The 222,329-nt window shown below is 73.8% G+C and carries 240 protein-coding genes, 1 tRNA gene and 1 other RNA gene (2 of these 242 cut by a window edge); 135 read left to right on the top strand and 107 right to left on the bottom strand.

Features of this window, described 5'->3' with window-relative positions; genetic code table 11:
• The 3 genes in view from dhaM to dhaK are tightly spaced (each overlapping or abutting the next) and all read right to left on the bottom strand, a layout consistent with a single transcriptional unit that may run on beyond the window.
• Positions 1-307: the 5' portion of a dihydroxyacetone kinase phosphoryl donor subunit DhaM gene (dhaM, locus tag BLS67_RS01440; protein ID WP_091238314.1), read on the bottom strand. 101 nt of this gene lie to the left of the window's left edge; the window shows 307 of its 408 coding nt (coding positions 1-307); its start codon is at positions 305-307; its stop codon lies beyond the left edge, outside the window.
• Positions 304-882 (bottom strand): dihydroxyacetone kinase subunit DhaL, encoded by a 579-nt coding sequence (gene dhaL / locus BLS67_RS01435; RefSeq protein WP_091239189.1) that lies wholly within the window; start codon positions 880-882, stop codon positions 304-306. Before dhaL ends, dhaM begins: the two co-directional genes overlap by 4 nt.
• Positions 879-1,874, bottom strand: coding sequence for a dihydroxyacetone kinase subunit DhaK (gene dhaK, locus BLS67_RS01430; RefSeq protein WP_091238311.1), 996 nt, complete (start codon positions 1,872-1,874; stop codon positions 879-881). Before dhaK ends, dhaL begins: the two co-directional genes overlap by 4 nt.
• A gap of 135 nt (positions 1,875-2,009) precedes the next feature.
• On the opposite strand from dhaK, the gene fdhA reads away from it, so the two are divergent.
• Positions 2,010-3,224 (top strand): formaldehyde dehydrogenase, glutathione-independent, encoded by a 1,215-nt coding sequence (gene fdhA / locus BLS67_RS01425; RefSeq protein ID WP_091238308.1) that lies wholly within the window; start codon positions 2,010-2,012, stop codon positions 3,222-3,224.
• A gap of 72 nt (positions 3,225-3,296) precedes the next feature.
• Here fdhA and gabT read toward each other — a convergent pair whose 3' ends face one another.
• The 4 genes from gabT to BLS67_RS01405 all read right to left on the bottom strand — a co-directional run bounded on the left by gabT (position 3,297) and on the right by BLS67_RS01405 (position 8,215).
• On the bottom strand, positions 3,297-4,643 hold the full coding sequence (gabT, locus tag BLS67_RS01420; protein WP_091238305.1) for a 4-aminobutyrate--2-oxoglutarate transaminase: 1,347 nt from the start codon (positions 4,641-4,643) through the stop codon (positions 3,297-3,299).
• A 143-nt stretch (positions 4,644-4,786) separates the two neighbouring features.
• On the bottom strand, positions 4,787-5,542 hold the full coding sequence (locus BLS67_RS01415) for a succinate dehydrogenase/fumarate reductase iron-sulfur subunit (RefSeq protein WP_091239186.1): 756 nt from the start codon (positions 5,540-5,542) through the stop codon (positions 4,787-4,789).
• Positions 5,542-7,488, bottom strand: coding sequence for a fumarate reductase/succinate dehydrogenase flavoprotein subunit (locus BLS67_RS01410; protein WP_091238302.1), 1,947 nt, complete (start codon positions 7,486-7,488; stop codon positions 5,542-5,544). Before BLS67_RS01410 ends, BLS67_RS01415 begins: the two co-directional genes overlap by 1 nt.
• A 13-nt stretch (positions 7,489-7,501) precedes the next feature.
• Positions 7,502-8,215, bottom strand: a complete 714-nt coding sequence (locus tag BLS67_RS01405; protein ID WP_091239182.1) for a succinate dehydrogenase cytochrome b subunit — start codon at positions 8,213-8,215, stop codon at positions 7,502-7,504.
• A gap of 138 nt (positions 8,216-8,353) precedes the next feature.
• Here BLS67_RS01405 and BLS67_RS01400 point away from each other — a divergent pair, with 138 nt between their 5' ends.
• Positions 8,354-8,968 (top strand): sulfite oxidase-like oxidoreductase, encoded by a 615-nt coding sequence (locus BLS67_RS01400; protein WP_091238298.1) that lies wholly within the window; start codon positions 8,354-8,356, stop codon positions 8,966-8,968.
• Positions 8,965-9,657 (top strand): FAD-binding oxidoreductase, encoded by a 693-nt coding sequence (locus BLS67_RS01395; protein ID WP_091238295.1) that lies wholly within the window; start codon positions 8,965-8,967, stop codon positions 9,655-9,657. Before BLS67_RS01400 ends, BLS67_RS01395 begins: the two co-directional genes overlap by 4 nt.
• A 4-nt stretch (positions 9,658-9,661) precedes the next feature.
• On the opposite strand, the gene BLS67_RS24265 is transcribed toward BLS67_RS01395, so the two are convergent.
• Both BLS67_RS24265 and BLS67_RS01385 read right to left on the bottom strand, forming a co-directional pair.
• The gene (locus BLS67_RS24265; protein WP_242653705.1) at positions 9,662-10,189 is read right to left on the bottom strand and encodes a DUF1990 family protein; all 528 of its coding nucleotides are present in this window, start codon (positions 10,187-10,189) and stop codon (positions 9,662-9,664) included.
• A gap of 16 nt (positions 10,190-10,205) precedes the next feature.
• Positions 10,206-11,609, bottom strand: coding sequence for a M1 family metallopeptidase (locus BLS67_RS01385; protein WP_091238292.1), 1,404 nt, complete (start codon positions 11,607-11,609; stop codon positions 10,206-10,208).
• Between the two features lie 37 nt (positions 11,610-11,646).
• Here BLS67_RS01385 and BLS67_RS01380 point away from each other — a divergent pair, with 37 nt between their 5' ends.
• Together BLS67_RS01380 and BLS67_RS01375 are read left to right on the top strand one after the other, a co-directional pair.
• Positions 11,647-12,501: a HipA family kinase gene (locus BLS67_RS01380; RefSeq protein ID WP_091238289.1), complete on the top strand. Its 855-nt coding sequence runs from the start codon at positions 11,647-11,649 to the stop codon at positions 12,499-12,501.
• Positions 12,498-12,881, top strand: coding sequence for a DUF3037 domain-containing protein (locus BLS67_RS01375; protein WP_207500163.1), 384 nt, complete (start codon positions 12,498-12,500; stop codon positions 12,879-12,881). Before BLS67_RS01380 ends, BLS67_RS01375 begins: the two co-directional genes overlap by 4 nt.
• A gap of 6 nt (positions 12,882-12,887) precedes the next feature.
• Here the strand turns inward: BLS67_RS01375 and BLS67_RS01370 are convergent, their stop codons facing one another.
• From BLS67_RS01370 to BLS67_RS01340, 8 genes are all read right to left on the bottom strand, one after another.
• Positions 12,888-13,439 carry a hypothetical protein gene (locus BLS67_RS01370; RefSeq protein WP_091238283.1) on the bottom strand — a complete coding sequence of 184 codons (552 nt, stop codon included), beginning with the start codon at positions 13,437-13,439 and terminating at the stop codon, positions 12,888-12,890.
• On the bottom strand, positions 13,436-15,196 hold the full coding sequence (locus BLS67_RS01365) for a PHP domain-containing protein (protein WP_165617427.1): 1,761 nt from the start codon (positions 15,194-15,196) through the stop codon (positions 13,436-13,438). Before BLS67_RS01365 ends, BLS67_RS01370 begins: the two co-directional genes overlap by 4 nt.
• A gap of 117 nt (positions 15,197-15,313) precedes the next feature.
• A complete protein-coding gene (locus BLS67_RS01360; RefSeq protein ID WP_091238277.1) occupies positions 15,314-15,619 on the bottom strand; it encodes a 4a-hydroxytetrahydrobiopterin dehydratase in 306 nt (101 codons plus the stop codon).
• 23 nt (positions 15,620-15,642) lie between these two features.
• Positions 15,643-16,356, bottom strand: a complete 714-nt coding sequence (locus BLS67_RS01355) for a phosphoadenylyl-sulfate reductase (RefSeq protein WP_207500161.1) — start codon at positions 16,354-16,356, stop codon at positions 15,643-15,645.
• Positions 16,353-16,517 (bottom strand): Insertion element protein, encoded by a 165-nt coding sequence (locus BLS67_RS23610; protein WP_165617409.1) that lies wholly within the window; start codon positions 16,515-16,517, stop codon positions 16,353-16,355. The genes BLS67_RS01355 and BLS67_RS23610 overlap by 4 nt, the downstream gene beginning before the upstream one ends.
• Complete coding sequence (locus BLS67_RS01350; protein ID WP_091238270.1) at positions 16,514-18,172, bottom strand: nitrite/sulfite reductase; 1,659 nt, start codon at positions 18,170-18,172, stop codon at positions 16,514-16,516. Before BLS67_RS01350 ends, BLS67_RS23610 begins: the two co-directional genes overlap by 4 nt.
• Before the next feature lie 145 nt (positions 18,173-18,317).
• On the bottom strand, positions 18,318-18,854 hold the full coding sequence (cysC, locus tag BLS67_RS01345) for an adenylyl-sulfate kinase (RefSeq protein WP_091238267.1): 537 nt from the start codon (positions 18,852-18,854) through the stop codon (positions 18,318-18,320).
• A gap of 12 nt (positions 18,855-18,866) precedes the next feature.
• Positions 18,867-19,349, bottom strand: a complete 483-nt coding sequence (locus tag BLS67_RS01340; RefSeq protein ID WP_091238263.1) for an RrF2 family transcriptional regulator — start codon at positions 19,347-19,349, stop codon at positions 18,867-18,869.
• Positions 19,350-19,375: 26 nt separating this feature from the next.
• Between BLS67_RS01340 and BLS67_RS01335 the strand changes: the two genes are divergently transcribed.
• Positions 19,376-20,134 carry an NUDIX domain-containing protein gene (locus BLS67_RS01335; protein ID WP_091238259.1) on the top strand — a complete coding sequence of 253 codons (759 nt, stop codon included), beginning with the start codon at positions 19,376-19,378 and terminating at the stop codon, positions 20,132-20,134.
• A gap of 53 nt (positions 20,135-20,187) precedes the next feature.
• On the opposite strand, the gene BLS67_RS01330 is transcribed toward BLS67_RS01335, so the two are convergent.
• Positions 20,188-20,358, bottom strand: a complete 171-nt coding sequence (locus tag BLS67_RS01330; RefSeq protein WP_091238254.1) for a CsbD family protein — start codon at positions 20,356-20,358, stop codon at positions 20,188-20,190.
• A 427-nt stretch (positions 20,359-20,785) separates the two neighbouring features.
• On the opposite strand from BLS67_RS01330, the gene BLS67_RS01325 reads away from it, so the two are divergent.
• From BLS67_RS01325 to BLS67_RS01275, 11 genes are all read left to right on the top strand, one after another.
• Positions 20,786-22,519 (top strand): ABC transporter family substrate-binding protein, encoded by a 1,734-nt coding sequence (locus BLS67_RS01325; protein ID WP_091238252.1) that lies wholly within the window; start codon positions 20,786-20,788, stop codon positions 22,517-22,519.
• Between the two features lie 147 nt (positions 22,520-22,666).
• On the top strand, positions 22,667-23,656 hold the full coding sequence (locus BLS67_RS01320) for an ABC transporter permease (RefSeq protein ID WP_091238250.1): 990 nt from the start codon (positions 22,667-22,669) through the stop codon (positions 23,654-23,656).
• Between the two features lie 19 nt (positions 23,657-23,675).
• Entirely contained in the window at positions 23,676-24,620 is a 945-nt protein-coding gene (locus BLS67_RS01315) for an ABC transporter permease (protein WP_091238247.1), read from the top strand.
• Between the two features lie 11 nt (positions 24,621-24,631).
• Positions 24,632-25,768 (top strand): ABC transporter ATP-binding protein, encoded by a 1,137-nt coding sequence (locus tag BLS67_RS01310; RefSeq protein ID WP_091238242.1) that lies wholly within the window; start codon positions 24,632-24,634, stop codon positions 25,766-25,768.
• A complete protein-coding gene (locus BLS67_RS01305; RefSeq protein WP_091238239.1) occupies positions 25,765-26,793 on the top strand; it encodes an ABC transporter ATP-binding protein in 1,029 nt (342 codons plus the stop codon). The genes BLS67_RS01310 and BLS67_RS01305 overlap by 4 nt, the downstream gene beginning before the upstream one ends.
• 44 nt (positions 26,794-26,837) lie before the next feature.
• On the top strand, positions 26,838-27,821 hold the full coding sequence (locus BLS67_RS01300) for an ABC transporter permease (protein WP_091238235.1): 984 nt from the start codon (positions 26,838-26,840) through the stop codon (positions 27,819-27,821).
• 26 nt (positions 27,822-27,847) lie between these two features.
• Positions 27,848-28,807 (top strand): ABC transporter permease, encoded by a 960-nt coding sequence (locus BLS67_RS01295; RefSeq protein ID WP_242653703.1) that lies wholly within the window; start codon positions 27,848-27,850, stop codon positions 28,805-28,807.
• A complete protein-coding gene (locus BLS67_RS01290; protein WP_242653701.1) occupies positions 28,804-30,888 on the top strand; it encodes an ABC transporter ATP-binding protein in 2,085 nt (694 codons plus the stop codon). The genes BLS67_RS01295 and BLS67_RS01290 overlap by 4 nt, the downstream gene beginning before the upstream one ends.
• Before the next feature lie 144 nt (positions 30,889-31,032).
• Positions 31,033-32,727 (top strand): ABC transporter family substrate-binding protein, encoded by a 1,695-nt coding sequence (locus BLS67_RS01285; RefSeq protein WP_091238232.1) that lies wholly within the window; start codon positions 31,033-31,035, stop codon positions 32,725-32,727.
• A gap of 76 nt (positions 32,728-32,803) precedes the next feature.
• The gene (mshB, locus tag BLS67_RS01280) at positions 32,804-33,694 is read left to right on the top strand and encodes an N-acetyl-1-D-myo-inositol-2-amino-2-deoxy-alpha-D-glucopyranoside deacetylase (protein ID WP_091238228.1); all 891 of its coding nucleotides are present in this window, start codon (positions 32,804-32,806) and stop codon (positions 33,692-33,694) included.
• Positions 33,691-34,095 carry a hypothetical protein gene (locus BLS67_RS01275; RefSeq protein ID WP_091238227.1) on the top strand — a complete coding sequence of 135 codons (405 nt, stop codon included), beginning with the start codon at positions 33,691-33,693 and terminating at the stop codon, positions 34,093-34,095. The genes mshB and BLS67_RS01275 overlap by 4 nt, the downstream gene beginning before the upstream one ends.
• Here BLS67_RS01275 and BLS67_RS01270 read toward each other — a convergent pair.
• Positions 34,049-34,804, bottom strand: coding sequence for a GNAT family N-acetyltransferase (locus BLS67_RS01270; RefSeq protein WP_091238224.1), 756 nt, complete (start codon positions 34,802-34,804; stop codon positions 34,049-34,051). The two genes, BLS67_RS01275 and BLS67_RS01270, sit on opposite strands and share 47 nt — an antisense overlap.
• Before the next feature lie 100 nt (positions 34,805-34,904).
• On the opposite strand from BLS67_RS01270, the gene fdxA reads away from it, so the two are divergent.
• A complete protein-coding gene (fdxA, locus tag BLS67_RS01265; RefSeq protein ID WP_091238221.1) occupies positions 34,905-35,225 on the top strand; it encodes a ferredoxin in 321 nt (106 codons plus the stop codon).
• On the top strand, positions 35,222-36,319 hold the full coding sequence (gene dapC, locus BLS67_RS01260) for a succinyldiaminopimelate transaminase (protein WP_091238218.1): 1,098 nt from the start codon (positions 35,222-35,224) through the stop codon (positions 36,317-36,319). The genes fdxA and dapC overlap by 4 nt, the downstream gene beginning before the upstream one ends.
• Here the strand turns inward: dapC and BLS67_RS01255 are convergent.
• Positions 36,316-37,215: a hypothetical protein gene (locus BLS67_RS01255; RefSeq protein ID WP_242653699.1), complete on the bottom strand. Its 900-nt coding sequence runs from the start codon at positions 37,213-37,215 to the stop codon at positions 36,316-36,318. The two genes, dapC and BLS67_RS01255, sit on opposite strands and share 4 nt — an antisense overlap.
• Before the next feature lie 71 nt (positions 37,216-37,286).
• Here BLS67_RS01255 and BLS67_RS01250 point away from each other — a divergent pair, with 71 nt between their 5' ends.
• Complete coding sequence (locus BLS67_RS01250; RefSeq protein WP_091238212.1) at positions 37,287-38,399, top strand: alpha/beta fold hydrolase; 1,113 nt, start codon at positions 37,287-37,289, stop codon at positions 38,397-38,399.
• Positions 38,400-38,402: 3 nt separating this feature from the next.
• On the opposite strand, the gene dapD is transcribed toward BLS67_RS01250, so the two are convergent.
• A complete protein-coding gene (dapD, locus tag BLS67_RS01245; RefSeq protein ID WP_091238209.1) occupies positions 38,403-39,377 on the bottom strand; it encodes a 2,3,4,5-tetrahydropyridine-2,6-dicarboxylate N-succinyltransferase in 975 nt (324 codons plus the stop codon).
• A 33-nt stretch (positions 39,378-39,410) separates the two neighbouring features.
• Here dapD and dapE point away from each other — a divergent pair, with 33 nt between their 5' ends.
• Genes dapE through BLS67_RS01225 form a run of 4 tightly spaced genes read left to right on the top strand, consistent with a single transcriptional unit; the run spans position 39,411 to position 42,111 of the window.
• The gene (gene dapE / locus BLS67_RS01240) at positions 39,411-40,520 is read left to right on the top strand and encodes a succinyl-diaminopimelate desuccinylase (protein WP_091238203.1); all 1,110 of its coding nucleotides are present in this window, start codon (positions 39,411-39,413) and stop codon (positions 40,518-40,520) included.
• On the top strand, positions 40,517-41,314 hold the full coding sequence (locus tag BLS67_RS01235) for an LOG family protein (protein WP_091238198.1): 798 nt from the start codon (positions 40,517-40,519) through the stop codon (positions 41,312-41,314). The genes dapE and BLS67_RS01235 overlap by 4 nt, the downstream gene beginning before the upstream one ends.
• Before the next feature lie 4 nt (positions 41,315-41,318).
• Positions 41,319-41,660 (top strand): DivIVA domain-containing protein, encoded by a 342-nt coding sequence (locus BLS67_RS01230; protein WP_242653697.1) that lies wholly within the window; start codon positions 41,319-41,321, stop codon positions 41,658-41,660.
• Positions 41,653-42,111: an SRPBCC family protein gene (locus BLS67_RS01225; RefSeq protein ID WP_091238194.1), complete on the top strand. Its 459-nt coding sequence runs from the start codon at positions 41,653-41,655 to the stop codon at positions 42,109-42,111. The genes BLS67_RS01230 and BLS67_RS01225 overlap by 8 nt, the downstream gene beginning before the upstream one ends.
• On the opposite strand, the gene BLS67_RS01220 is transcribed toward BLS67_RS01225, so the two are convergent.
• The 5 genes from BLS67_RS01220 to BLS67_RS01200 form a co-directional block, all read right to left on the bottom strand.
• The gene (locus BLS67_RS01220; RefSeq protein WP_091238191.1) at positions 42,087-42,578 is read right to left on the bottom strand and encodes a hypothetical protein; all 492 of its coding nucleotides are present in this window, start codon (positions 42,576-42,578) and stop codon (positions 42,087-42,089) included. The two genes, BLS67_RS01225 and BLS67_RS01220, sit on opposite strands and share 25 nt — an antisense overlap.
• Positions 42,575-43,831, bottom strand: coding sequence for a molybdopterin-dependent oxidoreductase (locus tag BLS67_RS01215; RefSeq protein WP_091238188.1), 1,257 nt, complete (start codon positions 43,829-43,831; stop codon positions 42,575-42,577). Before BLS67_RS01215 ends, BLS67_RS01220 begins: the two co-directional genes overlap by 4 nt.
• 67 nt (positions 43,832-43,898) lie before the next feature.
• On the bottom strand, positions 43,899-44,549 hold the full coding sequence (locus BLS67_RS01210; RefSeq protein ID WP_091238185.1) for a TIGR04282 family arsenosugar biosynthesis glycosyltransferase: 651 nt from the start codon (positions 44,547-44,549) through the stop codon (positions 43,899-43,901).
• Entirely contained in the window at positions 44,546-45,199 is a 654-nt protein-coding gene (locus BLS67_RS01205; RefSeq protein WP_091238181.1) for a glycosyltransferase family 2 protein, read from the bottom strand. The genes BLS67_RS01210 and BLS67_RS01205 overlap by 4 nt, the downstream gene beginning before the upstream one ends.
• Positions 45,200-45,225: 26 nt before the next feature.
• Entirely contained in the window at positions 45,226-45,561 is a 336-nt protein-coding gene (locus BLS67_RS01200; protein WP_091238178.1) for a VOC family protein, read from the bottom strand.
• A gap of 78 nt (positions 45,562-45,639) precedes the next feature.
• Between BLS67_RS01200 and BLS67_RS01195 the strand changes: the two genes are divergently transcribed.
• Positions 45,640-47,007, top strand: coding sequence for a hypothetical protein (locus BLS67_RS01195; protein WP_091238176.1), 1,368 nt, complete (start codon positions 45,640-45,642; stop codon positions 47,005-47,007).
• A 6-nt stretch (positions 47,008-47,013) separates the two neighbouring features.
• Here BLS67_RS01195 and BLS67_RS01190 read toward each other — a convergent pair whose 3' ends face one another.
• Together BLS67_RS01190 and BLS67_RS01185 are read right to left on the bottom strand one after the other, a co-directional pair.
• The gene (locus tag BLS67_RS01190) at positions 47,014-48,150 is read right to left on the bottom strand and encodes a hypothetical protein (RefSeq protein WP_091238173.1); all 1,137 of its coding nucleotides are present in this window, start codon (positions 48,148-48,150) and stop codon (positions 47,014-47,016) included.
• Complete coding sequence (locus BLS67_RS01185) at positions 48,147-48,701, bottom strand: RNA polymerase sigma factor (RefSeq protein WP_091238170.1); 555 nt, start codon at positions 48,699-48,701, stop codon at positions 48,147-48,149. Before BLS67_RS01185 ends, BLS67_RS01190 begins: the two co-directional genes overlap by 4 nt.
• 60 nt (positions 48,702-48,761) lie before the next feature.
• On the opposite strand from BLS67_RS01185, the gene BLS67_RS01180 reads away from it, so the two are divergent.
• The 3 genes from BLS67_RS01180 to BLS67_RS01170 all read left to right on the top strand — a co-directional run bounded on the left by BLS67_RS01180 (position 48,762) and on the right by BLS67_RS01170 (position 51,612).
• Positions 48,762-49,649, top strand: coding sequence for a DMT family transporter (locus tag BLS67_RS01180; protein WP_091238167.1), 888 nt, complete (start codon positions 48,762-48,764; stop codon positions 49,647-49,649).
• 81 nt (positions 49,650-49,730) lie between these two features.
• Positions 49,731-50,237, top strand: coding sequence for a SigE family RNA polymerase sigma factor (locus BLS67_RS01175; RefSeq protein WP_091238164.1), 507 nt, complete (start codon positions 49,731-49,733; stop codon positions 50,235-50,237).
• A 1-nt stretch (position 50,238) separates the two neighbouring features.
• Positions 50,239-51,612 (top strand): hypothetical protein, encoded by a 1,374-nt coding sequence (locus BLS67_RS01170; protein WP_091238161.1) that lies wholly within the window; start codon positions 50,239-50,241, stop codon positions 51,610-51,612.
• A gap of 18 nt (positions 51,613-51,630) precedes the next feature.
• Here BLS67_RS01170 and BLS67_RS01165 read toward each other — a convergent pair whose 3' ends face one another.
• The 3 genes from BLS67_RS01165 to BLS67_RS01155 all read right to left on the bottom strand — a co-directional run bounded on the left by BLS67_RS01165 (position 51,631) and on the right by BLS67_RS01155 (position 55,082).
• Positions 51,631-53,274, bottom strand: coding sequence for an HNH endonuclease signature motif containing protein (locus tag BLS67_RS01165; protein WP_165617425.1), 1,644 nt, complete (start codon positions 53,272-53,274; stop codon positions 51,631-51,633).
• A gap of 102 nt (positions 53,275-53,376) precedes the next feature.
• Entirely contained in the window at positions 53,377-54,444 is a 1,068-nt protein-coding gene (locus BLS67_RS01160; protein WP_091238155.1) for an NAD-dependent epimerase/dehydratase family protein, read from the bottom strand.
• Positions 54,445-54,455: 11 nt separating this feature from the next.
• Positions 54,456-55,082, bottom strand: coding sequence for a TetR/AcrR family transcriptional regulator C-terminal domain-containing protein (locus BLS67_RS01155; protein ID WP_091238152.1), 627 nt, complete (start codon positions 55,080-55,082; stop codon positions 54,456-54,458).
• Between the two features lie 38 nt (positions 55,083-55,120).
• Between BLS67_RS01155 and BLS67_RS01150 the strand changes: the two genes are divergently transcribed.
• The 6 genes from BLS67_RS01150 (at position 55,121) to BLS67_RS01125 (ending at position 60,908) form a co-directional block, all read left to right on the top strand.
• Positions 55,121-56,140 (top strand): ATP-binding cassette domain-containing protein, encoded by a 1,020-nt coding sequence (locus tag BLS67_RS01150; protein WP_091238149.1) that lies wholly within the window; start codon positions 55,121-55,123, stop codon positions 56,138-56,140.
• Positions 56,137-56,991 (top strand): ABC transporter permease, encoded by an 855-nt coding sequence (locus tag BLS67_RS01145; protein ID WP_091238146.1) that lies wholly within the window; start codon positions 56,137-56,139, stop codon positions 56,989-56,991. Before BLS67_RS01150 ends, BLS67_RS01145 begins: the two co-directional genes overlap by 4 nt.
• 21 nt (positions 56,992-57,012) lie before the next feature.
• The gene (locus BLS67_RS01140) at positions 57,013-57,570 is read left to right on the top strand and encodes a DNA-3-methyladenine glycosylase I (protein ID WP_091238143.1); all 558 of its coding nucleotides are present in this window, start codon (positions 57,013-57,015) and stop codon (positions 57,568-57,570) included.
• Positions 57,571-57,693: 123 nt separating this feature from the next.
• Positions 57,694-57,861 (top strand): DUF3117 domain-containing protein, encoded by a 168-nt coding sequence (locus tag BLS67_RS01135; protein ID WP_082522773.1) that lies wholly within the window; start codon positions 57,694-57,696, stop codon positions 57,859-57,861.
• 123 nt (positions 57,862-57,984) lie between these two features.
• Positions 57,985-59,463, top strand: coding sequence for a leucyl aminopeptidase family protein (locus BLS67_RS01130; RefSeq protein ID WP_242653695.1), 1,479 nt, complete (start codon positions 57,985-57,987; stop codon positions 59,461-59,463).
• Positions 59,460-60,908, top strand: coding sequence for a hypothetical protein (locus BLS67_RS01125; RefSeq protein WP_091238140.1), 1,449 nt, complete (start codon positions 59,460-59,462; stop codon positions 60,906-60,908). Before BLS67_RS01130 ends, BLS67_RS01125 begins: the two co-directional genes overlap by 4 nt.
• On the opposite strand, the gene BLS67_RS01120 is transcribed toward BLS67_RS01125, so the two are convergent.
• Complete coding sequence (locus BLS67_RS01120) at positions 60,905-62,362, bottom strand: phytoene desaturase family protein (protein ID WP_091239162.1); 1,458 nt, start codon at positions 62,360-62,362, stop codon at positions 60,905-60,907. The genes BLS67_RS01125 and BLS67_RS01120 overlap by 4 nt on opposite strands.
• A 33-nt stretch (positions 62,363-62,395) precedes the next feature.
• On the opposite strand from BLS67_RS01120, the gene BLS67_RS01115 reads away from it, so the two are divergent.
• Together BLS67_RS01115 and BLS67_RS01110 are read left to right on the top strand one after the other, a co-directional pair.
• Positions 62,396-63,142 (top strand): alpha/beta fold hydrolase, encoded by a 747-nt coding sequence (locus tag BLS67_RS01115; RefSeq protein WP_091238137.1) that lies wholly within the window; start codon positions 62,396-62,398, stop codon positions 63,140-63,142.
• Positions 63,139-64,116, top strand: coding sequence for an App1 family protein (locus tag BLS67_RS01110; RefSeq protein ID WP_091238134.1), 978 nt, complete (start codon positions 63,139-63,141; stop codon positions 64,114-64,116). Before BLS67_RS01115 ends, BLS67_RS01110 begins: the two co-directional genes overlap by 4 nt.
• Here BLS67_RS01110 and BLS67_RS01105 read toward each other — a convergent pair.
• Complete coding sequence (locus tag BLS67_RS01105) at positions 64,085-65,071, bottom strand: MsnO8 family LLM class oxidoreductase (protein ID WP_091238131.1); 987 nt, start codon at positions 65,069-65,071, stop codon at positions 64,085-64,087. The genes BLS67_RS01110 and BLS67_RS01105 overlap by 32 nt on opposite strands.
• Positions 65,072-65,123: 52 nt before the next feature.
• Between BLS67_RS01105 and BLS67_RS24885 the strand changes: the two genes are divergently transcribed.
• The 3 genes from BLS67_RS24885 to BLS67_RS01090 are packed head-to-tail and all read left to right on the top strand — an operon-like array spanning position 65,124 to position 66,258.
• The gene (locus tag BLS67_RS24885) at positions 65,124-65,405 is read left to right on the top strand and encodes an SH3-like domain-containing protein (RefSeq protein ID WP_091238127.1); all 282 of its coding nucleotides are present in this window, start codon (positions 65,124-65,126) and stop codon (positions 65,403-65,405) included.
• Positions 65,402-65,671 carry an SH3-like domain-containing protein gene (locus tag BLS67_RS24880; protein ID WP_341350139.1) on the top strand — a complete coding sequence of 90 codons (270 nt, stop codon included), beginning with the start codon at positions 65,402-65,404 and terminating at the stop codon, positions 65,669-65,671. Before BLS67_RS24885 ends, BLS67_RS24880 begins: the two co-directional genes overlap by 4 nt.
• Positions 65,668-66,258 carry a nitrile hydratase subunit alpha gene (locus tag BLS67_RS01090; protein ID WP_091238124.1) on the top strand — a complete coding sequence of 197 codons (591 nt, stop codon included), beginning with the start codon at positions 65,668-65,670 and terminating at the stop codon, positions 66,256-66,258. The genes BLS67_RS24880 and BLS67_RS01090 overlap by 4 nt, the downstream gene beginning before the upstream one ends.
• Here BLS67_RS01090 and glgA read toward each other — a convergent pair.
• A complete protein-coding gene (gene glgA, locus BLS67_RS01085) occupies positions 66,255-67,427 on the bottom strand; it encodes a glycogen synthase (protein ID WP_091238120.1) in 1,173 nt (390 codons plus the stop codon). The two genes, BLS67_RS01090 and glgA, sit on opposite strands and share 4 nt — an antisense overlap.
• Positions 67,428-67,479: 52 nt before the next feature.
• Positions 67,480-68,028, bottom strand: a complete 549-nt coding sequence (locus BLS67_RS01080) for a hypothetical protein (RefSeq protein WP_091238117.1) — start codon at positions 68,026-68,028, stop codon at positions 67,480-67,482.
• 56 nt (positions 68,029-68,084) lie between these two features.
• Here BLS67_RS01080 and glgC point away from each other — a divergent pair, with 56 nt between their 5' ends.
• Together glgC and BLS67_RS01070 are read left to right on the top strand one after the other, a co-directional pair.
• Positions 68,085-69,308, top strand: coding sequence for a glucose-1-phosphate adenylyltransferase (gene glgC / locus BLS67_RS01075; protein ID WP_091238113.1), 1,224 nt, complete (start codon positions 68,085-68,087; stop codon positions 69,306-69,308).
• Positions 69,305-69,805 (top strand): 2'-5' RNA ligase family protein, encoded by a 501-nt coding sequence (locus tag BLS67_RS01070; protein WP_091238109.1) that lies wholly within the window; start codon positions 69,305-69,307, stop codon positions 69,803-69,805. The genes glgC and BLS67_RS01070 overlap by 4 nt, the downstream gene beginning before the upstream one ends.
• Here the strand turns inward: BLS67_RS01070 and BLS67_RS01065 are convergent.
• The gene (locus BLS67_RS01065; protein ID WP_091238105.1) at positions 69,802-70,476 is read right to left on the bottom strand and encodes an O-methyltransferase; all 675 of its coding nucleotides are present in this window, start codon (positions 70,474-70,476) and stop codon (positions 69,802-69,804) included. The genes BLS67_RS01070 and BLS67_RS01065 overlap by 4 nt on opposite strands.
• Positions 70,477-70,614: 138 nt before the next feature.
• Here BLS67_RS01065 and sigE point away from each other — a divergent pair, with 138 nt between their 5' ends.
• From sigE to BLS67_RS01040, 5 genes are all read left to right on the top strand, one after another.
• The gene (gene sigE / locus BLS67_RS01060; protein ID WP_242653693.1) at positions 70,615-71,193 is read left to right on the top strand and encodes an RNA polymerase sigma factor SigE; all 579 of its coding nucleotides are present in this window, start codon (positions 70,615-70,617) and stop codon (positions 71,191-71,193) included.
• Positions 71,190-71,756 (top strand): anti-sigma factor family protein, encoded by a 567-nt coding sequence (locus tag BLS67_RS01055; RefSeq protein ID WP_091238101.1) that lies wholly within the window; start codon positions 71,190-71,192, stop codon positions 71,754-71,756. The genes sigE and BLS67_RS01055 overlap by 4 nt, the downstream gene beginning before the upstream one ends.
• Before the next feature lie 182 nt (positions 71,757-71,938).
• Positions 71,939-73,306: a S1C family serine protease gene (locus BLS67_RS01050; RefSeq protein WP_242653691.1), complete on the top strand. Its 1,368-nt coding sequence runs from the start codon at positions 71,939-71,941 to the stop codon at positions 73,304-73,306.
• A gap of 54 nt (positions 73,307-73,360) precedes the next feature.
• On the top strand, positions 73,361-73,753 hold the full coding sequence (locus tag BLS67_RS01045; RefSeq protein ID WP_242653689.1) for a twin-arginine translocase TatA/TatE family subunit: 393 nt from the start codon (positions 73,361-73,363) through the stop codon (positions 73,751-73,753).
• Positions 73,754-73,799: 46 nt separating this feature from the next.
• A complete protein-coding gene (locus tag BLS67_RS01040) occupies positions 73,800-74,270 on the top strand; it encodes an Rv0361 family membrane protein (protein ID WP_131801653.1) in 471 nt (156 codons plus the stop codon).
• 36 nt (positions 74,271-74,306) lie between these two features.
• Here BLS67_RS01040 and BLS67_RS01035 read toward each other — a convergent pair whose 3' ends face one another.
• The gene (locus BLS67_RS01035; RefSeq protein WP_091238089.1) at positions 74,307-75,458 is read right to left on the bottom strand and encodes an Mrp/NBP35 family ATP-binding protein; all 1,152 of its coding nucleotides are present in this window, start codon (positions 75,456-75,458) and stop codon (positions 74,307-74,309) included.
• 100 nt (positions 75,459-75,558) lie between these two features.
• On the opposite strand from BLS67_RS01035, the gene BLS67_RS01030 reads away from it, so the two are divergent.
• The 5 genes from BLS67_RS01030 to BLS67_RS01010 are packed head-to-tail and all read left to right on the top strand — an operon-like array spanning position 75,559 to position 78,810.
• Positions 75,559-76,242, top strand: coding sequence for an AzlC family ABC transporter permease (locus BLS67_RS01030; RefSeq protein ID WP_242653687.1), 684 nt, complete (start codon positions 75,559-75,561; stop codon positions 76,240-76,242).
• Positions 76,239-76,556, top strand: a complete 318-nt coding sequence (locus BLS67_RS01025) for an AzlD domain-containing protein (protein WP_091239150.1) — start codon at positions 76,239-76,241, stop codon at positions 76,554-76,556. Before BLS67_RS01030 ends, BLS67_RS01025 begins: the two co-directional genes overlap by 4 nt.
• Positions 76,553-76,864, top strand: coding sequence for a CHY zinc finger protein (locus BLS67_RS01020; protein ID WP_207500156.1), 312 nt, complete (start codon positions 76,553-76,555; stop codon positions 76,862-76,864). The genes BLS67_RS01025 and BLS67_RS01020 overlap by 4 nt, the downstream gene beginning before the upstream one ends.
• A gap of 18 nt (positions 76,865-76,882) precedes the next feature.
• Positions 76,883-78,295 (top strand): aminotransferase class I/II-fold pyridoxal phosphate-dependent enzyme, encoded by a 1,413-nt coding sequence (locus tag BLS67_RS01015; RefSeq protein ID WP_091238086.1) that lies wholly within the window; start codon positions 76,883-76,885, stop codon positions 78,293-78,295.
• On the top strand, positions 78,292-78,810 hold the full coding sequence (locus BLS67_RS01010; protein ID WP_207500155.1) for a hypothetical protein: 519 nt from the start codon (positions 78,292-78,294) through the stop codon (positions 78,808-78,810). The genes BLS67_RS01015 and BLS67_RS01010 overlap by 4 nt, the downstream gene beginning before the upstream one ends.
• A gap of 6 nt (positions 78,811-78,816) precedes the next feature.
• Here the strand turns inward: BLS67_RS01010 and BLS67_RS01005 are convergent, their stop codons facing one another.
• Positions 78,817-79,395 (bottom strand): DUF1003 domain-containing protein, encoded by a 579-nt coding sequence (locus BLS67_RS01005; RefSeq protein ID WP_165617424.1) that lies wholly within the window; start codon positions 79,393-79,395, stop codon positions 78,817-78,819.
• Positions 79,388-80,626, bottom strand: a complete 1,239-nt coding sequence (locus BLS67_RS01000; RefSeq protein WP_091238083.1) for a magnesium transporter MgtE N-terminal domain-containing protein — start codon at positions 80,624-80,626, stop codon at positions 79,388-79,390. The genes BLS67_RS01005 and BLS67_RS01000 overlap by 8 nt, the downstream gene beginning before the upstream one ends.
• A gap of 23 nt (positions 80,627-80,649) precedes the next feature.
• Between BLS67_RS01000 and BLS67_RS00995 the strand changes: the two genes are divergently transcribed.
• The 3 genes from BLS67_RS00995 to BLS67_RS00985 are packed head-to-tail and all read left to right on the top strand — an operon-like array spanning position 80,650 to position 83,413.
• The gene (locus tag BLS67_RS00995) at positions 80,650-81,501 is read left to right on the top strand and encodes a PhzF family phenazine biosynthesis protein (protein WP_207500154.1); all 852 of its coding nucleotides are present in this window, start codon (positions 80,650-80,652) and stop codon (positions 81,499-81,501) included.
• The gene (locus BLS67_RS00990; RefSeq protein WP_242653685.1) at positions 81,498-82,415 is read left to right on the top strand and encodes a DMT family transporter; all 918 of its coding nucleotides are present in this window, start codon (positions 81,498-81,500) and stop codon (positions 82,413-82,415) included. Before BLS67_RS00995 ends, BLS67_RS00990 begins: the two co-directional genes overlap by 4 nt.
• A gap of 44 nt (positions 82,416-82,459) precedes the next feature.
• A complete protein-coding gene (locus tag BLS67_RS00985) occupies positions 82,460-83,413 on the top strand; it encodes an HpcH/HpaI aldolase/citrate lyase family protein (protein WP_091238081.1) in 954 nt (317 codons plus the stop codon).
• A 1-nt stretch (position 83,414) separates the two neighbouring features.
• On the opposite strand, the gene BLS67_RS00980 is transcribed toward BLS67_RS00985, so the two are convergent.
• Positions 83,415-83,825, bottom strand: a complete 411-nt coding sequence (locus BLS67_RS00980) for a DUF4190 domain-containing protein (protein ID WP_207500153.1) — start codon at positions 83,823-83,825, stop codon at positions 83,415-83,417.
• Between the two features lie 129 nt (positions 83,826-83,954).
• Between BLS67_RS00980 and BLS67_RS00975 the strand changes: the two genes are divergently transcribed.
• Together BLS67_RS00975 and BLS67_RS00970 are read left to right on the top strand one after the other, a co-directional pair.
• Positions 83,955-85,154: an acyl-CoA dehydrogenase family protein gene (locus tag BLS67_RS00975; protein WP_091238078.1), complete on the top strand. Its 1,200-nt coding sequence runs from the start codon at positions 83,955-83,957 to the stop codon at positions 85,152-85,154.
• Between the two features lie 27 nt (positions 85,155-85,181).
• Positions 85,182-85,787 carry a hypothetical protein gene (locus BLS67_RS00970; RefSeq protein ID WP_131801652.1) on the top strand — a complete coding sequence of 202 codons (606 nt, stop codon included), beginning with the start codon at positions 85,182-85,184 and terminating at the stop codon, positions 85,785-85,787.
• Here the strand turns inward: BLS67_RS00970 and BLS67_RS00965 are convergent.
• Both BLS67_RS00965 and BLS67_RS00960 read right to left on the bottom strand, forming a co-directional pair.
• The gene (locus BLS67_RS00965; protein WP_091238071.1) at positions 85,768-87,738 is read right to left on the bottom strand and encodes an ArnT family glycosyltransferase; all 1,971 of its coding nucleotides are present in this window, start codon (positions 87,736-87,738) and stop codon (positions 85,768-85,770) included. The genes BLS67_RS00970 and BLS67_RS00965 overlap by 20 nt on opposite strands.
• A complete protein-coding gene (locus BLS67_RS00960; protein ID WP_091238068.1) occupies positions 87,735-89,009 on the bottom strand; it encodes a glycosyltransferase in 1,275 nt (424 codons plus the stop codon). The genes BLS67_RS00965 and BLS67_RS00960 overlap by 4 nt, the downstream gene beginning before the upstream one ends.
• Before the next feature lie 112 nt (positions 89,010-89,121).
• Between BLS67_RS00960 and BLS67_RS00955 the strand changes: the two genes are divergently transcribed.
• Entirely contained in the window at positions 89,122-90,057 is a 936-nt protein-coding gene (locus tag BLS67_RS00955) for an NADP-dependent oxidoreductase (protein WP_242653684.1), read from the top strand.
• A 10-nt stretch (positions 90,058-90,067) separates the two neighbouring features.
• Here the strand turns inward: BLS67_RS00955 and BLS67_RS23605 are convergent, their stop codons facing one another.
• The 4 genes from BLS67_RS23605 to BLS67_RS00940 are packed head-to-tail and all read right to left on the bottom strand — an operon-like array spanning position 90,068 to position 93,105.
• Positions 90,068-90,244, bottom strand: coding sequence for a hypothetical protein (locus BLS67_RS23605; RefSeq protein WP_165617423.1), 177 nt, complete (start codon positions 90,242-90,244; stop codon positions 90,068-90,070).
• Between the two features lie 32 nt (positions 90,245-90,276).
• Positions 90,277-91,416 carry a sensor histidine kinase gene (locus tag BLS67_RS00950; RefSeq protein WP_091238060.1) on the bottom strand — a complete coding sequence of 380 codons (1,140 nt, stop codon included), beginning with the start codon at positions 91,414-91,416 and terminating at the stop codon, positions 90,277-90,279.
• Positions 91,413-92,546 carry a sensor histidine kinase gene (locus BLS67_RS00945; protein ID WP_091238058.1) on the bottom strand — a complete coding sequence of 378 codons (1,134 nt, stop codon included), beginning with the start codon at positions 92,544-92,546 and terminating at the stop codon, positions 91,413-91,415. Before BLS67_RS00945 ends, BLS67_RS00950 begins: the two co-directional genes overlap by 4 nt.
• Before the next feature lie 28 nt (positions 92,547-92,574).
• Complete coding sequence (locus tag BLS67_RS00940; protein WP_091238056.1) at positions 92,575-93,105, bottom strand: hypothetical protein; 531 nt, start codon at positions 93,103-93,105, stop codon at positions 92,575-92,577.
• A gap of 143 nt (positions 93,106-93,248) precedes the next feature.
• On the opposite strand from BLS67_RS00940, the gene BLS67_RS24875 reads away from it, so the two are divergent.
• The 9 genes from BLS67_RS24875 (at position 93,249) to BLS67_RS00905 (ending at position 98,408) form a co-directional block, all read left to right on the top strand.
• Complete coding sequence (locus BLS67_RS24875) at positions 93,249-93,638, top strand: response regulator (RefSeq protein ID WP_341350138.1); 390 nt, start codon at positions 93,249-93,251, stop codon at positions 93,636-93,638.
• Positions 93,608-93,919 carry a response regulator transcription factor gene (locus BLS67_RS24870; protein ID WP_341350137.1) on the top strand — a complete coding sequence of 104 codons (312 nt, stop codon included), beginning with the start codon at positions 93,608-93,610 and terminating at the stop codon, positions 93,917-93,919. The genes BLS67_RS24875 and BLS67_RS24870 overlap by 31 nt, the downstream gene beginning before the upstream one ends.
• Before the next feature lie 187 nt (positions 93,920-94,106).
• Positions 94,107-95,354, top strand: coding sequence for a TadA family conjugal transfer-associated ATPase (locus BLS67_RS00930; RefSeq protein WP_091238054.1), 1,248 nt, complete (start codon positions 94,107-94,109; stop codon positions 95,352-95,354).
• Positions 95,351-96,214: a type II secretion system F family protein gene (locus BLS67_RS00925; protein WP_091238052.1), complete on the top strand. Its 864-nt coding sequence runs from the start codon at positions 95,351-95,353 to the stop codon at positions 96,212-96,214. Before BLS67_RS00930 ends, BLS67_RS00925 begins: the two co-directional genes overlap by 4 nt.
• Positions 96,211-97,116: a type II secretion system F family protein gene (locus tag BLS67_RS00920; RefSeq protein WP_242653682.1), complete on the top strand. Its 906-nt coding sequence runs from the start codon at positions 96,211-96,213 to the stop codon at positions 97,114-97,116. Before BLS67_RS00925 ends, BLS67_RS00920 begins: the two co-directional genes overlap by 4 nt.
• 65 nt (positions 97,117-97,181) lie before the next feature.
• Positions 97,182-97,424, top strand: coding sequence for a helix-turn-helix domain-containing protein (locus BLS67_RS00915; RefSeq protein ID WP_165617422.1), 243 nt, complete (start codon positions 97,182-97,184; stop codon positions 97,422-97,424).
• Positions 97,425-97,492: 68 nt separating this feature from the next.
• Entirely contained in the window at positions 97,493-97,816 is a 324-nt protein-coding gene (locus BLS67_RS23370; RefSeq protein ID WP_131801651.1) for a hypothetical protein, read from the top strand.
• Complete coding sequence (locus tag BLS67_RS23600) at positions 97,813-97,989, top strand: hypothetical protein (protein WP_165617421.1); 177 nt, start codon at positions 97,813-97,815, stop codon at positions 97,987-97,989. Before BLS67_RS23370 ends, BLS67_RS23600 begins: the two co-directional genes overlap by 4 nt.
• The gene (locus BLS67_RS00905) at positions 97,986-98,408 is read left to right on the top strand and encodes an RNA polymerase sigma factor sigma-70 region 4 domain-containing protein (protein ID WP_091238046.1); all 423 of its coding nucleotides are present in this window, start codon (positions 97,986-97,988) and stop codon (positions 98,406-98,408) included. The genes BLS67_RS23600 and BLS67_RS00905 overlap by 4 nt, the downstream gene beginning before the upstream one ends.
• Before the next feature lie 37 nt (positions 98,409-98,445).
• On the opposite strand, the gene BLS67_RS00900 is transcribed toward BLS67_RS00905, so the two are convergent.
• The 17 genes from BLS67_RS00900 to BLS67_RS00835 form a co-directional block, all read right to left on the bottom strand.
• Positions 98,446-99,189, bottom strand: coding sequence for a hypothetical protein (locus BLS67_RS00900; RefSeq protein ID WP_131801650.1), 744 nt, complete (start codon positions 99,187-99,189; stop codon positions 98,446-98,448).
• 104 nt (positions 99,190-99,293) lie between these two features.
• A complete protein-coding gene (locus BLS67_RS24920) occupies positions 99,294-99,821 on the bottom strand; it encodes a WhiB family transcriptional regulator (RefSeq protein WP_091238041.1) in 528 nt (175 codons plus the stop codon).
• Positions 99,821-102,181: a phage tail protein gene (locus BLS67_RS00890; RefSeq protein WP_091238039.1), complete on the bottom strand. Its 2,361-nt coding sequence runs from the start codon at positions 102,179-102,181 to the stop codon at positions 99,821-99,823. The genes BLS67_RS24920 and BLS67_RS00890 overlap by 1 nt, the downstream gene beginning before the upstream one ends.
• On the bottom strand, positions 102,172-102,462 hold the full coding sequence (locus tag BLS67_RS00885; RefSeq protein ID WP_091238037.1) for a hypothetical protein: 291 nt from the start codon (positions 102,460-102,462) through the stop codon (positions 102,172-102,174). The genes BLS67_RS00890 and BLS67_RS00885 overlap by 10 nt, the downstream gene beginning before the upstream one ends.
• Entirely contained in the window at positions 102,459-102,617 is a 159-nt protein-coding gene (locus BLS67_RS23595) for a hypothetical protein (protein WP_165617420.1), read from the bottom strand. Before BLS67_RS23595 ends, BLS67_RS00885 begins: the two co-directional genes overlap by 4 nt.
• Positions 102,617-103,240, bottom strand: a complete 624-nt coding sequence (locus tag BLS67_RS00880) for a hypothetical protein (RefSeq protein WP_091238036.1) — start codon at positions 103,238-103,240, stop codon at positions 102,617-102,619. Before BLS67_RS00880 ends, BLS67_RS23595 begins: the two co-directional genes overlap by 1 nt.
• Positions 103,240-103,428 carry a hypothetical protein gene (locus BLS67_RS00875; protein ID WP_091238034.1) on the bottom strand — a complete coding sequence of 63 codons (189 nt, stop codon included), beginning with the start codon at positions 103,426-103,428 and terminating at the stop codon, positions 103,240-103,242. The genes BLS67_RS00880 and BLS67_RS00875 overlap by 1 nt, the downstream gene beginning before the upstream one ends.
• Positions 103,425-103,610: a helix-turn-helix domain-containing protein gene (locus BLS67_RS24915; protein ID WP_109504710.1), complete on the bottom strand. Its 186-nt coding sequence runs from the start codon at positions 103,608-103,610 to the stop codon at positions 103,425-103,427. Before BLS67_RS24915 ends, BLS67_RS00875 begins: the two co-directional genes overlap by 4 nt.
• Before the next feature lie 125 nt (positions 103,611-103,735).
• Positions 103,736-103,921, bottom strand: coding sequence for a hypothetical protein (locus BLS67_RS23365; protein WP_131801649.1), 186 nt, complete (start codon positions 103,919-103,921; stop codon positions 103,736-103,738).
• 30 nt (positions 103,922-103,951) lie between these two features.
• Positions 103,952-104,734, bottom strand: a complete 783-nt coding sequence (locus tag BLS67_RS00870; protein WP_131801648.1) for a hypothetical protein — start codon at positions 104,732-104,734, stop codon at positions 103,952-103,954.
• 108 nt (positions 104,735-104,842) lie between these two features.
• Positions 104,843-106,300, bottom strand: a complete 1,458-nt coding sequence (locus BLS67_RS00865) for a terminase large subunit domain-containing protein (RefSeq protein WP_131801647.1) — start codon at positions 106,298-106,300, stop codon at positions 104,843-104,845.
• A gap of 53 nt (positions 106,301-106,353) precedes the next feature.
• Complete coding sequence (locus tag BLS67_RS00860; protein WP_207500152.1) at positions 106,354-106,869, bottom strand: hypothetical protein; 516 nt, start codon at positions 106,867-106,869, stop codon at positions 106,354-106,356.
• Positions 106,870-107,100: 231 nt separating this feature from the next.
• The gene (locus BLS67_RS00850; protein WP_091238027.1) at positions 107,101-107,772 is read right to left on the bottom strand and encodes a recombinase family protein; all 672 of its coding nucleotides are present in this window, start codon (positions 107,770-107,772) and stop codon (positions 107,101-107,103) included.
• A 289-nt stretch (positions 107,773-108,061) separates the two neighbouring features.
• The gene (locus tag BLS67_RS00845) at positions 108,062-109,099 is read right to left on the bottom strand and encodes an AAA family ATPase (protein ID WP_091238025.1); all 1,038 of its coding nucleotides are present in this window, start codon (positions 109,097-109,099) and stop codon (positions 108,062-108,064) included.
• Positions 109,096-109,533, bottom strand: a complete 438-nt coding sequence (locus BLS67_RS00840; protein WP_091238023.1) for a hypothetical protein — start codon at positions 109,531-109,533, stop codon at positions 109,096-109,098. The genes BLS67_RS00845 and BLS67_RS00840 overlap by 4 nt, the downstream gene beginning before the upstream one ends.
• Positions 109,530-109,751: a hypothetical protein gene (locus BLS67_RS23360; RefSeq protein ID WP_131801645.1), complete on the bottom strand. Its 222-nt coding sequence runs from the start codon at positions 109,749-109,751 to the stop codon at positions 109,530-109,532. The genes BLS67_RS00840 and BLS67_RS23360 overlap by 4 nt, the downstream gene beginning before the upstream one ends.
• Positions 109,752-109,898: 147 nt before the next feature.
• Entirely contained in the window at positions 109,899-111,377 is a 1,479-nt protein-coding gene (locus BLS67_RS00835) for a recombinase family protein (RefSeq protein ID WP_091238021.1), read from the bottom strand.
• A 29-nt stretch (positions 111,378-111,406) separates the two neighbouring features.
• On the opposite strand from BLS67_RS00835, the gene BLS67_RS00830 reads away from it, so the two are divergent.
• The 5 genes from BLS67_RS00830 (at position 111,407) to BLS67_RS00810 (ending at position 117,910) form a co-directional block, all read left to right on the top strand.
• On the top strand, positions 111,407-111,607 hold the full coding sequence (locus BLS67_RS00830; protein ID WP_091238018.1) for a hypothetical protein: 201 nt from the start codon (positions 111,407-111,409) through the stop codon (positions 111,605-111,607).
• Positions 111,600-112,016, top strand: a complete 417-nt coding sequence (locus BLS67_RS00825) for a TadE/TadG family type IV pilus assembly protein (RefSeq protein WP_091239123.1) — start codon at positions 111,600-111,602, stop codon at positions 112,014-112,016. Before BLS67_RS00830 ends, BLS67_RS00825 begins: the two co-directional genes overlap by 8 nt.
• The gene (locus BLS67_RS00820) at positions 112,013-112,468 is read left to right on the top strand and encodes a hypothetical protein (protein WP_091238016.1); all 456 of its coding nucleotides are present in this window, start codon (positions 112,013-112,015) and stop codon (positions 112,466-112,468) included. The genes BLS67_RS00825 and BLS67_RS00820 overlap by 4 nt, the downstream gene beginning before the upstream one ends.
• Before the next feature lie 82 nt (positions 112,469-112,550).
• Positions 112,551-114,323, top strand: a complete 1,773-nt coding sequence (locus tag BLS67_RS00815; protein WP_131801644.1) for a putative bifunctional diguanylate cyclase/phosphodiesterase — start codon at positions 112,551-112,553, stop codon at positions 114,321-114,323.
• Positions 114,324-114,388: 65 nt separating this feature from the next.
• The gene (locus BLS67_RS00810; protein ID WP_091238010.1) at positions 114,389-117,910 is read left to right on the top strand and encodes an ATP-binding cassette domain-containing protein; all 3,522 of its coding nucleotides are present in this window, start codon (positions 114,389-114,391) and stop codon (positions 117,908-117,910) included.
• Positions 117,911-117,946: 36 nt separating this feature from the next.
• Here BLS67_RS00810 and BLS67_RS00805 read toward each other — a convergent pair whose 3' ends face one another.
• From BLS67_RS00805 to BLS67_RS00775, 7 genes are all read right to left on the bottom strand, one after another.
• Entirely contained in the window at positions 117,947-118,648 is a 702-nt protein-coding gene (locus BLS67_RS00805) for a PIG-L deacetylase family protein (RefSeq protein ID WP_091239120.1), read from the bottom strand.
• Positions 118,641-119,228 carry a hypothetical protein gene (locus BLS67_RS00800; RefSeq protein WP_091238007.1) on the bottom strand — a complete coding sequence of 196 codons (588 nt, stop codon included), beginning with the start codon at positions 119,226-119,228 and terminating at the stop codon, positions 118,641-118,643. The genes BLS67_RS00805 and BLS67_RS00800 overlap by 8 nt, the downstream gene beginning before the upstream one ends.
• Positions 119,229-119,310: 82 nt before the next feature.
• Complete coding sequence (locus tag BLS67_RS00795; RefSeq protein ID WP_091239116.1) at positions 119,311-120,042, bottom strand: HAD family hydrolase; 732 nt, start codon at positions 120,040-120,042, stop codon at positions 119,311-119,313.
• A complete protein-coding gene (gene wecB, locus BLS67_RS00790; RefSeq protein ID WP_091239112.1) occupies positions 120,039-121,193 on the bottom strand; it encodes a non-hydrolyzing UDP-N-acetylglucosamine 2-epimerase in 1,155 nt (384 codons plus the stop codon). Before wecB ends, BLS67_RS00795 begins: the two co-directional genes overlap by 4 nt.
• Positions 121,190-122,350 carry an ATP-grasp domain-containing protein gene (locus tag BLS67_RS00785; RefSeq protein ID WP_091238005.1) on the bottom strand — a complete coding sequence of 387 codons (1,161 nt, stop codon included), beginning with the start codon at positions 122,348-122,350 and terminating at the stop codon, positions 121,190-121,192. Before BLS67_RS00785 ends, wecB begins: the two co-directional genes overlap by 4 nt.
• Entirely contained in the window at positions 122,347-123,564 is a 1,218-nt protein-coding gene (locus tag BLS67_RS00780) for an exosortase/archaeosortase family protein (protein WP_165617419.1), read from the bottom strand. Before BLS67_RS00780 ends, BLS67_RS00785 begins: the two co-directional genes overlap by 4 nt.
• Positions 123,561-124,862: a glycosyltransferase family 2 protein gene (locus BLS67_RS00775; protein ID WP_242653680.1), complete on the bottom strand. Its 1,302-nt coding sequence runs from the start codon at positions 124,860-124,862 to the stop codon at positions 123,561-123,563. The genes BLS67_RS00780 and BLS67_RS00775 overlap by 4 nt, the downstream gene beginning before the upstream one ends.
• 224 nt (positions 124,863-125,086) lie before the next feature.
• On the opposite strand from BLS67_RS00775, the gene prfB reads away from it, so the two are divergent.
• From prfB to BLS67_RS00730, 9 genes are all read left to right on the top strand, one after another.
• The gene (gene prfB, locus BLS67_RS00770; protein ID WP_091237999.1) at positions 125,087-126,202 is read left to right on the top strand and encodes a peptide chain release factor 2; all 1,116 of its coding nucleotides are present in this window, start codon (positions 125,087-125,089) and stop codon (positions 126,200-126,202) included.
• A gap of 63 nt (positions 126,203-126,265) precedes the next feature.
• A complete protein-coding gene (ftsE, locus tag BLS67_RS00765; RefSeq protein WP_091237996.1) occupies positions 126,266-126,955 on the top strand; it encodes a cell division ATP-binding protein FtsE in 690 nt (229 codons plus the stop codon).
• Positions 126,956-126,982: 27 nt separating this feature from the next.
• On the top strand, positions 126,983-127,867 hold the full coding sequence (gene ftsX / locus BLS67_RS00760) for a permease-like cell division protein FtsX (protein WP_091237994.1): 885 nt from the start codon (positions 126,983-126,985) through the stop codon (positions 127,865-127,867).
• A 180-nt stretch (positions 127,868-128,047) separates the two neighbouring features.
• Positions 128,048-128,530, top strand: coding sequence for an SsrA-binding protein SmpB (smpB, locus tag BLS67_RS00755; protein ID WP_091237991.1), 483 nt, complete (start codon positions 128,048-128,050; stop codon positions 128,528-128,530).
• Positions 128,527-129,450, top strand: coding sequence for an NADP-dependent oxidoreductase (locus BLS67_RS00750; protein WP_091237989.1), 924 nt, complete (start codon positions 128,527-128,529; stop codon positions 129,448-129,450). Before smpB ends, BLS67_RS00750 begins: the two co-directional genes overlap by 4 nt.
• Positions 129,447-130,337 carry an amidohydrolase family protein gene (locus tag BLS67_RS00745; RefSeq protein WP_091237986.1) on the top strand — a complete coding sequence of 297 codons (891 nt, stop codon included), beginning with the start codon at positions 129,447-129,449 and terminating at the stop codon, positions 130,335-130,337. The genes BLS67_RS00750 and BLS67_RS00745 overlap by 4 nt, the downstream gene beginning before the upstream one ends.
• Before the next feature lie 11 nt (positions 130,338-130,348).
• Positions 130,349-131,341, top strand: a complete 993-nt coding sequence (locus BLS67_RS00740; protein ID WP_091237983.1) for a GNAT family N-acetyltransferase — start codon at positions 130,349-130,351, stop codon at positions 131,339-131,341.
• A gap of 20 nt (positions 131,342-131,361) precedes the next feature.
• Positions 131,362-132,249, top strand: coding sequence for an SCO6745 family protein (locus tag BLS67_RS00735; protein WP_091237980.1), 888 nt, complete (start codon positions 131,362-131,364; stop codon positions 132,247-132,249).
• Positions 132,246-132,812 (top strand): carboxymuconolactone decarboxylase family protein, encoded by a 567-nt coding sequence (locus BLS67_RS00730; RefSeq protein WP_242653678.1) that lies wholly within the window; start codon positions 132,246-132,248, stop codon positions 132,810-132,812. Before BLS67_RS00735 ends, BLS67_RS00730 begins: the two co-directional genes overlap by 4 nt.
• Here the strand turns inward: BLS67_RS00730 and BLS67_RS00725 are convergent.
• Positions 132,809-134,362 carry a hypothetical protein gene (locus BLS67_RS00725; protein WP_091237978.1) on the bottom strand — a complete coding sequence of 518 codons (1,554 nt, stop codon included), beginning with the start codon at positions 134,360-134,362 and terminating at the stop codon, positions 132,809-132,811. The genes BLS67_RS00730 and BLS67_RS00725 overlap by 4 nt on opposite strands.
• Before the next feature lie 72 nt (positions 134,363-134,434).
• A complete protein-coding gene (yczE, locus tag BLS67_RS23590; protein ID WP_165617418.1) occupies positions 134,435-135,091 on the bottom strand; it encodes a membrane protein YczE in 657 nt (218 codons plus the stop codon).
• Positions 135,092-135,386: 295 nt separating this feature from the next.
• Between yczE and BLS67_RS00710 the strand changes: the two genes are divergently transcribed.
• From BLS67_RS00710 to BLS67_RS00700, 3 genes are all read left to right on the top strand, one after another.
• Positions 135,387-136,544 carry a magnesium and cobalt transport protein CorA gene (locus BLS67_RS00710; protein ID WP_091237972.1) on the top strand — a complete coding sequence of 386 codons (1,158 nt, stop codon included), beginning with the start codon at positions 135,387-135,389 and terminating at the stop codon, positions 136,542-136,544.
• A gap of 28 nt (positions 136,545-136,572) precedes the next feature.
• Positions 136,573-136,948, top strand: a transfer-messenger RNA (tmRNA) gene (gene ssrA / locus BLS67_RS00705).
• A gap of 93 nt (positions 136,949-137,041) precedes the next feature.
• Positions 137,042-137,386 carry a ribonuclease E inhibitor RraB gene (locus BLS67_RS00700; protein WP_091237968.1) on the top strand — a complete coding sequence of 115 codons (345 nt, stop codon included), beginning with the start codon at positions 137,042-137,044 and terminating at the stop codon, positions 137,384-137,386.
• 206 nt (positions 137,387-137,592) lie between these two features.
• On the opposite strand, the gene BLS67_RS00695 is transcribed toward BLS67_RS00700, so the two are convergent.
• A complete protein-coding gene (locus BLS67_RS00695) occupies positions 137,593-139,956 on the bottom strand; it encodes an ATP-binding cassette domain-containing protein (RefSeq protein WP_242653675.1) in 2,364 nt (787 codons plus the stop codon).
• A gap of 80 nt (positions 139,957-140,036) precedes the next feature.
• Between BLS67_RS00695 and BLS67_RS00690 the strand changes: the two genes are divergently transcribed.
• Together BLS67_RS00690 and BLS67_RS00685 are read left to right on the top strand one after the other, a co-directional pair.
• Complete coding sequence (locus BLS67_RS00690; protein ID WP_165617417.1) at positions 140,037-140,918, top strand: sigma-70 family RNA polymerase sigma factor; 882 nt, start codon at positions 140,037-140,039, stop codon at positions 140,916-140,918.
• Positions 140,915-141,151 (top strand): hypothetical protein, encoded by a 237-nt coding sequence (locus tag BLS67_RS00685; protein WP_091237961.1) that lies wholly within the window; start codon positions 140,915-140,917, stop codon positions 141,149-141,151. The genes BLS67_RS00690 and BLS67_RS00685 overlap by 4 nt, the downstream gene beginning before the upstream one ends.
• Here the strand turns inward: BLS67_RS00685 and BLS67_RS00680 are convergent.
• Complete coding sequence (locus BLS67_RS00680) at positions 141,148-142,152, bottom strand: NADP-dependent oxidoreductase (RefSeq protein WP_091237959.1); 1,005 nt, start codon at positions 142,150-142,152, stop codon at positions 141,148-141,150. The two genes, BLS67_RS00685 and BLS67_RS00680, sit on opposite strands and share 4 nt — an antisense overlap.
• 11 nt (positions 142,153-142,163) lie before the next feature.
• Positions 142,164-142,583, bottom strand: a complete 420-nt coding sequence (locus tag BLS67_RS00675) for a DUF1304 domain-containing protein (RefSeq protein ID WP_242653674.1) — start codon at positions 142,581-142,583, stop codon at positions 142,164-142,166.
• Between the two features lie 54 nt (positions 142,584-142,637).
• On the opposite strand from BLS67_RS00675, the gene BLS67_RS00670 reads away from it, so the two are divergent.
• Positions 142,638-143,204, top strand: coding sequence for a TetR/AcrR family transcriptional regulator (locus tag BLS67_RS00670; RefSeq protein WP_091237955.1), 567 nt, complete (start codon positions 142,638-142,640; stop codon positions 143,202-143,204).
• Here BLS67_RS00670 and BLS67_RS00665 read toward each other — a convergent pair.
• On the bottom strand, positions 143,201-144,235 hold the full coding sequence (locus BLS67_RS00665; RefSeq protein ID WP_091237953.1) for a uroporphyrinogen decarboxylase family protein: 1,035 nt from the start codon (positions 144,233-144,235) through the stop codon (positions 143,201-143,203). The two genes, BLS67_RS00670 and BLS67_RS00665, sit on opposite strands and share 4 nt — an antisense overlap.
• A 95-nt stretch (positions 144,236-144,330) precedes the next feature.
• Between BLS67_RS00665 and BLS67_RS00660 the strand changes: the two genes are divergently transcribed.
• The gene (locus BLS67_RS00660) at positions 144,331-145,401 is read left to right on the top strand and encodes an alpha/beta fold hydrolase (protein ID WP_091237950.1); all 1,071 of its coding nucleotides are present in this window, start codon (positions 144,331-144,333) and stop codon (positions 145,399-145,401) included.
• Between the two features lie 44 nt (positions 145,402-145,445).
• A complete protein-coding gene (locus tag BLS67_RS00655) occupies positions 145,446-146,276 on the top strand; it encodes an alpha/beta fold hydrolase (RefSeq protein ID WP_091237948.1) in 831 nt (276 codons plus the stop codon).
• A 3-nt stretch (positions 146,277-146,279) separates the two neighbouring features.
• On the opposite strand, the gene ggh is transcribed toward BLS67_RS00655, so the two are convergent.
• A complete protein-coding gene (gene ggh / locus BLS67_RS00650) occupies positions 146,280-147,755 on the bottom strand; it encodes a glucosylglycerate hydrolase (protein WP_109504715.1) in 1,476 nt (491 codons plus the stop codon).
• Between the two features lie 169 nt (positions 147,756-147,924).
• On the opposite strand from ggh, the gene BLS67_RS00645 reads away from it, so the two are divergent.
• Positions 147,925-149,451 carry an adenylate/guanylate cyclase domain-containing protein gene (locus tag BLS67_RS00645; protein WP_207500150.1) on the top strand — a complete coding sequence of 509 codons (1,527 nt, stop codon included), beginning with the start codon at positions 147,925-147,927 and terminating at the stop codon, positions 149,449-149,451.
• Here BLS67_RS00645 and BLS67_RS00640 read toward each other — a convergent pair.
• Positions 149,448-150,452: a potassium channel family protein gene (locus BLS67_RS00640; RefSeq protein WP_091237945.1), complete on the bottom strand. Its 1,005-nt coding sequence runs from the start codon at positions 150,450-150,452 to the stop codon at positions 149,448-149,450. The genes BLS67_RS00645 and BLS67_RS00640 overlap by 4 nt on opposite strands.
• A gap of 67 nt (positions 150,453-150,519) precedes the next feature.
• Positions 150,520-152,226 carry a class I adenylate-forming enzyme family protein gene (locus BLS67_RS00635; protein ID WP_242653672.1) on the bottom strand — a complete coding sequence of 569 codons (1,707 nt, stop codon included), beginning with the start codon at positions 152,224-152,226 and terminating at the stop codon, positions 150,520-150,522.
• A gap of 69 nt (positions 152,227-152,295) precedes the next feature.
• Between BLS67_RS00635 and BLS67_RS00630 the strand changes: the two genes are divergently transcribed.
• The 4 genes from BLS67_RS00630 to BLS67_RS00615 all read left to right on the top strand — a co-directional run bounded on the left by BLS67_RS00630 (position 152,296) and on the right by BLS67_RS00615 (position 156,405).
• Positions 152,296-153,150 (top strand): patatin-like phospholipase family protein, encoded by an 855-nt coding sequence (locus BLS67_RS00630; protein WP_091237943.1) that lies wholly within the window; start codon positions 152,296-152,298, stop codon positions 153,148-153,150.
• Between the two features lie 79 nt (positions 153,151-153,229).
• Positions 153,230-154,594: a sugar porter family MFS transporter gene (locus BLS67_RS00625; protein WP_091237941.1), complete on the top strand. Its 1,365-nt coding sequence runs from the start codon at positions 153,230-153,232 to the stop codon at positions 154,592-154,594.
• A gap of 45 nt (positions 154,595-154,639) precedes the next feature.
• The gene (locus tag BLS67_RS00620) at positions 154,640-155,404 is read left to right on the top strand and encodes a crotonase/enoyl-CoA hydratase family protein (RefSeq protein WP_091237940.1); all 765 of its coding nucleotides are present in this window, start codon (positions 154,640-154,642) and stop codon (positions 155,402-155,404) included.
• 119 nt (positions 155,405-155,523) lie between these two features.
• The gene (locus tag BLS67_RS00615) at positions 155,524-156,405 is read left to right on the top strand and encodes an endonuclease domain-containing protein (protein WP_165617416.1); all 882 of its coding nucleotides are present in this window, start codon (positions 155,524-155,526) and stop codon (positions 156,403-156,405) included.
• Between the two features lie 48 nt (positions 156,406-156,453).
• Here the strand turns inward: BLS67_RS00615 and BLS67_RS00610 are convergent, their stop codons facing one another.
• Positions 156,454-158,028, bottom strand: a complete 1,575-nt coding sequence (locus BLS67_RS00610) for a long-chain-fatty-acid--CoA ligase (RefSeq protein WP_242653670.1) — start codon at positions 158,026-158,028, stop codon at positions 156,454-156,456.
• A 97-nt stretch (positions 158,029-158,125) separates the two neighbouring features.
• Between BLS67_RS00610 and BLS67_RS00605 the strand changes: the two genes are divergently transcribed.
• Positions 158,126-158,881 (top strand): 3-hydroxyacyl-CoA dehydrogenase, encoded by a 756-nt coding sequence (locus BLS67_RS00605; protein ID WP_091237938.1) that lies wholly within the window; start codon positions 158,126-158,128, stop codon positions 158,879-158,881.
• 177 nt (positions 158,882-159,058) lie between these two features.
• Here the strand turns inward: BLS67_RS00605 and BLS67_RS00600 are convergent, their stop codons facing one another.
• The gene (locus tag BLS67_RS00600) at positions 159,059-159,661 is read right to left on the bottom strand and encodes a TetR/AcrR family transcriptional regulator (RefSeq protein WP_091237937.1); all 603 of its coding nucleotides are present in this window, start codon (positions 159,659-159,661) and stop codon (positions 159,059-159,061) included.
• A gap of 100 nt (positions 159,662-159,761) precedes the next feature.
• On the opposite strand from BLS67_RS00600, the gene BLS67_RS00595 reads away from it, so the two are divergent.
• From BLS67_RS00595 to BLS67_RS00570, 6 genes are read left to right on the top strand one after another with little or no spacing between them, the layout of a single operon-like run.
• On the top strand, positions 159,762-160,994 hold the full coding sequence (locus BLS67_RS00595; RefSeq protein WP_091237935.1) for an acyl-CoA dehydrogenase family protein: 1,233 nt from the start codon (positions 159,762-159,764) through the stop codon (positions 160,992-160,994).
• Positions 160,991-161,968, top strand: a complete 978-nt coding sequence (locus BLS67_RS00590; RefSeq protein WP_091237934.1) for an acyl-CoA dehydrogenase family protein — start codon at positions 160,991-160,993, stop codon at positions 161,966-161,968. Before BLS67_RS00595 ends, BLS67_RS00590 begins: the two co-directional genes overlap by 4 nt.
• Positions 161,965-162,825 (top strand): enoyl-CoA hydratase-related protein, encoded by an 861-nt coding sequence (locus tag BLS67_RS00585; protein WP_091237932.1) that lies wholly within the window; start codon positions 161,965-161,967, stop codon positions 162,823-162,825. Before BLS67_RS00590 ends, BLS67_RS00585 begins: the two co-directional genes overlap by 4 nt.
• A 46-nt stretch (positions 162,826-162,871) precedes the next feature.
• Entirely contained in the window at positions 162,872-163,396 is a 525-nt protein-coding gene (locus BLS67_RS00580) for a 2Fe-2S iron-sulfur cluster-binding protein (protein ID WP_091237930.1), read from the top strand.
• Positions 163,393-164,403, top strand: coding sequence for an FAD binding domain-containing protein (locus tag BLS67_RS00575; RefSeq protein WP_091237927.1), 1,011 nt, complete (start codon positions 163,393-163,395; stop codon positions 164,401-164,403). The genes BLS67_RS00580 and BLS67_RS00575 overlap by 4 nt, the downstream gene beginning before the upstream one ends.
• On the top strand, positions 164,400-166,469 hold the full coding sequence (locus BLS67_RS00570; protein WP_091237925.1) for a xanthine dehydrogenase family protein molybdopterin-binding subunit: 2,070 nt from the start codon (positions 164,400-164,402) through the stop codon (positions 166,467-166,469). Before BLS67_RS00575 ends, BLS67_RS00570 begins: the two co-directional genes overlap by 4 nt.
• 7 nt (positions 166,470-166,476) lie before the next feature.
• On the opposite strand, the gene BLS67_RS00565 is transcribed toward BLS67_RS00570, so the two are convergent.
• A complete protein-coding gene (locus tag BLS67_RS00565) occupies positions 166,477-166,959 on the bottom strand; it encodes a MarR family winged helix-turn-helix transcriptional regulator (protein WP_091237922.1) in 483 nt (160 codons plus the stop codon).
• 90 nt (positions 166,960-167,049) lie between these two features.
• Between BLS67_RS00565 and BLS67_RS00560 the strand changes: the two genes are divergently transcribed.
• From BLS67_RS00560 to BLS67_RS00525, 8 genes are all read left to right on the top strand, one after another.
• Entirely contained in the window at positions 167,050-167,604 is a 555-nt protein-coding gene (locus tag BLS67_RS00560) for a YceI family protein (RefSeq protein ID WP_091237919.1), read from the top strand.
• 69 nt (positions 167,605-167,673) lie between these two features.
• Entirely contained in the window at positions 167,674-168,441 is a 768-nt protein-coding gene (locus tag BLS67_RS00555; RefSeq protein ID WP_165617415.1) for an alpha/beta fold hydrolase, read from the top strand.
• Positions 168,442-168,487: 46 nt separating this feature from the next.
• Positions 168,488-168,961 (top strand): MauE/DoxX family redox-associated membrane protein, encoded by a 474-nt coding sequence (locus BLS67_RS00550; RefSeq protein ID WP_091237916.1) that lies wholly within the window; start codon positions 168,488-168,490, stop codon positions 168,959-168,961.
• Positions 168,954-169,745 carry a DsbA family protein gene (locus tag BLS67_RS00545; RefSeq protein ID WP_091237913.1) on the top strand — a complete coding sequence of 264 codons (792 nt, stop codon included), beginning with the start codon at positions 168,954-168,956 and terminating at the stop codon, positions 169,743-169,745. Before BLS67_RS00550 ends, BLS67_RS00545 begins: the two co-directional genes overlap by 8 nt.
• Positions 169,746-169,762: 17 nt before the next feature.
• Positions 169,763-170,098 (top strand): hypothetical protein, encoded by a 336-nt coding sequence (locus BLS67_RS00540; protein WP_091237911.1) that lies wholly within the window; start codon positions 169,763-169,765, stop codon positions 170,096-170,098.
• Between the two features lie 94 nt (positions 170,099-170,192).
• Positions 170,193-172,085: a translational GTPase TypA gene (gene typA / locus BLS67_RS00535; RefSeq protein WP_091237909.1), complete on the top strand. Its 1,893-nt coding sequence runs from the start codon at positions 170,193-170,195 to the stop codon at positions 172,083-172,085.
• Between the two features lie 213 nt (positions 172,086-172,298).
• The gene (locus BLS67_RS00530) at positions 172,299-172,796 is read left to right on the top strand and encodes a DUF5994 family protein (RefSeq protein ID WP_131801643.1); all 498 of its coding nucleotides are present in this window, start codon (positions 172,299-172,301) and stop codon (positions 172,794-172,796) included.
• Between the two features lie 81 nt (positions 172,797-172,877).
• Positions 172,878-173,714, top strand: a complete 837-nt coding sequence (locus BLS67_RS00525) for a DUF1684 domain-containing protein (protein ID WP_091237904.1) — start codon at positions 172,878-172,880, stop codon at positions 173,712-173,714.
• On the opposite strand, the gene BLS67_RS00520 is transcribed toward BLS67_RS00525, so the two are convergent.
• Complete coding sequence (locus BLS67_RS00520; protein WP_207500145.1) at positions 173,711-174,373, bottom strand: SDR family NAD(P)-dependent oxidoreductase; 663 nt, start codon at positions 174,371-174,373, stop codon at positions 173,711-173,713. The two genes, BLS67_RS00525 and BLS67_RS00520, sit on opposite strands and share 4 nt — an antisense overlap.
• Positions 174,374-174,522: 149 nt before the next feature.
• On the opposite strand from BLS67_RS00520, the gene BLS67_RS00515 reads away from it, so the two are divergent.
• Together BLS67_RS00515 and BLS67_RS24260 are read left to right on the top strand one after the other, a co-directional pair.
• Entirely contained in the window at positions 174,523-175,212 is a 690-nt protein-coding gene (locus BLS67_RS00515; protein WP_242653669.1) for an NAD-dependent epimerase/dehydratase family protein, read from the top strand.
• 36 nt (positions 175,213-175,248) lie between these two features.
• A complete protein-coding gene (locus tag BLS67_RS24260) occupies positions 175,249-175,479 on the top strand; it encodes a hypothetical protein (protein WP_242653667.1) in 231 nt (76 codons plus the stop codon).
• A 77-nt stretch (positions 175,480-175,556) separates the two neighbouring features.
• On the opposite strand, the gene BLS67_RS00510 is transcribed toward BLS67_RS24260, so the two are convergent.
• The 5 genes from BLS67_RS00510 to BLS67_RS00490 all read right to left on the bottom strand — a co-directional run bounded on the left by BLS67_RS00510 (position 175,557) and on the right by BLS67_RS00490 (position 180,411).
• Positions 175,557-176,537 carry a sulfite exporter TauE/SafE family protein gene (locus BLS67_RS00510; protein WP_091237898.1) on the bottom strand — a complete coding sequence of 327 codons (981 nt, stop codon included), beginning with the start codon at positions 176,535-176,537 and terminating at the stop codon, positions 175,557-175,559.
• Between the two features lie 233 nt (positions 176,538-176,770).
• A complete protein-coding gene (locus tag BLS67_RS00505) occupies positions 176,771-178,168 on the bottom strand; it encodes an MFS transporter (RefSeq protein ID WP_091237896.1) in 1,398 nt (465 codons plus the stop codon).
• Between the two features lie 13 nt (positions 178,169-178,181).
• The gene (locus BLS67_RS00500; protein ID WP_278247095.1) at positions 178,182-179,183 is read right to left on the bottom strand and encodes an inorganic phosphate transporter; all 1,002 of its coding nucleotides are present in this window, start codon (positions 179,181-179,183) and stop codon (positions 178,182-178,184) included.
• Positions 179,184-179,190: 7 nt separating this feature from the next.
• On the bottom strand, positions 179,191-179,808 hold the full coding sequence (locus BLS67_RS00495) for a DUF47 domain-containing protein (RefSeq protein ID WP_091237892.1): 618 nt from the start codon (positions 179,806-179,808) through the stop codon (positions 179,191-179,193).
• Between the two features lie 51 nt (positions 179,809-179,859).
• Complete coding sequence (locus BLS67_RS00490; RefSeq protein WP_242653666.1) at positions 179,860-180,411, bottom strand: sigma-70 family RNA polymerase sigma factor; 552 nt, start codon at positions 180,409-180,411, stop codon at positions 179,860-179,862.
• 75 nt (positions 180,412-180,486) lie between these two features.
• Between BLS67_RS00490 and BLS67_RS00485 the strand changes: the two genes are divergently transcribed.
• The 8 genes from BLS67_RS00485 to BLS67_RS00450 all read left to right on the top strand — a co-directional run bounded on the left by BLS67_RS00485 (position 180,487) and on the right by BLS67_RS00450 (position 187,808).
• The gene (locus BLS67_RS00485) at positions 180,487-181,131 is read left to right on the top strand and encodes a zf-HC2 domain-containing protein (protein ID WP_091237885.1); all 645 of its coding nucleotides are present in this window, start codon (positions 180,487-180,489) and stop codon (positions 181,129-181,131) included.
• The gene (locus tag BLS67_RS00480; RefSeq protein WP_091237882.1) at positions 181,128-182,858 is read left to right on the top strand and encodes a copper resistance CopC/CopD family protein; all 1,731 of its coding nucleotides are present in this window, start codon (positions 181,128-181,130) and stop codon (positions 182,856-182,858) included. Before BLS67_RS00485 ends, BLS67_RS00480 begins: the two co-directional genes overlap by 4 nt.
• A gap of 30 nt (positions 182,859-182,888) precedes the next feature.
• On the top strand, positions 182,889-183,620 hold the full coding sequence (locus tag BLS67_RS00475) for a YcnI family copper-binding membrane protein (protein WP_091237880.1): 732 nt from the start codon (positions 182,889-182,891) through the stop codon (positions 183,618-183,620).
• Positions 183,617-184,294, top strand: a complete 678-nt coding sequence (locus tag BLS67_RS00470; RefSeq protein WP_091237877.1) for an SCO family protein — start codon at positions 183,617-183,619, stop codon at positions 184,292-184,294. The genes BLS67_RS00475 and BLS67_RS00470 overlap by 4 nt, the downstream gene beginning before the upstream one ends.
• 2 nt (positions 184,295-184,296) lie before the next feature.
• On the top strand, positions 184,297-185,349 hold the full coding sequence (locus BLS67_RS00465) for a hypothetical protein (RefSeq protein WP_242653664.1): 1,053 nt from the start codon (positions 184,297-184,299) through the stop codon (positions 185,347-185,349).
• A gap of 36 nt (positions 185,350-185,385) precedes the next feature.
• On the top strand, positions 185,386-185,913 hold the full coding sequence (locus BLS67_RS00460) for a copper chaperone PCu(A)C (RefSeq protein WP_091237867.1): 528 nt from the start codon (positions 185,386-185,388) through the stop codon (positions 185,911-185,913).
• A 51-nt stretch (positions 185,914-185,964) separates the two neighbouring features.
• Positions 185,965-186,939: a DMT family transporter gene (locus BLS67_RS00455; RefSeq protein WP_091237864.1), complete on the top strand. Its 975-nt coding sequence runs from the start codon at positions 185,965-185,967 to the stop codon at positions 186,937-186,939.
• Between the two features lie 203 nt (positions 186,940-187,142).
• A complete protein-coding gene (locus tag BLS67_RS00450; RefSeq protein WP_242653663.1) occupies positions 187,143-187,808 on the top strand; it encodes a M23 family metallopeptidase in 666 nt (221 codons plus the stop codon).
• On the opposite strand, the gene BLS67_RS00445 is transcribed toward BLS67_RS00450, so the two are convergent.
• Complete coding sequence (locus BLS67_RS00445; protein WP_091237857.1) at positions 187,798-188,472, bottom strand: response regulator; 675 nt, start codon at positions 188,470-188,472, stop codon at positions 187,798-187,800. The genes BLS67_RS00450 and BLS67_RS00445 overlap by 11 nt on opposite strands.
• On the bottom strand, positions 188,469-190,931 hold the full coding sequence (locus BLS67_RS00440) for a sensor histidine kinase (protein WP_091239089.1): 2,463 nt from the start codon (positions 190,929-190,931) through the stop codon (positions 188,469-188,471). Before BLS67_RS00440 ends, BLS67_RS00445 begins: the two co-directional genes overlap by 4 nt.
• 373 nt (positions 190,932-191,304) lie before the next feature.
• On the opposite strand from BLS67_RS00440, the gene kdpF reads away from it, so the two are divergent.
• The 5 genes from kdpF to BLS67_RS00415 all read left to right on the top strand — a co-directional run bounded on the left by kdpF (position 191,305) and on the right by BLS67_RS00415 (position 195,799).
• Positions 191,305-191,385 carry a K(+)-transporting ATPase subunit F gene (gene kdpF, locus BLS67_RS24910; RefSeq protein WP_109504709.1) on the top strand — a complete coding sequence of 27 codons (81 nt, stop codon included), beginning with the start codon at positions 191,305-191,307 and terminating at the stop codon, positions 191,383-191,385.
• Positions 191,385-193,004, top strand: a complete 1,620-nt coding sequence (kdpA, locus tag BLS67_RS00430; RefSeq protein WP_091237851.1) for a potassium-transporting ATPase subunit KdpA — start codon at positions 191,385-191,387, stop codon at positions 193,002-193,004. Before kdpF ends, kdpA begins: the two co-directional genes overlap by 1 nt.
• Positions 193,001-195,028: a potassium-transporting ATPase subunit KdpB gene (gene kdpB / locus BLS67_RS00425; protein WP_091237848.1), complete on the top strand. Its 2,028-nt coding sequence runs from the start codon at positions 193,001-193,003 to the stop codon at positions 195,026-195,028. Before kdpA ends, kdpB begins: the two co-directional genes overlap by 4 nt.
• Positions 195,028-195,615: a potassium-transporting ATPase subunit KdpC gene (gene kdpC, locus BLS67_RS00420; RefSeq protein ID WP_091239085.1), complete on the top strand. Its 588-nt coding sequence runs from the start codon at positions 195,028-195,030 to the stop codon at positions 195,613-195,615. The genes kdpB and kdpC overlap by 1 nt, the downstream gene beginning before the upstream one ends.
• 111 nt (positions 195,616-195,726) lie before the next feature.
• Positions 195,727-195,799, top strand: a tRNA-Ala gene (locus BLS67_RS00415).
• A gap of 72 nt (positions 195,800-195,871) precedes the next feature.
• On the opposite strand, the gene BLS67_RS00410 is transcribed toward BLS67_RS00415, so the two are convergent.
• From BLS67_RS00410 to BLS67_RS00400, 3 genes are all read right to left on the bottom strand, one after another.
• Positions 195,872-196,081, bottom strand: coding sequence for a hypothetical protein (locus BLS67_RS00410; RefSeq protein WP_091237845.1), 210 nt, complete (start codon positions 196,079-196,081; stop codon positions 195,872-195,874).
• A gap of 433 nt (positions 196,082-196,514) precedes the next feature.
• Positions 196,515-196,853, bottom strand: a complete 339-nt coding sequence (locus BLS67_RS00405) for a hypothetical protein (protein ID WP_091237841.1) — start codon at positions 196,851-196,853, stop codon at positions 196,515-196,517.
• Between the two features lie 136 nt (positions 196,854-196,989).
• Positions 196,990-197,202, bottom strand: a complete 213-nt coding sequence (locus BLS67_RS00400; RefSeq protein ID WP_091237838.1) for a hypothetical protein — start codon at positions 197,200-197,202, stop codon at positions 196,990-196,992.
• Between the two features lie 149 nt (positions 197,203-197,351).
• Here BLS67_RS00400 and BLS67_RS00395 point away from each other — a divergent pair, with 149 nt between their 5' ends.
• Positions 197,352-197,648, top strand: a complete 297-nt coding sequence (locus BLS67_RS00395; protein ID WP_131801642.1) for a hypothetical protein — start codon at positions 197,352-197,354, stop codon at positions 197,646-197,648.
• Between the two features lie 40 nt (positions 197,649-197,688).
• Positions 197,689-197,979 carry a hypothetical protein gene (locus BLS67_RS00390; RefSeq protein ID WP_091237832.1) on the top strand — a complete coding sequence of 97 codons (291 nt, stop codon included), beginning with the start codon at positions 197,689-197,691 and terminating at the stop codon, positions 197,977-197,979.
• Between the two features lie 71 nt (positions 197,980-198,050).
• Here BLS67_RS00390 and BLS67_RS00385 read toward each other — a convergent pair whose 3' ends face one another.
• Positions 198,051-198,317, bottom strand: a complete 267-nt coding sequence (locus tag BLS67_RS00385) for a hypothetical protein (protein WP_091237829.1) — start codon at positions 198,315-198,317, stop codon at positions 198,051-198,053.
• 1,769 nt (positions 198,318-200,086) lie between these two features.
• Between BLS67_RS00385 and BLS67_RS23355 the strand changes: the two genes are divergently transcribed.
• Both BLS67_RS23355 and BLS67_RS00370 read left to right on the top strand, forming a co-directional pair.
• Positions 200,087-200,407: a hypothetical protein gene (locus BLS67_RS23355; protein WP_131801641.1), complete on the top strand. Its 321-nt coding sequence runs from the start codon at positions 200,087-200,089 to the stop codon at positions 200,405-200,407.
• Positions 200,408-200,556: 149 nt separating this feature from the next.
• Positions 200,557-205,116 carry a DUF4132 domain-containing protein gene (locus BLS67_RS00370; RefSeq protein WP_131801640.1) on the top strand — a complete coding sequence of 1,520 codons (4,560 nt, stop codon included), beginning with the start codon at positions 200,557-200,559 and terminating at the stop codon, positions 205,114-205,116.
• 247 nt (positions 205,117-205,363) lie between these two features.
• Here the strand turns inward: BLS67_RS00370 and BLS67_RS00365 are convergent, their stop codons facing one another.
• The gene (locus BLS67_RS00365; RefSeq protein ID WP_091237818.1) at positions 205,364-205,891 is read right to left on the bottom strand and encodes a hypothetical protein; all 528 of its coding nucleotides are present in this window, start codon (positions 205,889-205,891) and stop codon (positions 205,364-205,366) included.
• A 71-nt stretch (positions 205,892-205,962) separates the two neighbouring features.
• Between BLS67_RS00365 and BLS67_RS23350 the strand changes: the two genes are divergently transcribed.
• Positions 205,963-206,151, top strand: coding sequence for a hypothetical protein (locus BLS67_RS23350; RefSeq protein WP_131801639.1), 189 nt, complete (start codon positions 205,963-205,965; stop codon positions 206,149-206,151).
• Between the two features lie 128 nt (positions 206,152-206,279).
• Here BLS67_RS23350 and BLS67_RS00360 read toward each other — a convergent pair whose 3' ends face one another.
• Together BLS67_RS00360 and BLS67_RS00355 are read right to left on the bottom strand one after the other, a co-directional pair.
• A complete protein-coding gene (locus tag BLS67_RS00360; protein ID WP_091237815.1) occupies positions 206,280-206,489 on the bottom strand; it encodes a hypothetical protein in 210 nt (69 codons plus the stop codon).
• Positions 206,486-207,382 (bottom strand): nucleotidyltransferase domain-containing protein, encoded by an 897-nt coding sequence (locus BLS67_RS00355; RefSeq protein WP_207500143.1) that lies wholly within the window; start codon positions 207,380-207,382, stop codon positions 206,486-206,488. Before BLS67_RS00355 ends, BLS67_RS00360 begins: the two co-directional genes overlap by 4 nt.
• A gap of 18 nt (positions 207,383-207,400) precedes the next feature.
• On the opposite strand from BLS67_RS00355, the gene BLS67_RS00350 reads away from it, so the two are divergent.
• Positions 207,401-208,786 (top strand): HD domain-containing protein, encoded by a 1,386-nt coding sequence (locus BLS67_RS00350; RefSeq protein WP_165617414.1) that lies wholly within the window; start codon positions 207,401-207,403, stop codon positions 208,784-208,786.
• Positions 208,787-208,811: 25 nt separating this feature from the next.
• On the opposite strand, the gene BLS67_RS00345 is transcribed toward BLS67_RS00350, so the two are convergent.
• From BLS67_RS00345 to BLS67_RS00335, 3 genes are all read right to left on the bottom strand, one after another.
• Complete coding sequence (locus BLS67_RS00345; protein WP_165617413.1) at positions 208,812-209,747, bottom strand: cytochrome c oxidase assembly protein; 936 nt, start codon at positions 209,745-209,747, stop codon at positions 208,812-208,814.
• Positions 209,748-209,893: 146 nt separating this feature from the next.
• The gene (locus tag BLS67_RS00340) at positions 209,894-210,307 is read right to left on the bottom strand and encodes a hypothetical protein (RefSeq protein WP_091237805.1); all 414 of its coding nucleotides are present in this window, start codon (positions 210,305-210,307) and stop codon (positions 209,894-209,896) included.
• A gap of 99 nt (positions 210,308-210,406) precedes the next feature.
• Entirely contained in the window at positions 210,407-210,607 is a 201-nt protein-coding gene (locus BLS67_RS00335; protein WP_091237802.1) for a hypothetical protein, read from the bottom strand.
• A 65-nt stretch (positions 210,608-210,672) separates the two neighbouring features.
• On the opposite strand from BLS67_RS00335, the gene BLS67_RS00330 reads away from it, so the two are divergent.
• The 3 genes from BLS67_RS00330 to BLS67_RS00320 all read left to right on the top strand — a co-directional run bounded on the left by BLS67_RS00330 (position 210,673) and on the right by BLS67_RS00320 (position 213,716).
• The gene (locus BLS67_RS00330; protein ID WP_091237799.1) at positions 210,673-211,770 is read left to right on the top strand and encodes an SDR family oxidoreductase; all 1,098 of its coding nucleotides are present in this window, start codon (positions 210,673-210,675) and stop codon (positions 211,768-211,770) included.
• 204 nt (positions 211,771-211,974) lie between these two features.
• Positions 211,975-213,108, top strand: a complete 1,134-nt coding sequence (locus BLS67_RS00325; protein ID WP_242653661.1) for an HNH endonuclease — start codon at positions 211,975-211,977, stop codon at positions 213,106-213,108.
• Between the two features lie 92 nt (positions 213,109-213,200).
• Complete coding sequence (locus tag BLS67_RS00320) at positions 213,201-213,716, top strand: TrmH family RNA methyltransferase (RefSeq protein ID WP_207500142.1); 516 nt, start codon at positions 213,201-213,203, stop codon at positions 213,714-213,716.
• Here BLS67_RS00320 and BLS67_RS00315 read toward each other — a convergent pair.
• Positions 213,692-214,276, bottom strand: a complete 585-nt coding sequence (locus BLS67_RS00315) for a DUF1353 domain-containing protein (RefSeq protein ID WP_242653659.1) — start codon at positions 214,274-214,276, stop codon at positions 213,692-213,694. The genes BLS67_RS00320 and BLS67_RS00315 overlap by 25 nt on opposite strands.
• 56 nt (positions 214,277-214,332) lie before the next feature.
• Between BLS67_RS00315 and BLS67_RS00310 the strand changes: the two genes are divergently transcribed.
• Positions 214,333-214,905: a GNAT family N-acetyltransferase gene (locus tag BLS67_RS00310; protein WP_091237784.1), complete on the top strand. Its 573-nt coding sequence runs from the start codon at positions 214,333-214,335 to the stop codon at positions 214,903-214,905.
• A 3-nt stretch (positions 214,906-214,908) separates the two neighbouring features.
• Here the strand turns inward: BLS67_RS00310 and BLS67_RS00305 are convergent, their stop codons facing one another.
• The 5 genes from BLS67_RS00305 to BLS67_RS00285 form a co-directional block, all read right to left on the bottom strand.
• Positions 214,909-215,919, bottom strand: coding sequence for an adenosine deaminase (locus BLS67_RS00305; RefSeq protein WP_091237781.1), 1,011 nt, complete (start codon positions 215,917-215,919; stop codon positions 214,909-214,911).
• Positions 215,920-215,942: 23 nt separating this feature from the next.
• Entirely contained in the window at positions 215,943-216,704 is a 762-nt protein-coding gene (locus BLS67_RS00300) for an aspartate/glutamate racemase family protein (protein ID WP_207500141.1), read from the bottom strand.
• Positions 216,701-218,227: an NCS1 family nucleobase:cation symporter-1 gene (locus tag BLS67_RS00295; protein WP_091237778.1), complete on the bottom strand. Its 1,527-nt coding sequence runs from the start codon at positions 218,225-218,227 to the stop codon at positions 216,701-216,703. The genes BLS67_RS00300 and BLS67_RS00295 overlap by 4 nt, the downstream gene beginning before the upstream one ends.
• Positions 218,228-218,365: 138 nt before the next feature.
• Positions 218,366-219,046: a GntR family transcriptional regulator gene (locus BLS67_RS00290; RefSeq protein ID WP_091237775.1), complete on the bottom strand. Its 681-nt coding sequence runs from the start codon at positions 219,044-219,046 to the stop codon at positions 218,366-218,368.
• A gap of 26 nt (positions 219,047-219,072) precedes the next feature.
• On the bottom strand, positions 219,073-219,471 hold the full coding sequence (locus tag BLS67_RS00285; RefSeq protein WP_091237772.1) for a TIGR03618 family F420-dependent PPOX class oxidoreductase: 399 nt from the start codon (positions 219,469-219,471) through the stop codon (positions 219,073-219,075).
• Positions 219,472-219,513: 42 nt separating this feature from the next.
• Between BLS67_RS00285 and BLS67_RS00280 the strand changes: the two genes are divergently transcribed.
• Complete coding sequence (locus BLS67_RS00280; protein WP_091237769.1) at positions 219,514-220,395, top strand: ABC transporter substrate-binding protein; 882 nt, start codon at positions 219,514-219,516, stop codon at positions 220,393-220,395.
• On the opposite strand, the gene BLS67_RS00275 is transcribed toward BLS67_RS00280, so the two are convergent.
• Positions 220,385-221,305, bottom strand: a complete 921-nt coding sequence (locus tag BLS67_RS00275; RefSeq protein WP_091237766.1) for an aldose 1-epimerase family protein — start codon at positions 221,303-221,305, stop codon at positions 220,385-220,387. The two genes, BLS67_RS00280 and BLS67_RS00275, sit on opposite strands and share 11 nt — an antisense overlap.
• Positions 221,306-221,402: 97 nt before the next feature.
• Between BLS67_RS00275 and BLS67_RS00270 the strand changes: the two genes are divergently transcribed.
• Positions 221,403-222,329 carry the 5' portion of a LacI family DNA-binding transcriptional regulator gene (locus BLS67_RS00270; protein WP_207500140.1) on the top strand. Its footprint extends 96 nt past the window's final position, so 927 of the gene's 1,023 nt are visible here — the first part of the coding sequence; it begins with the start codon at positions 221,403-221,405; its stop codon lies beyond the right edge, outside the window.

The following is a 222,329-nucleotide window of genomic DNA, read 5'->3' as shown; positions in this document are numbered from 1 at the left end:
ACCCCTCCACCAGCGGCGCGGCCGACAGCAGCACCCGCTCCCGGACGTCGTCCTCGAGGAACTCCAGCGCCGTCTCGGCCGACAGCACCGCACTGCCCAGGTCCATGAGGACGACGACGCCCTCGCCGGTGTCGGCCGCCGCGATCGCTTCGGACACCGCCATCGCGTCGGTGCCCAGCCCGCCGTCCTCGGTGCCGGCCGCGACCTCGATCGTCAGCGGACGCCCGGGCAGCATCTGCCGGGCCAGCTCGACCGCGGCGTCGGCCAGCGCCCGGCTGTGCGAGACGACGACGATCCCGACCGTCACGACAGCGTCTCGGCGGCGGCCCGCAGCAGCAGGGCGGTGGAGGTTGCGCCCGGGTCGGCGTGCCCGGCGCTCCGTTCACCCAGGTAGCTGGCCCGGCCCTTGCGGGCGACCAGCGGGACGGTGGCGTCGCGTCCGTCGGCGGCCGCCTGCGCGGCCTCGGCGAGCGAGCCCCCGGCGTCCAGCACGTCGCAGGCCGGGCCCAGGGCGTCGACCATCGTCTTGTCGCCCGGCTCGGCCTTGCCGCGGGCCAGCACGCCCTCGAACCCGGCCCGCAGCGCGGGGGCGAACCCGCCGTCCGCGGCCCCGGCCATCCGCAGGAAGAGCGTCCCGTACAGCGGACCGGACGCACCGCCGACCTTCGAGACCAGGGTGGTGCCGGTCTTCTTCAGGACGGCGGCCGCGTCGGCCGGGGGAGCCTCGGCCAGCGCGGCGACGACGGCGGTCATGCCGCGGTCCATGTTCGAGCCGTGGTCGGCGTCCCCGATCGCGGAGTCCAGGGCGGTGAGCTCGTCCTTCTGCTCGTGCACCAGCTCGGCGAAGCGTTGCAGCCAGGCGGTCAGCTGCTCGGGGTTCACGCGCCCCACCGCAGCCCGGGGGTGTCGACCGGGGCGTCCCACAACCGCAGCAGCTCGTCGTCGGCCTGCAGCAGCGTCACCGAGCAGCCGGCCATCTCGAGGCTGGTCATGTACGGCCCGACCAGCGACCGGGCGATGCCGATGCCGGCCTTCTCCAGGATCGAGGCGACCTCGGCGTAGACGACGTACAGCTCGAGCAGCGGGGTGCCGCCCAGGCCGTTGACGAAGCAGATGACGCCGTCGGTGAACTCCCGGTCGGCCAGGATCGGCTCGACCAGCATCTGCGCCACCTCGCGGGCCGGCGCCAGCGGCACCCGGCGGCGGCCGGGCTCGCCGTGGATGCCGATGCCGATCTCCATCTCGCCCTCGGGCAGGTCGAACGTGGGCTTGCCGGCGGCGGGGACGGTGCACGAGGTGAGCGCGACCCCCATGCTGCGGCCGCTGTCGTCGATCCGGCGGGCCAGGTCGGCGACGGCAGCCAGGGGGCGGCCCTCCTCGGCCGCGGCGCCGACGATCTTCTCCAGCAGCACCGTCGTCCCCACCCCGCGTCGACCGGCCGTGTAGAGGCTGTCGGTCACGGCGACGTCGTCGTCGACCACCACGGTGACGACCTCGGTGCCGGACTCGGCGGCGACCAGCTCGGCGGCCATCTCGAAGTTCATGACGTCGCCGGTGTAGTTCTTCACGATGTGCAGGACGCCGGCCCCGCCGTCCACGCCCTGGGTCGCGGCCACCATCTGGTCGGGCACCGGGGAGGTGAACACCTCGCCGGCGCAGGCGGCGTCGAGCATGCCGGGGCCGACGAAACCGCCGTGCATGGGCTCGTGGCCCGAGCCGCCGCCGGAGACCAGCCCGACCTTGCCCTGCACCGGCGCGTCACCCCGGAAGACCACCCGGTTCTCGTGGTCCACGCGGAGCCGGGGGTGGGCGGCGGCCATGCCCCGCAGGGCATCGGCGACCACGTCGGCGGGATCGTTGATCAGCTTCTTCACGGAACAGGACGCTAGAGGTCCGCGCCGCAGGAGGCGAGCCCCCTTGTGGGGTGCGCCACACTGCACGGGTCAGGCGCGTCCGGGGTCGGGGGCACCGGGTGTGCGGCGAGCACGACCGGAGCGAGGAGCAGACGCATGGCTGGCAACAGGGGCGTGGCGTACATCGAACCCGGCAAGGTCGAGGTGCAGTCGATCGACTACCCGGGCCTGGAGCTCAAGGACGGGCCGGGGGTCAACCCGGCCAACGTGGGGCGCACGCTCGAGCACGGCGTGGTCCTGAAGGTGGTCACCAGCAACATCTGCGGCAGCGACCAGCACATGGTCCGCGGCCGCACGACGGCTCCGCCGAACCTGGTCCTGGGCCACGAGATCCTCGGCGAGGTGGTCGAGAAGGGCCGCGACGTCGAGTTCATCGAGGTCGGGGACCTGTGCTCGGTGCCGTTCAACATCGCCTGCGGGCGGTGCCGGAACTGCAAGGAGGGCAAGACCGGCATCTGCCTGAACGTGAACCCGGCCCGCCCGGGCGCGGCCTACGGCTACGTGGACATGGGTGGCTGGGTCGGCGGGCAGGCCGAGTACGTGACCATCCCGTACGCCGACTGGAACCTCCTGCGGTTCCCCGACAAGGACCAGGCGATGGAGAAGGTCCTCGACCTGACCATGCTGTCCGACATCTTCCCGACCGGCTTCCACGGCGCGGTGACCGCCGGGGTCAAGCCCGGTTCGACGGTCTACGTGGCCGGGGCCGGGCCGGTCGGGCTGGCCGCGGCGGTGGGGGCCCAGCTGCTCGGCGCCTCGGTCGTGGTCGTGGCCGACCTCAACGAGGAGCGGCTGGCCCAGGCCCGCAGCTTCGGCTGCGAGACCGTCGACGTCTCGAAGGGCTCCCCGCAGGACCAGCTCGAGCAGCTGCTGGGGGTGCCCGAGGTCGACGCCGCCGTCGACGCGGTCGGCTTCGAGGCCCGCGGGCACGGTGCGGACGCCGGCGAGGCCCCGGCCACGGTGCTGAACTCGCTGATGGAGGTGACGGCCGCCGGTGGGGCGATCGGCATCCCCGGGCTGTACGTCACCGGCGACCCGGGCGGCATCGACGAGGCGGCCAAGGTGGGTGCGCTGTCGCTGAGCCTGGGCACCGGCTGGGCGAAGTCGATCTCGTTCACCACCGGCCAGTGCCCCGTCATGCGCTACAACCTGGGGCTGATGAAGGCGATCCTGGCCGACAAGGTGCAGATCGCGAAGGCGGTCAACGCCACCGTGATCAGCCTGGACGACGCACCGCAGGGCTACGCGGACTTCGACAGGGGCGCCGCGCAGAAGTACGTGATCGACCCGCACGGCTCGGTTCGGCGCTGACCTGACGGGCCTCGGTGCGGATCCTCCGCCTTCCGCAACGGGAATGCGAAGGATCCGTGCCGAGCCGGGTGGTCAGGCCCCGGCCACCTCGGCGAAGGCGGCCTCGATGACGTCGAGGGCCTCGTCGAGCAGGTCGTGCCCGATGACCAGCGGCGGCAGGAAGCGCAGCACGTTGCCGTAGGACCCGGCGGTGAGGACGACGACGCCCTGCGCGTGGCAGGCCTTCGCGACCGCGCCGGCCAGCGCGGCGTCCGGCTCGGTGGTGCCCGGCCGCACGAGCTCGAGGGCGATCATCGCGCCCCGCCCGCGGACGTCGCCGACCGCCGGGAACCGCTCGGCCAGCGCGCGGAGCCGGGGCAGCATGCGCTCGCCGATCGCCCGGGCCGCCCCGTTCAGGTCGTCCTCGCGCATGGTCGCGATCGAGCCCAGCGCGGCTGCGCAGGCCACCGGGTTGCCGCCGTAGGTGCCGCCCAGCCCGCCCGGGTGGACGGCGTCCATGATCTCGGCGCGGCCGGTCACCGCCGCCAGCGGCAGACCGCCGGCCATGCCCTTCGCGGTGGTGACCAGGTCGGGGACGACGCCCTCGGCGTCGCAGCCGAACCACTCGCCCGTGCGGCAGAACCCGGACTGGATCTCGTCGGCGATGAACACGACGCCGTTCGCGGTGCACCACTCGCTGATCGCGGTCAGGAAGCCCGGGGCCGGCTCGATGAACCCGCCCTCGCCCTGCACCGGCTCGACCAGCACCGCCGCAGTGTTGCCCGCCCCGACCTGCACCTCGATCTGGGAGATCGCGCGGGCCGCGGCGTCGGCGCCGGACAGCCCGTCCCGGTAGGGGTAGCTCATCGGCACCCGGTACACCTCGCCGGCGAAGGGTCCGAAGCGGTGCTTGTAGGGCATGTTCTTCGCGGTCAGGGCCATCGTGAGGTTGGTGCGCCCGTGGTAGGCGTGGTCGAAGACCACGACGCCCTGCCGGCCGGTGGCGTGCCGGGCGATCTTGACCGCGTTCTCCACGGCCTCCGAGCCGGAGTTGAACAGCGCGCTCTTCTTCGCGTGGTCGCCGGGGGTCAGCTCGGCCAGTGCCTCGCAGACCGCCACGTAGCCCTCGTAGGGCGTGACCATGAAGCAGGTGTGGGTGAAGTCGGCGACCTGCGCCTGCACGGCCTCGACCACCCGGGGCGCGGCGTTGCCCACGCTGACCACGGCGATGCCCGAGCCCAGGTCGATGAGGGTGTTGCCGTCGACGTCCTCGATCACCCCGCCGCCGGCCCGGGCCACGAACACCGGCAGCGTCGTGCCGACCCCGGCCGAGACCGCCGCGTTGCGGCGGGCCATGAGCTCGACCGAGCGCGGGCCGGGGATCTCGGTGACCAGGTGGCGGCGCTGCTGCAGCGCGGTCTGGTCGAGCAGGTCGGTCATCGCAGAACCCCTCACGTCGTCGGTGGCCCCCCATGGTGGCACCGATGACGCCCGAATGGGGAATCCGTCGTCGAATCGGTCCAGGACGACGGAAAAGGGCGGTGGACACCGAGGTCCACCGCCCTTACCGAACTACGTGGTGATCAGCTCGTCGGCACCCCGCCGGCGCGGAGGGCACCGAGCAGGTCGTGGTTCAGCCGCGAGATGGTCTCCATGGAGATGCCCTTGGGGCACACCGCGGAGCACTCGCCGATGTTGGTGCAGCCGCCGAAGTCCTCGGCGTCCTGCTGGGCGACCATGCGCACCACGCGGGTGTCGCGCTCGGGCTGGCCCTGGGGGAGCAGGCCGAGGTGGGTCACCTTGGCGGCGGTGAACAGCATCGCCGAGCCGTTGGGGCAGGCGGCCACGCAGGCGCCGCAGCCGATGCAGGTGGCCGCGTCGAAGGCGGCGTCCGCGTCGACCTTGGGCACCGGGGTGGCGTGCGCGTCCGGGGCCGTGCCGGTCGGGGCCGAGATGAAGCCGCCGGCCGAGATGATCCGGTCGAAGGCGGACCGGTCGACCACGAGGTCCTTGATGACCGGGAAACCCCCGGAGCGCCACGGCTCGATGTCGATGGTGTCGCCGTCGGAGAAGGACCGCATGTGCAGCTGGCACGTGGTGGTCTGCTCCGGGCCGTGCGCGATGCCGTTGATCATCAGGCCGCAGCTGCCGCAGATGCCCTCGCGGCAGTCGTGGTCGAAGGCCACCGGCTCCTCGCCGGAGAGGATCAACTGCTCGTTGAGCACGTCGAGCATCTCCAGGAACGACATGTCCGGGGACACGTCGGTCAGGTGGTAGTTGGCCATCTTCCCCTTGACGGCGGGGGAGGGCTGGCGCCAGACCCTGAGGGTCAGTTGCATCACTTGTAGCTCCGCTGTGCGAGGTGGACGTACTCGTACTCGAGGGCTTCCTTGTGCAGGATCGGGGGCTCCCCCTCGGGGGTCCACCCCCAGGCTGCGACGTAGGCGAAGTTCTCGTCGTCGCGCAGGGCCTCGCCCTCGGGGGTCTGGCTCTCGACGCGGAAGTGACCGCCGCAGCTCTCCTCGCGGTGCAGCGCGTCGATGCACATCAGCTCGGCCAGCTCGATGAAGTCGGCGACCCGGGCCGCGTGCTCGAGGTTCTGGTTGAAGTCCGTCGCGGTGCCCGCGACCTTGACGTCGGTCCAGAACTCCTTGCGGATCTCCGGGATGCGGTCGAGGGCCTTGCGCAGGCTCTCGGCGGACCGCTCCATGCCGCAGTAGTCCCAGACCAGCTTGCCCAGCTCGCGGTGGAACGAGGCCACCGTGCGCGAGCCGTTGATCGACAGGAACTTCTCGACCTGGGCGTGCACGCCGGCCTCGGCCTCGACGACCGCCGGGTGGTCGGCGGGCACCTTCTCGAAGGGGCCGGCGGCCAGGTAGTCGGTGATCGTGTTCGGCAGCACGAAGTAGCCGTCGGCCAGACCCTGCATGAGCGCCGAGGCACCCAGCCGGTTGGCGCCGTGGTCGGAGAAGTTGGCCTCGCCGATCACGAACAGGCCGGGGATCGTGGACTGGAGGTCGTAGTCGACCCACAGCCCGCCCATCGTGTAGTGCACGGCCGGGTAGATCCGCATGCCCGAGGCGTAGGGGTCCTCGCCGGTGATCCGGGCGTACATGTCGAAGAGGTTGCCGTACTTGGCCTCGACCGCCTTGCGGCCCAACCGCTGGATGGCCTCGGTGAAGTCCAGGTACACGCCCAGCCCGTTGGGGCCGACGCCGCGGCCCTCGTCGCAGACGTTCTTGGCCTGCCGGGAGGCGATGTCGCGGGGCACCAGGTTGCCGAACGCCGGGTACTTGCGCTCGAGGTAGTAGTCGCGCTCGTCCTCGGGGATGTCCTCGGGGGCCCGGCTGTCGCCGCGCTCCTTGGGCACCCACACGCGGCCGTCGTTGCGCAGCGACTCCGACATCAGGGTCAGCTTCGACTGGTAGTCGCCCGACACCGGGATGCAGGTGGGGTGGATCTGCGTGTAGCTGGGGTTGGCGAACAGCGCGCCGCGCTTGTGCGCCCGCCAGGTCGCCGTGGTGTTGGAGCCCTTGGCGTTGGTGGACAGGTAGAACACGTTGGAGTAGCCACCGGTGCCGAGCACGACCGCGTCGCCCAGGTGCGTGGTGACCTCGCCGTTGACCAGGTCGCGGACGACGATGCCGCGGGCCTTGCCGTCGACGACGACCAGGTCGAGCATCTCGGTGCGCGAGTGGGTCTCGATGGTGCCGGCCGCCACCTGCCGCTCGAAGGCCTGGTAGGCCCCGATCAGCAGCTGCTGGCCCGTCTGGCCGCGGGCGTAGAAGGTGCGCGACACCTGGGCACCGCCGAAGGAGCGGTTGTCGAGCAGGCCGCCGTACTCGCGGGCGAAGGGCACGCCCTGCGCCACGCACTGGTCGATGATCTGCGTGCTGATCTCGGCCAGGCGGTGCACGTTGTTCTCGCGCGACCGGAAGTCGCCGCCCTTGACCGTGTCGTAGAACAACCGGTGGACGCTGTCGCCGTCGTTGCGGTAGTTCTTCGCCGCGTTGATCCCGCCCTGGGCGGCGATCGAGTGCGCCCGGCGGGGGCTGTCCTGGAACCAGAAGGACTTCACGTGGTAGCCGGCCTCGGCCAGCGTGGCCGCGGCGGAGCCACCGGCGAGGCCGGTGCCCACCACGATGATCGTCAGCTTGCGGCGGTTGGCCGGGTTGACCAGCTTGCCGCGGAACTTGCGCTCGCTCCACCGTTCCCCGATGGGGACGTCGGTGGGGGCCTTGGTGTCGGCGATCGGGTCGCCGTCGAGGAACAGCTCGAGAGCCATGGCGGTGCTCCTGTCAGTCGATGATGCCGAAGAGGACCGAGAACGGGATGAGCAGGTAGCCGCCGATCAGCACGACGGCGAAGGCCGTCGCGAAGATGTTGAGGGCCCGCTCGCGCCGCTTGTTGCTGTGGCCCAGGGTCTGGGTGGCCGACCAGACGCCGTGCCGGATGTGGAAGCCGAGGACGACGAGTGCGACGGCGTACCAGATGGTGACGATCGGGTTCTGGAACCCCTCGACCAGTCGGCCGTAGGGCAGCGAGTCTCGTCCGGCGGGGTTCACCGCACCGAGGGTGAGGTCGAGGATGTGCCAGATGATGAAGAGGATCAGGATGATCCCGCCCCAGCGCATCGTGCGGGAGGCGTAGCTCTGCTGCACGCGCTTCTTGGTCACGTAGCCGATCGGCCGGGCCCGCTTGGCCTGGCGCCAGAGCGAGACGGCCGCCCAGATGTGCGCGGCGACCGCGACCAGCAGGACGACGCGGATGATCGTCAGCACGGTCAGGCGGGGGAGGATCGGCTCGCCCAGCTCGCGGAGGAACTCCGAGTAGTGGTTGAAGGTGTCCGCCCCGGCGAACGCCTTCAGGTTCCCCACCATGTGCGCGATGAGGTAGAGCACGAAGATGATGCCGGAGACGGCCATCACGGACTTCTTGAAGACCGAGGACGAGAACCGTCCGGTCTTGGGGGCCTTGCGCGGCCCCGCCTGCTGCGTCGTCACTGTCGCCACGCCGCCCACGGTACGACCATGCACAGGTCACACCGAGATGAACGCGGCGTGACACGTCTCATGCAAGGTGACCCTTACCGGTCGGAACGATCGACCCCCGCCCGGTGTTCCCCGGATCGACCCGAGAAGGAGGCCACCGTGCCCGGACCCACCCGAGGTTTCCTCGGCCGCAGCCGCCCCGCCCGCGACCCCCGGCTGCCCCCCGGCCAGTACGACGTCGGCGCCGACTGGCCCGTGCTGACCGCCGAGCCCACACCGCGGATCAGCCCCGAGACCTGGAGCATCACGGTGGCCGGGAAGGTGGAGAACCCCACGACCTGGGACTGGGCCGGCGTGCACGCCCTGCCGGCCAGCGAGTACCGCGGCGACATCCACTGCGTGACCACGTGGTCGAAGTTCGACACCCGGTTCGCCGGGGTCTCGCTGGACTCGCTGTGGGACGTCGCCCGCCCCACGACCGAGGGCGCCTTCGTGATGGCCACCTCGAAGTCCGGCTACACGACCAACCTGCCGATCGAGGACCTCGTCGGCGGCAAGGCCTGGCTGGTCTGGGAGTTCGACGGGCAGCCGCTGAGCATCGAGCACGGTGGCCCGGTGCGGCTGCTGGTGCCGCACCTGTACTTCTGGAAGAGCGCCAAGTGGGTGACCAAGCTCGACGTCCTCAAGCGGGACCAGCAGGGCTTCTGGGAGCGCAACGGCTACCACGACCGCGGCGACCCGTGGCGCCAGCAGCGCTACCAGGGCGACGCATGACCGTCGGCCCCTGGACGACGGCGACGATCGCCGGGCTCAAGCGGCCGATCGCCCGGTCGGTCCAGCTCCGGCTGGACGTCGCCGACCGGGTCGACCACCTGCCCGGCCAGCACTACGTGGTGCGGCTGACCGCCGAGGACGGCTACACCGCGCAGCGGTCCTACTCGGTGGCCTCGGCGCCGTCGGACCCGCTGGTCGAGCTGTTCGTCGAGCGGTTGGACGACGGCGAGGTGTCCACCTACCTCGCCGACGTCGCCGAGCCGGGGGACACCCTCGAGGTGCGCGGGCCGATCGGCGGCTGGTTCGCCTGGGACGGGGAGACCCCCGCGCTGCTGGTCGGCGGGGGCACCGGCGTGGTGCCGCTCGTGGCGATGGTCCGGCACGCGGTGGCCACCGACCGGCTCGACCTGCTGCGGGTGGCCGTGTCGGCCCGCACGCTGGCGGAGCTGCCCTACGCCGACGAGCTGCTGGCGGCCGGCGCGGTCGTCGTCCTCACCCGTGAGGCGCACGGCGTCCGTCCGCCGGCGCGGCTGACCGCGGTGGACCTGCTCCCGCTGTGGGAGGAGGGCCAGACGGCGTTCGTGTGCGGGTCCTCCGGGTTCGCGGAGTCGGCGAGCCAGCTGCTCGTCGGCATGGGGTTCGCCCCGTCCGCCGTCCGGGTCGAGCGGTTCGGCCCCAGCGCCGCCTGAGCGTTCAGCGGGCGGCGCGCCGCACCGCGCCGGTGTAGCGGGTGAGCGCGATCGACTGCAGGACCCGGCTGACCGGGCCGCCCAGCCGGGCGGCCCGGGTCGCCAGCCGCGAGAAGGCGACCATCTCGAACACCACGTCCGCGCCGTCGCGGCGGACGACGAAGGACTCCTCGCCGCTCTCCGGGTGCCCGGGCATGGTGCCGTAGGCGTAGCCCTGCCGGTCGCCCTCGGTGACCGACCAGACCACCCGGCACGGGATGCGCAGCCCCAGCGGCGGCCGGCCCGCGGTCATGAGGACGACGGCCCCGGGCTCGCTGGCCGGCCCGCTGGCCCGCACCCGCAGCCCGGCGTGCCGCTGCGGCGCCCAGTCGAACACCGCGGCCACGGCGCGGGCGAACGCGGCGTCGCCCTGCCCCACGACGGCCCGCCGCCGGACGACGTGCACCCCCGCCGGCAGGTCGCCGGTGCGGGTGGCGCCCACCTCGGCGTAGGTGAACGGGGCGTCGGTCAGCGCGGCGAGGTCGGGGTGCACCCGGTCCAGTGTCGGCTCATGCCGGCTTGCCCGTGCCGAGCCAGGAGTCGAAGAAGCCGGTGAGGTCGGTGCCCGCCACCTCGGTGGCCAGGTCGGTGAACTCCGCGGTGGTGACCGCCTGGCCGGCGTGCTCGGTGGTCCACCGCGACAGCAGCTCGGCGAAGGCGTCGTCGCCCATCTCGGCCCGCAGCGCAGCCAGCGTGGCCGCGCCGCGCACGTAGACCTGCTCGCTGAACAGCTCGTCGCCGGCGGGGCCCGGGTCGCCGATGGCCTGCTCCCAGAACTCGTCGTCGGCCGGGGTCCCGAGCACGTCGGCGAGCTGCTCGGCGACGGTCTCGCCGCCCTGGGCCTCGGTCCACGCCCACTCGGCGTAGGTGGCGAAGCCCTCGTTGAGCCAGATGTCGCGCCAGCGGTCCAGCCGCAGGTCGTCACCGGTCCACTGGTGGGCCAGCTCGTGCACCACGACCAGCTCGGCCTCCGAGGCGGAGCCGAAGAAGTCCTGGGCGTAGATCGGCCGGGTCTGCGTCTCCAGGGCGAAACCCAACGAGGACGCCGTGACGATGCCGCCGGCCTCGGTGAACGGGTACGGCGACCCGAACATGCCGGCGAGGAAGCCCAGGATCTCCGGTTGCCGGTCCAGCGCGGCGCGGGCGTTCTCCGCGCGGCGGTCGGTGAGCCCGGCGGCGACGGCGTCCCGGAAGGTGATGCCGTCGACCTCCCGCTCGGTCAGGTCGAAGTCGCCGACGGCGAGCGTCACCAGGTACGGGGCCATCGGTTCGTCGCTGCGCCACACCCAGGTGCGCGCACCGTCCACCGGGTCGCCGCGCTCGACCAGCTCCCCGTTGGAGACCGCCACGAGGTCCTGCGGCACCGTGACCGACAGCTGCACCGCGGCGGCGTCGCTGGGGTGGTCGTTGACCGGGAACCAGGTGGCCGCGACGTCGGGCTGCCCGACCACCAGGACGCCGTCGTCGGTGGTCACCACGCCGGACTCGCCGGGGCCGTCCTGCACCGGTTCGGGCACGCCGGAGTACTCGACGCGGACGGTGAACCCGCCGTCGACCACCACCTGGCCGCGGTCGACGACCAGCTCGTCGCCGTCCCGGGTGACCTCGACCGGGGTGCCGTCGACCCGGACGTCGGCGACGTCGAGCCCGACCAGGTCCAGGGAGAAGCTCGCCAACGGGGCGTCGGTGGTCCGGGCGGTGATGGTCGCGGTGCCGGTGAGCACATCGGTGGCCGGGTCGTAGCCGATGTCCAGGTCGTAGGCGTCGACGTCGTAGCCGCCGTTGCCGTCGCCGGGGTAGTACGGGTCCCCGATGCCGGTGGCCCCCACCACGGGGAGCGGGCGCAGCACCGCGGTGCTGCAGGCGGTCAGGACGACGAGGGAGCCGACGACCAGGAGCGGGCGGCGGGGCATGGCTGCACGGTAGGGCCCCGGTAGCCTGCCGGGCACTGTGCTCCCCGCCGTCACCGCCACCCGCTACGTCCTCCCCCTGCGCGAGGGCGGGTCCCTGCCCGGGCTGGTCGAGGCCGACGACCTGGGCACCTACGTCGTGAAGTGGCGCGCGGCCGGCCAGGGGGTGCCGGTGCTGGCCGCCGAGGTGGTCTGCGGCGAGCTCGCCCGGGCGCTGGCCCTGCCGGTGCCGGCGCTGGTCACCGTCGACGTCGCCCCCGAGCTCGCGGTGGGCGAGCCCGACCAGGAGGTGCAGGAGCTGCTGAAGCACTCCGCCGGCACCAACCTGGGCATGGACTACCTGCCCGGCGCGCTGGACTTCTCGGCCCAGGGCCCGGACGTCGCCCCCGAGCTCGCCGGCCGGGTGCTCTGGTTCGACGCCCTCGTCGGCAACGTCGACCGCTCGTGGCGGAACCCGAACATGCTCTTCTGGCACGGCCGGCTCCAGCTCATCGACCACGGCGCCGCGCTGACCTTCCACCACCACTGGCCCGGCGCGCCGGCGGCGGTCGAGCGGGTCTACGACGCGAGCCAGCACGCACTGGTCGAGTCCCACCCCGACGTCCGGGCCGCCGACGCCGAGCTGGGCCCGCGGGTGACCCGTCCGCTGCTCGAGCGGGTGCTCTCCCTGGTGCCCGACGCCTGGCTCCGCGGGCCCGAGGCCGAGCCGGCGGCAGTGACCCGCGAGCGGTACGTGGCCCAGCTGCTGGCCCGGCTCGACGCCCGCCCGGCCTGGTTGCCGGCACTGGTGCAGGCCGCCGCCGACGGGTCGCGGGGCCGCGCGCCCGCACCGCGCGGGCAGAACCGGCCCGGTTGGCTGGGGCCCCCGCCGCCGCCCGGGGTCTCGCAGCGGTGAACACCTACGAGTACGCCGTGCTCCGCGTGGTGCCGCGGGTCGAGCGCGGTGAGGCGTTCAACGCCGGGGTGCTCGTGTACTGCCGGCAGCGCGACTACCTCGGGTCACGGGTGCACCTGGACCTGGATCGGCTCCGCGCCCTGGACCCGACCGCCGACCCGGTGGCGGTCGCCTGGGCGCTGCAGGCCGCCGCCGACGTCTGCGCGGCGGCGCAGGTGGCGGGTGCGGCCGGCCGCGAGGCCCTGGGGTCGCGCTTCCGCTGGCTCACCGCGCCGCGCTCGACCGTCGTCCAGCCCTCCCCGGTGCACACCGGGCTGACCGCCGACCCCGACGCCGAGGCCGACCGGCTGCTCGCCCTCCTGGTGCTGCCGCTGGGGTGAGCGGGGTCAGGCGTGCCCGCCGCAGCACCGGTGGGGATCGGCGATCTCCACCGGCCGCCACCGGCCCGGGCCGCTGGGCTCCACCAGCAGCTCGACGGCGCCGTCCCGCCGCTGCGGTCGCAGGTGCCCGTCGAGGGTGTCCACGACGTCACCGGGCCCCACCGGAGCCCCGACCCCGACCACGGCGTCGATCGCGGTGCGGGCCAGCAGCCGGTCCACGGGTACCTCGCCCCGCACGTCGGCCGACCCCGGGAAGCGCACCAGCCGGCCGGCGCGGGGCGCCTCGACCAGCGCCCCGCCGGCCGCGCCGCCGTCGTCCACCTGCGTGACCGGCCCGCCCAGCGCGGCGGCCAGGGCGTCGTGCTCGACCTCCCCGCCGCCGCCGTCGAGCTGCCAGCTCACCGTGGTGGCCGCGACGACGTGCCGGCGGTCGACGTGGGTCTGCACGAGGACGGCGCGCCGACCGGTGCCGGCCAGCGCGCCGTCGATCGCGTGCAGCAGGTGCGCATCGGCCGACAGGTCCGCAGCCGGGGCGGCGGCCCACCAGCCGGCGGTCACGGCAGGACGTCCACGAACACCGGGTTGGCGTAGAACCACAGGTCGGCGAAGGGGTCCTCGTTCCCGGTGACGTCCTGCAGCGGGTTGCCGGCCGCGTCGAGCTGGTTGCCGTCGCTGCCGCGCAGCCGCAGGTAGAACGACTCCTGCACGCCGCTGAAGGTGAAGTCCAGCCGCACGCGCCGGCCGCCGGCCGAGCCGCTGACGTCGAAGGTCTTCACCACGGTGGTCCGCGGGGCCGACAGCGCGTCCTGGTCCGCGCTGCGGCCGGTGACCGGACCGCTGATCAGGTCGACCTTCGCCAACCGCGGCACCGCGCCGGAGGCGTTCGGCCCGGCCGGCAGGTCGATCGTGACGTCGAGCCGGACGTCACCGCCGCGGCGGACCCAGGTGCGCCCGCCGAGGGTGACCCCGCGCCGGTCGCCGTCCCCGCGGGAGGCCCGCACGCGCACGTCGAGCCCGTCGACCAACCGGCCGTGCACCGCCACCACCTGGCCGGACTGCAGCCCGCGCATCACGTCGACGTACCGCCGGGACGGCGCCGCGACCAGCGTGGAGCTGTAGTAGCCGGGCCAGAAGTCGCCGTAGGTGGTGATCGGTGCGCCGGTGTCGACGGGGGCGCCGCGGCTGCCGGTGGACGCGAAGTCCTGGGTGCCCGGCGCGAGGGTGTCCTGCCAGACCTGGTGGGAGTCGGAGGTGGAGGTGATCCACCAGGGGAGCCCCTCGGCGAGCAGCGAGTCCCACAGCCCGCCGACCTTCGCGGTCATCCAGTCGAAACCGCCGTAGGTGCGGTAGGGGTTCTCCAGCGCGGTCGGGGCGTAGCCGGCGAAGCTGTCGACGGTCGGCGCGAAGTCGTAGTAGCCGCGGGCCTTGCCCGGGCCCTGCGCGGTGAGCGGGATGCCGGCCGCCTGGTGGCCGGGCGCGCCCTCCATGCCGACGGCCACCCGCGGGGCCGTGTCGCGCCAGCCGCGGATCTCGTGCGGGCTGTCGATGCCGCGCCGGGCCGGGTGGTTGGCGAACATCAGGGCGATCTCGGTGCGCCCGCCGGTCACCTGCTGGTCGAGGTAGCGCAGCGCGTCGAGGGCGAACGGCTCGCCGTCGGCGGAGGTCGCGCGGGCGATCTTCTTCTGGTCGGCCAGCACGGAACCGTCGTAGGCGGCCTCGAAGGCCTTGAGGATGTCGACGGTGTTGCGGCCCGGCGGCAGGAAGACCGTCGCGTGCTCGGCGCCGGGGATGTTCCACTCCAGGCCCTGGTAGACGAGCAGGGAGGGGTGCGCGCTGCGCGCGGCCTCGATGTTCGGGGTGATCTGGTCGATCGAGAACTTCTGGTGCGCGGTGCCGCCGTGGTCGGTGATGACCACCCACGACAGGCCGTACTGCTGCGCCTTGGCCACCTGGGTCTCGATCGGGTACTGCGCATCGGGGGAGTACTGCGTGTGGATGTGGTGGTCCCCGGCGAGGAACCGGCTGCCCCCGCTCCACGGGTTGGTCGGCTGCGGGCGGCCGCCGGGGCCGCCCGGTCCACCCGGGCCGCCCGGTCCGCCGCCGGGCGCGGCCGCTGCCGCGCCGACGCCGAGGACCCCGGCGCCCGCGGCCGCCCCGGCGACGACGGCCGCCCGGGTCAGGAACGCGCGGCGGGACACCGACAGCGGGTCCTCGACCCGGCCGTCCCGCCAGGTCCCCTCGGCGTCGCCGTCGTGGCCGTGGTCGTGCCCGTGGTCGTGCCCGTGGTCGTGCGGGTGCCCGTGGTCGTGGCCCATCCCGGCGTCCTCCCCGATCGCATGCGTGCTGGACCACCCGACCCTGGTCGAGCACGGCGAGGAGCGGACGACGGGCGGTCGCCCTGCGGGTGAACAGCCGGTGACCTGGCCCGGCGGTCAGCCGGCGTCGGTGCCGGGGAACAGGGCGTCGACCCGGCGGGCGAGCTCGACGTCGAGCTCGGTGACACCGCCGGCGTCGTGCGTCACCACGGCGACCCGGACGCAGTCGTAGCGCAGGTCGAGGTCGGGGTGGTGGTCCATCTGCTCGGCGATGTCCGCGATCTGCACGACGGCGTCCACCGCGGCGCGGAAGGACGGGAAGGTCAACCGCCGGTAGATGCCCTGGGGGTCGCCGTCCCAGTGGGTCAGCTCGGCCACCGCGGTGGCGACTTCTTCGGCGGACAGCGCCTGCGGTCGTGTCATGGGGGCAGTGTGCGGCGTCGCCCTCAGGTGTGCAGGCCGCACTCCACCTTGTTCCGGCCGGCCCAGCGGCCCGCGCGGGGGTCCTCGCCGGGGGCGACCGGGCGGGTGCAGGGGGCGCAGCCGATCGAGGCGTACCCGATCTCGACCAGCGGGTTCACCGGCACCTGGTGCTGCGCGACGTAGGTGTCGACGTCGTCCTGGCTCCAGGCGGCCAGCGGGTTGACCTTGACCATGCCCCGCTTGGCGTCCCAGTCGACGACCTTGGTGCCCACCCGGGTCTCGGACTCGTCGCGCCGGACGCCGGACCCCCAGGCGCTGAACCCCGCGAGGGTGCGGGCCAGCGGCTGCACCTTGCGCATGTCGCAGCACAGGTCGGGGTCGCGGTCGTGCAGGGCCGGGCCGAACTCGGCGTCCTGCTCGGCGACGGTCTTCTCGGCCTCGACCGAGAGCACCCGGATGTCCATGACCGAGGCGATCCAGTCGCGGGTGCCGATGGTCTCGGCGAAGTGGTAACCGGTCTGCAGGAACACCACCTGGACGCCGGGGTGCGCGCGGGCGGCCAGGTGGGCGAGCAGGCCGTCGGCCATCGAGGAGGTGAGCGCGAACGAGTCGCCGAAGGTCTCCCCGGCCCAGCGCAGCACCGCGAGCGCCTGCTCGACCGGGTCGGCGATCCCCTCGAAGCGGGCATCGGCCTCGGCGGCCAGCTCGGGTGTGGGTTCGACCAGGGTTGCGCTCACGGCTGCTGCACTCCCGTTCCCGTCGTCCGCAGGGTGAAGGCCCGCAGGCAGGACCCGCAGTGCCATTCTCCCTCGGTCTCGCGCGGCCGCAGGGTCTCCTCGCCGCAGTACGGGCAGTAGAACGGCGGCAGCTGCCTGGTTCTTCCGCCCGGCTCGCTCACCGCAGCAGGTCCTCGTCGGCGCGGGTCGCCCAGGCCGCGAAGGACTCGCCCTCGGTGCGGTGCTCCAGGTACCCGCGCAGCACGCGCTCGACGTAGTCGGCGGTGTCGGTGGCCAGCACCTTGTGCCCGCGGAGCTTGCGCCCGATGGAGGACTCGAAGCCCAGGTGGCCGCCGAGGTGGACCTGGAAGCCCTCCTCGCCGCCCACGACCATGCCCTTGAAGCCGATGTCGGCGGTCTGGAAGCGGGCGCAGGAGTTCGGGCAGCCGTTGACGTTGATGGTCAACGGGGTGTCGAAGTCGGGCAGCCGGCGCTCGAGCTCGGCGGTCAGCTCCTTGGCGTGGCCCTTGGTCTCGACGATGGCCAGCTTGCAGAACTCGATGCCGGTGCAGGCCATGGTCTGCCGGCGGAAGACGCTGGGCCGCACCTGCAGGTCGTGCTCGGCCAGCGCCGCGATCGCCTCCTCGACGACGTCGTCCGGGACGTCGAGGACGACCAGCTTCTGGTCGGCCGTCGTCCGGATCCGGCCCTGCCCGTACTGCTGCGCGAGGTCGGCCACGGTCGCCAGCAGCTCGCCGCCGATGCGGCCGGTGTGCAGCGCGAACCCCAGGGCGTTGCGCCCGTCGACCTGCTTCTGGACGCCGACGTGGTCGCGCTGGTCGGTCGCCGGCCGGTCGGGCGCGGGGCCGTCGGGCAGCGCCTCGTGCAGGTACTCGTCCTGCAGCACCTGGCGGAACTTCTCCGGGCCCCAGTCGGCCATGAGGAACTTGATCCGCGCGTGGGTGCGCGAGCGGCGGTAGCCGTAGTCGCGGAACACGGCGCAGACCCCGGCCCACACGTCGGAGACCTGGTCGGGGCGCACGAAGACGCCCAGCCGCTCGGCGAACCGGGGGTTCGTCGACAGCCCGCCGCCGACCCACAGGTCGTAGCCGGCCTCGCCCGCGGAGTTGCGCACGCCGACGAAGGCGACGTCGTTGATCTCGTGGTTGGTGCAGTGGTGGGCGCACCCGGAGATGGAGGACTTGAACTTGCGCGGCAGGTTGGAGAACTCCCGGTCGCCGAGGTAGGTCGCCACGACCTCGGCGACGGCCGGGGTCGCGTCGAGCACCTCGTCGTCGAGCACCCCGGCCAGCGGGCAGCCCAGGACGACGCGCGGGGTGTCGCCGCAGGCCTCGGTGGTGGACAGCCCGACGGACTCCAGCCGCTCCCAGATCTCGGGGACGTCCTCGATGCGGATCCAGTGCAGCTGCACGTTCTGCCGGTCGGTCACGTCGGCGACGCCGCGGCCGAACTCGGTCGAGATGCCGGCGATGACCCGCAGCTGCTCGGCCGACAGCTGCCCGCCGTCGATGCGCACGCGGAGCATGAAGTAGGAGTCCTCGAGCTCCTCGGGCTCCAGCACGGCGGTCTTGCCGCCGGGGATGCCCTGCGCGCGCTGGGTGTACAGCCCCATCCACCGCATGCGACCGCGCAGGTCACCGGGGTCGATGCCGTCGAAGCCGGTGTGCGAGTAGATGTCGAGGATCCGCTGGCGGACGTCGAGGCCGTCGGAGTCCTTCTTCATCCGCTCGTTGGGGTTGAGCGGTTCGCGGTAGCCGAGGGCCCACTGACCCTGCCCCTTCTGGGCCGAGCGGCTGGTGCGGGTGGGGGAGGACACGGGAGGGCTCCATCTTCGCGCGGGACGGGCGCGCGGCGTTGCGGGGACTGGGGTGCGGCGGCTCAGGACGAGCGGCGACAGGCGGCGCTGACGACGCGGCCCAGGTCGATGTGCAGGCGCGCCACCAGAGGCGTCCCGCGGTCAGTCACGCCGTCGAGTCTCCCACACCGGCCATGGCCGCCCGGACCTGCGCGACCGCCTCGGCGAGGGGGACCTGGGAGGTGTCCACCCGCAGCTCGGCGCGCACCGGCTCCTCGTAGGGGTCGCTGACCCCGGTGAAGGTGGCGATCTCCCCGGCGCGCGCCTTCGCGTACAGGCCCTTGACGTCCCGGGCCTCGCAGACCGCCAGCGGGGTGGACAGGTGCACCAGCACGAACCGGCCGTGCTGCTCGACGAGCGCGCGGGCCTGCTCGCGGGCCTCCTCGAACGGGGCGATGGCGGCGATCACGACGGTGCCGCCGTGCCGGACCACCTCGCCGGCCACCCAGCCGATGCGGCGGATGTTGAGGTCGCGGTCGGCCCGGGAGAAGCCGAGCTCGCTGGACAGGTGCGTGCGGACGACGTCGCCGTCCAGCACGGTGACCGGGGTGCCCTCGGCCTCGAGCTCGGCGACCAGGGCGTCGGTGATCGTGGACTTGCCGGCGCCGGAGAAGCCGGTGAGGAGGACGGCGACACCACTCATGCCGCCAGTCTCTCAGTCGACGGGGACGGCCCCGAAGGAACGCCAGGCGCTCTCCACCTCGGCCAGCTCGGCCACCGCGTCGGGGAGCTTCCCGGCCACGACGTCGGCCAGCGTGACCTGCTCCAGGACCCGGCGGTAGGAGTCGCGGGCGGCGACCCACACGCTGGTGAGCTCCTTGGCGACGCCGGGGTAGGTGGCGTCCTCGGGCCGCTGGCCGTGCACCTCGGCCAGGAAGCCCTGCTCCACGCGCATGACCCGGGCGATGGACACCTCGCTCGGCGGCAGCGCCAGCCGGTAGCCGCCGTCCCGCCCGCGCTGGCTGGTCACCAGCCGGGCGTGCTGCAGGTCGCCGAGGATGGCCTGCAGGAACCGGGAGGGGATGCCCTGCGCGGTGGCGATGCGGTCGCAGGTGAGGGCGTCGGGGCTGGCTGCGGCCAGCTCGATGGCGGCGCGGACGGCGTAGTCGACGCGGGCGGAGATGCGCACGGAGCCCATCCTGCCCGGTCTGGGAAACTCGGTCCGTGTTCCAGCTGCGATTCACCACGCTGGTGGAGGCGCCGCTGACCGTGGCGTTCGACGTCGCCCGCGTGCTCGGCCGCCCCTGGCCGTGGGCCCTGACCGAGGTCGCCTCCGACCGACCGCATGCCGACGAGCACCGCGGGGGCGGCGGGCTCATGGCGCAGGTGCGCCACACCCGCCACTTCCACCCGACCGGGGCCGGCACGCTCGTCGACGAGCAGGTCGAGTGGGACAACCGGGTCCCCGGGGTGCTCGGCCGGCTGCTGGACCAGACGGTCGTCCGCCGGCATGTCCTCGCGGCGATGCAGGCCCACCTGGACCTGCTCGCCGCGGCGGCCCAGCGCCGGGCCGAGGACGTCGTCCAGGTGGTGGGTGCCGCCCTCGTCGACGGCGACCGGGTGCTCGTCGCGCAACGGGGCGGCGGCTCCCTCGCCGGGCTGTGGGAGTTCCCGGGCGGGAAGGTCGAACCGGGGGAGTCCGAGCTGGCGGCGCTGGTGCGCGAGTGCCGCGAGGAGCTCGCGGTGGAGATCGCCCCGCAGGCGTTCCTGGGCGAGGTACCACTGCCCGGGGTCGTGGCGGGCGGCGAACCGGGGGCATCGACGCTGCGGGTCTGGTGGGGGCGGATCGAGTCGGGCGACCCGGTCGACCACGAGCACACCGAGCTGCGCTGGGTGCGGGCCGACGAGCTGGAGGCGCTGGACTGGATCCCGGCCGACCGCCCGCTGCTCCCCGCCGTCCGGGCCCTGCTGGCCCGCCTCTGAACGCGCGAGAGGCCCGCCCCGCGCCTGCGGGACGGGCCTCTCGTCGGGACCTCTTACTTGAAGATGTCCTTGACCTTCTCGCCGGCCTGCTTGGCGTTGCCCGAGGCCTGGTCCTTCTGGCCCTCGGCCTGGAGGTCCTGGTTGTCGGTCGCGTTGCCCGCGGCCTCCTTGCCCTGGCCCAGCAGCTCTTCGGCCTTGTTCTTGATCTTGTCCACGGCGCTCATGGGAGTGCTCCTCACGTCGGCTTTCGGGGTCCCGCCACCACTACCCGGCCGCCGGGCCTGCACACATCGACGAACCTGCCGGTCTGCTGGCAGCTCCCTGGGGATCCCGGTACCCGGCGTCCCGCAAGAACTGCGCCCACCGGCCCCCTGGCCCGCAAGACGTTCGGGGATGACCGTCGTGTTGCGGCCGTGTTGCAGGCCGCCGGGGCTGCGTCGTCGCAGGTCGTGAGGCCAGGTCACAAAACGGTGACGGCCGTGGACGGTCCCCACGGGCGTGCCTAGTGTTCGCCGGGAGGTTCCAGGACCGACAGCTGTCGGACAGGTTCGTCACGGCTCGAACCCAGCCCGTCCCGGACGCCGATCGTGTCCGGCCGGGCAGACCAGGTCAGATCCCCCCGCAGGTGCGGGTCGAGGGAGGCAATCGAACGTGAAGTTCAGCAAGCGCGGCGCAGCGCTCGTCGCCACCGGCGTGGCCGGCGCGATGGTGCTGTCGGCCTGTGGTGGCGGCAGCAGCGACAGCGGCAGCAGCGGCGGTGGTTCCGGTCGGGTCATCGTGGGTGAGTCCGCCGACTTCCCGGAGAACCTGTTCCCGCTGATCTCGGCCGGCAACGTCACCTCCGTCGCCAACATCGAGGCCCAGCTCTTCCCGTCCGCCTTCGACGTCAAGCCCGACTTCTCGGTCGAGTACAACCAGGACCTCCTGACCGAGGAACCGACCCTGGACGTCACCGACGGGGTGCAGACCAACGTCTACACGATCAACCCGGACGCGGTCTGGAGCGACGGCGAGCCCATCACCGCCGAGGACTTCATCTTCTCCTGGCAGCTCCAGCGGAGCTCCGACCCGGCCGACGGCGGGTGCGCGGCGCTGCTGAACACGACGGGCTACAGCTCCATCGCGTCCGTCGAGGGCTCCGGTGACGACGACAAGACCGTCACCGTCACCTACACGACGCCCTACGCCGACTGGCAGGGCCTCTGGTCCGGGTCGAGCAACCCGGTCTTCCCGTCCCACGTGCTGAAGGCCGCCTCCCCCGAGGCCCAGTGCGAGGCCACGACGGCAGGCTGGCCGATCGCCGACGGCATCCCGCAGGACATCTCCGGCGGGCCGTGGCAGATCAAGAAGGACAACATCGACGTCGGCAGCCAGATCGTCACGCTGACGCCCAACGAGAACTGGTACGGCGAGCCCACCGGGCTGGCCCAGCTGGTCATCCAGAACATCGGCAGCGACCCGACGACCGCCGTCCAGGGCATCCAGAACCAGGAGGTCGGGGTCATCTACCCGCAGCCTCAGCTGGACCTGGTCGGACAGGTCGCCGACCTCGCCCCCGAGGTCGACAGCTCCATCAGCTTCGGGCTCTCGTTCGAGCACCTGGACTTCAACACCACCGACCCGCTGCTCGCCGACCCGGTGGTCCGCCAGGCGTTCGGCATGGCCCTCGACCGCCAGGAGATCGTGGACCAGACGGTCGGCCAGTTCTCCTCGGACGCCCAGGTCCTGGACAACCGGATCTACGTCAACAACCAGCCGCAGTACGTGGACAACGCCCCCGACGAGTACAAGACGCAGAACACGGCCCAGGCCAAGTCGCTGCTCGAGGGTGCGGGCTACGTGCTGGGTTCCGACGGGATCTACGCCAAGGACGGTCAGCGGCTGTCGTTCCAGATCGACACCACGGCCAACAACCCGCTGCGCGAGACGACGGTCAACGTCATGATCCCGCAGCTGAAGGAAGCCGGCATCGAGGCGACCTTCAACGCCAACCCGGACATCTTCGCCGGGCCCGAGAAGCCGACCTCCCTGATCGCCGGGGGCTTCCAGATCGCGCTGTTCGCCTGGGTGGCCTCGCCGTTCATCACCTCGAACGAGTCCATCTACCAGCAGGTGACCGGGGACAACGTCGGGCAGAACTACTCCCGGCTCGGCACCCCCGAGATCGACGCGCTCTTCGACGAGCTCGTCGCGCAGCCCGACCCGGACCAGGCCGCTGATCTGGCCAACCAGATCGACGTCCTGCTGTGGGACCAGATGGCGACCATCCCGCTGTACCAGAAGCCCACGTTCCTGGCGTGGAACTCCTCGACGGAGAACGTCGAGGACAACGCCTCGCAGAGCGGGCCGCTGTGGAACTCCAGCACCTGGACGACCTCGCAGTGATGCACTGACCCCTCAGGCACCACGCACCACCTGATCGCAGACGCGGCCCCCGGGGGCTCACCCCCGGGGGCCGCGCTGTGTCCGGACGTCCCAGCTGAACTGGTCGTTCCCACCGGACGACTTCCGCTCCCGGCGTAAGGTCCCCGCATGTTCTTCTTCACGATCCGACGGATTGTCGCCTCGGTCCTCGTGTTGCTCGCCAGCTCGTTCCTGGTGTTCGTCCTCTGCGCCGCCAGCTTCGACCCGCTGGCGAAGTACTACTCGCGCAACCCGCAGCCGCCGCCGGAGTTCTTCGACCAGCTGCGCACCCAGCTGGGGTTGGACGACAACTTCTTCGTCCGCTACTGGCACTGGCTGTCCAGCGCCCTCACCGGCGACTTCGGCCAGACCATCGGCGGCACCGCGGTCACCGACCAGCTCTGGGGCCGGCTCTGGGTCACCGGGCGGATGATCTTCTTCGCCGTGGTGATCGCCGTCGTCCTGGCCATCCTGGTCGGCGTCGTCGGCGCGGTGCGGCAGTACAAGCCCTCGGACTACGCCTTCACCTTCCTGGCCTACCTGCTGATCGCGCTGCCCACCTTCTGGTTCGCGGCCCTGCTCAAGGAGTTCGTGGCCGGCGGCATCAACGACGCCTTCGGTCGGCAGGTGCTGTACACCCTCGGCGAGGAGTCACCGGGCATCTCGTCCTACGGGACACCGTCGGAGATCTTCTGGGACCGGTTGGGCCACCTGGTGCTGCCCACCATCTGCCTGGCGCTGCTGTCGTTCGCGGCCTGGAGCCGGTTCCAGCGGTCGGCGATGCTCGACGTGCTGGGCTCGGACTACATGCGCCTGGCCCGTGCCAAGGGCCTGACCTACCGGCGCACGGTGATGAAGCACGGGCTGCGCAACGCCCTGATCCCGCTCACCACCGTCGTCGCCCTGGGCATCGGCACGCTGTTCGGCGGCGCGATCATCACCGAGCAGGTCTTCGTGTGGCACGGCATGGGGGAGTACCTGCTGAAGAACGGCATCGGGCAGAACGACATCAACGTCGTCCTGGGCTGGCTGCTCATCAGCGCGGTGTTCGTCGTGCTGTTCAACCTCGTCGCCGACGTGCTGTACGCGGTCCTCGACCCGCGCATCCGGCTCGCCTGACCCGGTCGGAGGAGACATCGTGACCACCACCCAGGCCGCCACGGAGGCGGCCGGCGCGACGGGGCCCGGCAACGGCGTCGAGCGCGAGTTCACCGTGAAGGCGCGCAGCCAGCGCCAGCAGATCGTCCGGCGCTTCGTGCGCAACAAGGTCGGCATGACCGGCCTGGTCGTCTTCCTGCTGCTGCTGGCCTTCGGCTTCCTCGGCCCGCTGGTGTACGGCACCAGCTACGCGACGCAGAACAGCGGCGCCCAGTCCGTCCCGCCCGGCAGCGCGGGGTACCCGCTGGGCAGCGACGAGATCGGTCGCGACCTGCTGGCCGGCCTGATGATCGGCGTGCAGCGGTCGTTGTTCATCGTGCTGCTGTTCATCGCCATCGCGTTGCCCGTGGGCCTGCTCGTGGGTGCGCTGGCCGGCTACTTCGGGCGGTGGGTGGACAGCGTGCTGATGCGCATCGTCGACCTGATCCTCACCGTGCCGCTGCTCGTCGTCCTCATCGTGGTCGCCTCGAACTTCGGCGACGCCCGCACCCCGCTGGGGGTCGGCATCATCCTGGGTCTGTTCGGCTGGCTGGACCTGGCCCGCATCGTGCGCAGCCAGTTCCTCTCCCTGCGCGAGAAGGAGTACGTCGAGGCCGCGCACGCCCTCGGCGCCTCCAACCGGCGGATCATCTTCAAGCACCTGATCCCCAACGCGCTCGGCTCGCTCATCGTGTGGACGACGCTGGCCGCGGCCACCGCCATCATCCTCGAGGCGTCGCTGACCTACCTGGGCTTCGGTGTGAACAACCCGAGCTCCACGTCGCTGGGCCGGTTGGTCTCCGACGGCGTGCAGGCGGCCTCGACCCGGCCGTGGCTCTTCTACTTCCCGGGCATCACCCTGCTGATCATCGTGCTGTCGATCAACCTGATCGGCGACGGGATCCGGGATGCCTTCGACCCGAGCAACCGCCGCGTGCGGGCCTGAGGGGACAACGCATGAGCACCAGTTCCGGAGCGCTGGAGCAGGGCCGCACGCAGGCCCGCCCCGTCGACCCCGACGTCCCCCTGCTGGCCGTCGAGGACCTCAACGTCCGCTTCCCGACCGAGGACGGCCTGGTCCACGCGGTCCGCGGGGTGGACTACACCCTGCGGTCCGGCGAGGTGCTGGGCATCGTCGGTGAGTCCGGCTCGGGCAAGTCGGTCACCTCGCTGGCCGTCATGGGCCTGCTGCCCGGCTCCGCCCGGGTGAGCGGCTCGGTGCGGTACCGCGGCCAGGAGCTGCTCGGGCAGAGCGACCGGGCGATGTCGCGGGTCCGCGGCAAGGGCGTCTCGATGATCTTCCAGGACCCAATGACCTCGCTGGACCCGGTGTACCGCGTCGGGTTCCAGATCGAGGAGACGCTGCGCGCCCACGACCCCAAGCTGTCGTCGAAGGCAGCCCAGGCGCGGGCCGCCGACCTGCTGGCCATGGTCGGCATCCCCAACGCGGCCGAGCGCGTGCGGTCCTACCCGCACGAGTTCTCCGGCGGCATGCGCCAGCGCGTGGTGATCGCGATCGCCATGGCCAACCAGCCCGACGTGATCATCGCCGACGAGCCGACCACCGCCCTGGACGTGACGGTGCAGGCGCAGATCCTCGAGGTGCTGCAGAAGGCGCTGTCGGAGACCGGGGCGGCGATGGTCCTCATCACCCACGACCTCGGTGTGGTCGCCGGCATCGCCGACCGGGTGCTGGTCATGTACGCCGGCCGGCCGGTGGAGATCGGTGCCGTCGAGGACATCTACTACGAGCCCCGCATGCCCTACACGCTCGGGCTGCTCGGGTCGCTGCCCCGGCTGGACGCCTCCACCAAGCAGCGGCTGACCCCGATCAAGGGGTCGCCGCCCTCCGTGGTGAACATGCCGCCGGGCTGCCCGTTCGCGCCCCGCTGCCCGCTGCACGTCGCCGAGTGCGACGTCGTCGAACCCGAGCTGCTCGACGTCGGGGGCGGTCACACCGCAGCCTGCATCCGGGTCGACGAGGTCGGCAAGGCCCACGGCGAGGCGTCCGCGCTGTTCGACGAGACCGCCGACGACGCGGTGCTCGCGTCGCAGCCCGACCCCGCCACCACACCCGAGGGAGCGACGTCATGACCGCCACCCGTGAGCCCATCCTGAGCGTCCGCGGTCTGGAGAAGCACTTCCCGATCAAGGGCGGTGGGCTGATCAAGCGCACCGTCGGCGCCGTCCGCGCCGTCGACGGCCTCGACCTGGACCTGTACCCGGGCGAGGTGCTCGGCCTGGTCGGCGAGTCCGGCTGCGGCAAGTCCACCACCGGCCGGGCCATCCTCAACCTGCAGCCGGCGACCGGCGGGTCGGTCGTCTTCCAGGGCCGCGAGATCGTCGGGCTGGGGCGCAAGGAGATGCGGCCGCTGCGCCGCGACATCCAGATCGTCTTCCAGGACCCCTACGCCTCGCTCAACCCGCGGCTGCCGGTCTTCGACATCGTCGCCGAACCGCTGATCATCCACGGGCTGACCAAGGACGAGGCCGAGCTCCGCGAGCGCGTGCGCACCCTGGTCGAGACCGTGGGCCTGAACCCGGAGCACACCAACCGGTACCCGGCCGAGTTCTCCGGCGGTCAGCGGCAGCGCATCGGCATCGCCCGGGCGCTCGCGCTGGAGCCCAAGGTGCTGGTGCTCGACGAGCCCGTCTCGGCCCTGGACGTCTCGATCCAGGCCGGTGTGATCAACCTGCTCGAGGACCTCAAGGAGCGGCTCGGGCTGTCCTACCTGTTCATCGCCCACGACCTCTCGGTGGTGCGGCACATCTCCGACCGGGTCGCCGTCATGTACCTCGGCAAGATCATCGAGGTCGCCCCCCGCGACGAGCTGTTCGACCGGCCCACGCACCCCTACACCCAGGCGCTGCTGTCGGCGATCCCGCTGCCCGACCCGCGCCTCGAGCGCAGCCGGCAGCGGATCATCATCACCGGCGACGTGCCCAGCCCGGCCAACCCGCCCTCGGGCTGCCGGTTCCGCACCCGGTGCCAGAAGTTCGCCGGTGAGCTGACCGACACCCAGCGGGAGAAGTGCCTGACGGTCGAGCCGCTGCTGGAGTCCCGGGGCGAGGGCCACACCAGCGCCTGCCACTACGCCGAGGCCACGAAGGTGCTCTGACTCCACCGCCGCCAGCTGTGCACACCCTCGAGCGAAGGTAGAACGTGGGCCGTTTCCTCCTGAAGCGTCTGGCCAACTACGTGGTCCTGGTCGTGGTCGCCACGACGCTGGCCTACATCGTGGCCTCGCTCGCCCTCAACCCCCGGTCCACCTACGAAGGGCGCAACCCGCCGCCGCCCGCTGCGGTGGTCGAGCAGCAGCTCACCGCGTACGGGGTGAACGACAAGGACCCGCTGCTGGGCCGGTACGCCGACTGGATCGGCGGGGTCGTGCTGCACGGCGACTTCGGCCAGACCGTCCGCGGGCAGGACATCAACGACCAGCTCGGCTCACGGGCGCTGGTCAGCCTCAGGCTGCTGGTGCTCGGCTCGATCATCGGCGCGGTGGTGGGGGTGCTGGCCGGGGTGGTGAGCGCGATCAAGAAGTACAAGGTCACCGACCGCGCGATCACCGCCTACTCGTTCTTCTTCATCGCCACGCCCGTCTTCTTCACCGCCGTGCTGCTGAAGTTCGGTGCGTTGTCGGTGAACGACGCGGTCGGGTCGACGGTGCTGTACTACACCGGCTACGAGACGCCCAACCTCCAGGCCGGCTTCTGGGGCCACGTCGCCGACCAGGTCGGCCACCTGATCCTGCCCACCCTGTCGATCGCCCTGGGCCAGATCGCCTACTTCTCCCGCTACCAGCGCAACGCCATGCTCGACGTGATGAACAGCGACTTCCTGCGCACGGCCGAGGCCAAGGGGCTGACCAGACGCAAGGCGCTCTACAAGCACGGGCTGCGCACGGCGCTCATCCCGATGGCGACGCTGCTGGCCTACTCGTTCGGCACGCTGGCCGTCGGGGCGACCTTCACCGAGAAGATCTTCGGCTGGCACGGCATGGGGGAGTGGCTGGTCGACTCCATCACCAGCCAGGACATCAACGTGGTCGCCACCGTCACGTTGTTCACCGCTGTCTTCATCCTGATCTCCGGCTTCCTGGCCGACGTGATCTACGCCGTCCTCGACCCGCGCGTGCGGGTCTGAGGCCGGGTCCGAGGCGAGGAGGAACCGTGAGCGCACCTGCCGATCCGTTGGTGGTCGCCGACGACGCGGCCGTCTCCGACCACCCCGGTCAGAAGGCCCCCAGCGCCGTGGTGGTCCGCGGGCGCCGCAGCCTGGTGCTGCGCCGGTTCCGGCGCCGCCGGGGGGCGATGGTCGCGCTGGGCGTCCTGGTGCTGATGTTCGTCGGGGCCTTCCTGGGGCCGGTGATCTACCAGGCCATCACCGGGTGGACCTACAGCACCCAGGACTACACCGCGTTCCTGCAGCCGCCGTCCCCGGACCACTGGTTCGGCACCACGCAGATCGGCCAGGACGTGTTCGCCCAGACCATGCGGGGGCTGCAGAAGTCGCTGATCATCGGGCTGCTCGTCGCGCTCATCTCCACCGGGCTGGCCGCGGTGGTCGGGGCCTGCGCCGGCTACTTCGGCGGCTGGGTGGACCGCGCGCTGATGTGGGGGGTGGACCTGCTGCTGGTCATCCCGTCGTTCCTGGTCGTGGCGATCATCAGCCCGGCCTTCCAGAGCGCGGGCTGGCTGGTGCTGGTCTTCCTGATCGCCATCTTCGCCTGGATGATCACCGCCCGGATCGTGCGCGGGATGACGCTGAGCCTCAAGGAACGCGAGTTCGTGCTCGCCGCCCGCTACTCCGGGGTCTCCTCGGCCGGCATCATCTTTCGCCACCTGATCCCCAACATGTCCTCGTTGCTGATCATCGACGCGACCATCGCGGTGGCCACGGCGATCATCGCCGAGACGGGGTTGTCCTACTTCGGCTTCGGGGTGCAGCCGCCCGACGTCTCGCTGGGCAACCTGATCGCGTCGGGCACCCGGTCGGCGTTCACCTTCCCCTGGCTGTTCCTGTTCGCCGGTGGCCTGCTGGTCGCCACCACGCTGGCGGTGAGCGTCATCGGGGACGCCCTGCGCGACGCGCTGGACCCGGCGTCCAGCCGGGCCGGAGGTACGAAGTGAGCGACGTGGGCGACGACGTGAGCCAGGTGCCGCTGCTGTCCGTCCGCGACCTCGGCGTGGTCTTCCCGGGCGGGGAGGACGGCGACGTCCCGGCGGTGCGCGGGGTCGCCTACGACCTGGCCCCCGGTGAGGTCCTGGGCATCGTGGGGGAGTCCGGGTCGGGCAAGTCGGTCTCCTCGTTGGCGGTCATGGGTCTGCTCCCGCGCAACGCCCGGGTGACCGGCAGCGTGCGGTTGCGCGGGGTGGAGCTGCTGGGCCGCCCGGACGGCGAGCTCGCCCGCATCCGCGGCAACGACATCGCGATGGTCTTCCAGGACCCGCTGTCGGCGCTGACGCCGGTCTACACCGTCGGTGACCAGATCGCCGAGACCATCCGCATCCACCAGCGGCTCGCGGCGGGCCCGGCCACCCAGCGCGCTGTCGAGCTGCTCGACAGCGTGGGCATCCCGAACGCAGCCCAGCGGGCCAAGGCATTCCCGCACGAGTTCTCCGGGGGCATGCGGCAGCGGGTGATGATCGCCATGGCGATCGCCAACGACCCCGACGTGCTGATCGCCGACGAACCGACGACCGCGCTGGACGTGACCATCCAGGCGCAGGTGCTCGAGCTGCTGGAGACCGCGCGGCAGCTGACCAACGCCGCCACCGTGATGATCACCCACGACCTCGGGGTGGTGGCCGGCATCGCCGACCGGGTGCTGGTCATGTACGCCGGCAAGGCCGTCGAGCAGGGTCCGGTCGGGCCGGTGTACGCCGCCCCCCGCATGCCGTACACCATCGGGCTGCTGGGCTCGGTGCCCCGGCTGGACCGGCCGGGGCAGACGCTGACCCCGATCTCGGGGTCCCCGCCCAACGTCAGCCGGCTGGAGCCCGGGTGCCCGTTCGCCAGCCGGTGCCCGGTGGTGCTGCCGGTGTGCCGGGAGGTCGAGCCGGAGCTCACCCCGACCGCGGTGGGGTCGGCCGCCTGCCACCGGGCGGACGAGATCGTCGACGGTTCGATCGACGGCGTGCCGGTGTTCCCGCCACCGGTGCTCGCGCAGGCGCGCGGCCTGGTGGCCCGGACCGAGCGCCCGGCCGTCCTGGAGGTCCGCGAGGTGACCAAGCGGTTCGACATCACCCGGGGTGCGGTCATGCGCCGCAAGGTGGGGTCGGTCAGCGCGGTCGACGGCGTCAGCTTCGACATCCGCGAGGGCGAGGCGCTCGGGCTGGTCGGCGAGTCCGGGTCGGGCAAGACCACGACGATCATGGAGGTCCTGAGCCTGCAGGCGCCCGCCGAGGGCTCGATCGTCGTGCACGGCAAGGACGTCGCCGGTCTGGGGCGCCGTGAGCGCAAGGAGCTGCGGCGCGACATCCAGGTCGTCTTCCAGGACCCGCTGTCCTCCCTGGACCCGCGCCTGCCGGTCGGGGACATCATCGACGAGCCGCTGCGGTCCTTCGACGTCCCGCGGGCCGAGCGCGCGGCGCGGGTCGGCGAGTTGCTGCGGCTGGTCGGGCTGGCCCCCGAGCACGCCAACCGCTACCCGGCCGACTTCTCCGGCGGGCAGCGGCAGCGCATCGGCATCGCCCGGGCGCTGGCCCTGGAGCCCAAGCTGCTCGTGCTCGACGAACCGGTCTCGGCGCTGGACGTCTCGATCCAGGCCGGCGTGCTGAACCTGCTGGAGGACCTCAAGGTCCGCCTGGGGCTGGCCTACCTGTTCGTGGCGCACGACCTGTCGGTGGTGCGGCACATCGCCGACCGGGTGGCGGTCATGTACCTGGGCCGGCTGGTCGAGGTGGGCGACGCCGACGACATCTTCGAGCGGCCCACGCACCCCTACACCCAGGCACTGCTGTCGGCCGTCCCCATCCCGGACCCGGTGGCCGAGCGGCAGCGCGAGCGGATCCTGGTCCGCGGCGACCTCCCGGACCCGGCGAACCTGCCCTCGGGGTGCCGGTTCCGGTCCCGCTGCCCGTTGTTCGTCGAGCTGGAGCCCGGCCAGCAGCAGCGCTGCGCCGAGGAGGACCCGGCGCTGGTGGAGCACGTGCCGGGGCTCGCCTCGGCCTGCCACTTCGCCCGCGAGCGCACCGTCGTCCCGGGCTGAGGTGCGCCGCCCGGGGCGTCGTGGCTTTCGTTACCCGGACGTGACCCGATCCTTAGCCGTGCTGCATAGCCTCGACACAGCCCATGGGCCGGCGGCCCGCTGACCAGTGATCCCACCGATCACGCACGCACCCCGGAGTGACCTTTGAGACGAGTTCGACGTCCGTTCGCCGCCGTCGCCGCCGTGGCGGCCGCGGCCCTGGTGCTGTCCGGCTGCTCCGGCGGATCCGGGTCCGACGACTCCGGTGGCGGGGGTACCCCGACCGAGGCCACCGCCAACGACATCAACCCGGTCGACCGCGCCGACCTCACCCAGGGCGGCGACCTGCGCTGGCCACTGACCGAGCTGCCGCCGAACTTCAACTACAACCAGCTCGACGGCACGCTGAGGGACACCGCCGACGTCATCAGCGCCGTGCTGCCCGCGGCGTTCGACTTCGCCGCCGACAGCACCCCCACGGTGAACGCGGACTACTTCTCCGACATCGAGCTGACGTCGGAGGACCCCCAGGTCATCACCTACACGATCAACCCGGACGCGGTCTGGTCCGACGGCACCGACATCACCGCCGCCGACCTGATCTCGCAGTGGAAGGCGCTCAACGGCACCAACCCCGAGTTCAACGTCTCGGCGACCAACGGCTACGACCAGATCGCCTCGGTCGAGCAGGGCACCGACGAGCGGCAGGCGGTGGTCACCTTCGCCAACCCCTACGCCGACTGGCAGGCCCTGTACGCCCCGCTCTACCCGGCGTCGACCAACGACGACCCGGCGGTGTTCAACACCGGCTGGACCACCGGCATCCCGGTGACCGCGGGCCCGTTCGAGCTCGGCGGCATCGACACCACGGCGCAGACCGTCACCCTCGTCCCCGACGCCGACTGGTGGGGTGACGCGCCCCTCCTGGACTCGATCGTCTTCCGCGTCATCGACGGTGACGCCCAGATCGACGCGCTGGCCAACGGCGAGATCGACTTCATCGACATCGGCCCGGACGTCGACAAGTACACCCGCGCGCAGGGCATCGACGGCGTCACGATCCGCCGGGCCGGTGGCCCCAACTTCCGGCACATCACCATGAACAGCACCTCCCCGGTGTTGTCCGACGTCGCCGTCCGGCACGCCCTGGGCCTGGCCATCGACCGGCAGACGATCGCCGACGCGCTCCTCGGGCCGCTGGGCGGTGATGCGGTGAAGCTGGACAACCACATCTTCATGACCAACCAGGACGGGTACCAGGACAACGCCGGTGACCTCTCCGACGTCGACGTGGACGCCGCCAACGCGGAGCTCGACGACGCCGGGTGGACCCGCGAGGGCGACGGCACCCGCACGAAGGACGGTCAGAGCCTGACCATCCGGTTCGTCATCCCCGCCGCGGTGGCCACCAGCCAGCAGGAGGCCGAACTGGTGCAGGGCATGCTGGCCGAGGTCGGTGCCGACGTGCAGATCGAGACCGTCCCCAGCGGCGACTTCTTCGAGAACTACGTGAACACCGGCGACTTCGACTTCACCGTGTTCTCGTGGCTGGGCACGCCGTTCCCCATCAGCTCCTCGCAGTCGATCTACGGCCAGGTGCAGGGCGACGACATCCAGCAGAACTACGCCCGGGTCGGCAGCCGGGAGATCGACGACCTGTTCGCCCAGGCGACCTCGGAGCTGGACCCCGACGCCGCCCGCGACCTGGGCAACCAGATCGACACCCTGATCTGGGAGGAGGTCCACTCGCTGACCCTGTACCAGCGTCCCGACCTCAAGGCCCAGGTCGACAACCTGGCCAACTACGGGGCCGTCGGCTTCGCCTCGGTCCGGTACCAGGACATCGGGTTCACCTCGTAGTCCACGGATCCTGCAGGTCCAGCTCGCACGCAGCGGGGGTCGGCTCGTCGCCGGCCCCCGCTGCCGTTCCGGTTCAATGGCGCAGGTGATCGCCGACCGTCGCCTGCTGCTCGTGCACGCCCACCCCGACGACGAGTCGATCAACAACGGGGCCACGATGGCCCGGTACGTCGCCGAGGGCGCCCACGTCACCCTCCTCACCTGCACCCTGGGCGAGGAGGGCGAGATCCTGGTCCCCGAGCTCGCCGGGCTCGCCGCCGACCAGGCCGACCAGCTCGGCGGCTACCGGATCGTCGAGCTGGCGAACGCGATGGCCGCCCTGGGCGTGACCGACCACCGCTTCCTGGGCGGCACCGGCCGGTGGCGCGACTCGGGCATGATCGGCACGCCGGCCAACGACCACCCGCGGGCGTTCTGGAACGCCGACCCCGACGAGGCGGTGGCGGCCGCGGTGGCCGTCCTCCGCGAGGTGCGCCCGCAGGTGGTGGTCGGGTACGACGAGCACGGCGGCTACGGGCACCCGGACCACATCCAGGCCCACCGGGTCACGATGGCCGCCGTCGCGGCCGCGGCTGCGCCGGGCTACCGACCGGAGCTGGGGCCGGCGCACGACGTGGCCAAGCTGTACTGGACGTGCGTGCCCGTCTCGGTGCTGCAGCGCGGCCTGGACGCCCTCGCCGCCGCCGACACCGGTTACGTCGGCGTCACCGACGCCCGGGACATCCCCTTCGCGGCAGCCGACGAGGACGTCACCTGCGAGCTGGACGGCGCCGCGTACCGCGACCGCAAGGCGGCCGGCATGGCGGCGCACGCCACCCAGCTCACCCTGGACGGCGGGTTCTTCGCCCTGTCCAACAACCTGGGCCAGGAGGTGCTCACCACCGAGTACTACCGGCTGGTGCGCGGCGACCGCGGCCCGGGTGCCGGACCGCAGGGGTGGGAGACCGACCTGTTCGCCGGGCTGTGACCGCGCTGCGCACGGCCGGGTGGGCGGTGCTGGCCCTCGTCGTCCCCGCCTGGCTGGCCGTCGTCGAGGTGCTGTGGCTGCCGCTGCGGATCGGCCCGGTGCCGGTCCCGCTCTCGGTGGTCGGCGCGGCGCTGGGCAACCTGCTGCTGGTCACCTGGGCGCACCGGCTGTCGGGGTCACGGGTGATCGCCCTGCTGCCCGCGGCGGTGTGGGTGGTGATCGCGGTCGGCGCCTCGGTGCGCCGATCCGAGGGCGACCTGCTCATCACCGGCGCGACCACCGCGACCCAGCTGGTGGGCCTGGCGTTCCTGCTGGTCGGCGTGCTGTTCGCGTCGTTCGCGGTCGGCCGGGTGCTCAGCCGACCGGTGCGCGCCGGTAGTGGTAGCGGTGGTGCTCGATGAATCCGAGCCGTCGGTACAGCGCCCGGGCCGCGGTGTTGCCGCCGACCACCTGCAGGTAGCACCAGCGGGCACCGCCGTCCACGGCCCAGGACTGCAGCCCGCGGGTCAGCGAGGTGGCCAGCCCGCCTCGGCGGGCCCGCTCGGCGACGGTGACCGCGGTGATGCCCAGCCAGTCGTCGGTCAGCACCCCGCGCGCGACGGCGACGACCGTGCCGTCGACGTCCCGGACCGAGGCGAAGGCCGTGCGGTCGGCGTTGCCGAGCACGGCGGCCGCGCCCGCGGGGAGCGGGTCGCCGTGCTGCCGGGCGGCGGTCAGCCACTCCTCGTCGGGGTCGGCGGTGACGGCCACCGTGGCCCGCGGGCCCGGCTCCTCGTCGTCGAGCTCGACCGTGAGCACGAGCGTGTCCTCGTCGCGCTCCCAGCCGGCCGCGGCGAAGGCGGTGTCGGCGGCGCGGGCCTGCCGGCCGGGCAGCTGCACGCAGGGGCGCAGGCCGCGCTCGGCGTACCAGTCGGCGACGACGTCGACGGCCTCGGCCAGCGGGATCCCCGGGTCGCCGACGGCGAGCGCGGAGTGGGCGCGGCTGGTGAAGCCGCCCCCGCCGGCGCGCAGCAGCCACCGGCCCAGCGGCTGGGTCTCGGAGCCCTGCCAGCCCCGCGCGGCGAGCAGCTCCAGCTCGGCGACGTCCAGCGGACTCCGTCGTTGTCCCACGGTCCTCCTCCCGGGCGGCGGGATAGGCAACCCTGACCTCGATGCTGCCGTACCGGACGCCATACTGGTCGCAGCTTCGTCCTACCCCCGGAGGGACCCCGTGACCTACGTCATCACCCAGGCCTGCGTCGACGTCCTCGACAAGGCGTGCATCGACGAGTGCCCGGTGGACTGCATCTACGAGGGCGACCGGATGCTCTACATCCACCCCGACGAGTGCGTCGACTGCGGCGCGTGCGAGCCGGTGTGCCCGGTCGAGGCCATCTACTACGAGGACGACGTCCCGGACAAGTGGAAGGACTTCTACAACGCCAACGTGGAGTTCTTCTCCGAGCTGGGCAGCCCGGGCGGCGCCGCCCGCACCGGGAAGATCAACAAGGACCACCCGCTGGTCGCGGCCCTGCCGCCGCAGGGGGAGTGAGCTCCCGCACGCTGCCGGACTTCCCCTGGGACTCGCTGCGCCCGGCCCGCGCGCGGGCGGCGCAGCACCCGGGGGGCGTGGTCGACCTGTCCATCGGCACCCCGGTGGACCCCACCCCCGACGTGCTGCGGACGGCGCTGGCCGCCGGGTCCGACGCGCCGGGCTACCCGACCGCGCTCGGCACGACCGACCTGAGGCTCGCGGCCGCGAACTGGCTGCAGCGGCGGCTGGGGGTCACCGTCGCCGACCCGCTGGGCGACACCCCGTCGGTGATCCCCACCGTGGGGTCCAAGGAGCTGGTGGCGCTGCTGCCGACCCTGCTCGGCCTGCAGGGCGGCACCGTGGTGATCCCCGAGGTCGCCTACCCGACCTACGAGGTCGGCGCGGTCGTCGCGGGCCTGCGGGTGCTGCGCAGCGACGTGCCGCCCGAGGACGTCGCCGACCCGGTGCTCGTGTGGCTGAACTCCCCGGGCAACCCGCACGGCCGGGTGCTCACCCCCGACGAGCTGCGGGCCTGGGTCGCCTGGGGCCGCGCGCGCGGGGTGCCGGTGGTGGCCGACGAGTGCTACGTCGAGCTGGGCTGGGACGTCGTCCCCACGTCGGTGCTGCACCCCGCGGTCGCCGGTGGCTCGCACGAGGGCCTGCTCGCGGTGCACTCGCTGTCCAAGCAGTCCACGGCCGCCGGCTACCGGGCGGGGCTGCTGTCCGGCGACCCGGCGCTGGTCACCCGGGTCTGGGAGGCCCGCCGTCACCTCGGCCTGCTGGTGCCCGGTCCGGTGCAGGCCGCCGCGGCCGCCGCGCTGGGCGACGACGCGCACGTCGAGCTGGCCCGGTCGCGGTACGGCGCCCGGCGGGAGCGGCTGCGCGCGGCGGTCGAGGCGTGGGGTGGCCGCATCGAGCACTCCGAGGCCGGCCTGTACCTGTGGACCACCCGCGACGAGGACTGCTGGACCACCGTCGACCGGTTGGCCGACCTGGGCATCGTGGTCGCGCCGGGGTCGTTCTACGGCCCGGCGGGCCAGCGGCACGTCCGCATGGCGCTGACCGCCACCGACGAGCGCGTCGACGCCGCCGTGCAGCGGCTGACCGCCTAGACCGCGAGCTGCAGGAGCAGGCCGCCGGCGTCCTGGCCGGTGTTCTGCTGCCAGCCGATGTCCGGGGTCCAGGTCCACTCGCCGAACCGGACCTGGGTCAGCTGCAGGTTCTGGGCGTGCGCCACCGCCCAGGTCGCCTCGGGCCACCCGGCGGCGGCCACGGACACCACGCCGTCGGGCAGGACCGTGGGGGAGCCGGCCTCGCGGCGGACGACGTCGGCGACCGCGGCCGACCGGGCGTCCACCGGGCCGGCGGCGTCGGCCGGGGTGAAGGTGCACGACAGCGCGGCCGGGGTGTCCGTCAGGAGGGCGGTGGCCAGGGCGGTGCCCATCTCCTCCCACTGCTGGTAGGCCTCCGGGAACCCGGACCGCTGCACCGCCTGGGCCACCTCGGTGAGGCGACCGGCGTCCCAGCCGGGGACCTCGACCAGGCCGTCGAGGAACTTCCCCGTGGCGTAGACCGGGTCCTGCACCTGCTCCGGGGTGCCCCAGCCCTGCGAGGGCCGCTGCTGGAACAGGCCGAGGGAGTCGCGGTCGCCGTAGGACAGGTTGCGCAGCCGGGACTCCTGCTGCGCCGTCGCCAGCGCGATGACCGTGGCCCGGGCGGGCAGCCCGCGGGAGCGCGCGACGGCGGCGATGGTGGCGGCGTTGGCCGCCTGCTCGTTGGTCACGGTCACCGGTGACCCCGCGACCGTGCAGCGACCGGCCACCGGCGGCACCCCCTGGCTGTCGGTGTCCCACGAGAGGCCGACGACGGCGACCACCACGACCAGCAGCGGGGCCCACAGCCCGGCCATGCGCCCCGCACGCTTCCTCCGTCGGGCGGCCGGACGGGCCGTCGATCGGGGACGGGGACGCGCGGTGGCGGGGCGGGCCGCCGGCCGTGCGCTGGTCACCGCACCCAGGGTAGGTGGGCACGCGCCGGGAACCGTCCCGGACACGGCCCGGGCTGGCTACCTTGTGCGCCATGACGAGCGCCCCGACCGAGCACCTGCTCCCCGGCATCACGGCGACCCTGGTCGAGACCGGCGGGTTGACCCAGCAGGTGCTCCACCGCGAGGACGTCGACCCGCGCGGGGCCGGCGAGGCCGTGCTGTTCGTGCACGGCAACGTCAGCTCGGCGCTGTTCTGGCAGCAGCCGCTGCAGGCGCTGGACCCGGCCTGGCGGGCGCTCGCCGTTGACCTGCGCGGCTTCGGCGGCACCGACCCCGCCCCGGTGGACGCCACCCGCGGGGTGCGCGACTGGGCCGACGACCTCGACGCGCTGGTCACCGCGCTCGGCCTGGAGCGGGTGCACCTGGTGGGCTGGAGCATGGGTGGCGGCGTCGTCCTCCAGCACCTGCTCGACCACGCCGAGCGGGTCGCCTCGGTGACCCTGGTCGCGCCGGTGTCGCCCTACGGGTTCGGCGGGACGACGGGGCCCGACGGGCACCGCGTGCACGCCGACGGCACCGGTGCCGGGGCGGGCGGTGCCAACCCCGACTTCGTCGCCGCGCTGGCCGCCGGCGACACGACGGCCGGTGCCCCGACCAGCCCCCGGTCGATCCTGCGCGCGTTCTACGTGGCCCCCGGCAGCCTGCCGGTCGACCCTGGTCTGGAGGACGTCTTCGTCGCCTCGATGCTGACCACCGCGACCGGGGAGGACAACTACCCCGGGGACGTCGTGGCGACCGACGCCTGGCCGGGCGCGGCACCGGGCGGGCGCGGGGTGCTGAACACGATGTCGCCGACGGTCTTCGACGTCTCGGGCATCACCGAGCTGGCCGTGAAGCCGCCGGTGCTCTGGATCCGGGGTGAGGCCGACCAGGTCGTCAGCGACACGTCGGCGTTCGACCTGGCGTTCCTGGGGTCGATCGGCGCCGTGCCCGGGTGGCCCGGGGCCGAGCAGTTCCCGCCGCAGCCGATGGTCACCCAGACCCGCGCCGTGCTGGACCGCTACGCCGCGACCGGCGGGGCCTACCGCGAGGTGGTGCTGCCCGGCGTCGGCCACTCCCCGCACGTCGAGCGCCCGCAGGAGTTCGTGGTCGCCCTCCTCGAGCACCTCACCACGCCCCCGGCCGAACCCGCCGGGCTGACCTGAGCCTCAGTTCGCGTGCAGGGCGGTGTTCAGCGCGCCCCAGTCGCCGTCGCGGGGGAGGGCCTCCAGCGCCCCGGAGACCGAGTTCCGGCGGAACAGCAGGCCGGGGCGGCCCGAGAGCTCGACGGCCTTGACCACCGAACCGTCGGGCAGCGTGACGCGCGAGCCGGCGGTGACGTAGCACCCGGCCTCGACGACCGACTTGTCGCCGAGGGAGATGCCGACGCCGGCGTTGGCCCCCAGCAGGCAGCCCGAGCCGATCGACACGACCTGCTTGCCGCCGCCGGAGAGGGTGCCCATGATCGAGGCGCCGCCGCCGATGTCGGAGTCGGCGCCCACGACCACGCCGGCCGAGATGCGGCCCTCGACCATCGCGGAGCCCAGCGTGCCGGCATTGAAGTTCACGAAGCCCTCGTGCATGACCGTGGTGCCCTCGGCCAGGTGCGCGCCCAGCCGCACGCGGTCGGCGTCGCCGATGCGCACGCCCGTGGGCAGCACGTAGTCGACCATCCGGGGGAACTTGTCGACGTGGGTGACCGTGACGTGCCCGTGCGCGGCCCGCAGCTTCGCCGCACGCACCGGCGTCCAGTCCGCCGCCTCGACCGGCCCGGCCGACGTCCAGGCGACGTTGGCGAGCAGGCCGAACTGACCGTCCAGGTTCAGCCCGTGCGGGCGGACCAGGCGGTGCGACAGCAGGTGCAGGCGGAGGTAGACGTCGTGGGCGTCCACCGGTGCGGCCGACAGGTCGGCGATCGTCGTGCGGACGCCGACCACCTCCACGCCGCGGGCGTCGTCGAACCGGACCAGCGACCCGAAGTCGGTGCCCAGCGCGGACTCGACCTCCAGCGTGCCGAGCTGCTCGGTGCCGGTGGTCGCGGCCGGCCGCAGCTCGGGGGTCGGGTACCAGGTGTCGAGGACGACGCCGGCGGTGGTCACGGTGGCCAGGCCGACGGCCGAGGCCCCGGCGGGTGCATCAGTCACGGCGCCGAGGCTACCGACGCCTAGGCTGGCCCGGTGCCGAGCCTGGACCTGACCGCCGACGTCCTGACGCTGACCCGGGCCCTGGTCGACACCCCGTCGGTGTCGGGCACCGAGGAGCCGCTGGCCGACGCGGTCGAGGCCGCGCTGCGTGCCCTCGGCGGTCTCGAGGTGGTGCGGATCGGCAACAACGTGCTGGCCCGCACCGACCTGGGCCGCGACACCCGGATCGTGCTGGCCGGCCACCTGGACACCGTGCCGATCGCCGACAACGTGCCCAGCCGCCTGGAGACCGTGGACGGCCAGGAGCTGCTGTTCGGCTGCGGCACCAGCGACATGAAGGCCGGCGACGCGGTGCTGCTGCGGCTGGCCGGGTTGTTCGGCGTCCCCGGGGCGCAGCCGGCGCACGACCTGACGTTCGTGCTCTACGACAACGAGGAGGTCGAGGCGGTCAAGAACGGCCTCGGCCGGGTGGCCCGCGAGCTGCGGGGGTGGCTGTACGGCGACCTCGCGATCCTGCTCGAGCCCACCGACGGCGACGTCGAGGGCGGTTGCCAGGGCACGATGCGCGTCGTCCTCACCGTGCCGGGCACGCGGGCGCACAGCGCGCGCTCCTGGCTGGGGCGCAACGCGATCCACGGCGCGGCGCCGATCCTGGCGACGCTGGCGGCCTACGAGGCCCGCGAGGTCGACATCGACGGGCTGCACTTCCACGAGGGCCTCAACGCGGTGAAGATCGAGGGCGGGGTGGCCGGCAACGTCGTCCCCGACGAGTGCCGGGTGACGGTGAACTTCCGGTTCGCCCCCGACCGCGACGAGGACGACGCCGAGGCCCACGTCCGCGAGGTGTTCGCCGACGCGCTGGCCGCCGGCGTCACGTGCGAGGTCACCGACATGTCCGGCGGTGCGCTGCCCGGCCTGTCCGAGCCCGCCGCCGCGGCGTTCGTCGCCGCGGTCGGCCGACCGGCCCGGGCGAAGCTCGGCTGGACCGACGTCGCGCGGTTCGCCGCCTTCGGCATCCCGGCGGTCAACTACGGTCCCGGTGACCCGAACCAGGCGCACCAGCGCGGCGAGCACGTCCGGGTCGACCGGCTGCAGCCCGCGGAGGACGCGTTGATCTCATTCATCACGGGGAGCACGGCATGAGCGACGGAACCCGGCGGGCCCGCACGCGGGGCCCGGTCCAGCTGCGCGGCGGCGAGCCCGACCCCCGCCGGGAGGGGACGACGACCGACCAGCGGCTGCTGGACTCCCGCGGCCCGTCGGACTGGGTGCACGGCGACCCGTGGCGGGTGCTGCGGATCCAGTCCGAGTTCGTCGAGGGCTTCGGGCTGCTGGCCGAGCTGCCCCGCGCGGTGAGCGTGTTCGGCAGCGCCCGCACGAAGCCCGACGACCCGTTCTACGCCGCCGGGGTCGAGCTGGGCGCCGCACTCGCGCACGCCGGCTACGCAGTCATCACCGGCGGCGGGCCCGGCGCGATGGAGGCGGCCAACAAGGGCGCCTGCGAGGCCGGCGGCATGTCGGTCGGGCTGGGCATCGAGCTGCCGTTCGAGCAGGAGCTCAACGAGTGGGTCGACGTCGGCATCGCCTTCCGCTACTTCTTCGTGCGCAAGACGATGTTCGTGAAGTACGCCCAGGCGTTCGTGATCCTGCCCGGCGGGTTCGGCACCCTGGACGAGCTGTTCGAGGCGCTGACCCTCGTGCAGACCACCAAGGTCACCCGGTTCCCGGTGATCCTGTTCGGCACCGCCTACTGGTCGGGGCTGCTGGACTGGATCCGCGGCACGCTGGTCGAGCACGGCACGGTGTCGCCGAAGGACCTGGACCTGATCACGGTCACCGACTCCGTCGAGGACGCCGTCGCCACGATCCAGCGGGCCGAGGCCGCGCGGGACGCCGCGGGGCAGGAGTCCGGCGAGCCCGCCCCGGTCGAGGGGTGACCCGGTGCTGACCTTCGTCGTCTTCGTCGTCGGCCTGGTGCTGGTGGGGGGTCTGCTCTTCCTGGGTGCCGCGCTGCTGCTCGGGCGGGGCGAGACCCAGCCCCCGGCGGAGCTGGACCGCTCACCGGTCGAGCTGCCCGACGACCGGCCGGTCACCGGGGACGACGTCCGGGCGCTGCAGGTGTCGGTGACCGTGCGCGGGTACCGGATGACCGAGGTCGACTGGCTGCTGGACCAGTTGGCGCAGACCATCGACGAGCGCGACGTCGAGATCGCCCGGTTGCGGGCCGACCTCGAGGCATCCCCGCCGTCCGTCGTCGCCGAGGAGGAGTCACCCCGTGCCTGAGCTGGTCGAGACCGTGGACGTCGCCGCACCCCCGGAGCAGGTGTTCGCCGCCCTGGTCGACTGGACCAGCCAGGGCGAGTGGATGCTGCTCACCGACGTCGAGACCGTCGACGGCGAGGCCCAGGGGGTGGGCGGCCGCATCGAGGCGCGCACCGGCCTGCCGCTGCCCGGTGGACGACGGCTGGGTGTGCTGGACCGGATGACGATCACCGGCTGGGAGCCGCCGTCGGTCGTCGACGTCCGGCACACCGGTCGGGTCGTGCGCGGCACCGGCAGCTTCCAGGTGCGCGAGCGCGCCGGCGGCTCGACGTTCGTCTGGGTCGAGACCCTCGACCTCCCACTGGGCGCACTGGGCCGGCTGGGGTGGCCGCTGGTGAAGCCGGCCTTCGTGGCCGGCGTCCGGCTTTCGCTGCGCCGGTTCGCCCGCTACGCGGAGTCGCGCGCCCGGTGAACCCGCAGCGCGGCCCACGCCGCGCTGACCGCCAGCACGACGCCGACCACGACCACCAGCGTCACGGTGAAGTTGCGGGTCTCGAACGAGGTGTCGCCCTCGTCGCCGCCGAAGCCGAGCGCGAACGGCAGGGCCACCAGGGTGATCGATCCGCTGAGCGCCGCGCCGACCACCATCGGCGCGCGGGCCGCTCGCGGCAGCACCTTCGCGGCCAGCCACCCCAGGGCGATCCACAGCGGGGCGATCAGCAGGTCGTGCAGCAGCGCGCTGCCGACGAACCAGATGCCCCAGGAGATCTGGGCGGTGGTGCTCAGGTGGGTCCACAGGCCGTAGGCGCCGACGCCGACCGCGACCAGCCCGGGCACGAGGAACAGCCAGCGCCACCACGGGGTCAGGGCCGAGCGCAGCGGGCGGCGCTCGTCGCTGACGTAGCGGGGGTCCGGCGGCGGGGTGCTCAGGACGGTCACGAGCCCACCCCTGCGGCACCGGGGGCGATCCGGCCCAGCCACTTGGTCTGCATGGCACCGGGCCGGTTCGGCGCGATCAACCGGACCGGGTAGCCGTGGTCGATGTCCAGCTCCACGCCGTTGAGCTGCAGCGCCAGCAGGGTCTTGTCGCTGGCGGAGTGCGGTCGACCGACGGTGGACACCCGGTAGGACCCGCCGGTCTGGATGGACTCGACGTGCACGACGGTGCCCCGGGGGTGCCCGGCGGCGTCGAGGACGTCGCGCAGCCGCGGGCCGGTCCAGTCGGCGCTGGCGCTCCAGCCCTCGACGCAGGCGATCGGCAACCGCTCGGTGTGCTGCGGGAAGGCCTGCAGGTCGGCCAGCGAGAGGCTCAGCGGGGTCGGGCCCTCGACCACGAGCCGGAACGCGGGGTCGACGGCGGACTCGGTCACGCCGGCCGTGATGCCGGTCTGGTTCACCGGCAGGCCCTGGGGGCCGACGCCGGGGATGCGGGGCGCGAGCACCGAGACCTGGGCCAACGGGGAGATCGTCTGGCCCCACTGGGTCAGCGCCACCGCGCCGGTGGCCACGGCCGCGGTGGTGACGAAGGCCCGCCGGCTGACCGCGCCGGTCTCCTCGGCGTCGGTGGTGGCGTAGGCGGCGTCCACCTCGGCCGGGGAGAGGCCGGCGACGGAGGCGGCGGTGCCGCGGCGGGCCAGCCCGCGGCGGATCTGCGGGGCGTAGGAGCCGACGTGGGTGAGGACGGCGCCGACCGCGACCCAGCCGGTCCAGTAGTGGGCGACCTTGAAGGAGAAGCCGAACGGGTACCACTGGCTGATGTTGATCAGCCCGGTGACCAGCATGAACACCGCGCTGCCGACCAGCACCAGGATCGAGATCCGGCCCACGGCCTTGGCCGGGGTCGCCGCCGGCGGCCAGCTGAAGAGCTTGGGGTAGACCGTCCACAGCTTGACCAGCAGCAACGGGATCAGCGCGAGCCCGACCATGACGTGGGTGCCCTGGGTGACCCGGTACAGCCACACCGGGCCGGCCGGCCAGACGAACCAGCTCGGCGGCTGCTGGATCAGGTGGCTGATCAGCCCGGTGAGGAAGCAGACGACGAACCCGCTGCCCAGCCACACGCCGACCCGGGACGCCCGGCGCTCGGTGTGCAGCGGGCTGGGGAAGGCGCCGTCGGCGAGCGGACCCCGGCGCAGTGCGTCGGGCGGGTCGGGGAGCCTGGCCCCGAGCACCTTGTCCAGCGGTCGCGTCACGAGACTCCTCATCGGCTGGTGGCGTGCCTGTCCGGAGCGTTCGTGCCGAGCGGCCTCCCCGGACGGGTCAGAGCGTCGCGGCGATCTGCTCGACGGTGCGGCGCATGCGGCTGCCCTCGGGGCACAGCGCGGCGACCTCGACGGCCTCGGGCCAGTGGTCGACATCGGTGAGCTGCGGCAGGTCGACCACGGTGAGCCCGGCCCGCTCCAGCGCCGCGCGGGTGTTGACCGCGGTGTCGTCGCGGGACATCGGGACGTCGGGCAGGACGGCGGCCGCGGCGGGGGAGTGCACGCCCAGCGCCCACCACCCGCCGTCGGGGGCGGTGCCGAGCACCGCGGTGCCCGGCCCGGCGGAGACGAGACGGGCCAGGCAGTCGGTCAGCAGCTCGGGGCTGATCTGGGGGGTGTCCATGCCGACCAGCAGGGTGGGCAGGTCGCCGTCGCCGTCCATGGCCGCCGCGAACGCAGCCGCCAACCGGGTGCCCAGCTCGCCCTCGACCTGGGGGACGACGACGAGGTCGTGCAGGTCGAGGTCGCCGGGGGCCCCGTCCAGCGCGACCACCCGGCGGGTGACCGGCGTGGCCCGGACGACGTCCAGGGTGTCGCCCACCGCCGCGGAGGCGATCGTGCTGGCCTGCAGCGGGGTGCACGGCGGGGTGAGCCGGGTCTTGCTGCGCCCGGGCACCGGGGCCTTGGTGATGACCAGCAGCTGGGTCATCGGGCGAGCACCCGGGACATGTCGCGCACGGTCTTCGCCGTGCCCAGCACGGTGCCGGTGACCTTGGACTTCGTGCCGTCGGCCCGCGGGTGGTAGTCGACGTCCAGCTCGCGGATGCGCCAGCCGGCGTCGGAGGCGCGGGTGACCATCTCGAGCGGGTAGCCGAACCGGCGGTCGGTGATGCCCAGCGCGAGCAGCTCGGTGCGCCGGGCGGCCCGCATGGGGCCCAGGTCGTGCAGCCGCAGGCCGGTGCGCCGGCGCATGAGCACGCTCAGCGCGGTGTTGGCCACCCGGGCGTGCACCGGCCACGCACCCCGCGAGCTGGGCCGGCGGCGGCCGAGCACCAGGTCGGCCTCGCCCGCCTCGACCGGGCCCACGACCCGGGGGAGCTGGGCGGGGTCCATCGAGGCGTCGGCGTCGCAGAAGCAGACGACCTCGTCGGTCGCGGCCTCCAGCCCGGCGTGCGCGGCCGCGCCGAACCCGCGCTGCGGCACGTGGACGACGGTCGCGCCGTGGTCGGCGGCGATCTGCGCGGAGCCGTCGGTCGAGCCGTTGTCGGCGACGATGGCCCGGTACCCCTCGGGCAGGCGGGTGAGCACCCAGGGGAGCGCCCCCGCTTCGTCCAGGCAGGGGAAGACGACGTCGGGCACCCGAGGACGTTAACCGCGGGTGGTCCTCACCGCCCGGTGAGCACCACCCGGTTCCCGTCCGGGTCGGCCAGCTGCAGGATCCGGGACGACGTCGCCTGCCGGGGTCCGTCGTGGTGGACGCCGGCGGCGGTGAGGGCGCGCGCGACGTCGTCCAGGTCGTCGGTGGCCAGGGTGGCCCCGGACCGCCCGGCGCGGTCGGGCTCGGCGAAGACCTGGACACCGGCACCGCCGGGCAGGTGCCACTCGAGCAGGCCGTCCATGGGCCGGGCGTCGGGCGCGCGCCCGAACAGCGCGCCGTACCAGGCCTCCGCCCGGTCGAGGTCGGACACGGTCATGCTCGCCAGTGCTCCGGTGATGGTCATGGGGTGAGGACCCCGGCGCGGCCCGGGACTCATCGCCCGACCGGCCGAGCTCATCCGCGGCACCTACAGTCCGACCTCGTGACCAGCCAGGCCGACCGCGTGACCAGCACGGAGCCGTCCACGTCCCGGGTGCGCCGGGTGCTGCCCGCGGTCGCCGTCGTCGCGGCTGGCGCGTTCGTCGCCCTGATGACCACGATCGGCCGCCACCTGGCCGAGGGCGGGACGATCCTGCACCTGCTCGGCGGCTACCTCCTCCGCGGGGAGTGGGCCCCGCTGGACCCGAGCGCGCGGATGCTGCCGCCGGTCGTGGTCGGGCTGGTGGTGGTGCTGGTGGGCCCGGCGGTGGCCGCGCGGGTGCGGTTCGGCGTGCTGGCGGCGGGGTCCGCGGTGGTCGCGGCCGGGTGGGCGGTGGCCCTGGCGCTGGTCAGCGGTCCCGACCGGCTCACCGAACCGCTCTCGGTGGTCTACGAGTACCCGCACGACGTCCCGCGGGTCGGCTCGATCGGCACGTTCCTGTCCACGTTCACCCAGTTCGTGCCGGCCGACTCCGCGGACCCGTGGACCACCCACGTCGCCGGGCACCCGCCGGGCGCGCTGCTGGCCTTCGTGCTGCTGGACCGGCTCGGGCTGTCGGGCCTGGGCTGGGACGCGGCGTTGTGCATCGCCGGCGGGGCCCTCGCCGTCCCGGCCGTCCTGGTCGCGGTGCGCGCCGTGGCCGACGAGGTGCGGGCCCGGTCGGTCGCCCCGTTCCTGGTGCTGGCCCCGCTCGCGCTCTGGGTGGCCACCAGCGCCGACGCGTTCTTCGCCGGGGTGTCCGCCTGGGGCGTGGCCGGCCTGGCCACCGCGGCGGTCTCGACCGGGTGGCGGCGCGACGCGAAGGCCCTCGCCGGCGGGCTGCTGCTCGGGCTCGCGCTGTTCCTCTCCTTCGGGCTGACCGCGCTGGGGCTGATCGCGCTGGTGGTGGTGCTGGTGCACCGGCGACGGCTCGGGTGGGGCGGGGTGGTCCGCGTGCTCGGGGTGGGGGCGGTCGGCGTCCTCCTCGTCGTCGCGGTGTTCGCCCTGGCCGGGTACTGGTGGCTCGACGGGTTCCACGCCGCCGGCGAGCGGGTGCGCTCGGGCCCCTCCTACGCCAACCGGCCGCTGGGGTTCTTCCTGTTCTCCAACCTGGCCGTCGCGCTGCTGGCCGTCGGCCCCGCGGCGATCGCGGGTCTGGCGTCGCTGCGCCGGCACCGGCTGGCGCTGCTGCCGCTGGCCGCGCTGGTCGGGATCCTGGTCAGCGACGTGACCGGCCTGGTGCGCGGGGAGACCGAGCGCATCTGGCTGCCGTTCTACGTGTGGGTGCTGACCGCGACGGCGTTCCTGCCCGCGCGCGGACGCCGCGTCTGGCTGGCGCTGGGCGCGGTGCTGGCCCTCGGCATCGAGGTGGCCGTCCGCACGGAGTGGTGACCCGGCTCAGCCCGTCACCGTGACCTGCTCGCCGATCTGCAGCACCTGGTCCCGGGTCAGCGCGGGCGGGGCGAGCAGCAGGAACAGCCGCCCGTCGGGGACCTGGCCGGCGAGCAACCAGGAGTCCCCGTCGTCCGGGGTGGTCAGCCCGAGCCGGGCCGGCAGCCCCTGCACGGTCACCTGCTCGACCGCGCCGGTGAGGCTGCGGCCCTCGAAGAAGCTGTCGACCGTGACGTCGGGTCCAGGGGTGCCGGTGAGGCTGACCCGGAGCGGCACCTGGGCGGGGTCGGTGTCGCTGACCAGGTCCAGGCTGCGGCTCTCCTCGTAGCCGCCCACCGTCCACCCGGCCGGCGCGAGCCCGAACTGCAGGCCCACCGGCTGCGGGCGGTCGACGACGGTGCCGGCCAGCGTGAGCAGGGCGTCCCGGTCGTCGTAGGACCCCTCGCCCAGCAGCTGCACCCACCGGCCGTCGGGGCGCTGCCACAGCACGCTGGTGCCGCCGCCCTCGACCTGCCGGATGTCGGCCGGGGACCCGTCGACGTCGCCGGTGCCCGCGGGGGTGCCGTCGACCGACCAGCCGCTGTCGACGGCCTCCCGTGGGTCGTCCTGGAAGAGCCTGAGCAGGAAGCGGCTGCCGTCGGACGCCGTGTAGTCGGCGGAGAAGACCAGCGGCTCCGGGTAGAACGCGGTGCCGCCCCAGCGGCTGAAGGTGGCGGTCAGCCCGTCCGGCTCGGGGTCGAGGGAGAGCGGGAAGGTGGGTGCCTCGGTGGCCACCAGGGTCAGCGCCGAGCCCGGTGCCTGGACCACGGTGCTCGGCGCGGCACCCGTCGTCGTCGGCGGGGCGGCGGCGGGCGGGGCCGTGTCGCCGGGCGTGACCAGCACGGCCGTCGTCCAGGCCGCGGCGACCGCCAGGACCACCGCGCCCAGCCGCACGACGGTGCGGCGACGGGGACGCCGGCGGGCCGTCGTGCGGGTGCGGCGGGCGTCGTCCACCAGCTGCCGGGCGGCCAGCACCGAGGCGGGCTCGACCTCCGTCGGCGCGCGGAGCTCGTCGAGGAAGGCCGGCGGCAGCGGCGGCAGGTCGGCGTCGTGCACCCGTGCCGCCGCGGCGAGCTGGGCGTCGAGGTCGCGGTCGGTGATCACGAGTCGGACTCCGTGGTGGTCGGGGAGGAGAGGACGGTGCGCAGCCGGGTGCGGGCGCGGTGCAGCCGGACCCGGGCGGTCCCGGGCGGCAGACCCAGGACGCCGGCGGCCTCGGTGGGCGTCAGCCCCTCCCAGGCGATGAGCGTGACGAGCTCCCGGTCGTCGGGTGACAGCTCGGCGAGGGCCTGCACCACCCGGGTACCGCCCGCGTGCCCGTCCGAGGGATCCGGGACGACGTCGTGCGTGAACGCCTCGGCCAGGCGTCGACCCAGCCGGTCCGAGCGACGGGCGGTGCGGGCGGTGTTCGCCAGGCACAGCCGGGCGATGCCGAACAGCCAGGGCCGGATGTCGGCCTGGTCCGCGGGCAGGTCGGCCTGCCGCCGCCACGCCGCCGCGAAGGTCTCGGCCACGACGTCCAGGGCGTCCTCCCGGGAGCTGCACCGGCGCAGGGCGTACCCGAGGACGGCGCTGCCGGACTCCCGGTACGCCTCCTCGAGCCGGTCGGCGGTGGACGTGGGTCGGGGTGGTGCTGGCTGTCCGCGCTCGGGCATCACGCACCTACATGTCCGAACGGGTGGGGTCCGTTACAGGATCCGGTGCAGGATGACGCGGTGAGTCGTCGGGGCTGGGCGCTGTTCGTCGCCATGTCGGTCATCTGGGGCATCCCCTACCTGCTGATCAAGGTCGCGGTGGGGGAGTTCGACCCGGTGCTGGTCGTGTTCGGCCGCTGCGTGCTGGGGGCGGTCGTCCTCGTGCCGCTGGTGGTGGCCCGCGGGCAGCTGCGCGGGCTGGTCCGGCACTGGCGGGCGCTGCTGGCGTTCACCGTGCTGGAGATGACCGGCCCGTGGCTGCTGCTGAGCATCGCCGAGCAGTCGCTGTCCTCCTCGCTCACCGGGCTGCTCGTGGCCACCGTGCCGTTCGTCGCCGCGCTGGCCGGCCGGCTGCTGGGCGGTGAGGAGGAGCTGTCGCGGGTGCGCATCGGCGGGATGCTGCTGGGGGTCGTCGGCATCGTCGCGCTGCTCGGGCTCGACGTCCGCGGGGCCCAGCTGCTGGCGATCGGCGCCGTCGTCCTCACCGTCGTCGGGTACGCGACGGCGCCGCTGGTCATCAGCCGGCAGCTCGCCGACGTCCCCGGGGTGGCGGCCGCGGCGGTCGCGCTGGTCGTGACGTCGCTGGTCTACGCCCCGTTCGCCGTCCCGCGGCTGGACCAGGTGACCGCAGCGCCGGTCGACGCCCTGCTCGCCGTGCTCGCGCTCGGGCTCATCTGCACGGCGCTGGCCCTGGTGCTGTTCTTCCGGCTGATCCGCGAGGTGGGCCCGCAGCGGGCGCTGGTCATCACGTTCGTCAACCCCGCCGTGGCCGTCCTGCTGGGGGTGCTGCTGCTCGACGAGCCGTTCACCGTCGGCATCGCCGTCGGGTTGCCGGTGATCCTGGTCGGCTGCGTGCTGGCCACCCGCCGCACGCGCACCCCCGACCCGGTGCCGGTCGCGCCCTCCTGAGGATCACGATCGGGTAACGGGGTCACCCCCGACCGTGACCGGACGACGTCCTAGTGGTGTGCATCCACCACTACGCCCCGCATGACCGCCACCGACGACGAGTTCGCGGCCTTCGTGTCCGACCGCTCGACGGCCCTGCTGCGCACGGCCTACCTGCTCACCGGCGACCGCGGCCACGCCGAGGACCTGCTGCAGACGGCCCTGGTCAAGACCTACCGGCACTGGGGACGGCTGACCAACCGCGAGGACCCGTCGGCGTTCGTCCGACGCGTGCTGGTGACCACCCACGCCGGGTGGCGCCGTCGCGTGCGGATCGCGGAGTTCCTGTCGACCACGCCGCTGCTGCAGACCGCGGCCGACGAGGCCCCCGACCTGGGTGAGCGCGACCGGCTGGTCACCGCGCTCGCCGCACTGCCGCCCCGCATGCGGGCGGTGCTGGTGCTGCGCTACTGGGAGGACCTCTCCGAGGCCGGGACCGCCGAGGTGCTCGGCTGCTCGGTCAACACCGTCAAGACCCACACCACCCGCGGGCTGGGCCGGCTGCGTGCGCAGCTGGCCGAACCGGCGGAGACCGCAGGAGAGCGCTGACATGGACCTCGAGAAGCAGCTGCGCACCGGGCTCTCGGCCCGGGCCGCCGAGATCGACGCCGCCCCGACCGGACTCCTGGACGACGTCCTCGCCGGCCACCGCCGGTCGGTGCACCGCCGTCGCGCGGCACTGGTCGCCGGCGTGGCCGCGGTGCTGGTGGCCGTCGCCGTCCCGGTGGGCGTCACGGTGACCGGCGGCGCGGACGGCGGCGACAGCTCGCAGGCCCCCGTGCAGGGCGCGTTCGAGCGCTACCCGATCGAGCCACGGGGGAACCTGGCCGAGGACGCCGGGTACGTCGACGGACTCCTCGCGCGGGACTGGTGGCCGGCCTCGGTGGGGCCGCAGCCGGCACCTGACACGCGCCAGGTGGTGTTCGCCGCCGATGTCCCCGACGGCGTCATGGCCCTCGTCACCGGCTGGCTGGACGGCGCCCGCACCGGGCAGTGGCTCGGTGGCCCGCCCGGGGCGACCGCCCAGGAGCTCACGCCGATCGCCGAGCCGGTCCCCGTGGCCGACGGACAGCCGCAGGCGTTCCTCCGCTTCGTCGACGACGCCGGGGCGCTCGTCGTCGTGGCAGCACCGGGTGACGTGGTCGAGGTGTCCCCGCGGCAGGAGATCGCCGCCTCGGGCGAGATCGTCCGCGCGCCGTACGAGACCGTCGGCGAGCCGGACGGCACGGCGGTCGTCGACGTCGCGTCCCTCGACCGGGCGACGTTCGGTGTGCGGGTGACCCGCGACGGGGTCCCCCAGGAGGTCGCTGGTGGAGGGTCGGGTTCCACGACGCAGGACGTCGAGCCGGACCTCGGTGCCGGGTTGGACGGGGCACCCGGCGATCCGGACCCGGACCTCGTCCGCGAGCTGGTCCGGGGCGTCCTCGAGCGGCTGGGACTCGACGGCGACGGAGTGCCGGTGGGCGTCCTCTGGGGCGGGCCGATCGGCAACCGGATCCAGCCGGCCGAGGCTGCGGTGGTGACCGTCGGGCTGCCCTCGGGTGCCACCGTCCTGGTGGTCGGCATGGGCTACGGGCAGGACGACGTCGGGGAGTTCTCCTCCGTGGTGGGACCGTGCGGCCAGGCCATCCTGCCGGCCGGCGCGACGGTGGACGACTGGGTGGTGGCGGTCCGCTGCGAACTGCGCAGGCTCGACGACGGGGCCTCGCTGGGCAGCCAGCTCGTCGTCGTCCCGCCGGCCGGGACGGCGACCGTGCAGCTGACCGGTGCCGGGGGAGCGGTCATCGACACCCGGCAGCTCACCGGTCCCGCCTACGTCGGGCCCGCACCCGACGGACTGCAGGGCGCGGTGGCCCTCGACGCCGACGGAGCGGTGCTGGCCCAGGCTCCACTGCTTGGCCTGGAGCCCCTGCAGCTGGACTGACGACGTCCGGGACCGCCGTCAGGCGACCTCGGGGACGGCCTGGGTGTCCTGCAGGCGGCGGCGGAGGGCGGCCCGGTTGTCGAGCAGGACACCGAGGGCGTAGCGGATGCCGAGCCGCTCACCGTTGGCCCGCCAGGCGGGTGGCAGACCATCGGTGGGCGGCGGCTCCGGCGCTGCACCGCCCGGCTCGGTCACGGTCCAGGCGGGCGTGCCGTCGGGGGTCCATGCCGCCAGCCGTCCGCCCGGTGTGCGCCGCACCGTCAGGTCCAGGTCGTGGACCATGCCGTGGCAGCGGTCGCAGAGCAGCACCAGGTTGTCGACGTCGGTGCGACCGCCGGCCGACCAGGCGACCAGGTGGTGGGCGTGCAGACGCTCGGGGCGGGTCTCGACGCAGCCGGGTCGGGCACACCCGCCGTCGCGCATCAGCAGCGAGCGGCGTTGCGCGGTCGTGGCGAACCTGCGGGTGCGGCCGCACGCCAGCACCTGCTCGCCCTCCACCAGGACGACGGTGAGCGCCGCGTCGCAGGCCAGCCGGCGTGCCTGGGCCGGGCTGAGGGCCGCGACCCCGTCGAGCGCGGCCTGCCCGGCCGCGGCGTCGTCGGCCAGGACCGCGGCGTCGACCCGGACGACCACCTCCCGGCGGGCCGGGTCGCCGGCCCGGGTGTCGACGGCCCCGACGCCGGCGCGGACCGTGTCGACCAGCGCGGTGGTCCGGGCGACGGTGACCCGGGCCCGGCGGGCCGCGGCGACCTCGAGACCGCGACCGGCCGCACGATCGGCGGACAGGTCGCCGCCGGCGACCCACTCCGCCCAGTCGGCCACCGGCTCGTCGTCCACCGGCTCGTCGTCCCCGTCGCGTCGCCCGCGGGCGACGCGCTCACGCCGGGTGAGCACCTCGGCGCGGTGCTCGACCGCCGCGACCACCTCGGCGGCGTCCTCGGCGGACAGGCGGATGCGCAGGGTCACGCTGCCGTCGCCCTCGTCGTGCCAGTCGAAGCGCTGCTCCCACCGGGGCGCCTGGGCACCGGGGTCGGCGCCGTCGGGCCAGGCGGTGAGCCACACGGCGGCTGCGGCTTCACGGCCGACCACCGTGGCGGCCTCCTCCGAGGCACCCTCGGCGAGAGCGGCCGACCGCGCCTCCTGCTCGGCGACCTCGCTCCGGGCGCGCGCCTGCTCGGTCTGGACCGCGTCGGACCGGCGCCAGCCGGCCACCACCTTCTCCAGCTGGGCCGCTGTGCAGTGCTCGGCCACGCGCAGCAGCACCTCCTCGGTGTCGGGTTTCGCGACGCGGACGATGGCCCGGGCCTTGGCGAAGGAGATCTGCCCCGACCTGAGCTGCTCGGTGATGCCGGGGAGGGCAGGCAGGGCCCGGGCGAGCCGGACGTGGTCGCGGGCGGTGCCCGGGCTGATGCCGCACTGCCACGACAGCCACTGGGCGCACGACGTCACCCCGGGCACCACCCAACCCCGCCGTCGGTCGAACTCGGCCACCAGCGCCAGCCAGGCCGCCGTCGCGGCGGAGATGGCCACCGCGCCGGCGCACAGCCGCGCGGCCAGCTGGGGCAACGGGAGGGCGTCGTCCGACGGGTGGTCCTCCCCGTCGTTCGTCGGGGGCACGAAGACCCCGTCGAGGCCGTGTCCTGGTGCTGCTGTGGTCGGCATCGGCGGCCACCCTTCCATCGTGTTCGAACACCTGATCGAACGATGGCACAGGGTGCCGACAGAACCGCACGACGGCGTTTCCGCGGAAACGCCGTCGCCGGGTCAAGGCTGCTGCGGGGCGGCCCGGAGCGGGGCGGTGGCGAACTCGCGCATGCCGTCCTCGAAGGCCACCGCGGCCGCGTAGCCGAGCTCGTGCTGCGCGCGGGCGGGGCTGGCCACCACGTGCCGGACGTCGCCGATGCGGTACTGGCCGGTGACCTCGGCGTCCGGGCCGCCGAAGGCGTCGGCCAGCGCGGCGGCCATGTCACCCACCGTGTGCGGGGTGCCGCTGGCCACGTTGTAGGTGCGCAGCGTGGACTCCTCGGGCGGGTTCTCCCACGCCCGCAGGTTGGCCTGGGCGACATCGGTGACGTGCACGAAGTCGCGCATCTGGCCGCCGTCCTCGTAGACCTGCGGAGCGCGCCCGCCCTCGAGCGAGGACCGGAAGATCGAGGCCACGCCGGCGTAGAAGGTGTCGCGCGGCATCCGCGGGCCGTAGACGTTGTGGTACCTCAGCCCGACCGCGGTGCCGCCGGTCGAGCGGGCCCACGCCGAGGACAGGTGCTCCTGCGCCAGCTTGGTCGCGGCGTAGGTGTTGCGAGGGTCCGGCGGGGTCTCCTCGCCGACCCGGCCCCAGGCCAGCTGGCGCCCGCACACCGGGCAGGGCGGGTCGAACACGCCGGCGTCCAGGTCGGTCCTCCGGCGGGGGGCGGCGGCCACCACGCCGTGCTCGGCGCACTCGTACCGGCCCTCGCCGTAGACCACCATCGAGCTGGCGAACACCAGCTGCCCGATCCCGGCGCGGGCCATCGCGGCCAGCAGCACCGCCGTCCCCAGGTCGTTGATGCCGGCGTAGCGCGGCATGTCCTGGACGTCGATGCCCAACCCGACCATCGCGGCCTGGTGGTTCACCGCGTCGACGCCGCGCAGCACCTGGTCCACCACGTCGGGGTCGCGCACGTCGCCGACCACCAGCTCCACGCCCTCGAGCCCGGGCGGGCCGTCGGGGTAGACCGGGTGGACGGCGGGCAGCAGTGCGTCGAGGACCCGCACCTCGTGCCCGGCGTCGAGGTGGGCGGCGACGACGTGGGAGCCGATGAAGCCGGCCCCACCGGTGACGAGGATGCGCACGACGGCGAACGCTAGTTCGGCGCGCCCCCGGACGCAGCGCGGGAGGCCAACCGGCCCCGCAGGCCGTCGAGCATCAGGGTCAGCCCGACCTCGAAGCGGTCCTCGTCGTCGCCGAAGTCCGCGGCGGCGGCCAGCAGGTGCGGGTACGCGGTGGGCGCGGGTCGGTGCTCGGGGCTCGGGCGGTCCAGCGCGGCCTGGGTCTCGAGCACATCGCCGAGCAGGAACGAGCCCAGCGCCGTCAGCACCTGCACGGCCTCCCCGGCCGCCAACCCGGCCCCGACGAGGACGGCGAGGGTCTGCTCGATCTCGGGCAGGGCGTCCTCGGTGGGCCGGTTGCCGGCGACCACCAGCGCGCTGTCCCGGTGGGTCAGCAGAGCGGCGCGGCGGACGCGGATGCCCTCGGCCAGCCAGTCCAGCACCGGCTCGCCCTCGGCCGGTGCTCGGCGGGCGGGCAGCTCGGCCAGCACGTGCTCGGCGACCAGGTCGAGCAGGTGGCGCTTGTCGGTCACGTGCCAGTACAGCGTCGGCGCGCTGACCCCGAGGCGGGTCGCCAGGCCGCGCAGGGTCAGCCCGGCCAGGCCGCGCTCGTCGAGCACCTCGACGGCGGTGCGCACGACGTCGTCCCGAGTCAGCGGCATGCTTGACACCCTAACGCTGTTAGAGAACCCTGCCCGGCATGCCTCTGACAGCGTTGGGGACCCGCCCGGGTGAGGTCGTCGTCGACCCGTCTCCCGCGGTGCAGGTCCGCGGTCTGGTGAAGACCTACCCCGGCACCAAGAAACGCCCCGACGTCGAGGCCGTGCGCGGCATCGACCTCGACGTCCCGGCCGGCGAGCTGTTCGGGTTCCTGGGCCCGAACGGCGCCGGCAAGTCCACCACCATCAAGATCCTCTGCACCCTGGTCCGGCCCACCGGCGGCTCGGCCCGGGTGGCCGGCTTCGACGTCGTCGAGCAGCGGGACGACGTCCGCCGGCACATCGGCCTGGTCTTCCAGGAGACGACGCTGGACGGCCACCTCACCGCCGAGCAGAACCTGCGCTTCCACGCCGAGATCTACGGCATGGACCGGGCCGTGGTCGGCACCCGGCTGGACACCGTGCTGGACATGGTCGGCCTGACCGATCGCCGGTCCGCGGTGGTGAACACCTTCTCCGGCGGCATGAAGCGCCGGCTGGAGATCGCCCGCGGGCTGATGCACTCCCCGCGCGTGCTCTTCCTCGACGAGCCGACCATCGGCCTGGACCCGGAGTCGCGGGCCTCGCTGTGGGACTACGTCGACCGGCTGCGCGCCGCCGAGGACATCACCGTGTTCCTCACCACGCACTACATGGACGAGGCCGAGCGCTGCGACCGGATCGCGATCGTGGACGGTGGTCGGGTCGGCGCCCTGGACTCCCCGGCCGCGCTCAAGGCCAGCGTCGGGCACGACCGGGTCCGGATCACCACCGCGGACGACGACGCGGCGGAGGCCGTGGTCCGGGAGCGGCTCGGCGTGGAGACGGTCCGCGAGAAGGGTGCGCTGGTCGTGCTGACCCCCGACGGCGAGCAGTTCGTGCCCCGGTTGTTCGAGCTCGGGCTCGCCGTCCGCTCGGTGAACGTGACCCGGCCCAGCCTGGACGACGTGTTCCTCGCCTACACGGGGGCCCGCCTCGCCGACCGGCAGGCCACCCCCGGCGGGACGGGAGGACGGCGATGACCGCCACCGTCGCCCCGGTCCGGGTGGCGGCCCGCGGCCCCCGGCACGAGCTTCGCGCGGTGAAGGTGGTCTGGCAGCGCGAGCTGATCCGCTTCCGCACCGACCGCGGCCGGATCATCTCCTCCTTCGCCCAGCCGCTGCTGTTCCTGTTCGTGCTGGGCAAGGGCCTGGGCGCGAGCATCGGCGCCGGCACCTTCGGCGGCACCGACTACTCGACCTTCCTGTTCCCCGGCGTGCTGGCCACCTCGGTCATGTTCACCGCGGTGTTCTCGGCCATCTCGATCGTCTGGGACCGCGAGCTGGGGTTCCTGCGCGAGATGCTGGTCGCCCCGGTCAGCCGGACGTCGATCGTGCTGGGCAAGGCCCTGGGCGGGGCGACCGTGGCCAGCCTGCAGGCGCTCGTGCTGCTCGCGCTGGCCGGCACGGTCGGGGTGCCCTACGACCCGCTGATGCTGCTCACGGTGTTCGTGCTGCTGTTCGTGGTGGCCTTCACGCTCACGTCGCTGGGGCTGCTCATCGCCGTCCGGGCCGACCAGATCCAGACCGTCATGCCCCGGGTGCAGCTGCTGCTCGCCCCGCTGATGTTCCTGTCGGGGGCGTTCTTCCCGGTGACCGGGGCGTTGCCGGCCTGGCTGCACGGGCTCGCGCTGGTCAACCCGATCACCTACGGGGTGGACGCCGTCCGCCGCGTCGTCCTGTCGGTGGTGGACGGCGGCGACGCAGCGGCCGCCGAGGTCGCGCTGCGGTGGGGCTCGTGGACCGTCCCCGTGTGGCTGGACGTCGTCGTGGTGGCCGGCGTGGGCGGGTTGCTGCTGGCGGTCTCGGCCTGGCTGTTCAGCCGGCCGGAGTGAGCGCGCGCTAGCTTCGCGGCCGTGGAACCGGAGCGCTGCGGCTGGGCGACCAGCACCCCCGACTACGTCGCCTACCACGACGAGGAGTGGGGGGTGCCCCTGCACGGCGACGACGCCCTGTTCGAGCGGCTGTGCCTGGAGGCGTTCCAGAGCGGGCTCTCGTGGATCACCATCCTGCGCAAGCGGCCGGCGTTCCGGGTCGCGTTCGCCGGGTTCTCGATCGACGCGGTCGCCGACTTCACCGAGGCCGACGTCGAGCGGCTGATGGCCGACGCCGGCATCGTGCGCAACCGGGCCAAGATCGAGGCGGCCCGGCGCAACGCCCGGGCCGCGCAGCAGCTGCCGCAGGGGCTGTCCGAGCTGCTGTGGTCCTACGCCCCGCCACCGCGCCCCAACCCGGCCACGCTCGCCGACGTCCCCGCCACCACCCCGGAGTCGACCGCGCTGGCGAAGGACCTGAAGAAGCGCGGGTTCGCCTTCGTCGGGCCGACCACCGCCCACGCGCTGATGCAGGCCACCGGCATGGTCGACGACCACGTGGCGACCTGCTTCCGGGCCGGTGCCCACCGCGGCGGTTGAGGGCTCATGTTGGTGCTGCGACCGGCATGCGGGAGAATGACGGGTAGCTCTGGTTCTGCAATGGACGGACAGCCACACCGCGACCCACCACGGGGGCGCGGGTGGCCGGTGAAGGAGGCACGCATGGCGGCCATGAAGCCGCGTACGGGTGAAGGTCCCCTCGAGGTCACCAAGGAGGGCCGCGGCCTGGTCATGCGCGTCCCGCTGGAGGGCGGTGGCCGACTGGTCGTCGAGCTGTCGGCCGACGAGGCGGCGGCGCTCTCCGAAGCGCTCCAGGGCGCGATCAGCTGACCAGCTCCGCGGACCTGCCCCCGGGCGGCCGCGCAGCAGGACAGACGGCCCCGGCCGCCGGCAGCACGCCGGTGACCGGGGCCGCTGCCGCTCCCGGGGGGTCCTCGGCCCCCCCAGCCCCGGGTGAAGCTGGCCACCGCGCTCCCGGAGCTCACCGAGCACGACGTCCTCGCGGTGCCGGTCGGTGCCCGGGGCGCCCTCCCGGGCTGGTTGGGGGCGGCCGACCTGGACCCGGAGTGGATCGCCGGTGCGCTCGCCGACACCGGCAACGGCGGCAAGCCCGGCGGCATCACCAACCTGCCGGTCCCCGGCCGGCGTCCGCGGTCCCTCGTCGCGGTGGGGGTCGGCGACGCGACCCCGGCCCACGTCCGCAGCTACGTCGCGATCGCCGTGCGGCGCGCGCAGACGCTGGCCGAGCACGGAGCGACCCGGTTGGTGCTGCCGCTGCCCGCCGGTGCCGGCCCCGAGCTGGTCCGGGTCGCCGCCGAGGCGGCGCTGCTGGCCGGTCACCGCTTCCGGCAGAGCTCCTCCCCGCACCCGCCGCGGCTGCAGCGGGTGGCGCTGGTGGTGCCCGGTGCCGGACCGGCCGCCGTCGACGCCCTGCACCGCGGGCTGGTCACCGCGGCCGCCGTCACCTGGGCCCGTGACCTCGTGGCCACCCCGCCGGACACCGCCGACCCGGCCTGGCTGGCCGAGGCCGCCCGGGCCCGCCTGGCCGAGCACGAGCGGGTCACCACGACCGTCCTGGGGCCCCGGCAGCTGCGCGCCGGCGGCTTCGGCGGGCTGCTCGCGGTCGGCGGGGGCTCGGACAGCCCGCCGCGGCTGGTGGTCGCCGAGCACACCCCGGCCGACGCGGGAGGTCGGCACGTGGTGCTCGTCGGCAAGGGCATCACCTTCGACACCGGCGGCATCTCGATCAAGCCCACCACCGGCATGCGGCACATGCACACCGACATGGCCGGGGCCGCCGCCGTCCTGGCCGTGGTCGACGCGGTGGCCCGGCTGGGCCTGCCGGTGCGGGTGACCGCCCTCGCGCCGCTGGCCGAGAACGCGGTCTCGGGGTCGGCCTACCGGCCCGGAGACGTGCTGACCCACGTCGGCGGTCGCACCACGGAGGTCCGCAACACCGACGCCGAGGGCCGGCTGGTGCTCGCCGACGCCCTCGCCCACGCCCGGCTCGCACTCGGCGCGGACGTGCTGGTCGACGTCGCCACCCTCACCGGGGCGGCCCGCACCGCGCTGGGCGCCCGCACCGGGGCCCTCTACGCCACCGACGACGACCTCGCCGCCGGGCTGCTCGCCGCAGGCGGGGCGGCCGGCGAGGCGTGGTGGCGCATGCCGCTGGCCGAGGAGCACGTGGCCCACCTGCGCGCCCAGCTGGACAGCCCGGTCGCCGACGCCACCAACGCCCCGGGCAACCCGGGGGCCACCACCGCGGCGCTGTTCCTGCAGCCCTTCGCGGGCAGCCTGCCGTGGGCGCACCTGGACATCGCGGGACCCGCGCGCGCCGCCGCCGACCACGGCGAGACGGTCAAGGGCGGCACGGGCTTCGCCGTCCGGACCCTGCTCCGCTGGCTGGAGTCGGGCATGCTCGCCCGGTGACCGAGCAGCAGCACGGCGTCGTCTTCCCCGCCGGACCCGACGGGCGCCGCAGCACCGCTGCGGTCGGCCGCACCGTGGTGGCCGACGCGCTCCGGGAGGTGGACCCGACCGGTGCGCGGGCCGCGGAGCGGGAGACGAACTGGCGCTCGGGCTACCTGCCGCACGTCCGGCGGACCACCGAGGTCGGTCTGGGGTCCCGCACGGCCGCGCGGCAGGTCGCCGCCGCCGGCCTGGAGTCGGTGCACCGGCAGCTGCGCGTGGTGGTCGACGGCGCCGAGGTCGGGTTGGACGTGCTGCGGCACGCCGCGCCGGCCGGCGCCCTGGGCACGGAGACGGTGACCGGCACGGCCGAGCCCGAGCGGGAGCTCACCCTGCCCTTCCGCGGCCGGCGGCTGCGCGGGGCCGAGCTGTCGGCCCAGCTCGCCGACTGGGTGGACCGGGGCGTCGTGGAGCCCAGCTGCGCCACCGCCGTCGAGACCGTCGCCGCGCACCCCGAGTGGCTGGCGCTGCCCGGCCGCACCGTCGCCGTGCTCGGCGCCGGCGCCGAGATGGGCCCGCTCACCGCGCTGCTGCGCTGGGGCGCCACGGTGGCCGCGGTCGACCTGCCCCGGCCGCCGCTGTGGGACCGCGTGCTCGACACCGCCCGGCGTGGCGCGGGCACCGTGCTGGTGCCCACCCGCGACGGCGCCCGCGGGGCCGACCTGATCGGCGAGGTGCCGGCGGTCGCCGACTGGCTCGGCGGTCTGGACGGCGTCCCCGTGCTGGGCAACTACGTCTACGCCGACGGCGCGGTCAACGTCCGGGTGTCCGCGGCGGTCGACGTCCTGACGCTCCGGCTGCAGGGCCAGCGGCCCGACCTGGAGATGGCGTTCCTGGCGACCCCGACCGACGTGTTCGTCGTGCCCGAGGAGGCGGTGGCGGCCTCGGTGGCCGCCTACGCCGGCCGGGGGCGCGCGGCGAAGCTGCTGGGCCGTCCGCTGCGCACGGTGTCCGGCGGTCGGCTGCTGCAGCGGGCGTACCCGCGCGACGCCGACGGGCCGGGCATCGCCGACAGCCTGGTGCCGCAGCAGGGGCCCAACTACGCGCTGGCCAAGCGGCTGCAGCGCTGGCGGGCGACCACGGCCCGCGCGGCCGGGACGACGGTCTCGATGAACGTGGCACCTCCCACCCGCACCCGGTCGGTGCTGAAGAACCGGGCGCTGGCCGCGGCCTACGCCGGTGCCCACCGGTTCGGCGTCGAGGTCTTCGACCCGGCGACGTCCAACGTGCTCATGGCGGCGTTGCTGGTGCACGACCTGCACACCGGCGGCGGGCCGGACCAGGACGAGCCCTGGCAGGACGAGGCGCACGCCGCCGCGCACGGCGGGCTGTGGCGGACCCCCTACGCACCACGCAGCGCGCTGGGCCTGGCGGCCGTGCTCGGCGTGGGGGCCGCGCGCAGCTAGGCCGGGCCGACGAGCCCCGCCACGATCTCCGCGCTGAGGGCCACCAGGGGCAGCCCGCCGCCGGGGTGGGCGCTGCCGCCGACCAGGTGCAGCCCCGGGAGCGGGGAGGCGTTCGCCGGGCGGAGGAAGGCCGCGCGGGCGCCGTTGGACGACGTCCCGTAGATCGAACCGCCCACGCTGCCGGTCGCCCGCGCCAGGTCGGCCGGGGTGCGGACCTCGCGCCAGCGGACCCGGTCGCGGACGTCGAGTCCGCGGCGGGCCAGGACGGCGAGCACCCGGTCGGCGTAGGCGTCGGCCAGGCCGGGCGCGTCCCAGTCCACCCCGCGCCCGGGTTCGTGCCGCGGGGCGTTGACCAGCACGAACCAGGACTCGCCGTCGTCCGGTCGGGTGGCCGGGTCGTCGGGCGCGCTGATGTACACCGTCGGGTCCGCCAGCGGCCGGGGGTCGGTGAACAGGCCGTCGAACTCGGCGTCGTAGTCGTCGGGGAACAGCACGGTGTGGTGGGCGAGGTCCGGCGTGCGGCCGCGCAGCGCCAGCAGCAGCACGAACCCCGAGGAGGACGGCGTCGCCCGGGCCAGCGTCGCCCGGGCGCGGCGCACCGGGGCGTCGCGGGGGAGGAGCCGGTCGTAGAGGGCGGTGGCGTCGGCGTTGACGACCACCACGTCGGCGGGGACCCGCTCGCCGTCGGCCAGCTGCACGCCCGTCGTCCGACCGCCCTCGACGAGCACCCGGGTCACCGGGGTCGACGTGCGGATCTCCGCCCCCCGCTCGACCGCCCGGTCGGCGACGGCGAGGGCCAGCCGCCGCAGCCCGCCGCGGACGTACCAGGAGCCGAAGGCCTGCTCCACCCAGGGCACGGTGGCCAGGGCGGCCGGGGCCCGGCGGGGGTCGGAGCCGGAGTAGGTGGCGTACCGGTCCAGCAGCATGCGCAGGTGCGGGTCGGTCAGGTACGCAGCGCCCATCCCGCGCAGCGACGACCACGGGGCGACGGTGCGGACGTCGTCCACCGACCGGGCCAGCCGGGCCAGCGTGCGGGCGCCCTGCAGCGGGGACCGCAGGAAGGGCTGCTCGGTGACCCGCCAGATCTCGGCCGCCCGGTCCAGGAGGGCCGACCACTCCGGGCCCAGGGCGGCCCGCACGCCGTCCAGGTGCCCGGGCACCGACAAGCCGGTGCCGTCGGCGAAGCGGTAGTCGACCGCCGGGTCGAGCCGCACGAAGTCCAGGACGTCGTCCAGCGGCGCCCCGGTGGCGGCGAACAGGTCGCGGAAGACCTGGGGGAGGGTGACCAGGGAGGGCCCGGTGTCGAAGCCGTGCCCGTCGCGGGCGAACCAGCCCAGCTTCCCGCCGACCTCCGGCGCCTGCTCGAGCACGGTGACCGCGTGCCCGGCGGTCGCCAGCCGGGCCGCGGCAGCCAGTCCGCCGAGCCCGGCCCCCACCACCACGACGCGCGCCATGCCGCCCACGGTAGGAGGACATACGGTGCGCAGGTGCCGGACGACGTGTGGACCCCCGTCGACCTGGGCCGGCGTCGGACCGTGCGCATGCACCACCGGGAGTCCGGCAGCGGCGGTCGGCCGCTGGTACTGGTGCACGGGCTGGGCATGTCGGGCCGGTCCATGGTGCCGGCACTGCGCATCCTCGGCCGCGGTCGGCGCACGCTCGCGCCCGACCTGCCCGGGTACGGCCGCACCCGTGGTCGTGGACGCACCCTGGGTGTCCCCGGGCTGGCCGTCGCGCTCACCCGGTGGATGGACGCCGTCGGGCTCGACGAGGTCGACCTGGTGGGGCACTCGCTCGGCGCCCAGGTGGCCGCCGCCGCGGTGCTGGCCCGCCCCGACCGGGTGCGGCACCTGGTGCTCGTCGGGCCCACCCGCGACCCCAGCGCGCCGACCTGGGTGGCCCAGGCCTGGCGGTTGCTGCTCGACGCCCCCCGCGAGCGGCCCGGGTTGCTGCTCGTCGCCGTCGTCGACTACCTGCGGGCCGGGCCGTTGACGATGGTGGCGGTGCTCCGGCACGCGCTGCGCCGACCCGAGGAACGGGCGATGGGCGACGTCGACGTCCCCGCCCTGGTGCTGCGCGGCAGCCGCGACCCGGTCGCCGGGCAGCAGTGGTGCGAGGACCTCGCCGGCGTGCTGCCGCAGGGCCGCCTGCAGGTGCTGCCCGGTGCGGCGCACGGCCTGAACTTCTCCAGCCCCGAGGCGTTCGCCGTGGCCGTCGAGGAGTTCTGCCGGTGAGCCGCGCGATCACGGTGGCCTACCGGTTCGAGACCGGTCTGCGCGACCTCGGCTCCCGGGTCGCGCGGGCCTTCGGCTGGCTGCCGGTGGCCATCGCCTACCCCGGCTACGGCAGCGGCGGGCGGGTCCGCGTGCTCGGGCGGGTGCTGCTGGCCCCGGCCGGCACGCACCCGGAGTCCCGGCTGCGGATCCCCGGGTGGCAGCGCTTCCTCACCCTGGAGGCACCGCGCACCGGCGTGGACGTCGAGGTGGCCGGGGTGCGGCAGCGCCTCACCAGCGACGAGGACGGCCTGGTGGACGCCGTCCTCGAGGTCGACCGCCCCCTGGAGGGTCGGCCCAGCGTGCCCGTGCACCTGCGGACCGGACGGCGGACGGCGTCCGCGCCGGCGCACCTGGCCTCGACCGACGCGCACCGCGGCGTGGTCTGCGACATCGACGACACCCTGCTGGTCACCGACATCGCCCACCCGCTGCGGGCGGCCTACCGCACCTTCGTGCAGCGCAGCCGCAACCGGCGCGCGGTGCCCGGCATGGCCGACCTGCTGCGCGAGATCACCGCGGGTCAGGAGCACGTGCCGGTGCTCTACCTGTCCAACGGGCCGTGGAACCTGATCGGCCCGCTGGCCGCGTTCCTCGAGCGCAACGGCTTCCCGCCCGGTGCGCTGCTGCTCACCGACTGGGGTCTGCAGCCCGACCGCTGGTTCCGCGACGGCCAGGCCCACAAGCGCAGCTCGCTGCTGCGGCTGGCGCAGGACATGCCGGGCGTGGACTGGACGCTGGTCGGCGACACCGGCGAGCACGACCCGGCGCTGTACGAGGAGTTCGCGCGGGCGCACCCCGACCGGGTCGCCGAGATCCTGCTGCGCGACGTGGCCGTGGGCGGACCGGTCGTCGACCGGCTGGGCGGCATCCCCGTGCTGCGGGCCCCCGACGGCGCCGGGCTCAGCCGGGCACGGGCGACGCTGCGCCGCTGAACAGCTCGGCCAGCGCGGCGTCGGACTCGGCCAGCGCGCCCCGGTCGTGGGTGCTGGACGAGGCGACCAGCTCGGCCGCGCCGGTCCGCGCGAGCAGCCCGCCCAGCTCGTCGGCCACCTGCGCCGGCGTGCCGGTGACCGCCGAGGACTGCTCGACGTAGCGCCGCTGGGTCGCCGTCATCCCGCGGATCGAGTCCACCGGCTGCAGGGGCGGGAACGTGCCCGTCGTCCGGGCCTGCGCCATCGCCCACGCCTCGGGCAGCGCCAGCTCCGCGGCGGCCGCCGCGGTGTCGGCCACCAGCACGTCCAGCGACACGGCCACCCAGGGCTGCGCCTGCGCGGCCGAGGGCACGAAGGCCTGCCGGTAGCGGTCCAGGGCGTCGGGGTCGCGCAGCACCGGCCCGCCGACGACGACCGGCAGCCCGAGCCGGGCCGCGACGTCCAGCCCCTGGCCGGTGGCCAGCACGAACAGCGGCACCGGTGCAGCCGGCCGGGGGTGCGCGGTGATCTCGGCGGCTCCCTCGAGGTGCGCCCGCAGCTCGGCGACGTCGGCGGCGAAGTCGGTGCCGGCGTCGGGGTCGCGCTGGCGCAGCGCCCGGCGCACCGGCGCGGTGAACCCGGGGGAGCGGCCCACCCCGAGGTCGACCCGGCCCGGCGCGACCGCGGCCAGGGTGGCGAACTGCTCGGCCACCACCAGCGGCTGATGGTGCGGCAGCATGACGCCGGCCGAGCCCAGCCGGATGCGGGACGTCGCCCCGGCGAGGACGGCGAGCAGCACCGCCGGGGCCGAGCCGGCGACCCCGGGCACGCCGTGGTGCTCGGCGACCCAGAACCGGTCGTAGCCCAGCGCCTCGGCGCGCTGCGCCCGCTGCACGGTGTGCCCGATCGCGTCGGCGTCGGTGCTGCCCACCCGGGTGCGGGTGCGGTCGAGCAGGGAGAGTCCGACGACGTCCATGCCGGGTGCAACAACGGCCGGCCGCCCTGGCGTCCCGTGGTAGGACGGTCCGGTGAGCCGGATCAACGACGTCGGTGGCATGGCCGGGTTCCCCGCGATCGTCGAGGAGCCCGACGAGCCGCGCTTCCACGAGGACTGGGAGGCGCACGTCTTCGCCCTCAACGGAGCGCTGATCAAGCGCGGCATCTACAACCTGGACGAGTTCCGCGACGCCCAGGAGCGGCTGCCGGTGGCGCAGTTCCTGGGCTCCTCCTACTACGAGCGCTGGTTCGCCGCGATCACCACGCTGCTGGCCGAGAAGGGCGTGGCCACGCCCGAGGAGCTGGCGCCGTGACCGCGTTCGCGCCCGGTGACCGGGTCCGCACCCGCACCGTCGACCCGGTCGGGCACACCCGGCTGCCCCGCTACGCCCGCGGCGCCTGGGGCACCGTCGTGCAGGTCGCGGGCTCGCACCCGCTGGCCGACGACCGGGCGCGGGGCCTGGAGGTGCAGCCGCAGCCGGTCTACCACGTGCGGTTCACCGCGGCGGACCTCTTCGGCACGGGCGACCACACGGTCACCGTCGAGCTGTGGCACGACCACCTGGAGGTTCCGGCATGAGCGACGACCACGGCAGCTCGCCGATCTCGGCCCGGGTCCGGCACGTCGAGGCGCTGCTGGAGTCCCGGGGCCTGCTGTCCGACGGCGAGATCGACACCCGCATCGACGAGTTCGCCGCCGGCGGCACCCCGGCCAACGGCGCCCGCGTCGTCGCCCGGGCCTGGGTGGACCCCGGCTTCCGCGACCGGCTGCTGGCCGACGCGAACGCCGCGCTCCCCGAGGTCGGGCTGTCCATGGCCGGCGGGCTGCAGGAGCAGCGGCTCAAGGTCGTCGCCAACGGGCCCGACGAGCACCACGTGCTGGTCTGCACGCTGTGCAGCTGCTACCCGATCGCGCTGCTGGGGCCCTCGCCGAGCTGGTACAAGTCCGAGGCCTACCGCTCACGCGTCGTCCGGGACCCGCGGTCGGTGCTCGCCGAGTTCGGGGTCGCCCTGCCCGCCGCCACCCGGATCGCCGTCTGGGACGCCTCCGCGGAGTCCCGCTACATGGTGCTGCCGCGGCGTCCCGAGGGCACCGCCGACCTCGACGAGGACGGCCTGGCGGCCCTCGTGACGCGCAAGGGGTTGATCGGGACGGCGCTGGTCTAGCCGCGGGCGGCCAGCACGCGCTGGTAGACGGCGACGGTCTGCTCGGCGATGGCCGGCCAGCCGAACTCGGCGAGCACCCGGTCGCGGCCGGCGGCACCCATGCCGGCGGCGCGGTCGGGGTCGGCCAGCAGCTCGGACATCCGGGCCGCCAGCCCCGCGGCGAACGCGGCCGGGTCGGCCTCGTCGTAGGGCACCAGCAGACCGGTGCGGCCGTCGGCGACGACCTCGGGGATGCCGCCCACGGCCGAGGCGACGACGGCGGTGCCGCACGCGGCGGCCTCGAGGTTGACGATGCCCAGGGGCTCGTACACCGACGGGACGACGAACACCGTGGCGCCGGTGATCAGCGGCACGAGCTTCTCGCGCGGCAGCATCTCCTCGATCCAGACCACCCCGGTGCGGCGGCGCTGCAGCTCGACCACGGCCTCGGCGACCTGCTGGCGCTCGGCGGGGGTGTCGGCGGCGCCGGCGCAGAGCACCAGGCCGGCCTCGGGGGGCAGCTGCTCGGCGGCGGCCAGCAGGTGCACCAGGCCCTTTTGCCGGGTGATGCGGCCGACGAACAGCGCGTACGGCCGGTCGGGGTCGACGCCCACCGAGCGCACGACGTCGTCGTCGTGGATCGGCCGGTACGCCTGCGCGTCGACGCCGTTGCCGACGACCAGCACCTTCGCCGGGTCCAGCTCGGGATAGGCGTCGAGGACGTCGGTGCGCATGCCGTTGCTGACCGCGACCACGGCGTCGGCGGCGAGGTAGGCGGTGCGCTCGACCCAGCTCGACAGCCGGTAGCCGCCGCCGAGCTGCTCGGCCTTCCACGGCCGGCGCGGCTCGAGGGAGTGCGCGGTCACCACGTGGGGGACGCCGTGCACCAGGGAGGCCAGCTGGCCGGCGTGGTTGGCGTACCAGGTGTGGGAGTGCACGAGGTCGACGCCGGCCAGCGCCGCGGCGATCTCGACGTCCACGCCGACGGCCTGCAGCGCACCGTTGGCCTCGGCCAGCCCGGCGGGGACGGCGTGCGCGGTGGCGTCGTCGCGCGGCCCGCCGAAGCAGTGCACGTCGAGCTCGGGCCCGTCGTCGAGGCCGCGCAGGGCGGCGACCAGGTGCTCGACGTGCACGCCGGCCCCTCCGTAGACGTCCGGCGGCCATTCCCTGGTGACGACTCCCACGCGCATGGAGCAGAACCTAGTGGGCCGGGTCACGGCCAGGGCGGGGGTGGCCGCGGATTCAGTCCTGCGGGTCGTCGCAGTCGAAGTCGCCGCGGACGCTGGGGACCGGGGCGCCCAGGGACTCGAGCGCGGCGTGCACCCGGTGCCCGGCGCAGCACTCGGGGAACGGTGGCTCCACCAGGGTGGCGAAGGGGTCCGGGGTCGGGTGCTCGACGGCGAGGTCGGGGCCGCCGTCCCAGTGGTCGCAGTGCTCGCCCGGGTAGCCGACCAGGTCGGTGCTGCCGCGGCGCAGGGCGACGACGAGGCCCTCGGGGCAGGGGGTGCCGGTCCAGCGGCCGACGCTCTCGAGGAGGTCGCCGTAGAGGGCGGTCCACTCGGCGAGATGCTCGCCGACCGGGGTCAGCGTGCGGGCCCGGCCGTCGACGACGACGTCCACCCCGGACAGCCCCAGGGCGTCGCCGGCCCGCTGCAGGCGGAACACGACCAGCGCCTCGGGATGCCCGACGGCGGCCCGCAGGTCGGCCAGGCACCGGGCCACGGCGAGGTCGGCGGCCCGGCGGGCCGCCTCGATCGCGGCGCTGCGGGGGAGGGCACGACTGAGCTTCACCGGGACAGCATGGCACCGGCTGCGCGCTGAACGGGTCCAGCCGTTATCTTCACCACATGCGTGCTGGTCCGCGGGTCCTCGGCATCGTCCTCGCAGGTGGAGAGGGCAAGCGTCTCTCACCGCTGACCCAGGACCGGGCCAAGCCCGCGGTCCCCTTCGGCGGCAACTACCGGTTGATCGACTTCGTGCTGTCCAACCTGGTGAACGCCGAGATCCGGCAGATCGCGGTGCTCACCCAGTACAAGAGCCACTCCCTCGACCGGCACATCACCACCACGTGGCGGATGAGCAGCCTGCTGGGCAACTACGTCACCCCGGTGCCGGCGCAGCAGCGCCTGGGCCCGCGGTGGTTCACCGGCAGCGCCGACGCGATCTTCCAGTCGCTGAACCTGATCCACGACGCCCGGCCCGAGATCGTCGTCGTCTTCGGGGCCGACCACGTCTACCGCATGGACCCCTCGCAGATGATCGACCAGCACCTGCAGACCGGTGCCGGCGTGACCGTGGCCGGGCTGCGCGTGCCGCGGCACGAGGCCACCGAGTTCGGCGTCATCGACGCCACCGCCGAGGGCAAGGTCAAGAGCTTCCTCGAGAAGCCGGCCGACCCGCCCGGCCTGCCCGACTCGCCCGAGGAGAGCTTCGCCTCCATGGGCAACTACGTGTTCACCACCGAGGCCCTGCTCGAGGCGCTGCGGGCCGACGCCGAGGACGACTCGTCGGTGCACGACATGGGCGGCTCGATCATGCCGATGCTGGCCGACAAGGGCGAGGCCTGGGTCTACGACTTCTCCACCAACGTCGTCCCCGGCGCCACCGAGCGCGACCACGGCTACTGGCGCGACGTGGGGACGATGGACAGCTACTACGACGCGCACATGGACCTGCGCTCGGTCTCGCCGGTGTTCAACCTCTACAACGACCGCTGGCCGATCTACACGCTGCCCCCGCAGCTGCCGCCGGCCAAGTTCGTGCTCGGCGGCCGCGCCGAGGACTCGATGGTCAGCGCCGGGGTGATCATCGCCGGCGGATCGGTGCGCGGCTCGGTGGTCAGCCCCGGGGTGCGGGTCGACGGCTCCAGCAGCGTCGAGGACAGCGTGCTGATGGACGGCGTGCACATCGGCGAGGGCGCCGTCGTCCGGCGGGCGATCCTGGACAAGAACGTCGTCGTCCCGCCGTTCGCCCGCATCGGCGTCGACCACGAGGCCGACCGGTCCCGCTACCACGTGAGCGCCGGCGGTGTGACCGTGCTCGGCAAGGGCGCCCGCGCCATCGTGGATTGACCCAGCCCCTGGTCGTCACGCTGCTGCTGGCCGACGGGGCCCAGCAGCGGTTCGACGCGTTGCGCGACCGGCACTTCCCGGCCGACCGCAACCACCTGCAGGCGCACGTCACGCTGTTCCACGCCGTGCCCGGCGAGCACCTCGCCGCCGTCCGCGACGACCTGGGGACGGCGGCCGACCGGCCGGGCTTCGAGGTGGAGGTGTCCGGGGTGCGGTCCCTGGGCGGGGGAGTGGCGTTCGACCTGCACTCGGACGACGTCACCGACCTGCGGACGGCGCTGGCCCGGGCCTGGGCACCGTGGCTGACCCGGCAGGACGCGCAGTGGAAGCACCCGCACGTCACCGTGCAGAACAAGGTCGCACCCGCCGCGGCGCGGGCCCTGCACGCCGACCTCGCCGCCGGGTTCACCCCGTACGCGGTGCCGTCGGTCGGCCTGGGTCTGTGGCGCTACGAGGGCGGCCCGTGGAGCCCGGTCGCCCGGTACGCCTTCGGCTAGCTGCGCTTGGTGGCCACGAGCAGGCCGGCGCCGACCGGGATGACCGCGCGGACGAGCTCCTCGTCGTCCTTCACGGCGCGCACCAGCTCGCGCCAGGCCACGGTCTGCGGGTCGCGCTGGGACCGGTCGCCCACGGCCGAGGCGCTGATGCCGTGCAGCACCAGCGAGCCGCCGGCCCGGACGAGGCCGAGGAGGGCGGGCAGCTGCTTGCTGTACTCGGCCGGCGGGCCGGCGCAGCAGACCAGGTCGTAGGCGCCCGGGGACAACCGCGGCAGGACCTCGCCGACGGTGCCGAAGATCAGCCGGGTGCGGCCGCTGGGCAGCCCGGCGTCGGTGAAGGTGCGGCGGGCCGCGCGCAGCTCGGTGGGGTCGGCGTCCAGCGCGGTGAGCACGCCGTCGGACCGCATGCCCTGCAGCAGCCACAGGCCGGCCACGCCGCCACCACCGCCGATGGTCACCACCGAGCGGGCCCCCACCCCGGCGGCGAGCACGGCGAGGGTGGCGCCGACGGCCGGTTCGACCGGGGCCACCGTGCCCAGGGCGCCGACGGCGGCCGTGGCACGGTGCCGGGCCTGGGCCAGCTCGGGTGACTCGGCGGCGAAGGTGTCCGCGTACGCCGCGGCGTCGGGGGTCTGGCCCTCCGGGGGCGGCGGTCCGGCGGCGCTGGTCACCCGGCGAGGGTAGTGGCCCACCCCGGGGGGAGCGCACCGGGAACACCGGAGGGTCCCCCACCCGTTGGGGTGGGTGTGCGCCTCACGCGTCCCTCCTCCGACCCTGCTGGTTCCGTGGCCGTCTGCGATCCTGGTCCCGTGACCGAGCCTCCCGTGGCCCACGCCGCCGCCACCGACGTCTGGGTGGCCCCCACCTGGGAGCAGGTCGTCCGCGACCACTCCGCCCGGGTCTACCGGCTGGCCTACCGGCTCTCGGGCAACGCGCACGACGCCGAGGACCTCACCCAGGAGACCTTCGTCCGGGTGTTCCGCTCGCTGGCCTCGTTCTCCCCGGGCACGTTCGAGGGCTGGCTGCACCGCATCACCACGAACCTGTTCCTGGACATGGTCCGCCGCCGGCAGCGGATCCGCTTCGACGCGCTGCCCGAGGACACCGAGCGGCTGCCCGGCAGCGCGCCCAGCCCCGAGCAGGTCTACACCGACACCCACCTCGACCCCCAGGTGCAGGCCGCGCTCGACGCGCTGTCGCCCGAGTTCCGGGTCGCGGTCGTGCTCTGCGACATCGAGGGCCTGACCTACGAGGAGATCGCGGCCACGCTGGGCATCAAGCTCGGCACGGTCCGCAGCCGCATCCACCGCGGCCGCGTGCAGCTGCGCGAGGCCCTCGCCCACCTCGCGCCCGGCCGCCGCCCGGTGCTCGAGGAGGGTCCGCGGTGAACATCCCGGTGAGCCACCTGGCCCAGGAGGCGATCGCCGCGCTGGTCGACGGCGAGCTCTCCGGCGCCGCGGCCGGCCGCGCCGCCCGGCACCTGACCGGCTGCCTGCAGTGCCGGCTGGCCGTCGAGGCCCAGCGCGAGGCCAAGGAGGCACTGCACACCACCCACGACGTCGCCGTGCCCGGTGACCTCCTGAGCCGGTTGCAGGCCATCCCGTTCACCGCCGACGTCTCCGCCTCCGGGGGCTTCGGCGGCTCGGGCACCCTGCTCGCCTCGCCCGACCGCGTCCTCGGCGGTGGGTTCTCCGCGCCGTTGGCCCCCCAGCAGACCCCCGACCGCCCGGGCCAGGCCCGCTGGCTGCGCCGCGGCATGGCCGCCGGGCTCGCCGGCATCGGCGTCGGGGTCGTCGCCCTCGCCGTGAGCCTGCCGACCGGCGGGCAGGCCGGCCCCGTGGCCCGTCCCGACACCGGCAGCACGGTCACGTCCGGTGAGCGCACCGCCGTCGTCCCGCCCGTCGTCCGCACCCTGACGGTCGGCACCCCGCTCACCGGCGGCACACCCTGAGCGAGCGCCCCCCAGCACGGCCGGAGGACGCCGGGTACGCACGGCCCGCCGGGACCGACGGCTCCTTCGACCAGGAGCCCAGCACCCTCCCCGCGCACCGGCCGGTCCCACCGCCGCCCGAGCAGCAGGCGGCGTTCGGCCGCCCCGCCGACGTCCAGGGCTCCTTCGGCGCCGACCGTCCCGTGGCCCGGCCCCGGCCGGCGACGGCGCCGCCGCCCGAGGCCGTCCTGCGCGCGTTCGCGCCCCGGGACGGGCAGCGCGGGCTGGGCCTGCCCCCCGAGGGGCGGCCCGGCCCCCGCCGGACGTCGTCCGGGCCGTGGTGGAAGGCCGACGCCGCGTCCGACCCCTGGCGCGACCCGCACGCCCCGGCCGCCCTGGGCCGCCCGGCCGAGTACGTCGAGGAGACCCCGCAGGACGACGGCCCGCTGGTCGTCGACGCGAAGGGCCGGCGCCGGCTGCGGCTGGGCGACATCAGCCTGCCGGTGGCCGTGGTCGCCGTCCTCTCGCTGCTGTTCGTCGCCGCGCTGGGCGGCACGCTGAGCTGGTACCTGGGTCGCACCGCCGGCGAGGCACCGCTGCTGAGCCCGGGTACCCAGCTGTCCGAGGTGTCGCCGGGCATCAGCGAGGCACCGGGGTCGGTGGCCAGCATCGCCCAGCAGGTGGGTCCGGCGGTCGTGTCGATCGAGGTCCGGGTGGGCGACTCGGGGGCGACCGGATCCGGCGTCGTCGTGGATGCCGAGAACGGCTACATCATCACCAACAACCACGTCGTCTCCGGTGCCGCCGACGTCGACGGCGCCGAGATCCGCGCCGTGTTCTCCGACGGCAGCGGCTCGGCCGCCCGCATCGTCGGCCGTGACCCGGCCAGCGACGTCGCCGTCATCAAGGTCGAGAAGCCCGGTCTGGTCGCCGCGTCGCTGGCCACCCCGGGTTCTGTCGTCGTCGGCGACCCGGTCGTGGCCATCGGCTCGCCGCTGGGGCTGGCGGGCACCGTCACCAGCGGCATCGTCAGCGCGCTGGACCGGCCGGTGCGGTTGTCCGGCGAGGGCAGCGACACCAACGCGGTGATCAGCGCGATCCAGACCGACGCCCCGATCAACCCCGGCAACTCCGGGGGCGCGCTCGTCGACGGCACCGGCGCCGTCATCGGCATCAACACCGCCATCGCCTCGCTGGGCGGCACCGGCACCGGCGGCGGGTCGATCGGCCTGGGGTTCGCCATCCCGATCGACAAGGCCCGGGACATCGCCGAGCAGCTCATCAGCACCGGCACCGCGGTGCACGCCTCGCTCGGTGTGCAGGCGCGGACCGTCACCGACAGCGTGCGGGACGGCGCCCTGGTGGTCAACGTCGAGCCGGGCAGCCCGGCCGAGGCGGCGGGCATCGAGGAGCAGGACACCATCATCGCCGTCGACGGCCAGCCCGTGGGGTCGTCGGAGGAGCTGCAGGTCGCCGTCGACAGCAAGGCCCCCGGTGACACCGTGACCGTCGAGGTCGTGCGGGGCGGCGGATCCTCCTTCGAGGTCCAGGCCACGCTCACGACTGCCTGAGGTCCTACCCAGGCGGGCTGCCTACAGTGATCCGGGACCGGCCGGCGAGAAGGGATGTGCGCAGTGTTCGACTCGATCGGCTGGGGCGAGATCCTCGTGCTCGGGTTGGCGGCGCTGTTCATCTTCGGCCCCGAGCGGCTGCCCACCCTGGCCAAGGACGCCGCCCAGGGCATCAAGAAGGTGCGGGAGTTCGTCACCGGCGCGCGCGGGCAGCTGCAGGACAGCCTGGGTGACGACTTCGAGCAGCTGCGCGACCTGGACCTGCGCAAGTACCACCCGAAGACGTTCATCCGCGACCAGCTGATGGGCGACGACGACCCGCCGGTGATCCGGGGCACCGGGCCGGCCGGGGCCACCGCAGCGGTCGCCGGGGCAGCAGCGGTCGCCCGCCGACCCGGTCCGCGGGACCGGTCCCGACCCGCGCCCTACGACACCGACGCCACCTGAGCCCGTGGCCCGCGCTGGCGGGCCTTCCGGCTGGCACACTGCGCCGGTGTCGTCCCCGGGCCAGCCCTACCCCTACCCGTCGGCTCCGCAGGTCGGGCCGCCGCTGCGTCGTCGGCGTCGCTCGCGCTGGCTGACCGTGGGCCTGCCGGTCGGGCTGGTCGTGCTGGTCCTCGTCGGGGCCGGCGGGTGGTGGCTGGTCAGCGCGGTCTCCGGCGCGCTCGGGCCGGTGAGCGAGAGCGCACACCGCTATGCCGATGCGTTGGTGGCGGGTAGGTGGGCCGATGCGCAGGGCCAGCTCTGCTCCGCGGACCGCGTCCAGGTGACGCCCGAGCAGCTGGCGGCGCACTACGGGTCGCCGCAGCTCACCGACGTGCAGGTCATCGGCGTGAGCGTGGAGAGCTCGAACGGCGAGCAGACCGGCTCGGTGCAGCTGGTCCTCACGACCGCCGACGGCCTGGACACCGAGACCACCCTGTGGATGGCGCGGGAGGACGGCGGCTGGCGGCCCTGCCCCTGAGAGTGCCCCGGGGCACTCTCAGGGGCAGGGCGCCGGTCAGCGACGGACGGGGGTGAGCCCCAGCGACATGCCCGACAGCCCGCGGGAGCGGACGGCCAGGCCTTCGGCGATCTTCTCCAGCGCCTGCGCCGCGGGGGCGTCGGGCTGGGCGAGCACGATCGGGGCGCCGGCGTCGCCGGCCTCGCGCAGCCGGGTGTCCAGCGGGATCTGACCCAGCAGCGGCACGCGGGCACCGAGGGTCTTGGTCAGCGCGTCGGAGACCGCCTGGCCGCCGCCGGAGCCGAACAGCTCCATGCGGGAGCCGTCGGGCAGCTCGAGCCAGGACATGTTCTCGACCACGCCGACCACCTGCTGGTGGGTCTGGGTGGCGATCGCCCCGGCGCGCTCGGCCACCTCGGCCGCCGCCTGCTGCGGGGTGGTGACGACCAGGATCTCGGCGTTGGGCACCAGCTGGGCCACCGAGATCGCGACGTCGCCGGTGCCCGGCGGGAGGTCCATGAGCAGGACGTCCAGGTCGCCCCACCAGACGTCGGCGAGGAACTGCTGCAGCGCGCGGTGCAGCATCGGCCCACGCCAGACGACCGGGGTGTTGCCCGGGGTGAACATGCCGATCGAGATGACCTTCACGCCGTAGCTCTGCGGCGGCATGATCATGTTGTCGACCTGGGTGGGCTTGTCGTCGACACCCAGCATGCGGGGCACCGAGTGCCCGTAGATGTCGGCGTCGACCACGCCGACGGAGAGCCCGCGCTTGGCCAGCGAGGCGGCCAGGTTCACCGTCACGCTGGACTTGCCCACCCCGCCCTTGCCCGAGGCGACCGCGTAGACGCGGGTCAGCGAGCCGGGCTGGGCGAAGGGGATGACGGCCTCGGGGGCGTCGGTGCCGCGGACGGTCTTGCGCAGCTCGGCCCGCTGCTCGTCGTTCATCACGTCCAAGCCGACCTTGACCCCGGTCACCCCCGCGACCTGGCCCACGGCCTCGGTCACCCGGCTGGTGATGGTCTCGCGCATCGGGCAGCCGGAGACGGTCAGGTAGACGTCGACCTCGACCAGGCCGTCGGCGCCGATCCGGACGTCCTTGATCATGCCGAGCTCGGGGAGCGGACGGTTGATCTCGGGGTCCTGGACGGTGGCCAGGGCGGCGTTGATCGCGTCGGCGGCCGGGGTGCCGGTCAGCGTGTCGGTCATGCGGTGGTGTGTCTCCTCGCATCGGTGGGGCCCTTGCGGGGCCGCTGCCACTGTACGGCGGCCGTGGGGAGCGGGAGCCCGCCTCCTAGAGTCCGCCACCGTGACCAGCGACGGCGCCCGGCGGGCCACGATCCGCGACGCCCTGGGCCTGGGCGTGGCCGTCGGTCTCTACGGCGCCGCGTTCGGGGCCGCCGCGGTGGCCGCGGGCCTGGACGCCTGGCAGGCCTGCGCCCTGTCCCTGCTCATGTTCACCGGTGCCTCCCAGTTCGCGCTGGTGGGCGTGCTCGGGGCCGGGGGAGGCGTGCTGGCCGCGGTGGGCAGCGCGGTGCTGCTGGGCACCCGCAACACCATCTACGGCGTGCGGCTGGTGCCGCTGCTCCGACCGCGGGGCGGCCTGCGCCGGCTCGGGACGGCGCAGCTGGTGATCGACGAGTCCACCGCGCTGGCCCTGGCCGCCCCGGACCCGGCGAACGCCCGGCTGGCCTTCACCCTCGGGGGCGGCGCCATCTTCCTGGGCTGGAACGTCACCACGCTGCTGGGCGCGCTGGGGGCCGACGCGCTCACCGGGGCGTCACTGGCCGCGCTGGACGCCGTCGTCCCGGCCGCCTTCCTGGCGCTGCTGTGGCCCCGGCTGCAGAAGGCCTGGGCCGAGCCCGCGGCGCAGCGGCGGGTGGCCCTGGGTGGCGCGGCGATCGCGCTGGCGCTCACCCCGTTCGTGCCGGCGGGCGTGCAGGTGATCACCGCGGTCGTCGCGGTGGCCCTCGCCGGGCGGTGGCGGCGGTGAGCGGGCTGTGGGTGGCGGTGCTGCTCGGGTCGGCGGGCTGCTACCTGCTGAAGCTGGCCGGGCTGAGCGTTCCGGCGGCCTGGGTGGAGCACCCGGTGGTGGCCCGGGTGGTCGACTTCGTGCCGGCGGCGCTGCTGGCCGCGCTGGTCGCCGTCCAGGCGGCGACCTCGGGGTCGCAGCTGGTGGTCGACGGCCGGCTGGCCGGGCTCGCGGTGGCCGCGCTCGCCCTGGCGCTGCGCGCGCCGTTCGTCGTCGTCCTCCTGCTGGCGGGGCTCACCGGGGCCGGCGTGCACTGGCTAGGGTCGCTGACGTGACGACGGTGGCCGGTCGGCTCGTGGACGCGCAGAGCCGGTGCGAGCACTACGCCACCGACCTGGACGTCGTGGCCATCCGCTTCGCCTGCTGCGAGCCCTTCTACGGCTGCCACCTGTGCCACGCCGAGTGCGCCGACCACGACGCCGTCGTCTGGCCGGCCGAGGACCGGTCGGTGCGCGCGGTGCTGTGCGGGGTGTGCCGACGGACCCTGTCCATCGCCGAGTACGTCGTCGCCGACGGGTGCCCGCACTGCGCGGCGTCGTTCAACCCCGGCTGCCGGCTGCACCAACACCTCTACTTCGGCTGATCGACGAGGCTGACCGGCGTGCCCACCGACCCGAGGGGCCTGCGCGGCGACGCGCCGCTGCTGGATGCCTGGCTGCGGTTCCAGGAGCAGGCGCCGACCCCGTTCACCATCCCCGGGCACAAGCAGCGGCACGACCTGGTCGGCGATGTGGTCGCCGGTGACGTCCCGCTGTACGCCGGGCTGGACACGATGAAGGTGACCGCCGGCGTGCTGGTCGACGCCGAGGCCCGCGCCGCCCGGCTGTGGGGCGCCGACGTCTGCCGGTTCTCCACCGGCGGGGCCACCCACGCCAACCAGGCGGTGGCCCTGGCCGTCGGACGCCCCGGTGACGAGGTGGTGGTCAGCCGCACGCTGCACCGGTCGCTGCTGGTCGGGCTGGTGCTGGCCGGGTTGACGCCGGTGTGGGTCCGCCCCGAGGTCGACCCGGTCACGGGGCTGCCGCTGGGGGTGCTGCCCACGACCGTGGCCCGCGCCCTGGCCGAGCACCCGCGCGCCCGCGCGGTGTTCGTCGGCGACCCCTCCTACACCGGCGGGGTGGGCGACGTCGCCGGGCTGGCCGCGGCCGCCCACGACCACGACGTGCCCCTGGTGGTCGACGGGGCGTGGGCCGCCCACTTCGGCTTCCACCCCGACCTGCCCCGGCACGCCCTGCAGCTGGGCGCCGACGTCCTGGTGACCAGCGCGCACAAGACGCTGCCGGCCTGGAGCCAGGCGGCCCTGGTGCTGGCCCGCACGCGGCGGGTGGACCCGGCCCGGCTGGACGCCGGGGTCGAGGCCACCGCCACCACCAGCCCGGCCGGCGCGATCCTGGCGAGCACCGACGCCGCCCGGGCGCTGCTGGCCCGGGACGGCGAGGTGCTGCTGGGCGCCGCGCTCGACGCCGTCCGCCGGGCACGGGCGCGGTTGGCCGACGTCCCCGGACTGGTCCTGGGCGACGGCGACCCGCTCGTGCTCACCCTGCTGCTGCCCGGCACGGGCGCCGACGGCCGCGCCGTCGAGCAGGACCTGCTGGCCGCGGGCATCCCGGTCGAGGCCGCCGAGCGCGACCTGGTCAAGGCCGTGGTGACCCTGGCCGACGACGACACCACCCTGACCGCGTTCACCGCGGCGGTCGTCGCCGCGGTGCGCCGGCACCGCGGCACCCCGCGCCCGGTCGTGGGGGCGGCGGTCTACGGGGTGGTCCCGGTGCCGGCGCTGTCGCCGCGCGAGGCGTTCTTCGCCGACCGGGACACCGTGCCGGTGGGCGAGGCGGTGGGCCGGGTCTGCGCCGAGCTGGTGGCGCCCTACCCGCCGGGCATCCCGGTGCTGGCGCCCGGCGACGAGATCACGTCGGACGCGCTGGCCGCCCTGGCGGCGGCCGCCGACGCCGGCGTGCGGATCGCCTACGCGGCCGACCCGACGCTGGCCACCCTGCAGGCGGTGCGCCGGTGACCGGCCTGCCGCAGCGGTGGGGCGTGACCGACGCCGAGGCCGCGGCGACCTACGGCTGCGACGAGCTGCGACCGGGGGCCCCCGGCCGCTGGTTGCGCGGGGTGGACGTCGCTGCGCCGGTCGACGTCGCGTTCCGGTGGCTGTGCCAGCTGCGGGCCGCCCCCTACAGCTACGACCTGGTCGACAACCTGGGCCGGCGCAGCCCGCGCTCGCTCACCCCGGGCCTGGACGAGCTGGCCGTCGGGCAGCCGGTGGCCACCGTGTTCCGGCTGCACTCCTTCGTGCCCGGCCGGGAGCTCACCCTGGTGCTGCCGCCCGGGCCGGTGGCCCGGGCCAGCGGGGACATGGTGGTCAGCTACGCCGCGCTGCCCGGTGCGCGCGTCGGCACCAGCCGGTTGGTGGCCGTCCTGCGGGTGCAGCCGCTGCCCCGACCGGTCGCCGCCGCCCTGTGCTGGGGCGACCTGGTGATGATGCGGCGGCAGCTGCAGAACCTGGCCGGGCTGGCCGGCGGCTGACCGGGCTCAGTCGGCGCTCTTGTCCCGGTTCTCGCGGGCCTCCCGCGCCTCGCGGGTCTGCTGCTCGCGCTTGCGCTTGCGCTCCTTGCGGCGGCGGGCGGCGGCCTCGTCGTCGGGCGGGGCCAGCCGGTCGAGCTCGCCGCGGATGAAGTCGCGGGTGGCCAGCTCGCCGATCGCGACCCGCAGCGAGGCCAGCTCGCGGGCCAGGTACTCGGTGTCGGCGCGGGTCTGCGCGGCGCGGGCGCGGTCCTCCTCGACCTGCACCTTGTCGCGGTCGGTCTGCCGGTTCTGGGCCAGCAGGATCAGCGGCGCGGCGTAGGCGGCCTGGGTGGAGAAGGCCAGGTTCAGCAGGATGAACGGGTAGGGGTCGAACCGCAGCGAGATCCAGGCGATGTTGATCGCGATCCAGACGATCACGATGATCGTCTGGATGGCCAGGTAGCGGCCGGTGCCCAGGAAGCGGGCGATCCGCTCGGCGTAGAAGCCCACCGCGTCGGGGTTGAACGTCGGTCGCCAGCCCCGCACGGTGCCGGGCTGGTCCAGCTGCAGGTCCGCCCGCCGGGCCGCCTCGCGGGCGTCAGCCACGACGGGCCCGCTCGCGCCAGTCGTCGGGCAGCAGCGCGTCCAGGACGTCGTCCACCGTGACCGCGCCCAGCAGCCGGCCGCCGGCGTCGACGACCGGGGCCGCGACCAGGTTGTAGGTCGCGAAGTAGCGGGTGACCTCGGCCAGCGGGGCCTCGGGGCGCAGCGGCTCCAGGTCGTCGAGCACCCCGGAGACCAGGGTGAACGGTGGCTCGCGGAGCAGCCGCTGGATGTGTGCCAGGCCCAGGTAGCGGCCGGTGGGGGTGGCCGAGGGGGGCCGGCAGACGTAGACCTGGCTGGCCAGCGCCGGGGTGATCTCCTCGGACCGCACCCGGGCCAGCGCCTCGGCGATGGTGACGTCGGGGGCCAGGATCACCGGCTCGCTGGTCATCATGCCGCCGGCGGTGTCCTCGGAGTAGTCCAGCAGCTGGCGCACCGACTTGGCGTCGTCGGGCTCCATGAGGCCCAGCAGCCGGTTGCGGTCGGCGCCGGGCAGCTCGCCGAGCAGGTCCGCGGCGTCGTCGGGGTCCATCTCCTCCAGGACGTCGGCGGCGCGGTCCTCGTCGAGGCTGCGCAGGATGGTGATCTGCTCGGCCTCGGGCAGCTCCCCGAGCACGTCGGCCAGCCGGCCGTCGTCCAGCGCCTCGGCGACCTCGTTGCGGCGCTTGTCCGGCAGGCCCTGCAGCGCGTGGGCCAGGTCGGCGGGCTTGAGCTCGCGGTAGGTGGCGATGAGGGTCTCGGCGCTCTGCCCGGCCTCCTCGAGCGAGAGGCCGACGACCTCGTCCCAGGCGACCTGGTGCAGCTGACCCCGACGGCCGAACCGGCCGGGCTCGGCCACGGCGAGCCGGGTCAGCACCCAGTCGCCGGTGCGGTTCTGCTCCATCGAGGCGTCGACGACGACCGCGACCCGGGCGTCCTCGGTCATCGTGACCCGCCGGTCCAGCAGCTCACCCAGCACCAGCGTCTCGCCGGCCCGCTGCTCGAAGTGCCGCAGGCTCAGCGTGCCCGTGCTCAGCGTGACCGCACCGGCGTCGATGCGGGTGACCCGGCCCATCGGCAGGAAGATCCGGCGCCGGGCCACCACCTCGAGCACCAGGCCCAGGATGCGCGGCGGAGCGGTGCCGACCCGCAGCGCGACGACGGCGTCGCGGACCTTGCCGACCCGGTCACCCGCCGGGTCGAAGACGGTCAGCCCGGCGACCCGGGACACGTACGCGCGCGTCACGGTCGTCACGCGGCGAGGCTACCGTCGCCGCCGTGCTGTCCTTCGAGGTCGTCGACGTCTTCGCCCCGCGACCGCTGAGCGGCAACCAGCTCGCCGTCGTCCTCGGGGCCGCCGACCTCACCACCGCGCAGTGCCAGGCGCTGGCGCTGGAGTTCGGGTACTCCGAGACCACCTTCGTCACGGCCGTGCACGAGGGCGGGTACGCGGTGCGCATCTTCACCACCGAGACCGAGCTGCCCTTCGCCGGCCACCCGAGCGTCGGCACCGCCCACACCCTGGTGCGGCTGGGCCTGCTGCCGGCCGGGACGGTGCGGCAGGAGTGCGGCGAGGGCGTGGTGCCGCTCGAGGTCTCGGCCACCGGCGCCCGGCTGACCGGTGGGCCACCGCGGTGCCGACCCGGCCCCGATCCCGCGGCCCTGGCCGCCGCCGTCGGGCTGGCCGCGGACGACGTCACCGGTCGCCCCGCGCACCTGACCAGCTGCGGGTTGGAGTTCGCCCACCTCGACGTGCGCCCCGGCGCGGTCGAGCGGGCCGTGCCCGACCCCCGGGCACTGGCCGCGCTGCTGCCCGACGTGCTCGGCGGCGTCTCGGTGCTGGCCCGCGGGGACGGCGACGAGCACACCGTGCGGGTCTTCGCCGGCGGCACCGCCTGGGGCGAGGACCCGGCCACCGGGTCGGCCGCCCTGGGCACGGGCGTCTGGCTGGCCGCGGAGGGCCTGGCCGGCGAGGGCACGTCGGGGTACCGGCTGCACCAGGGCGCGGCGCTGGGCCGCCCGTCGGTGCTCGACGGCACGGTCACCGTCGAGGCGGGCCGACCGGTCCGGGCCACGGTCGCCGGCGACGTCCACCCGGTGGCCCGCGGCACCGTCGTCGTCCCGGCGTGAGCACCACCGACGCCTGGGCGGTGCACCGCCCCGGGGGCCGCGACCTCGCGCTCATGGCCGTGGCGGTCGTGGGCATCTCCCTGTCGGGGCCGCTGACCGCACTGGTCGTCGCCCCCGCGCTGGCCATCGCGTTCTGGCGCAACGCCGCAGGTGCCGCGGCCCTGCTGCCCGTGCTGCTGACCCGCGAGCGGTCCGGCCTGGCCGGGGTGCGGCTGCGCGACCTCCGCAGCTCCGTGGTCGCCGGCCTGTTCCTCGCCGCGCACTTCGCGGCCTGGCTGCCGAGCCTGTCGATGACGTCGGTGGCGGCCTCGATCGCCCTGGTCACCACCACGCCGATCTGGACGGCGGTGGCCGCCCGGTTCACCGGGGTGCGGCTGCCGGCCCAGGTCTGGTGGGGCCTCGGCCTGGCCGTGGCCGGTGCGGCGCTCATCGCCGGGGTCGACGTCACGGTGTCGATGCGCGCGCTGGCCGGCGACGCGCTGGCGCTCACGGGCGGGATCGCGGCAGGCGGGTACGTGCTGGCCGGTGCCCGGGCTCGGCAGCGGTTGCCCACCTCGGCCTACTCGGTGGTCTGCTACAGCACGTGCGCCGCGGCGGTGGCGGTGGCGGCCCTGGTCGCGGGCGTGCCGCTGGCCGGGTTCAGCGCCCGCGACTGGTGGCTGATCGCCGGCATCACCGTCGTGGCCCAGCTGTTCGGCCACACCGTGCTCAACCTGGTGGTCTCCTCGGTGGGCCCGACGGTGGTGGGCCTGGCGATCCTGCTGGAGGTCCCCGGTGCGCTGCTGGTGGCCCTGGTGCTGCTGGGCCAGCTGCCCCCGCTGCTGGCCCTGCCGGGGATGGGGCTGGTCGTCGTCGGCGTCGCCCTGGTGATCCGGGCATCCCGACCGCGGACGCTCGTGGAGCCGGTCACCTGAGGCCTGGTTACTCTCCGGTAACCATCGTCGATCGTGGAGGCACCGTGGCCGAGCTCCGATCCCGCCGTTCCAACCTCGCCGTCCCGGGCAGCAACCCCCGGTTCCTGGAGAAGGCCAAGGGCCTCCCCGCGGACCAGGTGTTCCTGGACCTGGAGGACGCCTGCGCGCCGCTGGCCAAGCCCGGCGCCCGCAAGAACATCGTGGCGGCGCTGAACGAGGGCGGGTGGGGCGACAAGATCCGCACCGTCCGGGTCAACGACTGGACGACGGAGTGGACGTTCCAGGACGTCATCGAGGTCGTCGGCGGCGCCGGCGCGAACCTCGACGCGATCATGCTGCCGAAGGTGCAGGACGCCGGTCAGGTGCAGGCGCTGGACATGCTGCTCACCCAGATCGAGAAGGCCAACGGCCTGGAGGTCGGGAAGATCGGCATCGAGGCGCAGATCGAGACCGCTCGGGGGCTCATCAACGTCAACCAGATCGCCTTCGCCAGCCCGCGGATCGAGACGATCATCTACGGCCCGGCCGACTTCATGGCCTCGATCAACATGAAGTCCCTGGTCGTGGGCGCGCTGCACCCCGACTACCCGGGCGACCCGTTCCACTACATCCTCATGCAGATCCTCATGGCCGCCCGCGCCCGCGGCGTCCAGGCCATCGACGGCCCCTTCCTGCAGGTCCGCGACGTGCCGGCCTTCGAGGAGGTCGCCAAGCGCTCGGCGATGCTCGGCTTCGACGGCAAGTGGGTGCTGCACCCGGGCCAGATCGACGCGGCCAACGAGATCTACGCGCCCTCGCAGGAGGACTACGACCACGCCGAGCTGATCCTCGACGCCTACGAGTGGGCCACCAGCGAGGCCGGTGGCAAGAAGGGCTCGGCAATGCTGGGCGACGAGATGATCGACGAGGCCAGCCGCAAGATGGCCCTGGTCATCGCCGGCAAGGGCCGGGCCGCGGGCATGGACCGCACGTCGAGCTTCACCCCGCCCGAGGAGTGAGTCAGGGGCCGAAGCTGGCCAGGGTGACGACCGCCCAGATCCAGGTGAGGGCCAGCAGGCCGTAGACCGCCGTCCCGATCGACCCGACGATGATGCCGGCCAGCGCCAGACCGTCGCCGTCCTCACCGGTGCGGCGGATCTGGCGGCGGGCGGCGATGCCCAGCGCCAGGCCCACCGGGGCGAACACGAAGCCGAACACCAGGGCCAGGATCGCCGTGGTGTTGGTCGGCCGCCGCACGAGGTAGACCGGCGGGCCGTACCCGGGCGGCGGGCCGTAGCCGGGCGGGGGCCCGTAGCCGGGGGGCGGTCCGTAGCCCGGGGGCGGGCCGTACCCCGGGGCGGGCGCGGGGACGGCGCCCTGGGTCGACTGCACCGGCGGGTCGCCGCGGTAGAAGCCGTCGTCCTGGCTCATGGGGTCCTCCTCGGGGACGGTGCCGGGGACAGGGTCGCAGAGGTGACGCAACCCACCGGGGAGGCGCTGGTCGGTGGGCCATACTCGCCGGTAACCACCGGACACCGTCGTCCCCCGCGAGGAGCACCCATGACCCGCTTGGCCCAGACCGCCGACCTGACCGAGATCCAGACCGAGATCCTCTCGACGGTCCGCCGGTTCGTCGACCGGGAGATCATCCCGCGGGCCCAGGAGCTCGAGCACTCCGATACCTACCCGCAGGAGATCGTCGACGGGATGAAGGAGATGGGGCTGTTCGGCCTCATGATCCCCGAGGAGTACGGCGGCCTGGGCGAGTCGCTGCTGACCTACGTGCTGGTCGTGGAGGAGATCGCCCGCGGCTGGATGAGCGTCTCCGGTGTCATCAACACCCACTTCATCGTGGCCTACATGCTCATCCAGCACGGCACCGACGAGCAGAAGCAGAAGTACCTGCCGCGCATGGCCACCGGCGAGGTGCGCGGCGCGTTCTCGATGAGCGAGCCCGGGCTGGGTTCCGACGTCGCGGCGATCCGCACCCGGGCGAAGAAGGACGCCGACGGGAACTACACGATCGACGGCGAGAAGATGTGGCTGACCAACGGGGGCAGCTCCACGCTGGTCGCCGCGCTGGTCCGCACCGACGAGGGCGGCGAGAAGGCGCACCAGAACCTGACCACGTTCCTGGTCGAGAAGCCCACCGGGTTCGGCGAGGTCGTGCCCGGGCTCACCATCCCCGGCAAGATCGACAAGATGGGCTACAAGGGCGTCGACACCACCAGCCTGGTGTTCGACGGCTACCAGGCCTCGGCCGACGACATCCTTGGCGGCGTGCCCGGCAAGGGCTTCGCGCACATGATGGACGGCGTCGAGGTCGGCCGGGTCAACGTCGCCGCCCGCGCGTGCGGCATCTCCATCCGGGCCTTCGAGCTGGCCGTCGAGTACGCCCAGCAGCGCGAGACCTTCGGCAAGAAGATCGCCCAGCACCAGGCGATCGCCTTCCAGCTGGCCGAGATGGCCACCAAGGTCGAGGCCAGCCACCTGATGATGGTCAACGCGGCCAAGCTGAAGGACTCCGGGCAGCGCAACGACGTCGAGGCCGGCATGGCCAAGCTGCTGGCCAGCGAGTACTGCGCCGAGGTGACCACCCAGGCCTTCCGCATCCACGGCGGCTACGGCTACTCCAAGGAGTACGAGATCGAGCGGCTCATGCGCGAGGCGCCGTTCCTGCTCATCGGCGAGGGCACCAGCGAGATCCAGAAGACGATCATCAGCCGGGGTCTGCTCAAGACCTACGCCAGCAAGCGCTGAGGCCGGCGCCGCGGGCAGGATGTGCCCGTGGGCAGGCGCGGGTGGGTGTCCGTCGAGGACGCCGCAGGGGACTGGTGGCGGCTGTCGGTGTTCGACGACGGCTGGGTGGAGCTGCCCGGCTTCGCGCGCGGGCTGTCCGACACCCGTGCGCAGCTGCGCCAGCTGCTGTTCCTGGTGGGCGGGTTCGGCGTGCTGGTGCTGCTGTCGCAGCTGGCCGGGCGGCTGGACGGCGTGGGCGAGTCGCTCTCGCTGGTGCTGTCGGTCCTGGCGCTGGGTCTGCTGCTGGTCTCGGCCGTGCTCATCGGCCGCTTCCGCGCCCGGGACCGGCAGCAGGCCGCCGGAGACCGGGCGCAGGCGGCGCGGCAGGCGGGGCGGGTGCGTCGTCGTCCGGGCACGCCGTGGTTCCGCCGGGCACGCACGTCCGCCGAGTTCGCGGCCGCGCTGGAGGGGGTGCGGAGGGTCGGGGCCGAGCAGGTCGGCGTCGTCGTGCTGACCGGACCCGAGCACCCCGGAGCGGCGGACCCGCTGGTGGTGTCGGTGCTGCTGCACGACGGCTCGTCGCTGACCTACCGCACCCCCGACGCCGCCGCCCGCGAGCTGTTCGCCCCGTTCCTCAGTCGATCGGACGGCTGAGGTCGTAGAGGGTCACGCCGTCGACCGTGGTGGGCGTGTAGTGCTCGCCCACCCAGGTGGCGATGGCGCTCGAGGCGTCGGACCCGCCAGAGCTGCGGCCCACCGAGCCGCCGACGAACCAGTGGATGTCCCCGGCGGCGACGTACTGCTGGAACTGCAGCAGCGTGGGCGAGGGGTCGCTGCCGTTGAACCCGCCGACGGCCATCACCGGGTCACCGGTGGCCAGCTGGTAGCCGGCCGCGCTCTGCGAGCCGACGGCCGCGGCGACCCAGGTGAAGGAGGACGCGTTGGTGCGCAGGGTGGCCACGACCTGGGCGCTGGGGTCGCTGGCGCCGATCAGGCTGCCGCGTGCGCTGGTGCCGCCCGCGGTCCCGGGGGCGAACCCGCCCCCGGGGTGCGCGCCCGCGGGTCCCCCGACGGGCGGTCCGGTGCCGACGCCGGCCCCGAGGCGGACGGTCATCGACGGACCGCCGCTGACGATGGACCCGCTGTGCGGCGTGGCCGCGGTCTCGACGGCGTAGGCCGCGGGCCCGCCGAGGGCGGCGACCGTCCCGAGGGCCAGGACGGCCGCGACCACGGGCCGGCGCAGCCGGTGCACCACGAGCAGCGCGGTGGCGGCCAGCAGCGCACCGACCAGCACGGCGGGGGCCACCCAGGGCCGGAAGTCCGGGGTGCGGCCGAGCAGCACCCACGACCACCACCCGGTCCCGGCCACCGTGCCGGCGAGCACCGTCCGGGCCCACCACGAACCCCGCCGGGCCCACAGCAGCCCGCCGCCGATGCCGACCACCGCGGCGATCGCCGGCGCCAGCGCGACCGTGTAGTAGGCGTGGAAGATGCCGGCCATGAGGCTGAAGGTCAGCCCGGTGGCCAGCAGCCAGCTGCCCCAGACCAGCAGCCCGGCGCGGGCGGGGTCCGTGCGCGGCCGCCGACCGACCGCCACCAGGCCGGCGACGCCGAGCACCAGGGCGGCCGGCAGCAGCCAGGCGACCTGACCGCCGATCTCGGCGTCGAAGAGCCGCCCCAGGCCCGTCTCGCCCCAGCCCGAACCGCCGCCGACCGATCCGGTCTCGTCGCCGGTGAGCCGGCCCAGGCCGTTGTAGCCCCAGATGAGCTCCCACGCCGAGTTGGTCTGCGAGCCGCCGATGTAGGGCCGCCAGTCGGCGGGCACGAGCTCGACCACCGCCACCCACCAGCCACCGGCGACCACCATCGCCAGGCCCGCCCACAGCAGGTCGACCAGCCGGCGGCGGACCGTGCCGGGGGCGCAGACCAGCCACACCAGGGCGAAGCCCGGGACGACCAGGAACGCCTGCAGGGTCTTGGTCAGGAACGCGGCGCCGATGAGGACGCCGACGCCGACCAGGGTCGCCCGGCGACCCGACTGCACGGCCCGGGTCAGCAGGTAGGCCGCCAGGGTGAGCAGCAGGACCAGCAGCGCGTCGGGGTTGTCGAACCGGAACATGAGGACGGCGACCGGCGTCAGCGTGCAGGCCGCGCCCGCGAGCAGCCCGGCCCCCGCGCCGGCGACCCGCCGCACCGCGAGGTACAGGACCCCGGTGGTGGCCACACCCATGAGGGCCTGCGGCACCAGCAGCGACCACGAGCTCAGCCCGAACAGGCGGACGGCGATCTCCATGACCCACAGCGAGGCCGGGGGCTTGTCCACGGTGATGGAGTTGGCCGCGTCCGAGGAGCCGTAGAAGAACGCCGTCCAGCTCTGCGAGCCCGCCTGCACCGCGGCGGCGTAGAAGGCGTTGGCCCAGCCCGAGGCGGCGAGGTCCCAGACGTAGAGCACGCCGGTGGCACCGAGCAGGGCCAGCAGCGACGGGCGCACCCAGGCGGGGTCGTCGTCCCGACCGCGCAGCGGACGCCGGACCGGGGACGCGGCGGCCGGCCGGTGCGGGGCCGGGGGCGCCGCCGCGACCGGCGGGTCCAGGACCGTGCTCACCGGGTGCTGGCCTCGAGGTCGGGCACGAGGCCGTCGACGGTCCGCTCGGCGCGGGGCGTACGGGTGCGGAAGACCCAGGCGCGGAACAGCACGAAGCGCAGCAGGGTGGCCGCCAGGTTCGCCGAGACGAGGAAGGCCAGCTCGGTGAGGCGGGGGGCGTGCGGGTCCCACACGTTCAGCGCCGCCAACGTGCCGCTGGTGAGCGCCAGGCCGAGGGCGAAGACGAGCAGGCCCTGGAACTGGGCGGTGGCCGCACCGCCGCGGCCGCGGATGCCGAAGGTGATGCGCCGGTTGGCCGCGGTGTTGGCCACCGCGGTGACGGCCAGGGCGACCAGGTTGGCGGCCTGCGGCTCGAAGGTGTGGCGCAGGCCGACGAACAGGGCGAGGTAGGCCAGCGTGGAGACCACGCCGATGACGGCGAAGCGGACCAGCTGGCCCAGCAGCCCGGCGGGGACGCCGTCCAGGTCGGGCTCGACGAGCGGGCCGCGGCCGATCTGGGCGCGCAGGTCGGCCAGCGGGAGCCGGCCGGTGGTGAAGGCCCGCCACATGCGGACGATGCCGGCGAGGTCGGCCTTCGCGGTGGAGACGATGTGCACCCGGCTGTCGGGGTCGTCGACCCAGTCGACGGGGACCTCGGCGATGCGCAGGCCGGCGCGCTCGGCGAGCACCAGCAGCTCGGTGTCGAAGAACCAGCCGGTGTCCTCGACCAGGGGCAGCAGGCGGGCGGCGACGTCGGCGCGGATGGCCTTGAACCCGCACTGGGCGTCCGAGACGTGGGTGGCCAGCGTGCCGCGCAGCAGCAGGTTGTAGCTGCGGGAGATGAACTCGCGCTTGGCGCCGCGGACGACGCGGGAGGAGCCGGCCAGCCGGGTGCCGATCGCGAGGTCGGAGTGGCCGCTGATCAGCGGCGCGACCAGCGGCAGCAGGGCGTTGAGGTCGGTGGACAGGTCGACGTCCATGTAGACCAGGACGGCGGCGTCGCTGGCCTGCCACGCCCGGTTGAGCGCCCGGCCCCGGCCCGGCTCGGTCTCGACCCGCACGCGGACGTCGGCCAGCTCGCCGGCCAGCCGCTGGGCCAGGGCCGGGGTGCCGTCGGTGCTGGCGTTCTCCGCGACGGTGATCCGCGAGCTGAACGGCAGGGTGGCCAGGTGGGCGTGCAGCCGGCGCAGGCACTGCTCGAGGTCGGCCTCCTCGTCGTGCACGGGGACGACGACGTCCAGCACCGGGGGGACCGACCGGGTGTCGTCGGAGGAGACCATCAGCGGGGGCATGCGGTGACGGTGGGGCGCCAGCCTGACGGTGCGCCCAGGACTTCCTGCACGCCTGCTGTGGGAATGGCGGACGACCGACCCGGACTTGCACCCGGGTATGAGAGCTGTCGGAGTGACCGAGTTCGGCGGGCCCGAGGCCCTGCACCTGCTCGACGTGCCCGAGGTGCACGCCGGTCCGGGGGAGGTGCGGCTCGCCGTCCGGGCCGCGGCGGTGAACCCGACCGACACCTACGCGCGCAACGGCACCTACGCCCAGCACCCGAAGGCCCCGAAGGAGATGCCCTGGATCCCGGGGATGGACGTCGCCGGCGTGGTCGACGAGGTCGGCCCGGGCACCGAGACCCCGCTGGCGGTGGGGGACCGCGTGATGGCGATCGTCGTGCCCTCCGGCGCGCACGGGGGCTACCGCGAGCAGATCGTGCTGCCGGCGGCGTCCGTCGTCCCGGTGCCGGCCGGTGTGGACGACGCCGCGGCCGCGTCGCTGCCCATGAACGGCCTCACCGCCCGGCTCGCCCTGGACCGGATGGGCCTGGCGTCCGGCCAGGTGCTCGCGGTGACCGGCGCGGCCGGCGCCTTCGGCGGCTACGTGGTGCAGCTGGCCAAGGCCGACGGGCTCGTGGTCGTGGCCGACGCGTCCGGGGCCGACCGCGAGCTGGTGCGCTCGCTGGGCGCCGACGTCGTCCTCGACCGGGGCGAGGGCTTCGCCGACGCCGTCCTCGAGCGCTACCCCGACGGGGTGGACGGCCTGGCCGACGGCGCGCTGCTGGGAGCCGAGGGCGCCCGCGCGGTCCGCGACGGCGGCGTGGTGTCGACCGTGCGCGGCTACCGCGGGGACGACGTCCCGCCGGGCCGCTCGATCCGGTTCGAGCCGGTCATGGTGCGCGACTACGGCCAGAACACGCAGGCGCTGGACCGGCTGCGGCAGCAGGCGGAGTCCGGCGAGGTCACGCTGCGGGTGGCCGACGTCGTCCCGGCCGCGGACGCCGCGTCGGCGCACGCCCGGCTCGAGGCCGGCGGGGTGCGGGGCCGGCTGGTCCTCACCTTCTGACGGGGGCGGGTCAGGCCTCCACGACCTGGTCGCGGAGGCCGGCCACCACCTCGCGCACGTCGTCGAGGTGGCCGTCCTCGACCCCGACGTCGGCGAGGGCGGCCAGGCGGGGGTCGGCGAGCACCAGGTCGTGGAAGCGCTCGACGGCGGTGTCGAGCAGGGAACCACCGGTGGGCGTCGGGCTCACGGGTCACCTCCGGTCTCCGGGTCAGCGCGAGGCTACGACATCCGTGCTGGTTCAGTACCGCACATCCGGGTGGCGTCGCCGGGCAGAGCCGCATGCACGGCCCAACCGCCGGTGGGCGCCGGCCCGGCCGCGAAGGTCCCGCCCAGGTCGACCACCCGCTCGCGCAGCCCGATGAGGCCGCGGCCCGTGCCGGGCAGGGCGGGCGGCTGCCCCGTGGCGGGGCCGTTCTCCACGCGGACGGTCACCGACCGGTCGCCGCCGCCGTCGAGCTCGACGTGCACGTCCGAGCCGGGGGCGTGCCGCAGGGCGTTGGTCAGGCTCTCCTGCACGACCCGGACCGCGGCGTGGGCGACGTCCGCGGGGAGGCCCTCGCGGGAGCCGGTCAGCCGGCAGGTGACCCGGAGACCGCTGCGGGCGGCGTGCGCGACCAGCTCGTCGACGAGGGACAGGTCCGGGTCGGCGACCCCGGTCCCGGCGAGCAGGACGACCAGCCGCTGCAGGTCGGCCTGGCCGAGACGGGCGGAGTCGGCGATGGCCGCCAGGGACTCGACGGCCGCACCCGGTGAGTGGGGTGCCAACCGCTGGCCGGCGGCGGACTGCACGACCACCACGCTCAGCGCGTGCCCGACGATGTCGTGCAGCTCGCTGGCGATCCGCGCCCGCTCGTTGCGCACCGAGAGCTCGGCGAACAGCTCCCGCTCCGCCGCCAGCTCGCGGCCCCGCGCGGCCAGCTGCTCGGCGGTCTCCCGGCGCAGCCGCAGCGCGGTGCCGGCGAGGAACCCGGGCGCGACGAGGACGAGCAGCCCGGGGCCGCCGTCCCCCGCGAGGACGAGCAGGACGGCGAGGTAGGCCGCCCAGCCCACCCCCGCGACCCACGCCGCCCGACCGCCGGCGTGCTCGGCGGCCAGCGCGGCGTGGACCATCAGCACCGGCAGCAGGAAGTCGCTCGGGTCGGGGCCGGTGAGGGTGCAGACCCCGATCAGCAGGGGCCCGGCGACGAGGACGGGGACGGCGCACCGGCTCCGCAGCGCCAGGACCAGGGCGCCGGTGACCTGGCACACCGCGCCGACCCACTCGCCGGGACCGCGCAGGTCGTCGCCGGCCAGCAGCGGGACCAGGGTGAGCGCCAGGGCCGCCGCGGCCAGCAGCAGGTCCAGGCGGCGCCCGGTCACGCCTCGCCCAGCACCGGCAGGTGCGCCAGCACCCGCGCCCGCCCCCGCGTCACCTTCAGGTCCAGCGACCCGGCGTGCAGCACGGCCCGCTCGCGGGCCCGGGCCACGGCGGTCCGCAGATCCGAACCCCGGGGCACCGAGCCGGCGACGAGGATCTCCAGCGCGGTGTAGGTGAACGTCACCGCGACCCCGACCGGTGCCCCGGGCCCGTCGGCCAGGACCGGGACCAGGTGCTCGACGATCCGGTAGGCCGAGAGCTCGACGCTGGCCGGCAGCACCCGGGGGTCCCCGCCCACCTGCAGGCGCGAGCTGCCGTGCTGGGCGAGCAGGGCGTCGAGGTGGGCCACCGACGGTGCCGGGGCCAGGGCGACGTCACCGCCGCGCAACCGCCCGACGAGCTCGCGCATCTCGTGCAGGGTCCGGCGGCTGTCCTCCTCGATGCCGACGAGCACCGCCTGCAGGGCGGCCGGGTCGGCGGCGGTCCGCCCCCCGTCGGCCGCCGCCGCCAGCAGGGCCAGCCGCTGGTCCAGCAGTGCCTCCAGCCGGAGCGAGAGCCGGGCCCGGTCGTCGCCGACCTCCAGGGCGGCGCGTTCGTCCCGGAGCACCCGCAGGTCCGCGTTGCGCCGGCGCAGCTCGCGGGCCATCGCCGCCCGCTGCGCCACCACCAGCCCGATCCCGAACAGCGCGGCCTGGAGCAGGACCACCACCGGCAGGATCTCCGGCCCGGCCGCGGTGTCCTGCACCAGCACGACGGCGGCGAGCACGACACTCCCGCCGAGCGCGGTCAGCCGCTGCGGCCACCGCGGGTACGCGGTGCCGGGCAGGAACGCCAGCACGAAGGCCAGCGGCAGCCCGGCACCGCAGCGCACCGTGTGCCCGAACAGGAGGACGTGCACCGCCATCAGGGCCGTGCAGGCCACCACCACGCCGACCAGGCTGCGCCGCCACCGGAGGACGGGCAGGACGGCGGCGACGAACAGCGGCACCTGCCACCACGACCGGGAGTCCACCCGGACGGCGTCGTCGAGGGACACCACGTCCTCCACCGCGAGGACCGCGGCCAGGGCGGCGAGCACCCCCGCGAGGACGGCGTCCAGCGGCCGGATGCGGTGCCCCGCCTGCGACCCCACCACGACCTCCCCGGACCGTGCCGCCCGGTCAGACGAGGGTCTCGGCGGGGGTGGCCGGCACCGGTGCGGCGACGTGGTGCGTGCGCCGCTGCACGAGGAGCCCGACACCCCAGAACACCGCCGCGATCACCGCGGTGACCGGGATGATGTCCAATCCTGCGGCCGAGTCCCGCACCAGCACAAGGAACTGGATGCCGACCACCGCCACGACGGCGGCGACGGACCGCCGGCGGTCAGTCAGCAGGCGCCCGGCCGCGTACGCCAGCGCGAAGGACAGCGGCAGGCCGGCGCCGCACCGGACGACCCAGCCGAAGGCGACGTCGTGGACGGCGAGCGCCGCCGCGGTGACGCCCAGGACCGCCCACAGGTGGTGGCGCCGGAGCAGGACCGGCAGCGTCGCGGCCGCGAAGACCGGGACCATCAGCCACGAGGTGGAGCCGATCCGGGTGCCGTCGTCGCTGCCCTGGGTGTTGAACACCATCAGGAGGACGCCGAGTGCCGTCATCGCGGTCGCGAGGACGACGTCGAGCGGCCGGACGCCGCGGAGGATGCTGGTCATCGCCGAGTTCCCTTCGGTGGGCACCGACTGGTCCGGTGCGCTGGGCGAAAGCTAGGGACCGGCGACCACCCGGGGCGTCCTCATCGCGGACGATCTGCGCCGCGCACGTACTCCTCGAGGACGACGCCGGGCATGATCGGCGCGTGCCCGAACCAGCCGAGCCGATCCGGGTGCTGCTGGCCGACGACCAGCAGCTGCTCCGGGCCGGGTTCCGCGTCATCCTGGGGTCCGAGCCGGGCATCGAGGTGGTCGGCGAGGCGGCGGACGGCGTCGAGGCCGTCGAGCTGGCCGGCAGCCTGCGGCCGGACGTCGTCCTGATGGACATCCGGATGCCCCGCCTGGACGGGTTGTCGGCCACGGAGCACCTGGTGCGGGTGCCCGGCGGGCCGCGGGTCGTCGTCCTCACGACGTTCGACCTGGACGAGTACGTGGTGCGTGCCCTGCGGGCCGGCGCCTACGGCTTCCTGCTCAAGGACACCCCCGCCGCGCGGCTGGTCGGGCGGTGCGGGCCGCGGCGCACGGCGACGCGCTGATCGAACCCTCCATCACCCGCCGCCTGGTCGAGCAGTTCGCCGCCGCGGAGGCGCCCCCCGGCGTCCCGGGTGCGATGGCCGGGCTCACCGACCGCGAGCGCGAGGTGCTGCGGCTGGTCGCCCGCGGGCTGTCCAACGCCGAGATCGCCGCGGAGATGACGGTCGCCGCGACGACGGTGAAGACCCACGTCGCCCGCATCCTGGCCAAGCTCGGCGTCCGGGACCGGGTGCAGGCCGTCGTCCTGGCCTACGAGACGGGCTTCGTGACCCGCTCCCGGTAGGGCCGCTCGAGCACATCTCAGGGTCACGGTGCGTGGCTGCCTGCGTCCGGTGCGTGCCGGCGCCGTTCACCCGATCGGGTTGCTCTGCGGCCGGCTGTCCACAGGCTGCTCGATCGGGCTCCCGCGGAGGCGGGCGGGACCGTATTTTCGCGGTTCCGTCGTCCGTCGTCCCCGGGGGGAGTCCTGCGTGTCCGTGCTGCCCGCCGCGGCGACTGCGCTGGACCTGGTCGACGCCGAGGTGCGCGAGCTCGTCCGCCGGCGCGGGCTGGACCCCGCGGTCGACCCGGGCCCGGTGCGGGCGCTGGTCCGCGAGGTGGTCGCCGACTACGCCGAGCGGTCGCTGTCCTCCTCGCTGCCGCCGCTGGCCGACCCCGAGGGCGTGCTGCGCGACGTCCTGGACCGGGTCGCCGGCTTCGGGCCGCTGCAGCGCTGGTTGGACGACCCCGAGGTCGAGGAGATCTGGGTCAACGAGCCCGGCCGGGTCTTCGTGGCCCGCCGCGGGCGCAGCGAGCTGACCACCACGATCCTCGGCGCCGGCGAGCTCGCCGACCTGGTCGAGCGGATGCTGCGCACCTCGGGTCGACGAGTCGACATGTCGACCCCGTTCGTCGACGCCACGCTGCCCGACGGGTCGCGCCTGCACGTCGTGATCCCCGACGTCACCCGGCGGCACATGGCGGTCAACATCCGCAAGTTCGTGCTGCAGGCGCACAGCCTCGACGAGCTGGTGGCCCTGGGCACGCTGGGCACCCAGGTGGCCCGGTTCCTCGAGGCGGCGGTCGCGGCGGGGCTCAACATCCTGGTCAGCGGAGGCACCCAGGCGGGCAAGACCACGCTGCTGAACTGCCTCTGCTCGGCGATCCCGGCGCGCGAGCGGGTGATCACCGCGGAGGAGGTCTTCGAGTTGCGGGTGCCGCTGCCCGACGTGGTGGCGATGCAGACCCGCCAGCCCAACCTCGAGGGCGCCGGTGAGATCCCGCTGCGCCGGCTGGTCAAGGAGGCGCTGCGCATGCGGCCCTCGCGGCTGGTGGTCGGCGAGGTGCGGCAGGAGGAGTGCCTCGACCTGCTGATCGCCCTGAACTCCGGGTTGCCCGGCATGTGCACCCTGCACGCCAACAGCGCCCGGGAGGCCGTGGTCAAGATGTGCACGCTGCCGCTGCTGGCCGGCGAGAACATCGGCCACGCCTTCGTGGTGCCCACGGTGGCCAGCAGCGTCGACCTCGTCGTCCACGTCGGCACCGACCCGTCCGGGCACCGGCGGGTGCGCGAGGTGGTGGCGCTGCCGGGCCGGGCCGAGGGCACCGTCATCGAGACCGCCGACGTGTTCACCAGCCGCGACGGGCGGCTGGTCCGGGCCGACGGGTACCCGCCGCACCCCGAGCGCTTCGCCGCCGCCGGGTTCGACCTCGCCGAGCTGCTGGGGGACCGGCGGTGACCGTCCCCGGCGCACTCCTCGGCCTGGCGCTCGGGGTGGGGTTGCTGCTGGTCTGGCGCAGCGGTCCGCGCGCCCCGCAGCGCCGCACCACCGCCCGCCGTCCCGGCCGCCGGCAGCAGCTGATCTCCGCCGCGGGGCTGACCGGCATCAACCCCGCGCAGCTGCTGGCGCTGCAGGTCGTGCTGGGGCTGGTGGTCGCCGTCCTGGTCCTGGTCACGACCGGCACGATCACCATCTCGCTGGCCTTCGGCGCGTTCGGCGCCGCGACCCCCCACCTGCTGGTCCGCCGGCTGGCCGGCAAGCGCCGCGCCGACCTGCGCGAGGTGTGGCCCGAGGTGGTCGACAACCTGGCGTCGGCGGTGCGGGCCGGCCTGTCGCTGCCCGAGTCGCTCTCCGCCCTGGCCGTCCGCGGGCCCGAGGTGCTGCGCGCGCCCTTCGCCCGGTTCGCCGCCGACCACCGGGCCACCGGCCGGTTCGCCGAGTGCCTGGACCGGCTCAAGGACGACCTCGCCGACCCGGTGGGTGACCGCATCGTCGAGACCCTCCGGGTGGCCCGCGAGGTCGGCGGCAGCGACCTGGGCCGGGTGCTGCGCACCCTGGCGACCTTCCTGCGCGAGGACGCCCGGGCCCGCGCCGAGCTCGAGACCCGGCAGGGGTGGATCGTGCAGGCCGCCCGGCTCGCCGTCGCCGCCCCCTGGGTGGTGCTGCTCCTGCTCGCCACCCAGCGCCAGACCCTGGCCGCCTACGACAGCCCCGCGGGCACGGCCATCCTGGTCGGCGGGGGAGCGGTCTGCTTCGTCGCCTACCGGCTCATGCTGCGGATCGGGCGCCTGCCGCAGGACGTCCGGGTGCTGCAGTGACCCCCGGCGTGCTCGGCATGCTGCTGGGCCTCACCACCTCGCTCGGGCTGGTCCTGGTGCTCCGGTACGCCCCGCCGTCCCGGCCGGTCCGGCTGGTCGACCGGCTGGCGCCCTACGTGCAGGACACCCCGCCGCCGTCCCGGCTGCTGGGCACCGCCACCGAGCCGGGCATGCTCTCGGCCGCCCGCCGGGTGTTCGGGCCCGCGCTGACCGACGGCGCCCGGTTCGTGGACCGCCTGCTGGGTGGTCGGGTGGCGGTGCGCCGCCGGCTGGCCGCGCTCGGCGCGGACACCACCGTCGAGGACTTCCGGGTCGAGCAGGTCGTGTGGGGCGGGCTGGGGCTGCTCGGCGGCGGGGTCGCCACCCTCCTGGTCGCCGGGGCCACGGGCAGCCTGAACCTGCTCAGCGCGGCCCTGGTGTGCGTCGGTGGTCTGGTCAGCGGGGTCCTGGGGCGCGACTGGTGGCTCAGCCAGCAGGTCCAGCGGCGCGAGACCCTGCTGCTGGCGGAGTTCCCCGTGGTCGCCGAGCTGCTGGCGCTGGCCGTCACCGCCGGCGAGAGCCCGACCGCGGCCATCGCCCGGGTGACCCGGCTGTCCGGCGGCGAGCTGGCCCGCGAGCTCGGTGGCGCACTCGGTCGTGCCCGTGCCGGCGTCCCGCTGGTCACCGCGCTGCAGCAGGTCGCCGACCGCACCTCCGTCGACGCGCTGGCCCGCTTCGTCGACGGGCTGGTCGTGGCCATCGAGCGCGGCACCCCGCTGGCCGAGGTGCTGCGCGCCCAGGCCGCCGACGTCCGCGAGGCCGGCAAGCGACGGCTGCTCGAGGCCGGCGGGGCCAAGGAGATCCAGATGATGGTCGCAAGAGTCATGGTTTCCCCGTCCTACCGACGGAGGGAGCAGCGGTGACCACGGCTACGAGACGCTCTGACACGCCCTGCAAGCTGGTGCGTCCCAGTGGCACCATCCCGGCCGTGACCAGCGACGATCGGCCCCTGCTGCTGACTCTCGACGACGTGGCCGCCGAACTCCAGGTCAGCGAGAGCTCTGTCCGCCGGCTCATCGAGCACGGGCTGCTCGCCTACACCGACATCCACGCGGTGAAGGGCGGCCGCCCGCGCCTCCGGGTGCCCCGCGCCGTTCTGGAGGAGTTCATCGCCGCCCGCACCACCACCAGCCCGATTAGGGCCACAGACGCACCTTGGCCGCCCGGCTGAGGTGAAGCGGTCCCGCCGCCTGGCTGCAACCGGACGACGGGACCTTGATCCACGCTTGGAGTGGACCCATGAGGGAAGTTATCGGTTCCGGCCGTTGTACCGTCCCGCCCGCCACGCTGCGCGAGACGCAGACGGCTTCTGACACCCCCTGTCCGTCCTGGTGCCTGCGCCACGAGGACGCCGACATCGGGCGCCCGGACGCGTTCCGGGTGCACCGCGGCGCCATCCGCTTCTGCGGCGACATCTCGGTGCAGCTGGAGCGGACCCAGCAGCTCAGCGACGGCGCGTGGGAGCCGGCCGTCGTCCTGCTCGACGGGCGAGACCTCGACCTCCGGGTCGCCCGCGCCCTGTCGTCCACGCTGGCGCAGGTGCTCGACGAGGCCGGCCAGTGAGCCGGGGCCGGCACGCTCAGCCACCGCTGCGCCTGACCCGTCGCGGGCGCATCGTCCGCGACGTCGTCATCGGCGCCCTGGTGCTGGCGCTCCCGCTGTTCGCGACCCAGCTGTCCGTCGCCTTCTTCACCGTGGTGGTCTGGGCCGGGCAGTTCGCGGGGCTGACCGCATGACCACGGCCCGGCAGCAGTGGGCGCACGACCGCGCTGACGAGGTGGTCCGGCTCTACGGGGAGGGGCTCACCTCCTACGAGGTCGCGGAGGCGCTGGGCACCACGCAGGCGACCGTGCTCAACGACCTACGCCGCAGGGGTGTGCAGGCCCGAAGGCCGGGACCGCAGGGACCCCGCCGCCCGCGTCGAGACCTGACGCTGGTGCCGAGCCTGACACCCTTGCCGCACGTGATGAAGCGGTCGGTGGCCAAGGCGAAGCCGACCGTGGTGGTGGTTCCGTCGGCGCCCGCGACGGAACCACCACCACCCATCGAGGTCGACCTAGCGGCGCCCGCAATCGGGTTCAGCGCCGACCGCGGGTGGCACGTCACCAACGTCCCGCCTGCGTGGGCGCTGGAGATGCTTGCCGACCTGGGCTGAGAGCAGGCAGGGGTACTCGTCTGGTGGGTACCCCTGCCTACAGCCAGCCGGATCCGAACAGCCCCATCTCCCGCCCCTCCAGGTCGACGATGGCGTCCGGAGGAATGGTGCGCAGCGAACCGAGCACCTGCATCAGGTCCTTCTGTAGGCGCTTGACCCCTCCGAGCTCGGGCGCGTAGTGCCTACGACGGCCGCGGATGAGTGACCCTCCAGTCGCCTTGCGGTCCCGGTCGTACTGATCGGCAAACGCTTCAAACGGGTCGTCGAAGACGGTGTCCTCTACTAGCTGGCGGCACACGAAAACGAACTGCTGGGCAGTGGGTCCGGCTACTGGCTGAGTCGCGTCAACGAGGACGGCATAGTCGCGGAACCCCATCAGGCTCGGCGTAGGCCCGCGCTTTCCGTCGCCGTGGAACGCGCTGTCCTTGCCGAACTTGCTCCTCGATGACCTCCAGAATGGGCAGACCATCGCGCTGTACAGCATGCAGATGCGGTGGCCGAAGATGTCGAGCTCGCTCACCTGGTCGCGACGGAGCTCCTCGCGAGTGGCCTGCCGGCTGTAGGTGTCGTGCAGCCGGTAGACCGAGTCCTCGGCTTTGATGGCGAAGCCGCAGACCGGGCAAGCGCGGAAGGCCGGCAAGATCAACTTCATGATGGGGTTGATCTTGGACTGGTTGGGAACGCCAGCGGCGTCGTAGCCGGCCTCAGCGGGGACCATCGCGCCACGTTCATCCTTGGGTAGATCGCGGAGATGGACCGCCGGGACCAGCAACTGGGGCATGAAGGGACGCTAGCGAGGGGGTCCGACACAACCCTGCGAGACGCGCTGCCAGTGTCGGATGCGCAGCACGCCACCTGTTGGCCGCAGTGCACGCATCGAGGGCCCTACCGGCGTCGTCGGCCAGTGGCCTTGGCGCGGCGCACCTGCGCTCGGATGAGGACCACCGGGCGGTGCACTCGGGTGACCGTGACCGGCGCAACCTCCCGCGACCGGTCCGGACTGCGCACCCAGGCCCCGTTCGCCCGGCGCTCCTTGGCCCACCTGCTGTGCGCGTCACGGCACGTGAACGGTGACGGGCAGGGCCTGCCCGTCAGTGCCGGTCGGCAGGGCGAGTCCCGATGCACGTACCGGGCACGTGAGCCGTGCGGCGGGGCGCCCGGCGGCTCGAAGCCGTACTCGCGGGCCAGGACCTTGCGGTCCTGCACCGTCAGCCCACCCCACACGCCGCTGTCGATGGTCTCGGTGAGCGCGAGGAGGGCGCAGTCGTAGCGGACGGGGCAGGTGGCGCAGATGGCGCGGGCACGCTCCTCCTGGCCCTTGATGTGCCACAGGTCCCGCGCGCCGGCACCGACGCCGAGGCACAGGCCGTCGGTGGTCCAGTCCGGTGGCCTGAGCGGCAGAGCTGCTGTCATCAGCCGCGGGTCCGCATCTCGACCACGAGCTTCTGCGACAGGTCAGCTGCGTCGATCGCCTCCATCGTCTCGATGGAGCCGATGTTGACCGTGTGGCCGCCGGTGCCGCCGCCCATCAGGGACGCCTGCGCGGACTGGTTGCCCATCGCCGCGAGCGACGCGGGGGTCATCGTGGTCGAACCGGCCAACGTGACAGCCGCGGCGGCCCGGGCTGCTGCAGCGGCGGCCTCGCTCGCACTGCCGTCGATGCCCTGAGCCAACCCCAGCATCAGGAAGTGCCCCATCTCGGCGAACACCTTCGACGGTGAGGCAATGCCGAGGATGTCGCGCACCCAGCCTGGCAGGAGGTCCCCGAAGAAGTCGCCGACCTTCCGCAGGAGCCAGCTCTTCGCGTCCTGGATGCCCTTCCACAGACCATGGAGCAGGTCGGTGCCGGCCGAGGCGAGCAGGGACCCCAAGTTCCCCAGGGCGGACAACATCCGCGACGGCAGGCCGCGCACCCACTCCACGGCGTTGGTGACGCCGGTGGACACCGCGCCGACCATGTTGGTCCAGGCGGTGGACACCGCGCCTCGGATGGATTCCCAGGCCGACGATGCTGCGCTCTTGATGCCGTCCCAGACCGAGGACATCAGCGCCGACAGGGCGGTCAGCCCGATGGAGGCGAGGGTGCCCATGAAGTTGAGGGCCTGCTGGAAGGCGCCGGTGATGACGTCCCAGGCGCCGGAGAAGATGCCCTTGACGCCGTCCCACACCTGCGACCAGTCGCCAGTGAACAGGCCGATGAAGACGTCCAGGATGCCCTGGATGATGTCCAGCGCGCCTTGAAAGACGGTGCCGAGGTTCTCCACCGTGCTGGACCAGTAGCCGAGGATCGTGTCGCCGAAGGTGTCCCAGAGGCCGACGATGACCTCGACGACGGTGGAGAAGATCGACTTGAGGGTCTCGAAGGCGGGGCCGACGAAGTCGATGACGGCCTGCACGACCTCCTGGATGCGGCCGATGGCGCCGCCGGCCTTCTCCCCGTCGCTGGAGAACGCTTCGGCGACCGCGGAGAAGACGTTCTTGATCTCGTCGAACGCGGGCCCGAACGTCGAGCGCAGCCAGCCGACGAAGTCTTCGAGCATGGGGAGAAGGCGATCGCCGATGAACTCGACGAACGCCTGCTGGGCGGCCTGCTTGAAGGCGTTGAACCTGGCGGTGGCGTTGTCGTTAAGCTGGTCGCCGAGGCGGCCGGTTGACCCGGCGAACCCCTCCATCCCGCCTCCCGCGTCCTGGAGGGACTGGAGGAACGCCGGGATCTCGCCGGTGTTGAGGTCTTCCAGCGGGGTGCCGAACAGCTGCACAGCCGCCTGAGCCTGCGCAGCCGGGTCAGTCATGGACAGCAGCCCGTCGACGATCTGCTGGGTGGCCTGCTGCGCGGTGCCGCCACCGGCGAGCATGCGGTTGGCCATGTCCTGCGCGTTGAGGCCCATGGAGTCGAACGCCGTGATCGCGTTGGCGTCCATGGTGGTCACCCGGATGCCGAGCTCCTTCATGGAGTCGCCGAGCTTGTCGATGCCGTACATGCCCTGCTCGGAGGCACCCACCAGCAGGTCCATCGCCTGCTCACCGGTGAACCCCAGGGTGGCGAAGAATTGGCCGTACTCGTCGGTGGCGTCGAACAGGTCGTCCCGGATCGCTGCCGGCACCTTCTGCGACGCGCCCACCAGCAGGTCGAACGCCTCGATGCCGTCCCCGGCGAGACCGTTGGTGATCATCTGGCCGGCGACCTGCGCGGACCGCTGGACGTCCACCCCGAACGTGCGGGACAGGTTCAGGGCCGCGCCGGAGATGTCGGTGAGGTCCGCTTCGCTGGCGTCACGCATCCCCGAGATCGAGGACATCACTGCCTCGACGGCCTCGTTCGCCGCCCCCATCGAGTCGGTGTAGGCGCCGGCGAACAGGTTGCCCGCGACCTCACCCGCGACCTCGGCCTGCGGGCCGGTGAGGGCGAGCGCGGCCGCGGTTCGGTCGCTGAGCTGGTCGGCCTCCATCGCGTCCATGAACCCGGACACGAACGTCGCGCCAACCAGCACCGCGATCCCGGCCGCCTTGGCGCCCATGCTGGCCGCCCAGCCCTTCGAGCCGTTGTCGAAGCCCGTCGACACGCCCCCGGCGGCGTTCTCCCCGGCGCCCTCGAAGTCGCCGCGGGACGATCGGACCTCGCTGTCAGCGCCGCGCGCCCAGCCCTGGCCCAGCTCGCGGCCAGCTTCCATGCCGGCCGGGCCCGCCATCGAGGCCAGGTTCCGCAGGGACCGCTCCAGCGGGGACTCGTCGACCGCGTACGTTGCGCGCAGCTCCGCGACGGTCATCGGCATGAGATGGGCTCCTCGATCCATGGACCGGGCGCACCGCGGTGGGCCTCGCCCCAGCCGTGGATGAGCTGCCGGATGACGTGCTGCATGCCGTGCTCGCCGTGCCAGCGGATGGCGCGGTACTGGCGGGGGGTGAACACGGACAGCAGGAGGTCCACCTCCTGCTGTGTGGTGCACTCCTGCCCCATCCGCGCCTGCTGGTGGATGACCTCCAGCGGGCCCAGGGCGGCCGCCGGCACCTCGTCGGGCACCTCGAACTCCGGCGCCCAGGGTCGGACGATCACGACGACCGGCCGGGGTTGACCTGCTCCGGGGTGAGGTGCAGCTTGTGGCCCGGCTCACCGCGGTAGGTCTTGGCCCACTCGTTGATCTCGGGGAGCCGCTTCTGCCGCTCCTCGGTCGACATGTCCTCGATCTGCTTCCGGGTGAGGTCGGTCATCAGATGCCCGCTCGGGCGCTGTCCTTGAAGGTGAGCCGCGTGTTGTGCGCGGCCTGCGCCTTGTTCTGGAACTCGCTGCCTGCCAGGCGGGTCAGGTCGCCGCCGACTGCGTCGTAGAGGGCCTGGTGGACGAGCTGACTGAGGTCCACGCGCCGCTTGCTGCGCCCCTCGATGCGCAGGGCGCCGTGTACCTCGCCGACGTCGACCCCGAGCTCGGCCGGAACCTGGCGCGCGGCGTCGAGCACGACCGTGAACCGCTCGTTCCAGTCGGGCACCACCTTGATCAGCAGCGCGAGGGCCTCGGCCACGCCATCCACGGCACCGAAGACCACCTCGTCGTCGAGGGCGGTTGCAGCTGCGTGCACCTCGCGCGCCCACCCCATCTGCGCCTCGTGGAGCACACGGTCGTGCTTCGCGGCCACCCCATCCAGGCGCAACCGGACGTGCCGCCCCCGAGCCTCGGCAGCTTCGACCTGCCCCGGTTCGACGTCGTCGCCACGGCGGACCGCGTTCTCCAGGTCGGCGACCTCGGTCTCCGCGTTGCGCGCCTCCTGCTCGACCAGGTCCAGGTCGCGGCGGCGGTCGGCGCCCAGCCGTCCGTAGATGGCCGACCACGAGAGCATCAGGTCACCTTCCCGAGCTCGGTGACCAGGTCACGGCCGCAGGACGCGAACCTGTTCACGGTCGTGCCCATCGTGTTGCTGCGGGCGGCCGCGGTGAACGCGTGCTCGGTGTCCGGCACCGTGTTCAGATCGTTCAGGGCGGCGGTGAGGTTGGCGGCGTGGGCCGTCTTCCACTGGGCTGGCGTCATGCTGCTCGGGTCCTCCTGGGCTGGGTGGTGCTCGACTGGGCCATGACCGCGACCACCGTGGACAGCGGGACATGCCAGTCCCGCCCCACCCGGTAGGCGCCCGGCAGGGACCCGCGACGAGCACGGGCGCGCACCGCTCCTGGAGTCGTCCGCAGGAGCGCAGCGGCTTCTCGGGAGGTCACGCATCCACGGTCGTGGGCGGGGTGTCAGCCGTTCGCTAGTTCAACAAAGTGCAGGTCAGGGGGTCTGCAACGCAAGAACGCCCCACACCGGTAACGGTGTGGGGCGTTCTGGTCGTGAAGATCGTCTAGTCGCGCTTCTTGTCGTCCCGTTCCTCGGCGCGCTGCTGAACCTTGTCGATCGCCGACTGCAAGTAGCGGTTGTTGCCGGTCACCTCTTGCAGGTGCTCGAGGTAGGAAGCACCCTGCTCGCCGTACTGACGAACGAGTGCGCGTCTACCCCTGCTGGCTGCGCTTGCCGATGAGGCGTTCACGTAGCACCTCCTACCTCGTTCGGGCCTGCTTTACGCATCCCCGAAAACCTCCTGCATCACGTCCGCGGTAGCGGCTGCGATGTTCCTGACGGCGGTCGTCCCGAGCTTCGCCACATCATCCGGGTTGCACGCCTCGATGGGAACGTCAACTGCGACGCACCCGAGAAAAGTTCCCTTCGCCGACTTGATCGGCATCGCGAGCACCTCCCCGTACTTCCCGATCATCATGCGGAACTCCTCCAGCGACATACCCATGCGCAGGTCGGGACTCACGGACTGCCAGCGCGTCTCCGTGCACGCGCCATTCGGGTACTTCTTGCACGCCGGGCGGAGGTCCTTGTGGAGCTCGTCCTGCCCCTCCCAGCAGAGCCCGATAACCCCCTTGCCCCTCGTCCACGTGATGTCACTGGGCGTAGGGCGAGGGTTGAACCGGCGGCGGCCCACGCGCTGGAGTGAACCGTGCCCGCCTGTGAGCCAGCGCAGACGAGGACTGCGCACCCGCCAGACGCTGACACCGATGTCGTACTTGTCGAACCCCGTCGCATCGTGGATGCGCAGGACTGCCTGGGTGAGGGCCAGGTCGACAGCCTGCTGCCGTTCCTCGCGGGAGCCAGACTTGCGCTCCTTCACGATGCCTCGGATCTGCTCTCCGATGGCTACGGCCGCCGGCGACACGATGCACGTCCAGAGCAATCCGACGGGTGGGTCGTCCCACACGCCAGCCTGCTGCGCACTTGTTCCGACCACGCCCACGGCGGCGACCACCGCAGCCGTCGAGCGCACCGCGATGACGGTCTTGCTCCCGACGGACAAGCTGCACTCCGATGAACCCCGTGCCGGGCCACCAAGAGCGGTACCGCGACCGGCACACCCCCCTGGCGGCCGTTCAGGAACGATACCGGTCCGGCTCCTCCCATGGCATCACCAGTCGTCTGACGCGTCTCCAGCCCGCGGCGCCGTGAACGCCTCCGGTCGCCACAGCGGCACCGGCCGGTTGCGCAGCAGCACCCCGCCCGTCGTCGAGACCACCTCACCGAGACTCTCCGACCGGTCCGTCCACCGACCGATCGGGTTCGTCCGCACCGACGCCATCGCCTGCATCAGCGCGTCGGCCAGGTCGTCGTGGCCCACGTTGTCCGGCACCGCAATGCGCATTCCGCCCCCAGGCAGCATCTCCGTCGTGAGGGCGTGGAGCTGCTTGAGCAGCTCCGGATGCCGGGGGAGCACCATGCGGCCCTGCTGGATGAGCAGCCGCAGCGCCCCGTAGCCGTTGGCCTTGAGCCGGTTCGTCGTCCACACCCCGCGGATGCCCGTCGAGCGGCCCCAGCGGGCCCTGGCCCGCTGGCGGAGCTGCTGCACCGCCGGCTCGCCGACACCGTTCTCCTCGGCCAGGAGCCACCGCAGCGTGTACCCCTGCTGCCCCTGACCCCAGTGCGGCGTGGGGTCCCCGACCTCGACGACCCGCTCGATGAAGTCGGCGTAGGGCTTGTGGAACGCCTCCTCCAGGAACGGGATGTAGAACACCGGCTCGTCGGGGAAGCGGGCGAGGTTGAGGTCCCCGTCGTCCAGCGCGGACACCAGCACCAGCGCGTTCGCGTCTCGGCGGAACCCCCAGTCCACGCCCGCCACTGCGAGCGCCCCCCGAGCCTCGTCCGGGGGCAGCTGGCGGTAGTCCGCCACCGCCGCCATCAGCTCCTGTGCAGGGAAGTAGGACCCTCCCGACTCCGTCCACTCGGCCAGGTACTCCCGCTGGTAGTAGTCGGGCGAGGAGGTCTCCTTCTTCCACTGCAACCAAGCGGCATCGAACAGCGGAGACACCGACGACGGCCAGTGCCATGACTCCAGCCACTGAGTCGGCGCGTCCATCCCAGACCGCCACATCTGCCGGAAGAAGTGCCCTGGAACCGGCTCCCACGGCGTGGACGCCAGCAGCACCCGCGACCCGGGGCGCGCGGCGATGATCGGCTCGGCCGCCTCCCACACGTCCTGTCCGACCCACCCAGCCTCGTCCACGATCAGCAGGTCAGCCTCGGCTGACCGCACCGCCTTCTGCGACGCCGGCACGCACTCCACCCGCGACCCGTTCGACAGCACCAGCGTCGACGTCGTCTCGTCCACCGCCGACCCGCCCAACAGGGGCCGCTTCGCCATCGAAGCCACCTCGGCGAACAGTCGCTTCGCGGCCGTCTCACCAGCCGACACGATCAACACCCGCGACCCGCTCCGCGAGAACGCTCGGTGCAGCGCCAACACCGCATACAGGTGCGACTTCCCGGCCCGCCGACCGGCGCAGATCACGCGGTACCGCGCCTCCGAACGGACGACCTCCACCTGATGAGCGAACAACGGGTCTCCGATCATCACCTCGGCGAAGACCACCGGGTCCTCCTGCGCCCGCTCCACGTCCTGTCGCGTCAACCCACCAGCCAGCGTCACGCCTCGCCCCCCCTGGTCGCCGGCGGCACCCGAGTCGGCGCCGCACCGTCCTTCGCCTGCCGCTCCAGCTCGGCCATCAGCCGGGCCATGTCCACGTTCGTCGCCGCGGTGTCGCGCCCCAGGCGGGCCCGCGACAGGGCGTCGAGCCCCAGACGAGTCCGGCCCGTCGTCGCCCGCGCCTCAGCCCGGTGCAGCAGCAGGTACGCCGACTGCACCCGGTCCGCGTCGAGGTCGCCCACCCCGTCGCCGGTCTCCTCAGCCGCCTTCGCCAAGTACTCCGTCAGCAGCTGCACCTGCGCCTCCGCACGGGCCCACGCCCACAGTGCCGGCCGGTCGACCGGACGCAGCCAGGTGACCGTGGGGTCGTCCTCGACCACAGCCACCATCTCCGCAGCCAGCGGCTCCACCCGCCGCGGAGACCACGCACCGTGCTGCATCGACAGCGTGTGACCCGGCTCGAACGGCGGACGCTGACCCGGGAACGCCGGCACCCAGGTTCCCTCGGCGGTCACGACAGAACCTGCGCGTGTACGGCAGGCTGCACGTCGTGTGGACCGTCGCAGAGACCCCGCCCCCGTACCCGATCCCAGGGTTCGACGAGAAGATCCGTCACCTCGTCGAGGTCGATTCCGACCAGGCCGTCTGCGGACAGGACGTCAGCAGTGCACGCGTGGTCCGCAGAAGCTGGGCCAGCGTGGCGCGGCACTGCCCCGCGTGCGATCAGGTGGCCGGGGGCATGGGCGTCAGTTGAGGTCGGCCGCTGCCTGCGACTCGCACACGGCCTTGACGGAGGACGCGTGCCACGTCGCCCCACCCCGAGCAGTCGGGACGCCCTCGTCCTGGAGCTGAGCCGCGATCGTCCGGAAGCTGGCGCCGTCCCGGCGCATGCCCACGACGCGGGCCACCACGTCGCCGCTGAGCGCCTGCGGGCGGCCGAGGCGGACACCAGCAGCCCTCTTCGCGGCGAGAGCCTCACGGGTGCGCTGGCCGATGAGGCGCCGTTCGAGCTGGGCGAAGGCGGACATGACGGTGGCGTTCGCCTCGCCCGCAGGCGTCGTGGTGTCGACCCCCAGGTCAACGATGACGACGGACCAGCCCCGCCGCTCAGCCCGTTGCAGCAGACCGCTGAAGTCGTGCACCGAGCGGGACAGGCGGTCCAGCTTCGAGACCACCAGGACGTCAGCCCTGTGGCGGTCCAGCCGCTCCAGCGCATCTGTGAGCGCCGGGCGGTTGAGGTCCTTCGCCGAGTAGCCGGCGTCCTCAACGAGTTCGAGGTCCCAGCCTCGGCGTTCAGCCTCGGCGCGCAGGGCTGCCCGCTGGGCATCCATGCCCGCACCACTCGCCGACTGTCCGGCGGTCGAGACGCGGACGTAGCCGATCGCTCGCGGGGGAGTGTGGGTGAGGGCCGGTGCCATGGGTGAGACCGTACAGTAAACGGTCGTATCCCGTACAGCACCACGCCGCCATCAGCCTCAGCGGAGACGCTCAGCTCGTCGCGTGCGTGCGCGGCATTCCGGCAGATCGAGGAAGCGGCAGGCGTCGACCTCTCGGCCCTCTCTCCCGACTCCATGTCCTGGTGTTCCGGGAACGCGCGGAACGTTCCGGAGGAACGGACTTGGAGTGCGTGTTCCGCGTTCCCCCCGACGTAGGAGGGGGAACGGGGAACGCCACCAGTTGCCCGGGTTTCCGGGGTTTTGTAGGTGCTCATGCTGCGAGGTGTTCCTTCCATGCGCGGAGCGCGTTGGTGGCTCGTGTTCCGCCCCATCCGAGGCGGTTCTTGACGTCTCTGACGGAGGTGGGTTCCGGCTCTAGGGAGTCGAGTTCGGCGATGTCGGCGTGGAGCTCGTGTGTGGTGCTGGTGAGCGGCTCGGTGGCGTTGTCGGGATTGGTGACCCACCAGTCGGCTGTGCCGTCGTCTCTGGCGCTGAGGACGAACCGGCCGGCAGGTGGGTGCTTGCCGTCTGCTGGGGAGTGCGCCCGGAGGCCGCCGTGGCGGTCCTTGTGGATGACGAGGTTGGCTGCGCCGCCGTGGCCGGGGATGAAGGTGGTCGCGAGGGTGACGCGGAGGCTGGTGCCGTTGACGGCGCGCCTCTTGGCGACGGTGCCGGTCTGGCCGTGGACACGGGCGTCGTCGCTCTTCGGCAGGTGGTCGACGGCGATGACCGCTGCGCCGGCGTCTGCGAGGGCGGTGAGGACGCTGCGGTGGGCGGTGCTGTAGTCGTCCGGGGAATTCGACGACAGACCGAGCATGGGGATGACCTCGCCCAGGCTGTCCACGATGGCCACGGCCGGTCTCCAGAGCCGCAGAGCGGTCACGGTGGCCCGGAGTTCGTCTGCGTCGTCGGGTTCGTAGAGCCGGAACAGGCTGGGGTCCGAGAGCGTCTGGGGGTGCGCGCCGAGGAGTAGGAGGCGGGACACGATCTCGGAGGCGCCGTTGTGGTCGACGTCGACCACGGTGGCTCGTCGATCGCTCTGGAGGGCCTCCACGCACGCGGCCAGCGCGATCCAGGTCTTGCCGCACTCGGGGTCTCCGAAGACGACGTTGACCATGCCGGCGTAGAACAGGGCGTGGCCGTCCTGGCGCCGCAGAAGGACGGGCTGCGGTGGCTCAGGTAGACCCCCGGCCAGGAGCGCGGCGATGTCGACGTGCTCGGCCAGGCGGGGGGCGTCTGTGGCTGGCGACGGTTCCCAGCTCGGTGGTTCCGGTGGTAGCGGAGCGCCCTCCCAAGGGTTGTCGCTCACCGGTCGACCGCCTCCTGGGTGACGAGGCGGCGCTGGTGCCACTCGGCGACGGTCATGACCTGGTCGGCGTAGTCGACGGGGACCATCCAGCACTCGCGTTCGCCGTCGTACTGCTTGTGCTTGCCGTCGATCTGCGCAACTGCGAGTAAGGCACGGACGTCCTCACCGTGCAGCCAGGCGGTGTGTCGACCAACCTCCACCCGGAGCGAGCGCGCGCAGGGGACTGGCGTGCCGTCCACATGGCGCGCCGCTCGCTCCGCCACGGCGGCGCGCCGGCGAGCTCGTCGGAGCTGGACATGGAACCGCTCCGACGGCAGGCGGGTGACACCCTCGCGGCTACCGTGCTGGCCGAGGCTGAGCGGCTTGGTGGCGGCGACGTTCTCGGTGGGGCCGGTTCCCGTGGGCTGCGGGGCCGGCCCTTCGTGCGCGGTCACGCGCTGGCCTTGAGCTTGCGGTGGGCCGGGGCCAGGATGCCGGCGAGGGTGGTGCGTTGCTCCTCGGTGAGCGGCGGTGCGGAGTCGACGAGCCGTCGGATGTAGTCCTCGGCGTTGGTGTACTTCCTCGCTCGGTGGGCGGGCACGAGACGGGCAGCGCGCTCTTCGGGGGTGAGGCCTGCCCACTGGGCGCGGGCGCGTTCTGACTGGCTGGACATGGAGTGCTCCAGTGCCGACCCGGTGGAGTAGTCCGGTCACCTCCGGTGGGCCCGCTCTACCCACCCGTCGGAGTGCTCCGACTCAGCTGTGTTGCCATCGGCCTGCGGCTGCCGACGCCCTGCAACACAAGGGTGTGTCTATGGGTGTCAGCCGTCCGAAACCCGCCAGTCGACCTGGATCAGCTCAGGGTTGAACCGCTGCCCCTTGCCTGCCGGCAGGACCGTGACGGTCATCAGTGCCGACACGGCCTCCTTGCGCCGCCGCACCGTCAGCGAGGACCACACCGCGGCGATGTCGGCCGCGCCGACCAGCGCTGCGACGGGGGAGTTGCCCAGCGCCGCGCTGATCCGCCCCTCCATGTCGGCGATGCGCTTGGTCAGCCCGGACGACCGCTCGCGGACAGCGCTGGCCGACAGCAGTCCGTCGGCCAGCAGCCCGGCCAGGTCGTCCCGGCGCTGCTTGAGCTCTCCGACCTCGTGCCGTAGCCGCTCCACGTCCTCCGGCTCGCCAACCAGCCCGGCAGCATCCGGACGCTGCAAGCGAGCCAGCACGGCCCCCTCGACGATCTCGTCGACCCGCCCGAGGTTGCGGGCGAGGAAGCAGACCCGGCAGCGGTAAGCCATGGCGCGGTAGCTGCCGGTGCCGACCGGGGTCGCGAACAGCACGCCACCGCACCGGCCGCACTGGGCGACCCCGCTCAGGAGGTACTTCGCCTCGGTGCCCTGCTGCATCCGTCGCGCGCTGTCGTGGAGCACCTCGGTCAGACGGTCCTGGGTCGTGATGTCGAAGATCGGGGGCCAGGTGCCTTCGCCGATCTCGGCGCCGTTGTAGGTGACCCGGCCGGCGTAGCGGGGGTTCAGGAGGACGTAGCGCAGCCCCTTCACATTCCACTTCCCCCCGGTGGACGTCGGGAGTCCCGCGGCGTCCAGGGCGCGGGCAGCTGCGGCGAGGGTGCCGCCGGCCATGACGGACTTGGCTGCCTGCCTGAGGCCGGTGGCCTCCTCTTCGACCACCACCACCTGTCCGTCGGTGCGGTCGTACCCGAACGGGCGCCGGGTCCAGCCCATGTGGCCTGCCTCGGCACGCTGCTCGTTGGCCCGGCGCTGCCTGACGCCCTTCCGCTCCATCTCCCCGCGGGCGACGGAGGCGAGGATGCGCGCCAGCATCCGGCCGGTGTCGGTCGACAGGTCCAGGTCGCCGGTGACGGTGGAGAGCCGGACGCCGGTCTGCTCGCAGATGCCGATGACCTCCTCCAGGTCGAGCATCCGGCGGGTGAGGCGGTCCACGTGCCAGACGACGGCGTGCTCCAGTGAGCGGGCCCGCATCGCGGCCAGGAGGCGTTGGTAGCCGGGCCGCACCTTGCCGGTACTGGCCGACATGTCGTTGTCGGTGATGACCTCGGCGACGTCCCACCCGCGCCGTTCCGCGAGTTCCCGACAGTCGGCTACCTGCCTGTCTACGGCGGCACCCTCACCGCTCCGGTCGAGGGACTGGCGGGCGTAGATGAAGGCGCGAGGACGGTGCGACACGCCCAAAGGGTAACGGTTGACAACCGTCGTGCCCGTCGTCTTCCTGGTGCTCCCCGTGACGGTCCTGTTCGCCCTGTTCCCCGGCCTGATCAGCATCGTGACGCTGGCCCAGTGAGGAGATCCGCATGTTGTTCCTGACCCAGGTGGTCATCGCCGTCCTCGACCGGGTGCGCGGTGCCGACCCCGAGCGGGGCGACGTCCCCGGCTGGGTGATGATCACCGTGATGACGGCGGCCCTCGTGCTGGCCATCCTCATCCCGTTCCGCACCGCCATCGTCGACGCCGTGCAGACCGCGCTCACCTCGGTCACCAGCGGTGGTGGCTGACCCGACGACCGACGACGGCGAGCCGGGCCGCGAGCGGGGCAGCGCCGTCGTCGACTTCGCCCTGGTGTCGGTGCTGGTCGTGGTCCTGCTGCTGGCCGTGCTGCAGGTGGCGGTCTACGTGCACGTGCGCAACGTCGCCACGAGCAGCGCCCAGGAGGGCGCCCGGTACGCAGCCGGCGCCGACGTGCCCGCCGCCGCGGGTGCCCCCCGCGCGCTGGAGATCATCGGCCGGGCGACCAGCACCGGGACGGCGGCCGGCCTCACCTGCACCAGCGACCAGGAGGTCGACGCCAGCGGGTTGACCCTGGTCGTCGTCCGCTGCTCGGGCGCCGTGCCCAGCCTGCTGGCGGCCCTCGGCGACCTGCTGCCGCTGCAGGTGACCGGACGCGCGGTCGAGGAGGCCCCGTGATCGAGGACCGGGAGGACGGCGAGCGCGGCTCGGCGATCGTCGAGTTCGTCTTCGTCGCGCTGGTGGTCTTCGTGCCGCTGGTCTACCTGGTGGCCGGGTTCTCCGCCGTCCAGCGCGGGGTGTTCGCCGCCGACGCCGCCGCGCGCGAGGCCGGCCGGGCCATCGGCACCGCGCCGGACCCGGTGACCGGGGCGGCGCGGGCGGAGGCGGCCGCCGCGCTGGCCGTCGAGGACCAGTCGGTCGAGGCCACCGACGTCCGGGTCGCCTACCTGCCCGCGGGCGTGGAGTGCACGGCCACCAACGGGGGGTACTCGCCGGCGCTGGTGCCCGGGGAGGAGTTCAGCGTGTGCGTCACGGTCACCGTGCGGGTGCCGCTGCTGCCCGACTTCGTCGACGCCAACACCGCCACCGGGCAGTTCGTGGTGGAGCGCGACCGCTACGTCGACCCCTGACCGCGGGACCCCTGGGGCGGGTGGGGCGACGCCGCGCCGGTCGACGCACACGGAACCGCTCCCGTTCCCTACGCTGGGCCACGTGTCGTCACCCGTCGTCCCCCTCGCGGACGGCGGGCGCGCGGCCGGGCACCGGTCCCGGCGACGTGCCCCGGCCGTGCCCGCCGTGCCGGCCGCGGTGCTGGACGCCTTCCCCTCGCCGACCGCGCTGCTGGACTCCGAGGGCACCGTCCTGCTGGTCAACGCCGCGTGGGCCGGCCAGCTGGAGCAGGGGGCGGCCCTGCCCCTGGCCGTCGGCGACGACTACGCGGAGGCGGTCCTGGCCGCCCGCGACGACGACGACGTCCGCCTGCTGCTGGCCGGGCTGGGCGACCTGACCGAGCACGGGGGCACCCCCGTCTCGGTCGACGTCGCCCTCGGGCCGGCGCCGGTGGGCCGCTGGGTGCACGTGCAGGCCGCCCGGGTCGACGAGTCGGGCCAGCTGGTCATCACCCACACCGACATCACCGCCAGCGTCGAGGCCGTGCGCGACAGCGCCCGGCGCGCGCTGTACGACCACCTCACCGACCTGCCCAACCGGGTGCACCTGCAGGAGCTGGTCGAGGCCGAGCTGGCGGGGGTCGACGAGCGGTCCACGGCGGTGCTGATCCTCGACGTCGACGAGTTCAAGGCGGTCAACGACACCCTGGGCCACGACACCGGCGACCTGCTCATCCGGCAGGTGGCCGCCCGGCTGGCCCGCGCCACCCGCGAGCTGGACACCGTCGGCCGGCTGGGGGGCGACGAGTTCGTCGTCCTGGGGCGGGACGTCGGCCCCGACGAGGCGCTGCGGCTGGCCGAGCGCTGCCGCGTGGTGTTCACCGACCCGTTCGCCGTCGCCGGGGCGACCGTGCCGCTGACGGTGAGCATCGGCGTCGCCGTCTCCGGGGGCGAACGGCGCACCGCCGCCGACCTCATCCGCGACGCCGACCTGGCCAAGTACGCGGCCAAGGCCGCCGGCCGCAACACCGTGCGGTTGTTCGAGGAGGAACTGCGGGACGCCGCCCAGCGCCGGCTGCGGGTGACCACCGAGCTGCGCGACGCGATCGCGGCCGGCGAGCTCGTCGTCCACTACCAACCGCTGCTGCACCTGCGCACCCGCACCGTCACCGGGGTCGAGGCCCTGGTCCGGTGGCAGCACCCCGAGCGCGGTCTCCTGCCGCCCTCGGAGTTCGTGCCGGTCGCCGAGGCCAGCGGCCTGGTCGACGAGCTCACCCGCTGGGTGCTGGCCACCGTCGCCCGTGACGCCGCCGGCTGGGACGCGATGGGCCTGCCGCTGACCGCGGCGGTGAACATCAGCGCCACCCACATGGGGTCGGGCACCCTGGTCTCCGACGTCACCGCGGTGCTGGCCAGCAGCGGGCTGCGCCCGGAGCGGCTGGTGCTGGAGCTCACCGAGACCAGCGTCGCCGAGGACCCCGAGCGCGCGGCCGAGCAGTTCGCCGAGCTGCGGGTGTCGGGCATCGAGGTGTCCATCGACGACTTCGGCAGCGGCTTCTCGTGCCTGGGCCAGATCGTCTCCATGCCGGCCGGCATCCTCAAGATCGACAAGTCGCTGGTGCAGGGCATCGCCGGGGTCGGCCACAAGCAGGCCAGCCAGTCCGCGGCCGCGGTCGAGACCGTCGTCAGCCTCGCCCGCGCCTGCGGCATGCGCAGCGTGGCCGAGGGCGTCGAGACCCCCGAGCAGCTGGCCACCGTCGCGGCGCTGGGCTGCACCTACGCGCAGGGCTTCGTCATCGCCCGGCCCATGCCGGCCGAGGACCTCCCGCGCTGGATGGGCTCCCGCAGCCGGCGCCGCGCCGCCCTCACCGGCTGATCCCCGCCCGGTCCGCGCCGGAAAACCAGGCGCGGGTGTCGGACCCCGTCCGTAGCGTGCGGGGCATGACGGACGGGGCACGGCGGGAGCGGGCACCGCTGGGGTGGCGGCGCCTGGCCGGTCCCGGGGCGACCACCGCCGCCGTCCTGGCCGTGGTCGCCGCGGTGGCCGAGACGCTCGGCACCGTCGTCACCGGCCGCATCGCCGACGGCCCGACCGTCGCCCTGGTCGTCGCGCTGGCCGTGTTCCTCGTCGGCTCGGCGATGCTCGAGGTGGTCGGTCGCACGCTGTTCGCCACCGCCGTCGGCCGCGCCGAGGGGGTGCTCCGGGCCGACCTGCTCGACGCCGCCCTGCACCAGCCGCTGGTCGCGCTCGAGGAGCAGGGTGTCGGCGAGCTGCTGGACCGGGTCGACGACGACACCCGCCAGCTGGCCACCCTGCTGCGCATCAGCGGCTGGGCCATGGGCCGGGCGGTGCTGCGGTCGGTGCTGGCCTGGGTCGCCGCAGGGCTGGTCTGGTGGCCGGCCTGGATCGCCTTCCCGCTGGTCGCGGCCCTGGTGCTGCTGGCCGTCCGCGGGCTGACGCCGCAGCTGTCCCGGTCCAAGACGCTGGAGGAGGAGGCGTGGTCCGACGGCGCCGCCCAGCTGGAGGAGGCCGTGGCCGGGCGGGACGACGTCCGCACCTCGCTGGGCCAGCCCTACGTGGTGGCCCAGTTCGCCGCGCGCTCCGCGGAGATCCTGCGCCGCAACGGCCGCACCTCGGCGGTGGCCGCGCGGGTCGCGATCCGCAGCGGCCTGGTGCTGCACGGGCTGCTCGCCGCCCTCGCGGTCACCGCGATCGCGCTGGTCGGCGGCGGCACCCTGGACGTCGGCACCCTGGTCACCCTCTGGCTGCTGGTCACCACGTTCGTCGGCCGGCTCGACGAGGTGAACCACCACTTGCCCGAGATGCACGAGGGGCTCGGCGCGCTGGCCCGCATCCGGGCACTCGTGGCCGCCGCGCCCGAGCCCCGGGGCGGTGCCCCGATGCCCACCACCGGCGGCGCGGTCGAGGTGCGCGACCTGGACTTCACCTACCGCACCGACGGCCACGCCGAGCCCTTCCACCTGCTGGTCGAGGGGTGGGCGGTCCCGGCCGGCACCACCTGCGCGCTCGTCGGGCGCAGCGGCGCGGGCAAGTCCACGCTGGCCAAGCTGCTGTCCCGGGCGGTCGACCCGCCCCCGGGCACGGTCTCCGTGGGCGGCCAGGACGTCACCGCGATCGACCTGCAGGAGCTGCGGGCCGGCGTCGGGGTGGTCACCCAGCGCACCGAGCTGCTGGCCGCCACCCTGGCCGAGAACCTGACCCTGTTCGCCGACGTCCCCCGCGAGCGGGTCGAGGCCGCCGTCGCCGAGCTCGGTCTCACCGGGTGGGTGGCCTCCCTGCCCGAGGGCCTGGAGACCCAGCTGGGCCCGCGCGGGGTGACTCTGTCGGCCGGGCAGGAGCAGCTGGTCGCCTTCGCCCGGCTGCTGGTCCGCGACGTGCAGGTCGTCGTCCTCGACGAGGCCACCGCACGCATGGACCCGGTCACCGAGCAGCTGGTCACCCGCGCGGCCCGCCGGCTGCTGCACGGGCGCACCGGCGTGGTCGTCGCGCACCGGCTGGGCACCACCCGCTGGTGCGACTCCGTGGCGGTCCTGTCCGGCGGGCGCATCGTGCAGCAGGGCCCACGCACCGAGCTGGCCACCACGCTGGGCCCCTTCCGCGACCTGCTCGTCGCCGCGGGCGCCGGTGGCGCCCTCGACGCGACCGCCCTGGCCGAGCCCGAGCCCGAGCCCGCGCCGGCCCCCCGCACCGAGGAGCCGGAGCGCACCGGGCCGTCGGCCCAGGCCGCCCGACGGCCCTCGCGACCGCAGCCGGACCCGCCGCGGGTCCGGCTGGCCCGGTCGGTGGTCCGCGCGATCTTCGCCCACCCCGCCTGGGGCGTGACCGCCTGCGTGGCGTTCTGGTTCGCCTCGGTCACCGGCACCTACGGCATCCTGACCGGTGCGCTGTGGGGCGGGCTGGTGGCCGGCCTCGAGGCGGGGGAGACCCCCACGGTCCGGGCTGCGCTGCTGGCGGGGTCGCTGCTGGTCTCGACCGTCTTCGTCGGGATCGCCTTCCGGTACTTCCCGCTCTGGTGGACGGCGGTGACCCTGCGGCTGCGGTTGGCCGTGCTGCGCGGGCAGACCGAGCAGCACCGGCTGGCCCGTACCCCGCCCGGCGAGGTCACCGCCCGCGCGCTGGACTCCGACCGCATGCTCAACCTGGCCGACCGCTGGATCGACGTGTCCTTCGGGGCCGCCGCGACCGCCATCACCGTGCTGGTGACCGGGCAACCCGTGGCCGGGCTCGTGGCCGGTGGGGTCATCGTCGGCTCGGTCGTCGTCGCCGCGCTCGGCGCGCCGGCCGCCGGCCGTGCCGGTCGGGCGGCCGGTGACCTGCGCGCGGTCTTCGGGCGCCAGCTCGCCTCGTCCCTCGAGGCGGTGCGCACCGTCAAGCTGGCCGCCGCCACCGGAACCGTCCAGCGCCACCTGGAGGCCGTCGACGCCCGCCGGGTCGGCGCCACCGTGCACGAGACCCGCATCCGCACCCTGCTCGAGGGCGGACCCGTGGTGCTGGTGCAGACCGCGATCGTGGCCTGCTGGGTGCTGTTCCTGGCCGGCGCCTGGGACCTCGCCACGGCCCTGACCGTCAGCACCGCGGTGGCCGGTTTCGGCTGGTACGGCATCACCGCCGGGCTCGCCGTGGTCGAGCGACCCATCGCCGGGGTCTGGCTGCGCGAGGCCACCACCCTGGCCGGCCGCTCGGACCTGGTGGCGCTGCCCGCCGGGGTGGACCTCGTCGACGGCAGCGCACCCTCCCCGGTCGACCCGGACCGGGTGCCGCTGCACCGGCTGCGGCTGCGGGGGGTGACCGCCGTGCACGACGACGGCACCGTGGGCGTGGCCGACGTCGACCTCGACGTGCCGGCCGGGTCGCTGACGCTGCTCGTGGGCCGGGTCGGCGCGGGCAAGTCCAGCCTGCTCGGCGCCCTGGCCGGGTTGGTCGACCACGAGGGGTCGATCCGCTGGAACGACACCGACGTGGCCGACCCCCAGCTGTTCCTGCGCCCCGGCCAGGTGGCCTACGTGGCGCAGGTGCCGCGGGTCCTGTCGGGCAGCATCGGCGAGAACGTCGCGCTCTCCCACCGCCGCACCGTGGGCGACGCCCTGGACACCGCGCGCATGGGCACCGACGTCGCCGACGCCGGGGGTGTGGGCGCGCTGGTCGGCCACCGCGGGGTCCGGCTGTCGGGGGGCCAGGTGCAGCGGCTGGCGCTGGCCCGGGCCCTGGCCACCGGCGCCGAGCTGGTGCTGGCCGACGACGTCTCCTCCGCGCTGGACGCCCGCACCGAGCTCGAGCTGTGGGCCGCCCTGCGCGAGCGCGGCGCCACGGTGGTGGGGGCCAGCTCCAAGCGGGCGGCCCTCGCGCTGGCCGACCAGGTGGTCGTGCTCGACGGCGGCCGGGTCGTCGCCGGCGGCCCGTGGGTGGACCTCGCCGCCGACTGGGGCCACCTCGCGGGGTGACCGCGAGGTGGCCCCGGTCCGTGCGGGTCCCCCCGGTCAGACCCGGACGGTCGCCGGGGTCCGGGGACGGGCCCGGCGTTCGCCGTCGACGGCGGCCGTGGTCCGGGTCCGGGTCGGCATCGAGCTGATCGGGGCCAGGTCGAAGACCATGCGGGTGGGCTCGAAGGGCTCGGCGTAGCCGATCCGTGCCTGCGACCCCCAGTAGCGGGCCGTCGCCTCGACGGCGTCGGGCTCGACCATGGCCGACAGCTCCACCTGCGAGGCGTGCTCCTTGAGCGCGGCCAGCTTGCCGGTGATGAAGGCGGTCACGTCGACGAAGACCGTCGGGTGGAAGGTCAGCGTCGAGGGGCTCTGGTAGTGCAGCACCCGGGACAGCCGGCGACCGGCCGAGCGGGCCGCTGCCGCGGCCGCCCGGTGGTCCTGGTGGCTGTCGTCGGCGGCGTGCACGTAGACCAGGTCGGCCTGGGTCTCCTCGATCACGCCCTCGATCAGCCGCACGGTGGCGGCGTCGGGGGTCAGCGTGCAGTCGGTGAGACCGCCCCAGCGCAGGGACGCCCCGAGGGAGTGCGCCGCGGCGCGCTGCTCGTCGAACCGGTTGGCCGTGCCGGGGCCGGCCTCCCCACCGGTGAGCACCAGCACGGTGACGGTGTCCCCGGCGGCGGCGTGGGCCAGCAGGGTGGCGCCGCAGCCGAGCTCGACGTCGTCGGGGTGGGCCCCGATCGCCAGGACGTTACGCACCGACAGCACCCACGGGTGCCACGCCGGCCTGCCGCTGCAGGCGACGGATGACGACGACCCCGACGAGGGCGGCCGCGACGAGCCCGCCCAGCAGGGCGGCGCCGTTGGCCAGCATCGGCATCTGGGACGCCGTGCACACGGGCACGTTGCCCACGTTGCTGACGTTCAGCGTCGTCCCGTCCAGCGTCCAGGACGCCGGCGACTGGCCGTTGGCCTGGGCCTGGGTGAGCACCACCGAGGCGACGCCGTTGTTGGTGCCGGGCTTGAACGAGGTCGGCACCTTCGACTGCCAGGCCGTCGGGTCGGTCTTGTTGGCCGGGCCGACCGCGATCTCGCGGGTGGTGCTGCCGCTGTTGGTGTAGCCCAGGACGGCCGTGTACGTGCCGTCCTTGTTGTCGGTGTAGCAGTTGACCACGGGCTTGACCGTCCCGGCCGCGGGCGCGGGCGCGGGTGCCGTGGCCGCGGAGGCCAACCCGGGCGCCAGGGCCATCGCCACCACCGACAGGACGGCGACCAGCGCGGACCGCGCGCTCCACCGTCCACCGGCGCGGGGGCGGGCCCCGCGCGTGCTGCTGCTCATGTCGTTCCTCCCGTGGCGGTGAGTCCGCCCCGAGGAGATCGTCGTCCGGCCACGGCCAGAAAGTGAACCGACGGCGATCAGTTCAGCACAAAGAGTGACTACGGAGGACGTCGACCGCCATCGCGGCCGCCTCGGGGAACGACCCCGCCCGGGCCCACGCGGTCGGCTCGTCCGGGGCGTCGGCGTACTCGCCCTGGCGGATGCGGACGGCCCGGGCCCCGACGGCGGCGGCCACGGCGACGTCCTTGCCGGGGCGGTCGCCGATCACCAGGACGCGGTCGCCGGGCACCCCCAGCCGGCCGGCCAGCTCGTGCAGCCCGGCGGGGTGGGGCTTGCGGGCCGCCCGGCCCCCGAGGTCGTCGGTGACGACGACGGCGTGCAGCAGCGGGCCGAGCCCGGTGGCGGCCAGCTTCGCCCGCTGGATCACCGGGTTGCCGTCGGTCAGGCAGCCCACGGGGACGACGGCCGCCAGCTCGCGCAACGCCTCGGCCACCCCCGGGTACAGGGGGAGCCGGGTCGGTTCGTACCCGGTGAAGGCGGCCACCAACGGCGGCACGTACCGCGTCAGGTCGGCCGCGGGCACCCCGGCGGTCAGCAGTGCCCGGTCGATCGTGCCGCCCCGGTCGGAGCCGGCGGCCAGCTCCGCGACCAGGGCGTCGTGCACCGCCGCGCCGTCCAGGCCCCGGTCCTGCGCGGCGGCGCCGACGGCGTCCGCGGCGCCGGCCAGGTAGGCCGCCTGGGGGTAGAGGGTGTCGTCGAGGTCGACGACCACGGCCAGCGGTGCCGGACCGGTCCAGGCCGGCGGGGCGGTCACCACGGGAGGTGGCCGTCGGTGAAGTCGGGCTCGACGAGGGCCAGCAGCTCGTCGGTCCGCGGGTCGGCCAGCACCGCCGCGACCTGCGGGCCCGCCGTCCCGTCGCCGTAGGGGCAGGGCAGGCCGGCGGCCCGGGCCTGCCCGGCCGGCGAGGTGTGCTCCACCGCGGCGGCCAGCACCTGGGCGGCTGCGGTGTCGCTGGCCAGGCCGGCCAACGTCGTCGTCCCGGCCTCGACGCCCTCCCAGCGCGGGGTCGACGAGCGCAGCACGACGACCGGGACCCCGAGGTAGGCGGCCTCCTCCTGGATCCCGCCGGAGTCGGTCACGGTCAGCACCGACCCGGCGAGGGCGGCGAGCAGGTCGTCGTAGGCCAGCGGCCCGCTGCGGTGGACCCCGGGGTGGTCCAGCCGGGCGTCCAGCCCGGTCGCGGCCAGGCGCGCCGCCGTCCGGGGGTGGACGGGGAAGGTGACCGGCCCGACCTGCTCGGCCAGCCCGCGGACGACGTCCACCAGCCGGGCCAGCCGGACCGGGTCGTCGACGTTGGTGGGCCGGTGGGCGGTCACCAGCACGCCGGCGCGCCGCTCCGCGGGCACCGGGCGGACCCCGCGGGCCACCAGGGTGTCCACGACGGGGTTGCCGACGACGAACACCCGCTCGGCGGGGATCCCCTCGCCCGCCAGGAACGCCGCCGCCCGCGCGGTGGGGGCGAAGTGCAGCTGGGCCACCGCGGCGGCGACCCGCCGGTTGACCTCCTCGACGCTGCGGCCGTTGAAGCTGCGCAGCCCGGCCTCGACGTGGCCGAAGGGCACCCCGGCGGCGCGGGCGGCCAGGGCGTAGGCCGGCACCGTCGCGGTGTCGCCGAGGGCCAGCACCAGGTCGGGGGCGAACCGGGCCACCGCGGTGGCGGCGTCGGCGTGCAGCGCACCGGTGCGGGCGGGCTGGCCGTCGGGCAGCGCGAACCGGTGGGTCGGGCGCAGACCCAGGGCCTCCTGCAGCGCCGAGCCCATCGCGGGGTCGGCGTGCTGACCGGTGTCCACGACGGTGACGGTGTGCCCGCCGGCGACCAGGGCGTGCACCACCGGGGCGAGCTTGACCACCTCCGGGCGGGTGCCGAAGGGCACCAGGACGTGCCGGGACCGCCGGTCGGTCACGCCCGCACCGCCGCGGGGGCCGCGCACGGGTCGCCGACCGGCCGGCCGTCGGGACCGGAGTAGGTCTCGGCGAAGTAGCGGCTCATGCGCACCCCCGGCGTGAAGAACAGCTGGGGCAACCGGGCGTGCGGCTCGCGGATGCCCTGCAGGTAGGTGCCCACCACGTCGGCACCGGCGGCCAGGGTCAGCGGCAGACCGCCGGAGAACCGGGGGTTGACCTCCATCACGGTGACCGTGCCGTCGTCGGCGACGAAGCCCTGCACGTTGGCCGGGCCGGTCAGCCGGACGGCGGCCAGCGTCGCCGCGACGAGGGCGGTGACCTCCGCCGAGGCGAAGGTCGAGCCCTTGACCGAGATGCCGGCCTTGGTCTCCTCCCGCCAGCGGGGCACCGCTGTCAGCAGCTCGCCGTCCCGGGAGACCAGGGCGTCCGCGGTGAACTCCCGACCGGTCAGCCGGGTCTGCGCGACCAGCTCCGGGTCGGCCAGCATCGCCGCCCGCACGGCCGCGGCGTCGTCGAGCAGCTGCACGCCGCGGCTGCCACGACCGCGGCGCGGCTTGACCACCCACGGACCGGGCACGACGGCGAGCTCGGCCGGGCTGCCGGCCGCGGCCGGGTGCGGCACCCGGGCCGCGGCCATGTGCCGGGCGAAGAGGTCCTTGTCGCAGCAGATGTCCACGGTGGCGGCGTCGGGCAGCCAGGTGTGCAGGCCGGCCGAGGCCAGCCAGTGCGCCGCGGACCGCAGGGCGACCAGCTCCTCGGCCACGGTGGGCACGAGCGCGTCCGCGTCGTGCTCGGCGGCCGCGGCGACCAGGGCGTCGACGAAGGACGGGTGGTCGGCGCGGGGGACCGTCACGCCGACGTCGGCCAGGGCCCCGCCGGCGGCGGACGGGTCGGCGTCGACGGCCACGACGCGGTGGCCCAGCGCCCGCAGGCGGCGGATGACCGCGACCCCGGCGGGCCCGCCCGAGCCGGTGACCAGCACCGCGGGTCGACGGGCCGCCCCGCCGCCGCGGGGTCGGGGGGACGGGGGCGGCGGGGTCGGGGCGGCGACCTGACGGACGACGGTGCCCGACCCGGGGTCGACCCGGGCCGAGGCGACGGTCAGCAGGTCCTGCGCGGTGGGCACCGCAGGCAGCCGGGTCGGGGTCAGGGTCATCGGACGTCCTCGAGGTCGGTGCGGGCGAAGCTGTGCGGGACGGTGCGGACCACCCGCGGCCGCGGTGCTGGGGCGCGGGGGACGGGCCGGGGCACCGGAGGGCGCACCCCCTGGGCCCGGACGGACGGCGTCCCCGCGTCGTCGTCCACCGGGTCGAACGTCACGGTGGTCTCGGTGTCCGTGCTGTCCGCCGCGGCCTCGACGACCGGGGCCTCGACGAGCTGGGCGGCGGTGTGCCGGCGGGCCAGGAACCAGCCGCGGGCCCACAGCCGCAGCGAGGCGACCTGCTCGTTCACCACCGGCTCCCACTGGCGGGCGGCGACGGCTTCGGCGAGGGCGTCGAGCACCCGGTCGTCGTCGTCGTAGGTGGCGACGGCGACCAGGGAGGCGATGTGCGCGCGCAGGCCGTCGTCGGCCAGCCGCCGCACGGTGGCGATCCGCTCGTCGACCGGCTGGTGCCCGATCCGGTAGTCGATGCGGCCCTGCTCGCGGTGGGCGGCCAGCCGGCGGGACGCCCACCGGGGGAGCACGCGCCGGTGCAGGAAGCTGGTCGGGCTGAACCGACCGCGGCGGACCGGCTTCGCCACGCCCTCGGCGCGGTAGCCCAGCCCCGGACGGGCCCAGCTCTCCGGGCGGCGGGCGGTGTGCCGGCCGGCGACGTCCTGCTCGGCCCGCTCGGCGGCGGGGAGGGTCAGGTACACCATCAGCAGGAAGCCGGCGAGGGTGCTGACCAGGGCCCACAGCGTGCCCACCCAGTCGTGGAACAGCGTCATCGCCGGTCCGCCCCAGGCGTACCCGGCCAGGGCCGACAGGGCCAGGCGGATCCCGTTGGCGACCACGACGGCGACCACCGCCGCCAGCAGCCCGGCCACCGCGTGCAGCCGGCGCCCCCGCAGCACGACGGCGGTCAGGGCGGTCAGCCCGACCACGCTGAGCAGCGACGAGCACGACAGCGTCACGACGCCCTCGAGGACGTCGCCCTCGGGCCGGAAGATCAGGATCGACCCGGGGATGGCGGAGGAGACGTCCACGCCGAACCAGCGCAGCACGGTCACGGTGGCCGCGGCCTCGGTGCGGCTGAACCACCCCGCCGCGAGGTAGTACCCGGCCAGGCAGATGCCGACGGCCAGCCCCAGCTCGGTGACGATGGTCAGCAACCGGAGCGTGGTGCCCCGGTGCGGGGGGCGGGTGCCCGTGACCACGGCGCGGCTCACCGGGCCACCCCGGCGGGCTGCGGGTGGGCAGGCGCGGCAGCGGCAGGGGCGACGGTGGACGTGCCGCCGGTGCGCGAGGTCTTCACCCAGGTGTAGGGACGGCCCAGCATGCCGTCGAGGTAGGCCCGGGTGGTGATCCAGACCGACAGGGCGAACGCGGGCAGGAAGCCCAGCAGCCGCCAGGCGGCGCGGCGCTCGACGCGGCCGACCATCAGGCCGACGGCGAGCTCGGCCAGCGGGCCGACCAGCAGCAGCATCGACAGCGGCAGCAGGCCGACGACGGGCTGGTCGCCGATCCCGAAAGCCCGCAGCGCGGCCAGCACCAGGCCGATCCCGCACAGCACGGGTACGTGGTAGGTGAGCAGGAACAGCAGCGACTCGAACTTCTCGACCAGCGTCAGGTGGGGCGAGCGCAGGATCGACCAGGTGTAGTCGCGGAAGCACTTGTGGTGCCCGCGGGCCCACCGGTAGCGCTGGGTCCAGAACCGGCGCGCCGAGACCACGGCCTCCTCGTAGTCGATGGCCGACAGGTCGTAGCGCACCCGCTGGCCGGCCAGCAGGATCCGCAGCGTCAGGTCGGTGTCCTCGGTGACCGTCTCGGGGTTCCACCCACCCAGGGCGCGCAAGGTGCTGATCCGCACCGCGCAGTTGGCGCCGCCGTAGGCGGGCAGCTCGAACAGCGCCTGCCGGCCGTACTCGTTGACCAGGTAGCCGGACAGGAAGTCCACGAAGACCGTCGTGGCCATCGAGGACTCCTGGCCGTTGCGGATCACGCACCGACCCATCACCGCGCTGACCCGGGGGTCGCGGAAGTGCCGGACCAGCCGGCGCAGGGCATTGGGCTCGGGTTCGTGGTCGGCGTCGAAGATCAGGGCGATCTCGGCGTCCACGGTGGCCAGGGCGTCGTTGAGCGCGCCGGACTTGCCACCGCCGGAGCCCGGTGCCCGGTGCAGCACGCGCAGCCGGGTGTCCAGCGCGGCCCGGGCGTCGAGCAGGGCGCCGGTGTCGTCGTCGGAGCCGTCGTCGACCACGACCAGCGTGAGCCGGTCCACGGGGTAGTCCAGCGACAGCAGCGCGGTCACCATGCCGTCGACGACGAGGGCCTCGTTCTTGCAGCTGACCAGCACCGCGACCGACGGCGTCCAGCCCTCGAGGTCGACGTCGGCGGCCACGAGGTCGCGCTCGGCCCAGCGGGCGGCGGCGATGGCGAACCCGAGGTGCCGGAAGAAGTAGACGCCGAACACGACGTTGAGCGCGCCGGCGATCCCACCGAGGACGGGGTCGACCCCCCAGTGCACGAGGGCCGACGCGAGGGCGACGGCGTACGCGACGAGGACCCACCGGTGCCCGTCGGGCCTGCTGCCCCGTGTCCGTCGCCCGCGCACCTGCCCCCGCCTGGTCCACCCCGTGCTGCACGCACCGGTCCCGGACGTCATCGGCAGTGCGCGGCGCGACCTGGAACCCGATCGGACCCGCATCGCTCCGGCGGGGTGGTTTGCACCGGCCACTACCGTGGACAGACGTGGCTGCCGACTTCTCCTCGCGTGTGGACGACCTGAACGGGACCCTGCGGTCCATCGAGACCGTCCTCAAGCTCGACGACCTGCGCGACGAGATCCGCGACCTGGAGCAGCAGTCGGCCGCACCCGACCTGTGGGACGACGTCGAGGCCGCGCAGAAGATCACCTCGCGGCTGTCCTACCTGCAGGGCGACCTCCGCCGGGTCGAGGACCTCCGCAGCCGCATCGACGACGTCGCGGTGCTGTGGGAGATGGCCGCCGAGGAGGACGACGAGGCCACCCGCGCCGAGGCCGAGCGCGAGGTCGAGAGCCTGCAGAAGTCGATCGAGGAGCTCGAGGTCCGCACGCTGCTGTCGGGGGAGTACGACGCCCGCGAGGCCCTGGTGACCATCCGCTCGGAGGCCGGGGGCGTCGACGCCGCCGACTTCGCCGAGATGCTGCTGCGCATGTACCTGCGCTGGGCCGAGCGCAAGGGCTACCCGACCGAGGTCTACGACACCTCCTACGCCGAGGAGGCCGGCATCAAGTCGGCCACCTTCGCGGTCAAGCAGCCCTACGCCTACGGCACGTTGTCGGTCGAGCAGGGCACCCACCGGCTGGTGCGCATCTCCCCGTTCGACAACCAGGGCCGCCGCCAGACCTCCTTCGCCGGGGTCGAGGTGCTGCCCGTCGTCGAGCAGACCGACCACGTCGACATCCCCGAGAACGAGATCCGGGTCGACGTCTTCCGCTCCTCGGGCCCCGGTGGCCAGTCGGTGAACACCACCGACTCCGCCGTCCGCATGACCCACATCCCTACCGGCATCGTGGTGTCCTGCCAGAACGAGAAGTCCCAGATCCAGAACCGCGCCGCGGCACTGCGGGTGCTGCAGGCCCGGTTGCTCGTCGTCCGGCAGCGCGAGCAGAAGGCCGAGATGGACGCCCTCAAGGGCGAGGGCAGCAGCTGGGGCAACCAGATGCGCTCCTACGTGCTGCACCCCTACCAGATGGTGAAGGACCTGCGCACCGAGCTCGAGAGCGGCAACCCCTCCACCGTGCTCGACGGCGACATCGACGCCTTCGTCGAGGCCGGCATCCGCTGGCGCAAGGAGCAGGAGCAGGCCGCCGAGGCCGTGTGAGGCCCGCACGAACCACGGCGAGCCGACCAGGATGACCAGGTTCGGCGGGTACGGTCAGTCCCCGTGATCGAATTGCAACACGTCACCAAGGTCTACCCGACGAGCCCGCGGCCGGCCCTGGACGACGTCTCCATGGAGATCGACAAGGGCGAGTTCGTCTTCCTCATCGGCTCCTCGGGATCGGGCAAGTCCACGTTCCTGCGGCTGCTGCTGAAGGAGGACAACCCGACCAAGGGCACGATCAAGGTCAACGACAAGACCCTGAACACCATGAGCAAGTGGCAGGTGCCCAAGCTCCGCCGCACGATGGGCTGCGTCTTCCAGGACTTCCGGCTGCTGCGCAACCGCACCGTCGCCGAGAACGTCGCCTTCGCCCTCGAGGTCATCAACAAGCCCCAGCGCACCATCCGCCGGGTCGTGCCCGAGGTGCTGGAGATGGTCGGCCTGGAGGGCAAGGCCGAGCGGCTGCCCACCGAGCTCTCCGGTGGCGAGCAGCAGCGGGTGGCCATCGCCCGCGCGTTCGTGAACCGCCCCCTCGTGCTGCTGGCCGACGAGCCCACCGGCAACCTGGACCCCGAGACCAGCCAGGGCATCATGCTGCTGCTGGAGCGGATCAACCGCACCGGCACCACCGTGGTCATGGCCACGCACGACTACCACATCGTGGACTCGATGCGCCGCCGCGTGATCGAGCTCAACGACGGCCAGGTGTCCCGCGACCAGTCGCGCGGCGTCTACGGCGTCGGTCGCTGACCACTCCCTGAACTCCCGAAGGAACCCATGCGCGTCAACTTCGTCCTCTCCGAGGTGGCCACCGGGCTGCGCCGGAACCTGACCATGACGGTCGCCATGATCCTGACGACCGGCATCTCGCTGGCGCTCATGGGCACCGGCCTGGTCATCGCCAACATGATCACCGACATGCGGGCGATCTACTACGACAAGGTGCAGGTCTCGATCTACCTCACCGACGACGTCACCGAGGAGCAGCGCGAGGCCATCGCGACCCAGCTCGACCAGTCCTCCGAGGTGAAGAGCTACCTCTACGAGTCCAAGGAGGAGGCCTACAAGCGGTTCACCGAGCAGTTCTCCCAGCAGCCCGCGCTGGTCGAGAACACCGACCCGACCGCGCTGCCCGAGAGCTTCCGGGTCGAGCTGGTCAACCCCGAGCGCTACGAGGTCATCGCGAAGGCCTTCCCGGACGGCCAGAACGGCGTCGAGCAGGTGCGCGACGAGGGTGACTTCCTGGACCGTCTGTTCAGCCTGCTCAACGGGGCCCGCAACGCCACCATCGCGGTGGCCGTCGTGCAGGCCCTGGCCGCGTTGCTGCTGATCTCCAACACGATCCAGCTCGCGGCCTTCAACCGGCGCAACGAGACCAACATCATGAGACTGGTCGGTGCCTCGCGCTGGTACACCCAGTTGCCGTTCATCCTGGAGGCGGCGCTGGCCGGCCTGCTCGGCGGGTTGCTGGCCACCGTGGGCCTGGTGCTCACCAAGGTGCTGTTCATCGACCGCACCCTGGCGGGCCCGATCAGGTCCGGCATCATCCCGCCGGTCGACTGGGGCGTGATCGCCACGATCAGCCCGATCATCACCGGCGCCGGCATGGCCCTCGCCGCGATCGCGGCGTACGTGACCCTGCGGCTGTACGTCAGGTTGTAGACCGGGATGTGAGTTGCGGGGCGACCGTAGAGTCGGACCCGGACCAAGGCGAGGCGCCCTGCGAGGCGGGTTGAGGAGTGGGGGCCGGAGGCTTCCGCGATCGATGCCCGGGGTGCGCTCGTCGCAGCTGGGGACGGCACCTGGAGCGGTGTCGTCCGGAGGACGACGAGGTGCACAGCCATGCCGCGAGAACAAGGGCGCAAGTTCATCGCCCAGAACAAGAAGGCGCGGCACGACTACTCGATCCTCGACACCTACGAGGTGGGCCTGGTGCTGACCGGCACCGAGGTCAAGAGCCTGCGGATGGGTCGCGCCTCGCTGGTCGACGGCTTCGCCATGGTCGAGGACGGCGAGGTGTGGCTGCACCACGTGCACATCCCGGAGTACACCGAGGGCACCTGGACCAACCACACGCCGCGGCGCAAGCGGAAGATCCTCATGCACCGCAGCGAGATCGAGAAGCTGGTCGGCAAGACCAAGGAGGGCGGGCTGACCCTCGTCCCGCTCGACCTCTACTTCAAGGACGGCCGGGCCAAGGCGACGCTGGCGCTGGCCAAGGGCAAGAAGAGCTACGACAAGCGCCAGGACCTCGCGGAGAAGGACAGCCGCCGCGAGATGGAGCGCGCGTTCGGGCAGTACGTGAAGAGGGGCGGACGGCGATGAGGGGGATCGCCTACGACGTGTTCGGCGGCGTCGAGGTGCTGCAGCTGCGCGAGGACCTGCCGACCCCGCCGGTCGGGCCGGACGTCGTCCTCGTCCGGGTGCACGCCGCCGGGGTCAACCCGGTCGACGTCGGCATCCGCTCCGGCGGGCTGGCCCAGCTGTTCCCGCACCACTTCCCGATCGTGCCCGGCTGGGACGTCTCCGGCGTGGTGGAGCAGGTCGGGCCGGCGGTCACCGCGTTCGCCGTGGGCGACGAGGTGTTCGGCTACGTGCGCCGGGACGACGTCGGCCTGGGCACGTGCGCCGAGCTGGTCGCCGCCCCGCAGCGCTGCCTGGCGCACAAGCCCGCGTCGCTGAGCTTCGCCGAGGCCGGAGCGCTGCCGCTGGCCGGGCTGACCGCCTACCAGGCGCTGACCGAGGTGCTCGACGTCGGCGAGGGCGACCGGGTGCTGGTGCACCGGGCCGCGGGCGGCGTCGGGTTCAACGCGGTGCAGATCGCGGTCGCCCTCGGCGCGCACGTGATCGGCACGGCGAGCGCCAAGAACCACGGCTTCCTGCGTGAGGCCGGCTGCGCCGAGGTGTACGACTACGCCGACGGCCCGCTGAGCGAGCAGCTCACCGAGCCGGTCGACGCCGTCCTCGACCTGGTCGGCGGGGCCACCCTGGCCGATGCCCCCGACCAGGTGCGCGACCCGGCCCGGATCGCCTCGGTCGTCGACCCCGCGGTGAACGACCTGGGCGGGCAGTACGTATTCGTCCGGCCCGATGCGCACGACCTCGAGGAGCTGGCCCGGCTCGCCGACGACGGCCAGCTGCGGGTGCCGGTGGCGAAGGCGTTCCCGCTGGAGCGCACCGGCGAGGCGCAGGAGCTGGTCGCGGCCGGTCACGTCCGCGGCAAGGTCGTCGTCACGCTGCGATGACCCGCCCCCCGCTCGACGACGCCGACGTCCCCTGCTACGTCGCCGAGCTGGGGGTGCCCGGGCTGGTCGACGTGCACGTGCACTTCATGCCCGAGCGGGTGCAGGCGGCGGTGTGGGCCTACTTCGCCCAGGCGGAGACGCACTACGGCGCGCCCTGGCCGGTCACCTACCCGGGGACGCCGGGGGAGCGGTTGGACCAGCTGGCGCGGCTCGGCGTCCGGGCGTTCTCCGCGCTGAACTACCCGCACAAGCCGGGCATGGCGGCCGGGCTCAACGACTGGTCGGCCGCGTTCGCGCAGCAGCACCCGCAGGTGCTGCAGTCGGCCACCTTCTTCCCCGAACCCGACGCCGCCCGCTACGTACCCGCGGCGATCGAGGCCGGCGCCCGGGTGTTCAAGGTGCACGTGCAGGTCGGCTCCTTCGACCCCCGGGACGAGCTGCTCGAACCGGTGTGGACCGCGCTCGAGGGTTCGGGCACCCCGGTGGTCATCCACTGCGGGTCGGGTCCGCTGGCCGGCGAGCACACCGGGCCGGCGCCGGTGCAGGGCCTGCTGCAGCGGCACCCGCGCCTCCAGCTGGTCGTCGCGCACCTGGGCATGCCCGAGTACGCCGAGTTCCTGACCCTCGCCGAGACCTACGACGGCGTCCGATTGGACACCACGATGTTCGCCACCGACTTCACCGAGCGCCTGATGCCCTTCGACCGGGCCCTGCTGCCCCGGCTGGCCGCGCTGCGGGACAAGGTGCTGCTGGGCAGCGACTTCCCGACCATCCCCTACCCGTACGCCCACCAGCTCGCCGCGCTGCACGGCCTGGGGTTGGGGGAGGACTGGCTGCGCGCGGTGCTGTGGGGCAACGGGGCCCGGCTGTTCGGGATCACCCCCTAGGGTCGGTACCCGTGCCCTTCCCCGCCGGACTCACCGACCGCCCCCTGACCCGGGACGACCTGCCCGCGGTGGCCGCGCTGCACGCCGCCGCCGAGCGGGTCGACGACACGGGCGAGCACCACGACGCGCACGACCTGGCCGAGTACTGGTTCGCCCCCTTCGTCGAGGTCGACCTGGACACCCGCGTGGTGCTCGACGGCGACGAGGTCGTGGCCGTGGGGACGACGATCGCGCCGCCCACGTTCCGCGGCGCCTACGGCGTGCACCTGGACGGCCGGGTGCACCCCGACCACCGCGGCCGCGGCATCGGCCGGGCGCTGCTGGACTGGCAGGCCGGCCGGGGCCGGGAGATCCACGCCGCCCGGCACCCCGAGGCCCCGGGCCGGCTGACCGTGCTCGCCCAGAGCACCATCGCCGGCCAGGAGGGTCTGCTCCGCCGGGCCGGCTTCGAGCCGGCCCGCTGGTTCCAGTCGATGTCCCGCCCGCTCACCGACCTGCCCGCGCCCCGCGCCGTGGACGGCGTCGAGCTGGTGGCCTTCGACTGGTCGCGCGACGAGGAGGTGCGGCACGCGCACAACGCGGCCTTCACCGAGCACTACGGCTCCAGCGAGCGCGACCGCACGTCCTGGGAGTCCATGTTCACCGGGCAGCGGGCGTTCCGCCCGGACCTGACGGTGCTGGCGGTCGAGGACGGGGTCGCCGGCGGCGGGGCCGTCCTGGCCTACGTGCTGGCCTACGTCCACGAGGCCGACACCGCCGCGACCGGGCAGGTCGAGGCCTACTACGGGCAGATCGGGGTGGTGCCCGCCGCGCGCGGCCGCGGGCTGGCCAAGGCGGTGATCGTCGCGGCGCTGCAGGCCGCTGCCGACGCCGGGTGCGACACCGCGTCGCTGGAGGTGGACACCGACAACGTCTCCGACGCCCAGGGCCTCTACACGGCCATGGGCTTCCGGGTGCGCCGCACCCAGGTGTCGTGGTCGGTGCAGCTCGCACCGCGGGGGTGACCGCCCAGTAGGGTCCGGGCATGGTCACTGTGGATCAGCTCACACCGCCGGGGGTGGATGCCCGCCTGGCCGCGCGGGCGCACCGGGCGATCGAGCCCCTGCACTCGCAGCACTACTTCTCCCCGGAGCTCGACGAGCACCTGGTCGCGGTCGGCCTGCGCCCGGGGCGGATGACCTACTTCGCCGGCCGCGCGGCCCCCATGGGGGCGGTCTCCCCGGGCGTGGTCACCGCCACCTTCTACAACTTCGCGCCCGCCCTGGTCGCCCGGCACGTGCCCCGCTGCTGGAGCCTGGCCACGCCCGAGCAGGTCGTCGCCGCCCGGTTCACCAGCGCCGGCGCGTCGCTCACCCGGCTGCTGGGCGACACCCCCACCGCCGACGTCGTCGAGCTCGGCGACCTGCTCGCCGAGGCCTGCACGGTGCTCGCCCCCGAGGCGCGTCCGCTCTACGCCGGGCACGCCGACCTCGCGTGGCCCACCGACCCGGTCACCCGGCTCTGGCACGCGGTCACCCTGCTGCGCGAGCACCGCGGCGACGGCCACCTGATGGCCCTGCAGCTGCACGGGCTCTCCGGCCTGGAGGCGCTGGTGACCCACACCGCGACCGGCCGCGGGTTCACCGTCGAGGCCGCCCAGCGCACCCGCGGCTGGTCGGCGCAGGAGTGGGGGGTGGCCCAGGACGCGCTCGTCGCCCGGGGCCACCTCGACGAGCAGGGATCCCTGACCGAGGACGGCACGGCCCTGCGCGGGGCCGTGGAGGAGGCGACGGACACGATGAGCGTGGAACCCTTCGAGCACCTGGGGGTCGAGCGCACCGAGCGGGTGGTGCAGCTGGCCAAGGGCATGGCCCGCACCCTGGTCGGCAACGGGGCCTACCCGGCCGGCGTGCTGGCGGGGGGTTCGCGGTGAGCGCCCACGGGCACGAGTCGACCGCTGCCGCCCGGCTGCCCTTCCCCGAGGTCGCCGCCGCCGACGCGGCGATCGCCGAGCGGATGGCGGCCCGGCGTGGGGGCGAGCTGTCGGCGCTGGACAAGCTGCTCCTGCACAGCCCACCGGTCGCCGACGGCTGGAACGAGCTGCTGGGCGCACTGCGGCACAAGTCCTCCCTGGCCGCGGACCTGCGCGAGCTGGCCATCCTGCGGGTCGCCGTGCTCAACAACGCGGCCTTCGAGTGGGTGGCGCACAAGGAGGCCGCCCGGCGGGCCGGGGTCACCGACGCCCAGATCGACGCGCTCTACGACATGGACCCGGCCCAGCACTTCGACTACCGGCAGAACCTCGTCCTCGAGCTGACCGACACCGCCACGTTCGAGATCGCCGTGCCGGACCTGCTCTTCCAGCGGGTGCGGGCGGAGTTCAGCGAGCGCGAGATCGTCGAGCTGATGGTGACGATCGGCGGCTACGCGATGGTCAGCCGGTTCCTGGTCGCCCTGCAGGTGCCCCCGCCCGAGGGCGAGGTGGGGTCCAGCTAGGGCCTGACCAGCAGGACCCGGTTGGCGTCCTGGGCGGTGAGCTGCCACCCGGCGGCCACCGCCTGGGCGACCAGGGGTCGGTCGGGCATGAGGAGCAGGCAGTCGACGCCCTCGTCGGCCAGGGTGTCCAGCGCACCGTCGGCACCGCGCATCAGACGCTCGGTGCCCATCAGCGTGGCCACCCCGTAGACGTCGTTGCGGCCGTCGGCGGAGATCAGCACGCCGTCCGCACCGCGGAGAAGAGTCAGCAGGCCGCCGTCGTCGTACTCGTTGAGCACCCGGCACCCGTCCGGGATCGCCGCGATGGTGGCCTCGGTCGGGAACAGCGGTCCGGGTCGACCGAAGTCGGCCGCGTTGGCGAGGGCCACGCCCAGGACGGCGGCGCCGACGGCCACCGGCAGGGTCACCGCCAGCCGGCTCACCAGCCAGGGCGTGCGGGCCGGTCGCACCACCGGCAGGACGGCGGCCACCGCGGGCACGGCGACCAGGAGCGCCATGGGGGAGAACCGGGCGGCGGTCACCCCGCCGGCGACGAGCACCGCGACCGCGCCCACCCAGAACGGCAGCCAGACCGGGGTCCCTCCCTGCCCGGCCGACCGCCGCCAGGCGCCGAGCAGCGCGGCCAGCGCGGCCGCCGCGGCGACCCAGGTCAGCACCAGCATCGGCTTGGCACGCCAGAGCGGAGCCCACTCGTCGATGATCTCCACCGAGGCGCCGGCCGTGTGCCCGGCCGCCGCGACGATGCCGGTGCCCAACGGCGAGGCGAGGCAGCCCAGGCCGACCGCGACCAGGACGACGAGGGGCCGACCCAGCCGGGTGAGGGCGGCGGTCCAGCTGCTGCGGGCGCGCACCACGTCGCGGAGCGGCCCGACCGCCACGGCGACGGCGACCCCGCCCCCCACCGCGGCCAGCCCGCTCAGCGCGGCGAGGTGCACGTTGACCCAGAGCGCGGTCAGGGCGGCGAGCGCCGGGGCGCCGAGGACGAGCGACCGGCGGCCGGTGCCCCCGAGCACGGACCAGGACAGCCCGACCACGAGGACCGCCGCGGCGTAGCTCAGCGACTGCGGACGGGCGGAGAGCCAGGGGATGACGGGGACGAGCGCCACCGTGGCCACCACGGTCAGCTCGGGGGTGAGGGCGCCGAGGCGGCGTCCCACGACGGTGGCCGCGATCCCGACCGCACCCACGGTGAGCACGGTGAACAGGCCCAGGGCGGTCCAGCCCCCCAGGACCCACGCCCGCTCGACCAGCACGTCGTAGAGCCAGGAGTTCGGGTGCCACGGAGTGCCGGCGGCGTCCCAGCTGTCGTTCTCCACGAGGGAGGTCGTCCGCCGGGCCAGCACCTCGGCACCGGTGGTGATCTGCCAGTAGGTGTCGCCCTCGGCGAAGGTGGTCGCTCGGGCGATGCCGGCGAGCACGAACGGGAGCGCGCCGAACAGCAGCAGCGCATCCCGGTGCCGCCGGGCCCGGGCCAGGGCTCGGCGAACCCTCGACGGCCGATCCACCCCGGGCGCTCCGGGCTGGACGGCGGGGGTGAGCGTGGCGGTCACGGGGGTCCTCGGGTCGTGGGGCGTCCCGCACCTGATCGGCACCGCCGCCGGCGCACTTGAGCCCCGCCCGGGTCAGGCGGTGACGGCCTCCCGGTCCGGCGTCCTCGGCCGGACGGCGACCAGCGGCAGGAAGAGCTGCACCAGCGGGCCGATGGCCACCGCGTAGAGCACCGTGCCCACCCCGACCGTGCCACCGAGCAGCAGGCCGACGCCGAGCACGGTGATCTCCAGGCAGGTGCGCACCAACCGCACGCTGCGGCCGGTGCGGGCCACCAGCCCCGTCATCAGCCCGTCGCGGGGTCCGGCGCCGAACGCGCTGGCCAGGTAGGTGGCCCCGGCGAACCCGTTGAGGACGACGCCGCCCACGAGCAGCCCGGAGCGCAGCCACAGGGACTCGACCGGGGGCAGCACCGCCAGGCCGGCGTCCACCGCGACGCCGATCACGACGACGTTGCTCACCGTGCCCAGCCCCGGCCACTGCCGCAGCGGCACCCAGAGCAGCAGGACGAGGGCACCGACGGCGATCACCACCGTGCCGAAGGACCAGCCCAGCTGCTCGGCCAGGCCCTGGTGGAGCACGTCCCACGGGTCCAGCCCGAGGTCGGCGCGCAGCACCATGGCCATGGAGAAGCCGTACAGGGCGAGGCCGGCGTAGAGCTGCACGAGCCGGCGGGGGAGGCGGCCGGCGCGGAGCTGCTGGCGCGGGGTGAGGACGGGCGGTCGGGTCACGCCACCCAGGGTGGACCGCTCGGAAGGCATCCGGAGCAGTCCACGGTGGACCGCTGGACTGCTCCGGTCGGGTGGTGTTCACCCGATCCACAGCGGGCCGGGGCGATCACGGCACTGCGACGTGCCACCATGGACGACGGCCCCGACGGGTGGGCCCGGACCGGGGGAGGTGGCGCGCGATGCGCAGCGAACCTCCCAGTAGCAGTCCCGAGGTCCCCGCAGCCTGACGCCGCCGACGCGTCGCGCGCGGGACCCCTCCGACGTCCCTCACCCGCACCGTCCCCGGGAGTCCGTCGTGGCCGATCGCCGCCGTCCCCAGCTCACCGCTCCGCTCACCGCCCTCAGCACGCTCACCCGGCGTCCTCGGCCCGCAGGCTTCGCGCCCGAGCCGGTGACCCGGCTGGAGCTGCCCGGTCGGGCGCCCAAGCTCATCGACAACGCCGTGTACAGCAACGGCAAGCGCGTGGACACCCCGGAGTCCCCGGCCGAGAGCCAGGCGTGGCTGCGGTTGACCGACGGCTTCGCCGAGAACCGGCTGGCGTGGCTGGGGCTGTACCGGCCCGAGCCCCACCAGGTCGGCGAGCTCGCCGAGCTGTTCGACCTGCCCGAGCTGGCCGTCGAGGACGCCATCCACGCCCACCAGCGGCCGAAGTTCGAGCGCTACGGCGAGACGCTGTTCGTCGTCCTCAAGGCCGCCCGGTACCTGGACGCGCGCGAGGAGGTCGAGTTCGGCGAGCTGCACCTGTTCCTGGGGCGCGACTTCGTGATCACGATCCGGCACGCCGAGTCCCCGGACCTCGCCCGGGTGCGGCGGCGGCTGGAGAGCGACCCCGAGCTGCTGGCCAAGGGCACCGAGTCGGTCCTGTACGCGATCCTGGACGCCGTCGTCGACGGGTACCTGCCGGTGCTCGCCGGGCTGGACAAGGACATCGACGAGATCGAGCTCGAGGTCTTCCGCGGTGACCCGACGGTGTCCCGCCGCATCTACGAGCTGTCCCAGGAGGTGCTCGACGTGCAGCGGGCCACCGCCCCGCTGACCGGCATCTGCGCGGCGATCACCGCCGGGTTCGAGAAGTACGGCGTGGACGAGGAGCTGCGGGCCAGCCTGCGGGACGTCGCCGACCACGTCACCGGGATCAACGAGCGGGTGGACGCCTTCCGGTCGCAGCTGCGCGACATCCTCACCGTCAACGCCACCCTGGTGGCCCAGCGGCAGAACGAGGAGATGAAGACGCTGTCGGAGACCTCGATCGCCCAGGGGGAGGAGGTCAAGAAGATCTCCGCCTGGGCCGCCATCCTCTTCGCCCCGTCGCTGGTGGGTGGGGTCTACGGGATGAACTTCAAGCACATGCCGGAGCTGGAGTGGCAGTTCGGGTACCCGGTCGCGCTGGCCCTGATGTTCGGCGTCAGCTTCACCCTGTACGTGATCTTCAAGCGCCGGGACTGGATCTAGGCGTAAGCTCCGCCAGTACAACTGCACAGGGGGTGATTGGTCTCGACTTCGGTCGGGTCACCAGGGGAAGCGAGCCGAGGAAGCCAACGATGAGCTCGTTAACCACGCGTTGGAAAACACACAAGCGCCGACTCCAGTCAGCGCGACTTCGCTCTCGCTGCGTAAGCAGCCAGAGTGAGTCTGTCAGCCCGGGTTCTGTCATCGGCCCGGATCCTGGCATCAGCTAGATGACTCACCGTGCTGGTCGGTCGCGGACCGGCACGGGACACCCCACAGCGACTGGGCCTGTCGTCCCGACCTGTTCGTGGGATCGGGAAGGTCGAGCAGGGACTACGCGGACTGCGCTCGGAGAAGCCCTGGTCGCGCGTCGAAGGACGCGGGTTCGATTCCCGCCACCTCCACCATCACAGCACCACCCCTTGCAGAGTCGGCAGAGCCCGGACGGTCCACGGACCGCCCGGGCTCTGCTGCGTCCTGGGCCAGTACGGTCGGTGGTCATGACCTCGGACATGGCTGCCCAGCACGACGCCACCGTGGCGATGGTGGCGCAGCGGGTGGCGATGGGGGACGCGCCGCACGTGCCGCGCCCGCTGGACCACCTGGTGGTGGTGCCGCGTCGGCACGTCGAGGCCGTACAGGCCGAGCTCGTGGCCGCCGGGTTCCGCATCGACGGGGTGCGGCGGGGGCTGCGGCGGGCCCGGGTCGAGTTCTCGCGCATCGACGCCGCCGACGTCGAGACCGCCGACGCCTTCACCCGGGAGATCCTGGACGTCGTGGGCCGGCACGGCGGCGAGTACGACGGCTGGGCCGGCTACCTCGCCGCGGACCCCGCGGACGACTGAGGCCGAGGGTGCGTGGCCCCTCGGTCCCAGGCGGCAGCCACGGACCACACGACGCCGTCCCGGTCGAGCGCGCCAGCGGGATCACGCCCACCCTCGCGCCAGCAGCAGCGTGGGACGTCGAGGAGCACCTGCCTCCAGTGGCGCCCCAGGGCTCGGGGACGACCCGTCCTGGATCCTGAGGCGCCACTCGGTGGACGCGAGCCCGGTCAGGCGCAGACGTACTCGGCGAGGTGCTGGCCGGTGAGGGTGGCGCGGTCGGCGACCAGCTCGGCCGGGGTGCCCTGGAAGACCACCCGGCCGCCGTCGTGGCCGGCGCCGGGGCCGATGTCGATGATGCGGTCGGCGTGGGCCATGACGGCCTGGTGGTGCTCGATGACGATCACCGACCTGCCGGAGTCGACCAGCCGGTCGAGCAGGCCGAGCAGCTGGTCGACGTCGGCCAGGTGCAGGCCGGTGGTGGGCTCGTCGAGCACGTAGACGGTGCCGCCCTCGCCCATCTGCGTGGCCAGCTTCAGCCGCTGCCGCTCGCCGCCGGACAGCGTGTTCAGCGGCTGGCCGAGCGTGAGGTAGCCCAGGCCGACGTCGACCATGCGGGCCAGGACCTTCTGCGCCGCGGGGGTCTTCGCCTCGCCGGTGCCGAAGTAGTCGTGGGCCTCGGAGACGGGCAGCGCGAGCACCTCGGCGATGTTCTTGCCGCCCAGCGTGTACTCGAGCACGGCCGCCTGGAACCGCTTGCCCTCGCACTCCTCGCAGGGGGTGGAGACGGTGCCCATCGTGGGGATCTCGGTGATGATCACCCCGGCGCCGTTGCAGGACGGGCAGGCTCCTTCGGAGTTCGCGCTGAACAGCGCCGGCTTGACCCCGTTGGCCTTGGCGAACGCCTTGCGCACCGGCTCGAGCAGGCCCGTGTAGGTGGCCGGGTTGCTCCGCCGGGAGCCCTTGATGGCGCTCTGGTCGATGCTCACCACGCCCTCGCGACCGGCCACGGACCCGTGCACCAGCGAGCTCTTGCCCGACCCGGCCACCCCGGTGACCACGGTCAGCACGCCGAGCGGGATGTCGACGTCGACGTCCTGGAGGTTGTGCGTGCTGGCGCCGCGCACCTCGAGCACCCCGGTCGGCGTGCGGACCTCGGACTTCAGCGTTGCCCGGTCGTCGAGGTGCTGGCCGGTGAGCGTGCCGCTGGCGCGCAGGCCCTCGAGCGAGCCCTCGTAGACGACCTCACCACCCGCGGTGCCGGCGCGCGGACCGATGTCGACGACGTGGTCGGCGATGGCGATCGTCTCGGGCTTGTGCTCGACCACCAGCACGGTGTTGCCCTTGTCGCGCAGCTGCAGCAGCAGGGTGTTCATCTTGCCGATGTCGTGCGGGTGCAGCCCGATCGTGGGCTCGTCGAAGACGTAGGTGACGTCGGTCAGCGAGCTGCCCAGGTGCCGGATCAGCTTGGTGCGCTGGGCCTCGCCGCCGGACAGCGTGCCGGCCGGCCGGTCCAGCGACAGGTAGCCCAGCCCGATGTCGGTGAAGGCGTCGAGGGTGTCGCGCAGGCCCTGCAGCAGCGGGGCCACGCTCGGCTCGTCGAGGGCGCGCACCCACTCGGCCAGGTCGCTGATCTGCATCTGGCACAGCTCGGCGATGTTCTTCCCGGCCACCAGCGAGGAGCGCGCGGTGTCGTTGAGCCGGGTGCCGTCGCAGTCGGGGCAGGTGGTGAAGGTGACCGCCCGCTCGACGAAGGCGCGGATGTGCGGCTGCATCGCGTCGACGTCCTTGCTGAGGAAGGACTTTTGGATCTGCGGGATGATGCCGAGGAAGGTCAGGTTGATGCCCTCGACCTTGATCTTCGTGGCGTCCTGGTACAGCAGGGCGCGCAGCTCGCGCTCGGGCAGGTCGCGGATCGGCACGTCGCAGTCGAACAGGCCGCAGCCGCGCAGGATGCGGCCCTGCCAGCCGTCCATCGACCAGCCGGGGATCTGCAGCGCGCCCTCGTTGATCGACTTCGTGTCGTCGTAGAGCGCGCTGCGGTCGAAGTCGGTGACCGAGCCGCGGCCCTCGCACCGGGCGCACATGCCGCCCTGCACGAAGAACTCCTTGCGCTCGGGGGCCTTGCGGGCCTCGGGGGCGCCCTTCTCGACGGTGAGCCCGCCCTTGCCGCTCATCGTCGCGGTGTTGAACGAGAACGCCTGCGCCGAGCCGATGTGCGGGGTGCCGATCTTGGAGAACAGGATGCGCAGCAGGGCGTTGACGTCGGTGGCGGTGCCCAGCGTCGAGCGCGGGTTGGCGCCCATGCGCTCCTGGTCGACGATGATCGCGGTGGTCAGGCCGTCGAGCAGGTCGACGTCGGGCCGCGCCTGGCTGGGCATGAAGCCCTGCAGGAACGCCGGGTAGGTCTCGTTGATCAGCCGCTGGGACTCCGCGGCGATGGTGGCGAAGACCAGCGAGCTCTTGCCCGAGCCGGAGACGCCGGTGAAAACGGTGAGCCGGCGCTTGGGGATCTCGACGTCGACGTCCTTGAGGTTGTTCTCGCGGGCGCCCACCACGCGGATGAGGTCATGGCTGTCTGCTGGGTGCTCCACGGCGTGCTGTCTACCGCATGCGGGCGACAATTCCGACCCGGTCACATCCGCTCGGGCCGGCTCGTCAGGAGGGTGTGCGCATGGTCGAGGAGTTCGAGGCGGAGCGGCCCAGGCTGGTCGCGCTCGCCGCCCGGGTGCTGGGGGACCGGGCCGAGGCCGAGGACGTCGTCCAGCAGGCCTGGCTCCGGCTGGACCGCACCGACACCGAGGTCCTCGACCTACCGGCCTGGCTGACCACGGTCACCACCCGGCTGTGCCTGGATCGGCTCAGGGCCCGCACCCCGGTGCCGGTGGCGGAGGTCGACGACGTCCCGGACACCGCGCTCGACCCGGCCGAGGAGGTGGCGCTGGCCGACACCGTCGGGGTGGCGCTGCAGGTGGTGCTGGACCGGTTGCCGCCGCGGGAGCGGGTGGCCTTCGTGCTGCACGACAGCTTCGGCTTCGAGTTCACGACGATCGCCGCCGTCCTGGACACCACCCCGACCGCGGCCCGCAAGCTCGCCTCCCGGGCCCGCGCCCGGATCGCCCAGCCGGCCGCGGAGGACCGGCTGGCCGACTGGGTCGTGGTGGACGCCTTCATGGCTGCCGCGCGCGGGGGAGACCTGGCCCGGCTGCTGGAGCTGCTGGCCCCGGACGCCGGGGTCACCGCCGACGCGGCCGCCCTCCAGGCGGGCACCCCGGAGCGGATCGACGGGCGGGAGGCGGTCGCCGGCTTCTTCGACGGCAGCGCGCACGCGGCCCTGCCCGTGCTGGTGGAGGGCCGCCCCGGTTATGCCTGGTACCACCGCGGCGAGCCGACGGTGGTCTTCGACTTCACCGTGGCCGACGGGCAGGTCACCGGCATCGTCTTCCGGGCGGAGGCCGCCGTGCTCGCCGAGGTCGCTCGACGGTCGGTCACACCGGCGGGCCCGCCGTCGTCACAGGACCAGAGCACCCCCACGACGACGGAGGACCACCGATGAAGACCATGACCTGCGCCCAGCTCGGCGGGCCCTGCGACCTGGCGCACCGCGGCGAGGACGCGAACGCCGTCATCAACGCCCAGGACCAGCACCTGAAGGAGCGCGAGGCGGCCGGCGACGCCGCCCACCAGTCGGCACGCGACGCGATGAAGGGCCGGTGGCGGCACCCCAAGAAGTCGATGGACTGGTACCGGGCGATGCAGCAGGCCTTCGCCGACCTGCCGACCGACTAGACCTTCACGACCATCTTGCCGGTGTTGGCACCGCGCATCATCGACAGGAACGCCTCGACGGTGTTCTCGACGCCCTGGACCACGGTCTCGTCGTAGGCGATCTCCCCGTCGGCGAACCAGCCGGTCATGTGCTCGCGGAACTCGGGCGCGACGTGCGCGTAGTTGCCCAGCGTGAAGCCCTTCAGGGTCAGCCCGCCCTTGATGATGTTCATCATGTTGCGCGGCCCGGCCGGCGCCTGGTCGGCGTTGTACCCGCTGATCGCGCCGCACAGTGCGGCCCGGCCGCCGTCGTTGAACACCGCGAGTGCCGCCTCGAGGTGGTCGCCCCCGACGTTGTCGAAGTAGACGTCGATGCCGTCGGGGGCCGCCTCGCGCAGCTGGTCCAGCACCGGGCCAGCCTTGTAGTCGAAGGCGGCGTCGTAGCCGTACTTCTCGGTCAGCAGGGCGACCTTCTCGGCCGACCCGGCCGACCCGACCACGCGGCCGGCGCCGAGCAGCTTCGCGATCTGGCCGACCGCCGAGCCCACGGCCCCCGCGGCGCCGGAGACGAAGACGGTGTCGCCCTCACGCAGGCCGGCGATCGCGGTCAACCCGACGTAGGCGGTCATGCCGGTCAGCCCGAGGACGCCCAGGTGCAGCGAGGCGGGGGCGCCGGGGATCTCCGGCAGCACGCGGAACCCGCGCGCGTCCTCCTGGACGACGTCGCGCCAGCCGAAGTTGTGCAGCACGAGCGCGCCGACGGGGTGGGCCTCGGACGTCGACTCGACGACCCGGCCGACCGCGCCACCGGTCATCGTCTCGCCGAGCGCGAACGGCGGGACGTAGCTCTTCACGTCGTTCATGCGACCGCGCATGTACGGGTCGACGGACAGGAACTCGTTGCGTACGCGTACCTGGCCGGGGGCGAGGTCGCCGTAGGTGACGGTGACGGTGGCGAAGTCCTCGGGCGTCGGCCAGCCCTGCGGACGGCGGACGAGCTGGATCTGGGTGCTCTCGGTCATGACGATCTCCTTCAGGATGCGAGCCCGGCGGCGAGCAGTGCGATGCCGAGCAGGGGAGGGGTGAGCTGGGTCAGGGCGGGCCGGGTCTTCGTGCGGTCGCTCGTCAGCAGGACGAGTCCTGCGGCCACCATCGAGCCGGCGCCGACGAACACGAGCGTGGCGCCGACGGCAGTGGAGCCGGTCGCCAGGACCACGATGCCGACCACGATCTCGACAGCCAGGAACAGGTTGTAGAAGCCCTGGTTGAAGGCCATCGACCGGGTCTCGCGGGCCTGCTCGGGCGTGGTGCCGAACGTGGCCCGGGCCTTCTCGCCGGTCCACACGAGGGACTCCAGCACGAAGATGTAGAGGTGCACGGCGGCTGCGACGCCGACCAGCACCAGACCTGCGACGACCACGCCGACCTCCGAGTTGTGGACTGACCGTTGCACCATAGCCACGCCCGGGGTACTTTTGCAACGCACGGTCCAGAACGAGGAGGAACCATGGCCCGACCGCAGGCCTACGACACCGCGACCGCCGTCCGGGCGGCCCGCGGCGTGTTCTGGACCCAGGGCTTCGAGGCCGCCTCGGTACCGGAGCTGGAGCGGGCCACCGGGCTGAACCGGTCGAGCATCTACCACGCCTTCGGCAGCAAGCGCGGGCTGTTCGACGCCGCGGTGCAGAGCTACCTCGACGAGGTCGTCCGCCCCCGGCTGGCCGTGCTCACCGGCGACGAGGTCGGCCCGGATGCGCTGGTCGAGTACCTCACCGGGCTGCGGGTGGCCATCGCGGCCGCCGACCCGGCCGGTGCCGGGCAGGGCTGCCTGCTGGTGAACGCCGCGACCGCGCCCATCGGCGGGGACTCCGCCGTCCGTTCGGTCGTGGCCGGGTACCGGGCCGAGCTGCGGACGGCGTTCGCGGCCGGCGTCCGGGCCCGCTTCCCCGACCGCGACCCCGACCCGCTCGCCGACACCTGCACCTCGCTGGTAGTCGCCGCGTTCGCCCTGGCCCGGGTGGACCCCGACGGCGCCGTCCGGTCGCTGGACGTCGCCCTCTCCCAGGTCGGCTAGACCTCCCCGCGCACCAGCTCGGCGGCCGTCACGAGCGCGCGCATCTTGCCGGCGGCCGACTCGCGCGGCAGGTACTTGAGGCCGCAGTCGCTGGAGAGCACCAGCTTGTCGACGTCCACGTGGTCCAGGGCGCGGCGCACCCGGTCGGCGATCTGCACCGGTGTCTCGACCTCGGGGGTGGACAGGTCCAGCACGCCCAGGGCGATGCCCTTCCCGCGCAGCGGCTCGAGCGTCGCCGGGTCCAGGTGCGACTGCGCCGTCTCGACCGACACGGCGTCGCAGGTGACGTCGGCCAGCTCGGGCAGGAACGAGTAGCCGTCGGGCCGCTCCGCCACCATGGCGGCGTACCCGAAGCAGAGGTGCACGTGGGTGGTGCCGGCCGCGCCCTCGAGCGCCCGGTTCAGCGCCTCGACGCCGTACTGCCGGGCGACGTCCGGGCGTGCCTGCAGCCACGGTTCGTCCAGCTGCACGACGTCGGCCCCGGCGGCGAACAGGCCGGCGATCTCGGCGCGGACGACGTCGGCGTAGGCCAGGGCCAGCTCGCGGTCGCTGCCGTAGTGGTCGTCCTGCGCCTGCTGGGCCATGGTGAAGGGGCCGGGGACGGTGATCTTGACGGCCCGGTCGGTGTGCGCCCGCAGGAACCGGACGTCGTCGGCCTGCACCGGGCGGGGCCGCGTGATCGGGCCGGTGATGCGGGGGACCGGGATGTCCAGGCCGGAGCGGTTGCGCACCGTGCCGGGGTTGTCCAGGTCGATGCCCTCGAGCGCGGTGGCGAAGTGGTTGGAGTAGGACTCCCGCCGGATCTCGCCGTCGCCGACGATGTCCAGCCCGGCCTCCTCCTGCGCACGGATGGTGACCAGGGTGGCGTCGTCCTGGGCCTCGGCGAGGTCGGCCTCGGGGATCCGCCACAGCTCGGCGGCGCGCACCCGCGGCGGGAACTGGTGGCCCAGCCGGTCGCGGTCGATCAGCCACCCGGGCTGCGGCAGGCTCCCGACGACGGTGGTGGGCAGCTTCGGCAGCGGGCGGGGCATGCCGACGATCCTGCCCGACCGCAGGGCTGTCCCCGCCGTCGGCCGTGGGCCAAGGTGGTCCCCGTCACCCCATCCGGCTCGACGAGGAGCTGCTCGTGATCCAGAACCCGTTCTACTCACCCGAGGTGCAGGGCGCCTACCAGCTGCACTCGCTGGGGTCCTTCGACCTGGAGGAGGGCGGCACCATCCCCGACCTCCAGCTGGCCTACGCCACCTACGGCGAGCTGAACGCCGACAAGAGCAACGCGATCTTCATCTCGACCTGGTTCAGCGGCACCCACGCCACGTGGTGGCAGGTGTACATCGGCGAGGGGCGGGCGCTGGACCCCACCAGGTACTTCATCGTGGTCGTCAACCAGATCGGCAACGGCCTCTCGACGTCCCCGCACACCACCGACGACCCGAGCATCGCGATGTCGAGGTTCCCGCACGTCACGATCGGGGACGACGTCCGCGCGCAGCGGCAGCTGACCCAGGAGCTGTTCGGCATCGAGCGGTGGGCACTGGTCACCGGCGGGTCGATGGGGGCGCAGCAGACCTACGAGTGGGCGGTCCGCTACCCCGAGGCCGTGCTGCGCGCGGCACCGATCGCGGGCACCGCGCAGAACACCCCGCACGACTTCCTGTTCACCCAGACGCTCATGGACGCGATCACCTCGGACCCCGGGTGGAACGGCGGGGAGTACGCGTCGCACACCGATGTCGCCGCGGGCCTGGCCCGGCACGCCGACATCTGGGCGATCATGGGCCTGTCGACGGAGTTCTGGCGCTCGGGCTTCTGGCGCGGCATCGAGCTGCCCGACGTCAGCTGGGACACCTTCCAGGAGTTCCAGGAGCGGTTCACCCGGGCCGTGTTCGGCGCGATGGACCCCAACGCGCTGCTGAGCATGGGCTGGAAGTGGCAGCGCGGGGACGTCGCCCGGCACACCGACGGCGACCTGGCTGCTGCCCTGGGCCGGATCACCGCGAAGACCTTCGTGATGCCCATCGACGAGGACATGTTCTTCCCGCCCCGCGACTGCCGCCGCGAGGCCGAGCTGGTCCCCGGGGCGGAGGTGCGGGTGTTGCCCAGCATCGCCGGCCACTTCGGCCTGTTCGGCTTCGAGCAGACCTACCTGGACGCCGTCGACGCCAACCTGCGGGAGCTGCTGGCCACCGAGGTCTGAGAAATCGGTCGCGCCCCGGACCGGCATCCGGCACGGTCGGGTCCGTGGAACGCACCGTGGAGGTCGCCGACGGGGTCGAGCTGTGGGTCGAGGAGCGGGGTGACCCGCGGTCACCCGCCGTCCTCCTGGTGATGGGGGCGGCGTCGTCCGGGCTGTTCTGGCCCGAGGCGCTGGTCGACCGGCTGGCCGCGTCCTGCCGGGTCGTGCGGTACGACCACCGCGACACCGGCCGGTCGACCGCCGGCAGCTCCTACGCGCTGCGCGACCTGGCCGGTGACGCCGTCGCGGTGCTCGACGGGCTGGGCATCGACCGCGCGCACGTCGTCGGCATGTCGATGGGTGGCCTGCTGGTCCAGCTGCTGCTGATCGACCACCCCGACCGGCTGCTGTCCGCGACGCTGTTCTGCACCGGCCCGCTCGGCGGCGCACCCGGGGACCCGGCGCCGGGCCCCTCCGACGAGCTGCTGCAGTTCTGGGCGACGATGGGCGAACCCCGGGACGACGAGGCCGAGCTGGCCTGGCGGGTCGAGCACTGGCGGCTGCTGCACGGCGACGGCGTGCCGGTCGACCCCGCCGAGTTCCGCGCCCAGGAGCTGCGGGTGGCCGAGCACTCCGGCGGGCTGCTGCCGGCCACCGCGCACGCCACCGCCGACCAGTCCGGGCTGGCGCGCGGCGCCGAGCTGGCGTCGGTCGCCGTCCCGGTGCTGGTGGTCGAGGCGCCCGCCGACCCGGCCTACCCGCCGCCGAACGCGCAACGGCTGGCCGCCGCGATCCCGGGCGCGCGGGTGGTCACGGTGCCGGGCATGGGCCACGCCCTGCCCGCCGCCGTCCTCGGCCCGCTGGTCGACGCGGTCGAGGCGCACCTGGCGGGCTGAGCGTCAGCTGCGCGGCTGGGGGCGGTTCTGCGGGCCGCGGGGTGCCGCGAAGCCCTGGGTCGGGGGGCGGCCCGCCGGGGTCACCCGCGGCAGCTCGCTGGTCAGCAGCCGCACGTGCCTGCGGCGGCCGGGTCGGCGGGCGGCCAGGAAGTCCAGCGCGATGGCCGCCGTCCAGGACTGGTCCTTGCTGCCGAGCTGCTCGCCGGTGATCGGCTCGTAGTACTCGGCGAAGTCGCAGTCGACCAGCTGGGCCAGCCCGGCCAGCCGCAGCGAGTTCGCCGCCTCCTGCTCACCGGACCGGTTGAGCGCCCAGGCCATCAGCCAGTTGAGCACCGGCCACTGCGGGCCGCGCCAGTAGGTGCGCTCGCGGAAGTGGGGCGAGGCCGGCGACACCGAGGGGACGACGGGCCAGCGGAGCCGGGAGTGCCCGCACCAGCGAGGGCCCAGCAGCAGGTCCCGCTGGGCCTTGATGAGGGCGTCGTCCCCGCCGCAGATCAGCGGGGCGAACCCGGCAGCCGAGTCGACGTCCAGGTAGCCGCCGGTGCGCAGGTCCAGGTCGCGGGCCAGCCCCGTGTCGGGGTTCACCGACCGCAGCACGCCGGTGCGGAACCGCCGAGCGATCGCCCGGGACTCCTCGATGCCGGCCGGGTCGACGCCCAGCTCGGAGCCGAGGTCGGCCAGCAGGTCCGACGCCGCGGCCAGCAGCGCCGAGACCAGGACGTCGCCCACCACGAAGTCGCCGGTCGCCCGGTAGGCGGCGTCGTCGTAGCGCGCCCGCACCTTCTGCTCGACCAGCCACAGGTAGCGGGCGTACTCGGCGTCCGAGGGACGCTGCGACGGGTCGGCGACGTGCGCGAGGTCGCGGCGGACGAACGGCGGCATCTCGGGACCGGGGTGCACGTGGGAGTAGGGGGCGTCCCATCGGGGCGAGTCGTCCATCCCCGACTCCCAGCCGTGGTGGATCTCGACCAGCCCGTGGGAGTACGGGTCGCGGGCCGTGGCCAGGTAGCGGTGCCACGCCAGCCAGCGCGGGAAGGTCTCGACGACGAACGCCTCGGCCAGCTCCAGGTCGGCGCCGCCCTTGCGCCGGGCGTCGTGCAGGATCCGGGACAGCGCGACGACGTGGATCGGCGGCTGGGTGATGCCCGAGGTGAGCACCCCGGCCGGGCGGGCCGCGGCGACCTGGGTGCGCCAGCGGTCCGGGTCGGGGAAGTAGTCGCTGGGGGAGTGGAACAGGATGTGCGGGATCATCCCGGTCGACCACTGCCCGGTCAGCAGGGTGCGCAGCTCGTCCAGGGCGCGGGGCACCGACACGGTGGCGATGCCCAGCGCGACGAACCCGGCGTCCCAGCTCCACATGTGCGGGTAGAGGGTCGGCGAGGCGACGGTGAACCGGCCGCGGTCGTTGCCCTTGAGCACGTAGCCGGCGCGGCCGGCCATCAGCGCGATGTCGTTCGGGGTGGGCTGGACGACGGACATCGGTCTCCTGCGGCGACAGGGATGTGGGCTCGGCGACGCTGCCTGGGGTGATCCTGCCCGGTCGCCGCGCGTTCATCCGCAGGACGCCCACGTGGCTCCCGTCTCATCCGTCCGAGGATGCTGTGCGGCGTGCGCGGAACCCGTCGTCCCCCGGCTCGTTGAGACCCGCGTGATCACCGGGTTGGTGCGCGGCGTCGCCAGCGGGGTGCTGGGCACCGCACGGCGGTTCGTGCCCACCGACCGGGTCGTGGCGCCGTTGATCACGTTGCTCGTGGTGCTGGCCAACGTGATCGGGGCCGGCGTGGTGACCGTGCTGCTGCTCGGCGTGAACGGCGGGGCGGACGCCGAGTCCCCGACCGGCCGGCTGGTGACCGCGGTCGTGGGTGCGGGGTACCTCGTGCTCGCCGTCCCGGTCGGCGTCCTCTGGGGGCTGGGCAAGCAGCGACGCACCAACGCGTGGCTGTGGGCCGGACGCGACCCCGACCCCGACGAGGCGGTGATCGCGCTGCGGCTGCCCGCCGACATCGCCCGGGTGGTCGCGGTCGTCTGGGCGGTCGCCGCCGTCGGCATCGGGGTGGTCGCGGCGTCGGTCTACCCGGCAGCGCTGGTCGGTCTGCGCATCGGCATCTCCGTCGTCCTCGGCGGCGTCGTCACCGCCGGCGTCAGCTACCTGCTCGTGGCCCGGGCGGCCCGGCACATCACGGCGCGCGCCCTGGCCGCGCACCCGCCGGACCGCTCGCGCACGCTCAGCGTCCGCCGCCGGTTGCTGCTGGTCTGGGGTCTGACCAGCGGGGTCCCGATGGTCGGCCTGATCCTGCTGGTGGTCGACCCCACCGGGCAGGGCACGCCCGGCCGGTTCACCGCGATCTTCCTGCCCGGGGTGAGCCTGGTGGTCGGGCTGCTGGCCACCCTGCTCATCGCCCGCGCCGTCGGCTCGCCGCTGCGGCACCTGCGGCAGGCGGTCCAGCAGATCGGCGACGGCGCGACCGACGTCCGGGTGGTCGTGGACGACGCGGGCGAGATCGGCCTGCTGCAGACCGGGGTGAACACGATGGCCGCCGGGTTGGCCGAGCGGGAGCGGCTGCGCGACCTGTTCGGCCGGCACGTGGGCGACACGGTGGCCGCCCAGGCGATGGAGAACGGCATCGAGCTGGGCGGTGAGACCCGGACGGTCGCCGCCCTGTTCGTCGACGTCGCTGGCTCCACCGGGTTGGCGCAGCGGCTGGGCCCGCAGGAGATGGTCGGGCTGCTCAACCGGTTCTTCGCCGTCGTCGTCGACGCCACCTCGGCCGAGGGCGGGCTGGTGAACAAGTTCGAGGGCGACGCCGCGCTGTGCGTCTTCGGCGCGCCCGCGCAGCTGCCCGACGCCGCGGGCGCCGCGCTGCGGGCTGCCCGGGCGATCTGCACCGCGGTGGCCGACGCCGGCGAGGTGGAGGTGGGCGTCGGCGTGGCCTGGGGCGACGTCGTCGCCGGTCAGATCGGCGCGGACAGCCGCTCGGAGTACACGGTCATCGGCGACGCGGTGAACACCGCGGCCCGGCTCACCGAGCTGGCCAAGGACCACGACGGCCGCGCGGTCGCCGACGACGCCACGGTGCAGGCCGCCGACCCGGCCGAGCGCGAGCACTGGGCGCGGGCCGACGAGGTGGTGCTGCGCGGGCGCTCGGAGCCGACGGCGACCTGGGTGCGGCGCTAGTTCGAGCGGACGACGACCAGGACGTCCTCGCTCTGCAGCGTGCCGATCGCGGCGTCGTCGAAGCGCAGCGTGCGCCCGCCCCGGGTCACCGACAGGACGACGTCGCGCAGCTGCCGGGCGCCCATGCCGACCTCGGCGCTGGTCACCGTGCGCTGCACGAGGTCCAGCCCGTGGCCGGCGGTCAGCAGGTCCTCGACGACCGCGACCACCCGGGGGCTGTCGGTGGCCAGGCCCAGCAGCCGGCCCGACGTGGAGGAGGAGGTGATCACGGAGTCGGCGCCGGACTGGCGCAGCAGGCTGGCGTTCTCCTCCTCGCGCACGCTGGCCGTGATCGGCACGCTGGGGTTCAGCTGCCGCACGGTGAGGGTGATGAGGACGGCGGTGTCGTCGCGGTTGGCCGCCACCACGACGGCCCGGGCCTTCTCGATCGACGTGCGGCGCAGCACGTCGGCCCGCCCGGCGTCGCCGACGATGCCGGTGAAGCCGAGCGAGTTGGCCTCCTCGATCGCCGTCGGGCTGGGGTCGACGACGACGACGTGCTCCTTGTCGGTGCCGTTGGCCAGCAGGGCGCGGATGGCGCTGCGGCCCTTGGTGCCGTAACCGCACACGACGACGTGCTGGCGCACGGAGGACCTCCAACGACGGACCCGGAACTCCTCCCGGGAGCGCGCGGTGAGCGCCTCCAGGGTGGTCCCGATGAGGATGAGCAGGAACAGCACGCGCAGCGGGGTGATGATCAGGATGTTCACCAGCCGCGCGCTCGGCGTCACCGGCGTGATGTCGCCGTAGCCGGTGGTCGAGAGGCTGACCGTGGCGTAGTAGGTCGCGTCCAGCAGTGACAGCTCGTCGCCGTTGTTGTCGCGGTAGCCGGCCCGGTCGAAGTAGACGATCAGCACGGTGGCGACCAGGACGACGGTGGCGATGACCACCCGCTTGCCGACCTGGCGGAACGGCGACTCCTCGGTGTGCGCGAGCTGCACACCGCCGTGGTCGCTCAGCATGGGGTCGTCACCGCAGGGACAGTAGCGACGTCGGGTGCCCGGATCGCCCCGGCACACCCCGGACGGGTCACCCGGCGGCGGCCCGTTCCCGGTCGGCCAGCACCCGCTTGAGCACCTTGCCCGCCGCCGAGACCGGGATGACGTCGGTGAACACGACGTCCCGCAGCCGCTTGTACGGCGTCACCCGGTCGTTCACCGCGGCCATGACGCTCGCCTCGGTGAGCGCCGCGCCGGCCTCGTCGGCCCGCCGGACGACGTAGGCCACCGGCAGCTCGCCGGCCATCGGGTCGGGCCGGCCGACCACCGCCGCGCCCGCGACACCCGGTACCCCGACCAGGATCTCCTCGAGCTCGCGGGGGAACACGTTGTAGCCCTTGTGCAGCAGCATGTCCTTGGTGCGGTCGACCACGGCCAGGTAGCCGTCCTCGTCGAGCACGCCGACGTCGCCGCTGTGGAACCAGCCCTCGGCGTCGACCGCCTGCGCGGTGGCGTCGGGCCGGTGGGCGTACCCGGCCATCACCTGCGGGCCGCGGATGCAGATCTCCCCGCGCTCGCCCACGGGCACCTCCGTGCCGGTGTCCAGCGCCCGGATGCTGACCTCGGTGTCGAACACCGGCAGGCCCACGGTGCCGGCCTTGCGCAGCCCGCTGCGGGCGGCCGGGTTGCCGGTGGCCTGCATCGTCACCTCGGTGAGCCCGTACCCCTCGCCGATCACGGCCTGCGGGAACAGCGCCCGCAGCCGCTCGATCAGCGGGACGGCGAGCGGGGCGGCCCCGCTGGACAGCGTGCGCACGCTCGACAGGTCCACCTCGTCGATCCCCGGCACCTGCAGCAGCGCGGCGAACACCGGTGGGGCGCCGCCGATGCCGGTCACCCGGTGGGCCACGGCGTCGGCGACGTAGGCCACCGGGTCGAACCGGTCGTGGATGACGGTGCTCGTGCCGGCGAGGACCAGGCCGTTGAGGTAGCCGATCACGCCCATGGCGTGGAACCAGGGCGTCAGGTTGATCGCCCGGCCGGTGCCCAGGCGCACCGGGTACTCCTCCGCGGAGCCGACCTGGTCGAGGGTCACGTCGCCTCCGGCGTCCAGCGCCGGCAGCGACCCGGAGACCCAGCAGCCCGACTGCAGCACGTTGGTGACCACCTGCCGGTGCGGCAGCGACACCCCCTTGCTCACCCCGGTGGTGCCGCCGGTGTAGGCCAGGTGCGCCAGCGCGGTGGCCAGGTCGAGGTCGGCGTCCCGGTGGGCGTCGGTGGGGTCGGCGCGCAGCAGCTCGGCCAGCGACACCGCACCCTCGGGCAGCTCGACCGCCGCATCCGGGTCGGCGATCTGGGCCGGCCCGGTGACGACGACGGTCTGCACGGCCGTGTCGGCCAGCGCGACCCGGACAGCAGGCAGGCACGCCTCCCAGGTGACCAGCGTGCGGGCGCCGGAGTCGGCGAGCTGGCGGGCCAGCTCGGTCGGGGTCAGCAGCGGGTTGGTGGGGGAGAAGGTGGCCCCGGCCAGCAGGACGCCGTAGTAGACGGCCGGGTACTGCAGGCAGTTGGGCAGGTGCACGGCGACCACGTCGCCCCGCCCCACCCCGCGCTCGGCCAGCCCGGCCGCGACCGCGTGCGCCCGGCGACCCAGCTCGGTGAAGGTCAGCTCGACGCCGTGGTGGACGAACGCGGTGCGGTCGCCCCAGCGGCGCACGGCCGCCCGCAGCACGGAGCCGACCGGGACGGCCGGGTAGTCGAGGGTGCGGGGGAGCCCGGCGGGCCAGCGATCGGTCACGACCGACAGCGTGTCGCGGGTCACACGGGTTGTCGAGTCCGGGTGGCGCCCGGGGGCGAGGATGGGCCGATGGGCGACGGCAGCACGGCACTGGTCCTGGGCGGCGGCGGCATCACGGGCATCGCCTGGGAGATCGGGGTGGTGGCCGGGCTGGCCGACGCCGGGGTCGACCTGCGGACGGCGCGGCTGGTGGTCGGCACCTCGGCCGGCTCGGTGGTGGGCGCCCAGCTGCGCAGCCCGGCCCCGCTGGAGGACCTGTACGCCACCCAGCTGGGGCCCTCGGTCGAGACCGGTCCGCCCGCCGCGATGGGCCGCGGCACCCTGCTCCGCTTCGGGCTGGCGATGCTCCGGCACCGGCGCGACGAGCAGGCGTTCCGGGCCCGGCTCGGGGCGCTCGCGGTCGCCGCGGCCGCCGCGGGCCGCACCCCCACCGAGGAGGTCCGGCGCGCCGCGATCACCGCCCGGCTGACGTCGACGGAGTGGCCGCACGAACCGCTGACGATCACCGCCGTCGACGCCGCCACCGGGGTCTTCGAGACGTTCACCCGCACGTCCGGGGTCGACCTGGTCTCGGCGGTGGCCGCCAGCTGCGCGGTGCCCGGGGTCTACCCGCCCATCACGATCGGCGACCGCCGGTTCGTCGACGGCGGGGTGCGGTCGGTGGCCAACGTCGACCTGGCCGCCGGGTACGACCGGGTGGTGGTGCTGGCGCCCATCACCCGGGGCATCGGCCCGATGGCCGGGGTCGAGGACCAGGTCGGCGCGCTGCCGTCGCGGGTGGCGGTGGTCAGCCCGGACGCCGCGGCGAAGGCCGCGATCGGGAAGAACGTCCTGGACCCGGCCGCACGGGCCGCGTCCGCCCGGGCCGGGCGGGCACAGGCGGCCCAGGTCGCCGACCGGGTGCGCGAGGTCTGGGCGGGCTGACCGGGCTCGGGTCGCCGAGGTGGGCGATCGGGCGGATGATCTCGACTGGTTGAGAGTTGCAACGAGACGGGAACCAGTCATGACCAGCAGTGCCCAGGCCACCGCCACCCACCGGCGGGCGGTCACGAAAGCCGCGTCGCTGACCGCCGTCGGCGGCATCCTGTTCGGCTACGACACCGGCGTCATCGGTGGCGTGCTGCCCAACATCAGCGACGACTTCACCCTCGACACCCCGTTCCTGCAGGGCACCGTGGTGTCGATCCTGCTGGTCGGTGCGGCCGTGGGGGCGCTGGTCGCCGGGCGGGTGGCCGACACCCTCGGCCGGCGCCGGGCGATCATCGCGACCTCGCTGGTGTTCGTCGTCGGCCTGCTGCTGTCGATCGTCGCGCCGGCGTTCTGGGTGCTGCTGCTGTCGCGGTTCCTGATCGGCGTCGGCGTGGGGTCGGCGTCCTTCGTCGTCCCGGTGTACATCGGCGAGATCGCCCCGCCCGAGCGTCGCGGTGCGCTGGTCAGCCTCAACCAGCTGTCGGTGACCATGGGCATCCTGGTCTCCCAGCTGGTCGCCTACTTCCTGGCCGGCAGCGGCGACTGGCGGATCAGCGTGGGCCTGGCGCTGCTGCCCGCCGTCGTCCTGGGGCTGGGCATGATCCGCGAGCCCGAGAGCCCGGCCTGGCTGGTCCGGCAGGGGCGCGACGAGGACGCCCGCGCGGTGCTGCGCACGCTGCGCGACTCCGAGGAGGCGATCACCGAGGAGATCGACGACATCCGCGGCACCGCCACCGAGGAGGAGAAGGGCCAGCAGCGCTCGCTGCTGGCGCCCAAGCTGCGGCCGGCGCTGATGCTGGGCGTGACGCTGGCGATCGTGCAGCAGATCACCGGCGTCAACACCGTCATCTACTTCGCCCCGACCGTGCTGGAGAACGCCGGCCTGGGGCCGCAGGCCGCGTTGCTGGCGCTGCTCGTCGTGGGCCTGACCAACGTGGTCATGACGATCGTGGCGATCAAGGTGATCGACCGGGTCGGTCGGCGCGCGCTGCTGATCTGGGGCATGAGCGGCATGGTGCTGGGCCTGGCCGGCCTGGCCGTGGCGTTCCTGTTCGACATCGCCGGTGCCGGGGCGATCGCCACCACCGTGGTGCTGGCGTTCTACGTGGGCTCGTTCGCGGTCAGCCTGGGCCCGGTGGTCTGGCTGCTGATCAGCGAGATCTTCCCGCTCGCCGTGCGCGGCCGGGCGTCGTCGGTGGCCACGATGGCCAACTGGGTGGCCAACTTCGTCGTCGCCGTCAGCTACCTGTCGATCATCTCGGCGATCGGCGAGACGGCCACGTTCGGCGTCTACGCGGTGATCACCGTGCTGTCGCTGGTCTACGTGGTGAAGGCGGTCCCGGAGACCAAGAACCGCAGCCTGGCCGACATCGAGCGGGAGCTGTCCCCCGCCTCCTGACGGTCAGGGTTGACTGCCCGGGGTCGACCTGGCAGACATGCGGTCATGACGGACACGGTGCTCGCAGAGGTCTCCGACGGGGTCGGCGTGATCACGCTGAACCGCCCGGAGGCGAAGAACTCGATCGACCTGGCGACGACGAAGGCCCTCGCCGACGCGGTGGACGACTTCGACGCCCGCGACGACGTCGCCGTCCTGGTGCTCACCGGGGCCGGCGGCGTCTTCTGCGCGGGCATGGACCTCAAGGCCTTCTCCCGCGGCGAGCGGCCCTCGCTGCCCGGGCGCGGGTTCGCCGGGCTGACCGAGGCGCCGCCGAGCAAGCCGCTGATCGCCGCGGTCGAGGGCTGGGCGCTGGCGGGCGGGTTCGAGCTCGTGCTCGCCTGTGACCTGGTCGTCGCCTCCCGCGAGGCCCGGTTCGGCATCCCCGAGGTCAAGCGCTCACTGGTGGCGGCCGGCGGCGGGGTGCTCCGGCTGCCCAAGACGCTGCCCTACCAGCGGGCCATGGAGCTGGCGCTGACCGGCGACCCGATGACCGCCGAGGAGGCCCACCGGTTCGGCCTGGTCAACGCGCTCACCGAGCCGGGCGGGGCGCTGGCCGGCGCCCGCGAGCTGGCCGGCCGGATCGCGGTCAACGGCCCGCTGGCGCTGCGGGCGACCAAGCAGCTGGTCGCCGGCGCCGTCCGCTGGACCGACCGCGACCTCCTGGACCACCAGGTGACGGTGACCGAGTCCGTGTTCGCCTCCGCCGACGCCCAGGAGGGCGCCCGCGCCTTCGCCGAGAAGCGCGCCCCCGTCTGGCGCGGCGTCTGAACCTCGTCGAGTGACAGCTGAGCGCGGTCCGGGGTAGCCGCCGGCGACGCTGGGCTGTCACTCGACGCCTGTCCACAGGGCTTCCCCGCGTCGCCTGGTCTGCCGGCAGGCTGCTACGCGTGCCAGGACCCCGCCGACGGCCGTCGCTGCGGGGCCGCTGGTTCCGGGGGAGCGACGTCGTCCGGCGCGGACTGCTGACTCCCGGCCAGCTGCGTGGACCGGCCTGGCGCCGCGTCTTCCCGGACGTCTGCATCGATGCCACCTGCGACGTCGACCATGCCCTCCTGGCGCAGATCGCGGCCACCACCCTGGTGCCGGGGGCGGTGGTGACCGGCGCCAGCGCGGCGGTGCTGTGGGGGCTCACCGACCTCGCTGGCGTGGACGACCCCGTCGAGCTGACGGTCGCACCAGGGGCCCCGCGCCCCAGCTGTCCGGGTGTCCTGGTGCGGCGCCGTCCGCTCCCCACGACCAGCGCGGTGCGTCGTGGCGCGGTCCTCGTGGCCACCCCCGAGGTCGCCGCACTCGAGCTGGCCGGCCGGCTGGACCCGGTGGAGGCCGTCGTGCTCCTCGACCGCTGCGTGGCGGAGCGGCTGAGCACCCTGCCCGCACTCCGCGAGGCGGCGCTCGGGCTGACCGGTCGCGGGTGCCGGCGGGCGCGCGAGGCCGCCGACCGAGCCGACGGGCTGGCCGGGTCGCCCCAGGAGACGCGACTGCGGGTGGTGCTCGACGACTCGGACCTGCCGAACCCTGTCGCGCAGTTCGAGGTCCGCGTGGCCGGGCGATTCGTGGCCCGGGTCGACTTCGCCTGGCCGGACCGCCGCATCGCGCTGGAGTACGAGGGGGCCTGGCACACCACGCAGATCGCGGCCGACCGTCGACGCGTCGAGGCGCTGCAGGCGGCCGGCTGGCGGGTGCTGTTCGTGACGGCGGCCGACCTTCACCGTCCAGCGGAGCTGCTCGCCCGGATCCGGGCGGTCCTCACCGCGTCGAGTGGCAGCTGAACGTCGCCGCGACGACTCGTCAGCAGCGCTCAGCTGTCACTCGACGGGCTACACGGCGGGGTGGGCGACCAGGCTGCCGGCGGAGTGGTCCTTGCGCAGCTCGGTCTTGAGCACCTTGCCGCTGGGGTTGCGGGGGAGGGAGCCGACCACGGTGAACTCCCGCGGGCACTTGTAGCGGGCCAGCCGCTCGCGGCACCAGGCGGTGAGCTCGGCCGCGGTCGGCGGCGACGCCGGGTCGCGGGGGGCGACGACGGCCAGCGGCGCCTCGCCCCACCGGTCGTCGGGGACGCCGATCAGCGCCACCTCGGCCACGCCCGGGTGGGCGGCCAGGACGTCCTCCACCTCGGCGCAGTAGATGTTCTCCCCGCCGCTGATGATCATGTCCTTCTTGCGGTCGACGACGAAGTAGTAGCCGTCCTCGTCCTGGCGCACCAGGTCCCCGGAGTGGAACCAGCCGCCCTCGAAGGCCGCCTCGGTCTCGGCGGGCTTGCCCCAGTAGCCGCTCATCACCATCGGCGAGCGGTAGACGATCTCGCCGACCTCGCCCTGCGGGACGTCGCGCATCAGCTCGTCGACCACGCGGACCTCGACGTTGAGCATCGGGGTGCCGACCGAGCCCAGCTTGCGGATCGAGTCCTCCCCGCGCAGCAACGTGGTCACCGGGCTGCACTCGGTCTGCCCGAAGGCGGTCATCACCTCGGCCTGCGGGAACGTGTCGATCAGGGTGCGCAGCAGCGTGGTCGAGGCCGGCGCGGCACCCCAGCTGACCCGGCGCAGGCAGGACAGGTCGCGCTCGGCGATGCCCGGGACGGCGACGACGGCAGACCACATCGCCGGCACCAGGAAGATGCTGTTGACCCGCTCGCGCTCGATGAGGTCCAGGGTGGCGACCGGGTCGAACCCGCCGGACCGGAGCACCACCTGCGTGCCGCCCAGCAGCAGCGGCGGCAGCCCGCCGGCCAACCCGGCGATGTGGAACATCGGCGTGCCGGGCGCGTGCACCTTCTCCGTCGTCGGGTCGACCCCGTTGGTGACCACCTGGCTGAAGGCGTGCATGAGCAGGTTGCGGTGGGTCAGCACCGCCCCCTTGGGCCGGCCGGTGGTCCCGGAGGTGTACATGATGAACGCGGGCGAGGCCTCGTCGACCTCCACCTCGAGTGGGTCCGCGGACGCCGCGGCCAGGGCCGCCTCGTACTCCTCGCCGATCTGCAGCACCGTCGCCACGCCCGGGGCCTGGGCCCGTGCCGCGGCGGCCACCTCGGCCATCGCCCCGTCGACCACCAGGGCCACGGCGCCGCTGTCGGTGAGGGCGTACGCGACCTCGGCGGCCACCAGCCGGAAGTTCACCGGGACGACGACGGCGCCCAGCCGCACGCCGGCCAGGTAGGCCTCCCACACCTCCGGCCCGTTCATGGCCAGGACGGCGATGCGGTCGCCGGTGCGCACCCCCCGGTCGGCCAGCGCGTGCGCCAGCCGGGTGACCCGCTCGTCCAGCTCGGCGTAGGTGAGCCCGCGGCCCTCGAAGCGCAGGGCGACGGTGTCGGGGGTGGAGCGCGCGTGCCGCCCCAGCTGGGAGCTCATGGTCATGCCGCGCCAGCCGCCGTCGTGCCGGGTCTGCTGCACGGGTGCTCCCTCGGGTCGGGTTGTGGTGGGCGTCATGCTCACCCGCGCCATCGGTTACGGTCAACCCTGACTGTCACGCCCCGTCTGAAGGAGAACCATGGACGTCACCGACGCCGTCGCCGTCGTCACCGGAGGCGCATCCGGCCTCGGGCTGGCCACCGCCCGCCGCCTGCGCGAGGCCGGTGCCCAGGTCGTGCTGCTGGACCTCCCCACCTCGGCCGGTGAGAGCGTCGCCGCCGAGATCGGTGCGCACTTCGCCGCCGCCGACGTGACCTCCGAGGAGCAGGTCACCGCGGCCTTGGACCTCGCCGTCGAGCTCGGTCCGCTGCGCGTGGCGGTGAACTGCGCGGGCATCGGCAACGGCATCAAGACCGCCGGCAAGAAGGGTGCCTTCCCCCTCGACGCCTTCCAGAAGGTCATCCAGGTCAACCTGGTCGGCACGTTCAACGTCATCCGGTTGGCCGCCCAGCGGATGCTCGCCGTCGAGCTGCAGGGCGAGGAGCGGGGGGTGATCGTGAACACCGCCTCGGTGGCGGCCTTCGACGGCCAGATCGGCCAGGCGGCCTACTCGGCGTCCAAGGGCGGCATCGTCGGCATGACCCTGCCGATCGCCCGCGACCTGGCGAGCGAGGCGATCCGCGTCGTCACCATCGCGCCGGGTCTGTTCAACACCCCGCTGCTGGCCGGCCTGCCCGACGAGGCCAAGGCCTCCCTCGGTGCCCAGGTGCCGCACCCGGCCCGCCTCGGCGAGCCCGACGAGTACGGCCAGCTGGTCGCGCACATCGTGGCCAACCCGATGCTCAACGGCGAGGTCATCCGCCTCGACGGCGCCATCCGCATGGCCCCGCGCTGACGAGGGGGCCCGGAGGGTCCCCGAGGAAGCGCGGCACCGCCGGCCGACATGAACGGGCCGGCCGCAGGCCTGGGCGACGACGACGGGAGGGCGAAGCCCTCCCGTAGGAGCCGCAGGTCGCGCTCGTCGCAGCTCGCACCGGCCCGTGGCCGCGGTGTCGTCCGGAGGACGACGATGTCACAGCAGCTCCCTGGCCATCGACTTCCACAGCGCGACGTGGGGGTCGGTGGCCGGGGGACGGTCCTCGAAGGCGTAGGCGATCGCCACGCCGCGCATCGAGGTGAACAGCAGCTCCGAGACCACGGGGTAGCGCGGGGACGACGTGATGGCCGGCCCCCACATGCGGTCGCCCACCGCCCGGATGGCCGCGCGCAGCCGGCGCTCCTGCGGGCGCAGCGCGGCCCGCAGCGCCTCGTCGGTGCGGGCGGCGTTCCACAGCTCCATCGCGACCCAGAAGGGCGGCTCGAAGAACGTCGCCCAGATCAGCTCCACGCTGCGGTCGACCCGTTCGACGGGGTCGGTGATCGACGCGCTGACCTCGACGGCGCGGTCGGCGGCCTCGGTGAGCATGGTCTCGGCCAGGTGCGACGTCGCCGCGACCAGCAGCTCCTCGCGTGACGGGAAGTGGTGCAGCAGGCGCCCCCGCGACACCCCGGCCCGGGCCTGCACGGCCAGCGTCGAGGCGCCGGCGTAGCCGTCGGACACCAGGCAGGCGACGGCGGCGTCGAGGATGAGGGCGCGGCTGTCGGCGCTCCGCTCGCTCCGGCTGCGGGTCTCCATCGGACCAGTCTACCGGTCTGGCAGTCAGGGTTGACCGTTCGCTGACCCCACCGGAGGATGCGACCCAGCCCCACCCTCACCGACGAGAGGTGCCATCCCCGTGGACTTCGACGACACACCCGACGAGGCCGCCTACCGCGCCCGCGTCCGCGACCTCCTGGCGCAGCACGCCGGCGACCTGGTGCACCTGGACGCCGGGGAGGAGGCCGCCGACGCCGGCGAGCAGGAGCAGGCGCTGCGCCGCACCCAGCGCGTGCTGGCCGAGGCCGGGCTGGTCGGGGTCGCCTGGGCGGCCGAGCACGGTGGCCAGGGCGGCAGCCTGGCGCAGCAGGCGATCATCGGCCAGGAGCTCGCCCGGGCGAAGGTCCCGTCGCTGATCAACCACATCGGCATCGGCATGTGCGGGCCCACGGTCATCGCCCACGGCACGCCCGACCAGCACGAGCGCTACCTGGCCCGGCTGCTGCGCGCCGACGACGTCTGGTGCCAGCTGTTCAGCGAGCCGGCCAGCGGCTCGGACCTCGCCGCGCTGCGCACCACCGCAGTCCGGGACGGCGACGACTGGGTGGTCAACGGCCAGAAGGTGTGGACGACGCTGGCCCACGTCAGCGACCACGGCATCCTGCTGACCCGCACCGACCCCGACCGCCCCAAGCACGGCGGCCTGACCATGTTCGTGGTCGACATGCACGCCCCCGGCGTGACGGTGCGCCCGCTGCGCCAGATGGGCGGGCAGTCCGACTTCAACGAGGTGTTCTTCGACGACGTCCGGATCCCCGACACCGAGCGGCTCGGCGAGCCCGGCGAGGGCTGGCGGGTCGCGCTGACCACGCTGCTCAACGAGCGGGTGGCCGTGGGCGGGGGCGGCAACGACCTGGGCCTGTCGGTCGAGTCGCTGGCCCGGCTCGCCGCGGCCAAGCTGCCCGGGCTGACCGCGCAGCGGCAGGTGCTGGCCCGGCAGGCCGTCGGCCGGGCCGCCGTCGCCGCCCTGGGCAACCGGTACACCGGGTACCGCCGGCTGACCGCGATCAGCCAGGGCGGGCTGCCCGGGCCCGAGGCCAGCGCCGGCAAGCTGGCCGGCACCGCCGCGGCCAAGCTGGTGGCCGACGCCGGGGTCCGGCTGCTGGGTGACGACGCGGTCTTCGCCGTCGGCACCGGGGACGACGAGGCGGGGCGGTGGCAGCGCAACCAGGCCTGGCTGCCGGGCATCGCGATCGCCGGCGGCACCGACGAGGTGCTGCGCAACATCATCGGCGAGCGGGTCCTGGGCCTGCCGCCGGAACCCCGCGAGGACAAGCACCGCCCCTTCAACGCCTCCGGGAGCACTCGGTGAACTTCGACCTCGACCAGGACCAGCTCGACGCCGCGGCCGGCGCGAAGCAGTTCTTCACCGGCCAGGCCTCCCCGGCGCAGGCCCGCGCGGCCCTGGAGGACGGACCGCTCGCCCCCGGCCGGCGGGCGCTGGCCGACATCGGCTTCCTGGGCATCACCGTGGCGGAGGACGCCGGTGGCGCGGGCGGGTCGCTGCTGGACCTCGCCGTCGTCGCCGAGCAGGCCGGCGCGCAGCTGGCCGGACCGTCCCTGGTGACCGCGGCGCGGGCCGCCGTCCTGCTGGCCGACCAGCCGGAGCTGGCGGCGGCGCTGGCCGACGGGTCCCGCGCGTTCTGCGTGGTCGACGGCTCGGGTCCGGCCCTGGACGCCGTCGGGGCCGACACCTTCCTCGCCCTCGTCGACGGCGACCTCGTGGTGGGCGGCGGCGAGGTGACCACCGGCCAGCCGATGGACGCCACCCGCGGCCTGGGCGTCGTCACCCTGACCGACCCGCGGGTGCTGGTCGCCGGTGCCGCGGCGTTGTGGGCCAGGGCCCGGGACGTCGCGCTGGTCGCGCTGGCCGCCGAGGACCTGGGCACTGCCGGGAAGGCGGTCGAGGTCGGCGTGGCCTACGCCAAGGAGCGGCACGCCTTCGGTCGGGCCATCGGCAGCTACCAGGCTGTGAAGCACGGGCTCGTCGACGCGTGGGTCGGGGTCGAGCAGCTGCGGTCGCTGGTCTGGTGGGCCGCCTGGGCCGCCGACGCCGCCCCCGACGAGCTGCCGCTGGCCGCCGCGTCGGCGAAGGCGTTCGCCGCCGAGACGCTGGAGCGGGCCGCCGAGACCTGCATCCAGGTGCACGGCGGGATCGGCTTCACCTGGGAGCACGACGCCCACCTGTACTGGCGGCGGGCCAAGGTCGACCGGCTGCTGCTGGGCGACGCCGCCGAGCACCACGACGTCGTCGCCGGGCTCGTGCTGGCCGGGGCGCTCTCGTGAGCGACTGGACCCAGGTCTCGTACGCCGTGGACGGCGGGGTGGCCACGCTGACCCTGGACCGTCCCGACCGGCGCAACGCCTACACCGCGGTGATGGCCCGTGAGCTGGGCGAGGTGGCCGCGGCGGCCGACGCCGACGACGCCGTCCGGGTGCTCGTGGTGACCGGCACCGGCCGCGACTTCTGCGTCGGGGCCGACCTGCAGGGCGCCGGCACCTTCGACCGCAGCGCGCAGGCCGCCGAGGCCGGCACCATCGACGGGGTCGCGCGCGACTGGGGCGGCATCGGCGCCCTGCCCTTCGCCGCGTTGCGCAAGCCGGTGATCGCCGCGGTGAACGGGGCGGCGGTCGGCATCGGGGCCACGATGATCCTGCCGATGGACATCCGGATCGCGGGGGAGTCCGCCCGGTTCGGCTACGTGTTCTCCCGCCGCGGGATCGTGCCCGAGGCGGCGTCCAGCTGGTTCCTGCCCCGCGTGGTCGGCATCAGCCAGGCGATGGAGTGGGTGGCCACCGGGCGGGTGTTCGACGCCGCGGAGGCGCTGCGCGGGCGGCTGGTCTCCCGGGTGGTGCCCGACGCCGAGCTGCTGGACACCGCCTACGCGCTGGCGCACGAGATCGCCGACAACACGTCGGGGGTCTCGGTGGCGGCGTCCCGGCAGCTGCTGTGGTCGATGCTGTCGGCGCCCAGCCCGTGGGACGCCCACCGCGCCGAGTCCCGGGTGCTGGTCGAGCTGGGCTCGGGCGCGGACGCCGCCGAGGGCGTGGCCTCGTTCCTGGAGAAGCGCCCCGCCGTCTTCCGGGCCCCGCTCGACGGCGTCGGCGAGGGCTGGCCCGCACCCCCGGCCGACCTCGCCTGAGCGGCAGCGGTTTCGGGGGAGGGGGGCTCGGGGCATCCGATCCGTCGTGGACAACCAGATCACCCTGCGGGTCGACGGGGCGGACACCCCGCTGACCGTCGACACCCGCACCTCCCTGCTCGACGCGATGCGCGAGCGGCTCGGCGCCACGAGCGCGAAGAAGGGCTGCGACCACGGTCAGTGCGGCGCCTGCACGGTGCTGCTGGACGGCCGACGGGTCAACAGCTGCCTCGTGCTCGCCGTGACCGCGGAGGGCCAGGAGGTGACGACGTCCGACGGCCTCGCCACCGGCGGCACCCCGCACGCGCTGCACGACGCGTTCGTCGACCACGACGCCTACCAGTGCGGCTACTGCACCCCGGGCCAGATCGCCTCGGCGGCCGGCGTCCTCGCCGAGGCCGCGCGGGGCTGGCCGAGCGCGGTCACCGAGGACCTGGTCGCCGACGCGACCGACCTGACCGATGCCGAGATCCGCGAGCGGATGAGCGGGAACCTGTGCCGGTGCGCGGCGTACGCGAACATCGTGCCCGCAGTCGCCGAGGTCGCCGTCGAGCAGGGAGTGCGCGCGTGAGGGAGTTCCGCTACGAGAAGGCCACCGACCCGGCCGGCGCGGTCGCGCTGCTCGCCGGCGAGCCGGAGGGTGCCTACCTGGGCGGGGGCACCAACCTGGTCGACCTCATGCGGCTGGGCGTGGCCACCCCCGACGTGCTCGTCGACGTCCGGCAGCTGACCTCGACCGAGGTCGAGGACCTGCCCGACGGCGGCCTGCGGATCGGCGCCGCGGTGCCCAACGCCGACCTGGCCGGCGAACGACGGGTGCGCGAGCGGTACCCGCTGCTGGCCCAGGCGCTGCTGGCCGGGGCGAGCGGGCAGCTGCGCAACCGGGCGACCACCGGCGGCAACCTGCTCCAGCGCACCCGCTGCACCTACTTCACCGACACCACGATGCCGTGCAACAAGCGTGAGCCCGGCTCGGGCTGCGGTGCGGTGAACGGGTACCACCGGAACCTCGCCGTCCTGGGTGCCACCAACGAGGGGGCGGACTCCTCGCACACCTGCATCGCCACCCACCCCTCGGACATGGCGGTCGCGCTGCGGGCGCTCGACGCGAGCGTGCGGGTGCTGGGCGCCGACGGCGAGCGCAGCATCCCGATCGCCGAGCTCCACCGGCTGCCCGGCGACGACCCGAGCAGGGACACCACGCTGGCGCACGGCGAGCTGATCACCGCGATCGACGTCCCGGCGCTGCCGTGGGCGACGCGCTCGCGCTACCGCAAGGTGCGTGACCGGGCCTCCTATGCCTTCGCCCTGGTCAGCGTGGCCGCCGCCATGGACCTGCAGGGGGACGTCGTCGCCGACGTCCGCATCGCCCTCGGCGGGGTCGCGCACGTGCCCTGGCGGGCCACCGTCGCCGAGGACCTGCTCCGCGGCGGTCCGGCCACCGAGGCCGCCTTCGTCGCGGCCGCCGAGGCCGAGCTGGCCGCCGCCGACCCGCTGAGCGACAACGCCTTCAAGATCCCGATGGCCACCAACATGGTCACCCGCACCCTCGTCCAGCTCGCGGAGGCCCGCGCATGACCGCCACCACCGAGCGGGCGGTCGGCAGCGACGTCCGCCGCATCGACGGCCCGGCCAAGGTCCGCGGCCTGGCCCCCTACGCCTTCGAGCACGAGGTCGACGGCACCGCGGTGTTCGTCGCGCTGGTGCAGTCGACCGCGGCGAAGGGGCGCATCACCTCCATCGACACCTCCGCCGCGCAGGCGCTGACCGGGGTGCTCGCCGTCCTCACGCACGAGAACGCGCCGCGGCTGGGCGACGTGGCCGACGAGGTCGTCGTCCTGCAGTCCGACCGGGTGCAGTACGTCGGCGAGCCGGTCGCCGCCGTCGTCGCCGAGACCTCCGAGGTCGCCCGGGACGCCGCCGCCCGCGTCGTCGTCACCTACGACGCGCAGACCCCCGACGTCGAACTGCGCACGGACCGGGACGACCTGTACGCACCCGAGCAGCTCATGGCCGGCTTCGAGACGGACTCGGTGATCGGTGACGTCGACGCCGCCCTGGCCGCGGCACCGGTGGGCGTCGACATCACCTACGAGACGCCGAACCAGCACAACAACCCGATCGAGATGCACGCCACGGTCGCCCGCTGGGACGGCGACGTGCTGCGCATGTGGGACGCCAACCAGGGCCCGCACAACCTGGTGCCGGTCATCACCGAGGCCTTCGGGATCACCGAGGACCGACTGCACATCGTCTCGCCGTACGTGGGCGGCGCGTTCGGGTCCAAGGCCTACACCCACGTGCACCAGCTGATCGCCGGCATGGCCGCGAAGGTCACCGGCCGCACGGTGAAGCTGGAGCTGACCCGGCCGCAGATGTTCACCCTGGTCGGGCACCGCACGCCGACCATCCAGCGGCTCCGGCTCGGCGCGGAGCTCGACGGCACGCTGACCGCGATCAGCCACGAGGTCGTCGAGCACACGTCGCAGAACGCCGAGTTCGCCGAGCAGACGGCGACCGCCACGCGGCTGATGTACGCGGCCCCGGCCCGCCGGACGACGCACCGGCTGGCCAGGCTCGACGTGCCCGCACCGACGATCATGCGGGCACCGGGGGAGACCCCGGGCATGTACGCGCTGGAGTCGGCGATGGACGAGCTGGCGGTCGTCCTCGGCATCGACCCGGTCGAGCTGCGGCTGCGCAACGAGCCCGACCGCGACCCCGAGCGCGACGTGCCGTTCTCGACGCGGAACCTCGTGGCCTGCCTCCGGCAGGGCGCCGAGCGGTTCGGCTGGGCCGGCCGCGACCCGCGCCCCGGCGTCCGCGAGGACGGCCGCTGGCTGGTCGGCACCGGCGTCGCCGCCGCGACCTACCCGACCCGGCGCCGTCCCTCGGCGGCCCGGATCGAGGCCGTCCCCGGCAAGCCGTACGTGGTGAGCATCGACGCCTCCGACATCGGCACGGGTGCCTGGACCGCGCTGACCCAGATCGCCGCCGACGCCCTGCGGGTGCCCATGGACCGGGTCGACCTGCGGATCGGCGACAGCCGGCTGCCCAAGGCCTCCGGGGCTGGCGGGTCCACCGGGATCACCTCGTGGGGCCCGGCGATCATGGCCGCGGCCGAGCAGCTGGCCGACCGGGACATCCCGGCCGGTGGTCTGACCGTCACCGGCGAGGCGGGGCCCGGCGACGAGGCCGAGCAGTACTCCAGCCACGCGTTCGGGGCGCACTTCGCCGAGGTCCGGGTCGACCGGGACTCCGGCGAGGTCCGGGTGCCGCGCATGACCGGGGTGTTCGCCGCCGGCCGGATCATCAACTCCACCACCGGCCGCTCGCAGTTCCTGGGCGGCATGACGATGGGCCTGTCGATGGCGCTGCACGAGGAGTCGGTGCTGGACCGGACCCACGGGCACTACGCCAACCACGACCTGGCCGAGTACCACATCGCGGCCAACGCCGACGTCGGCGAGATGGACATCAGCTGGATCGACGAGGTCGACGACCTGCACAACCCGCTGGGCGCCAAGGGCATCGGCGAGATCGGGATCGTCGGGTCGGCGGCGGCAATCGGCAACGCCTACTGGCACGCCACCGGACGACGGGTCCGCGACCTGCCGATCACCCCGGACAAGTACTTCCGCTGACCGGTCGTCAGCGGGGCGGGTCGAGGTGGGCCAGCAGGGTCTGCCCGATGTCCTGCAGCGACCGGACCTGCTCGGGGCTGAGCTGGTCGAACAGGTGGGTGCGCACGCTGTCCACGTGCACCGGCGCCGCCTCCTCGAGGGCCGCGAAGCCCTCGTCGGTGAGCACGGCGAGCTGCCCGCGGCCGTCGCTCTCGCACACCTGGCGCCGCACCCAGCCCCGCTCCTCGAGCCGCGAGACCGCGTGGGACAACCGGCTGCGGGAGGACAGGCACCGCTGGGCCAGCTCGCTCATGCGCAGGGCCCGGCCAGGGGTCTCCGACAACTGCACCAGGATCTCGTAGTAGGCATGGGAGATGCCGGTGGCGTGGGTGAGGTCGCGGTCCAGCCGGTCCTGCAGCAGCAGGGTGCTGTAGAGCCAGGCCCGCCAGGCCTGCTGCTCCTCGGTGCTGAGCCAGCGGGGCTGTGACGGAGCCGACACCTCTTCGGACATGCCCAGAAGGGTACTAGCGGAATGCTCAAGCCTTCAACTACGCTACGGTCCGGCGAAGCAGTCAAGCGCTCAACGACTTTGGAGGTCACCATGACCAGCACGCAGATCCCCGGCTACCTGGCCGGCACCTGGGACATCGACGCCAGCCACTCGACGGTCGGGTTCTCCGTCCGGCACATGATGGTCAGCAAGGTGCGCGGGTACTTCACGAAGTTCGAGGGCACCATCGTCACCGCCGAGGACCCGGCCGCCTCCACCGTCGAGGCCACGGTCGACATGGACTCGATCGACACCCGCCAGGAGCAGCGCGACGCCCACATCAAGAGCGCCGACTTCTTCGACACCGGCAACCACACCGTGATGACCTTCCGCTCCACCGCGATCAAGCCCAAGGGCGACGACTGGACCGTCCAGGGCGAGCTCACCATCAAGGGCATCACCAAGCCGACCACCCTGGACCTGGAGCTCAACGGCTTCGGCCCGGACGCCTACGGCGGCACGCGCGCCGGCTTCTCCGGCAAGACCGACATCTCCCGCAAGGAGTTCGGCGTGGACATCGACATGCCGATGGACGGCGGCGGCGTCGTCGTCGGCGACAAGATCTCCGTCGAGCTCGAGATCGAGGCCGTGCTCCGCGCTTCGTAATCTGCTGACGACAGCCCCCGGTGCCGCAGGCGGTACCGGGGGCTGTCGTGCGTCCGGCACCATGCGGGGGTGACCGTCGAGCTCGCCACCGCCGTCGAGGGCTCCGGCCCGCCGCTCGTCCTGCTGCACGGCATCACCGAGGACTCCTCCTTCTGGGCGCCCGTGGTCCCGCTGCTCACCCCGTGGGCCACCGTCGTGTCGGTCGACCTGCGCGGCCACGGCGCGTCGCCGTCCGCCGCGGGCTACGACCTCGAGGACATGGCCGACGACGTCGCCGCCGTCCTCGACCCGGCCGACCCGCCGCTGGTGGTCGGCCACTCCCTCGGCGGACTGCTCGCCGTCGTGCTGGCCGCCCGGCACCCCGTCCGCGGGGTCGTGGACGTCGACCAGCCCCTGGCCCTGGGTGGCCTGCAGGCCGGGGTGCAGCAGGCCGCACCCCTGCTGCGCGGCAGCACCGCCGAGTTCGAGGGGTTCGTGGCGGCGATGTTCGACTCCATGACGGGCAGCACCCCGGACGACGAGGCCGCCGCTCTGGCCGCGCGTCGCCGTCCCCGGCAGGACGTCGTCACCGGCATCTGGACACCGCTGCTGGACTGGTCGCCCGCCGACCTCGCCGCCTTCGTCGACCGCACCGCCGCCGCCGTCCACGTCCCCGTGCTCTCGTTGCACGGGCTGGACCCGGGCCCGGACTACGCCGACTGGCTGACCTCCCGCATCCCCACCGCCACCGTCGAGCACTGGACCGACGGCGCCGGCGCCGACCTGGGCCACCACCCGCACCTGCGCGAGCCGCAGCGGTTCGCAGCCCGCGTCCGGGAGTTCGCCAGCGGACTCTGAGGCGCGTCCCAGGAACTGATCGGCGTCGGCGGACGACCATGTACCCGTGTCGTCCGACCTCGTGCGCCCCTGGCTGGCCACCGCCGCCCGGCTGCTGCTGGGCGGCGTCCTCGTCGTGGCCGGTGCGCTGAAGCTGCCCGACCCCGCCGAGGCCGTCCGCGCGGTCCGCGCCTACCGCCTGCTGCCCGAGGCCGTCGTCGGCCCGGTCGCCTTCGGGCTGCCGGTGCTGGAGATCCTCGTCGGCCTCGCCCTGCTGGTCGGGGTGTTCGTGCGGACGGCGGCCGTCGCCGCCGCCGTCCTCATGGTCGTCTTCCTCGCCGGGGTCTCGTCGGCGTGGGCGCGGGGCCTGCAGATCGACTGCGGCTGCTTCGGCGGGGGCGGAGAGGTCGCCGCCGGCCAGACCGCCTACCCGTGGGAGGTCGTCCGCGACACCGCGCTGCTGCTGGTCGCCCTCGCGCTGGCCCGCTGGCCGCACTCCCGCCTCGCCCTCTCGAACCGTCTGGAGCCCGTCCATGGCTGACCCGAACAAGAACCCCGCCCGCGGGGCGGGCAAGAAGGCCGCCGCCCGCGAGCGCATCGCCGCGAAGCGCGCCGCCGAGGCCGCCGCACGGGCGGCCGAGCAGCGCCGCCGTCGCACGGTCCTGGGTGGTGCGGTCGCCGCCGCCGTCGTGGTGATCGCCGTGGTGGTCGCGATCGTCGTCCAGACCTCGCGGACCTCGACCGACGCCGACGCCGCCCGCCCCGACGGCACCTCCGCCGGCGGCAACGGCTACACCTTCACCGTCGGCCAGGCCGACGCCCCGGTGACGGTGGACCTCTACGAGGACTTCCAGTGCCCCAACTGCAAGGACTTCGAGGACGCCGCCGGCTCGACCCTCGAGCAGCTCGCCGAGGCCGGCACCGTGCAGATCGTGTACCACGGCATGGCGTTCCTGGACTCGTCGCAGAACGACGACTACTCCACCCGGGCGCTGAACGCGGCGGCCGTGGTGGCCTCCAGCGCCGGGTCGGACGCCTACGAGACGTTCCACGACCTCCTGTACGCCAACCAGCCCGACGAGCGCACCGGCTCCGGGCTCACCGACGACCAGCTCGTCGCCTACGCGGAGCAGGCCGGGGCCACCGGTGAGGACGTCGCCGCCGACATCCGCGACCTGGTCTACGGGGAGTGGGTCAAGGGTGCCGAGGACCAGGCGTCGAAGGACGGCGTCACCGGCACGCCCACCGTGCTGGTCGACGGCACGAAGCTGACCGACCTGTCCGCCGCTGGGCTCACCGCCGCCGTCCAGGCCGCGTCCAGCTGATCGGGGACACTGGAGCCATGTCGATCAACACCCTGGCGCGCACGTCCCTGCCCAGCGCCCTCCCGGTGGCCGTCGGCCTGGCGGCCGGGTTCGCGATCGCGCAGGGCACCGGCGTCCGGGCCCTGGGCGGGGTGGTCTTCGTGGCCGGCGGCGTCGCAGCCGGGTGGCTGTGGCGCCGGCGGCGCGGCTGGGCCGTCACCGCCGGGCTGGCCGCCGTCTACCTGGTCGCCTTCGTCCTGGCCCACGTGCTGGCCATCGGGGTCGGCTGGCCGGCCTGGCTAGCCGTGAGCGTGGTCACGATCGTGGCCTCGGGCATCACCTACGGGGTGGCTGACCGGTCACAGCGGGCCTGAGGCGCTCGGATTCCCCGTACCATGGGAGGGTCGCCGGTCGGCGACCCCGCGGCGTGCAGCGCTGCGAACCCCGATCTCCTGAGGTGCCTTTCGCATGCCCACCCGTAACGACCTGCGCAACGTGGCGATCGTCGCCCACGTCGACCACGGCAAGACGACCCTGGTCGACGCCCTGCTCCGGCAGGCCGGCGCACTCGGCCGCGCCAAGGGCGAGGGCACCGACAACGACTCCACGCAGGACCGGGTCATGGACTCCATGGACCTCGAGCGCGAGCGCGGCATCACCATCCTCGCGAAGAACACCGCGATCCACCTGGCCGACGAGAACGGCGACCCGGTGATCGTCAACATCGTCGACACCCCCGGCCACGCCGACTTCGGCGGTGAGGTCGAGCGCGGCCTGTCCATGGTCGACGGCGTCGTGCTGCTGGTCGACGCCTCCGAGGGCCCGCTGCCGCAGACCCGCTTCGTGCTGCGCAAGGCGCTGGCCAAGGGGATGCCGGTGATCCTCGCGGTCAACAAGACCGACCGCGGCGACGCCCGCATCGACGAGGTCGTCGACGAGTGCTACGAGCTGTTCATGGAGCTCCTCGAGGACGCCGGCCTGCCCGCCGAGACCCTCGAGTTCCCGATCGTCTACTGCAACGGCCGCACCGGCCAGGCGTCGATGAACAAGCCCGAGAACGGCACCGTCCCCGACAGCCCGGACCTCGGCCCGCTGGTCAAGACGCTGCTGGACACCATCCCGGCCCCCGAGTACGACGCCGAGGAGCCGCTGCGCGCGCAGGTCACCAACCTCGACGCCTCGCCGTTCCTCGGTCGCCTGGCCCTGCTGCGCATCCACTCCGGCGAGATGAAGCGCGGCCAGCAGGTCGCCTGGTGCAAGGTCGACGGCACCATCACCAAGGTCAAGATCACCGAGCTGCTGGCCACCGAGGGCCTGACCCGCGTGCCGGCCGACAGCGCGGGGCCCGGAGACCTGGTCGCCATCGCCGGCATCGAGGACATCGGCATCGGCGACACGCTGGCCGACCCCGACGACCCGCGCCCGCTGCCGGCGCTCACCGTCGACGAGCCCTCGATCTCGATCACCATCGGCATCAACACCTCGCCGTTGTCGGGCAAGTCGGGCAAGAAGGTCACCGCCCGCCTGATCAAGAACCGCCTGGACCAGGAGCTGGTCGGCAACGTCTCGGTGCGCATGCTGCCCACCGAGCGCCCCGACACCTGGGAGATGCAGGGCCGCGGCGAGCTGGCCCTGGCGATCCTGGTCGAGCAGCTGCGCCGCGAGGACTTCGAGCTCACCGTCGGCCGCCCGCAGGTGGTCACCAAGACCGTCGACGGCAAGCTGCACGAGCCCGTCGAGCGGGTCACCATCGACACGCCCGGTGAGTACGTCGGCACGCTCACCCAGGCGCTGGCCGTCCGCAAGGCCCGGCTGGAGAACCTGGTGCACCACGACACCGGGTGGGCGCGCATGGAGTACGTCGCCCCCTCGCGCGGGCTCATCGGGTTCCGCACCGAGTTCCTCACCGAGACCCGCGGCACCGGCGTGTTCAACCACGTGCTCGAGGGCTACGAGCCGTGGCTGGGCGACATGCGCGCCCGGCCGACCGGCTCGCTGGTGGCCGACCGCTCCGGCGTGGCGACCACCTACTCGATGTTCTCGCTGCAGGAGCGCGGCTCGATGATGGTCGAGCCCGGCACCGAGGTCTACGAGGGCATGCTGGTCGGTGAGAACTCGCGTCCCGACGACATGGACGTGAACATCACCAAGGAGAAGAAGCTCACCAACATGCGCAAGTCCACCTCCGAGGAGCTGGAGCGGCTCATCCCGCCGCGCATCCTGAACCTGGAGCAGGCGCTGGAGTTCTGCGCCGAGGACGAGTGCGTCGAGGTCACCCCGACCGTCGTGCGGATCCGCAAGGTCGAGCTCGACCAGACCGTCCGCGGCCGCCAGCGCAACAAGAAGCCGAAGCCCGAGTAACCAGCGGTGCAGCCGACGCCCCCGTCACCCCTGTGGTGGCGGGGGCGTCGTCGTGTGAGGTGTGCCGCGGTCGACGGATCACCCAGCGTGAGGGCTGGCCGTGGGGTCTGCGGGGCGCCTGGGACGTGGCGTGTCCGGGCCGGTGGCCCGGCGGCCGCGAATAGCGTTCTCCCCGGAGCCGGTGGCTCCGGAGGAGCAAGGGGTGTGGTGCCGGTGGCCGACCGGGCAGCGTGGATCGGTGAGCAGGAGCTCCCGGGTTTCCGCGGTGGGATCGACGTCCGGGTCAGCCTGCGCACCGATGCGGGCCCCGGCCTGCACGGCGCGTGGTGGCCCCGGTCGACCGACCTGGCCGTCGAGCTGCCGGAACTGGTCGCCGCGCTGGGCCGTCGCGGGGTGTTCGTGACCCGGTTCACCTACCCGTTCAGCACCTGGCACGTCGTCCCGCGCAAGCTGGCGGTGGGGGAGCGGATCGTGCGGGTCGGCGGGTTCGGCACCGGGGACCCGCAGCTGGTGTCGCTGACCTGCGGGCCCGAGCAGCTGCACCTGGAGCTCCTGGTCGTGCCGCCGGGCACCGAGGCGCTGTTCAGCGCCCGGGCGCTCCGCATGGCCGCCCACCCCGGTGCCGCGCTGACCGCCCGGGCCGTGCTCACCGCCGCCGGGCGGCACCCCGCGCTGCGCACCGGCGAGATCGCCGTCCAGACCGCCGGGTGAAAGCCTACTGATCTGGTGGGAATCGCCGGCCGGTCCGGCGGGGTTGGGCCCGGTGAGACGCCGACCCGCCCTGGAGGAACCGTGACCAGCACCGTGACCGACACCTTCGCCCGCGACTGGACGCAGTGGCACGAGGGCAAGGAGGCCTCCCTCGCCTCGCCGCACGGGTTCCTCTCGGTGACCGCGTTGGCCTGGCTGACCGCCGAGCCGGTGGCGATCGAGGGGGTGCCGGGGCGCTGGTCGGCTGGCGCGCGGGGCGTGGTGGTCACGGTCGACGAGGGCGAGGAGCTGCTCGTCGACGGTGTGCCGGTCGTGGGGGAGCACGTGTTCGGCGAGCTGGGTCTCCGCGAGAGCGTCCTCACCGCGGCGGGCGAGACCGCGGTGGAGGTGGCCGAGCGGGGCGGGCGGTACGTCGTCCGGCTGCGCGACCCGCGGTCTCCGCTGCGGCTGGGCCACCCGGGCACGCCCGCCTACCCGGCTGACCCGCGATGGGCCGTCGGGGGCCGGTTCGTGCCGTTCGCGGCCCCGGAGCCGACCACCGTGGGCGGGGCGTTCGAGGGCGTGCAGCACGTCTACGACGCTCCCGGGACCATCGAGTTCGAGCTCGCGGGCCGGCCGTTGTCGCTGCGCGCCTTCCCGGGGCACGGCGAGGGTGCCCTGACGGTCCTCTTCTCGGACGAGACCTCGGGCGACACCACCTACGCGTTCCGCTCGCTGCACCTGGTGCCCGACGCCGACGGGCGGGTGACCGTCGACCTCAACCGGGCCGCGAACCTGCCCTGCGCCTACACCGACCTGGCCACCTGCCCGCTGCCCCCGGCCGAGAACCGGCTGCCGCTGCGCGTCGAGGCGGGGGAGCGGACGCCGACGACCCGCGGCGTCGCCCGCCCCACCGACAACGGAGCCGTCCTCAGCTAGTCGGAACCTTCCACGGTGAACCGGAAGGCGTCCCGGCGGCTGTGCAGGTCCCAGAGGTGGCCGGCCATGACGTCGGGGCCCTTCACCGGGTCACCCTCGACCATCGCGCCCGGGATGATCAGCTGCGAGACCTGGATGCCCTCCTCGCCGAGCACCTCGTGCAGCAGCTGGGCGTAGGCGGTCAGCCCGGCGAAGGCGACGCTGGTGCCGGCCACGCCCTTGTTCGGCACGGTCGCCGACCCGCCGTTGACGAACAGGATCGAGGGCTTCGCGCCCTCGGGCAGGTACCGCATGCCCGGCAGCACCTGGCGCACGGCGGCGACCGGGCCGTAGATCGAGAACTCGACCGGCCCGACCAGGTCGGCGACGGTGGTCTCGAGCACCGGGCGCAGGAAGGTCTTGTCCGGCAGCGGGCTGTACTGCAGCACCTCGATCGGCCCCATCGCCTGCGCCACGGTCTCCAGGGTGTGGGTGATGGAGTCGGGGTCGCGCACGTCGGCGACGAACCCGCCCGCGGTGATCCCCTCGGCCGACAGGTCGTGCGCCAGGTCGGTGACCCGCTGCTGGTTGCGGGCGATCAGGGCGATGTCGTAGCCCTGCGCGCCGAACGTGCGCGCGACCTGGGCGCCCAGGCCCCGACCGGCTCCGATGATGGCCATCACGGACATGCGGGTGCTACCTCCAGCTGCTCTGCGCCACCGGGGCGGTGACGTCGTCGCAGGAGGCCCTACCCGTCCGGTCGTGCACGATGCATCGGCTCTCCGCGAACCCGCTGGACGACGACGCGGGCCCCGTCGAGGGTGGCGGCATGCGACTGCTCGTCCTCGGCGGCACCCACTTCCTCGGCCGGCACGTGGTCACCGCGGCGCTCGACGCCGGCCACGAGGTCGCCACCCTGACCCGCGGTGTCTCCGGCGAACCACCGGACGGCGTCCGGGCCTTCCGCGGCGACCGCGACGACCCGCTGCCCGAGGCCGTGCTCGCCTGGGCTCCGGAACTCGTGGTGGACACGTCGTGCCAGACGCGGGCGGCCGCCGAGCACGCGACCGCGCTGGACCCGGTCGGGTACGCCTTCGTGAGCAGCCTGAATGCCTACCGCGGGTGGCCGCCCGGGCCGATCCACGGCGAGCACGCGCCGACCTGGGACACCGACGCCGACGAGTACGGGCCGGTCAAGGCGCACGCCGAGCGGGTGCTGGGTGCCGCGTTCGGCAACCGGTTCCTGACCGCGCGGGCCGGGCTGGTGGTGGGTCCGCACGACCCGCTGCACCGGCTCGGCTGGTGGCTGGAGCGGATCGCTGCCGGCGGGCCGGTCGTCGTCCCCGATGCCCTGGACCAGCCGATCGCGCTGGTCGACGCCCGGGACCTCGCGGGCTGGCTGGTGGCGGTCTGCGGGCGGGAGTCGGGGCCGGTGAACACCACGGGTCGTGCCGGCATGACCACGTTCGGCGGTCTGCTGGAGACCTGCCGCGAGGTCACCGGGGGCGACGCGGAGTAGGTCGTCGTCCCCGAGGACGAGCTGCTCGCGGCCGGGGTGGAACCGTGGCAGCACCTGCCGTTCTGGCTGCCGGCCGACGTCGCCGTCACCGCCTGTGACGTCGGCACCACCCGGGCCCGAGAGCTCGGCCTGCCCAGCCGCCCGGTGCAGGAGTCGGTGGCCGACACCTGGGCCTGGCTGCAGCGGGCCGGCCGCCCGGCACCCCCGCCCGGCCGAACGCTGCCCGGCTTGCCCGGCGACCTGGAGAACGCACTCCTCCGGACGTGATCATGGGGTTGTCGGCCGGTGGACACGCCAGCGTGGCGCGTCGTCCGGCGACAACCCCATGATCACGCAGGGGAGTACTAGTCGCGAGGGGCCTGGGGGCGGCCGGCGCCGACCGACTCGTCCTGCTCCGACAGCTGGGCGACCAGGGCGTCGCGACGCTCCTGCTCGAGCTTCGCGGCGGCCTCGACCGACTCGTTCTCGGTGTCGGCGCGGTACTGCTTCCAGGAGTACACGACCGCGCCGATCCAGGCGATGACGACGACGGCGTAGACCGGCCAGCGGACGGCGTCGGCGACCTCGAAGGCGTTGAACAGCGACCGGGTGTTGGTGAACACGATGATCCCGCCGACACCGGAGCCCAGCAGGCGCGGCGGCACGTGCCGCACCAGCCACGCGGCGATCGGGGCCGCGACCAGACCACCGGCGAGCAGGCCGAGCACCCAGACCAGCTCGATGCCCTGCGAGCCGAGGGCGAGCAGGAAGGCCACCGACGCGGAGGCCGAGACGAGGAACTCGGAGGTGTCGATCGAGCCGATCACCTTGCGGGGCTCCATGCGTCCGCTGGCCAGGATCGCGGGGGTGCCGACCGGGCCCCACCCGCCGCCGCCGGTGGCGTCGATGAACCCGGCGAACAGACCCAGCGGAGCGAGGAAGCGCTTGCGCATGGGCTTGCCGAGGTTCTGCCGGTTCAGCCCGCGCACGGTGAAGCGGATCAGCACGTACAGGCCCAGGGCCAGCAGGATGGAGTTCATCAGCGGGGCGGCCACCGAGGTGTCCAGCGAGGACAGGAACGTGGCGCCGGCGGCCGCGCCGACCGCGCCCGGGACGCCGACCTTCCAGACGACCTTCCAGTCGACGTTGCCGAAGCGCCAGTGCGAGACGCCGGAGGCGAGGTTCGTGCCGATCTCGGCGAGGTGGGCCGTGGCCGACGCCGCGGCCGGGCTGGCGCCCACGGCGAGCAGCAGGGTCGTCGACGTGACGCCGTAGCCCATGCCGAGGCTGCCGTCGACGAGCTGGGCGCCGAGGCCCACGAGGGCGAAGAGGATCAGGGTGCGCACAGGAGTGCTCCAGGGAGGGGATCTGGCTGGGGGGAGGGTCCGGCTGCGCACCCGCGCCGGACGGGGGCGTCGTCGCCCCGGGTCGATCAGACGGCCGGACAGGCCGTGGTGGTGACCCGCAGGAGGTCGACGTGGATGCGGCTCACCAGGAGGTCACCCGGGAGCAGGCTGGTCGTCGACACGAGTGCAATGTCTACCAGCTCGATGCACAAGAGCGGGAACGGGGCGTCCCGTCAGGTGGGATCGGGCTCGAGGACGTCGGCGCGGATGGTCACCAGCGACACCAGACCGCCGACGGCGATGAGCCCGGCGCACAGCCGCATCGCCAGCGCGTAGCCGTCGGTGAGGGCCTCGGGGCGGGCGTAGTCGTCGCCGGACAGGCCCACGACCAGGGGGAGCGCGGCGACCGCCAGCAGCTGCGCGGCCCGGGCCACGGCGTTGTTGACCCCGCTGGCCACGCCGGCCAGGTGGTCGGGTGCGGCACCCAGGACGGTGGCCGTCAGCGGGGCCACCGTGAGCGACATGCCCAGCCCGAACAGCACCGAGCCCGGCAGCACCCCGGTGGCCCAGCGGGTGCCGGCCTCGACGAAGGACAGGTAGAGCACCCCCGACGCGGCGACCAGCGGCCCGACGGTCATGGGCAGCCGCGGCCCGATCCGGCCGGCCAGCGCGCCGGCCCGCGAGGACAGCAGCGAGATGATCAGGATCGAGGGGACGACGGCGGCGCCGGCGGCCAGCGCGTCGTATCCCAGCACGGTCTGCAGCTGCAGCACCAGGAAGAACGAGAACCCGCCCATCGCGCCGTAGACGGCCAGGGTGGTCAGGTTGGCGCCGGTGAACTGCCGGTCGGCGAACACCCCGAGCGGCAGCATCGGGTCGGGCGCGCGCCGCTCCTGGACGACGAACCCGGTGCCGGCCAGCAGCCCGACGGCCAGCGCGACCCAGGTGCCCGGCCCGGACCCGGCGTCGATGAGCGCGTAGGTCACCCCGCCCAGGGCGAGGGCGGTGAGCGCCGCCCCGGCGACGTCGAACCGGCCGTCGTGGCCGGCGTCGCGGCTCTCGGGCACGTGGCGCAGCGATACCACGACGACGGCGACGGCCAGCGGCACGTTGACCAGGAACACCCACCGCCAGCTGACGGCGTCGACCAGGAACCCGGCCAGGAACGGCCCACCCAGCCCGGCGATGCCGCCCAGCCCGGACCAGAGCCCGATCGCGCGCGCCCGGTCGGCGGCGGCGAACGAGGACTGGATGAGCGACAGCGACCCCGGCACCAGCAGCGCACCGCCGATGCCCTGCAGCACGCGGGCGGCGACCAGCAGACCGGTCGAGGGGGCCAACCCGCACAGCAGCGACGTCGCGGCGAACCACACGACGCCGACCAGGAACACCCGCCGCCGGCCGAACCGGTCGCCCAGCGCACCGCCGAGCAGGATCAGCGCGGCCAGGGCGAGGGTGTAGCCGGTGACCGTCCACTGCAGCCCCGACAGCGACGAGCCCAGCTCGGTGCCGATGGTCGGCAGCGCGACGTTGACCGCGGTGCTGTCCAGGAAGGCCATGGCCGAGGCCAGGACCGTCGCCAGCAGCGTCCACCGCGCGGGCGGCGTCCCGAGTTCGAGGCGGTCGGACACCGACCCCCCTCGCTCAGCCGACGATCGCGTGCGTGACGTAGTAGACCCCGGCGGCGACGCCGCCGGCAGCCGGGAGCGTCAACACCCAGGCCACCACGATGTTCCCGGCCACGCCCCACCGCACGGCCGACAGCCGCCGGGTCGCGCCCACCCCCATGATCGAGGTGGTGGTGATGTGCGTGGTCGACACCGGGACGGCGAACACCGTCGCGGTGGTGACCATGACCGCCGAGGCCACCGTCTGCGCGGAGAACCCGCCGGCGGGGGTGAGCTGGATGATCCGGCGGCCCAGGGTGCGCATGATCCGGAAGCCGCCGGCGTAGGTGCCGGCGCTGATCGCCAGGGCCGCGGCCAGGATCACCCACAGCGGCACCTCGAAGGTGTCGATCTCTCCGGAGGTGACCAGGGCGAGGGTGATGATGCCCATCGTCTTCTGGGCGTCCTGCAGGCCGTGGCCCAGCGCCATCGTGGCGGAGCTGACGATCTGGGCGTACCGGAACCCGCGGTTGGCCCGGGTCACGTTCGCGTTCCGGAAGGACCACAGGATGGCCAGCATGAACAGGTAGCCCAACCCGAACCCGACCAGCGGCGAGAGCACCATCGGGACGACGACCTTCTCGACGATCCCCATCCACTGCACCGAGTGGACGGCGGCCAGTGCGGCGCCGACCAGGCCGCCGATGAGGGCGTGCGAGGACGAGCTGGGCAACCCGAAGTACCAGGTGATCAGGTTCCAGGTGATCGCGCCCATGAGCGCCGCGAACACGATCTGCAGCCCGCCCGAGCCGCTCGGGGTGTCGATGATCCCGGCGCCGACGGTCTTGGCGACCTCGGTGGAGATCAGCGCCCCGACCAGGTTCATCACCGCGGCCAGCGCGAGCGCGACCCGCGGGGTCAGGGCCTTGGTGGAGACGGCGACGGCGATCGAGTTGGCCGCGTCGTGGAAGCCGTTGGTGTAGTCGAAGGCCAGCGCGACGACGACGATGACGACCATCGCCAGGAAGAGCCCGTCCACGGTGGGCTCAGGACTCCTTGACCGCGATGGTCTCGACGACGTTGGCCACGTGCTCGAAGGCGTCGGCGGCCTCCTCGAGCTGGTCGGCCACCTCCTTGAGCTTCAGGATCTCCAGCGCGTCGAACTCCCCGGAGTACAGCCGCGAGAGCAGCCGGCGGTAGAGCTTGTCCGCCTCGTTCTCCAGGCTGTTGACCTCGATCCAGTAGTCCGAGAGCCCCTTCATCGCCTTCAACCGGGGCATGGCGTCTGCGGTGACCTGGGCGCACCGCTGCAGCAGCGCGACCTGCTGCCCCATCTCGGCGGGCAGCGTGCCCAGCCCGGTGAGGACGACGAGGTCGGCGGCGGCCTCGATGGCGTCCATGACGTCGTCCAGGTCGCTGGCCAGGGCGTAGATGTCCTCGCGGTCGAACGGGGTGACGAAGCTGGAGTTCAGCTGCCGGAACACCGCGTGCGTCGCGTTGTCGCCCGCGTGCTCGAGGTCGCGCAGCTTGCGGGCCAGCTCCTCGCGGCGCGCGTGGTCGTGCACGAAGTCGCCGAGGACGGCGGTCGCCTCCACGAGGTTGCGCGCCGAGACGGCGAACATCTCGTAGAAGCTCGAGTCCTTGGGCGTCAGGCTGAAGGGCACGCGCGGAGCTTAGGACCCCTTGTGGTCACCAACCGTTCATCGGGGGTTCACCTACCCGAGCGCGGCGTCCGCCGATCCCGCGTCCAGCTGGGCCACGAGGTCGGCCCGGGCCCGGGCCACCCGGGAGCGGATGGTGCCCACGGGCACCCCCGCGACGTCGGCGGCCTCGGCGTAGGGCAGCCCCATGAGCTGGGTCAGCACGAACGCCTCGCGCCGGTCGGGGTGCAGCCGGGCCAGCAGGTCGTCGACGGCGGCCCCCTCGGCCACCCGGTCGACGGTGTCGGGGCGCTCGAGCAGGTCGTCGTCGCCGACCAGGGTCAGCCGGCGCCGCTTCTTGCTGCGGATGGCGTCGGCGCAGGTGCGGCGGGCGATCGACAGCAGCCAGGTGCGCACCGTGGAGCGGCCGGCGAACCGGTGCAGCGAGCCGAAGGCGCGCAGGAAGGTCTCCTGGGTGAGGTCGTCGGCGGACTGCCGGTCGCCCAGGTGCGCGCACAGCCGCCAGACGTCGGCCTGGGTCGCCCGCACCAGGGCGGCGGCGGCCAACGGGTCGCCCGCGGCGGCGGCCGCGGCGACGCGGGCCAGCTCGTCGACGGGGTGATCCACCCGACCAGTCTGACCTGTGACGTCGGCCATGCGGACGCCGGGAACCGGGGGGACCGGTCCGGCGACTAGGACGTCATGCACTGCGAACGCTTCCGCGAGGCGGCCTCGGCCCGGATGGACGGCGAGGGCTCCCCGGTCCCGGTGGCCGCCCTGGACGAGCACCTGGACCGGTGCCCGGCCTGCGCGGCCTGGGAGTCGACCGCCGCGTCGGTGACCCGGCGGGCCCGGCTGGCCCCCGCGCCGGCGGTCCCCGACCTCACCGCGACGGTGCTGGCCGCGCTGCCGGCCCGGCTGCCCGGCGCCGCCGCGGCCGCCCGTTCCCGGCTGGTGACGACGGCGCTGCGGCTGGCGCTGCTGGCCGTGGGGGTGGCCCAGATCGGGTTGGCCACGCCGTCCCTGCTGGACGGGGCGGGCGCCATGAGCGCGCCGGTGCACATGGCGCACGAGACCGGCGCCTGGAACCTCGGCCTGGCCGTGGCGTTCCTCGCCTGCGCCGCCGCCCCCCGCCTGGCGCCGGGGGCGCTGCCCTTCCTGGTCACCTTCACCGTGGTGCTGACCGTCATGACCGTGGCCGACCTGGACGCCGGGCACGTGCACGCCGACCGGGCCGTCGGCCACCTGCTGCTGGTCGCCGGGGTGCTGCTGACCGCGACCGTGGCCTGGCGGGACCGCCGAGGCCGCAGCTCGCGGGCGACCGCCGGGGTGCGGGTGCTCGCGTGAGGCGGGTGCTCCTGGTCCTCCTCTCCGGGGTGGGGCTGCTGCTGGTCGGCGCCGGCCCCGCCAGCGCGCACGCCACGCTGGTCACCAGCTCGCCCTCGGACGGCGCCCGGCTCGACACCGCGCCCGCCGAGGTGACCCTGCAGTTCGACGAGAACGTCTCGCTGGGTGCCGGCTACGCCCGGGTGCTGGGTGCCGGCGGCGACCGGGTGGACACCGGTGGCGCGGCGGTCACCGACGACATCCTGACCATCCCGCTGCGCGGGGATCTGCCCGACGCCAGCTACGTGGTGACCTGGCGGGTCGTCTCGGCCGACTCGCACCCGGTGTCGGGTGCCTACGCCTTCGTGGTCGGCGACGGCGAGCTGACCCCCGCGACCGACGTCGAGGCCGGGTCCGGTGTCGACCCGGTCGTGGGCGCGCTGCTGCCGGTCGCCCGCTGGCTGGGCTACGCCGGGCTGGCGCTCGGGGTGGGCATCCCGGTGTTCCTCGCGCTGTGCTGGCCGGCGGGGTGGGCGTCCCGGCGTGCGCAGCGGTACGTCGTGGTCGGGCTGGGCGCGGTCGGCGTCGGCGGACTGCTCTCCTTCCTGCTGCAGGGCCCCTACGCGGCCGCCGTCGGGGTGGCCGGCCTGGTCGACCCGCAGCTGCTGGGCACGACCCTGGCCTCGACGTACGGGGTGACCCTCCTCGTCCGGGTCGGGCTGGTGGCGGCGCTGGCCGCGCTCGTCGCCCTCCGCCCCCCGCGGTCGGCTCCCGGGACGCCGTGGCTGGTCGCCGGCGGGGTGCTGGGCCTGGGCCTGGTGGTGAGCACCGCCGCGACCGGGCACCCCGTCGCCGGCTCGCTGCCGGGGCTGGCCGTCGTCGTCACCTCGGTGCACGTGGCGGCGATGACCGTCTGGCTGGGCGGGCTGGTCGTGCTGCTGGCCGTCGTCCTGCGGCCGGGCACCCCGGCCGGCGAGCTGGCCACCGCCCTGCCGCGCTACAGCCGGCTGGCCGCCGGGTCGGTGGCCGCGCTCGTGGTCACCGGGGTCGTGCAGTCCGTCCGCGAGGTGGGTTCGCCCGAGGCGCTGGTCTCCACGACGTACGGCTGGGTGCTCGTGGCGAAGCTGGTCCTGGTCCTGGCGCTGCTGGCCGTGGCCGGGGTGAGCCGGGTGTGGGTGCAGCAGCGCCTGGGCGCGCCCCGGCCCGGCCGACGCCGGGTCGTCGCGCACGCGTTCAGCGCCGAGCAGTCCAGCGCCGAGGAGGTCGACGCCGCAGCGCAGCGCAGCGAGGCGGTGGTGTCCGACACCGCGCCGTTCCGCCGGTCGGTGCTGCTCGAGGTCGCCGTCGCGGCCGTCGTGCTCGCGCTGTCCGCGGTGCTGGTGGGCACCCCGCCGGCGAAGGCGGCCGTCGCGCAGCCGGTCGACGTCACGCTGCCGCTGCAGAGCGCCACCGGCACCGACGGCAGCGTGCAGCTGTCGCTGGACCCGGCCCGCCCGGGCGCCAACGTGCTGCACGTCTACCTCCTCGACGCCACCGGCCAGCTGGCCCAGCCGCAGTCGTTGCGGGTCACCCTCACCGAGGCCGACCAGCAGATCGGCCCGCTCGACGTCGCCCTCCAGCCCGCCGGCCCCGGCCACTCGATCGGCGACGCCGCGATCCCCACGGCCGGCACCTGGACGGTGACGGTCAGCGTCCGGCTGGACGAGTTCACCGCGCTCACCGCCAGCACCACGTTCCCCGTCCGCTGACCTGCGGACACCCCACTCAGAAGGAGATCCATGTCCCGCACCCTCCGCCGCGCCGCCGTCCTGGCCGTGGCGACCGCGACCGCTCTGGCCGCCGGCACCGGCATCGCCTCGGCGCACGTCCGGGTGTCCTCCGACGACGCCACCCCCGGTGGCTACGGCGTCATGACCTTCCGGGTGCCCAACGAGAGCGACACGGCCAGCACCGTCTCCCTGCGGATCCAGCTGCCGACCGACACCCCGCTGACCTTCGTGCAGGCCGAGCCGGTCGCCGGGTGGACCATCACGCCGACCACCACCCAGCTCGACCCGCCGGTCGAGGCCGACGGCGACACGATCACCGAGGCGGTCAGCGTCGTGCAGTTCACCGCGGCCGACGGCGGCGGCATCGCCCCGGGGCAGTTCCAGGAGTTCCGGCTGCTCGGCGGTCCGTTCCCGGACGCCGACAGCATCAGCTTCAGCGCCGTGCAGACCTACAGCGACGGCAGCGAGGCGGCCTGGATCGAGCCGACCGTCGAGGGCCAGACCGAGCCGCAGTACCCCGCACCGGTGCTGAGCCTGACCGGGTCCGACGCCGCGGCCGACGACGCCCACGGCTCGGGCGACACCTCGACGGGGACCGACCCGGCAGCCACCTCGACCGCGGACGACGGCGGCGACGGGCTGGCCGTGACCGCGCTGGTGCTCGGCGGTCTCGGGCTGCTGGCCGGCCTGGGCGGGCTGTTCCTCGGTCTGTCGGCCCGTCGTCGTACCGTGGGCGGGTGACCGTGCGAGCGCTCCGACGATCGCGTCCCCTGGCTGCGCTGGGGCTGGCCGCCGGCCTGCTGCTGGCCGGGTGCGGCGGGTCGGCCGAGGCCGACTCCGCGTCCGGCTCCGGGCACGACCACGCCGCCGGCGAGGCGCCGGCGACGGTGTCCGGGCCGAGCAACCCCTACGACGGGTTGTACCTGCAGAACCCGTACCAGAAGCCGCAGTTCACCCTGACCGACCAGACCGGGGCGGCCTACGACTTCGCGGCGCAGACCGCCGACGGGCCGACGCTGCTGTTCTTCGGGTACACGAACTGCCCCGACATCTGCCCGACCACGATGGCCGACGTCGCGATCGCGCTGCAGTCGGTCGACCAGGACGTCGCCGAGAAGACGCACGTGGTGTTCGTGACGACCGACCCGGCGCGCGACAGCTCCGCGGTGCTGGGCGAGTACCTGGCCCGCTTCGGCACGGGCGAGGCCCCGGCCATCGTGGGGCTGACCGGCGACCAGGCGCAGATCGACGCCGCGCAGCTGGCCGCCGGGGTGCCGCTGGCCGAGGAGATGGGGCAGCAGCACTCCTCGCTGCTCCTGCTCTACGGCACCGACGGCGAGGCCAGCGTGGCCTTCGACGCCGGCAACACCAGCCGCGACATCGCCCACGACCTGGCTCTCGTCGCCGCGGGGTGAGGGTGCTGCGCGCCCGGTTCGTCGTCGTCCTCCTCGGGGTGGTGGCGGTGCTGGCCCTGGCCGGGCCGGCCGCCGCGCACGTGGGCGACGGCCGGGCGGGCAGCGACTTCGACGGCCGGGTCCTCTCGGTCACCCCGGCGGTGCCCGGGGTGACCGTGCGGGTGCTGCAGTTCGGCGACGAGCTGGAGGTCGTCAACCCCACCGGCACCGAGCTCGCCGTGCCCGGGTACTCGGGCGAGCCCTACCTGCGCATCGGCCCCGACGGCGTGTGGCGCAACCGGCTCAGCCCGGCGACCACGATCAACCTGGACCGCTTCGGGCGCACGCCGCTGCCGGCCGACGCCGACCCGCTGGCCGCGCCGGACTGGGTGCAGGTGAGCACGCAGCCCGAGTACACCTGGCACGACCACCGCACGCACTGGATGAGCGAGGGCCAGCTGCCGCCGGCGGTGGCCGCCGACCCGACCACCGACCACGTGGTGCTCGAGTGGACGGTGCCGATGGCCTACGGCGGGCAGGACGTCGTGGTCGACGGCGAGCTGACCTGGTCGCCCCCGCCGCCGGGCTGGCTGGTCTGGCCGCTGTACGCCGTGCTCCTGCTGGCCGTCGTGGCGGCCGGGTGGTCCGGTCCGGGTCCGCTGGCGGGGGCGCTGGCCCTGGGGGCGGCCGCCTCGCTGTGGCACGCCCTGGCCACCCCGGTGCCGTCGGTCACGCAGGGCTCGCACGCCGGCGCGGTCGTCTCTGCACTGCTCCCCGCGTTGCTGGTGGCCGGGGTGTCGGTGCTGGGCATCCGCGCCGCCCGGCGCGTGCGAGGCGGGCTGACCGGGGTGCTGGCGGTGGTGGCCGGCTGGCTGCTGCTGGTCCAGGGCCTGCCCGACGTCGACGTGCTGTGGACGGCGAACGTGCTGGCGACCGGGCCCGGTGTCCTGGGGCGTGCGGCGGTCGCGGTGCTGCTGGCCGGGGGTGCGGGTCTGGTGGCCGGCGGTGCGCTCGCCGCCCGTCGGTCCCGTCGCGATCCGGTCACGGCGGGCGTACCGGCCGGGGCGCCGGGGTAGCGGGCCGGCACCCGTCCCGTCCAGCGAGGAGCCCGTGTGCGCCGTCGTCCTGCTCTCCTGTCCCTCGCCGCCGTCGCGGCCCTGACCCTCTCGGCGTGCGCCGACGAGGCAGAGGTGCGGCCCTCGGGGGAGGTGGTGGGCGGCAACGCCGGGGTCGACGAGACCGTGGACGCCGACATCACGGTCCAGGACGTCGAGCTGGAGTTCGTCGAGGGCGGGTACGCCGCCGGTGACGACGCTGACCTGTACCTGGCCATCACCAACCGCGGGACCACCGACGCCGAGCTGGTCGAGGTGCGCACCGACGCCGCGGACTCGGTGACCGGCGACCTGCCGATCACCGCCCCGGCCGGCGACAACGTCTACGTGGGCGCCGAGGGTGGTCCCGACCTCACGCTGGTCGGCCTGGCGCAGGCCCGGACGTCGTCCCAGTCGGTGCCGGTGACCTTCGTGTTCGCCGACGGCGACGAGGTGACGGTGGAGGCCGTGGTGGCCGCCCAGCCCCAGGACCCCGACGACGACGACTTCGACGACCCCGACCAGGACACCAGCAGCGACAGCTGACCCGACGGGCCCGGTCCGCGGCGACGGCCCGCTCGTGGCAGGCTGCCCGGTGTGAGCGGGGTCGCGCAGGTGCTGGCCGCCGAGGGGCCGCCCCCCGGCGTCGAGCCCCACCTGGGGTTGTCGGTCCTGCTGGCGCTGCTCTCGGCGTGCGCGTTCGCGGTGTCCACGGTCGTGCAGCACCGGGCCGCCACCGATGCCGGGCAGGACCTCCCGCAGGGTGCCGTGCTGCGGCTGGTCGGCAAGCTGGTGCGCAACCGGGCCTGGATCGGCGGTCAGGCCGCCGCGCTGACCGGATTCCTGCTGCACGCCGCGGCGCTGAAGTTCGGCCCGGTGGTGGTCGTGCAGCCGCTGCTGTCGGGCGGGCTGGTGATCTCCCTCGCCCTGGGCGCCCTGGTCGACCGGCGGTACCCCGGCCGGGTGCTGCCGGAGAAGGGGCAGTGGATCTCGGCCGGTGTGGTGGCGGTGACGCTCGGGCTGTTCGTCGTCTCGGCTCGGCCCGACCACGGCGGGGCCTACGCCCGGCCCGGTCCGCTGCTGCTCTGCGTCGGGGGGGCCGCGACGGTGATGGTGCTGGCGGCGCTGTGGGCGCTGCGGCCGCGCGCCCCGCACAAGGCGCTGGCGCTGGGGCTCGGCGCCGGCTTCGGGTTCGGCATCACCGGTCTGCTGCTCAAGGACGTCGTCGCCCACCCCCCGGGCGACCTGCTCACCAGCTGGACCACCTACGTGCTGCTGGTCTCCGGGGCCACGTCCATCACCTTCGCGCAGTGGGCCTACCAGTCGGGCGCGCTGATCGAGTGCCTGCCGGTCATGGCGGTGCTGGAGCCGCTGGTCGCCGTCGGTCTGGCCGCACCGGTGTACGGCGAGCGGCTCGCGCCGGGCCTGCTGGCCACGACGGGCCAGGTGGTCGGGGTCGTCGGCCTGGTGGTCGGCGTGGCCGTGCTGGCCCGGCGGACGGCGGCCCGCGATGCCACCGGGGTCCCGCTGGCGGTGCCGGCCCCGGCGCCGGCGCCGCACCCGCACACCTGACCCACCGGGGCGAACTACAGCGCTGTCATTTTCCTGGCGGCGTGTCGCGCACAACGCGCCGGACAAGGGGTCACAGACGGATCACGGGTCGTTACGTTGTGCGCGATCAGCGGGTCGGCGAGCAGCGGGGGGATCGCGGTATGGCGGGTCGGGGGAGCACGGGCCGGGGTCCGGGCGGGCTGACCAGCGCACGGCGCCGGCCGATGGCCCTGGTCGTCGCCCTCGCCCTCGGCGGTGTCCTGGCCGGGGTCTTCGGCCTGCACGGCACCCCGGTCGCCGACGCCGCGCCCGACGTCGAGGTCGCCCAGGCCCTGGCCGCCTCGGAGAACTCGGACTTCGCCGAGCAGGCCGAGGCCATGCCGCAGATGGCCATCACCGAGGCCCAGGCGCAGCAGCGGCTGGCCGAGGTCGCCGCCTCCCGGGCCCAGCGCGACGCCGAGGCCGCAGCCGCTGCCGAGGCCGCCCGCCCCGACGCCGTGATGCCGGTCGACGGCGCCCGCATGACCACCTGTTTCTGCCAGCGCTGGGGCACCATGCACTGGGGCATCGACCTCGCCGCCCCGATGCTCACCCCCGAGTACGCGGCCGAGGACGGCGTGGTCATCAAGGCCGGCGCGGCCAGCGGCTACGGGCAGGCCGTCTACATCCTGGGCGTCAGCGGCGACGTGACGATCTACGGCCACATGGAGGAGATCGAGGTCGCAGCCGGCGACACCGTCGAGATGGGCGAGACGATCGCGCTGCTGGGCAGCCGCGGCCAGTCGACCGGCCCGCACCTGCACTTCGAGGTGCACGAGGGCGGCATCAACGGCGAGCCGGTCGACCCGGTCGAGTGGCTCGAGGACCGCGGCGTCGACTTCAGGGCGTGAAGCGGTAGCCCATGCCGGGTTCGGTGTGCAGGTACCGCGGGTGGGCCGGGTCGGGCTCGAGCTTGCGGCGCAGCTGGGCGAGGTAGACCCGCAGGTAGTTGGTCTCCGTCTCGTAGGCCGGGCCCCACACCGACTGCAGCAGCTGCCGCTGCCCGACCAGCCGGCCCGAGGCGCGCACCAGCTCCGACAGCAGCGCCCACTCGGTGGGGGTCAGCCGCACGGGGACGCCGTCCACGGTCACCTGCCGGGCCGCGAGGTCGACGGTGAAGTGCTCGGTCACGACCACCGGTTCGCCGGGGGTGTCGGGTCGCCGGCGCACCACGGCGCGCAGCCGGGCCAGCAGCTCGTCCATGTCGAAGGGCTTGGTCACGTAGTCGTCGGCCCCGGCGTCCAGGGCGTCGACCTTGTCCCGGCTGTCCGCGCGGGCCGAGAGCACCAGCACCGGGCCGGTGAACCAGGGGCGCAGGCCGGCCAGCACCTCGGTGCCGTCGAGGTCGGGCAGGCCCAGGTCCAGCACGACGACGTCGGGGTGGGCGGCCGCGGCCTCGCGCAGCGCCGTCGTTCCGTCGGGGGCGGTGACCACCTCGTGCCCGGCGGCCCGCAGCGTGATCCGCAGGGCGCGCAGCAGCTGGACGTCGTCGTCCACGACCAGCACCCGGCTCACGCCGCCACCCGCAGGGACAGCACCATGGTCAGCCCGCCGCCGGGGGTGTCCTCGGCGTCGAGGGTGCCGCCCATGGCCTCCGTGAGGCCGCGGGCCACGGCCAGACCCAGACCCACGCCGTGCCCGGACGGCGAGTCGCCCAGCCGCTGGAAGGGGGCGAACACCCGCTCGCGGTCGGCCTCGGGCACCCCGGGCCCACGGTCGACGACCCGCAGCTCCACCCGTCCGGGCAGCGTCCCGGCGGTGACCGCCAGCGGGCCGGACGGCGCGTGCCGGGCCGCGTTGCCCACCAGGTTGGCCACGACCCGCTCGAGCAGCCCGGGGTCGGCCAGGACCGCGGGCAGGTCGTCGGGGGCGGTGACGGTGACCCGCGACGGGTCCTCCAGCCAGCTCAGCGCCCGGTGCACGACGCCCACCAGGTCGGCGGGCGCGGTCACCGGGGTGACGGCGCCGGCCTGCAGGCGGCTCATGTCCAGCAGGTTGTCCACCAGGCCGGTGAGCCGGTCGGCGGACTCGTCGACGGTCTCGACGAGCTCGACCCGGTCGGCCTCGGTGAGCGCGAGCTGGGTGGAGCGCAGGGCGGAGGAGGCGGCCTTGATGCCGGCCAGCGGGGTGCGCAGGTCGTGGCTGACCGCGGCCAGCAGGGCGGTGCGCATGCTGTTGCCGGCGGCCAACCGGTCGGACTCGGCGGCCGCGGCGGCGAGCCGGCCCTGCTGCAGCGCGACGGCGGCCTGCTCGGCGAAGGCCACCAGCACCCGCCGGTCCCCGGGCGCCAGGGCCCGTCCGCTCAGCCGCAGGGCGAGGGTCTCGGTGATCGGTTCGGTGTCGACGTCGCCGGTGGGCCGGCCGCAGGCACCGACCTCCCGGCCGTCCTCGACGAGGGCGACGGAGTCCAGCCCGAAGGCCTCCCGCACCTGCTCCAGCAGTGCCGGGAGACCCTGGTTGCCCGCGAGGACCGAGCGGGACAGCGAGGCCAGCAACGCGGTCTCGGCGCGGGACCGGGCCGCCGCGGTGGCCCGGCGGGCCGACCGGTCGACCACGGTGGCCACCGCGACGGCGACCACCAGGTAGCCGGCCAGCGCCACGACGTCGTCGAGCTGGTCGACGGTGAGCCGGCCGGTCGGGACGGTGAAGAACCAGTTCTCGGCCAACCCGCCGACCACCGCGGCGACCAGGGCGGGGTAGAGCCCGCCGACCAGGGCCACCGAGACGACCAGCAGCAGGAAGACCAAGAGCACGCTGGCCAGGGGCAGCGCCGACCCGGCGGCCAGGCACAGGGCGGTCACCGCCGGCACCCCGAGCAGCGCCACGACCAGGCCGGCCCAGCGGCGGCGGGCGGTGAGCGCGCCGGTCAGCGGGGGCAGCCGCAGGCCGCGGGACCCGGCGGCGGCGTGGGTGACGATGTGCACGTCGATCTCGCCGGACTCGGCGACCACCGCGCCGCCGACCCCGCCGCGGAACGCCCGGGCCCAGCGGGTGCGCCGGGAGGTGCCCACGACCAGCTGCGTCGCGTCGACCCCGCGGGCGAACTCGAGCAGCGCGGTGGCGACGTCGTCGCCGACGACCTGGTGGTAGGTGCCGCCGAGGGACTCGACCAGCGTGCGCTGCGCCCGCAGGGCGGCGGGGGAGGCGCCGGTGAGGCCGTCGGAGCGCAGCACGTGGACGGCGAGCAGCACGCCGTCCCCACCCCGGCGGGCGACCCGCGCGGCCCGGCGGACCAGCGTCTCGCCCTCGGGCCCCCCGGTGAGTGCGACGACGACGCGCTCGCGGGTCTCCCACACGTGGTCGATGTCGTGCTCGGCGCGGTAGCGCCGCAGGCCCTCGTCGACCCGGTCGGCCAGCCACAGCAGGGCCAGCTCGCGCAGCGCGGTGAGGTTGCCGACCCGGAACCAGTTGCCCATGGCGGCGTCGACCCGCTCGGCGGGGTAGACGTTGCCGTGGGCCAGCCGGCGGCGCAGCGACTCCGGCGACATGTCGACCAGCTCGACCTGGTCGGCCCGGCGCACCACCTCGTCGGGCACGGTCTCGCCCTGGGTGACCCCGGTGATCTGGGCGACGACGTCGGTGAGGCTGGCCAGGTGCTGCACGTTCACGGTGGTGATCACGCAGATGCCGGCCGCGACGAACTCGTCGACGTCCTGCCAGCGGAACTCGTTGCGCGACCCGGGTGCGTTGGTGTGCGCCAGCTCGTCGACCACCACGACCTCGGGGTGGCGGGCCAGCACGCCGTCCACGTCGAGCTCGGACAACGACACCCCGCGGTGCGTGACGGTCGCGCGGGGGAGGACCTCCAGGCCCTCGAGCTGCGCCGCGGTCCTGTCCCGGCCGTGCGTCTCGACCACCCCGACGACGACGTCGGCACCCCGGGCGGCCCGGCGGTGCGCCTCGCCGAGGGCGGCGAAGGTCTTCCCGACGCCCGGTGCGGCGCCCAGGTAGACGCGCAAGGTGCCCCGGCCCATGTGCTCCATGATCACCCCGCGCGGTGCGTCCGGCCGTCAAGGTCCCGTCAGGATCGCCCCGCGGAGTGACCCTCCCGGTGATCACGGAGCCCAGGACACGGGAACCCGGCGCGTCTCCGCCCCAGGTCCGTGATCGCCGAGTGAGGCCTGGGTGTCAGGACGACGTCAAGGGCTCCGCCGGCGGGCGTCAAGGACCCGTCAAGACGCCTCGCGGCGGGCCCGGGCGCTCCTAGCGTCGCCGACTGCGAGGGCACCGGCGACGGGTCGGGCCCGAGATGCGGAAGGCGATACCGGTGACCGACGTGGTCTACGTGCTCCTCACGCTGGCGGTCTTCGGACTGCTGGCGCTGGCCGTACGAGGGGTGGAGAAGCTGTGACCTGGGTCGGGTTGGCCGTCGCGGTCGGGCTGGTCGGCTACCTGCTGGCCTCCCTGCTGTTCCCGGAGAAGTTCTGATGGCCAGCTGGCTGCAGGTCGCCGTCCTCGTGGTGGCACTCGCCGTCGTCCACAAGCCGCTGGGCGACTGGGTGGCGCGGGTCTATACGTCCGAGAAGCACTGGCGGGTCGAGAAGCTGGCCTACCGCGTGGTCGGGGTGGACGCCGACTCCGAGCAGCGCTGGCCCACCTACCTGCGCAGCGTGCTGGCGTTCTCGCTGGTCGGGGTCCTGCTGCTCTACGCGTTGCAGCGGCTGCAGGCAGTGCTGCCGCTGGACAACGGCATGGCGGCGGTCGAGCCCTCCAGCGCCTGGAACACCGCGGTCAGCTTCGTGACCAACACGAACTGGCAGGGCTACGCGGGTGAGTCGACGATGGGCCACCTCGTGCAGATGGCCGGGCTCGCGGTGCAGAACTTCGTCTCGGCCGCGGTGGGCCTGGCCGTGCTGGCCGCCCTCGTGCGCGGGTTCGCCCGGGCCGGCACCGACCGGCTGGGCAACGCGTGGGTCGACGTCACCCGCTCGGTCACCCGGCTGCTGCTGCCGCTGGCCGTCGTGGGGGCCGTCGTCCTCGTGCTGGGCGGGGTCGTGCAGAACCTGTCGGCGGGCACCGACGTCACCACGCTGGCCGGTGGGTCGCAATGGATCCCCGGGGGGCCGGTGGCGTCGCAGGAGGTCATCAAGGAGCTGGGCACCAACGGCGGCGGGTTCTTCAACGCCAACTCCGCGCACCCCTTCGAGGGGCCCAGCGCCTGGGTGTCGCTGTTCCAGGTCTTCCTGATCCTGCTGATCCCCTTCTCCCTGCCGCGCACCTTCGGCCGGATGGTCGGCGACCGCAAGCAGGGCTTCGCGATCCTCGGCGTGATGGGCCTGCTGGCCGCCATCTCGGTGGCGCTGCTCAGCGGATTCCAGGCCGGGGCGCTGCCCGAGGGCCAGGAGGTCCGCTTCGGCGGGCCGCTCTCGTCGCTGTTCGCCACCGCGACCACGCTGACCTCGACCGGGGCGATCAACACCCAGCACGACTCGCTCACCCCGCTGGGCGGCATGGTGACCCTGTTCAACATGATGCTCGGCGAGGTCGCGCCGGGCGGGGTGGGCACCGGCCTCTACGGGATGCTCGTGCTCGCCGTCGTCGCGGTCTTCGTCGCCGGCCTGATGGTCGGCCGCACCCCGGAGTACCTGGGCAAGAAGCTCGGCCGCCGCGAGATGACCCTCGCGAGCCTCTACATCCTCACCACGCCGGCGATCGTGCTGGTCGGCACGGCGGTCGCGATCGCGCTGCCCGAGGGCCGGGCCGGGATGCTGAACAGCGGCCCGCACGGGCTCTCGGAGGTGCTCTACGCGTTCACCTCCGCCGGCAACAACAACGGCTCGGCGTTCGCCGGGCTGAGCGCGAACACGCCGTTCTACAACGTGGCGCTCGGGCTGGCGATGGCGTTCGGCCGGTTCCTGCCGATCGTGCTGGTCCTCGCGCTGGCCGGCCGGCTCGCCGCCCAGGGCCGGGTCCCGGTCACCAGCGGCACGCTGCCCACCCACCGCCCGCTGTTCGCCGGGCTGCTCACCGCCGTCGTCCTCGTGGTCGTCGGTCTCACCTACTTCCCGGTGCTCGCACTCGGGCCCCTCGCCGAAGGACTGTCATGACCGCCCCCGTGCTCGACCGGGCACCCGCCCCGGAGACCGCGAAGCCCACGATCGAGTGGGCGCCCGCCCTGCGCGGCGCCGTGCGCAAGCTCGACCCGCGCGGTCTGGTGCGCCAGCCCGTGGTGTTCACCGTCTGGATCGGGTCGGTGTTCTCCACCGTCCTGGCCGTGCTGGAGCCCTCGGTCTTCGGCTGGTCGATCGCGGTCTGGCTGTGGCTGACCGTGCTGTTCGCCAACGTCGCCGAGGCCGTCGCCGAGGGCCGCGGCAAGGCCCAGGCCGCCTCGCTGCGCAGGGCCAAGACCACCGCCGTCGCGGTCATGGAGGACGGCCGCGAGGTGCCGGCCGCCTCGCTCACCCCGGGCGACCGGGTGGTCGTCGTGACCGGGCAGGTCATCCCCGGGGACGGCGACGTCGTCGAGGGCATCGCCAGCGTGGACGAGTCGGCCATCACCGGGGAGTCCGCACCGGTGATCCGCGAGTCCGGCGGCGACCGGTGCGCGGTGACCGGCGGGACGACGGTCCTCTCCGACCGCATCGTCGTGCAGATCACCAGCAAGCCGGGGGAGACCTTCGTCGACCGGATGATCGCGCTGGTCGAGGGTGCGTCGCGGCAGAAGACGCCGAACGAGGTGGCGCTGAACATCCTGCTCAGCTCGCTGACCATCGTGTTCGTGCTGGCCGTGGTGACGCTGCAGCCGATCGCCGTCTACTCGGGCGCGGGGCAGTCGCTGACCGTGCTCATCGCGCTGGTGGTCTGCCTCATCCCCACCACGATCGGGGCGCTGCTGAGCGCGATCGGCATCGCCGGCATGGACCGGTTGGTGCAGCGCAACGTGCTGGCGATGAGCGGGCGGGCCGTGGAGGCCGCCGGCGACGTCGGCACCCTGCTGCTGGACAAGACCGGCACCATCACGCTGGGCAACCGGCAGGCGGCCCGCTTCGTGCCGGTCGGGGGCGCCACCGAGGCCGAGGTCGCGCAGGCCGCCGTCCTCGCGTCGCTGGCCGACGAGACCCCTGAGGGCCGCTCGGTCGTCGTCCTCGGCGGGGGAGCGGTGGACCGCCCGGCCGGAGCCGAGTTCGTGGAGTTCACCGCGCAGACCCGGATGAGCGGGGTGGACCTGGCCGACGGCCGGCAGCTGCGCAAGGGTGCCGCCGGCGCCGTCCAGGCCTGGGTGCGCTCGCTCGGGGGCGAGGTGCCCGGGGAGGTCGGGACGTCGGTCACCGAGATCTCCACGGCTGGCGGCACCCCGCTGGTGCTGGCCGCGAACGGGCCGGACGGCGCCCGGGTGCTCGGCGTCATCGAGCTCAAGGACGTCGTCAAGCCCGGCATGCGCGAGCGCTTCGACGAGCTGCGCCGCATGGGCATCCGCACGGTGATGATCACCGGCGACAACGAGGCCACCGCGCGGGCCATCGCCGCCGAGGCCGGGGTGGACGACGTGCTGGCCGAGGCGACGCCGGAGGACAAGCTGGCGCTCATCGCCCGCGAGCAGGAGGGCGGCCGGCTGGTCGCGATGACCGGGGACGGCACCAACGACGCCCCGGCCCTCGCACAGGCCGACGTCGGCGTCGCGATGAACACAGGCACGTCGGCCGCGAAGGAGGCCGGCAACATGGTCGACCTCGACAGCGACCCGACGAAGCTGATCGAGATCGTGGCCATCGGCAAGCAGCTGCTCATCACCCGCGGCTCGCTGACCACGTTCTCCATCGCGAACGACCTGGCCAAGTACTTCGCGATCCTGCCGGCGATGTTCGCCCCGGTATTCCCCGGGCTGGACACGCTCAACGTGATGCGGCTGCACTCGCCGGAGTCCGCGATCCTCTCGGCGGTCATCTTCAACGCGCTGATCATCGTGGCGCTGGTGCCGCTGGCCCTGCGCGGCGTGAAGTACCGACCGGGGACGGCGTCGGCCCTGCTGTCCCGCAACCTGCTGGTCTACGGCGTCGGCGGCGTGGTGCTGCCGTTCCTCGGGATCAAGGCCATCGACCTGCTCGTCTCTCTGATTCCCGGGATCTCGTGATGCTGCGTCAACTGCTCGCCTCCGTCCGCGCCCTGCTGCTGGCCACCGTCGTCCTCGGCCTGGCCTACCCGCTGCTGGTCACCGGTGTCGCCCAGGTGGCGGTGCCCGGGCGGGCCGACGGGTCGCTGGTCTCGACCGCCGACGGCACCGTCGTCGGGTCCTCGCTGATCGGCCAGGGCTTCGTGGACTCCTCCGGGGACCCGCTGCCCGAGTACTTCCAGTCCCGTCCCTCGGCGGGGGACTGGGACGGCCTGGCCTCCGGTGGCTCGAACCTGGGTCCGTCGTCCCCGGAGCTGGCCGAGGCGGTGGCGTCCCGGCGTTCGGCCGTCGCCGCGTTCAACGGGGTGCCGGAGTCCGACGTGCCCGACGACGCGGTCACGACGTCGGCGTCCGGGCTGGACCCGGGCATCTCGCCGGCCTACGCCGCCATCCAGGTGTCCCGGGTGGCCACGGCTCGCGGGCTGTCCGCGGCCGACGTCCAGCCGCTGGTCGAGCAGGCCACCCATGGCCGGGACCTGGGCTTCATCGGGGCGCCGTACGTCGACGTGCTGGAGCTCAACCTGGCCCTGGACGCCGCTCTCGGCTGATCGAGGGTGAGGGTCCCGGCCGCCACGCCGGTGACCGGGACCCTCCTCCGAGGTGGCCGCCCGGGGGCTGTATGGTTGTCAACGGCTCGGACACACCAGACCGGGTCGCAAGGGGCTGTGGCGCAGCTGGTAGCGCACCACACTGGCAGTGTGGGGGTCAGGGGTTCGAGTCCCCTCAGCTCCACCCGATCGACCAGGCCGTCCTCCACCAGGAGGGCGGCCTTCGTCGTCCCCCGGGCCTGTCGAACCCAGGGGGCTACGAGCTGCTCTGCTCGGGCGGGGCCTCGATGTCGAAGCCCAGGCGGCGTGCGTCGTCCAGGGCCGCGCGGAACGTCGGGAGATCCATGCCCAGGTTGGCGGCCGCATCCTCGCGCTGGGTCGTCCGGCCGCGGTGTCGGCGGTAGGCGTCGACGGCATCAAGGGCGAGCGCGGTTCGCCGCTCGGTCGCGGACTTCCGCCTCGCCACGGCTGAGTCGGACGCCTGTTGCCGTTCCCACGGTCTTCGCCACGGTGCCGAACAGGGTGGCAGGCCAGCACGCGAGAAAACGGAGTGGTAAGCGGCTGATGCCACGGGCACCATGGCTGCCGAGGGTGCCGCTGACCTGCGCACCCATGGAGTCGCGGGTTCAAATCCCGTCGTCCCTGTTCGCAGGGTCGTAGCTCAGTCCGGTAGAGCGGCAGTGTGCCTGGTCGACCTCGTCGGCCAGGCACACTGTGTTTCACGGCGGACAGGGACGACGGGGTCATCAGTTCACTGCTGTTGCGCCCGGCCCATCCGCGACGGTGCCCGTCGTCCTGCCGTGCCCTGCGTGTGGGCCACGGCGCCGAACAAGGGAGAGGGGTCGGCGGTCGCCAAGCGGTCTCAGGTCTCGATGCCGAGCCTGGTTGGGGTCGCCGTCCTACAGGCCGTCGAGAAGTCGGGTGATGTCGTCGACCCTGTCGGGGGAGCGGCGGTCTCGGTCGTGCCCGACGTGCTGCCAGAAGTCGACGAGTGTCCGGTCGGGATTTGGTCGCCATCGTCGAGGTCGTCGTCGGCTGTGGGACAGCACCCGAACCGCGGCGGCGACCAGTAATTCGTCCACCTCGCTGTGCATGAAGTAGCCGGTCAGCGGTTTCGCCGCCACCTCCATCACCCGGCGGTGGGTGGATTCGTCCGCATCGAGGATGGCCTCGGCCAGCTGGGTCTCGTCGCGGAGCCACAATTGCTCGGCGATGTCTTCGCGGCTGGCAAGGATCATCCGCGGATTCTGGCACCGGCACGGCTGAGATCGGTGGATGTGCTGCCGTGCGCTTGGTCTTCGCCGCGGTGACGAACAGCGGAGTGCGGCCCGTCGGTCGCGGCGACTACCGGCGGTGAGCACCCTCACCGCCGATTCAGCTCGGCCCGTTGCCGTCGTGGTCGAGAACCCAGGTGGCGTCGTCGCGGGTGAAGTACATCCAGTACTCGTAGTCGCCGTTCACAACCAGGACCACTTCGGCGGTTGGGCCCACGAAACTCACCGAGATGACCCGCGCCTCTGCCGCTGGTGGCCACTCCGCGAGCGCCAGCTCGTGCAGTGCGTGTTCGGCTCGGCCGCTGTCCACCACAGCCGCAGGCTAGGACTGTGCTGCCGTGTCGTCGATCTTCGCGACGGTGCCGGACAGGGCAACAGGCTCCGGGCGTCAGTCCGAGTGGGAAGTCCGGGTGGTCTCGTGGTCTCGTGGTCTCTCCACGAGGCGGCTGCAACGTGCTTGAGATGTTCGACGTAGCCGGTGAGGGCCCCGAGAAGCTCGTCATCATCAAGCCCCGTTGTGACCCTGACAGCCCATGCCACGTCGCCGTCAGCGTCTCGGTAGCGGATCAGCGCGAACAGCTCGTCAGCGGCTGCATCCCCGGGCAGCTGTGGGATCTGCAGACCGCCCAAGACATTCGCAACCGGCTGCCCGGCCATCTGCTCCGTCATGCCTGGACGGCACTGGCGGCGCCGCGGAAGTGCTCCGTCTGGAGGCTGCTGCCGGTGCCAAATAGTGGGGAGGAGTTGGCGTCCTGTTGAGCCAACACACCAGGACGCCAGCACCTGCCACGATCTCCTCGTGAATCCCTGGCCGTTCCCAGCGTCCCCCGACACGTTGATCTTCACGACGCAGCCGATCCTCGATGGGGCTCCGGTCGTGGATGTGCACCACGACGGCGACGGCGACTGGCAGGTGCTCTGCGGAACCACGCTGGATCTCGAGGACGCCAGGATGGTCCACTTCGGTCACCTGGTGGAGATGCACCCGGGTCTGGTCGCCCTGGCAGACCTGCCCCCGGGCTGGTCGGCCACCGTCTGCGGCGACCCAGGTGACGCCGGCTGGTGCCGGTCGGTAGCGACCGATTCGTAACCCCTTCGTGCGGCTGATGACGTGCGCACGATCTTCGCGACGGTGCCGAGAAGACCAGCACCGACCTGCAGCTAGCGGTTCCACTGCCAATCGGTGACGCGGTGATGCACCGTGACGATGTTGATTCTCAAGTCGATCCACCCCTCGACCTCGAGCTGGGCGATGCAGGCGTCCGCCTCACGCTCACTGAAGAACCCACCCAGCTGGCTCACCTCGCCATCTCGCTGGTCGAAGTGCTCGACCAAGTAGGTGATGAGGGGTTCGGCGTACCCAGCCGGCAGCCACATGGCGAAAGGCCGCCAGCTCCGCAGGATGAGTCGGCCGAGCCGGATGTGCACTCGCACACCCTAGGTCGTTCACCTGGTGCTGCCGTGCCCACAGTCTTCGTGACGGTGCCGAAAAGACCCCCGAGTCACCCACCGTCTCTCGATGGGCGAGGGCGTTCCGCCTCCATCGAGACGGCCAAGCGGCCTGCAGAGAAGACCAGCTGGGTCGCCGTCGTTACGAATTGGAAGAGGCCACCGACAGTTACGTAGGAGGCCCACACCATCTGCGCCGGGTCTCCGACCGGGTCGGGTAAGTCCTCCCAGCGGTGGAGGGCGACTGCCTCGAAGCGGAGAGCTGCCACCGGGGTGGCCTGGAAATCAGGCGGCGTCCATTCGAGATCCGAATATGCGAACCGGAGCGTCAGCGTCGGAGGCAGTACCTGGTGCTCAAGACCGAGGAAGTCCATGTCATGCAGGCGGACCCACAGTCCTGTGTCCGTGCGGAACTCCCAGGGAAATGAAGGTGTGTGTAAGTCCTCTGCATTCACGCCGGCGATCTCGGTGCGTCGGCCCTGAGCAGATACCTCGGGCGGCATGTCCCTCGCGGCCCACCTCGGAAACCACCGCACACGCAAACGGTACCGGCGGTGCCGCCATCGACGTCATGCCGCCGGGGGGCGGAGGTCCTGATGCCGTGCGCGCGTCCTTCATGACGGTGCCGAATAGGGGAGGACGGGGTGGCCGCGGCGCCGTTGCAAGTGGGTGGTCATAACCTCATCGGCATGAGCGTGGCCGCCGCCTGGAGTAGGGTCGTTTTCGACTGCGGGTGCGCAGACATCTACTACTGCCCCGCAGCCGACGAGGTGGAGTGCCCACGGCACGGCGGTTTCAGCGCGTGCTGCAACCGCCAGAATGATCATGTCGAAGTGCCGGCCGAACTCCGGTGGGGCGATCCCCGGCCACCTGTCCCGCCTGACGAGGACGATTAGTCCGGGATTCGCCGGTGTCTAATGCCGTGAGCGCGGTTTTCGTGACGGTTACCCGGTAGCAGTGCCGCAAGGCACGCTGCCCGCGCGGACCCGGAGTCCCGGTAGACGCTCATTCCGGACGTGGGTCAGGTCCACTGAGCCCTCCTCATCGGTGCTCGCCTCAAGGCGGGCCGAGGTCGCCGTCGAGTGCTGATGGATCACGTCTCCGTGCGCGAGATTCTGGTTGCAGTTCTGGTTGCAATCGGCCTAGATCGATCTTGGTTCGCACCCGTTCGCCGCCGTCCGCCCGACATCGAATACGGCCCCTGAGCTGGGCTTTTCAAACCATGGCAAACGATAGTGAATGGCGTCAGGTCGGCCTGGCAGTGTGGGGGTCAGGGGTTCGAGTCCCCTCAGCTCCACCCGATCGACAGGCCGTCCACCTCCCGGGGTGGGCGGCCTTCGTCGTCCTCGGTTGCAGTTGATGCAGCACCTCTGGGCAGCATCAGGGTGCTCATGCGGTTCGCGGCCGATGCGCAGGACGTCAGCGGATTCCTCGGTGGTCAGCAGCAGCTGGTCGCCTCCGACGTCATGCGTCGCTTGGTCGTCCAGTCGCATCTGGTCGCGCCGTGGAGGCCCGCGCCCGGTGCCAGGAGGGTCTTCGTCGCCGTGGGCGGGCGGTGCCCCGGAAGGGGGAGAGCTGGCAGCAGACCGTGTTGGGGGCCGAGGGACCCGGTGAGACTGCAGGAGGACCGCCGGGGGTGCGGGCTGACCGGGAGGCGTGGGGTGATCATCGAGGCAAGGCCGTCCGGCGGCGGGGAGGTCATCGACCACCACGTGCCCGGGCCGACTGGACCGACGACCCTCACGTCGATGCTGGAGACCCTGGCCTCTGCCGAGTTGGCCGGTTCGATGCAGCGGCATGCCGCCGCATCGCAGGACACCGTGCTGACCGCCGGTGGGCTGGCGGAGGCGCTCCAGGTCGGAGCCGTGAGGCCCGGGGCGCGTGACCTCCCCGAGCCGCCCACGCCGCAGCAGGCCGTGGACCGCGTGCTGCAGGCCTTCGACCACGGCCTGGTGCTGGCGGTCCTGGACGGCACTCGGGTGACTGATCGGCATGCCCCGGTGACGGTCGGCGAGTCCACCCGGTTGCGGCTGGTCCGCCTCGTCGGACTGGGAGCGCGCGGGTGGTGACCCCCGAGGAGGTCGAGGCCGAGCTGATGGCTCGACGCCTTCCGGGCCGGGCACAACGCCCTGCTGCTCGGCCGACGGGCGGGTCGATCAGCCTCCCTGACTTCCTGGACATCGTGGCGTCCGGCTCCTTCGGGCCAGCGACGGCCCGGGTGGAGAAGCTGCTGGACAGGGTGCCCCCGGAGAAGCTGGCAGCTGAGCTCGAACGGCGTCACCCCGGACTCGGCCCCGCGATCGCCCGCTGGTGGGAGCGCAGCCGCACCGCGCCGGCGACGGCCGGGCACGAACCGGGTTCCCCGTGGACCTGGGGAGGCCGGGCCGGCAGTCTGCAGTCCCTCCTCGGCGCCGCGGCGACCTGGTCGGGCGACGTGGACTGGTTCGTGCGGTGGAGCGCCCACATCGGTCGGGGATACCGGAGCGTGGCTGCGGTCGTGGCCGCTGAGGTCGAATCCGGACGGGCGGACCTGGCCGCCGAACTGCGCGCGCAACTGGCCCACGGCCACCCGGTCAGCGGTCCGTCGGAGATCGCCGTCCATGCGTTGCTCGCGACCAGCGATCCGGAGAACTGGGCAGCGGTGACGGCGTCGTTGGCCGACGCCGGCCGGCAGCCCGGGGTGCTGGAGACCGTCCTGGACGCGCTGTGGGCCGCCCGCGCGGGTGCGCACGCCGTCGTGCTGCAGGCGCTCGTGGACACCGGGCATGCCGGCTCGGTCCCGGTGCTCGAGGTGGTCGGCCGGTGGCTCGGCGAGGAGGTCACGACCCCGCAGTCACCGCAGGCCGGGCGGTTCCTCGAGGTGCGGGCACGCACCGAGGCGATCGGGCGCGACGCTCGACCGGAGGACGTCGACGCAGCCACCGCCGTGGAGCACGCCGGCTTCCTCGCTGGTGTGGGCCGGTTGGACGAAGAGGCAGCGGTCCCGCACGCGGTCGAGCTGCTGTCGCGCCCGGACCCCGCTCTGCGGCTGGCCGGGGCCCGCTGGTTGCTGCGTCGGAACCGTACGGCCGAGCTGCTCGGCGCCGTCGGCGACCCCGACACGGCAGTCGCGGCGACGGCCGTCGCGGCAGCGGCCTGGCGCACCAAGCCCGGCGGCATCGATGGCGACGTCCGGACGGCCCTGCTGGAGCGGGTTCGGGACTGGCCGCGGACCCTTCCGGTTCAGGTCGGGGTGGTCGGCCACCACACCCTGGAGGCCGGGTCCGCCCTGGCTGCGGATGCTCTGCTCCGGCAGGACGCCGCGGGCGGCAAACGATCCCAGGTGTGGAGGACCGCCTCCCCACGCGGGAGGGCCCGGGAGGTCTCCCGCCTCGGCGAGGACCCGGCCGCCCATCGTGAAGCCCTCCTCGGCCACGTGGCCGACCGCTCAGCCGATGTCCGCCGCGCTGCGCTCCAGCAGCTCGTGAAGCTGGACCCCATCACCGACGCGGAGGTCGCTGCCGTCCGCGCTGCTCTGGTCAAGCATCGTCTCGGCCGCGTGCCACCGTTCCTCGATGTGACCCTGAAGCTTCTGGTCACCGTCCTGTCCCACCAGGACGATGACAGCCGGCGAGCGACTCTGTCCGACCTGGCCGGTGGGAGCCCTGTCGAGCGGCGCGCGGCCGTCCAGCTGGCCGAGATGTGCGGTCTTCCCGATCCGACCCGGTCGAGCGCGACGGATGCACCGGAACCCCTCGCGGGGGTGCAGTACACCCCCGCGGACCGGACCCCGGCGATTCGACCGTCAGGACCGCCGCCTGGACGGTTTGCCGGCTACCACGCCATCTGTCGGTACCTGGTGACGTCGCTGCTGGACCACCTGATCGCTCGGGCCGAGGACGAGGTGACCCTCGGCAACGAGGTGCGGTTGGTGCAGAACCTGCACACCCTTCCCTGGGCGCGCGAAGGGGCCCCTGTCGCTGAGTTCCTCAACACCTGGTGGGCCGACGTGCAGAGCCGGCTGACCGACGGCGGTATCGAGCTGCAGATCCTGTCCGTCGCGCTCGTGCACGGCAGCGACCGGATGGGCAAGGATGCCGAGTGGTTCCGGGAGGTCGCCGGCCTGCTGACGGGCCCGCTGCCGGAGTTGGCTGAGGCACCGCGCTGGGCTCGTGCCCTGGTCCCGGGTCAGATGCAGACCCTCGCCAACCACCTGCGGCGGCCGTCCTGGGCCCCGCTGTACCTCGACGCGATCTCCACCGTCCTGGCCGAGCTCCCCGTGGATGCGATACGCAACCCCGAGCACCGACACGGCGGCGGAGGACCGGTCGACCCCCGACCGCACCTCGGGGTGACACCTCGCCCCCAGGCGTGGGGCATCACGGGCCGGGATGACCTGGCTCGCTGGTGGGCGCTGGTGCGGTTCCTCGACGAACCGGACGGAATCACCGACCCCTGGTCAGCCGACCGGGCACTGTGGCGCCACCGGGTCGAGCCGCGGGTCGTGGCCAGCCTGTTCGACCTCGGCCTGGCCACCCGCGCAGACGTGCTCGACGCAGTCATCGCCCCCGACCGAGGCCGCCCGGTCCGGCCCCACCGCGACTTCGGAGAGTTCACCGCATCACCGTCACCGGACTGGGTGTCGTCCCCAGCGCTGCACGAGGTGGTCGCCGACGTCCGACGGTCCGCCGTCGACAGCCAGGTGTCCGACACCGCAGAGATGGGAAACGTCCTCACCCCGCTGGCGTGGAACCTCGGCGCCGCCGTCGGCGTCGAGTCATTGCTCTCGGTACTGGCTGCGACCGTCCCTCGCCCCCTGGTCCGAAGCCCCCGGAACGAGTCCGGTCGCGACGCCGTCCTGAGCCATCTGCTCACCGTCCACGTCCCGGCCGAGGACGACACCCCCGCTGACCTCGAGCGCGGTCTGCGGAGGGCGGCCGTCCCGGAGCAGCGCGCAGTCGAGATGGCCGTACTCGCGCCGCAGTGGGCGCCCTTGGTCGAAGCCGCCCTGGACCGGCCCGGCCTGGCGTCCGGGGTCTTGTGGGTGCACGCTCACCGCCGCGTCGAGGAGTACGACAACGGCCCGTGGCGGCCCGAGATGGCCAACCACACCCGGCTCACCCAGACAGCCCTCACCGCCGGGGAGGTCGACTTCGGATGGTGGGCGTCCTTCGCCGCCCAGCTGGGGTCCGAGGGCCTGGCATCCCTGCTCGCCGCCGCGCCTCTGGCATCGCGCGCGACCCAGCACCACCGAACACGGCTCTACGCCCGCGCCCTGAGCGCAAGCGATGAGGACGGAGCGGCCGCTGCCCTGGAGACCGAGCTGATCAGCCGGGTCCAGGACAAGCGCGACCAGGACGCGGCCCGAGCGTTGGGGCTGCTTCCCCTCACCGGCCCGGATGACCCCCGCCTGCTGACCCGGTGGCGTGCCATGCAGGTGCTCGCAGCACCCGAGCGCACGGCCAAGGCCCAGAAGCGGAAGTCCGAGGCCGAGGCGCTGTTGGTGGGCCTGACCAACCTGGCCCGCCGGGCCGGGTACCCCGACGCCACCCGGCTCACCTGGACGATGGAGGCGGAGACGCTCGGCGACCTGCGCGACGGACCGGTGATCGCGGGCTCAGGTGACGTCGAGGTGGAGCTCAGCATCGACGCCGAGGGCAGCCCTGCTCTGTCCGTGCGCCGCGGGGCCAAGACCTTGACCCGCATCCCCGCGTCCGCCAAGCGCGACCCCGCCGTCGCTGAGCTGGTGGCCCGGGCCGGTGACCTGCGCGACCAGGCGATCCGGATGCGGCGCTGGCTGGAACGGGCCTGCACCGACCGGGAGGAGATCACCGGCGCCGAACTGCCGGCGCTGGTCGGCCACCCCGTGCTCGGACCGATGCTGCGTGCCCTCGTGCTCGTCGACGACACAGGCGCCGTGGGGTTCCCCGACCTCGACGCCGGTGGACTTCGGCGGGTGGACGGGTCGGTTCAGGCCTGGACCGGGCGCGCCCTCCGCGTCGCCCACCCGGTGGACCTCGCGACCTCCGGCGACTGGCCGGCCCTGCAACGCAGGGTCTTCACCGACCGCAACCGCCAGCCGTTCCGGCAGCTGTTCCGCGAGCTCTACGTCCCGACCGACGCCGAGCTCGGGCACCGCGACGTCATGCGGTTCGCCGGGCGACGGGTGGTACGTCGACGGGGTGCGGCGTTGCTGGGCGCGCAGGGGTGGCGTGACCTGCACGAGCCGGGCGCGCACGTCCGGGAGTTCCCGGCTGCCGGGGTGACGGTCTACTGCTACGGGCTCAGCACCGTCGACGACCACGGTTCCGGCGACGTCACCACAGGCCACCTCGAGTTCGTCGGTCCGTCCGCGGACGGCCGCATGAGTCAGCTGCCGGCCGGCGACGTCCCGCCCGTGGTGTTCAGCGAGGCCATGCGAGACATGGACCTCGTCGTGTCGGTGGCGGCGTCGTCCGGCGTCGAGGTCGAGACCTCCGAGGCATCGCTCGCGGTACGCCGGCAGCTCGTCGAGGAGACGATGCGCGCCAGCGGCGTGGAGGGCGTCGAGGTCCGCGGGCACCACGCCGTCGTCCAGGGACAGCGCGGCCGCTACTCGGTGCACCTCGGATCCGGGACCGTGCACATGTTGCCCGGCCGGTCCATCGTCCTGGTACCGGTACCGGACGACCACCTCGGCCGGGTCTTCCTACCGTTCGTCGACGACGACCCGACCGTCGCCCTCATCCTCTCCGAGGTGCTGCTCCTCGCCGAGGACGACCGCGTCTCGGACCCCGCGATCGTGCGCCAGCTGCGCTGAGACCGTGTGGCCTTTGGCCGGGGGACGCTGGGGCCTGCGCCGACGGCACGGAAGTCCCCACAGGGTGTGCCGTATGACGGCCCTTGCCGGGAGAACAGTTCGGACGGGTCTGTCGGACACGTGTGAGTCCGTGCAGGTCAGCAACGTGACCTGTGGTCGTGCCGGTCCGGGAGACGGCCGTTCTCGGACGCCGCTGTGATGCCGAGGACCGCACCACGAGCGATGAACGAACGAGTGGGGTTGACCCTCAGTGTTCGAGTCCGAGTTCGTCGAGCACTGGCCACAGCAGGTCTCCGCCGATGTGATGCCAGCCAGGGGGCTCGATTCCTTGATCGTCCACCGCGGATCGTGAGCTGAGCGTTGCTGCTCGTCCCGTCGTCGAGAAGATGTCTCGTACGGACATCAGCATGGATCGAATGGCGACATCGGTGTGATCGCCGGACGTGTCCACCATGAACTCAACCGTGTCGGGGCTGCGGTGGACGAGTACTCCAGCCGCGGTGACGGGAAGGCCATCCGGAACTGCGCCGACTGGGCAGCGGGCCCCAGTGAACAAGTTGATCGTGGTCAGCATGTACGACGTCACAGCCACCGACCTGATGATCCCGCTGAGCTCGACGGTCTCCCTGAACCTGACGACGAACAGGGGAGTTTCCTCGGGCCCGAAAGGACCAGATGCCGACGAGCCCTTCGCGAACTGGTCGAATTCACCACCGAGAAGAACCGGCATGCTCCACCATCCCTGATCCGCCCCCGGGGACTGCAGGAAGAGCATGACGGTCTACCGAGCGAGCTGGGAAGTCGGGTCGAGCCCGCCCGGGCCAGTATTGTTCTGGTAGACGGGTCGTGGTTTCCGGACAGTCAGGTTCGCGGCGTCGTCGGCAAGAAGCCAACGCCCCGGTGCTTGATCCTTGGTTGCAGTTCTGGTTGCAGTTGACCCAGATCGATCGTGGTTCAGGCTGGTTCGCCGACGTCCGGCCGACGCCGGATCGGCGCTCCGAGCTGGGCTTCCAGGACCACGACGAACAATTGTGAACGTCGTCAGGTTGGCCTGGCAGTGTGGGGGTCAGGGGTTCGAGTCCCCTCAGCTCCACCCGATCGACCAGGCCGTCCTCCACCAGGAGGCGGCCTTCGTCGTCCCCGGGCCTGTCGAACCCCGGGGGCTACGAGCTGGTCTGCTCCGGCGCGGCCTCGATGTCGAAGCCCAGGCGGCGTGCGTCGTCCAGGGCCGCGCGGAACGTCGGGAGACCCATGCCCAGGTCGGCGGCCGCGTCCTCGCGCTGGGTCGTCGCGCCGCGGTGTCGGCCGTAGGCGTCCACGACGGCGAGGGCGGACGCGGTGCGGCGCTCGGTCGCGGACTTACGCCTCGTCACGGCACGTCGTCCGGGGAGGTGGGCACCGCGCTCCCGGCCCAGTGGGCCAGGTAGGAGCGGTGCAGCCAGGCGTCGACCCAGGCGCGGTCGGGTTCGTCGGGCACGGTGGAGCTCTCGCGCAGGGCGATCAGCCGCTGCTCGGCGGCGTCGACGGCGGCCACCACCTCGGCCAGCTCGACCTCGCCGGCCCGCACCGCGCGCAGGTACGACCGGTCGGGCTCGGGCACCGGCAGCGTGATGCGGCCGGTGCTCAGCAGCTCGACGCCCTGCACCCCGAGGCGCAGCGCGTGCATGGCGTACTTGGTGTCGTAGCCGTGCTCGGCGACCAGCTCGGGCCGGTTGGTGTGCGCGCCGACCTCGCCGGTCATCGCCGCCCGCTGGCCGGTCAGGTAGCCGAGGAACCGGTCGGCGGCCAGCCGCGAGACGAAGCGGTGCGCGTTGTCCACCAAATCGGCGCCGGCCTCGTCGCGGTGCACCACCTCGGCGTCGGGCACGAAGAGCAGCAGCAGGACCGTGGGGTTGCCGGCCAGCGCCAGCCGCGCCCACTTCCGGGCCGAGTAGACGACCACGTCCAGGTCGCCGGCCCCCGAGCGGTTCGCCAACCCGCCAGGCCGGTCCCACACCGTGTGCCGCTGGTACTGCTCGAACGGGATGCCCTCGCCGACCCGCGCCACACCCGTGACGAACTCCGGCGGTTCCAGGCAGATGCCCATCTCGTCGCGGTCGTCCTGCCCGCCGATCGATGTCCCGTGCACCCCGGAACCGACCTGGACCCGCAGGATCGTGCCCTGCTCGGCGATCCGCCGGGCCTCCTCGGAGGCGTGCGGGTGGTCGAAGCCGGGCGGCAGCGAGCGGTCGCCGCGCACGACCGACGCGGGGGTTCGGGAGGACACGGCGGCCACACTCCCATCGTGACCACGTCGTCGGCAGTCGAATTCGGGCTCAGCAGCGCCACGGCCGCCGTCCTGTCCGCGATCAGGCGGGCGGGAGGGCGGCCGCTCCTGGTGGGCGGCTGCGTGCGGGATGCCCTGCTCGCGCCGGGCAGCACCCCGAAGGACGTCGACGTCGAGGTGTTCGGCCTCGCGCCCGCCGACCTGCGCGCGGCGCTGGCACAGGTGGGCCGGGTCGACGAGGTGGGGCGGTCGTTCGCCGTCCTGAAGGTGCGTCGGGACGGCGAGGACCTCGACGTCGCCGTGCCGGCCGAGGGCCCGGGCACCCGACCCGAGGACGCCGCCCGCCGGCGCGACTTCACCGTGAACGCGCTGATGGTCGACCCGGTGAGCGGGGAGGTGCTCGACGCCGTCGGCGGGCTGGCCGACCTGCGGGCCGGGGTGCTGCGGCACACCGGGCCCTCGTTCACCGACGACCCGCTGCGGGTGCTGCGCGGAGTCCGGTTCGCCGCCCGGTTCGGGTTCGCGTTCGCCCCCGAGACCGCGGAGCTGTGCCGCACCCTGTTCCCGGCCCACCGCACCCTCCCGGTCGAGCGGGTCTGGGGCGAGTGGCGGGGCATCGGCGAGCGGGGGCGCGACCTCACCGCCGCGGTGGCCGCGCTGGTCGCGACCGGCTGGATCGCCCACGTGCCGCAGCTGGCCCGGCTGGCCGGGGTGCCGCAGGACCCGCGCTGGCACCCGGAGGGCGACGTCCTGGTGCACTCGGGCCTGGCCGGCGACGCCGCGGCGGTCCTGGCCGACGGCGCCGGGCTGACCGGGGACGACCGCACGGTCGTGGTGCTCGGGGCGCTGCTGCACGACCTCGGCAAGGCCACCCGCACGCAGGTGCGGGCCGACGGGCGGATCACCTCCCACGGGCACGCCGAGTCCGGGGCCGAGGCGGTGCAGGAGCTGCTCGGCTCGATCGGTGCCCCGCCCGGTCTCGTCGACCGCGTCGTCCCGGTGGTCCGGGAGCACATGGTCGCCACGTCGGCGACCCGCGGGCCGAGCCGGGCAGCGGTGCGTCGGCTGGCCCGCCGGCTCGCGCCGGCGTCGCTGGCGGACTGGTCACTGGTCTGCGGGGCGGACCACGCCGGCCGCGGCGCCGGGTCGGGGCCGAACCCGACCACGTCCTGGCTGGCGCTGGCCGAGGAGGTCGGGGTGGAGCGGGAGCCCGCCCGACCGCTGCTGCGCGGGGCCGACCTCATCGCCCTGGGGCACGAACCCGGTCCGTGCTTCCGGGGAGTCATGGCCGCGGCCCTCGCCGCCCAGGACGAGGGGCTGTTCACCGACCGGGCGGGCGCCGTGGCGTGGCTGGCCGAGCTCGCCGCGGACGGACGGCTCGCGGACCTGCTGGACGCCCGGTAGCAGGAGGGGAGGCCGGGGCGACGGGTCAGGGCGGGCCGTAGCGCCCCCGCAGTGCGGGGTCGTGGTGCCACCACGGCGTCGTCGGGTCGGGATCGGTGCCCGTCGGGGCGAGCTGCGCGCGGTCCAGCTCGAGGTCGACCCGGCGGGCCTCCGTGCGCTCGACCCGGATCCACTGCAGCACGGTGAGCACCAGGAACGGCAGGTCCAGCACCTCGGCGACGGTCCACAGGATGCTGCCCGCGGTCTGCTGGTCGGCCAGCCAGCTCGGCGCCCAGGGCGGCCGGTCGAGGCCGAACGCGGGGATCGTCAGGTGGGTCTCCAGGCGCAGCACGATGCCCGGCACCGCGTCCAGCAGCAGCTCGACGACACCGACCGCCAGCGCCGCGCCGACGGCCAGCGAGGTGCGGGTGTCCTCACGGTCGACCAGCGGGAGGGCGATCACCGCCCCGACCAGCAGGAGCAGCACGTGCAGCGCCCAGCCGACCGGCGCCCAGCGCAGGCTCCAGGCGCCGACCCCGCCGAAGAACAGCAGACCGGCGAGGACCGGCACGTAGAGCGGGCTCACCGCCGGGTGCCCGCCGACCCGCATGGGCCCGGAGGCGAGCACCCGGGCCAGGCCCGACCGCGGACCGTAGGCCGCCCGGGCCAACGCCAGCGGCTGCGCGGCCACCAGCAGGACGGGGACGACGAGCAGCAGGAGCAGCACCTGCGTCGTCCACACCCACATCAGCTGCGACCCGCGGGCCTGCGGGAAGCCGCAGGTCACCCAGACACCGAGGACGACCCCGGCGGCGAGCGACGCGTCGCGGGACCGCGGCCATCCACGCCCGTCCGCGCGCAGGCGCAGTCGGGCCCGGACGACGAGGACCACCACGCCGCCCAGGACGACGAGACTCAGCCAGTCCGGCCGCCACTGCTCGGCCAGATCGGCGGCCCGCACGGGGTGGCTCAGGTCGGGCACGCCACGATGGTGCCGCGGCTGCCTGGGTGTTCCCGGGGGACTCCACGCCGAGCTTGCACGAGGGGGGCTTCGCGCCTCGGATCGAGGTCGCCCCAGGGGTCCTCGCCGACCTCAGCACCGCAGGGGCTGCAGCTGACCACTGCGGATCAGCGGGGCTGGACCACCGCTCGCGGGGCGGCGGCCATGATCGCCCGCTCCACCTCGCCGAACCCGTAGCGCACCGGCACGAGCAGCGGACGGCGGTCGCGCAGCTCGATCCGGGCCATCTGCCGTGAGGCCCGGGTGGGCCCGATGCCCAGGACGTCGTCCACCGGGACGTCACCGCTGCGCACTGGTGTCCGCCACCGGAAGCGGCCGTCGGCGACCGACACCTCGACGGCGGTGCGCAGCAACCACCAGTAGGCGTTCCACGCCAGCGCGGCCAGCCACAGCAGCAGGAACCACGCCGGCGGGCCGTCGTCGCGGGCCGATATCACCACGAAGAAGACCCCGAGCGCGGTGAACCCGACGAAGGCGACGGGGAACAGGATGCGGGCTGCCGGGATGGGCCGGTAGGGCACGGGGGTTCCTCCAGGACGTCGCCGCCCCACCATGGAGGTCGGTCGGGGGCGATCAGCGCCGAGCGTCCCGGTGCTCGAGAGGCACCGCAACCCGACGGTTCAGCGCGAGTCCTGCCGGCGGGCGACGACGACGAGCCCGACCAGCACCAGGGCCAACGGGGCCCACCCGGGAAGACCGAACGGCCCGAGGATCAGCTCGGCCACGAAGATCAGCAGCCGGAAGGCGACCCAGAAGCCCACGAGCAGGACGAGCCAGAACACCAGCGGACGTTCGGCCTGCAGTCGGCGCAGCATCTCCATGCCCACCATCATCCCCCGCGCAACGCGGTGGAACACGCAGGCGGTCGGCGGTGCTGCCCCGAAGGATGAGCATCGAGCAGAACGCACCCACCCCTCCCTTCCTCGGCGCGCACGCCCTCGTGGTCGGTGCCAGCGGCATCACCGGCAGCGCGCTGGTCGAGAAGCTGACCGCCGGCGGCTGGGAGGTCTCCGGCCTCTCCCGCAACCCGATCGAGGGCTCGAGCGCCCGGCATGTCCGCGCCGACCTGCGCTCCGCCGACTCCCTGGCCGAGGCGCTGGGTGAGCTGCGACCCACCCACGTGTTCTTCTGCGCGTGGTCCAAGCAGGACACCGAGGCCGAGAACATCGTGGTCAACAAGGCGATGGTCGCCGACCTGCTGGCCGCGCTGGCCCCTGGCCGAAGCGTCCGGCACGTTGCGCTGGTCACCGGCCTCAAGCACTACCTCGGCCCCTTCGAGGCCTACGCCCAGGGCGAGATGCCCGACACCCCGTTCCACGAGGACGCCGACCGCCTGCCGGTCGAGAACTTCTACTACGCCCAGGAGGACGCCCTCTTCGCCGCGGCGGCCGAGCAGGGCTTCACCTGGAGCGTGCACCGCTCGCACACCGTCATCGGCCACGCCGTCGGCAACGCCATGAACATGGGCTCGACGCTGGCCGCCTACGCCGCGATCTGCCGCGCCGACGGGCGCCCGTTCGTGTTCCCGGGGTCGGAGACCCAGTGGAACTCGCTGGTCGACATGACCGACGCCGGCCAGCTCGCCGACCACATGATCTGGGCCTCGACCACCGAGGCCGCCGCCGACCAGGCCTTCAACGTGGTCAACGGCGACGTTTTCCGCTGGCGCTGGATGTGGCCCAAGCTGGCCGCCGCCCTCGACGTCGAGGCGGTCGGCTTCTCCGAGGCGCCGCGTCCGCTGGAGGAGCAGATGGCCGACGCCGAGCCGGTCTGGGCGCGCGTCGTCGCCGAGCACGGCCTGGTCGAGCCCGACCTCTCGCGGGTGGCGTCCTGGTGGCACACCGACTCCGACCTGGGCCGCGACATCGAGGTGCTCGCCGACATGAGCCGGTCCCGGTTGCTGGGCTTCACCGGCTACGTGCGCACCGAGGACTCGTTCTACCGCCTCTTCGACCGCTACCGCGCCGACGGCATCATCCCGTGACACCTGCACCTCGGCGCGCACCGGGCGTGACCGCGTCCTGACCGCCCGCAGGGGGCTCTGAGCTGGGCTTTCTCCTTGTTCGCGACCGTTTGACCCAGTACGCTTCGTACACGTGTTCGAGCGGTCGGGAGGTGACGTGAGCGAGCTGGGATCGGCGCTCGACGGCCTCCTGTCCGAGGATCTGCACGGGCTGGGCAACGCCAGGTGCTGGACCGGACGGCGGTGCTGGTGGCCGCCCGCAACCGGTTGGACGCCGAGATCGCCCGCACGGCCCGTCGCGCGGAGCTGATCCAGGCGCCCGAGCACGACGGGTTGGGGTCGATGCGGTCGTGGTTGATCGGGCACCTGCGGTTGTCGCCGGCTGAGGCGAGCCGGGTGGTGCGCGCCGGTCGGGCGCTGGAGCACTTCCCGCGGTTGGCTGCCGTGTTCGCCGAGGGTGCCGCCACCGCCGCGCAGATGGATCTGGTGGCGGCCGGGGTGGGGGAGCGAGAGCGTGCTCGGGCGGCTGAGCAGGACGTCGACCTGGCCGCGTTCGACCAGACCTGGGCGGCGCTGGCCGTGTCCTCGTCGCACCAGACGTTGGCGGTTGCGGTGAAGGCGTTCGAGGCGGCGCTGGACCCCGACGGCACCGAGCCCGACCCCACCGAGGAGCGACGGCTGAGCATGGCCACCCACGCCGACGGCAGCGTGACCGGCCGGTTCGACCTGGACGCCGTGGGTGGGGAGAAGGTCAAGGCTGCGCTGGAGTCGATCGTGCAGGCCCACCGCCCGCAGGGGGACCTGCGCACGCGGTGGCAGCAGAACGCCGATGCCCTGGTGCAGCTGGCGGACAACCAGCTCGCCGCCGGTGACCTGCCCGTGGTGCGCAAGGAGAAGCCGCGCATCGTGGTGACGATGAACCTGGATGACCTCGTGGGCGAGGGCGCCGGGCCGGGGACGGCGTCCACCGGCTTCGGGGCAACCATCTCCGCCGCCCGCGCCCGCTGGCTGGCCTGCGACTCGGTGGTCTCCCGGATCGTGATGGGCCCCGACGGCACCCCGCTGCAGCTGGGCCGCTCCCACCGGGTCGTGACGCCCGCGCTGCGACGGGCGGTGGTCGCCAGGGACAAGACCTGCGTGTTCGCCGGCTGCGGAGCGCCCCACCACTGGGCCGACGTCCACCACCTGATCCACTGGGCGCTCGGCGGGGAGACCTCACTGACCAACTCCGCTCTGCTGTGCGAACCGCACCGCACCAAGGTCCACCACGGCTTCCGGGTCCAGCGAGATCCCGGCGGCCGATGGCGCACCTACCGCCCCGACGGATCCGAGATCCTCCTGGAACCTCGCCTCGTCTGAACCGTGGCTACGCTCGGCCCCTGCACGTCCCCCGACGATGGCCCCGGCGCGCCGCGAAGCGCCGTCACCATGGAGATCTGCCCCGCACGCCGGTGAGCGCCCCGCGGCTCACCCCGCCCCGCGAACTGCGCCGGCAACGGCGCCGCCGGTCCCACCCCTGCTGGGACCACCTCGTCGTCGCGCCGCTCTGGCCCATGCACGGCGCCAACCTCGGCACCCTGCTGCGCACCGCCGACGCCGTCGGCGCCTGCCTCGCGGTGCCGAAGCTGCCCTGGGTGCCCGAGGCCCTGGCCCGCGGCAACACGCTGCGCCGACCGACCTGCGTGCACTGGACCGGCGACCAGCTCACCTGGCTGGCTCGCCAGCGGGACACCGGCACCCAGGTGGTCGGCGTCGAGCTGACCGACGAGTCGGTGCGGCTGGCCGATCTCCCCGCCGCCCGCCGGCGCACCGTCGTCGTCCTCGGGCACGAGCAGACCGGCATCCCGCCCGGTGGGCTCGACCTGCTGGACGTCGCGGTGGAGATCCCGATGGTCGGCACCGGTTCGAGCTTGAACGTCGCGGTCGCCGGGTCGTTGGTGCTCTACCGGTTGTCCGGGCTGCTCTGAGGCGCCCCCACCCGCTCGTCGAGCCACGGGCCCGCCGGGTCGGCGGGGCGACGCAGCAGGCGGAGCGCCAGGGTGAGGGCCCGGTCGACGACGGCGTCCACGGCCAGCCCGACCCCGACCACCAGCGACACCGGCACCACGAGCGGCACCGCCAGCACCGACACCCCGAGGACGGCGGGCAGGTCGCGGGCGAACCCGGGCCGGCGCACCGGGTTGGCCAGCGCACCCCACCGCACGCCGGCCCACATCAGCCAGCGGCGCAGCACCGGCGTCCCCAGCTCGCGGCACATCCGGCGGAACACACCGTCCGCGTCCCGGCTGGTGATCGCGCCCGCTGCGATGCCGACCGTGCAGAACCAGTCATGCACGATCGCGGCCGCCGTCCAGGGGCCGTCGGCCGGGATCAGCCACCGCACCGGCACAGGCACCGACGCGAAGTCGGTGACGAACCCGGTCGGCACCACCCATTCCTCCTGGCGGCCCCGGTACACCAGCGGCTCGGTCAACCGCCACCGCCGGTCGGCGAGCTGCTCGACGTGCGGGCGGGTCACGAACGGCACCGGCGCCTCCATGCCTCGGGGTGGTCGTCAGGACCATCCTGCGCCAGGATCCACCGATGGCGATCGAGGTGCGGCCGGCGACCGGCTTCGACGACGTCGCGACCATGGTCGGGCCGAAGAAGGCCGGCTCGAACGTCTGCTGGTGCCTGAGCTACCGCATCCCGTCGAAGGAGAACCAGGCCCTCGCCGGCCCCGACCGCGGTGACCGGGTGCGCGAGCTGGTCGCCGAGGACCCACCGCCGGGGGTGCTGGCCCACGACGGCGACGAGGTGGTCGGGTGGGCCGCCGTCCACCCTCGGTCCGACACCACGTTCGCCGGCAGCCGCCGCATCCCGCACGTCGACGACCTGCCGGTCTGGTCGCTCTGGTGCATCCGGGTCCGGCCCGGGCACCGCGGGCAGGGCATCGCGCACCACCTCGTCTCCGGCGCCGTCCAGTTCGCCCGCGACCACGGCGCCCCGGCCGTCGAGGCCTACCCGGTCGACAACGGCGGCGCGAAGGTCGACCTGACGATGGCCTACGTGGGCACCAAGGCCCTCTTCGAGCGGGCCGGGTTCACCCAGGCCGCCGAGACCACGTCGGTGCTGAACGGCTTCCCGAGGGTGCTGATGCGGCTCGACCTGGGCTGATCCTCAGACCGACCAGGCGTCGATCTGCGCCAGCAGCTCGGCCTTGCGGGCGTCGTCGGTGAACGAGGCCCGCACCGACGTCGCCGCCAACCGGGCGAACTCGGGTGCGGTGAACCCCAGCTCGACCAGCACCGCGTAGTTGGCGCCGGCGTACCCGCCGAAGTAGGCCGGGTCGTCGGAGTTCACCGTCACCGCCACCCCGGCGTCGACCAGGGCGCGGATCGGGTGCGCGGCGAGGTCGGGCACCGCGCGCAGCCGGAGGTTGGACAGCGGGCAGACCGTCAGCGGGATGCCCCGCTCCACCAGCAGCGCGACCAGCGCGTCGTCCTCGACCGCCCGGATGCCGTGGTCGACCCGCTCCACCCCGAGCAGCTCGACCGCCTCGACCACGTAGGCCGGCGGGCCCTCCTCGCCGGCGTGCGCCACCCGGTGCAGCCCCAGCGCAGCGGCCCGGTCGAACACCTCGACGAACAGGGACGGCGGGTACCCGACCTCGGCGGAGTCCAGCCCGATGCCCACCAGGTCGTGGATGCGGTGGGCGACGGCGTCCAGGGCGGCGTGCGCGGTGGCCACCGGACTGTCCCGGACGATGCTCAGGATGATCCCGCCGGTGGTGCCCCGGGCCGCGCGGGCGCCGGCCAGCGCCCGGGTCATCCCGTCCAGGACGTCGTCGGCGCCGATGCCGTTGGCCAGGTGCACCTGCAGGTCGACGAACAGCTCGGCGTGCACGACGCCGTCCCGGTGCGACCGTTCCAGGTAGGCCGCCGTCAGGTCGTGGAAGTCCTCGGTGGTGCGCAGCACCGGCATGCACGCGTAGTACAGGTCCAGGAACGACTGCAGGTCGGCGAAGTCGTAGGCCGCCCGCAGCGCCGCGACGTCCGGGTAGGGCAGGGCGACGCCGTTGCGCTCGGCCAGCGCGAACGCCAGCTCCGGTTCCAGGGTGCCCTCGACGTGCAGGTGCAGCTCGGCCTTGGGCAGACGGGGCAGGGCGGCGAGGAGGGAACCGGTGGTCATGGCCCCATCCTCGCCGCCGCACCTCACACGGTCTGCGGGACGCCCGGCGATCCGCCGCCGAACCGGGCCAGTGCCCCGGAGTAGGCCTTGGGCACCGGCGGGGCGTACTCCCCGCGCTTGCCCGTCGTCAGCCCGAGCCGCACCAGGCCCTCGACGGTGACGACCGCGGCCGCGACGCCGTCGACCACCGGGACGCCGACCCGGGCGGTCAGCTCCCGGGCGAGGTCGGCCATCCCGGCGCAGCCGAGCACCACCGCGTCGCAGCCGTCGCGGGCCACCACGTCGGCGCACTCGGCGGCGATCCGGGACCGCGCCGCCGGGTCGGTCTCCAGCTCCAGCACGGGGATCTCGACCGCCCGCACCGTCGCGCACTGCTCGCGCACGCCGTAGCGGGTGGCCAGCTCCCAGGCCCGCCCGGTGGTCCGGGCCAGCGTGGTGACCACCCCGAACCGGCGACCGAGGTGGGTCGCCGTCCGCATGGCCGCCTCGGCGATGCCGACCACCGGACCGGCCGCCAGCTCGCGGGCGGCGTCCAGGCCGGGGTCGCCGAAGCAGGCGATCACGTGCCCGGCGGCGCCGGCGGCCTCGCCGGCCGCGACCTGGGCGAGCAGGCCGGGGACGGCGAGCGCCTCGTCGTAGTGGCACTCGATGGACGCCGGACCCATCCCCGGGTGGACGGCGACCACCTCGGTGCCGGGCCCGGCGGCGGCCCGGGCGCTCACGCCGATCAGGTCGGTCATCGACGCGCTGGTGTTGGGGTTGATCACCTGCATCAGCACGGTCATGCCCCCACGATCACGTCCGGCGCCGACGGGTCGAGCTGCGGGATCATCGGCCGCACCCGCTCCAGGACCGTGAAGGCGGCGAAGGCCAGGCCGCAGCCGATGAACCAGCCGTAGTCGCCCACCGAGGTGAACAGGCTCAGCGCGATCGCCGGCAACCCGGCCACCGCGACGGCGATGATCGCGTTGGGGTTGTAGCCGCCGCGGAACCAGTACCGGCCGGTCGGGGCCATCGAGTACATGTCGTCGACGGCGATCCGCTGCTGGGCCGCGAGGTAGTAGCCGGCGATCAGGATGCCGAACAGCGGCCCGATCAGGCTGCCGAGGATGCCCAGGCTGTACCGGATGCCGTCGGCGCTGTCGTACCAGTTCCACGGCGTGAGCAGCACCGAGCCGACGGCGGCGATCATGCCGCCGGTCCGCCAGCTGATCCGCTGCGGCGCCACGTTGGAGAAGTCGAAGGCGGGGGCGATGAAGTTGGCGACGATGTTGATGCCGACGGTGGCGGTGACGAAGGTCAGCCCGCCGAGCAGGATCGCCACCGGGGTGTCGATGGCCGCCACGGTCGCGATCGGGTCGGTGATCAGCTCGCCGAACACGGGGACGGTGGCCGAGGCGCAGATGACGGTCAGGATCGAGAAGAACAGGAAGTTGACCGGCAGCCCGAGGAAGTTGCCGCGCTTCACCGCGGCGAAGCTCCGGCCGTACCGGGCGAAGTCGCCGAAGTTCAGCATCGGGCCGGAGAAGTAGGAGACGACCAGCGCGATCGCACCGACCATCGCCGAGATGCTCGCCCAGCCGGTCAGCGTCGGACCGGTGTGCAGCTCGAGGTCGATGTTCGAGATCCCCGCCTTCGCCACCAGGTAGCCGGCCAGCGCGATCATCACGACGTAGACGGCGGGGCCGGCGAAGTCGATGAACCGCTTGATGGTCTCCATGCCGCGCCAGAACAGCGCCGCCTGGGCGACCCAGAGGATCGCGAAGGAGATCCAGCCCAGCGCCGAGAGCCCGACGAACGACGGGCCCAGCAACGACTCCGACGCCGGGATGAACTTCAGGAAGATGATGTTCAGGCTCGACGCGGCCAGGAAGGTCTGCACGCCGTACCAGGCCACCGCGATCAGCCCGCGGATGATCGCCGGGATGTTGGCCCCCTTCACGCCGAAGATGGCCCGGTTGATCACCGGGTAGGGCACCCCGGTCGACTGGCTGGGCTTGGCCACCAGGTTGACGAAGACCTGCACGATGACGATGCCGACCACCAGGGCGAGCAGCACCTGCCACGCGGCGATGCCCAGGGCGAACAGGCTGCCGGCGGTGATGTAGCCGCCCACGGAGTGCACGTCGGACATCCAGAACGCGAAGATGTTGTAGGAGGTCCAGCGCTGCTCCTTCAGCGGCGCGAGGTCCTCGTTGGTCAGCCGGGGGTCGTACCCGGGGCTGACGACGGCGCCGCCCGGCGCCGCGGCCGACGGTGCGGTGGTGGTGTGGCCGGCGGGGACCGGGGGTTCAGCGGTGGTGGTCATCGGGACTCCTGCGCGGGGGACGGGCCGACGGTGACGGGAGGTCGTCGGTGGCGTGGACGCTAGGAATCCGGTGTTGCCCCTGGGTTGCGTCCCGGGTATATCCGCGGCGCCCGGCGGCGCGTCCGCGGGGCGCGCCGGTCAGTCCTCCGGCAGGGCCGCGACGATGGCCTGCAACCGGGCGTGGTGCGCGCCGCTGACCCGGACCAGCGCGGCGCCGTCGCGGGCGGCCAGGGCGTCGAGCATGGCGACGTGGTCGGCGGCCAGCGCTGCCGTCTCCGCCGCGGACGCGTGCGACATCGGCCGACCCGGCTCGGTGACGTTCCAGGCCCGCTCGAGCATCTCGACCAGCCGGTGCATGCGGCACGGCTCGATCAGGGCCAGGTGGAACCTGCGGCTGCGCCGGTGGTGGTCCTCGACGCTGCCACCGGCCTCGAGCTCGCGGAGGATGCGGGCCGCGGCGGCGACGTCCTCGTCGGTGGCGCGCGGCACCGCGGCGGCCAGGGCCGCGGCCTCCAGGCTGGCCCGCACCACGTACAGCTCGGCCAGCTCCTCGCGGGTCAGCCGGGCCACCACGTACGCGCCCCGCGGCTGGTGCACGACCAACCCCTCGGCCACCAGGGTCATGATCGCCTCGCGCACCGGGATGCGGCTGAGCGAGAAGCGGGCGGCGACGTCGTCCAGCGGGATGGGTGCCCCCGGCCGGACCAGCCCGGAGACGATGGCGCCGCGCAGTTCGTCCAGCACCAGCGTGCGCGAGGGTGCGTCCCGGGCCGCGGCCAGGGCCTGCACCCACGGCGCGGGAGGGCGTCGACGGCTCATGGGTCCTCCGGTCCGGCGCGGTGTGCTCAGCCCCGCGGGGAGTGCACCGAGTCCGCCTCGATCGTGACCTTCAGCCGCTGCTGGTCGCGACCGCCGTACCAGGGGTACGGGCCGCCGGTGTACTTCTGCGCGAGTGCCTCGATGTGCTCGACGGCGCCGTCGGCGGTGATGTCGACGACCCGGCCGCGGACCCCGAAGTAGCGCGACGTGTCGGCCGGGTCGGCGACGTTCAGCGCGACCCGGGCGTCCCGCTCGACGTTGCGCACCTTCTGGAACCCGGCGACGGTGTTGACCACGATCCGGCCCTGCTCGTCGACGTCCACCCAGGTCTGGGTCAGCTGTGGCCCGCCGTCGGGCATCAGCGTCGCGATGAAGCACGGTGCGGGGGAGCGGAGCAGCTCGAGCAGCGCCGGGGGCAGGTCCATGCGGCGACGCTACGGCCTGCGTCCAGGGCCTACCGTCGGGTCGTGCGCCTGGTCTCGCTGCTGCCCTCGGCCACCGAGATCGTGGCCGCGCTCGGCCTGGCCGACGACCTCGTGGGCGTCAGCTTCGAGTGCGACCGCCCGGCGGGCATCCGCAAGCGGGCCGCCGTCGTGGTCGGCGGGCTGGACACCGCAGGCCTGACCCCGGGCCAGATCGACACCGCCGTGCGGGCCCGGGTCGCGGCCGGCGAGGACCTGTACACGCTGCAGGCCGGGGCGCTGGCCGACCTCGCGCCGGACCTCGTGCTCACCCAGGACCTCTGCCAGGTCTGCGCGCTGCCCGCCGGCGCGGTCACCGCGGCGCTCGCCCACCTGGGGACGACGGCCGACGTGCTCACGCTGGACCCGCACACCCTGGACGACGTGCTCGCCTCGATCATCACCGTCGGCGGCGGAGCGGGGGTTCCCGAGCGGGCCGCCGAGGTGGTGGCCGGGCTCCGGACCAGGCTGGACGCCGTCGCCCTGGCCGTGGCCGACAGGCCCCGCCCGCGGGTAGCCGTCGTCGAGTGGGTCGACCCACCCTTCACCGCCGGCCACTGGGTGCCCGACCTGGTCACCGCCGCCGGCGGCGAGCCGGTGGGCGCGGTGGCCGGGGCGCGGAGCGTGCCCACCACCTGGGCGGCGATCGAGGCCGGCGACCCCGACCTCGTGCTGGTGGCCCCGTGCGGCTTCGGCCTGGCCGCGGCGGTCGAGCAGGCGCGCGACGTGGCGACGCACCTGCCCGGACGGCCGGTGTGGGCGATCGACGCCGACGGTCTCGTCGTCCGCCCCGGGCCGCGGTTGGTCGACGGCGTGGAGGCGATCGCCGCCGTGCTGCACCCGGGCGCGGTGCCGCCCTCGGCCGCGGTGGCCCGGGTCAGCGGCTGAGCGCCTCGATCTCCCAGGTGGCGGCGTGCGCGTCGCCGGGCTGCAGCACGACCAGGTCGGTGCCGGAGTTCAGGGCATCCGGCGGGCAGGTCATCGGCTCGACCGCCAGACCCACCCGGTCGTCGGCGGGGTCGGGGCGGTCGGCGGTGTGCACCTGCACCCACGGCAGGTCGGCCGCCGACCAGTGCATCGCCACGCCGCTGCCGTCGGCTGCCCAGACCCGGGCGGTGGCCCGGTCGGCGGCGCCGAGCCCGGTGTAGGCGTGGTCGATCGCCAGCCCGCGCAGGGATCGCCGGGTGCGGAGGTCCAGGTCGGTGCTGCCCACGTCGACCAGGCCGGTCGGCAGCAGGCGCTCGTCGTCGACGGTGAGCACCTGGGCGGCGTCCAGCTCGAGCTCCCAGTCGTCGACGCGGCCGGCCCCGGCGACCAGGTAAGGGTGCACCGAGCTGCCCCAGGGGGCCGGGGCCCCCCCGGGGTTGGTGCCCTCGACGGTCCACCGCAGCCCGGTCGGGGTCAGCTCGTACCCGACGACGACGTCCAGCAGGTGCGGCCAGCCCTGCTGCGGCCAGATCCGCACCCCCAGCCGCAGGGACGACGGGGTGCGGTCCAGCAATCCCCACGCGCTCCAGCAGGTGAGCCCGTGCAGGGCGTTGCCGCGATCGGGCTCGGTGAGCGCCAGCTGCTGCTCGCCGCCGGCGGTGGAGTACCGCCCGTCGGCCACCCGGTTGGGCCACGGCGCGAGCACCGACCCGCGGTACAGGGGGCGGGGGACGTCGACCGGGAAGCCGACGACGAGGTCGCGGTCGGCCACCGTGAGGCTGCGCAGCCCACCGCCGACCTCGGTCACCACAGCCCGGACGTCGTCCAGGGCGAGCTCGTGCTGGGCACCGGACGGAGGGACTGCGGACACGGGTGCTCCTGGTGTGATGTGGGACTCTTGTTAACGCTAACAGGCACGGGTCGGCGTGCCACGATGCCGTCGGACGACGGTCAGGAGGAGGTGCGACGTGGACGAGCGTCCGGCCCGGCCCGTGATGGCCGACGTCGCCCAGCTCGCCGGGGTCTCCCACCAGACGGTCTCCCGGGTGCTCAACGACCACCCCTACGTCAAGGAGGAGACCCGGGCGAAGGTGCTGGCGGCGATGGCCGAGCTCGGCTACCGCCGCAACCTCACCGCCCGGGCGCTGGCCCGACGGCAGTCCGACACCATCGGCGTGATCGCCTTCGACACCACGCTGCACGGCCCGGCCAGCACCCTCTTCAGCCTCGAGCAGGCCGCCCGCGCCGCCGGCTACGAGGTGCAGGTCGTCACCGTGCCCGACCCGCACCCGCAGGCCTTCGCCGACGCCGTGGACCGGTTGGTGGCGCAGTCGGTGTGCGGCGTGGTGGTGCTCGCCCCGCAGCGGGCCGCGGTGCAGGTCATGGCCGGGCTGCCCGCCGACCTGCCGGCGGTCGCCGTCGAGGGCGGTGCAGCCCCGGGGGTGCCCTCGGTGGTCGTGGACCAGGTCGACGGCGCGCTGCAGGCGACCCGGCACCTGATCGAGCTCGGGCACACCGAGATCGCCCACGTGCGCGGCCGGCAGGACTGGCTCGAGGCCGAGGCCCGGCTCGACGGCTGGCAGCAGGCCCTCACCGCGGCCGGGCTGGCCGTGCGCGACCCGCTGCCCGGTGACTGGAGCGCCCGGTCGGGCTACGACGCCGGCCTGCTGCTGCGCGACCGGTGGCCCGAGGTGACCGGGGTGTTCGTGGCCAACGACCACATGGCGCTGGGGATGATCCGGGCGCTGGCCGAGGCCGGGGTCGACGTGCCCGGTCAGGTCAGCGTGGTCGGCTTCGACGACATCGCCGAGGCCGGGTACCTGCGGCCCCCGCTGACCACGGTGCACCAGGACTTCGCCGAGGTCGGCCGACGCTGCGTGGACGTGCTGGTCGAG

Source organism: Klenkia soli (assembly GCF_900103975.1).
In the GTDB taxonomy this organism is placed as follows: domain Bacteria; phylum Actinomycetota; class Actinomycetes; order Mycobacteriales; family Geodermatophilaceae; genus Klenkia; species Klenkia soli.
This window is presented reverse-complemented; position numbering and strand designations above follow the sequence as displayed.

What these genes read in the sequence shown, in the direction of transcription:
- BLS67_RS00625 (WP_091237941.1), top strand. Translation starts at nt 153,230, where the DNA reads ATGACCAGCAGTGCCCAGGCCACCGCCACCCACCGGCGGGCGGTCACG.
- BLS67_RS00290 (WP_091237775.1), bottom strand. Translation starts at nt 219,046, where the DNA reads ATGAGCCGTCGACGCCCTCCCGCGCCGTGGGTGCAGGCCCTGGCCGCG.
- BLS67_RS01310 (WP_091238242.1), top strand. Translation starts at nt 24,632, where the DNA reads ATGAGCACCAGTTCCGGAGCGCTGGAGCAGGGCCGCACGCAGGCCCGC.
- ggh (WP_109504715.1), bottom strand. Translation starts at nt 147,755, where the DNA reads ATGTCCGTCGTCCAGCCCACCCCGAACGACATCGCGCTGATGGCCGGC.
- BLS67_RS00690 (WP_165617417.1), top strand. Translation starts at nt 140,037, where the DNA reads ATGGTCGAGGAGTTCGAGGCGGAGCGGCCCAGGCTGGTCGCGCTCGCC.
- BLS67_RS00600 (WP_091237937.1), bottom strand. Translation starts at nt 159,661, where the DNA reads ATGGAGACCCGCAGCCGGAGCGAGCGGAGCGCCGACAGCCGCGCCCTC.
- BLS67_RS00310 (WP_091237784.1), top strand. Translation starts at nt 214,333, where the DNA reads ATGGCGATCGAGGTGCGGCCGGCGACCGGCTTCGACGACGTCGCGACC.
- BLS67_RS00670 (WP_091237955.1), top strand. Translation starts at nt 142,638, where the DNA reads ATGGCCCGACCGCAGGCCTACGACACCGCGACCGCCGTCCGGGCGGCC.
- BLS67_RS00900 (WP_131801650.1), bottom strand. Translation starts at nt 99,189, where the DNA reads ATGCCCCAGTTGCTGGTCCCGGCGGTCCATCTCCGCGATCTACCCAAG.
- BLS67_RS00630 (WP_091237943.1), top strand. Translation starts at nt 152,296, where the DNA reads ATGGGCGACGGCAGCACGGCACTGGTCCTGGGCGGCGGCGGCATCACG.
- ftsX (WP_091237994.1), top strand. Translation starts at nt 126,983, where the DNA reads ATGCGCGTCAACTTCGTCCTCTCCGAGGTGGCCACCGGGCTGCGCCGG.
- BLS67_RS00830 (WP_091238018.1), top strand. Translation starts at nt 111,407, where the DNA reads ATGTTGTTCCTGACCCAGGTGGTCATCGCCGTCCTCGACCGGGTGCGC.
- BLS67_RS00405 (WP_091237841.1), bottom strand. Translation starts at nt 196,853, where the DNA reads ATGATCCTTGCCAGCCGCGAAGACATCGCCGAGCAATTGTGGCTCCGC.
- BLS67_RS01120 (WP_091239162.1), bottom strand. Translation starts at nt 62,362, where the DNA reads ATGGCGCGCGTCGTGGTGGTGGGGGCCGGGCTCGGCGGACTGGCTGCC.
- BLS67_RS00685 (WP_091237961.1), top strand. Translation starts at nt 140,915, where the DNA reads ATGAAGACCATGACCTGCGCCCAGCTCGGCGGGCCCTGCGACCTGGCG.
- kdpC (WP_091239085.1), top strand. Translation starts at nt 195,028, where the DNA reads ATGCTGCGTCAACTGCTCGCCTCCGTCCGCGCCCTGCTGCTGGCCACC.
- BLS67_RS00540 (WP_091237911.1), top strand. Translation starts at nt 169,763, where the DNA reads ATGTCGATCAACACCCTGGCGCGCACGTCCCTGCCCAGCGCCCTCCCG.
- typA (WP_091237909.1), top strand. Translation starts at nt 170,193, where the DNA reads ATGCCCACCCGTAACGACCTGCGCAACGTGGCGATCGTCGCCCACGTC.
- BLS67_RS00875 (WP_091238034.1), bottom strand. Translation starts at nt 103,428, where the DNA reads ATGACGCCAGCCCAGTGGAAGACGGCCCACGCCGCCAACCTCACCGCC.
- BLS67_RS23355 (WP_131801641.1), top strand. Translation starts at nt 200,087, where the DNA reads ATGCTGGAGACCCTGGCCTCTGCCGAGTTGGCCGGTTCGATGCAGCGG.
- BLS67_RS00620 (WP_091237940.1), top strand. Translation starts at nt 154,640, where the DNA reads ATGACGGACACGGTGCTCGCAGAGGTCTCCGACGGGGTCGGCGTGATC.
- BLS67_RS00700 (WP_091237968.1), top strand. Translation starts at nt 137,042, where the DNA reads ATGACCTCGGACATGGCTGCCCAGCACGACGCCACCGTGGCGATGGTG.
- BLS67_RS00640 (WP_091237945.1), bottom strand. Translation starts at nt 150,452, where the DNA reads ATGCTGAGCGACCACGGCGGTGTGCAGCTCGCGCACACCGAGGAGTCG.
- BLS67_RS00750 (WP_091237989.1), top strand. Translation starts at nt 128,527, where the DNA reads ATGAGGGGGATCGCCTACGACGTGTTCGGCGGCGTCGAGGTGCTGCAG.
- BLS67_RS00890 (WP_091238039.1), bottom strand. Translation starts at nt 102,181, where the DNA reads ATGCCGATGACCGTCGCGGAGCTGCGCGCAACGTACGCGGTCGACGAG.
- BLS67_RS00570 (WP_091237925.1), top strand. Translation starts at nt 164,400, where the DNA reads ATGACCGCCACCACCGAGCGGGCGGTCGGCAGCGACGTCCGCCGCATC.
- BLS67_RS01235 (WP_091238198.1), top strand. Translation starts at nt 40,517, where the DNA reads ATGAGCGACGGAACCCGGCGGGCCCGCACGCGGGGCCCGGTCCAGCTG.
- BLS67_RS00980 (WP_207500153.1), bottom strand. Translation starts at nt 83,825, where the DNA reads ATGAGCCAGGACGACGGCTTCTACCGCGGCGACCCGCCGGTGCAGTCG.
- glgC (WP_091238113.1), top strand. Translation starts at nt 68,085, where the DNA reads ATGCGTGCTGGTCCGCGGGTCCTCGGCATCGTCCTCGCAGGTGGAGAG.
- BLS67_RS01150 (WP_091238149.1), top strand. Translation starts at nt 55,121, where the DNA reads ATGCCTCTGACAGCGTTGGGGACCCGCCCGGGTGAGGTCGTCGTCGAC.
- BLS67_RS00560 (WP_091237919.1), top strand. Translation starts at nt 167,050, where the DNA reads ATGACCAGCACGCAGATCCCCGGCTACCTGGCCGGCACCTGGGACATC.
- BLS67_RS01045 (WP_242653689.1), top strand. Translation starts at nt 73,361, where the DNA reads ATGTGCGCAGTGTTCGACTCGATCGGCTGGGGCGAGATCCTCGTGCTC.
- BLS67_RS00330 (WP_091237799.1), top strand. Translation starts at nt 210,673, where the DNA reads ATGAGCATCGAGCAGAACGCACCCACCCCTCCCTTCCTCGGCGCGCAC.
- fdhA (WP_091238308.1), top strand. Translation starts at nt 2,010, where the DNA reads ATGGCTGGCAACAGGGGCGTGGCGTACATCGAACCCGGCAAGGTCGAG.
- BLS67_RS00395 (WP_131801642.1), top strand. Translation starts at nt 197,352, where the DNA reads ATGTTCGACGTAGCCGGTGAGGGCCCCGAGAAGCTCGTCATCATCAAG.
- BLS67_RS01330 (WP_091238254.1), bottom strand. Translation starts at nt 20,358, where the DNA reads ATGAGCGCCGTGGACAAGATCAAGAACAAGGCCGAAGAGCTGCTGGGC.
- BLS67_RS23370 (WP_131801651.1), top strand. Translation starts at nt 97,493, where the DNA reads ATGAGGGAAGTTATCGGTTCCGGCCGTTGTACCGTCCCGCCCGCCACG.
- BLS67_RS00835 (WP_091238021.1), bottom strand. Translation starts at nt 111,377, where the DNA reads ATGCTGATCAGGCCGGGGAACAGGGCGAACAGGACCGTCACGGGGAGC.
- BLS67_RS00810 (WP_091238010.1), top strand. Translation starts at nt 114,389, where the DNA reads ATGACGGACGGGGCACGGCGGGAGCGGGCACCGCTGGGGTGGCGGCGC.
- BLS67_RS01385 (WP_091238292.1), bottom strand. Translation starts at nt 11,609, where the DNA reads ATGCCCCGCCGCCCGCTCCTGGTCGTCGGCTCCCTCGTCGTCCTGACC.
- BLS67_RS00485 (WP_091237885.1), top strand. Translation starts at nt 180,487, where the DNA reads ATGCACTGCGAACGCTTCCGCGAGGCGGCCTCGGCCCGGATGGACGGC.
- BLS67_RS00295 (WP_091237778.1), bottom strand. Translation starts at nt 218,227, where the DNA reads ATGACCACCACCGCTGAACCCCCGGTCCCCGCCGGCCACACCACCACC.
- BLS67_RS01320 (WP_091238250.1), top strand. Translation starts at nt 22,667, where the DNA reads ATGTTCTTCTTCACGATCCGACGGATTGTCGCCTCGGTCCTCGTGTTG.
- BLS67_RS01145 (WP_091238146.1), top strand. Translation starts at nt 56,137, where the DNA reads ATGACCGCCACCGTCGCCCCGGTCCGGGTGGCGGCCCGCGGCCCCCGG.
- BLS67_RS00515 (WP_242653669.1), top strand. Translation starts at nt 174,523, where the DNA reads ATGCGACTGCTCGTCCTCGGCGGCACCCACTTCCTCGGCCGGCACGTG.
- BLS67_RS00365 (WP_091237818.1), bottom strand. Translation starts at nt 205,891, where the DNA reads ATGCTCTTCCTGCAGTCCCCGGGGGCGGATCAGGGATGGTGGAGCATG.
- BLS67_RS01365 (WP_165617427.1), bottom strand. Translation starts at nt 15,196, where the DNA reads ATGGGCCACGACCACGGGCACCCGCACGACCACGGGCACGACCACGGG.
- BLS67_RS00745 (WP_091237986.1), top strand. Translation starts at nt 129,447, where the DNA reads ATGACCCGCCCCCCGCTCGACGACGCCGACGTCCCCTGCTACGTCGCC.
- BLS67_RS24920 (WP_091238041.1), bottom strand. Translation starts at nt 99,821, where the DNA reads ATGACAGCAGCTCTGCCGCTCAGGCCACCGGACTGGACCACCGACGGC.
- BLS67_RS00785 (WP_091238005.1), bottom strand. Translation starts at nt 122,350, where the DNA reads ATGACCCTGACCCCGACCCGGCTGCCTGCGGTGCCCACCGCGCAGGAC.
- BLS67_RS00735 (WP_091237980.1), top strand. Translation starts at nt 131,362, where the DNA reads ATGGTCACTGTGGATCAGCTCACACCGCCGGGGGTGGATGCCCGCCTG.
- BLS67_RS01170 (WP_091238161.1), top strand. Translation starts at nt 50,239, where the DNA reads ATGGACCTCGAGAAGCAGCTGCGCACCGGGCTCTCGGCCCGGGCCGCC.
- kdpB (WP_091237848.1), top strand. Translation starts at nt 193,001, where the DNA reads ATGACCGCCCCCGTGCTCGACCGGGCACCCGCCCCGGAGACCGCGAAG.
- BLS67_RS01155 (WP_091238152.1), bottom strand. Translation starts at nt 55,082, where the DNA reads ATGCCGCTGACTCGGGACGACGTCGTGCGCACCGCCGTCGAGGTGCTC.
- BLS67_RS00520 (WP_207500145.1), bottom strand. Translation starts at nt 174,373, where the DNA reads ATGGCCATCATCGGAGCCGGTCGGGGCCTGGGCGCCCAGGTCGCGCGC.
- smpB (WP_091237991.1), top strand. Translation starts at nt 128,048, where the DNA reads ATGCCGCGAGAACAAGGGCGCAAGTTCATCGCCCAGAACAAGAAGGCG.
- BLS67_RS01090 (WP_091238124.1), top strand. Translation starts at nt 65,668, where the DNA reads ATGAGCGACGACCACGGCAGCTCGCCGATCTCGGCCCGGGTCCGGCAC.
- glgA (WP_091238120.1), bottom strand. Translation starts at nt 67,427, where the DNA reads ATGCGCGTGGGAGTCGTCACCAGGGAATGGCCGCCGGACGTCTACGGA.
- BLS67_RS01035 (WP_091238089.1), bottom strand. Translation starts at nt 75,458, where the DNA reads ATGACCGACACGCTGACCGGCACCCCGGCCGCCGACGCGATCAACGCC.
- BLS67_RS01395 (WP_091238295.1), top strand. Translation starts at nt 8,965, where the DNA reads ATGACCGTCGGCCCCTGGACGACGGCGACGATCGCCGGGCTCAAGCGG.
- BLS67_RS01410 (WP_091238302.1), bottom strand. Translation starts at nt 7,488, where the DNA reads ATGGCTCTCGAGCTGTTCCTCGACGGCGACCCGATCGCCGACACCAAG.
- BLS67_RS00905 (WP_091238046.1), top strand. Translation starts at nt 97,986, where the DNA reads ATGACCACGGCCCGGCAGCAGTGGGCGCACGACCGCGCTGACGAGGTG.
- BLS67_RS01360 (WP_091238277.1), bottom strand. Translation starts at nt 15,619, where the DNA reads ATGACACGACCGCAGGCGCTGTCCGCCGAAGAAGTCGCCACCGCGGTG.
- BLS67_RS00975 (WP_091238078.1), top strand. Translation starts at nt 83,955, where the DNA reads ATGACCCGCTTGGCCCAGACCGCCGACCTGACCGAGATCCAGACCGAG.
- BLS67_RS00960 (WP_091238068.1), bottom strand. Translation starts at nt 89,009, where the DNA reads ATGCCCCCGCTGATGGTCTCCTCCGACGACACCCGGTCGGTCCCCCCG.
- BLS67_RS00475 (WP_091237880.1), top strand. Translation starts at nt 182,889, where the DNA reads ATGTCCCGCACCCTCCGCCGCGCCGCCGTCCTGGCCGTGGCGACCGCG.
- BLS67_RS00800 (WP_091238007.1), bottom strand. Translation starts at nt 119,228, where the DNA reads ATGAGCAGCAGCACGCGCGGGGCCCGCCCCCGCGCCGGTGGACGGTGG.
- BLS67_RS01250 (WP_091238212.1), top strand. Translation starts at nt 37,287, where the DNA reads ATGACGAGCGCCCCGACCGAGCACCTGCTCCCCGGCATCACGGCGACC.
- BLS67_RS01340 (WP_091238263.1), bottom strand. Translation starts at nt 19,349, where the DNA reads ATGGGCTCCGTGCGCATCTCCGCCCGCGTCGACTACGCCGTCCGCGCC.
- BLS67_RS00305 (WP_091237781.1), bottom strand. Translation starts at nt 215,919, where the DNA reads ATGACCACCGGTTCCCTCCTCGCCGCCCTGCCCCGTCTGCCCAAGGCC.
- BLS67_RS01210 (WP_091238185.1), bottom strand. Translation starts at nt 44,549, where the DNA reads ATGACCCAGCTGCTGGTCATCACCAAGGCCCCGGTGCCCGGGCGCAGC.
- BLS67_RS01165 (WP_165617425.1), bottom strand. Translation starts at nt 53,274, where the DNA reads ATGCCGACCACAGCAGCACCAGGACACGGCCTCGACGGGGTCTTCGTG.
- BLS67_RS00850 (WP_091238027.1), bottom strand. Translation starts at nt 107,772, where the DNA reads ATGGCACCGGCCCTCACCCACACTCCCCCGCGAGCGATCGGCTACGTC.
- BLS67_RS01305 (WP_091238239.1), top strand. Translation starts at nt 25,765, where the DNA reads ATGACCGCCACCCGTGAGCCCATCCTGAGCGTCCGCGGTCTGGAGAAG.
- kdpA (WP_091237851.1), top strand. Translation starts at nt 191,385, where the DNA reads ATGGCCAGCTGGCTGCAGGTCGCCGTCCTCGTGGTGGCACTCGCCGTC.
- BLS67_RS00680 (WP_091237959.1), bottom strand. Translation starts at nt 142,152, where the DNA reads ATGACCGAGAGCACCCAGATCCAGCTCGTCCGCCGTCCGCAGGGCTGG.
- cysC (WP_091238267.1), bottom strand. Translation starts at nt 18,854, where the DNA reads ATGAGTGGTGTCGCCGTCCTCCTCACCGGCTTCTCCGGCGCCGGCAAG.
- BLS67_RS00940 (WP_091238056.1), bottom strand. Translation starts at nt 93,105, where the DNA reads ATGACCAGCATCCTCCGCGGCGTCCGGCCGCTCGACGTCGTCCTCGCG.
- BLS67_RS01415 (WP_091239186.1), bottom strand. Translation starts at nt 5,542, where the DNA reads ATGCAACTGACCCTCAGGGTCTGGCGCCAGCCCTCCCCCGCCGTCAAG.
- BLS67_RS00605 (WP_091237938.1), top strand. Translation starts at nt 158,126, where the DNA reads ATGGACGTCACCGACGCCGTCGCCGTCGTCACCGGAGGCGCATCCGGC.
- BLS67_RS00440 (WP_091239089.1), bottom strand. Translation starts at nt 190,931, where the DNA reads ATGGGCCGGGGCACCTTGCGCGTCTACCTGGGCGCCGCACCGGGCGTC.
- BLS67_RS23595 (WP_165617420.1), bottom strand. Translation starts at nt 102,617, where the DNA reads ATGACCGACCTCACCCGGAAGCAGATCGAGGACATGTCGACCGAGGAG.
- BLS67_RS01105 (WP_091238131.1), bottom strand. Translation starts at nt 65,071, where the DNA reads ATGGACGTCGTCGGACTCTCCCTGCTCGACCGCACCCGCACCCGGGTG.
- BLS67_RS00880 (WP_091238036.1), bottom strand. Translation starts at nt 103,240, where the DNA reads ATGCTCTCGTGGTCGGCCATCTACGGACGGCTGGGCGCCGACCGCCGC.
- mshB (WP_091238228.1), top strand. Translation starts at nt 32,804, where the DNA reads ATGGCGCAGGTGATCGCCGACCGTCGCCTGCTGCTCGTGCACGCCCAC.
- BLS67_RS23360 (WP_131801645.1), bottom strand. Translation starts at nt 109,751, where the DNA reads ATGTCCAGCCAGTCAGAACGCGCCCGCGCCCAGTGGGCAGGCCTCACC.
- BLS67_RS00565 (WP_091237922.1), bottom strand. Translation starts at nt 166,959, where the DNA reads ATGTCCGAAGAGGTGTCGGCTCCGTCACAGCCCCGCTGGCTCAGCACC.
- BLS67_RS01135 (WP_082522773.1), top strand. Translation starts at nt 57,694, where the DNA reads ATGGCGGCCATGAAGCCGCGTACGGGTGAAGGTCCCCTCGAGGTCACC.
- BLS67_RS00335 (WP_091237802.1), bottom strand. Translation starts at nt 210,607, where the DNA reads ATGGAGATGCTGCGCCGACTGCAGGCCGAACGTCCGCTGGTGTTCTGG.
- BLS67_RS00450 (WP_242653663.1), top strand. Translation starts at nt 187,143, where the DNA reads ATGGCCCTGGTCGTCGCCCTCGCCCTCGGCGGTGTCCTGGCCGGGGTC.
- gabT (WP_091238305.1), bottom strand. Translation starts at nt 4,643, where the DNA reads ATGACCGACCTGCTCGACCAGACCGCGCTGCAGCAGCGCCGCCACCTG.
- BLS67_RS00285 (WP_091237772.1), bottom strand. Translation starts at nt 219,471, where the DNA reads ATGGACCTGCCCCCGGCGCTGCTCGAGCTGCTCCGCTCCCCCGCACCG.
- BLS67_RS00545 (WP_091237913.1), top strand. Translation starts at nt 168,954, where the DNA reads ATGGCTGACCCGAACAAGAACCCCGCCCGCGGGGCGGGCAAGAAGGCC.
- BLS67_RS00665 (WP_091237953.1), bottom strand. Translation starts at nt 144,235, where the DNA reads ATGCCCCGCCCGCTGCCGAAGCTGCCCACCACCGTCGTCGGGAGCCTG.
- BLS67_RS01200 (WP_091238178.1), bottom strand. Translation starts at nt 45,561, where the DNA reads ATGACCATCACCGGAGCACTGGCGAGCATGACCGTGTCCGACCTCGAC.
- BLS67_RS01185 (WP_091238170.1), bottom strand. Translation starts at nt 48,701, where the DNA reads ATGCCCGAGCGCGGACAGCCAGCACCACCCCGACCCACGTCCACCGCC.
- BLS67_RS01175 (WP_091238164.1), top strand. Translation starts at nt 49,731, where the DNA reads ATGACCGCCACCGACGACGAGTTCGCGGCCTTCGTGTCCGACCGCTCG.
- BLS67_RS00300 (WP_207500141.1), bottom strand. Translation starts at nt 216,704, where the DNA reads ATGACCGTGCTGATGCAGGTGATCAACCCCAACACCAGCGCGTCGATG.